247 protein-coding genes, 1 tRNA gene, 2 pseudogenes and 1 riboswitch (2 of these 251 only partly in view) are annotated in these 224,452 nt (G+C 55.7%); of the genes and pseudogenes, 159 read left to right on the plus strand and 91 right to left on the minus strand.

What is annotated here, in order from left to right:
• The 10 genes from recF to CAFE_RS08095 form a co-directional block, all read left to right on the plus strand.
• A protein-coding gene (gene recF, locus CAFE_RS08050; RefSeq protein ID WP_228725207.1) for a DNA replication/repair protein RecF crosses the window boundary here: on the plus strand, positions 1–309 show its 3' portion. It extends 762 nt beyond the left edge of the window; 309 of the gene's 1,071 nt are visible here — the last part of the coding sequence; its start codon lies beyond the left edge, outside the window; its stop codon occupies positions 307–309.
• Between the two features lie 67 nt (positions 310–376).
• The gene (gene remB, locus CAFE_RS08055; protein ID WP_156990303.1) at positions 377–646 is read left to right on the plus strand and encodes an extracellular matrix regulator RemB; all 270 of its coding nucleotides are present in this window, start codon (positions 377–379) and stop codon (positions 644–646) included.
• Between the two features lie 13 nt (positions 647–659).
• Positions 660–1,058, plus strand: coding sequence for a TFIIB-type zinc ribbon-containing protein (locus tag CAFE_RS08060; RefSeq protein ID WP_066645469.1), 399 nt, complete (start codon positions 660–662; stop codon positions 1,056–1,058).
• A gap of 16 nt (positions 1,059–1,074) precedes the next feature.
• Positions 1,075–1,413, plus strand: a complete 339-nt coding sequence (locus tag CAFE_RS08065; RefSeq protein ID WP_066645471.1) for a hypothetical protein — start codon at positions 1,075–1,077, stop codon at positions 1,411–1,413.
• Positions 1,414–1,539: 126 nt separating this feature from the next.
• The gene (gyrB, locus tag CAFE_RS08070; protein ID WP_156990304.1) at positions 1,540–3,480 is read left to right on the plus strand and encodes a DNA topoisomerase (ATP-hydrolyzing) subunit B; all 1,941 of its coding nucleotides are present in this window, start codon (positions 1,540–1,542) and stop codon (positions 3,478–3,480) included.
• A 133-nt stretch (positions 3,481–3,613) separates the two neighbouring features.
• Positions 3,614–4,270 carry a hypothetical protein gene (locus tag CAFE_RS08075; protein ID WP_156990305.1) on the plus strand — a complete coding sequence of 219 codons (657 nt, stop codon included), beginning with the start codon at positions 3,614–3,616 and terminating at the stop codon, positions 4,268–4,270.
• 67 nt (positions 4,271–4,337) lie between these two features.
• Entirely contained in the window at positions 4,338–6,863 is a 2,526-nt protein-coding gene (gene gyrA / locus CAFE_RS08080) for a DNA gyrase subunit A (RefSeq protein WP_066645475.1), read from the plus strand.
• Positions 6,864–6,879: 16 nt separating this feature from the next.
• Positions 6,880–7,524 (plus strand): lysozyme inhibitor LprI family protein, encoded by a 645-nt coding sequence (locus CAFE_RS08085; protein WP_156990306.1) that lies wholly within the window; start codon positions 6,880–6,882, stop codon positions 7,522–7,524.
• A gap of 173 nt (positions 7,525–7,697) precedes the next feature.
• Positions 7,698–8,243 carry an NUDIX hydrolase gene (locus tag CAFE_RS08090; RefSeq protein WP_156990307.1) on the plus strand — a complete coding sequence of 182 codons (546 nt, stop codon included), beginning with the start codon at positions 7,698–7,700 and terminating at the stop codon, positions 8,241–8,243.
• A 200-nt stretch (positions 8,244–8,443) separates the two neighbouring features.
• Positions 8,444–8,773, plus strand: coding sequence for a hypothetical protein (locus CAFE_RS08095; protein WP_066645479.1), 330 nt, complete (start codon positions 8,444–8,446; stop codon positions 8,771–8,773).
• Positions 8,774–8,801: 28 nt separating this feature from the next.
• On the opposite strand, the gene CAFE_RS08100 is transcribed toward CAFE_RS08095, so the two are convergent.
• The gene (locus CAFE_RS08100) at positions 8,802–10,076 is read right to left on the minus strand and encodes a DUF1015 domain-containing protein (RefSeq protein ID WP_156990308.1); all 1,275 of its coding nucleotides are present in this window, start codon (positions 10,074–10,076) and stop codon (positions 8,802–8,804) included.
• 259 nt (positions 10,077–10,335) lie between these two features.
• Here CAFE_RS08100 and CAFE_RS08105 point away from each other — a divergent pair, with 259 nt between their 5' ends.
• From CAFE_RS08105 to CAFE_RS08130, 6 genes are all read left to right on the plus strand, one after another.
• A complete protein-coding gene (locus CAFE_RS08105) occupies positions 10,336–11,307 on the plus strand; it encodes an ABC transporter ATP-binding protein (protein WP_156990309.1) in 972 nt (323 codons plus the stop codon).
• On the plus strand, positions 11,304–12,011 hold the full coding sequence (locus tag CAFE_RS08110) for an ABC transporter permease (RefSeq protein WP_066645485.1): 708 nt from the start codon (positions 11,304–11,306) through the stop codon (positions 12,009–12,011). The genes CAFE_RS08105 and CAFE_RS08110 overlap by 4 nt, the downstream gene beginning before the upstream one ends.
• Positions 12,012–12,025: 14 nt before the next feature.
• Complete coding sequence (locus CAFE_RS08115; protein WP_066645488.1) at positions 12,026–13,744, plus strand: Gldg family protein; 1,719 nt, start codon at positions 12,026–12,028, stop codon at positions 13,742–13,744.
• Between the two features lie 2 nt (positions 13,745–13,746).
• The gene (locus CAFE_RS08120; protein WP_156990310.1) at positions 13,747–15,228 is read left to right on the plus strand and encodes a DUF4340 domain-containing protein; all 1,482 of its coding nucleotides are present in this window, start codon (positions 13,747–13,749) and stop codon (positions 15,226–15,228) included.
• A gap of 138 nt (positions 15,229–15,366) precedes the next feature.
• A complete protein-coding gene (locus CAFE_RS08125; protein WP_156990311.1) occupies positions 15,367–15,519 on the plus strand; it encodes a hypothetical protein in 153 nt (50 codons plus the stop codon).
• A gap of 42 nt (positions 15,520–15,561) precedes the next feature.
• Positions 15,562–15,924, plus strand: coding sequence for a VOC family protein (locus tag CAFE_RS08130; RefSeq protein ID WP_066645492.1), 363 nt, complete (start codon positions 15,562–15,564; stop codon positions 15,922–15,924).
• Positions 15,925–15,995: 71 nt separating this feature from the next.
• Here the strand turns inward: CAFE_RS08130 and CAFE_RS08135 are convergent, their stop codons facing one another.
• Positions 15,996–16,226, minus strand: coding sequence for a hypothetical protein (locus CAFE_RS08135; RefSeq protein ID WP_156990312.1), 231 nt, complete (start codon positions 16,224–16,226; stop codon positions 15,996–15,998).
• A 320-nt stretch (positions 16,227–16,546) separates the two neighbouring features.
• On the opposite strand from CAFE_RS08135, the gene CAFE_RS08140 reads away from it, so the two are divergent.
• Together CAFE_RS08140 and CAFE_RS08145 are read left to right on the plus strand one after the other, a co-directional pair.
• Positions 16,547–17,029 carry a DUF6323 family protein gene (locus tag CAFE_RS08140; protein ID WP_156990313.1) on the plus strand — a complete coding sequence of 161 codons (483 nt, stop codon included), beginning with the start codon at positions 16,547–16,549 and terminating at the stop codon, positions 17,027–17,029.
• Complete coding sequence (locus CAFE_RS08145; protein WP_156990314.1) at positions 17,019–17,705, plus strand: DUF6179 domain-containing protein; 687 nt, start codon at positions 17,019–17,021, stop codon at positions 17,703–17,705. Before CAFE_RS08140 ends, CAFE_RS08145 begins: the two co-directional genes overlap by 11 nt.
• A gap of 179 nt (positions 17,706–17,884) precedes the next feature.
• On the opposite strand, the gene rbr is transcribed toward CAFE_RS08145, so the two are convergent.
• From rbr to CAFE_RS08160, 3 genes are all read right to left on the minus strand, one after another.
• Complete coding sequence (gene rbr / locus CAFE_RS08150) at positions 17,885–18,424, minus strand: rubrerythrin (protein WP_156990315.1); 540 nt, start codon at positions 18,422–18,424, stop codon at positions 17,885–17,887.
• Positions 18,425–18,521: 97 nt separating this feature from the next.
• Positions 18,522–18,752 carry a hypothetical protein gene (locus CAFE_RS08155; protein ID WP_156990316.1) on the minus strand — a complete coding sequence of 77 codons (231 nt, stop codon included), beginning with the start codon at positions 18,750–18,752 and terminating at the stop codon, positions 18,522–18,524.
• The gene (locus CAFE_RS08160) at positions 18,749–19,528 is read right to left on the minus strand and encodes an alpha/beta fold hydrolase (RefSeq protein WP_156990317.1); all 780 of its coding nucleotides are present in this window, start codon (positions 19,526–19,528) and stop codon (positions 18,749–18,751) included. The genes CAFE_RS08155 and CAFE_RS08160 overlap by 4 nt, the downstream gene beginning before the upstream one ends.
• 1,604 nt (positions 19,529–21,132) lie before the next feature.
• Here CAFE_RS08160 and CAFE_RS08165 point away from each other — a divergent pair.
• Positions 21,133–21,360 carry a hypothetical protein gene (locus CAFE_RS08165; RefSeq protein WP_156990318.1) on the plus strand — a complete coding sequence of 76 codons (228 nt, stop codon included), beginning with the start codon at positions 21,133–21,135 and terminating at the stop codon, positions 21,358–21,360.
• Positions 21,361–21,366: 6 nt separating this feature from the next.
• Here CAFE_RS08165 and ilvC read toward each other — a convergent pair whose 3' ends face one another.
• From ilvC to ilvB, 3 genes are read right to left on the minus strand one after another with little or no spacing between them, the layout of a single operon-like run.
• Positions 21,367–22,404 (minus strand): ketol-acid reductoisomerase, encoded by a 1,038-nt coding sequence (gene ilvC, locus CAFE_RS08170; RefSeq protein WP_228725206.1) that lies wholly within the window; start codon positions 22,402–22,404, stop codon positions 21,367–21,369.
• A gap of 15 nt (positions 22,405–22,419) precedes the next feature.
• A complete protein-coding gene (gene ilvN / locus CAFE_RS08175) occupies positions 22,420–22,923 on the minus strand; it encodes an acetolactate synthase small subunit (RefSeq protein WP_156990319.1) in 504 nt (167 codons plus the stop codon).
• A 15-nt stretch (positions 22,924–22,938) separates the two neighbouring features.
• The gene (gene ilvB, locus CAFE_RS08180) at positions 22,939–24,567 is read right to left on the minus strand and encodes a biosynthetic-type acetolactate synthase large subunit (RefSeq protein WP_156990320.1); all 1,629 of its coding nucleotides are present in this window, start codon (positions 24,565–24,567) and stop codon (positions 22,939–22,941) included.
• A gap of 406 nt (positions 24,568–24,973) precedes the next feature.
• On the opposite strand from ilvB, the gene CAFE_RS08185 reads away from it, so the two are divergent.
• The 4 genes from CAFE_RS08185 to CAFE_RS08200 all read left to right on the plus strand — a co-directional run bounded on the left by CAFE_RS08185 (position 24,974) and on the right by CAFE_RS08200 (position 26,670).
• Positions 24,974–25,444: a hypothetical protein gene (locus tag CAFE_RS08185; RefSeq protein WP_156990321.1), complete on the plus strand. Its 471-nt coding sequence runs from the start codon at positions 24,974–24,976 to the stop codon at positions 25,442–25,444.
• Between the two features lie 148 nt (positions 25,445–25,592).
• Positions 25,593–25,901: a hypothetical protein gene (locus tag CAFE_RS08190; RefSeq protein ID WP_156990322.1), complete on the plus strand. Its 309-nt coding sequence runs from the start codon at positions 25,593–25,595 to the stop codon at positions 25,899–25,901.
• A gap of 25 nt (positions 25,902–25,926) precedes the next feature.
• A complete protein-coding gene (locus tag CAFE_RS08195) occupies positions 25,927–26,247 on the plus strand; it encodes a hypothetical protein (RefSeq protein WP_066645526.1) in 321 nt (106 codons plus the stop codon).
• Positions 26,248–26,268: 21 nt separating this feature from the next.
• Complete coding sequence (locus CAFE_RS08200; protein ID WP_066645528.1) at positions 26,269–26,670, plus strand: hypothetical protein; 402 nt, start codon at positions 26,269–26,271, stop codon at positions 26,668–26,670.
• 390 nt (positions 26,671–27,060) lie between these two features.
• On the opposite strand, the gene CAFE_RS08205 is transcribed toward CAFE_RS08200, so the two are convergent.
• From CAFE_RS08205 to CAFE_RS08255, 11 genes are all read right to left on the minus strand, one after another.
• On the minus strand, positions 27,061–28,401 hold the full coding sequence (locus tag CAFE_RS08205) for an MATE family efflux transporter (RefSeq protein ID WP_156990323.1): 1,341 nt from the start codon (positions 28,399–28,401) through the stop codon (positions 27,061–27,063).
• Between the two features lie 314 nt (positions 28,402–28,715).
• Positions 28,716–29,288 (minus strand): TetR/AcrR family transcriptional regulator, encoded by a 573-nt coding sequence (locus CAFE_RS08210; RefSeq protein WP_156990324.1) that lies wholly within the window; start codon positions 29,286–29,288, stop codon positions 28,716–28,718.
• 90 nt (positions 29,289–29,378) lie between these two features.
• On the minus strand, positions 29,379–30,104 hold the full coding sequence (locus CAFE_RS08215; protein ID WP_156990325.1) for a TVP38/TMEM64 family protein: 726 nt from the start codon (positions 30,102–30,104) through the stop codon (positions 29,379–29,381).
• Positions 30,105–30,187: 83 nt separating this feature from the next.
• Complete coding sequence (locus CAFE_RS08220; protein WP_156990326.1) at positions 30,188–31,474, minus strand: MFS transporter; 1,287 nt, start codon at positions 31,472–31,474, stop codon at positions 30,188–30,190.
• 313 nt (positions 31,475–31,787) lie between these two features.
• Positions 31,788–32,222 (minus strand): phage holin family protein, encoded by a 435-nt coding sequence (locus CAFE_RS08225; protein WP_156990327.1) that lies wholly within the window; start codon positions 32,220–32,222, stop codon positions 31,788–31,790.
• Positions 32,207–32,527: a hypothetical protein gene (locus CAFE_RS08230; RefSeq protein ID WP_156990328.1), complete on the minus strand. Its 321-nt coding sequence runs from the start codon at positions 32,525–32,527 to the stop codon at positions 32,207–32,209. Before CAFE_RS08230 ends, CAFE_RS08225 begins: the two co-directional genes overlap by 16 nt.
• Complete coding sequence (locus CAFE_RS08235; RefSeq protein ID WP_066645543.1) at positions 32,517–32,963, minus strand: SHOCT-like domain-containing protein; 447 nt, start codon at positions 32,961–32,963, stop codon at positions 32,517–32,519. Before CAFE_RS08235 ends, CAFE_RS08230 begins: the two co-directional genes overlap by 11 nt.
• Before the next feature lie 35 nt (positions 32,964–32,998).
• Complete coding sequence (locus tag CAFE_RS08240) at positions 32,999–33,367, minus strand: DUF2089 domain-containing protein (protein WP_066645545.1); 369 nt, start codon at positions 33,365–33,367, stop codon at positions 32,999–33,001.
• A 443-nt stretch (positions 33,368–33,810) separates the two neighbouring features.
• On the minus strand, positions 33,811–34,659 hold the full coding sequence (locus CAFE_RS08245; protein WP_156990329.1) for a deoxyribonuclease IV: 849 nt from the start codon (positions 34,657–34,659) through the stop codon (positions 33,811–33,813).
• Positions 34,660–34,838: 179 nt separating this feature from the next.
• Positions 34,839–35,933 carry a redox-regulated ATPase YchF gene (ychF, locus tag CAFE_RS08250; protein WP_156990330.1) on the minus strand — a complete coding sequence of 365 codons (1,095 nt, stop codon included), beginning with the start codon at positions 35,931–35,933 and terminating at the stop codon, positions 34,839–34,841.
• Positions 35,934–36,135: 202 nt separating this feature from the next.
• Complete coding sequence (locus CAFE_RS08255) at positions 36,136–38,289, minus strand: Tex family protein (protein WP_156990331.1); 2,154 nt, start codon at positions 38,287–38,289, stop codon at positions 36,136–36,138.
• 114 nt (positions 38,290–38,403) lie between these two features.
• Here CAFE_RS08255 and CAFE_RS08260 point away from each other — a divergent pair, with 114 nt between their 5' ends.
• Positions 38,404–38,790 (plus strand): VOC family protein, encoded by a 387-nt coding sequence (locus CAFE_RS08260; protein WP_066645552.1) that lies wholly within the window; start codon positions 38,404–38,406, stop codon positions 38,788–38,790.
• A 9-nt stretch (positions 38,791–38,799) separates the two neighbouring features.
• Here CAFE_RS08260 and CAFE_RS08265 read toward each other — a convergent pair whose 3' ends face one another.
• Positions 38,800–39,582 carry a DUF1624 domain-containing protein gene (locus tag CAFE_RS08265; protein ID WP_066645858.1) on the minus strand — a complete coding sequence of 261 codons (783 nt, stop codon included), beginning with the start codon at positions 39,580–39,582 and terminating at the stop codon, positions 38,800–38,802.
• Between the two features lie 174 nt (positions 39,583–39,756).
• Here CAFE_RS08265 and CAFE_RS08270 point away from each other — a divergent pair, with 174 nt between their 5' ends.
• The 3 genes from CAFE_RS08270 to CAFE_RS08280 all read left to right on the plus strand — a co-directional run bounded on the left by CAFE_RS08270 (position 39,757) and on the right by CAFE_RS08280 (position 41,579).
• Positions 39,757–40,149 carry a thioesterase family protein gene (locus CAFE_RS08270; RefSeq protein WP_083210080.1) on the plus strand — a complete coding sequence of 131 codons (393 nt, stop codon included), beginning with the start codon at positions 39,757–39,759 and terminating at the stop codon, positions 40,147–40,149.
• Positions 40,146–40,805, plus strand: a complete 660-nt coding sequence (locus CAFE_RS08275) for an HAD hydrolase-like protein (RefSeq protein ID WP_156990332.1) — start codon at positions 40,146–40,148, stop codon at positions 40,803–40,805. The genes CAFE_RS08270 and CAFE_RS08275 overlap by 4 nt, the downstream gene beginning before the upstream one ends.
• A gap of 24 nt (positions 40,806–40,829) precedes the next feature.
• Positions 40,830–40,941, plus strand: a riboswitch (TPP riboswitch).
• Between the two features lie 65 nt (positions 40,942–41,006).
• Positions 41,007–41,579: an energy-coupled thiamine transporter ThiT gene (locus tag CAFE_RS08280; RefSeq protein WP_156990333.1), complete on the plus strand. Its 573-nt coding sequence runs from the start codon at positions 41,007–41,009 to the stop codon at positions 41,577–41,579.
• Between the two features lie 96 nt (positions 41,580–41,675).
• Here the strand turns inward: CAFE_RS08280 and CAFE_RS08285 are convergent, their stop codons facing one another.
• The 3 genes from CAFE_RS08285 to CAFE_RS08295 all read right to left on the minus strand — a co-directional run bounded on the left by CAFE_RS08285 (position 41,676) and on the right by CAFE_RS08295 (position 44,689).
• Positions 41,676–42,584, minus strand: a complete 909-nt coding sequence (locus CAFE_RS08285; protein WP_156990334.1) for a glycine betaine ABC transporter substrate-binding protein — start codon at positions 42,582–42,584, stop codon at positions 41,676–41,678.
• 67 nt (positions 42,585–42,651) lie between these two features.
• Complete coding sequence (locus CAFE_RS08290) at positions 42,652–43,494, minus strand: ABC transporter permease (protein WP_066645560.1); 843 nt, start codon at positions 43,492–43,494, stop codon at positions 42,652–42,654.
• Entirely contained in the window at positions 43,487–44,689 is a 1,203-nt protein-coding gene (locus tag CAFE_RS08295; protein WP_066645561.1) for a quaternary amine ABC transporter ATP-binding protein, read from the minus strand. Before CAFE_RS08295 ends, CAFE_RS08290 begins: the two co-directional genes overlap by 8 nt.
• 258 nt (positions 44,690–44,947) lie before the next feature.
• On the opposite strand from CAFE_RS08295, the gene CAFE_RS08300 reads away from it, so the two are divergent.
• Both CAFE_RS08300 and CAFE_RS08305 read left to right on the plus strand, forming a co-directional pair.
• Positions 44,948–45,700 carry a DUF975 family protein gene (locus CAFE_RS08300; protein WP_233452753.1) on the plus strand — a complete coding sequence of 251 codons (753 nt, stop codon included), beginning with the start codon at positions 44,948–44,950 and terminating at the stop codon, positions 45,698–45,700.
• 159 nt (positions 45,701–45,859) lie between these two features.
• Complete coding sequence (locus CAFE_RS08305) at positions 45,860–46,315, plus strand: hypothetical protein (protein WP_066645563.1); 456 nt, start codon at positions 45,860–45,862, stop codon at positions 46,313–46,315.
• A gap of 76 nt (positions 46,316–46,391) precedes the next feature.
• Here the strand turns inward: CAFE_RS08305 and CAFE_RS08310 are convergent, their stop codons facing one another.
• Positions 46,392–47,513 (minus strand): MGDG synthase family glycosyltransferase, encoded by a 1,122-nt coding sequence (locus tag CAFE_RS08310; RefSeq protein WP_066645859.1) that lies wholly within the window; start codon positions 47,511–47,513, stop codon positions 46,392–46,394.
• Positions 47,514–47,712: 199 nt separating this feature from the next.
• Here CAFE_RS08310 and CAFE_RS08315 point away from each other — a divergent pair, with 199 nt between their 5' ends.
• From CAFE_RS08315 to CAFE_RS08350, 8 genes are all read left to right on the plus strand, one after another.
• Positions 47,713–49,350, plus strand: a complete 1,638-nt coding sequence (locus tag CAFE_RS08315; RefSeq protein ID WP_066645564.1) for a VanW family protein — start codon at positions 47,713–47,715, stop codon at positions 49,348–49,350.
• Positions 49,347–49,535, plus strand: a complete 189-nt coding sequence (locus CAFE_RS08320) for a hypothetical protein (protein WP_066645565.1) — start codon at positions 49,347–49,349, stop codon at positions 49,533–49,535. Before CAFE_RS08315 ends, CAFE_RS08320 begins: the two co-directional genes overlap by 4 nt.
• Complete coding sequence (locus CAFE_RS08325; protein ID WP_066645567.1) at positions 49,528–50,508, plus strand: glycosyltransferase; 981 nt, start codon at positions 49,528–49,530, stop codon at positions 50,506–50,508. Before CAFE_RS08320 ends, CAFE_RS08325 begins: the two co-directional genes overlap by 8 nt.
• A gap of 34 nt (positions 50,509–50,542) precedes the next feature.
• Entirely contained in the window at positions 50,543–51,670 is a 1,128-nt protein-coding gene (locus CAFE_RS08330; RefSeq protein WP_066645568.1) for a lysylphosphatidylglycerol synthase transmembrane domain-containing protein, read from the plus strand.
• Entirely contained in the window at positions 51,663–53,564 is a 1,902-nt protein-coding gene (locus CAFE_RS08335; RefSeq protein ID WP_066645570.1) for an NAD(+) synthase, read from the plus strand. Before CAFE_RS08330 ends, CAFE_RS08335 begins: the two co-directional genes overlap by 8 nt.
• 342 nt (positions 53,565–53,906) lie before the next feature.
• Positions 53,907–55,337 (plus strand): alanine/glycine:cation symporter family protein, encoded by a 1,431-nt coding sequence (locus CAFE_RS08340; protein WP_066645860.1) that lies wholly within the window; start codon positions 53,907–53,909, stop codon positions 55,335–55,337.
• A gap of 99 nt (positions 55,338–55,436) precedes the next feature.
• Positions 55,437–56,105 (plus strand): HAD family hydrolase, encoded by a 669-nt coding sequence (locus CAFE_RS08345; RefSeq protein WP_066645572.1) that lies wholly within the window; start codon positions 55,437–55,439, stop codon positions 56,103–56,105.
• 106 nt (positions 56,106–56,211) lie between these two features.
• Positions 56,212–56,787, plus strand: a complete 576-nt coding sequence (locus tag CAFE_RS08350) for a class I SAM-dependent methyltransferase (RefSeq protein WP_156990336.1) — start codon at positions 56,212–56,214, stop codon at positions 56,785–56,787.
• A gap of 55 nt (positions 56,788–56,842) precedes the next feature.
• On the opposite strand, the gene CAFE_RS08355 is transcribed toward CAFE_RS08350, so the two are convergent.
• From CAFE_RS08355 to CAFE_RS08370, 4 genes are all read right to left on the minus strand, one after another.
• A complete protein-coding gene (locus tag CAFE_RS08355) occupies positions 56,843–57,340 on the minus strand; it encodes an HD domain-containing protein (RefSeq protein WP_066645575.1) in 498 nt (165 codons plus the stop codon).
• 30 nt (positions 57,341–57,370) lie between these two features.
• Positions 57,371–58,033 carry a potassium channel family protein gene (locus tag CAFE_RS08360; protein ID WP_066645576.1) on the minus strand — a complete coding sequence of 221 codons (663 nt, stop codon included), beginning with the start codon at positions 58,031–58,033 and terminating at the stop codon, positions 57,371–57,373.
• Between the two features lie 17 nt (positions 58,034–58,050).
• Positions 58,051–58,677 carry a potassium channel family protein gene (locus tag CAFE_RS08365; protein ID WP_330593900.1) on the minus strand — a complete coding sequence of 209 codons (627 nt, stop codon included), beginning with the start codon at positions 58,675–58,677 and terminating at the stop codon, positions 58,051–58,053.
• A gap of 254 nt (positions 58,678–58,931) precedes the next feature.
• Positions 58,932–59,008: transfer RNA gene (locus CAFE_RS08370), tRNA-Arg, on the minus strand.
• A gap of 146 nt (positions 59,009–59,154) precedes the next feature.
• Between CAFE_RS08370 and CAFE_RS08375 the strand changes: the two genes are divergently transcribed.
• Together CAFE_RS08375 and CAFE_RS08380 are read left to right on the plus strand one after the other, a co-directional pair.
• Complete coding sequence (locus CAFE_RS08375; protein WP_066645861.1) at positions 59,155–60,084, plus strand: dipeptidase; 930 nt, start codon at positions 59,155–59,157, stop codon at positions 60,082–60,084.
• A 28-nt stretch (positions 60,085–60,112) separates the two neighbouring features.
• Complete coding sequence (locus CAFE_RS08380) at positions 60,113–60,421, plus strand: MGMT family protein (RefSeq protein WP_156990337.1); 309 nt, start codon at positions 60,113–60,115, stop codon at positions 60,419–60,421.
• A gap of 122 nt (positions 60,422–60,543) precedes the next feature.
• On the opposite strand, the gene CAFE_RS08385 is transcribed toward CAFE_RS08380, so the two are convergent.
• Together CAFE_RS08385 and pta are read right to left on the minus strand one after the other, a co-directional pair.
• Positions 60,544–60,945: a C-GCAxxG-C-C family (seleno)protein gene (locus CAFE_RS08385; protein ID WP_156990338.1), complete on the minus strand. Its 402-nt coding sequence runs from the start codon at positions 60,943–60,945 to the stop codon at positions 60,544–60,546.
• A 91-nt stretch (positions 60,946–61,036) separates the two neighbouring features.
• Positions 61,037–62,041 carry a phosphate acetyltransferase gene (gene pta / locus CAFE_RS08390; RefSeq protein ID WP_156990339.1) on the minus strand — a complete coding sequence of 335 codons (1,005 nt, stop codon included), beginning with the start codon at positions 62,039–62,041 and terminating at the stop codon, positions 61,037–61,039.
• A 223-nt stretch (positions 62,042–62,264) separates the two neighbouring features.
• Here pta and CAFE_RS08395 point away from each other — a divergent pair, with 223 nt between their 5' ends.
• The 7 genes from CAFE_RS08395 (at position 62,265) to CAFE_RS08425 (ending at position 68,171) form a co-directional block, all read left to right on the plus strand.
• Positions 62,265–62,852 carry a hypothetical protein gene (locus tag CAFE_RS08395; RefSeq protein WP_156990340.1) on the plus strand — a complete coding sequence of 196 codons (588 nt, stop codon included), beginning with the start codon at positions 62,265–62,267 and terminating at the stop codon, positions 62,850–62,852.
• 172 nt (positions 62,853–63,024) lie between these two features.
• Positions 63,025–63,717, plus strand: a complete 693-nt coding sequence (locus CAFE_RS08400; protein ID WP_066645591.1) for an iron-sulfur cluster assembly scaffold protein — start codon at positions 63,025–63,027, stop codon at positions 63,715–63,717.
• A 23-nt stretch (positions 63,718–63,740) separates the two neighbouring features.
• The gene (locus CAFE_RS08405) at positions 63,741–64,751 is read left to right on the plus strand and encodes a GGGtGRT protein (protein WP_066645593.1); all 1,011 of its coding nucleotides are present in this window, start codon (positions 63,741–63,743) and stop codon (positions 64,749–64,751) included.
• A gap of 118 nt (positions 64,752–64,869) precedes the next feature.
• Positions 64,870–65,568: a GNAT family N-acetyltransferase gene (locus CAFE_RS08410; protein WP_066645595.1), complete on the plus strand. Its 699-nt coding sequence runs from the start codon at positions 64,870–64,872 to the stop codon at positions 65,566–65,568.
• A 146-nt stretch (positions 65,569–65,714) separates the two neighbouring features.
• The gene (locus CAFE_RS08415; protein WP_156990341.1) at positions 65,715–66,620 is read left to right on the plus strand and encodes a GDSL-type esterase/lipase family protein; all 906 of its coding nucleotides are present in this window, start codon (positions 65,715–65,717) and stop codon (positions 66,618–66,620) included.
• Between the two features lie 16 nt (positions 66,621–66,636).
• A complete protein-coding gene (locus tag CAFE_RS08420) occupies positions 66,637–67,101 on the plus strand; it encodes a DUF4358 domain-containing protein (protein ID WP_066645597.1) in 465 nt (154 codons plus the stop codon).
• 374 nt (positions 67,102–67,475) lie between these two features.
• Positions 67,476–68,171, plus strand: coding sequence for a GntR family transcriptional regulator (locus CAFE_RS08425; protein ID WP_166525097.1), 696 nt, complete (start codon positions 67,476–67,478; stop codon positions 68,169–68,171).
• Positions 68,172–68,253: 82 nt separating this feature from the next.
• Here the strand turns inward: CAFE_RS08425 and CAFE_RS08430 are convergent, their stop codons facing one another.
• The 6 genes from CAFE_RS08430 to CAFE_RS08455 all read right to left on the minus strand — a co-directional run bounded on the left by CAFE_RS08430 (position 68,254) and on the right by CAFE_RS08455 (position 74,693).
• Entirely contained in the window at positions 68,254–69,657 is a 1,404-nt protein-coding gene (locus CAFE_RS08430) for a GntP family permease (protein ID WP_066645600.1), read from the minus strand.
• Positions 69,658–69,799: 142 nt separating this feature from the next.
• The gene (locus CAFE_RS08435) at positions 69,800–70,963 is read right to left on the minus strand and encodes a UxaA family hydrolase (protein WP_066645601.1); all 1,164 of its coding nucleotides are present in this window, start codon (positions 70,961–70,963) and stop codon (positions 69,800–69,802) included.
• Positions 70,960–71,274, minus strand: a complete 315-nt coding sequence (locus CAFE_RS08440) for a UxaA family hydrolase (protein ID WP_066645602.1) — start codon at positions 71,272–71,274, stop codon at positions 70,960–70,962. Before CAFE_RS08440 ends, CAFE_RS08435 begins: the two co-directional genes overlap by 4 nt.
• A gap of 39 nt (positions 71,275–71,313) precedes the next feature.
• A complete protein-coding gene (gene larA, locus CAFE_RS08445; protein ID WP_066645603.1) occupies positions 71,314–72,588 on the minus strand; it encodes a nickel-dependent lactate racemase in 1,275 nt (424 codons plus the stop codon).
• A 293-nt stretch (positions 72,589–72,881) separates the two neighbouring features.
• On the minus strand, positions 72,882–73,820 hold the full coding sequence (gene fba, locus CAFE_RS08450) for a class II fructose-1,6-bisphosphate aldolase (RefSeq protein ID WP_066645604.1): 939 nt from the start codon (positions 73,818–73,820) through the stop codon (positions 72,882–72,884).
• A 105-nt stretch (positions 73,821–73,925) separates the two neighbouring features.
• Positions 73,926–74,693 (minus strand): DNA-3-methyladenine glycosylase family protein, encoded by a 768-nt coding sequence (locus tag CAFE_RS08455; protein ID WP_156990343.1) that lies wholly within the window; start codon positions 74,691–74,693, stop codon positions 73,926–73,928.
• A 399-nt stretch (positions 74,694–75,092) separates the two neighbouring features.
• On the opposite strand from CAFE_RS08455, the gene rlmB reads away from it, so the two are divergent.
• The 29 genes and pseudogenes from rlmB to CAFE_RS08595 all read left to right on the plus strand — a co-directional run bounded on the left by rlmB (position 75,093) and on the right by CAFE_RS08595 (position 107,272).
• Positions 75,093–75,863, plus strand: coding sequence for a 23S rRNA (guanosine(2251)-2'-O)-methyltransferase RlmB (rlmB, locus tag CAFE_RS08460; protein WP_233452755.1), 771 nt, complete (start codon positions 75,093–75,095; stop codon positions 75,861–75,863).
• 18 nt (positions 75,864–75,881) lie between these two features.
• Positions 75,882–78,908, plus strand: coding sequence for a hypothetical protein (locus tag CAFE_RS08465; protein ID WP_066645611.1), 3,027 nt, complete (start codon positions 75,882–75,884; stop codon positions 78,906–78,908).
• A 522-nt stretch (positions 78,909–79,430) separates the two neighbouring features.
• On the plus strand, positions 79,431–79,865 hold the full coding sequence (locus CAFE_RS08470) for a hypothetical protein (protein WP_066645613.1): 435 nt from the start codon (positions 79,431–79,433) through the stop codon (positions 79,863–79,865).
• Positions 79,866–80,608: 743 nt separating this feature from the next.
• A complete protein-coding gene (locus CAFE_RS08475; protein WP_156990345.1) occupies positions 80,609–81,280 on the plus strand; it encodes a TetR/AcrR family transcriptional regulator in 672 nt (223 codons plus the stop codon).
• On the plus strand, positions 81,277–81,777 hold the full coding sequence (locus CAFE_RS08480; RefSeq protein WP_156990346.1) for a flavodoxin family protein: 501 nt from the start codon (positions 81,277–81,279) through the stop codon (positions 81,775–81,777). Before CAFE_RS08475 ends, CAFE_RS08480 begins: the two co-directional genes overlap by 4 nt.
• Positions 81,774–82,400, plus strand: coding sequence for an NADPH-dependent FMN reductase family protein (locus CAFE_RS08485; RefSeq protein WP_156990347.1), 627 nt, complete (start codon positions 81,774–81,776; stop codon positions 82,398–82,400). Before CAFE_RS08480 ends, CAFE_RS08485 begins: the two co-directional genes overlap by 4 nt.
• 55 nt (positions 82,401–82,455) lie before the next feature.
• Positions 82,456–82,548: pseudogene (locus CAFE_RS20040) on the plus strand (hypothetical protein); the annotation flags it as partial.
• A 3-nt stretch (positions 82,549–82,551) separates the two neighbouring features.
• Positions 82,552–82,689 carry a hypothetical protein gene (locus CAFE_RS20045; RefSeq protein ID WP_233452756.1) on the plus strand — a complete coding sequence of 46 codons (138 nt, stop codon included), beginning with the start codon at positions 82,552–82,554 and terminating at the stop codon, positions 82,687–82,689.
• 209 nt (positions 82,690–82,898) lie between these two features.
• Positions 82,899–84,971 carry an elongation factor G gene (locus tag CAFE_RS08495; RefSeq protein ID WP_156990348.1) on the plus strand — a complete coding sequence of 691 codons (2,073 nt, stop codon included), beginning with the start codon at positions 82,899–82,901 and terminating at the stop codon, positions 84,969–84,971.
• Positions 84,972–85,069: 98 nt separating this feature from the next.
• On the plus strand, positions 85,070–85,699 hold the full coding sequence (locus CAFE_RS08500; protein ID WP_066645630.1) for a DUF4830 domain-containing protein: 630 nt from the start codon (positions 85,070–85,072) through the stop codon (positions 85,697–85,699).
• Positions 85,700–87,243: 1,544 nt separating this feature from the next.
• A complete protein-coding gene (locus CAFE_RS08505; RefSeq protein ID WP_156990349.1) occupies positions 87,244–87,972 on the plus strand; it encodes a pseudouridine synthase in 729 nt (242 codons plus the stop codon).
• 230 nt (positions 87,973–88,202) lie between these two features.
• On the plus strand, positions 88,203–89,315 hold the full coding sequence (locus tag CAFE_RS08510) for an ABC transporter ATP-binding protein (protein ID WP_066645635.1): 1,113 nt from the start codon (positions 88,203–88,205) through the stop codon (positions 89,313–89,315).
• A gap of 229 nt (positions 89,316–89,544) precedes the next feature.
• Positions 89,545–90,630 (plus strand): PucR family transcriptional regulator, encoded by a 1,086-nt coding sequence (locus tag CAFE_RS08515; RefSeq protein ID WP_066645637.1) that lies wholly within the window; start codon positions 89,545–89,547, stop codon positions 90,628–90,630.
• Positions 90,631–90,794: 164 nt separating this feature from the next.
• On the plus strand, positions 90,795–91,478 hold the full coding sequence (gene ftsE / locus CAFE_RS08520) for a cell division ATP-binding protein FtsE (RefSeq protein ID WP_066645639.1): 684 nt from the start codon (positions 90,795–90,797) through the stop codon (positions 91,476–91,478).
• Complete coding sequence (gene ftsX / locus CAFE_RS08525) at positions 91,471–92,382, plus strand: permease-like cell division protein FtsX (protein ID WP_066645644.1); 912 nt, start codon at positions 91,471–91,473, stop codon at positions 92,380–92,382. The genes ftsE and ftsX overlap by 8 nt, the downstream gene beginning before the upstream one ends.
• Positions 92,372–93,574, plus strand: coding sequence for a murein hydrolase activator EnvC family protein (locus tag CAFE_RS20050; RefSeq protein ID WP_228724956.1), 1,203 nt, complete (start codon positions 92,372–92,374; stop codon positions 93,572–93,574). Before ftsX ends, CAFE_RS20050 begins: the two co-directional genes overlap by 11 nt.
• A gap of 19 nt (positions 93,575–93,593) precedes the next feature.
• On the plus strand, positions 93,594–94,904 hold the full coding sequence (locus CAFE_RS08535) for a S41 family peptidase (RefSeq protein ID WP_156990350.1): 1,311 nt from the start codon (positions 93,594–93,596) through the stop codon (positions 94,902–94,904).
• Positions 94,905–95,017: 113 nt separating this feature from the next.
• A complete protein-coding gene (greA, locus tag CAFE_RS08540; RefSeq protein WP_066645652.1) occupies positions 95,018–95,503 on the plus strand; it encodes a transcription elongation factor GreA in 486 nt (161 codons plus the stop codon).
• Between the two features lie 128 nt (positions 95,504–95,631).
• Positions 95,632–97,140: a lysine--tRNA ligase gene (lysS, locus tag CAFE_RS08545; RefSeq protein ID WP_156990351.1), complete on the plus strand. Its 1,509-nt coding sequence runs from the start codon at positions 95,632–95,634 to the stop codon at positions 97,138–97,140.
• A 6-nt stretch (positions 97,141–97,146) separates the two neighbouring features.
• Positions 97,147–97,845, plus strand: a complete 699-nt coding sequence (locus CAFE_RS08550; RefSeq protein ID WP_156990352.1) for a hypothetical protein — start codon at positions 97,147–97,149, stop codon at positions 97,843–97,845.
• Between the two features lie 200 nt (positions 97,846–98,045).
• Positions 98,046–98,735, plus strand: coding sequence for a response regulator transcription factor (locus CAFE_RS08555; protein WP_066645658.1), 690 nt, complete (start codon positions 98,046–98,048; stop codon positions 98,733–98,735).
• A 27-nt stretch (positions 98,736–98,762) separates the two neighbouring features.
• On the plus strand, positions 98,763–100,277 hold the full coding sequence (locus CAFE_RS08560; RefSeq protein ID WP_066645660.1) for a sensor histidine kinase: 1,515 nt from the start codon (positions 98,763–98,765) through the stop codon (positions 100,275–100,277).
• A gap of 12 nt (positions 100,278–100,289) precedes the next feature.
• Complete coding sequence (locus CAFE_RS08565) at positions 100,290–102,017, plus strand: S1C family serine protease (RefSeq protein WP_156990353.1); 1,728 nt, start codon at positions 100,290–100,292, stop codon at positions 102,015–102,017.
• Between the two features lie 248 nt (positions 102,018–102,265).
• Positions 102,266–103,552, plus strand: a complete 1,287-nt coding sequence (locus tag CAFE_RS08570) for an FAD-dependent oxidoreductase (protein ID WP_156990354.1) — start codon at positions 102,266–102,268, stop codon at positions 103,550–103,552.
• Positions 103,553–103,748: 196 nt separating this feature from the next.
• Positions 103,749–104,117, plus strand: coding sequence for a Na-translocating system protein MpsC family protein (locus CAFE_RS08575; protein ID WP_066645664.1), 369 nt, complete (start codon positions 103,749–103,751; stop codon positions 104,115–104,117).
• 84 nt (positions 104,118–104,201) lie between these two features.
• Positions 104,202–104,990 carry an ABC transporter ATP-binding protein gene (locus CAFE_RS08580; protein WP_066645666.1) on the plus strand — a complete coding sequence of 263 codons (789 nt, stop codon included), beginning with the start codon at positions 104,202–104,204 and terminating at the stop codon, positions 104,988–104,990.
• 17 nt (positions 104,991–105,007) lie between these two features.
• Entirely contained in the window at positions 105,008–105,898 is an 891-nt protein-coding gene (locus CAFE_RS08585) for an ABC transporter permease (RefSeq protein ID WP_066645668.1), read from the plus strand.
• A 25-nt stretch (positions 105,899–105,923) separates the two neighbouring features.
• Positions 105,924–106,955 carry an ABC transporter substrate-binding protein gene (locus CAFE_RS08590; protein ID WP_156990355.1) on the plus strand — a complete coding sequence of 344 codons (1,032 nt, stop codon included), beginning with the start codon at positions 105,924–105,926 and terminating at the stop codon, positions 106,953–106,955.
• Positions 106,956–107,104: 149 nt separating this feature from the next.
• The gene (locus tag CAFE_RS08595) at positions 107,105–107,272 is read left to right on the plus strand and encodes a hypothetical protein (RefSeq protein WP_156990356.1); all 168 of its coding nucleotides are present in this window, start codon (positions 107,105–107,107) and stop codon (positions 107,270–107,272) included.
• Here CAFE_RS08595 and CAFE_RS08600 read toward each other — a convergent pair.
• On the minus strand, positions 107,259–108,194 hold the full coding sequence (locus CAFE_RS08600; protein ID WP_166525098.1) for a DUF4349 domain-containing protein: 936 nt from the start codon (positions 108,192–108,194) through the stop codon (positions 107,259–107,261). The genes CAFE_RS08595 and CAFE_RS08600 overlap by 14 nt on opposite strands.
• 240 nt (positions 108,195–108,434) lie before the next feature.
• Between CAFE_RS08600 and CAFE_RS08605 the strand changes: the two genes are divergently transcribed.
• Positions 108,435–109,634: an MFS transporter gene (locus CAFE_RS08605; protein ID WP_156990358.1), complete on the plus strand. Its 1,200-nt coding sequence runs from the start codon at positions 108,435–108,437 to the stop codon at positions 109,632–109,634.
• Between the two features lie 22 nt (positions 109,635–109,656).
• On the opposite strand, the gene CAFE_RS08610 is transcribed toward CAFE_RS08605, so the two are convergent.
• The gene (locus CAFE_RS08610) at positions 109,657–110,025 is read right to left on the minus strand and encodes a MerR family transcriptional regulator (RefSeq protein WP_066645674.1); all 369 of its coding nucleotides are present in this window, start codon (positions 110,023–110,025) and stop codon (positions 109,657–109,659) included.
• Between the two features lie 85 nt (positions 110,026–110,110).
• On the opposite strand from CAFE_RS08610, the gene CAFE_RS08615 reads away from it, so the two are divergent.
• The gene (locus tag CAFE_RS08615; RefSeq protein ID WP_066645675.1) at positions 110,111–110,518 is read left to right on the plus strand and encodes a carboxymuconolactone decarboxylase family protein; all 408 of its coding nucleotides are present in this window, start codon (positions 110,111–110,113) and stop codon (positions 110,516–110,518) included.
• Here the strand turns inward: CAFE_RS08615 and CAFE_RS08620 are convergent.
• Positions 110,515–111,759 carry an MFS transporter gene (locus CAFE_RS08620; protein ID WP_156990359.1) on the minus strand — a complete coding sequence of 415 codons (1,245 nt, stop codon included), beginning with the start codon at positions 111,757–111,759 and terminating at the stop codon, positions 110,515–110,517. The genes CAFE_RS08615 and CAFE_RS08620 overlap by 4 nt on opposite strands.
• A 133-nt stretch (positions 111,760–111,892) precedes the next feature.
• Between CAFE_RS08620 and CAFE_RS08625 the strand changes: the two genes are divergently transcribed.
• Complete coding sequence (locus CAFE_RS08625; RefSeq protein WP_156990360.1) at positions 111,893–112,645, plus strand: DUF2087 domain-containing protein; 753 nt, start codon at positions 111,893–111,895, stop codon at positions 112,643–112,645.
• 59 nt (positions 112,646–112,704) lie between these two features.
• Here CAFE_RS08625 and abc-f read toward each other — a convergent pair whose 3' ends face one another.
• Positions 112,705–114,183: a ribosomal protection-like ABC-F family protein gene (gene abc-f / locus CAFE_RS08630; RefSeq protein ID WP_156990361.1), complete on the minus strand. Its 1,479-nt coding sequence runs from the start codon at positions 114,181–114,183 to the stop codon at positions 112,705–112,707.
• Between the two features lie 315 nt (positions 114,184–114,498).
• Positions 114,499–114,810, minus strand: coding sequence for a hypothetical protein (locus CAFE_RS08635; protein WP_156990362.1), 312 nt, complete (start codon positions 114,808–114,810; stop codon positions 114,499–114,501).
• A 233-nt stretch (positions 114,811–115,043) separates the two neighbouring features.
• Here CAFE_RS08635 and CAFE_RS08640 point away from each other — a divergent pair, with 233 nt between their 5' ends.
• Genes CAFE_RS08640 through CAFE_RS20475 form a run of 4 tightly spaced genes read left to right on the plus strand, consistent with a single transcriptional unit; the run spans position 115,044 to position 116,950 of the window.
• A complete protein-coding gene (locus CAFE_RS08640; protein ID WP_156990363.1) occupies positions 115,044–115,391 on the plus strand; it encodes a GIY-YIG nuclease family protein in 348 nt (115 codons plus the stop codon).
• A 24-nt stretch (positions 115,392–115,415) separates the two neighbouring features.
• Entirely contained in the window at positions 115,416–116,153 is a 738-nt protein-coding gene (locus tag CAFE_RS08645) for an AAA family ATPase (RefSeq protein WP_156990364.1), read from the plus strand.
• A 30-nt stretch (positions 116,154–116,183) separates the two neighbouring features.
• The gene (locus CAFE_RS08650; RefSeq protein WP_321173058.1) at positions 116,184–116,687 is read left to right on the plus strand and encodes a class I SAM-dependent methyltransferase; all 504 of its coding nucleotides are present in this window, start codon (positions 116,184–116,186) and stop codon (positions 116,685–116,687) included.
• The gene (locus CAFE_RS20475; protein ID WP_321173059.1) at positions 116,621–116,950 is read left to right on the plus strand and encodes a hypothetical protein; all 330 of its coding nucleotides are present in this window, start codon (positions 116,621–116,623) and stop codon (positions 116,948–116,950) included. Before CAFE_RS08650 ends, CAFE_RS20475 begins: the two co-directional genes overlap by 67 nt.
• Positions 116,951–117,130: 180 nt before the next feature.
• Here the strand turns inward: CAFE_RS20475 and CAFE_RS08655 are convergent, their stop codons facing one another.
• From CAFE_RS08655 to CAFE_RS08685, 7 genes are all read right to left on the minus strand, one after another.
• Entirely contained in the window at positions 117,131–117,706 is a 576-nt protein-coding gene (locus CAFE_RS08655) for a hypothetical protein (protein WP_139104070.1), read from the minus strand.
• Positions 117,707–117,853: 147 nt separating this feature from the next.
• Positions 117,854–118,870: a rod shape-determining protein gene (locus tag CAFE_RS08660; RefSeq protein ID WP_066645693.1), complete on the minus strand. Its 1,017-nt coding sequence runs from the start codon at positions 118,868–118,870 to the stop codon at positions 117,854–117,856.
• Between the two features lie 124 nt (positions 118,871–118,994).
• Positions 118,995–119,558 carry a Maf family protein gene (locus CAFE_RS08665; protein WP_066645695.1) on the minus strand — a complete coding sequence of 188 codons (564 nt, stop codon included), beginning with the start codon at positions 119,556–119,558 and terminating at the stop codon, positions 118,995–118,997.
• A gap of 36 nt (positions 119,559–119,594) precedes the next feature.
• Positions 119,595–119,852, minus strand: coding sequence for a DUF4321 domain-containing protein (locus CAFE_RS08670; protein WP_066645867.1), 258 nt, complete (start codon positions 119,850–119,852; stop codon positions 119,595–119,597).
• Positions 119,853–119,880: 28 nt separating this feature from the next.
• The gene (dut, locus tag CAFE_RS08675) at positions 119,881–120,324 is read right to left on the minus strand and encodes a dUTP diphosphatase (protein WP_066645697.1); all 444 of its coding nucleotides are present in this window, start codon (positions 120,322–120,324) and stop codon (positions 119,881–119,883) included.
• A complete protein-coding gene (locus CAFE_RS08680; protein ID WP_233452757.1) occupies positions 120,321–122,411 on the minus strand; it encodes a peptidase U32 family protein in 2,091 nt (696 codons plus the stop codon). The genes dut and CAFE_RS08680 overlap by 4 nt, the downstream gene beginning before the upstream one ends.
• Positions 122,401–122,919: a cell division protein ZapA gene (locus tag CAFE_RS08685; RefSeq protein WP_066645698.1), complete on the minus strand. Its 519-nt coding sequence runs from the start codon at positions 122,917–122,919 to the stop codon at positions 122,401–122,403. The genes CAFE_RS08680 and CAFE_RS08685 overlap by 11 nt, the downstream gene beginning before the upstream one ends.
• A 370-nt stretch (positions 122,920–123,289) precedes the next feature.
• Between CAFE_RS08685 and CAFE_RS08690 the strand changes: the two genes are divergently transcribed.
• The 3 genes from CAFE_RS08690 (at position 123,290) to CAFE_RS08700 (ending at position 129,424) form a co-directional block, all read left to right on the plus strand.
• Complete coding sequence (locus tag CAFE_RS08690) at positions 123,290–125,713, plus strand: glycogen/starch/alpha-glucan phosphorylase (RefSeq protein WP_156990365.1); 2,424 nt, start codon at positions 123,290–123,292, stop codon at positions 125,711–125,713.
• On the plus strand, positions 125,706–127,577 hold the full coding sequence (locus CAFE_RS08695) for a glycoside hydrolase family 13 protein (protein WP_156990366.1): 1,872 nt from the start codon (positions 125,706–125,708) through the stop codon (positions 127,575–127,577). The genes CAFE_RS08690 and CAFE_RS08695 overlap by 8 nt, the downstream gene beginning before the upstream one ends.
• A gap of 1,460 nt (positions 127,578–129,037) precedes the next feature.
• Complete coding sequence (locus CAFE_RS08700; protein WP_066645872.1) at positions 129,038–129,424, plus strand: MmcQ/YjbR family DNA-binding protein; 387 nt, start codon at positions 129,038–129,040, stop codon at positions 129,422–129,424.
• 99 nt (positions 129,425–129,523) lie between these two features.
• Here CAFE_RS08700 and CAFE_RS08705 read toward each other — a convergent pair whose 3' ends face one another.
• From CAFE_RS08705 to CAFE_RS08730, 6 genes are all read right to left on the minus strand, one after another.
• Positions 129,524–130,063, minus strand: coding sequence for a hypothetical protein (locus CAFE_RS08705; protein ID WP_156990367.1), 540 nt, complete (start codon positions 130,061–130,063; stop codon positions 129,524–129,526).
• A gap of 217 nt (positions 130,064–130,280) precedes the next feature.
• A complete protein-coding gene (locus CAFE_RS08710) occupies positions 130,281–130,598 on the minus strand; it encodes a hypothetical protein (protein ID WP_066645705.1) in 318 nt (105 codons plus the stop codon).
• Positions 130,599–130,608: 10 nt separating this feature from the next.
• On the minus strand, positions 130,609–131,391 hold the full coding sequence (locus CAFE_RS08715) for a hypothetical protein (RefSeq protein ID WP_156990368.1): 783 nt from the start codon (positions 131,389–131,391) through the stop codon (positions 130,609–130,611).
• A gap of 168 nt (positions 131,392–131,559) precedes the next feature.
• Entirely contained in the window at positions 131,560–131,835 is a 276-nt protein-coding gene (locus tag CAFE_RS08720) for a 4Fe-4S dicluster domain-containing protein (RefSeq protein WP_156990369.1), read from the minus strand.
• Positions 131,836–131,856: 21 nt separating this feature from the next.
• On the minus strand, positions 131,857–133,233 hold the full coding sequence (locus tag CAFE_RS08725) for a glycine--tRNA ligase (protein ID WP_066645710.1): 1,377 nt from the start codon (positions 133,231–133,233) through the stop codon (positions 131,857–131,859).
• 45 nt (positions 133,234–133,278) lie between these two features.
• Complete coding sequence (locus CAFE_RS08730) at positions 133,279–133,698, minus strand: GtrA family protein (protein ID WP_066645715.1); 420 nt, start codon at positions 133,696–133,698, stop codon at positions 133,279–133,281.
• 217 nt (positions 133,699–133,915) lie between these two features.
• On the opposite strand from CAFE_RS08730, the gene CAFE_RS08735 reads away from it, so the two are divergent.
• From CAFE_RS08735 to CAFE_RS08745, 3 genes are read left to right on the plus strand one after another with little or no spacing between them, the layout of a single operon-like run.
• Positions 133,916–134,470, plus strand: coding sequence for a hypothetical protein (locus CAFE_RS08735; RefSeq protein WP_156990370.1), 555 nt, complete (start codon positions 133,916–133,918; stop codon positions 134,468–134,470).
• Between the two features lie 25 nt (positions 134,471–134,495).
• Positions 134,496–134,966, plus strand: coding sequence for a hypothetical protein (locus CAFE_RS08740; RefSeq protein WP_156990371.1), 471 nt, complete (start codon positions 134,496–134,498; stop codon positions 134,964–134,966).
• A 30-nt stretch (positions 134,967–134,996) separates the two neighbouring features.
• A complete protein-coding gene (locus CAFE_RS08745; RefSeq protein WP_066645721.1) occupies positions 134,997–135,458 on the plus strand; it encodes a hypothetical protein in 462 nt (153 codons plus the stop codon).
• On the opposite strand, the gene CAFE_RS08750 is transcribed toward CAFE_RS08745, so the two are convergent.
• From CAFE_RS08750 to CAFE_RS08845, 20 genes are all read right to left on the minus strand, one after another.
• Positions 135,455–136,177 (minus strand): flavodoxin family protein, encoded by a 723-nt coding sequence (locus tag CAFE_RS08750; protein WP_066645723.1) that lies wholly within the window; start codon positions 136,175–136,177, stop codon positions 135,455–135,457. The two genes, CAFE_RS08745 and CAFE_RS08750, sit on opposite strands and share 4 nt — an antisense overlap.
• Entirely contained in the window at positions 136,174–137,523 is a 1,350-nt protein-coding gene (locus tag CAFE_RS08755) for a hypothetical protein (RefSeq protein WP_175391716.1), read from the minus strand. Before CAFE_RS08755 ends, CAFE_RS08750 begins: the two co-directional genes overlap by 4 nt.
• A 148-nt stretch (positions 137,524–137,671) precedes the next feature.
• Positions 137,672–137,764: a hypothetical protein gene (locus tag CAFE_RS08760; RefSeq protein WP_233452758.1), complete on the minus strand. Its 93-nt coding sequence runs from the start codon at positions 137,762–137,764 to the stop codon at positions 137,672–137,674.
• Between the two features lie 44 nt (positions 137,765–137,808).
• Positions 137,809–137,979 carry a hypothetical protein gene (locus tag CAFE_RS08765; RefSeq protein WP_207708881.1) on the minus strand — a complete coding sequence of 57 codons (171 nt, stop codon included), beginning with the start codon at positions 137,977–137,979 and terminating at the stop codon, positions 137,809–137,811.
• Positions 137,980–138,006: 27 nt separating this feature from the next.
• A complete protein-coding gene (gene dapB, locus CAFE_RS08770; RefSeq protein WP_083210092.1) occupies positions 138,007–138,834 on the minus strand; it encodes a 4-hydroxy-tetrahydrodipicolinate reductase in 828 nt (275 codons plus the stop codon).
• Positions 138,835–139,142: 308 nt separating this feature from the next.
• On the minus strand, positions 139,143–139,301 hold the full coding sequence (locus tag CAFE_RS08775; protein ID WP_156990373.1) for a hypothetical protein: 159 nt from the start codon (positions 139,299–139,301) through the stop codon (positions 139,143–139,145).
• Positions 139,302–139,499: 198 nt separating this feature from the next.
• Positions 139,500–140,081: a hypothetical protein gene (locus tag CAFE_RS08780; RefSeq protein WP_066645727.1), complete on the minus strand. Its 582-nt coding sequence runs from the start codon at positions 140,079–140,081 to the stop codon at positions 139,500–139,502.
• Between the two features lie 61 nt (positions 140,082–140,142).
• Complete coding sequence (locus tag CAFE_RS08785; RefSeq protein ID WP_156990374.1) at positions 140,143–140,982, minus strand: hypothetical protein; 840 nt, start codon at positions 140,980–140,982, stop codon at positions 140,143–140,145.
• A gap of 466 nt (positions 140,983–141,448) precedes the next feature.
• The gene (locus tag CAFE_RS08790) at positions 141,449–142,288 is read right to left on the minus strand and encodes a hypothetical protein (protein WP_139104074.1); all 840 of its coding nucleotides are present in this window, start codon (positions 142,286–142,288) and stop codon (positions 141,449–141,451) included.
• A 57-nt stretch (positions 142,289–142,345) separates the two neighbouring features.
• On the minus strand, positions 142,346–142,813 hold the full coding sequence (locus tag CAFE_RS08795; protein ID WP_156990376.1) for a hypothetical protein: 468 nt from the start codon (positions 142,811–142,813) through the stop codon (positions 142,346–142,348).
• Positions 142,753–143,079, minus strand: coding sequence for a hypothetical protein (locus tag CAFE_RS08800; protein ID WP_156990378.1), 327 nt, complete (start codon positions 143,077–143,079; stop codon positions 142,753–142,755). The genes CAFE_RS08795 and CAFE_RS08800 overlap by 61 nt, the downstream gene beginning before the upstream one ends.
• 338 nt (positions 143,080–143,417) lie before the next feature.
• Positions 143,418–144,101 (minus strand): ABC transporter ATP-binding protein, encoded by a 684-nt coding sequence (locus CAFE_RS08805; RefSeq protein WP_066645735.1) that lies wholly within the window; start codon positions 144,099–144,101, stop codon positions 143,418–143,420.
• The gene (locus tag CAFE_RS08810) at positions 144,098–145,351 is read right to left on the minus strand and encodes a hypothetical protein (RefSeq protein ID WP_066645736.1); all 1,254 of its coding nucleotides are present in this window, start codon (positions 145,349–145,351) and stop codon (positions 144,098–144,100) included. The genes CAFE_RS08805 and CAFE_RS08810 overlap by 4 nt, the downstream gene beginning before the upstream one ends.
• Before the next feature lie 2 nt (positions 145,352–145,353).
• Positions 145,354–146,478 (minus strand): ABC transporter permease, encoded by a 1,125-nt coding sequence (locus CAFE_RS08815; protein ID WP_139104076.1) that lies wholly within the window; start codon positions 146,476–146,478, stop codon positions 145,354–145,356.
• Positions 146,479–146,549: 71 nt separating this feature from the next.
• Entirely contained in the window at positions 146,550–146,957 is a 408-nt protein-coding gene (locus CAFE_RS08820; protein WP_066645743.1) for a hypothetical protein, read from the minus strand.
• 358 nt (positions 146,958–147,315) lie between these two features.
• A complete protein-coding gene (locus tag CAFE_RS08825; protein ID WP_066645745.1) occupies positions 147,316–147,744 on the minus strand; it encodes a hypothetical protein in 429 nt (142 codons plus the stop codon).
• Positions 147,745–147,869: 125 nt separating this feature from the next.
• Entirely contained in the window at positions 147,870–148,604 is a 735-nt protein-coding gene (locus CAFE_RS08830) for a DUF4367 domain-containing protein (protein WP_156990379.1), read from the minus strand.
• Positions 148,594–149,145 carry an RNA polymerase sigma factor gene (locus CAFE_RS08835; protein WP_156990380.1) on the minus strand — a complete coding sequence of 184 codons (552 nt, stop codon included), beginning with the start codon at positions 149,143–149,145 and terminating at the stop codon, positions 148,594–148,596. Before CAFE_RS08835 ends, CAFE_RS08830 begins: the two co-directional genes overlap by 11 nt.
• A 123-nt stretch (positions 149,146–149,268) precedes the next feature.
• Positions 149,269–149,898, minus strand: coding sequence for a TrkA C-terminal domain-containing protein (locus CAFE_RS08840; RefSeq protein ID WP_156990381.1), 630 nt, complete (start codon positions 149,896–149,898; stop codon positions 149,269–149,271).
• Between the two features lie 184 nt (positions 149,899–150,082).
• A complete protein-coding gene (locus CAFE_RS08845) occupies positions 150,083–150,385 on the minus strand; it encodes a DUF3892 domain-containing protein (RefSeq protein ID WP_066645751.1) in 303 nt (100 codons plus the stop codon).
• Positions 150,386–150,527: 142 nt separating this feature from the next.
• On the opposite strand from CAFE_RS08845, the gene CAFE_RS08850 reads away from it, so the two are divergent.
• Positions 150,528–150,719 (plus strand): redoxin domain-containing protein, encoded by a 192-nt coding sequence (locus CAFE_RS08850; protein WP_233452759.1) that lies wholly within the window; start codon positions 150,528–150,530, stop codon positions 150,717–150,719.
• Here CAFE_RS08850 and CAFE_RS08855 read toward each other — a convergent pair.
• The 4 genes from CAFE_RS08855 to CAFE_RS08870 all read right to left on the minus strand — a co-directional run bounded on the left by CAFE_RS08855 (position 150,716) and on the right by CAFE_RS08870 (position 154,242).
• Positions 150,716–152,209, minus strand: a complete 1,494-nt coding sequence (locus CAFE_RS08855; protein ID WP_156990382.1) for a recombinase family protein — start codon at positions 152,207–152,209, stop codon at positions 150,716–150,718. The two genes, CAFE_RS08850 and CAFE_RS08855, sit on opposite strands and share 4 nt — an antisense overlap.
• A gap of 62 nt (positions 152,210–152,271) precedes the next feature.
• Positions 152,272–152,484 (minus strand): DUF805 domain-containing protein, encoded by a 213-nt coding sequence (locus tag CAFE_RS08860; protein WP_156990383.1) that lies wholly within the window; start codon positions 152,482–152,484, stop codon positions 152,272–152,274.
• A 31-nt stretch (positions 152,485–152,515) separates the two neighbouring features.
• On the minus strand, positions 152,516–153,592 hold the full coding sequence (locus CAFE_RS08865; RefSeq protein ID WP_156990384.1) for a type I restriction endonuclease: 1,077 nt from the start codon (positions 153,590–153,592) through the stop codon (positions 152,516–152,518).
• 314 nt (positions 153,593–153,906) lie between these two features.
• Positions 153,907–154,242, minus strand: a complete 336-nt coding sequence (locus CAFE_RS08870) for a helix-turn-helix domain-containing protein (protein ID WP_166525099.1) — start codon at positions 154,240–154,242, stop codon at positions 153,907–153,909.
• A 146-nt stretch (positions 154,243–154,388) separates the two neighbouring features.
• Here CAFE_RS08870 and CAFE_RS08875 point away from each other — a divergent pair, with 146 nt between their 5' ends.
• From CAFE_RS08875 to CAFE_RS09080, 43 genes and pseudogenes are all read left to right on the plus strand, one after another.
• Entirely contained in the window at positions 154,389–154,610 is a 222-nt protein-coding gene (locus CAFE_RS08875; protein ID WP_156990386.1) for a helix-turn-helix transcriptional regulator, read from the plus strand.
• Between the two features lie 13 nt (positions 154,611–154,623).
• On the plus strand, positions 154,624–155,037 hold the full coding sequence (locus CAFE_RS08880; RefSeq protein WP_166525100.1) for a primase-like DNA-binding domain-containing protein: 414 nt from the start codon (positions 154,624–154,626) through the stop codon (positions 155,035–155,037).
• Positions 155,038–155,064: 27 nt separating this feature from the next.
• Positions 155,065–155,526 carry a helix-turn-helix domain-containing protein gene (locus CAFE_RS08885; protein WP_156990389.1) on the plus strand — a complete coding sequence of 154 codons (462 nt, stop codon included), beginning with the start codon at positions 155,065–155,067 and terminating at the stop codon, positions 155,524–155,526.
• A gap of 42 nt (positions 155,527–155,568) precedes the next feature.
• Positions 155,569–155,757: a hypothetical protein gene (locus tag CAFE_RS08890; RefSeq protein ID WP_156990390.1), complete on the plus strand. Its 189-nt coding sequence runs from the start codon at positions 155,569–155,571 to the stop codon at positions 155,755–155,757.
• Positions 155,758–155,938: 181 nt separating this feature from the next.
• Positions 155,939–156,268, plus strand: a complete 330-nt coding sequence (locus tag CAFE_RS08895; protein ID WP_156990391.1) for a hypothetical protein — start codon at positions 155,939–155,941, stop codon at positions 156,266–156,268.
• A 235-nt stretch (positions 156,269–156,503) separates the two neighbouring features.
• The gene (locus tag CAFE_RS08900; RefSeq protein ID WP_156990393.1) at positions 156,504–156,953 is read left to right on the plus strand and encodes a single-stranded DNA-binding protein; all 450 of its coding nucleotides are present in this window, start codon (positions 156,504–156,506) and stop codon (positions 156,951–156,953) included.
• A gap of 38 nt (positions 156,954–156,991) precedes the next feature.
• Positions 156,992–157,657 carry a DNA methyltransferase gene (locus tag CAFE_RS08905; protein ID WP_207708882.1) on the plus strand — a complete coding sequence of 222 codons (666 nt, stop codon included), beginning with the start codon at positions 156,992–156,994 and terminating at the stop codon, positions 157,655–157,657.
• Entirely contained in the window at positions 157,654–157,914 is a 261-nt protein-coding gene (locus CAFE_RS19670; RefSeq protein ID WP_166525101.1) for a hypothetical protein, read from the plus strand. Before CAFE_RS08905 ends, CAFE_RS19670 begins: the two co-directional genes overlap by 4 nt.
• Positions 157,904–159,841, plus strand: a complete 1,938-nt coding sequence (locus CAFE_RS08910) for a DUF3102 domain-containing protein (protein WP_166525102.1) — start codon at positions 157,904–157,906, stop codon at positions 159,839–159,841. The genes CAFE_RS19670 and CAFE_RS08910 overlap by 11 nt, the downstream gene beginning before the upstream one ends.
• A gap of 84 nt (positions 159,842–159,925) precedes the next feature.
• Positions 159,926–160,162: a hypothetical protein gene (locus CAFE_RS08915; RefSeq protein WP_156990397.1), complete on the plus strand. Its 237-nt coding sequence runs from the start codon at positions 159,926–159,928 to the stop codon at positions 160,160–160,162.
• A 20-nt stretch (positions 160,163–160,182) separates the two neighbouring features.
• Complete coding sequence (locus tag CAFE_RS08920; RefSeq protein WP_156990399.1) at positions 160,183–160,551, plus strand: hypothetical protein; 369 nt, start codon at positions 160,183–160,185, stop codon at positions 160,549–160,551.
• A 4-nt stretch (positions 160,552–160,555) separates the two neighbouring features.
• Complete coding sequence (locus CAFE_RS08925) at positions 160,556–163,021, plus strand: phage/plasmid primase, P4 family (protein ID WP_156990400.1); 2,466 nt, start codon at positions 160,556–160,558, stop codon at positions 163,019–163,021.
• A 184-nt stretch (positions 163,022–163,205) separates the two neighbouring features.
• Positions 163,206–163,619 (plus strand): DUF1492 domain-containing protein, encoded by a 414-nt coding sequence (locus tag CAFE_RS08930; RefSeq protein WP_166525103.1) that lies wholly within the window; start codon positions 163,206–163,208, stop codon positions 163,617–163,619.
• 560 nt (positions 163,620–164,179) lie between these two features.
• Entirely contained in the window at positions 164,180–164,740 is a 561-nt protein-coding gene (locus tag CAFE_RS08935) for a hypothetical protein (protein WP_156990403.1), read from the plus strand.
• A complete protein-coding gene (locus CAFE_RS08940) occupies positions 164,737–166,584 on the plus strand; it encodes a terminase gpA endonuclease subunit (RefSeq protein WP_156990405.1) in 1,848 nt (615 codons plus the stop codon). Before CAFE_RS08935 ends, CAFE_RS08940 begins: the two co-directional genes overlap by 4 nt.
• Positions 166,581–166,793: a peptidylprolyl isomerase gene (locus tag CAFE_RS08945; protein WP_156990407.1), complete on the plus strand. Its 213-nt coding sequence runs from the start codon at positions 166,581–166,583 to the stop codon at positions 166,791–166,793. The genes CAFE_RS08940 and CAFE_RS08945 overlap by 4 nt, the downstream gene beginning before the upstream one ends.
• Positions 166,794–166,797: 4 nt before the next feature.
• A complete protein-coding gene (locus tag CAFE_RS08950; protein WP_156990409.1) occupies positions 166,798–168,354 on the plus strand; it encodes a phage portal protein in 1,557 nt (518 codons plus the stop codon).
• On the plus strand, positions 168,341–170,353 hold the full coding sequence (locus CAFE_RS08955) for a prohead protease/major capsid protein fusion protein (protein WP_156990410.1): 2,013 nt from the start codon (positions 168,341–168,343) through the stop codon (positions 170,351–170,353). The genes CAFE_RS08950 and CAFE_RS08955 overlap by 14 nt, the downstream gene beginning before the upstream one ends.
• A gap of 25 nt (positions 170,354–170,378) precedes the next feature.
• Positions 170,379–170,699, plus strand: a complete 321-nt coding sequence (locus tag CAFE_RS08960; protein ID WP_156990411.1) for a DUF2190 family protein — start codon at positions 170,379–170,381, stop codon at positions 170,697–170,699.
• Between the two features lie 9 nt (positions 170,700–170,708).
• A complete protein-coding gene (locus CAFE_RS08965) occupies positions 170,709–171,017 on the plus strand; it encodes a hypothetical protein (RefSeq protein ID WP_166525104.1) in 309 nt (102 codons plus the stop codon).
• Positions 171,014–171,340 (plus strand): hypothetical protein, encoded by a 327-nt coding sequence (locus tag CAFE_RS08970; RefSeq protein WP_156990413.1) that lies wholly within the window; start codon positions 171,014–171,016, stop codon positions 171,338–171,340. Before CAFE_RS08965 ends, CAFE_RS08970 begins: the two co-directional genes overlap by 4 nt.
• Positions 171,340–172,023: a hypothetical protein gene (locus CAFE_RS08975; protein ID WP_156990414.1), complete on the plus strand. Its 684-nt coding sequence runs from the start codon at positions 171,340–171,342 to the stop codon at positions 172,021–172,023. The genes CAFE_RS08970 and CAFE_RS08975 overlap by 1 nt, the downstream gene beginning before the upstream one ends.
• Entirely contained in the window at positions 172,020–172,571 is a 552-nt protein-coding gene (locus tag CAFE_RS08980) for a hypothetical protein (protein ID WP_156990415.1), read from the plus strand. Before CAFE_RS08975 ends, CAFE_RS08980 begins: the two co-directional genes overlap by 4 nt.
• A gap of 14 nt (positions 172,572–172,585) precedes the next feature.
• Positions 172,586–174,037, plus strand: a complete 1,452-nt coding sequence (locus CAFE_RS08985; protein WP_156990416.1) for a phage tail sheath protein — start codon at positions 172,586–172,588, stop codon at positions 174,035–174,037.
• Positions 174,030–174,542, plus strand: coding sequence for a phage major tail tube protein (locus tag CAFE_RS08990; RefSeq protein ID WP_156990417.1), 513 nt, complete (start codon positions 174,030–174,032; stop codon positions 174,540–174,542). Before CAFE_RS08985 ends, CAFE_RS08990 begins: the two co-directional genes overlap by 8 nt.
• A gap of 11 nt (positions 174,543–174,553) precedes the next feature.
• Complete coding sequence (locus CAFE_RS08995) at positions 174,554–175,027, plus strand: hypothetical protein (RefSeq protein WP_156990418.1); 474 nt, start codon at positions 174,554–174,556, stop codon at positions 175,025–175,027.
• A 127-nt stretch (positions 175,028–175,154) separates the two neighbouring features.
• Positions 175,155–176,960, plus strand: a complete 1,806-nt coding sequence (locus CAFE_RS09000) for a phage tail tape measure protein (protein ID WP_156990419.1) — start codon at positions 175,155–175,157, stop codon at positions 176,958–176,960.
• Entirely contained in the window at positions 176,948–177,166 is a 219-nt protein-coding gene (locus CAFE_RS09005) for a tail protein X (RefSeq protein WP_156990420.1), read from the plus strand. The genes CAFE_RS09000 and CAFE_RS09005 overlap by 13 nt, the downstream gene beginning before the upstream one ends.
• A 4-nt stretch (positions 177,167–177,170) precedes the next feature.
• Positions 177,171–178,085, plus strand: a complete 915-nt coding sequence (locus CAFE_RS09010) for a phage late control D family protein (protein ID WP_156990421.1) — start codon at positions 177,171–177,173, stop codon at positions 178,083–178,085.
• 1 nt (position 178,086) lies between these two features.
• Complete coding sequence (locus CAFE_RS09015) at positions 178,087–178,311, plus strand: hypothetical protein (protein ID WP_156990422.1); 225 nt, start codon at positions 178,087–178,089, stop codon at positions 178,309–178,311.
• Positions 178,312–178,314: 3 nt separating this feature from the next.
• Positions 178,315–178,881 (plus strand): hypothetical protein, encoded by a 567-nt coding sequence (locus CAFE_RS09020; protein WP_156990423.1) that lies wholly within the window; start codon positions 178,315–178,317, stop codon positions 178,879–178,881.
• Positions 178,878–179,174 carry a GPW/gp25 family protein gene (locus CAFE_RS09025; RefSeq protein WP_156990424.1) on the plus strand — a complete coding sequence of 99 codons (297 nt, stop codon included), beginning with the start codon at positions 178,878–178,880 and terminating at the stop codon, positions 179,172–179,174. Before CAFE_RS09020 ends, CAFE_RS09025 begins: the two co-directional genes overlap by 4 nt.
• The gene (locus tag CAFE_RS09030) at positions 179,167–180,261 is read left to right on the plus strand and encodes a baseplate J/gp47 family protein (protein ID WP_156990425.1); all 1,095 of its coding nucleotides are present in this window, start codon (positions 179,167–179,169) and stop codon (positions 180,259–180,261) included. Before CAFE_RS09025 ends, CAFE_RS09030 begins: the two co-directional genes overlap by 8 nt.
• Complete coding sequence (locus CAFE_RS09035) at positions 180,261–180,914, plus strand: phage tail protein I (RefSeq protein WP_156990426.1); 654 nt, start codon at positions 180,261–180,263, stop codon at positions 180,912–180,914. Before CAFE_RS09030 ends, CAFE_RS09035 begins: the two co-directional genes overlap by 1 nt.
• A gap of 1 nt (position 180,915) precedes the next feature.
• On the plus strand, positions 180,916–181,722 hold the full coding sequence (locus CAFE_RS09040; RefSeq protein WP_156990427.1) for a phage tail protein: 807 nt from the start codon (positions 180,916–180,918) through the stop codon (positions 181,720–181,722).
• A 1-nt stretch (position 181,723) separates the two neighbouring features.
• Entirely contained in the window at positions 181,724–182,350 is a 627-nt protein-coding gene (locus CAFE_RS09045) for a hypothetical protein (protein ID WP_156990428.1), read from the plus strand.
• A 13-nt stretch (positions 182,351–182,363) separates the two neighbouring features.
• The gene (locus CAFE_RS09050) at positions 182,364–182,756 is read left to right on the plus strand and encodes a hypothetical protein (protein ID WP_156990429.1); all 393 of its coding nucleotides are present in this window, start codon (positions 182,364–182,366) and stop codon (positions 182,754–182,756) included.
• Complete coding sequence (locus CAFE_RS09055) at positions 182,756–182,887, plus strand: XkdX family protein (RefSeq protein ID WP_156990430.1); 132 nt, start codon at positions 182,756–182,758, stop codon at positions 182,885–182,887. Before CAFE_RS09050 ends, CAFE_RS09055 begins: the two co-directional genes overlap by 1 nt.
• A gap of 58 nt (positions 182,888–182,945) precedes the next feature.
• Positions 182,946–183,803, plus strand: a complete 858-nt coding sequence (locus tag CAFE_RS09060; RefSeq protein ID WP_156990431.1) for a glycoside hydrolase family 25 protein — start codon at positions 182,946–182,948, stop codon at positions 183,801–183,803.
• Between the two features lie 15 nt (positions 183,804–183,818).
• Complete coding sequence (locus tag CAFE_RS09065) at positions 183,819–184,100, plus strand: hypothetical protein (protein WP_156990432.1); 282 nt, start codon at positions 183,819–183,821, stop codon at positions 184,098–184,100.
• 36 nt (positions 184,101–184,136) lie between these two features.
• Positions 184,137–184,334 carry a phage holin family protein gene (locus CAFE_RS09070; RefSeq protein ID WP_156990433.1) on the plus strand — a complete coding sequence of 66 codons (198 nt, stop codon included), beginning with the start codon at positions 184,137–184,139 and terminating at the stop codon, positions 184,332–184,334.
• Between the two features lie 144 nt (positions 184,335–184,478).
• A complete protein-coding gene (locus CAFE_RS09075) occupies positions 184,479–185,972 on the plus strand; it encodes a P-loop ATPase, Sll1717 family (protein ID WP_156990434.1) in 1,494 nt (497 codons plus the stop codon).
• 114 nt (positions 185,973–186,086) lie between these two features.
• Positions 186,087–186,590: pseudogene (locus CAFE_RS09080) on the plus strand (redoxin domain-containing protein); the annotation flags it as partial.
• Positions 186,591–186,666: 76 nt separating this feature from the next.
• Here CAFE_RS09080 and CAFE_RS09085 read toward each other — a convergent pair.
• The 5 genes from CAFE_RS09085 to CAFE_RS09105 form a co-directional block, all read right to left on the minus strand.
• Complete coding sequence (locus CAFE_RS09085) at positions 186,667–187,539, minus strand: DegV family protein (RefSeq protein ID WP_156990435.1); 873 nt, start codon at positions 187,537–187,539, stop codon at positions 186,667–186,669.
• A gap of 151 nt (positions 187,540–187,690) precedes the next feature.
• Positions 187,691–188,359 carry an ABC-2 transporter permease gene (locus tag CAFE_RS09090; protein WP_156990436.1) on the minus strand — a complete coding sequence of 223 codons (669 nt, stop codon included), beginning with the start codon at positions 188,357–188,359 and terminating at the stop codon, positions 187,691–187,693.
• Positions 188,360–188,363: 4 nt separating this feature from the next.
• Positions 188,364–188,984 (minus strand): ABC-2 transporter permease, encoded by a 621-nt coding sequence (locus CAFE_RS09095; protein ID WP_166525105.1) that lies wholly within the window; start codon positions 188,982–188,984, stop codon positions 188,364–188,366.
• Complete coding sequence (locus CAFE_RS09100) at positions 188,981–189,841, minus strand: ABC transporter ATP-binding protein (RefSeq protein WP_156990438.1); 861 nt, start codon at positions 189,839–189,841, stop codon at positions 188,981–188,983. The genes CAFE_RS09095 and CAFE_RS09100 overlap by 4 nt, the downstream gene beginning before the upstream one ends.
• A gap of 12 nt (positions 189,842–189,853) precedes the next feature.
• On the minus strand, positions 189,854–190,231 hold the full coding sequence (locus CAFE_RS09105; RefSeq protein ID WP_066645763.1) for a GntR family transcriptional regulator: 378 nt from the start codon (positions 190,229–190,231) through the stop codon (positions 189,854–189,856).
• 146 nt (positions 190,232–190,377) lie between these two features.
• Here CAFE_RS09105 and CAFE_RS09110 point away from each other — a divergent pair, with 146 nt between their 5' ends.
• The 17 genes from CAFE_RS09110 (at position 190,378) to CAFE_RS09190 (ending at position 204,325) form a co-directional block, all read left to right on the plus strand.
• On the plus strand, positions 190,378–190,695 hold the full coding sequence (locus CAFE_RS09110; protein WP_066645765.1) for an RNA-binding protein: 318 nt from the start codon (positions 190,378–190,380) through the stop codon (positions 190,693–190,695).
• Positions 190,685–191,953: a PBSX family phage terminase large subunit gene (locus CAFE_RS09115; RefSeq protein ID WP_156990439.1), complete on the plus strand. Its 1,269-nt coding sequence runs from the start codon at positions 190,685–190,687 to the stop codon at positions 191,951–191,953. The genes CAFE_RS09110 and CAFE_RS09115 overlap by 11 nt, the downstream gene beginning before the upstream one ends.
• A complete protein-coding gene (locus CAFE_RS09120; protein ID WP_156990440.1) occupies positions 191,943–193,115 on the plus strand; it encodes a serine/threonine protein phosphatase in 1,173 nt (390 codons plus the stop codon). The genes CAFE_RS09115 and CAFE_RS09120 overlap by 11 nt, the downstream gene beginning before the upstream one ends.
• An 11-nt stretch (positions 193,116–193,126) precedes the next feature.
• Positions 193,127–193,282 carry a hypothetical protein gene (locus CAFE_RS09125; protein ID WP_156990441.1) on the plus strand — a complete coding sequence of 52 codons (156 nt, stop codon included), beginning with the start codon at positions 193,127–193,129 and terminating at the stop codon, positions 193,280–193,282.
• A gap of 122 nt (positions 193,283–193,404) precedes the next feature.
• Entirely contained in the window at positions 193,405–194,259 is an 855-nt protein-coding gene (locus CAFE_RS09130; protein WP_330593905.1) for a hypothetical protein, read from the plus strand.
• Between the two features lie 15 nt (positions 194,260–194,274).
• A complete protein-coding gene (locus tag CAFE_RS09135; RefSeq protein WP_066645773.1) occupies positions 194,275–194,619 on the plus strand; it encodes a hypothetical protein in 345 nt (114 codons plus the stop codon).
• 14 nt (positions 194,620–194,633) lie between these two features.
• Positions 194,634–195,644, plus strand: coding sequence for a phage major capsid protein (locus CAFE_RS09140; protein WP_066645775.1), 1,011 nt, complete (start codon positions 194,634–194,636; stop codon positions 195,642–195,644).
• 3 nt (positions 195,645–195,647) lie between these two features.
• Entirely contained in the window at positions 195,648–196,013 is a 366-nt protein-coding gene (locus CAFE_RS09145) for a hypothetical protein (protein WP_156990442.1), read from the plus strand.
• Positions 195,983–196,672, plus strand: a complete 690-nt coding sequence (locus tag CAFE_RS09150) for a hypothetical protein (protein ID WP_139104077.1) — start codon at positions 195,983–195,985, stop codon at positions 196,670–196,672. The genes CAFE_RS09145 and CAFE_RS09150 overlap by 31 nt, the downstream gene beginning before the upstream one ends.
• Before the next feature lie 87 nt (positions 196,673–196,759).
• Positions 196,760–197,287, plus strand: coding sequence for a LysM peptidoglycan-binding domain-containing protein (locus CAFE_RS09155; RefSeq protein WP_156990443.1), 528 nt, complete (start codon positions 196,760–196,762; stop codon positions 197,285–197,287).
• A complete protein-coding gene (locus tag CAFE_RS09160) occupies positions 197,284–198,174 on the plus strand; it encodes a hypothetical protein (protein ID WP_066645778.1) in 891 nt (296 codons plus the stop codon). The genes CAFE_RS09155 and CAFE_RS09160 overlap by 4 nt, the downstream gene beginning before the upstream one ends.
• A 3-nt stretch (positions 198,175–198,177) precedes the next feature.
• On the plus strand, positions 198,178–198,522 hold the full coding sequence (locus CAFE_RS09165) for a hypothetical protein (RefSeq protein ID WP_066645780.1): 345 nt from the start codon (positions 198,178–198,180) through the stop codon (positions 198,520–198,522).
• Positions 198,512–198,850 carry a histidine kinase gene (locus CAFE_RS09170; RefSeq protein ID WP_156990444.1) on the plus strand — a complete coding sequence of 113 codons (339 nt, stop codon included), beginning with the start codon at positions 198,512–198,514 and terminating at the stop codon, positions 198,848–198,850. The genes CAFE_RS09165 and CAFE_RS09170 overlap by 11 nt, the downstream gene beginning before the upstream one ends.
• Before the next feature lie 29 nt (positions 198,851–198,879).
• Positions 198,880–199,902 carry a baseplate J/gp47 family protein gene (locus CAFE_RS09175; protein ID WP_156990445.1) on the plus strand — a complete coding sequence of 341 codons (1,023 nt, stop codon included), beginning with the start codon at positions 198,880–198,882 and terminating at the stop codon, positions 199,900–199,902.
• An 11-nt stretch (positions 199,903–199,913) separates the two neighbouring features.
• Positions 199,914–200,387, plus strand: coding sequence for a hypothetical protein (locus tag CAFE_RS09180; RefSeq protein WP_066645784.1), 474 nt, complete (start codon positions 199,914–199,916; stop codon positions 200,385–200,387).
• 147 nt (positions 200,388–200,534) lie between these two features.
• Positions 200,535–201,779, plus strand: a complete 1,245-nt coding sequence (hflX, locus tag CAFE_RS09185; protein ID WP_156990446.1) for a GTPase HflX — start codon at positions 200,535–200,537, stop codon at positions 201,777–201,779.
• Positions 201,780–202,237: 458 nt separating this feature from the next.
• Positions 202,238–204,325, plus strand: coding sequence for a methyl-accepting chemotaxis protein (locus CAFE_RS09190; protein WP_083210095.1), 2,088 nt, complete (start codon positions 202,238–202,240; stop codon positions 204,323–204,325).
• Positions 204,326–204,404: 79 nt separating this feature from the next.
• Here the strand turns inward: CAFE_RS09190 and CAFE_RS09195 are convergent, their stop codons facing one another.
• The 4 genes from CAFE_RS09195 to CAFE_RS09210 form a co-directional block, all read right to left on the minus strand.
• Complete coding sequence (locus CAFE_RS09195) at positions 204,405–205,964, minus strand: DUF4179 domain-containing protein (RefSeq protein ID WP_156990447.1); 1,560 nt, start codon at positions 205,962–205,964, stop codon at positions 204,405–204,407.
• Entirely contained in the window at positions 205,906–206,442 is a 537-nt protein-coding gene (locus tag CAFE_RS09200) for an RNA polymerase sigma factor (protein WP_156990448.1), read from the minus strand. The genes CAFE_RS09195 and CAFE_RS09200 overlap by 59 nt, the downstream gene beginning before the upstream one ends.
• Positions 206,443–206,533: 91 nt before the next feature.
• Positions 206,534–206,950: a YjdF family protein gene (locus tag CAFE_RS09205; protein WP_156990449.1), complete on the minus strand. Its 417-nt coding sequence runs from the start codon at positions 206,948–206,950 to the stop codon at positions 206,534–206,536.
• A gap of 132 nt (positions 206,951–207,082) precedes the next feature.
• Positions 207,083–207,670 carry a hypothetical protein gene (locus CAFE_RS09210; protein ID WP_066645789.1) on the minus strand — a complete coding sequence of 196 codons (588 nt, stop codon included), beginning with the start codon at positions 207,668–207,670 and terminating at the stop codon, positions 207,083–207,085.
• Between the two features lie 408 nt (positions 207,671–208,078).
• Here CAFE_RS09210 and CAFE_RS09215 point away from each other — a divergent pair, with 408 nt between their 5' ends.
• Positions 208,079–209,209, plus strand: a complete 1,131-nt coding sequence (locus CAFE_RS09215; protein ID WP_156990450.1) for a leucine-rich repeat domain-containing protein — start codon at positions 208,079–208,081, stop codon at positions 209,207–209,209.
• 63 nt (positions 209,210–209,272) lie between these two features.
• Here the strand turns inward: CAFE_RS09215 and CAFE_RS09220 are convergent, their stop codons facing one another.
• On the minus strand, positions 209,273–210,664 hold the full coding sequence (locus CAFE_RS09220) for a hypothetical protein (protein ID WP_156990451.1): 1,392 nt from the start codon (positions 210,662–210,664) through the stop codon (positions 209,273–209,275).
• Positions 210,665–210,693: 29 nt separating this feature from the next.
• A complete protein-coding gene (locus CAFE_RS09225) occupies positions 210,694–211,197 on the minus strand; it encodes a flavin reductase family protein (RefSeq protein WP_156990452.1) in 504 nt (167 codons plus the stop codon).
• Positions 211,198–211,481: 284 nt separating this feature from the next.
• Here CAFE_RS09225 and CAFE_RS09230 point away from each other — a divergent pair, with 284 nt between their 5' ends.
• The 8 genes from CAFE_RS09230 to argF all read left to right on the plus strand — a co-directional run bounded on the left by CAFE_RS09230 (position 211,482) and on the right by argF (position 220,814).
• Positions 211,482–212,702 carry an argininosuccinate synthase gene (locus tag CAFE_RS09230; RefSeq protein WP_066645804.1) on the plus strand — a complete coding sequence of 407 codons (1,221 nt, stop codon included), beginning with the start codon at positions 211,482–211,484 and terminating at the stop codon, positions 212,700–212,702.
• 120 nt (positions 212,703–212,822) lie between these two features.
• Complete coding sequence (gene argH, locus CAFE_RS09235) at positions 212,823–214,208, plus strand: argininosuccinate lyase (RefSeq protein WP_156990453.1); 1,386 nt, start codon at positions 212,823–212,825, stop codon at positions 214,206–214,208.
• Positions 214,201–215,235, plus strand: coding sequence for an N-acetyl-gamma-glutamyl-phosphate reductase (gene argC, locus CAFE_RS09240; RefSeq protein WP_156990454.1), 1,035 nt, complete (start codon positions 214,201–214,203; stop codon positions 215,233–215,235). The genes argH and argC overlap by 8 nt, the downstream gene beginning before the upstream one ends.
• An 812-nt stretch (positions 215,236–216,047) precedes the next feature.
• Entirely contained in the window at positions 216,048–216,320 is a 273-nt protein-coding gene (locus tag CAFE_RS09245; RefSeq protein ID WP_139104080.1) for a hypothetical protein, read from the plus strand.
• A gap of 87 nt (positions 216,321–216,407) precedes the next feature.
• A complete protein-coding gene (argJ, locus tag CAFE_RS09250) occupies positions 216,408–217,631 on the plus strand; it encodes a bifunctional glutamate N-acetyltransferase/amino-acid acetyltransferase ArgJ (protein ID WP_066645816.1) in 1,224 nt (407 codons plus the stop codon).
• A 201-nt stretch (positions 217,632–217,832) separates the two neighbouring features.
• On the plus strand, positions 217,833–218,690 hold the full coding sequence (gene argB / locus CAFE_RS09255; protein WP_066645818.1) for an acetylglutamate kinase: 858 nt from the start codon (positions 217,833–217,835) through the stop codon (positions 218,688–218,690).
• Between the two features lie 17 nt (positions 218,691–218,707).
• A complete protein-coding gene (locus CAFE_RS09260; RefSeq protein ID WP_156990455.1) occupies positions 218,708–219,889 on the plus strand; it encodes an aspartate aminotransferase family protein in 1,182 nt (393 codons plus the stop codon).
• A 22-nt stretch (positions 219,890–219,911) separates the two neighbouring features.
• Positions 219,912–220,814: an ornithine carbamoyltransferase gene (argF, locus tag CAFE_RS09265; RefSeq protein ID WP_156990456.1), complete on the plus strand. Its 903-nt coding sequence runs from the start codon at positions 219,912–219,914 to the stop codon at positions 220,812–220,814.
• A 149-nt stretch (positions 220,815–220,963) separates the two neighbouring features.
• On the opposite strand, the gene CAFE_RS09270 is transcribed toward argF, so the two are convergent.
• Positions 220,964–221,512: a hypothetical protein gene (locus CAFE_RS09270; RefSeq protein ID WP_156990457.1), complete on the minus strand. Its 549-nt coding sequence runs from the start codon at positions 221,510–221,512 to the stop codon at positions 220,964–220,966.
• A gap of 626 nt (positions 221,513–222,138) precedes the next feature.
• Positions 222,139–223,413, minus strand: a complete 1,275-nt coding sequence (locus CAFE_RS09275) for a PepSY1/2 domain-containing protein (RefSeq protein ID WP_066645826.1) — start codon at positions 223,411–223,413, stop codon at positions 222,139–222,141.
• Positions 223,414–223,997: 584 nt separating this feature from the next.
• Between CAFE_RS09275 and CAFE_RS09280 the strand changes: the two genes are divergently transcribed.
• Positions 223,998–224,452, plus strand: the 5' portion of a protein-coding gene (locus tag CAFE_RS09280; protein WP_156990458.1) for an EAL domain-containing protein. The gene runs 400 nt beyond the window's last position; the window shows 455 of its 855 coding nt (coding positions 1–455); its start codon is at positions 223,998–224,000; its stop codon lies off the right edge, out of view.

Raw genomic sequence — 224,452 nt, forward strand, 5'->3', positions numbered from 1 at the left:
GTTGATATCTTCGTCAGCGGACTGAACGCGCGGGCTTACGCCTCCCAGGGACAGAAGCGCAGCGTCGTACTCGCCCTGAAACTGGCGGAAGCGGAGCTGCTCAGCCGGATGACCGGCGAAAAGCCCGTTGTTTTTCTCGACGACGTGATGAGCGAGCTTGACGCCCGAAGACAGGATTACCTTTTGAACCATCTGACGGAGTTTCAGGTTTTTCTCTCCTGCTGCGAACCGGGCGCGGCCCGGCAGATGAAAAGCGGCGCCCTGTTCCGGATGGAAGACGGAGCGCTCTCCGCTGTGCCGCCGGCGTAACCGGCCGTTTCCCCGCGCGGAAACGGCGGATTTTTCTTCAAAAGCGCGCGGAGAAAAGGAAGAAACCATGTATCTTCACCTAGGCCAGGACACCGTGGTTCTCATGAAGGACATTATCGGAATATTCGACATGGAAACGTCGACGATTTCCCAGACGACTCGCGACACCCTCGCCGCGGCGCAGAAATCCGGCTGCATCGTGAACGTTTCGATGGAGATGCCGAAATCCTTCGTCCTATGCAAAAGCGGAGAAAAAACGACGATTTACATCACGCAGATTTCATCCTCGACCCTGCTTAAGCGCGCGGGCCTGAAGAATGAAACCAACAGACTGTGACAGGGGAGTGCTTATGAAAAAATTCAGAAAACCGCGCTGCCCTTTCTGCGGGAATAAAATCGGCCTTGCGAATACCTGGGCGCTGAAAACTCAGGGGGAGTATCTCTGCCCCAAATGCGGCGGGATTTCCAACATCGTGATGGACCGCCTGATTTACCTGTTCGCGTTTTTAGCCATTCTGGTCAGCGCCGTATTTTTTGCAGTGGGATTTCTTGGTTTTCTTTCTCTTGACATTTGGCTTCTTCTTCTCGTTCTGCTGCCGTTTCTGCTTTTCTACCTGATTTCCGTTTTTCTGGTCAGGCTGAAAAAACCCGCCGTCAGGAAAAGAAGAGCGCCGCCCGGCGGCCGCCCGCAGAACGGAACCAGGCGCGGCCCCGGACCGGGAACGGGCCCCGCGGCCCGCAGGCGTTGAGAAAGAGGAAAACGGAATGCCGAAGCTTCCCCTTTGCCCCTACTGCGGGGCTAGATTTCTCTATTCCGAGGTCAGAAGGTCACAGAACAAAAAAACGGGAACCTGCCCGCACTGCGAAAAGCCGTTCTGCGTCGGGGGCGGCGCCCGCCGGATGATTTTATACGCCGTTTCCACCCTGCTGCTGGTCGGGTTGAATTTGTCTCTTCTGAAAATTCCGTCCATGAACCTGACCTATCTTCTGGCGGCGACCGTTCTCGGGGTCGCGGCGGTCAGGCTGCTGGTTCCCTACACCGTTCGTTTTTTTCCGGAAAGACCGGCGCGCTCCGATTCCGCCGGGAACGGGAAAAATTCATAAATTTATTCCTGCTCCGGGGCTTCCCGCCCCGTTCCCCTACACGGGTTTTGACTGGCAAAAGATGATACGCTCAAAGCGGTCTTTAACAAAGATGATACGATTTGTATCGATACTGGAGGGTTCAACTTGGAGTTTGGCAATGTCACACAGACGAACAGCGAATACGACGAAAGTGAAATACAGGTTCTGGAAGGACTTGAAGCCGTTCGGAAGCGCCCCGGCATGTACATCGGTTCCACCGGTCCGCGCGGGCTGCACCACCTGGTGTATGAGATTGTGGACAACGCGATCGACGAGGCCCTTGCCGGCTGCTGCGATAAAATCGAGGTCGCGCTCGAACCGGGCGATATTATCCGCGTCACCGACAACGGGCGAGGAATTCCGGTCGGAATCCACCACCAGGTGGGAATCCCGACAGTCACGGTCGTTTACACCATGCTGCACGCGGGCGGAAAATTCGGCGGCGGCGGATACAAGGTTTCCGGCGGCCTGCACGGCGTGGGCGCAAGCGTGGTCAACGCGCTTTCCCAGTGGCTGGAGGTCGAGGTTTTCAAAGACGGCGTCGTCTATTTTCAGCGTTTTGAGCGCGGCAAGCCGGTAACCGGGCTGGAACAGCGCGGAGAGACCGAACGCACCGGTACGCGCGTGCGCTTTCAGGCGGACCCTGAAATTTTTAAGGAGACCACATCTTACGATTACGAAACGCTGCAGACGCGGCTGCGCGAGCAGGCGTTTCTGAACGCGGGCGTCCGGATTCTTCTGGAGGACGGGAGAGACCCGGAAACACACCGGCTGGACGATTTCCGCTTTGAGGGCGGCATTAAAAGCTTTGTTGAGTACATCAACAAAAAGAAAGCCGTTGAGGTCATTCATCCGGACGTCATCTATTTTTCGGGGGTCGCGCCGGACGATTCCGCCACGGCGGAGGTCGCCATGCAGTACAACGACTCTTACAACGAGCTGATGCTGTCGTTCGCGAACGACATCCACACGACCGACGGCGGCACGCATGAGGACGGGTTCCGCCGCGCGCTGACCCGCGTGATGAACGATTACGGGCGGAAATTCAACATTCTGAAGGAAAGCGACAAAAACCTTTCCGGCGACGATTTCCGCGAGGGCCTGACCGTCATCATCAGCGTCAAGCTGCGGGAGGCCCAGTTTGAGGGCCAGACCAAGGCGAGGCTCGGCAATACCGAAATCGGCACCCTGGTCAATTCCATGATTTCCGAAAAGCTTTCGGTTTATCTGGAAGAAAACCCGGCGGTCTCCCGCGCAATTTTCGACAAGGCGATGGCGGCTTCCCACGCAAGGGAGGCGGCGCGGAAAGCGCGCGACATGGTCCGCAGAAAATCGGCGCTGGAAAACGCCTCGTTACCCGGAAAGCTGGCGGACTGCCAGAGCCGGAACTCCGAGGAAACCGAGATCTATATCGTCGAGGGCGATTCGGCCGGCGGCTCCGCAAAAGGCGGGCGCGACCGCCGCTACCAGGCGATTCTGCCGCTCTGGGGCAAGATGCTGAACGTGGAAAAGGCAAGGCTCGACAAGGTGTACGGCAACGAAAAGCTGATGCCGGTCGTCACCGCGCTCGGCTGCGGAATCGGCGAGGAATTCGATTTGAATAAGCTGCGCTACGGCAAAATCATCATCATGGCGGATGCCGACGTCGACGGCTCGCATATCCGCACGCTGCTTTTGACCTTTTTCTTCCGCTTTATGAAGCCGCTTGTGGAAGAGGGGCATGTTTACCTCGCGCAGCCTCCCCTTTACCGGCTGACCAAGTCCAAAAAACACTATTACGCCTACACCGACAAGGAACGCGACAGGCTGATGCAGGACTTTGTTTCCGGTTATGAAATTCAGCGGTACAAGGGCCTTGGCGAGATGGACCCCGAGCAGCTATGGGAAACCACCATGAATCCGGAAACCCGGATGATGCTGCGCGTGGAAGTCGAGGACGCGGCGGCGGCCGACGAGGCGTTCACCGTTCTGATGGGCGACAAGGTGGAGCCGCGCCGGGAATTTATTGAGCAGAACGCGAAATACGTTCAGAATCTGGACGTTTAAGTTCGCAGTGAAAAAGAAAAAAGCGGAGCGCGAAAACGGCGGATGCCGCAAAATTCGATTGGTTATTTCACGGAAATCCTGTATGATAGAGGCGAAAACGCCGAAACGAAACGATCAAAGGAGTTAAAACGAGATGAGCAATTCAAAAACTGCGAATTCCAAACCTCCGGAGCAGGACGAGGCGGACTGTCCGGGTACGGGGCCCGAGGAATCGAAGCTGGTCCCGCCCGACGGCGAAGAATACGAGGAGCAGCAGACCGGCATTGAGCTTTCCTATTCCCTGAGGGAAGAGGAAATTTATGAATGCCTGAAGCGGTCGAGCTATCTGCATATGAACAGAAAAACGTCTGTTCTCGTGCTGGCCGCTCTCGCGGTGCTGGCGGTTGCCTTTCTGGCAGTGGGCATCGCTACATACCGCAGTCTGTTCTATTTTTACGCGGCGTCCTGCGCGACTTTGATCATTGTTCTGGGCGTGTTTCCGTACCAGAACAATAAGGCGAGGGCCCGCAGCAGCGCGGACGGGCATACCGTCCGGATGGCGGTTTATCCGGATCATATCCAGGTTGGCCGCGGAATCAAACGGTGGGAGATCCCGATGGACGGGACTGCGGAATTTGCTCAGATTGAAAACATGCTTGTGCTTTATGTGGCGGAAAAGGATGATCCGAAACGCAAGATCGCCCAGAAGATGGTGATTATCCCCACGCGCTGCATCAAACCCCGGAATCTGCCGGACGTTCAGGCGATGATCGTCGCGGGAACCAAACCCAAAAAGATGCCGAAATCATAACAGGCGGTGAACGCGCCGCAACGCGCGCGTGCCGGACGCAACAAAACTGCAGGAGGGTGCCCCTGAAATGGACGAAATAGAAGAAAACAGCAGAATTATCAGCGTGGACCTTGAAAAGGAAATGAAAAAATCATTCCTCGATTACTCCATGTCCGTCATTGTTTCGCGCGCGCTGCCGGATGTGCGCGACGGACTCAAGCCGGTCCACAGAAGAATTCTTTACACCATGTTTCAAAACGGCCTGATGCCGGACAAGGCCTACCGCAAATGCGCCGACACCGTCGGCTCCGTTCTGGGCAGCTACCATCCGCACGGCGACGCTTCGGTCTATGACGCGCTGGTGCGTCTGGCTCAGAATTTTTCCATGCGGTACATGCTGGTCGACGGTCACGGAAACTTCGGTTCCGTGGACGGGGACCCGCCGGCCGCCTACCGTTACACGGAAGCGCGCATGAGCAAGATCGCGCTTGAAATGCTGCAGGATATCGACAAGGAAACCGTCGATTTCCAGCCGAACTACGACGACCGTCTGAAAGAGCCGGTCGTTCTGCCAAGCCATTTTCCGAACCTTCTGGTCAACGGCTCGACGGGCATCGCCGTCGGTATGGCGACCAATATTCCGCCGCATAATATGCGTGAGGTCATCGACGGCGTCTGCACCCTGATCGACAACCGCGACGCCACTCTGGAGGACCTGATGCAGAGCATTCAGGGCCCGGATTTCCCGACCGGCGGCATCATCATGGGCCGCAGCGGAATCCGCGCGGCCTACGGCACGGGGCGCGGCAGGGTCATCGTCCGCGCCCGCGCGGAAATTGAAGAAGAAAAGAACGGGCGGTTCAACATCATCGTGACGGAACTCCCCTATCAGGTCAATAAGGCGCGGCTGATCGAATCGATCGCGGATCTGGTCAAGGAAAAGCGGATCGAGGGCATTTCCAATATCGAAGACCACTCCGACCGCGAGGGGATGCACATCGTCATCAACGTCAAGCGCGACGCTTCCCCGCAGATCGTATTAAACCAGCTGTACACCTACACGCAGATGCAGACGACGTTCGGCGTGAACATGCTCGCCATCGTCAACGGCGAACCGAAAACACTGACGCTGCGCGAAATTCTGCTGGAATACCTGAAATTTCAGGAGGACGTTGTCCGCCGCCGCACGGAGTACGACCTGAAAAAGGCGCGGGAGCGCGCCCATATTCTGGAAGGGCTGAAAATCGCGGTCGACAATATCGACGAGGTGGTCCGCATCATCCGTTCCTCAAAATCCATTCCGGAGGCCCGTTCCCGCCTGAGCGAACGCTTTGGTCTGGACGAAGTGCAGACGCAGGCCATTGTGCAGATGCCGCTCGGCCGCCTGACCGGTCTGGAACGCCAGAAGCTGGAGGACGAGCTTGCCGCGCTGATGGTCAAAATCGCGGATTACGAGGATATTTTGGCGCATGAGGAGCGCGTGCTCGCCATCATCAGGGCGGAGGCCGTCGCCGTGCGCGACAAATTCGGCGACGAACGCCGCACGGAAATCGCCGCCGTTACCGGAGAGGTCGATATTGAAGACCTGATTCCGGTGGAAGAATGCATGCTGACCATGACCAGTTTCGGTTACGTCAAACGCCAGAAAACGGATACGTACCGCACGCAGCGGCGCGGCGGCCGCGGCGTAAGCGGCATGACTCGGCGCGAGGAGGATGTCGCGACCGACATGTTTGTCATTGGCTCGCACGATTATGTCATGTTCTTTACAAACCTGGGCCGCGTCTACCGCCTGAAATGCTACGAGATTCCGGAGGGCGCGCGTACGTCCAAGGGAATCAATATCGCGAACCTGCTGCCGATCGCGCAGGAGGAAAAGGTCACCTCCATGATCCGCGTGCCGGAATTCGACGAGGAAAGCTATCTTGTCATGGTGACGAAAAACGGCATCGTCAAGCGCACGGCACTCTCCGCCTACGACACCGCGCGCAAGGGCGGCGTCATCGCGATCGATCTGGACGAAGGCGACGAGCTTTCGTGGGTGCGCATGACAAGCGGGAAGGACGACCTTCTGGTCGCGACCAGACAGGGCATGGCGATCCGGTTCAACGAACAGGACGCCCGCGCCATGGGCCGCGCGACCCGCGGTGTGAAGGCAATTTCGCTTGCCGAGGGCGACTGTGTTGTCGGTATGGTGGTTCTGGTTCCGGGCACGCTGGTGCTGACCGTTTCCGAAACCGGATTCGGCCGTCTGTCGCCGGAAAGCGACTACCGCTCGCAGTTCCGCGGCGGCAAGGGGCTGATGAATTACCACACGGAGCGCTACGGCAGCGTTGCCGCCATTCAGGCGGTCGGGCTGGACGACGATGTAATTTTGATTTCCTCCGGCGGAATTATCATCCGGATTCTGGCGAGTTCCATCCGTCAATGCCGCCGCCCGAGCAAGGGCGTGCTGCTGATGCGCCTGACCGAAGACAGCCGCGTTGTCACGGTGGCCTGCACCGCTCACGACGATGAGGAGGAAGCGGAAGAAGCCGTCGACGACGGAAGCGCGGACGAAGGGGCGGACGGCGCGGACGCCGGGACGGAAGGCGAACCGGAACAGGAAGTGTAAAAGGAGGAACCGCCAGATGAAAAAGAACTTTCCCGCAACCATTTTCGCGGCGGCGTTGGCCCTGACCCTTTTGTTGCCGGGGTGTTCGCTGATACACCAATCGCCCGCCGCGTCGTCGGAATCCTCGTCTTCCCAATCGCTGTCGTCGCAGCCGGCGTCCTCTCAGGATGATCCGTCCTCCGACGGCAGCTCGTCCGATCCGGGGGAACCGCCCGCAGACTCCGAACCGGGCCGCGTGCTGACGATTACGACGGATAACGAGAAATTTAATCAGAAGTTCTCTGAAAATCCGGTTGACAAGGCCTATATCAAAGAGTCCGATCAGGCCGTGTCCACCGTCGATATGGTCAACGTTTCTCAAAAATACGCCGGGCTGTGGCAGAAAGAGATCGATCACGCGTGGAGTGAGCTGTCACAGAAAATGAGCTCGGATTCAAGCGGAAAGCCCGCCGAGCTGAAGGCGGAGCAGGAAAAATGGCAAAACGAGAAGGACACCAAGCTGAAAAAGATTGTAAGCGACGCGCTTTCCGGCGGCGGCAGTATGGCGGAGGTTAACGCGGCTTCTCAGGAAATGGACTTTTACCGCAGCCGCGCGGCGCAGCTTTACCGCGAGTTGTATGATTACGAGAAAAATTATTCTTATGCCTATTCGGCAAAATAACTCTTAATATTACAAATTGTATTGTGTGATGTTCTTTAAAAATATCAACATTATTTTGGAATTGACTGGAAATTCGCCCCAAAGAAAAATGGGCTCAGCGCGAAAATTCGATTCCTTTGGCTATATTCAGTTATATTACTATAAAAAAATACTATTTGTAAAGCTGGTACAACATGAAACTGACGGAAAAAACACTGGAACAAAACTATCTTTACCGCGGTAAAATTCTGGATTTACACGTCGATCGGGCGGAGCTGATCGACGGGCGGATCGTCAAGCGGGAATGCGTCGACCACCGGGGCGGCGTCAGCGTCGCGGTCCTGACGGAGCGGAACGAAATGCTGTTCGTCCGCCAGTACCGGTACCCGTACCATGAAGTTGTGCTGGAGGCCCCGGCCGGCAAATTGGAAGAGGGAGAAGATCCGTTTGAAGCCGCGAAGCGCGAACAGCGCGAGGAGACCGGAACAACCGGAAAGAATTACCTCGACCTGGGCAGGCTCTACCCGTCCCCCGGTTATACGAACGAAATCATCTTTCTTTACGCCTGCCGCGTGGAGTCCTGCGGGGAGCTTGACCTGGACGAGGGCGAGTTTCTGGAGGTCGAGAAGATTTCGCTGGAGCAGGCGGAACAAATGATCATGACCGGCGAAATCGTGGACGCGAAAACACAGGTCCTTATTTTAAAAGCGGCCCGGCTCGTCAGGGAAAAAAAATTGTAATACTATTTGTTACTATTAGTCTATTTATTACAAATAGTTTTAGAATAGGCGATAAGAAAAAAAGACGGGGATAGTTTCTCCTCGTCTTTTCATGCGGTTTGAAAAAGTTTTCAACATTTTTTTCCGCAACGGTTGAAAATTTCCCGCCGTACGCTTTGACGGGCCAGCCGGTCGGGTTCGCTTTTTAAGGAGGAAAACAGATGGATCCTTTGAAAGAAAAAAAGACGCAGGACAATGACCTGATTCGGTCGATCACGTACTATGCGTCTTTTCAGCCGTTTGTCGGTTTGTGTTCGTCTGTGATCAGCGGGCTCTTTCTGTTTTTCAAAGGCGAGCCGTGGTCCCTGGCCATGCTGCTGTACGTCGCGATTCCTTTTTTAGGATTTACGGCCATTTATGCCGTGATAGCGGTTTATATGAAAACAAAACACGACAGAATGGTTCCGTTTGTCAATCGAAAAGTCAGAATTCCGACGATCGTGATCCTGATTGTATTGGTATGCTTTCAAATAGTAAACAGTGTGATTTGAAAGCACGGACGGGAACCCGCCGCTTTTTTCAGTCGATTTGATTTATGACCAGGCCGGTGATCAGCTTCGGGTAAAAATAGGTGGATTTCTGCGGCATCTTTTCCCCCGCCGCGGCAACGTCGCGGATTTCCTGCACGCGGGTCGGGTTTAAAAGGAACGCGCACTGGCTTTCCCCGGTTTGCACGGAAGCGATCGCTTCCTCCATCGAGCGGGTGTAGACCAGATTCTTCTGGTTTGCCATGTTTTCCCGGTCGATGCCGAGCAGGCGCTCCAAAATCAGCGAATGAAGCACGGAAACGTCCAGTCCGCGGTACGCTTCGCTTTTCTCCGGCAGCAGCCGCGCCATGACGGCTTCGTCCTTCAGAACCAGCAGAGTCCACTCTTCCCCGCCGCAGTAGCAGGCAAAAGCCTTTTTCCCCTGCCGGTACAGCGCGTCGAGCTTCGCGGAGATTTCACCGACCGGCGAATGCGCTGTGACTTCAAAATAGGATTCGCAGGCTTTCATCAGTTTTTCGCCGCTGAATTCCCGCAGACCGCGGACCATGCGGTGAGTCGGGAACACAACCAGCCCGTCGTTTTCCATGTCGACCAGCATCATCATCACGTAGTCTTCCCCGCCCGTCGCTTTTCCCTGCTCGCGCAGGCTGTTGCGGTAGTTCAGCGCGGTTTCATAGCGGTGATGCCCGTCCGCAATATAGAGCCTGCGGCTTTCGAAATCCTCGCCGATTGCCCGGATGGCGACGGGGTCGTTGACCAGCCACATCCGGTGGGTCACGCCGCCGCCGTCGCGGAATTCATAGCGCGGCTCCCCGGAGGAAAGCGCGTCGATCCGGCCGCGGGTGATGTGGCTCTCGTCGTTGTAAAGCGAGTAAATCTGGCTGAAATTGCAGCCGGTCGCGTTCATCAGGCGAAAACGGTCCTCTTTCGCCTTGGAGAGGGTTTCCTCGTGCGGAAGGATGATTCCTTTCGAAAATTCTTCCAGCTTCACAAGGCAGATCAATCCTTTTACCTTTTTTGTCTGCCCGTATGCCGTGAATTCCTCTTCGTAAAGGTACAGCCCCGGGTCGGTGTCTCTGCGAAGAATACCGCCGTCAAGCCAGTTTTTCAGGGTCTGTCCCGCTTCGGCGTAGGGATTTTCCCCTTCCCTCGGCAGTTCGAGCCGGATGACGTTGCAGGGGTTTTCCAGAAGCAGCGCCCGGCGTTCCTCCTCGCTGATGATGTCGTAGGGGGGGCAGGTCAGGGACGGGATGTCTCCCGCTTTGTCCGTGAAACGAAGCGCGCGAAAGGGTTTGATTTCAGCCATAATTTCTCGATTCTCCTTTTATTTTGGTGCGGTTTAAAAACAGGGAAGCGCCCCGGCGCGGGGAGCGTCGGCCGGCCCCGGGAGGAGCGGGCGCGAACCGGCCTTACGGATGGTTTCATTATACCGGAACGCGGATTTGATGTCAAAGTCGGAATGTTTATAAAATAATTCGGAATAATTTAAAAAATGTTTACATTTTTCTAATTTGATATTGTTAGAATGAAACAGTACGCTTGATATGATACTAGGAGGGACAAAAATGATTGAGGTTAAAAACCTCACGAAACGGTACGGGGAGAACATTGCCCTGAACAACATCAGTTTTACCGTCGGGGAGAATACCATCATCGGCTTTCTGGGACCGAACGGCGCCGGAAAGTCGACAACCATGAATATCATCACCGGGTATCTTTCCGCCAGTTCCGGTTCCGTCAAGGTCGGCGGATTCGACACGCTGGACCAGCCGAACGAGGCGAAGCGCATGATCGGCTACCTGCCGGAGCTGCCTCCGCTTTACATGGACATGACAGTAAAGGAATACCTGAACTTTGTCTATGAACTGAAGAAAGTGACGCTGCCGCGCGAAAAGCACCTCCGCGAAATCTGCGCTCTGGTAAAAATACTGGATGTCAGCCGCCGGCTGATCGGCAACCTGTCGAAAGGTTACCGGCAGCGCGTCGGTCTTGCCCAGGCTCTCGTTGGGAACCCTCCTGTCTTAATACTGGACGAGCCGACCGTCGGCCTCGACCCCAAGCAGATCATCGAGGTCAGAAACCTGATTAAAGGTCTCGGAAAAAATCATACCGTCATTTTAAGCTCTCATATCCTGCCGGAGATTCAGGCGGTCGCGGACCGCATTCTGGTTGTCAACCGGGGCAGTCTGGTGGCGGACGGAACCCCGTTCGAGCTGGAACACAGCATGTCTGCGGAACACCATCTTTCGGTGCGGATGGAAGGCGCCGCGGAGGAAGTCGAAAAGGCCCTGCGCGGCATGAGATTTGTGCAGGGCGTGCAGAACTTCGGCGAAAAGGAACCGGGCGTGTGGGAATACGAAATCTCGGTTGCGGAAGGCGAAGATCTGCGCAGGGCGCTGTTCTCGCTCGCGTCGAAACGGAACTGGCCGGTTCTTTCCATGACAAGCTCGGACCTGTCGCTGGAAGACGTGTTCCTCCGTCTGACCGGTTCGGCCTATTTGCAGGATAATCTGACGAAAGGCGGGGACGCACAGTGAACGCGATTGCAAAAAAGGAACTGAAATCCTATTTTCTTTCCCCCATCGGTTATGTTTTCGTGGGGGTCGTCCTGCTTCTGTTCGGTTATTATTTCTATCAGGTGATCCGAATCGGCTCATCCTCCTATGTGCCGGAGGTTTACGGCACCATGTTCATCTGGAGCATGATGTTCCTGCCGATCCTTACGATGCGCAGCTTCAGCGACGAAATGAAAAACCATACGGACCAGGGGCTTCTGACCGCTCCGGTCGGGGTCGGCGCCATTGTGTTCGGCAAATTTCTGGCGGCGTTTCTCGTCTTTGCCATCACGATGGGCCTGAGCCTGATTCCGGTTGTGATCATCTCGTTCTTCTCCTCCTCCCTGGGGTGGGGAACCGTGTTCGGAACCGTGCTCGGTTCGCTTCTGTACGGCGCGGCCATGGTTTCCATCGGGGTTTTTATTTCTTCCCTGACACAGAGCCAGATCGTCGCGGCGATCGCGACGTTCGGCGTTTCGATCCTGCTCCTGGTCATCAACCAGATGAGCGGCCTGGTTACGAACACATTCTTTTCCAACCTGCTTTCCTGGATTTCTTTTGACACAAGGTACCAGCCGTTTACCAAGGGAATTTTCAATCTTTCCAGTATCGTGTTCTTTCTCAGCGTTGTGGCGGTTTTTGTTTTCCTGACCGCGCGCAAGCTGGAAAGCAAGAGATGGGGCTAAGGGGGATGAATGAAATGAATCAGGAAAAAGACCCGCGCACCGGCGCAGCCGTCCCGGAGGAAGAAATCCCCGAGGAAAAGGCCGCCGGGACGCAACAGGCCGAGGCTGAAAATCAGCAGGAATCCCCCGCCGAAACAGAGACCCCGGACGCCGGGCAAAATCCGGGGCCGGAAGAGAAAAAAGAGGATTCCCAAAAGACCGATAAAGAGAAAAAGGGCGGCGGCAAGCCAAAAAAAGACCATTCCGAGTTTTTCAAAAGCAGCAAATTCCGCCACGGTTCGATTTCCACCGCGTTTACCGCGGGCTTTATCGTCGTGGTGGTTCTGGTGAACATTCTGGTCGGAATCGTCGGCGAGCGTTTTCCGTCCGTCAATCTGGATCTGACGAAGACCGGTTCGAACTCCCTTTCATCCGAAGGCCTGAAGGCGGTCGACAAGGTGAGCCTTGCGACAACCGTCTATGTCTGCGCGACCAAGCAGCAGGTGGAGGGCGACCAGATTTACGCGGACCAGGGGCTGAAATACAGTCAGGTCGGCAGTCTCCTCGCGAAAATGGCGGAGCGCAATTCGAAGATTCAGGTGCAGTACATCGATCTTGACAAGAACCCGACCTTCGCGTCGGAGTACCAGAGCGACAGCCTGACCGCCGGCGACTTGATTGTCAAGACCGACAAGCGTCACCGCGTGCTGACGTATTCCGACCTGTTCAACATCCAGTACTCGCAGGATTATTCCTCCTCTCAGGTGTATTCGAACGTGGAGGGCGCTCTGGTTTCCGCGCTGAACGCGGTTACCTCCGAAAAGCTGCCGATTGTGGCGTTCGACACCGGCCACGCCGAACAGCAGGACATGACCGGCTATCAAAAGCTGCTGAACAACAACAGCTTTGAAACCAAGAGCTTTAATCTTCTGACGGACGCGATTCCGGACAACACACAGATGATCGTCCTCAGCCTGCCGACCCGCGACTACACGGACGACGAGATCAAAAAGCTTTCCGATTTTCTCGGCAGCAAGACTCTTGCGGGCGACCGTTCTCTGATGGTGACGTTTTCGCCGAGTCAGGCGTCCCTGCCGAAGCTTGCCACCTTCCTGGAAGAGTGGGGCATTCAGGTGCCGCAGGCGGTCGTTGTGGAATCGGACCAGTCGAAATTCATTTCAAACAACCCTTCGGATATTCTCTCCGATATTCAGAGCGATCTGCAGATTAAAAAGACCAGCGACGGCAGCGCGCCGGATTACGGCTATTTCGTCACGCCGCAGTCCTGCCCGGTCAAACTTCTGTTTGAAACCAAGGGCGGCAAACACACCTATTCGCTCGCGAAAAGCTCCGATTCCTGTTACCTGGTGGACAACGGCACCCAATCGACGGACAATCTGCCGAAGCAGGCCAGCAACACCGCCGCCCTTTCGCAGGAAACGGTGAAAAACGGGGATAAGGACTACAACGCGAACGTGATCGCGGTCGGAGGCTCCTCGCTGTTTACCAGCCAGATCATCAACTCCAGCGCGTTCGGCAACGGGACCTATATGGTGGACCTTGCGAAATACGCGACCGGAACGGCCGATTCCTCCAGCGAGGTACAGCTTACCACACAGCCGCTGAACGCGCAGGATATCACGATGACGTCCCAGGTCAGCACGTTCCTCGGCCTCGGCGTGTTCGTCCTCCTGATCCCGCTGATCGTCGCGGTTCTCGGAATCTGGGTATACAATAAGAGGAGGCATCTGTAAGGATGAGGAGCAACATCAGGAACTTGATTATTGTTGCGGTGTGCATCGCCGTTCTCGGCGGAGCGCTGCTGACTCTGAAACTGACCGGCAACGATCAGGCGGCCTCCTCGTCCGTCTCTTCCACGGCCAGCATCGAGCTGGTTTCGAAAAAGAGCGAAGATGTTGTTTCCATGAACGTGGTGAATCAAAAGGGCAGCTATACGCTGGTTCCGGTGAAAACCCCGGCGGCTTCTTCAAAGGCTTCCTCCGGGTCCTCCTCGGCGGCGTCAGGCGGCACCGAACCGACCTATACCGTGAAGGAGCTCGGCGGCTGCCCGATCAATACCTCCTCGACGGAATCCGTCGTGAAAAACGGATTCAGTCTGGTTGCCAGCAAGAATCTGGGCACCGTCAGCAATCTGGAGGAATACGGACTGAAAAATCCGCAGGCGACCGTCAAGGTTCAGTTCAGGGACGGCAGCAGCTATGATTACAAAATCGGCCGCGCCTCCGCGACGGATTCCGCCTCCTATTATATGTGCGGACTGGACTCCGACCATGTTTATATCGTTTCGGTCGACCAGGGACTGCTGGAAAGCCCGACCTATTTTGTCAGCACCAATATTCTCGCCGTCAATAATACCGCCGCGTCGTCGGCGTCGGGGGCGAGTGAGAACAACTTTACAAAAATCACTCTGAGCGGATCAAACTATCCAAAGCCGATCACGTTCTCGGTATATCAAACGGGCCTGAAAATCTCTTCCCCGGCCAACTACACGGCGGATTCGAGCAAGCTTGACAGTCTGAAAACCGACCTTGCCACTCTGACGGCGGATTCGGTGGAGGCGGTCAACCCGGACGCGGACGCGCTGAAAAAATACGGGTTCGACAGCCCGACGGCGGTGGCGAAGTACACGGTTAACGGCGCCGATTATACCCTTACCGCCGGCGCAAAGGACGGGGCCGACTACTATGTGATGCTCGGCGGGGTCAACGTGGTCTATAAGGTCGCTTCGACCAGCATTCAGTCGTGGGCGCTGGGGAACCTGTTTGATCTGCGCGATAAACAGCTTGTGGGCGCAAATATCGAGTCGGTCAAATCCATCACGGTTGACGCGGGCTCGGGTGAAAATGTGCTGAACGTTACAAGAACCAAGGACGAAAAGCAGTCCACCGAAGACAAGGCCTATTACAATTACAAGGTGACGGGCAACGGCGGAAAAGCGCTCGATTATGATACAAACTTCCGAAATTTCTTTGTAAAGCTCGTGAATATCAATATTTTGGAAAACGCGGAGGAGAAACCCTCCGGGCAGCCTGTCCTGACCGTCAAATTCCAGTATTATGACGGCGCGGCGGCGGATACCTTTGAGTTTTACAAAAGCGGCGACCGCCGTTACACCGCCGTTGTGAACGGCCAGGTGTTCGGTATTGTCACGCAGGACGACATGGATTCGGTCACCGCCGGAATCTCCGCGCTGGAAAGCGGCAAATCGGTGTCCTGACGGGCAGATAAAATACAAAATAGAGGGGCGGCGCGCCATTTCAGGCATGCCGTCCCTTTGTCAGTATGCGCTTGAAAAGCCGCCGGTCCGGTGCTACAATCAGAAACAGAATCCGTATGGAAAAGAATGTGGCATTTCGTGAAAAAGGGCCGTATGCTGCCAATCGTGTTCGGCTGCGCCGCACGGGTCTTTGCCGGCTGCGCGCTTGCCGCGGCAAACGGGTGTTTCCCGTGGAACAAAATCAAATGGCAAACGGATTCGGGCGAGGCGGTCGCGGAGGTGCAAACGTGAAACGCCGGACGGTTCTTTCAATCAAATTCTGGAGGTTTTGTCGTGAGTTTATCATTTCATCTGTCCTCTCTTTATGTCTGCGTAAAAGATATGGAACGGGCGATCCGTTTTTATGAAACCCTGCTGGGGCAAAAGGTTACGAAAAAAGATCCGGTTTACAGTGTGTTTGACATCGACGGCTTTCGCTACGGGTTGTTCGCCCATGAAAAGAGGATGGAACCCCATCAGTGGGGAAACAGCTGTTTGCCCAGTCTGGCGGTAAACAGGATGGATTCGGCGTTGGAAAGACTGGAAGAGCTGAATTCTGAAATCGTGTTTCCCCTGACGGTGATCGGAAACAATCAGGTTCTGGAATTTCTGGACAGCGAGGGAAATCAGGTTGAGCTTACCTGTTCCCTAAAATAAAAAGCCGGCTCCCTTGACAGGGACGCCGGCCTGGAAAAAAATTCTTTGGGCGTTTTCACACCGAAGGGCTGCTACACAGTTACATCCATACAGTCGAACATATGCAGCATCCACTCCGGCGGGTCGACAAGGTCGGTGGTAACTTTGTCGATTCCGAGATACTTTTTTTCAAGTCCATATTCTTCTCCATAACGGGAAATAATATCGTTGTCTAATGTTTCCGGCTGGTAATCTGCTTTGGCAGTCCAGGTCAGCTGTTCTCCACCGCTTTTCCCGGTGAACATTGAAGAAATTTGGTCCATGACGCCGCTGATGGTGCTCTCAAGGACAAATTCATCAAATTTTCATAATTCTTTTCAAATATTTACAGATTGTTCATAATTAGTGCCCCGGCAAAGCCCTGCTTTTACCGGATGCTCATCGCGAAAGTTTTTTTGGACTCCCGGCACAGCCGGGAGTTTTCAGGTTGCAACAATAAAAAGCCGGCTCCCTTGACAGGGACGCCGGCTGATGTTATACTGTAAGGACACCTAAAAACAACATTTAAATAAATTATTACATATATACCATAACACAAATCAAACGGATTGTCAATACTTTTTTTAAAAAAGGGGAAATAATTGTGGATTTTCAGCTTTCGTCCCTGCTGAAGCCGTCCGCGCTGGCCGATGCCGATACGGCGCGCGAACTGCTAGCGCTGAACGAAGAAACGCAGGAGTATGGATTGGAACTGACGCAGGAGGACGCGCTGGCGCTGGCCGAAACGCGGCGGATCGCGCTGGAGGCGAGCGGGCGCGTGGAATTCGGCACCCCCGTGATTGAAAAAATCATCCGGACGTTCAGTCGGTCCCGCTATTTGTACCAATATGATTATGCCCCGGTGCTGCACGAATTGCTCGAAGCGTTTTTTCAGCTGAAAAACGAGACTGAGGACCGTTTTTCGGACGACGACCTGATCGACTTTTTGTTTGACTGCTTTGAATACCGTTACCGCGGCTCGCTGGAAATGTTCCGGGGACGTGAAATCGAGCAGCTGCGCGGGATTTTGCTGTTCGGCGCGGAGGACGAGGAAAATGAAGACGGGGAGGACCCGGATGATGAATGAATCCGTCCCGGCCCGCGCCGGGCTGAGCGCGGAGGAATCGAAGAGGTTCCAAAAAGAAATGCTGTGGGCGCTTTCGGAGCAGCTTGGGCGGTACACCGCCGGGGAAAGCAGCTCCGTTTTATCGGAAACCGCCGAAAAGGTTCTGGAATCCATGCTGTACTGCGTTTCCGTCGAGCTTTCCGCAAGGCCGGACCCCGCCGCCGCGCTGCGTGAAATTCCGGCGGCGGAATTGTTTCGCCGGGGAGCCGAGCGGGTCAAGAGCATGACAGCGGATTTGAAGCTTCTCTACCGTCAGGTGCTGAACACAAGAATTCCCACCGACCTGATCGCGTACAACGAAACGCTGGACGGGGCGATTCCGGGTTTTTTCAAAACCTACGACCCGGAATACGCCGCGCATGAAAACGGAGCGCTGACCGGATTCCCGGATTATCCCCTGCTGAACGACGATCAGAGTCGCGGCGGTATTTTGTATATGGAAAGTTATCTGGAGCAGCTTTTGCGGGAGAACCGGTTCTGCTCCCGCTACGGCAAAAATTATATCCGCGCCGTCCTGCTGCTGCATGGGCGGAGCTGTCACCTTGATTACCGGGATCTGATCATCAATATCCCGGAGCTGCTCCTGGAGCGGGAAGGCGCGCCGAAGCCGTACCGTCTGCCGGAGGACGCGATTTAGTCCACGATAAACAGTTTTGCGCCGGTATCCGTGTGGGAACGATGCGGGTTAGCAAAAGTCTAGCATCGGCCGTGCCGCATTTCAATACGGAAACCGGAAAAACAAATATTATGTTATGAAAAAACGGAAAGCATGTAAAAACGCTTTCCGTTTTGTAATATATTAGATATATTTTACAATTAGTAGTTATTTGCCCTGCGCTCAAAGAACGACTGCGGATGTTTGCAGGCCGGGCAAACCTTCGGCGCGGTCTTCCCGACATAGACGTAACCGCAGTTGCGGCAGACCCAAACGGTTTCTTCCCCACACTGGAACACAAGGTTGTCTTTTACGTTGCCGGTCAGTTTCGCGTAGCGTTCCTCATGGGTCTTTTCAATGCCGGCCACCAGGCGCATGGTTGCGGCAATCTCTTTAAAACCTTCCTCTTCGGCGGTTTTCGCCATGTTTTCATACATATCGGTCCACTCATAGTGTTCCCCGGCAGCCGCGTCCAGAAGATTTTCCGCGGTGGTCTTGATTCCGCCGCCGGAAAGATATTTAAACCAGAGCTTCGCATGCTCTTTTTCATTGTTTGCTGTTTCCTCAAAAATAGAGGCGATTTGCTCGTAGCCTTCCTTTTTCGCCTGCGATGCATAGTAGGTGTATTTGTTTCTTGCCTTCGATTCACCCGCGAATGCGTCCATCAGATTTTGTTCCGTTTTGCTTCCCTTTAATTCCATGTTAATTTCCTCCTTTAGCCGTATCTGATTTCTTTCTGTGATGTTATTATAGCACAGGATACGCGGAAGTCAATACAATAATAGGAATTATTATTAATTATTTTTTTCTCTTGCTGACCGTTCCATATCCGGAGAGCAGGCAAAGGAGAAACAGAAATACCAGGCGAAGCCAATCCATGCCGTTCCAGAAGCCCCCGCCGCAGACAAGCTCCGGGCTGAGGTTGTACTCATCCGCAAAAATCCCCTGGTTCCAGAACAGTGAGAGAGAAATCAAGAGGGAACAGAAGCTGATCACGAAGAGGACGAGGAACAGCCACCTGGACTTCATGTGGAGGAACCTCCTTCTTCATCCGGCGGCTCGGAAAACCACTGCCGCAGCAGGCGGACATATTCCCCGCAGTGCGCGATGCTGAGTTCCCCGTGGCGCATGCCTTTCGAAATGATCAGGCGGCTGCCGGGAATCGCTTTTTTCAACAGGCCCGCCGAAAGCTTCATCTCCGCGGATTCCCCGGAGCCGACCAGAATCAGCACCCTCGCTCCGGTGTCCTTCAGGGAGATCGGGAGATGGAAATCCCCGTTGCTTTTCAGGATGTGAATCAGGGAATTCAGGGTCAATTCTTGTGTGTCGCGGAAGTACGGTTCAAACAGCTCGTCGGGCAGGGAAAGCGCTTTTGCCTGAAGTTTGGCGAAGAAACGGAAGCGGATCAGCCCGTACGAAAGTCGGATCAGGGGTTCCGGAACGGTTCCGCCCCGGTCGTGGCCGGGTTGGACCAGCACGCTTTCCAGTACGGCGAAATCGGCGATGTCTCTGCGCTCGGCGAGCGCCTCCGCCGCGATCTGCCCGCCGAGCGACAGTCCGCACAAAGCGAACACGCGGCCGCCGCAGGCGCGGTCGATAAACCGGATCAGCTTTTCGGCGGAATCCCTGATGCTGAGAAAATCCATGCCGCCGTCTTCGCCGTGCCCGTCGATGATTGGCATGACGACGCGGTATTCGTCCGTGAGCAGACGGGCTGCGCCTTCGACCGACCACCACGAAAGTCCGCCGCCATGAAGCAGGATGACAACTGGATGCTCCGGTTGTCCCAATTCCTTGAATTTCATCTGCAAGGCCCTCCTTCTGGATATTAAAACTTTATTTAATCTTGGGGCTGGGCCCCTTAACCTAATTTTTTCTTATTTTCAGTTTGTTCTCAGGCCGGGCGTGGACGCAAAGCGGCATTTTTAATTTCTTCTTGGGGCAGAGTGCCCCTTAACCCAAAATATTTCTATTAATTTAGTTTGTCCTCAGGCCGCACGGGGACGCAAAGCGTCTATTGCGCTACGCGGCCTTAATCCTTCTATTTTATTCTTCTTAATTCTTCTTGGAGCTGATTGCCCCTTAACCCAAATTATTTCTTATTTTCAGCTTGTCCTCAGGCCGGACAGGCCCCTACTTTCGTCCTCAAACGAAAGTAGGCAAAGGTTGAGTAGGGGGGAGCAGCGTGACGCTGCATCCAAAGTGTCGGTAACAAGAGCGGCGAGAGGAAGTAAAGCTAAGCACTATTCTTCAGCCGTGGGCGCCGTAGGCGAGTAAGGGCCGGATGGCCTCCCCCCTACACCCCCGGCACCTGTCAAGGGGCCCGCTCCAATTCTCCAGTGTAGTGCTTTTCCTTGACGGTTCCCATTCTCTCCCTGCGTGCTTATTAAAAAGCGTACAGGGAATCGATAGATTGAAAGCAATCTTTTTCAAAGCTGAGTGATATATTACGTAAGCTTGAGTCAAGGCGAGCTAACGAATTACAGTTTCCCTAAAATAAAGCAGTGGCTTTTCTCCGGAGCCCCCGTCGTCAATGAGAAGCAGTAGGCTTTAAGAACATCGCTTTTCCCTTTGACAGGTGCCGGGGGGCGTCGGGGGGGACGGTTGGAGCCCTCCCTACGGGAGTTTGAAGTCCCCCCCGACCCGTACTTTGCATACTTTCGTACGGGATCGAAAGTATGGGCCCGTCCGGCCTGAGGACGAAGTAAATTAATTGAAGAAATTATGGTTAAGGGGCAATCAGCCCCAAATAAGAATTATATTTCTTCGCTGCGGCTGCAAAAGCCCCATTCCGACCCCGTGCGGCCTGAGGACGAAGAGAAAATTAGAAGAAATAGGGGTTAAGGGGCACTTGGCCCCAAATAAAAATTAGAATTTCTTCGCCGTCGCTGCCTGAAAGCCGCATCTTAACTCATAAGCGCACAGATGAAAAGAAAAGAATAAAAAAAGTGAAGACAAAAACAAGAAAAAAAGAATTTAAGTTGAAATTTATGGAAAGAAGCGGTATACTGTTTCTTGTAAGGCACATAAAAAAGTGCAAAGCAGGGACAGGGTGCTGGAACACCCCGCCCCCTGCATACGGAGCCATACCCTCCATACACAGCGGTAAAACCGCGCATTTGCAGGTAATATTATACCTCATTCCCCCTGCTTTGTACAGAGCGGGAAAAAAGGGGCGAAAAAAATTCCTGCTTTTCACGCGCGCCGGTGTATGGAATGAGAATTCCGTACCGGTGCTTTTTTGTGCCCTGTATTGGGCGAAACGCCCGTCCCCGCGTATTTTTTTGGCACGGAACCCGGAAATTTCGTGCCGCCATTCTCTCCGCGGGGGCGGGAACACGCCGCCCGGTACCGGCGGCTTTTCCGTTTTGAGAGGCGGGAAAGTGCAAAGCGCGTGAAAAGGAGTTCTTTGAATCAGGCAGAATTGGGCACGCTCTTATCAGGAGAGGTGCCGCAGGCAACATGGCTCTCCGTCCTTTTGAAACGGCGGGGCCGCCGACAAAACGACCGCGCGGATGCAGAAGCGTCCGCGCGGCCATTTTATTTTATGTTTCGTCCGTCCGGACGGGACGTTCACGACTTTAGTTTCCGGGAACTTCTGTTTTCCGTTTCAGCCGGCGGGCGCAGGGAACGTTGATCCTGCTCAGTCGATGGGCTGGTCGTTCCAGGAATACATCTTGCGCAGCTCCTTGCCAACGGATTCCAGCTCGTGCTCCGCTTCGATGCGGCGGCAGGCGTTGAAATGCGCGCGGCCGTTCTTGTTTTCCGCGATCCACTTGGTTGCGAAGGTGCCGTCCTGAATTTCGGAGAGAACCTTTTTCATTTCCTTCTTGGTCTCGTCGGTGATGAGCCGCTTGCCGGTCTCATAATCGCCGAATTCCGCCGTGTCGGAGATGGAGTAGCGCATCAGCGAGAAGCCGCCGCGGTAAATCAGGTCGACGATCAGCTTCATTTCGTGAATGCACTCGAAATACGCGTTTTCCGGCGCGTAGCCCGCCTCGACCAGCGTTTCGAACCCGGCCTTCATCAGGGCGGTCACGCCGCCGCACAGCACGCACTGTTCGCCGAACAGATCGGTTTCGGTTTCGATTTTAAACGTGGTCTCCATGATGGCCGCTCTCGCCGCGCCGAGCCCCGCGCCGTAGGCAAGCCCGATGTCGTGCGCCTTGCCGGTGTAGTCCTGCTCCACCGCGATCAGGCACGGAACGCCCTTGCCCGCCGTGTATTCGCTGCGGACCGTGTGGCCCGGGCCTTTCGGAGCGATCATGAATACGTCGATGTTCTTCGGCGGCTTGATCTGCTGAAAGTGGATGTTGAACCCGTGCGCGAACGCGAGGGCTTTTCCTTCCGTCAGGTACGGCGCGATATCCGTTTTATAAACGTCCGCCTGCTTTTCGTCCGGAATCAGAACCATGACGATGTCGGCGGCCTTGGTCGCTTCCGGCACAGTGAGGACTTTCAGCCCCGCGGCCTCGGCCTTGGCGCGGCTCTTGCTGCCTTCGTAAAGGCCTACGATCACGTTGACCCCGCTGTCGTGCAGATTCAGCGCGTGTGCGTGGCCCTGGCTGCCGTAGCCGATAATCGCGACAGTCTTTCCTTTCAGCAGATTCATGTCACAATCGGCTTCGTAATAGATCTTTGGCATTTTGCATTCCTCCTGGCCTTTCGGCGAATTTTTTATGAATAAAGAATAGAGTTATTCCTTATTGTTTTTTTTCAGCATGTCCGAGCCCTTTTCAATGGCGAGGGACCCGGCGCGGACAACCTCCCGGATTCCGTAGGGAGTCAGCAGCCCCAGCAGCGTGCGGCTCTGCTCTTCGTCGCCCGAAAAGCGCAGCGTTAAGGAAGAGGGCGCCACATCGATGATTTCCGCTCCCATCAGCCGCGCGACGTTGAGAACCTCCGCGTGCTGCCTGGATTTGCAGGCGACCTTGACCAGCGTCAGCTCACAGCTGACGAACGACCCGGGTTCCAGAACCTTGACCTTAATGACCGGGATCAGCTTGTTCAGCTGTTTTTCGACCTGCTCCACAATATATTCGTCTCCGTCGACCACGATGGTCATACGGGAAATTTTGGGGTTCTGCGTGGTTCCGACGGCAAGGCTGTCGATGTTGAATCCCCGGCGAGAGAACAGGCCCGCCACGCGGGACAGAACGCCCGGCTGGTTTTCCACCAGAACGGAAAGAGTATGTTTCATGCGGCTTTCCCTCCCTTACAGCGTCGGCGCGCAGGGATCGACCCGGCACACCAGCAGAAACGGCCCGGAGGCCTCGAGCATTTCCCGCGCAAGGTGTTCGGCGGAGTCGTTGGAATCCGCCAGCACGGACCGGATACCGTAGGCTTTCGCCAGCGCGACGAAATCGGGGTCCCCCGTCAGCTGCGTTGCGGGGCAGCGCCCCTCGTACCATTTATTCTGAATTTCCCACACCATGCCGAGCCTGGTGTTCTGCATCAGGATGATTTTTACCTCCGCGCCGCTTTCCACCAGGGTGGCCAGCTCGCACAGCGACATTTGGAACGCGCCGTCTCCGCAGATGCAGATCACCTGCCGGTTCGGCTTTGCCAGCTTTGCCCCAATGGACGCCGGCAGCGAATACCCCATGGTGCCCAGCCCGCCGGAGGTGAGGAACCGCCCCTGCTTCACATTAAAGCTGGAGGCCGCCCAGATCTGGTGCTGACCCACGTCGGAAACCAGAATCGCGTCCTCCCGCAGCAGGGACGAAAACGCGCGGAAGAAGGAGCGCGGCTCGACAAAACCCGTCCCGTTCTGCGGGGTGCCGTGGGGAACGAATTCCGCCCTTTCCTGTTTCAGCCGCCGGGTCCAGGCGCTGTCCTCCCCGGCCGGAACCATCTGCTGGGAAAGGCTTTTCAGCACTAAGCGGACGTCGCCGACGATCGGAATGTTGACCGCCATGTTTTTCCCGATTTCCGCCGGGTCGACGTCAATATGAATGATCGTCGCTTTTTCCGTGATTTTTTCCGGGTCGTTGACGGCGCGGTCGCCGACCCTTGCCCCGCAAAGCAGGATGCAGTCCGACTCGTGAATCGCGCGGTTCGCGTTTTCGTGCCCGTGCATGCCGATCATGCCGAGGTAGAGCGGGCTGTCCATCGGCATCACGCCGAGTCCCATCATGGTCGAAACGACCGGTATCCGGGTTCCCTCCGCAAAGGAGATCAGCTCTTCCCGCGCGGCGGCGCTCACCACGCCCCCGCCGCAGACGATCAGCGGCCGTTTTGCCGCGCGGACGGCTTCCGCCGCGCGTTTGACCTGTACGGCGTGCCCCTGCGTGCGGGGCTTGTACCCGGCGATTTCGGCTTTCTGAGGATAAGTGAAAGAACCCGTTTTTGCCGTCTGCACATCCGTGGGAATGTCGATCAGCACCGGGCCGGGCCGCCCGGTGGAGGCGATGTGGAACGCCTCTTTAAACACGCGCGGCAAATCCGCAAGATCCTTGACCAGGTACGAGTGCTTTGTAAACGATTCGCACGCGCCGGTGATGTCTGCTTCCTGAAACACGTCGCGCCCCAGGAGCCACTGGTTGACCTGCCCGGTAATCGCGATTAAGGGAATCGAATCCATATACGCGGTCGCAATGCCGGTAATCAGGTTCGTCGCGCCGGGGCCGGAGGTCGCCACGCACACGCCCGGTTTGCCGGAAGCGCGCGCGTAGCCGCTCGCCATATGCGCGGCGTTCTGTTCCTGCCGCACCAGCACATGGCGGATGTTCGACAGGGACAAAGAATCGTAAAAAGGGCAGATGGCAGCGCCCGGATAGCCGAATACCAGCTCGACCTGCTCGCTTTCAAGGCATTTGACCATGATTTCGGCTCCGGTAATCAAACGTACCACTCCCTTGCTTTCGTTTGAATATTTTGTCTTCCATTATAAAATGGATTCGGATGCAAGTCAACACTTTTATTTAGTAAAGTACGAAATGAGCCGTTATGAATTTTTGAGCAAAAGCCGGTAGTGACAAATCGGAAATATGGTTTGAAGATTTTCCCAATGATTCCCGGCTTTTTTCATGCGAAGCAGCCTTAATTGAAAAATTTTAAAAATTTTTTTAAAAAAGCTGTAACAAAATAGGGTGTTACGGTGTTGTATTAATTAGAGGGATGTAAATTCTTCCAATTTTTTAAAAGTGGGTGATACCGATGCAGAATTAAAGAGACGGTCTTTTGCGAATGCCTATTGCCTGAACGAACGCCAAAAAACTTTGTTGAAAACGAAGGGAGATTTATTTACAATGAAAACAAAAAGAATGGTATCATTTCTTCTGCTAATTTCCATGGTGTCTGCTTTTCTAGTTTTTCCGGCCAACGCGGCGGAAAAAGGTGTTGTACAAAAATACAATACAAATGGTGGTATCACCATCAAAAGCACCTTGCCGGTTGATGGCCCCACTGATGGAGCAATTGCTGCAGACTCTTATAGTGGAAGTAGATATGGTGATTTGTCTACTGCTTCAAAGTGCGCTGCACTTGTGGCAGCTATTTGTGGATATGGCTCCGCAGCAAAAGCTTTCGCGAAAGCAGCACCAATTATAGCTAATTTGGATAATATAGGCGCACCCGCCAATGTTTATTATGTTTGTACTGAGTATTATACAGACGAAACAGAAATGTACTACTATTACAAGTATGACTTTTATAGTGATCCTTCACATTCGAATTATCTCGGATCTTCGTATACATCAATTATAACAAAATGGTATTAATATAGAAATTAATACTCAACATCTCTTTACAGCGTATTGTGTAGAGAATAAACTGTAAATAAGAATGCGCCTTGAAATATTTTTATTCAAATCAAGGCGCATTTTTATACTATATCATCTTTTTAACTTGTTGAAGGGGGGATGTCTGATGCAGAATGTTTTTCAAAATATCCGAGCCCTTGCGCTCCAAAATAACCAGAATGTTTGGACAGTTCTGATAAAAGTTGCGGTTCTGCTTGCGATGGTGGTCTTTCTTTTTCAGTTCTATCAATATAAGGCGCGGAAGAAACCTCTTCGTTATCCAAAACTTCACGCCGGCGGGCATTTTCTGTCTTTTCTCGTCGATGTTTATCTGGCAATCGTTCTTTCTCTCAGCCAATTTATCGGATTAACGCTGTTCATTTTGGCGTCGTATGCCTATTCCATTTACTATAAGCCGCCGGAAGCCAAACATTGACGCGGCGGAAAAGGAGCTTTTAACGATGCCGAAACGCAATTTTTTCTGGTATGCTTTATACTCGGTTTTCGCCGCGTGCACGCTGGTGGCCGCCTCGGCGGGCCAGTGGATGAAACGCGAAACCATGGGAACGGGGCCGCTGCTGTATCTTACCATTGCATTTTTATTTTTGACGCTGATTTTCCTGCTTCTGTTCTATAAAACGGATCAAGAACTTTTCTTTGCCCTGATTGCCCGCAAAAGCGGCGCGTTCCCCGCGTCCGTTCCCAAGTGGCCCCATTATCTCGTGCTTGCGGCGATTGTTTTGTTTTTCGTTTCCTGCTTTCTGGGGCTGATCCCCAAATAAAACCGCCAAAGGAGGATGAAAATGAAAGTGAAACCGCTCTGGGCGCTGTCCTTTCTCATTGCTATTCTTTACAACCTTTTTTTCTTTACGCTGCTAGTCTGCTATTACGGCAAGGTTTCGTCCATTGTTTCCTTTTTCTCCGATTTGGATGTCACGTTGATTTTTCTTGTAATCGGACTCATTGTTTTGTCCCTGCTCTACTTTCTTCTGTTATGTGCCGCAAAGCCTTTTCAGCGGATGAATAAAAAGGAAATCCGAATAGTTATTGTGATTGTCGTCTGCGAGTGCGCCGCTCTGCTCCTGATTTACCCGAAGGCGCCTTCCCTGCCAATCGGTTATCTTTGTCTGGAGGTTTTGTCGCTTCAGATACTTTTTTATTTATACCGCATGAAACTGGCAAATGGAAAGGATATGTTCCAATGAAAATGAAAGTGAAACCACTCTGGGCGCTGTCCTTTCTCATTGCTATTCTTTACAACCTTTTTTTCTTTACGCTGCTAGTCTGTTATTACGGCAAGGTTTCGTCCGTTGTTTCCTTTTTCTCCGATTTGGATGTCACGTTGATTTTTCTTGTAATCGGACTCATTGTTTTGTCCCTGCTCTACTTTCTTCTGGTATGCGCCGCAAAGCCGTTTCAGCGGATGAGCAATAAGGAAATCCGAATAGTTATTGTAATTGTCGTCTGCGAGTGTGCCGCTCTGCTCCTGATTTACCCGAAGACGCCTTCCCTGCCAATTGGTTATCTTTGTCTGGAGGTTTTGTCGCTTCAGATACTTTTTTATTTATACCGCATGAAACAAAGGGATTGGAAGATTAATTCCGCGCCGCTTCTTGCATTTTTTCGTTCCGGATATACAGGAAACGAAACAGCGCTGCCGCCGAAACCGCCGCCACCGCGTGGCTGACGAGCACCGCCCACCAGACCCCGCCGAGGCCGAGGCTTCCCCGCGACAGAACAAACGCGAGCGGCATCCGGATGACAATATAGTAGAAAATCATGAGCGCCATTCCCATGCCCGGCTTTCCCATTCCGTTCATTGTGCCGAGGAAGCAGTTTGTCACCGTATTCAGCACATATCCCACGCCGATGACGCCGAAATACCACGCGACGATTTTCGCTACGTCCGCGCTGCTTAAAAACAGACCGGAAAGCCAACCGGCAAATCCCACGACCGGCACGGTCAGCAAGACCAAAAGCACACAGCCGAACAGCAGGGACTTCTTCGTGTAATCGGCGGCGCGGTCGGCGCGCCCCGCGCCGAAGCACTGCCCGGTGATGGTCGTCAGCGCCATGTTCAGCGCCATGGCGGGATAAAAAAGGATGATTTCCAGTTTTCCGGTCACGCCGTAGGCCGCGACGGCGGTCACGCCGAATCCGCCCACGATGGCGGTCAGCACGCCGGTGCTCAGGGCGGGAATGCTCTGCTGTACGGCGGAGGGCAGGGCTTTGAACAGAATCTGTTTTCCCTCGCTCCATTCAATGGCGGAAATCTGAACGTGAAACAGCTTTTTCCGCGCGAGATATGCAATGAGAATCACCACGGAAAGCGTCTGTGAAAGCAGCGTTGCGGCGGCCGCCCCGGCGAACCCCCATAAATGGATGAACAGCGGGTCAAGGCAGGCATTCAAAATGGTGCAGAATAAAATGGAGACCGCCTGAAGCGTGGTGTTGCCGTAGCTGCGCAGCACGGTGGTGAAATAAAGATAAAAGTAATCGGCGGGCAGCGCGAGCAGATACAGCGCAAGATAGCTTTTTGCCAGAGGGAAGACGGACGCGGGCGTGTTCATCGCGCGCAGAATCCCGTCAGCGAACCCTTCGCACAGGCCGGTTAAGAGAACGCTCATGACTAGAAATCCCATGAACGAAGTGGAGATCAGCGCCGTCACCCGCTTTTCGTCCTTTGCGCCGATTGCCTGCGAGAGCGGAATCGAAAGCCCGTTGGAAGCGCCCATCCCGAGCGCGGTCAGAATCAGAATGATGGGGGTGGAGCTGGTCAGCGCCGCCATCGCGCTTTCCCCCAGCAGGTTGCCGATCCACAGACTGTCCACCAGGTTATACGCCATGTTCAGCACCAGCGCCATGAGCAGCGGCAGCGCCATTTTCATCAGACCGGAGGTCGTCTTTTCCTCCGCGAAATTGATCCTTGATTTCATCAAAATTCTTCCTTTCTGAGTTGCCGGGGGATTCCATTCCCCTGCGGCGGTATCCGAAACGCAGGACCCAATGAGAAACTGGATTCTATCGTTAAAGGCATTGATGCTGAATGAACGCCATTCATCAAAAAGCGAACCATCGTCTTTCCTCCGAAATACAAATAAGGTTTTCTAGGAGAAGAAAATTTATATGAATGAATATCATTCAACAAAATGGCAAAAAAACCTTTCAAAAACGAAAGGATTTTCTATTTCGGCGGAGCTGCATGCACGCCGGCGGGGCGCGGAAATAGATCCGAACGGATCCGTCCGCGTTAAAACAATTCCAGCATCTTGAGCTGAAACTGACGAATGCGGCGGGATTTTTCCTCCGGAGCAAGGTCATGCGACAACAGAATGCCGAGCTGCCCGTAAATGAAAAAACTGGCCGCCGTGCGCGCGTCATCCACATGGATTTCCCCGGCTTCCTGCGCATTTTGCAGCTGTTTCGCCAGTAACGGCGTTAACTTTTCACACAGGCGCAGAGAAAGACGGTCGTGGAACGGGCGGCTTCCCTCGCCGTGAAAAACGCGGTAATAATCGCTCCCCTCGCTTTCGATCTGCGGGTAAGCAGGCGAGCAAAGAATCTTTTCGCGCGGGGTTTTGCTCCCGTCGCACAGAATCGGAAGCATCTTGCTGACCTGCATGTCGGCGTAGTGGTCGATCGCCGCCTCAAACAGGGCTTCTTTCGAGGGAAAATAGCGGTAGCAAAGGCCCTGCGCGATCTTTAGCGATTCCGCGATGTCGCTGATGGAGGTTTTATCGTACCCTTTTTCGCTGAACAGCTTCATTGCGGCGTCCAGAATTTCCTGTTTGCGCTCTTCCGGCTCTTTCGTAATCCGCGTCATTGCGTCATCTCCTTCGGGATAAAACCAGAATAGCACAACGGCGATGTTTTGTCAATGAATAATGTTCATTCAATAAAATTTTAACGGAAGCTATTTTTTCCGCGCGGTGGCGGAGCGGTAGATGAAAAACGCCGCGAGGGCGGGAACCGCGACAACGCAGAGCAGCGGAATCGCCCGCGCGTAGTTTCCGCTGCCGAGCGCGTGCCCGCCGAACGAGCAGAAGAGCAGCGCCGGGACGCGGACCAGCGTGGAAATGGCGAGGAAACGTGAAAACCTCTGCGGCACGAAAGCGGCGGAAAGAATGAACAGCCGCTTCGGCAGGCCGGGAATCAAAAACACGGTCCATGTGGCAAGGCGGCGCGCCGTTTCGTCGCGCAGAATCCACGGGCTTTCCCCGTGCGGGAATAAGAGAAGGAAGAACCGCTCCCCAAACAGCTTGGCAAGGGTAAAAATCAGCGCGGTAGAGCATACGACGGAAACGAGCGTCAGCAAAAAGCCGCCGAACGGCCCGAAAAGATAACCGGCCGCGACCGCCGTCACTTCCAGCGGGAGCGGCAGGAACCCCTGTACCACCTCGAGGCCGAAGACCGTCAGGACGCCGAAAGCACCCTGACGCCGAACGACGGCGCGCAGGCGTGCCGGGTCGGAAAGCATGACCGCCAGCGGACGGCACAGCGCCGCCGTCAAAAGGACAAACAGGGCGAGCGCCGCCGCCAGAACCAGCGCGCCCAGCAGGGTTTCCCTCCGCCGGGCGCGCCGTTCCGGCGCGGCCCCGCCGTTTGCGCGCGACTTCATTCGAATCAGGATGGTTTTCAAGCGAATTCTCTCCCGCTCCCGTTCATTTCCCGTGTTCTATTATTATATGGCGGGCGGAACAGGAAATTCACGGGAATGGGAAATCATTCCTCTGCGATTTCCGATTCGGCTTCGGTCGTACACGCGCCGGGCGCCTGCGGTTCATCCCGGGGCGCCGTGCTTTTTGGAACGATAAACTCACGGGAAGAGCGGCTCGCGACAATCAGCAGCGAGAAAAACATAGAAACGGCAAACGCGGAAGAAATTACGGCACGCAGAGGAAACACTTCACCCAGCGCACCGGCCAGCGCCATCGCGATGGGGGTCAGTCCCTGCACCGTCATCATCATGAACGACATGACCTTTCCGCGCATCTCCTGCGCGGTAGAAGTTTGCACCGCCGCCATGAACAGCACGTTAATCAGCGCGTTTGCAAATCCGCCCAGTGCAACCAGAATAATCATGAGCGGCACGGCGCTTTGATAAATGCCCGCGATGAAGCTCAGGTTGCTGACAAGACATGCCGCAAGGTAGGCAGGGACGATGCTTTTCGGTTTCAGCGTCACAATGGAAAACAGAAGAAAGCCAAGCATTGAGCCGCCCATAAAACTGCCCATGATCATGCCGTAGCCGGAAGCGCCGAGAACCGGAGAATTATTGCAGAACGGCAGAATCAGCGTAATGCCGATATAGGCACAAAAGTTGCACATCGCGGCTGCCAGCAGAACCAGCCGCATGCCGGGAAAGCGCCACATATACCGGAAGCCGTCCTTCATATCCTGAAGAAAGCTGACCTTTTTCACCTGTTTGCTGTCCGGAATGTTGACAAAGCCCATGGAGCCGCCCGAAAACAGGAAGGACAGGCCGTCGAACAGAAACAGCGCGGGCGCGCCCAGCGCCTGATAGAGAAATCCGCCCGCGACGCTGCCGATCAAGTTGGAGCCGGTCGATACGATGGAAAACGCGGAATTGGCGTTCGCGATTTTTTCCTGCGGAACCAGGTCGGGCACGGAGGAAAGAACCCCGGGGCTGAACACCGCGCCGCAAAGGCTCAGGATAATCCCGGCGGCGAACACCATCCAGACCTGGAGCGCGCCGTTCCACGCCGCGCCGGCAATCAGCAGGATGCACACAGAGCGAAGCAGATCCATTGCGATAAACAGCCTTTTTTTATGCGCGCGGTCGATTAAAACGCCCGCGAACGGAGAAATCAGAACGCCCGGCAATGTGGAGGCCGCCATCAGCGTGCCCATCATCGCGGTGGAGCCGGTCACGGCGAGCACCCAGAACCCCAGCGCGATGCTGTAAACCGCGTCGCCCGCCGTCGAAACCAGCTGCCCCTGCCATAAGATTAAAAAGTCTTTATTCCATAATTTTTTACTGTTTTGCATATGCGTTATTTTCACCCTTTCAATTTTTGGGGAATTGCTAATTTGAGTTACAGGCCGCGCGCCGACCGGTCAGCACACGTTTCACAAGTCCTGAAACTTACAGAAATTCCGAAAAATGGCTGAATGTTGGTCTGAAAAAGGGCGCACGAACCGACAGCTTTATCGTTTTGATAAAACCTGATGCTCCCGCGCAAAATTCGCTTTGCGCGCTGGTTTGCTTTCTTCCAGTGTGATTCAGTTTTTTATTCTATGAAACCGGGCCGCCGTGCCGCGGCAGAGTGTCCGCCCCGCCGCGGGCCCCGGCCGGTTTTATTCAGCGGGCCTTGTGCGCGAACATCATGTTTCCCAGTGAGATCAGCAGCGAAATAAAGACGCACACCCACAGCCCGTGGATCGCGATGCCCGGAATCAGCGCGGCCGCCAGAGCGACCACCACCCCGTTGACCACGAGGCTGAACAGCCCGAAGGTCACCAGAGAAAACGGCAGCGCCAAAAGCTGAAGCAGCGGGCGGAGAAAAATATTGAGAACCCACAAAACGGTGGCGCAGGCGATCAGCGCCGGAAGTCCGCCCCACAGGACGAACCGGCCGGGGAAAATCTGCGAAGTCAGGAACAGGGAAACGGCGCAGACCAGCCACTTTACAAAGAGTTTCATTGTTGTTTTGCCCTCCAAATCAATCAGATACCGGTACCGCACAGGGTGAATGCGGTTTGCCGGCGGAAAACCGTCTTTCAGCGAAGCAGGCATTTCACCTGCACCCGGTGCCCCCCGGGGCTTTCCACGTCCACATCGACAAGGTCCGTCGGGCCGGAGCGGGAGAGCTCCCGCGCGGTTTGACGGATGGCGGCGGCGATGGCGGCGGCCGGAATGAAATCCAGCCGGTTTCGAACGCCGGGGAACCACTTTGCCGCCGTCAGCACGTCTTCCGCCATGTCGGCCCACTGGCACAGCAGAAGCGTCGGCACAGGCACGCCGAACGCGAATCTGCGTTTTCCGGGCGGATTCTGGATCCGCACCGAAACCCACAGCACCATTGCAGGCCTATTCCACATAGATCCTTACCTTGGAGTTTCCTTCCCCCTCGCCGTCGCCGGAATCGACATTGATGAAATCTTCATCCGTGCCGCTTTCAATCAGCTCTTCGACTTCCGAAAGGATCGCGGCGACATCGATGCCCTGCTGTTCCAGCTCGAGTCTGGTCTTTTTCGGAATGCTGGAGGATGCAATCGGGCCAAGGGCGCGAATCAGCGAGATGGGGATGCTGACGTTCACTTTCGATTTGCCTTTATTCGCCTCGTCGCTGTCGACCAGAATTCTCAGCTTTTTCGGCTTGCGGCCGCGATTGTCTTTTAAAACGACCGGCTCCGGGGCGGGTTCTTCGGGCTGCTCGCGCTTTTCCAGCGCGTCGAGAAGCTGCTCCGCTTCCTCGGTTGTAATCGCTCCGTCGCGAAGCAGGTTTAAAATGCGGGTTTTTTCATTGCCGTTCATGAGGAATTCCTCCTTGAAAATTGTTTTGATACGGATTATTTACCGGAAAGAAGTCTGGCGGCTTCCTGTGCCGTGATTTTTTTTTGTTCCAAAAGGTCCAGCACCTCCTGCGTATCCGGAAGCGCCGGTGCGGGCGGGTCCTGCGGGAACAGCGCCGCAAGCAGGTCTTCGAGCATGTTTTTCACCGTAGGGTACGAAACAGACAGCGTGCGTTCCACTTCTTTGATATTCCCGCGGCATTTCAAAAATGTGTCGAGAAACAGCTTTTGCTTTTCGTCCAGCGAGCAATATCGGCAGGGAGCGAACGTTCCCGTAATCTCCGACGAGCAGTTCGGGCAGGTCAGGCGCGTGATCTGCAGTTCTGACCCGCAGACGGAACATTTGGTTGGCGCCGAATATGCCATGCGATCATCCTCCGTTCTTCGATCTGATACTATCATAATCACTATTCTTAAAAATGTCAATTATAAAATCAATATTTTTAAGTTTATTTTTAATATTTTTAATTTCATAGCTGCTTTTATTCAAAATCCGTGAAAAATTCATCCGGTTTCTTGCAATTTTGCCCGCTGGATGCCAGAATAGAATTAAATTGCGGGAACGAGGAGCTGTTGGCGGTGAAAGGGGCAAAAATCGCGCGAAAATATCTGGGCGGCGGAGACCTGGCCGCGCTGTTCGAAGCCATTGGAGGAGGAAAACCTGGAGGTCACGGACGAGGAAATCGGCGCCGAGGTTGAAAGGCTGCTGCGCGGCCTGTAAAAAAAAGCCCCCGGAAAAGCTCCGGAGGCTCACGTGTTGATTGGAAACAGGGCTGAAAAAATACAAATTGTATAGAAAAGTATAAATATTACAAAGATTTGTCGAGTTTTTTCCATTCCAGCGAGATTTCCGCGATTTCCCGTCCGTGGCCGGAAAGGTCGTTCGGCGTTTCCAGAATCAGCGGCAGGTCCCGCACGGCGGGATGACGCGCGAAATGGAGCAAAGCCCCGAACCCGATCTGCCCTTTGCCGATCAGCTCATGGCGGTCTTTGCGGCTGCCGAGGGGATTTTTGCTGTCGTTCAGGTGGACGGCTTTCAGCCGCCCGAGACCGATGACGCGGTCGAATTCCGTGAGCACCCCGTCCGGGTCGCCGACAAGATCGTACCCCGCGTCGAACACATGGCAGGTGTCCAGGCAAACGCCCACTTTTTCCGAAAGCTCCACCCGGTCCAGAATAGCGCGCAGCTCTTCAAAGCTGCGGCCGACTTCGCTTCCTTTGCCCGCCATGGTTTCCAGCAGAACCGTGGTGTTCATCTCCGGCGTGAGCGCTTCGTTGAGCGTGTCCGCGATCCTGCGGATTCCCTCCTCCGCGCCCTGCCCGACGTGACTGCCCGGGTGGAAGTTATAGAAATTTCCGGGCAGGCGTTCCAGCCGCTCCAGATCGTCCGCCAGAACCGACCGCCCGAACGCGCGCGTCTTTTCGTCGCCGGAGCAGACGTTCATGGTATAGGGCGCGTGAGCGACAAACGGGCCCATCCTGTTTTCCCGCATCAGAGAAAGAAATTTGCTTTCGTCCTCCGGGTCGAGCGCGCGGGCTTTTCCGCCGCGCGGATTGCGCGTAAAAAACTGAAACGTGTTTGCGCCGATGGAAAGCGCGTCGCGGCCCATCGCGGCGTATCCCTTCGCGGCGGAAAGATGGCAGCCGATTTTCAGCATCCGGTTTCTCCTTGTTTTTCATACAAATATTGGGGCTTTTGGCCCCACTTGGCCTAATCCCGGGGCTGAGTGCCCCGTAACCTTCAGTTGAAGGTTCTAAAGTTGAGAACCAAATTTGTTTCTTTTCGTTTCTAATACTCAAGGCCGCGTAGCGCGAAAGACGATTTGCGTCCCGGATTTTAGACGTTAAAGCGGAACAGCACCACGTCGCCGTCGCTCATCACATAATCCTTGCCCTCGCTGCGGACAAGCCCTTTTTCCTTCGCGGCGGCAAGGGAGCCGCAGGCGATCAGGTCGTCGTAAGCGACGACCTCCGCGCGGATGAATCCGCGTTCGAAATCCGTATGGATTTTACCTGCGGCCTGAGGGGCCTTGGTCCCTTCCCGGATCGTCCACGCGCGGACCTCCGGTTCCCCGGCGGTCAGGAACGAGATAAGCCCCAGCAGCGAGTAACAGGCGCGGATCAGGCGGTCCAGACCGGACTCATCGAGTCCCATGTCGGCAAGGAACAGCACCTTTTCCTCCGGTTCCAAGCCGCTGATCTGCGCCTCTGTTTCGGCGCAGATCGGCAGCACGCCCGCGTGCTCGCTTTCGGCGAATTCTTTTACCACCCCAAAATACGGATTCTTTTCCACGCCCGCCGAAAAATCGCCTTCGCTCATGTTCGCGGCATAGATGATCGGTTTATTCGAAAGCAAGGCGACGGAAGCGAGCAGCTCCGCCTGATCCTCCTCGCATTCGACCGTGCGCGCGGCCTTTCCCTCGTTCAGAACATCCTTGACGTGCTTGAAGAAATCCAGCTCCGCCTGATATTTTTTATCGGCCTTGATCATTTTCTGTGTGCGCTCGATGCGCCGGTCGAGCACCTCAAGGTCGGAGAGAATCAGCTCCGTGTTGATGGTTTCGATGTCGCGCTTCGGGTCGATGCTGCCGTCCACATGCACGATGTCGTCGTCCTGAAAGCAGCGCACCACATGCACGATTGCGTCGCATTCGCGGATGTTGGCGAGGAATTTGTTGCCGAGGCCCTCTCCCTTGGAAGCGCCGCGCACCAGCCCGGCGATATCGACAAACTCAATCGTTGCGGGTGTGTATTTTTTCGGGTGGTACATCTCCGCCAGCTGATCCAGGCGTTTGTCCGGAACGGCGACCACGCCGACGTTCGGCTCAATCGTGCAGAACGGATAGTTCGCGGCCTGTGCGCCCGCGTTGGTAATCGCGTTGAACAGCGTGCTTTTGCCGACGTTCGGCAGTCCTACAATACCCAGTTTCATCGGTGAATCCTCTCTCTTTTCAGTGTGTTTTTTCGGCGGCGCCGTTTTCGCACCGGGATATTCGGGCATCCCGCTTTCGCGGAAAAATATTTTCAACCATATTATAAAACTTTGTGGAAAAAACCGCAAGGAAGAGTCTTCTCGTGCCGCGCGCCCGGCTGCTCAAGCCGCTTTGTGTCCCCGTGCGGCCATGAGGGCAGAATCAAACTTTCTTCTGTTGCTTCATCGAAAGGGAAATGCGCTGCTTCTTCACGTCGACCGACAATACGCGGACATTGACAATATCCCCAACCTTCAGGACTTCCGACGGGTGCCTGATAAACCGGTCGCAGACCTCTGAAACGTGAACCAGCCCGTCCTGATGCACGCCGATGTCGACAAACGCGCCGAAGTCGATCACGTTGCGGACCGTGCCGGTCAGCTCCATGCCCGGCTTCAAATCCTCCAGCTTCATCACGTCGGTGCGAAGAAGCGGCTTCGGCAGCTCGTCGCGCGGGTCGCGGCCCGGCTTTTGCAGCTCGGCGACGATGTCCATCAGCGTCGGCACGCCGACCCCGGCTTCCGCCGCGGCTTTTTCTTTTCCGATTTGCGTCACCTTTTCCGCAAGCCCCGGAAAGCTTCCCCGATTTACTTCTGCGGGGCTGTAATCGCACAGTTTTAACAGCGCCTTCGCCGCGTCATAGGATTCCGGGTGTACGGCGGTGTGGTCCAGAATATTCTCACTTTCGGGAACGCGCAGAAATCCCGCGCACTGCTCGAAGGCCTTCGGGCCGAGCTTCGGTACCTTTAAAAGCTCTTTGCGGGCGCGGAACGCACCGTTTTCCTCACGGTATTTCACGATGTTTTTCGATACCGCCGCAGTGATTCCGGCAATATGCTCCAGAAGCGACGGCGAGGCCGTGTTCAGGTCCGCGCCGACCGAGTTGACGCAGTCCTCCACCACGCCGGAAAGCGCCGAGTCCAGCATCTTTTTCGGCATGTCGTGCTGGTACTGGCCCACGCCGACCGCCTTCGGGTCGATTTTGACCAGCTCCGCCAGCGGGTCCTGCAAACGGCGCGCGATCGAGACCGCGCTGCGCAGGGTTACGTCGAATTCCGGGAATTCCTGCGCGGCCAGCTTGCTCGCCGAATAGACGGACGCGCCCGCCTCGCTGACCACCATGTAGGAAACGCCCGCGTCCAGCTCACGGATGACCTCGGCGGCGAACTGCTCCGTCTCGCGCGACGCGGTGCCGTTTCCAATGGCGATGACCTCCACATGATGCTTCAAAATCATCCGGCGGACGGTTTCTTTGGCCTGCTCCACCTTCGCCTGCGAATGGGTCGGGTAAATGACCCCGGTGTCCAGTACGCGTCCGGTCGCGTCCACCACGGCGACCTTGCAGCCCGTGCGGTACCCCGGGTCAAGGCCCATCGCGATTTTGCCGCGCACCGGCGGCTGCATGAACAGCTGCCGCAGATTGACCGCGAATACCTTAACGGCCGATTCGTCCGCCGCTTCCGTCAGGGAGTTGCGGATTTCCCGCTCGATGGAGGGAAAAATCAGCCGGGTGTAAGCATCCTCGCAGGCGGAGCGCACCGCGCGGGCACAGGCGGTATCGCCGCGGACGCATTCGGAAAACACGATGTTCAGCCCGCGGGCAGGGTCCAGCTCGACGGAAACCTTTAAAAATTCTTCTTTTTCCCCGCGGTCGACGGCAAGCACGCGGTGCCCCGCGATTTTGTTCACCGGCTCGCGGTAATCGTAATACGGAGCGTAAACGCTGTCCTCGTCCGGCTTCGCCGCTTTTGAAACCAGAATCCCGTGCGCGAGGGTCACGACGCGGAGCCTGCGGCGGATCTGAGCGTTGTCGGAGACGTTTTCCGCGATGATGTCGAGCGCGCCGGCGAGCGCGTCCTCCGGCGTATCGACTCCTTTTTCCGGGTCGGCGTACTGCTTTGCAAAAGAAAGCGGTTCGCCGGGGCCCTGCTTTTCAATCAGCTCCGCGAGCGGGGCCAGTCCTTTTTCTTTTGCGACGGACGCCCGCGTCTTTCGTTTGGGGCGGAACGGGCGGTAAATGTCCTCGATTTCCGCCAGCGTCTCCGCCTTTTGCAGCGCCGCCGCTGTCTCCGGCGTCATAAGGCCGGTTTCCCCGATCAGCGCGCCGACTTCCTCCCGGCGTTTTTCCAGCGAGCGCAGATATTCCAGCCGCTCCGCGATTTCCCGCAGCTTCTGGTCGTCCAGCGAGCCGTGCGCCTCCTTGCGGTAGCGCGCGATGAACGGAATCGTGTTTCCTGCGTCGATCAGCTCGACGATGTTTTTCACCTGCCATTCCTGCAGGCCGAACTGTCGTGTCAATTCCAGGGTCGGATTCATGGAATCCCTCCAAAAATCGTAAGATTATCGTTCTTTTGGGACAGTAAATGTGGTAATATATAGAAAATCAATACTCCCGCGCTCAGGGGCGGGGAAAAACGGAGGAGTCGGAATATGACGATTACCCACGCAGCGATTTACACACAGAACCTGAAAAAGCTGGAAGAGTTTTACTGCAGGTGGTTCGGCGGCAAAGCCGGGCCGGAATATGAAAATCCGTCGAAAGGTTTTTCCTCCCGTTTTATCAGCTTTGAGTCCGGCGCAAGGCTGGAGCTGATGCACAGCCGGAACCTGAACGAAACCGTCCGGCGCGAATTCACGGCGGGCTATGCGCACCTTGCGTTTTCCACGGAATCGGAGCGGGAGGTGGATAATCTGACGGCCCGCATGAAGGAGGAGGGCGTGCCCGTGGTGAGCGGGCCCCGCAGGACCGGGGACGGTTACTATGAAAGCTGCGTTCTTGACCCGGACGGCAACCGGGTCGAAATTACCGCCGGATAACTCCGGTTTTCAGGAAAGATAGGGCGCCAGCGGTTTTAGAAGCAGGCACAGGCCGTAGATGACCGGCTGGTGGAACAGGTACAGCACAAGCGCGTGACGCCCGAACCACGAAAGAATCGGCACCTGCGGGCGGTAGGCGATCTCCGGGAAACGGCCGGCCTTTGCCAGCTTGCCCACAAAGGTGCCCGCCGCGAAAACGAAAATCCACGGCAGAACGGGAAAGTAATCGGAGCTTTTGAAGCCGGGGCCGGGAAAGCCGAGCGGCGCGAGCCACGCGAACGTGTAAAGCCCGCCCGGAAGAGGAATGCCGAAGCCCGGTCCGCAGCCCAGAAAACCGCGCGGCACGCCGCGGGTCAGAAAATACAGCGCGAAGCAGGCGATCACGGCAATCCACGAAAAACGGAACCGGTCGGCATACGGCTTCAAAAAGCCGAACAGGATCATGCAGACCGCAAGAAAGTGCAGCACGCCGAACGTGATGACGTCCTCCGGCACGAAAATCCGGGTGACCAGCGTCACGCCGAGCGCGACGGCCAGCAGCTTCGTCCCCCGCCTGAGGTTGGAGTGCGTCAAATACGAGGCGATGCCCGAAATAAACAGGAACATCCCGGCGAAAAAAGGTTCGGCGGGCATAAAAAAATTGAAAAAGTAAACGCCGATATTATTTCCGAACAGATAGCCGAACGTATAAAATCCGTGGTAAAACACCATGCAGAACACGGCGAATCCGCGGAGCTCGTCCATCAGGTGAATTCTTCCGCGTCCGTTCGGCGCGGTGATGCTTTCCGGCATGGAGGCGCCTCCCTTTGGGTAATAACCGGCCGCAAGGAAATCCTCGCGGATTTCCCGGCGGTCAAGGATGAAATCCTTTTTTGGATATGATATAATAAAGTAGAATACCGTGCCCGTTCTTTCCGGGCACAAAAGAAATCATATTATTATATCATGCAACTGGAGGAAATTACAATGCCGGATACTCGATTGACGAAAGAATACGCCGTCACGCAGGAACTGCTTGCCTCCCGCATGGGCAGCGGGGCGCTGCCCGTGCTGGCAACGCCCGCCGTTTCGGCCTTTTTTGAAAACGCGGCGATGGAGCTTGCCGCCGGATTCCTTGCGGACGGCGAAACGACCGTCGGGTCGAAAATCACCGTGGAGCACCTCGCGCCGACCGCGCCGGGCTGCGCCGTAACGGTGACCGCCGAGCTGCTGGAGCATGAAAAAAGGATATTTCGCTTTCGCCTGGAAGCGCGGGACAACGCCGGGGTGATTGCAACCGGCACGCATGAACGCGTCAGCGTGAAAAGCGACCGCTTTCTGCAAAAGGCCGACCAAAGAAAAAGCGCGGTGGCCGAATGAGCTTTCGTCATGACCTCGTCCTGTTTGACCTGGACGGCACCCTGACGGATTCCGCGCCGGGGATCACCGGCGGGCTGAAGGAAGCTTTTCAAAAAATCGGCTGGCCGGTTCCGCCGCGGGAAACCCTGCGCAAATTTATCGGCCCCCCGGTCCGGAACAAGCTCAATGAGACGTATTCGGAAATGAATGAGGAAGCCGTCTCCGAATTCATCCGGTTCTACCGCGATTATTATAACAGCCGGGGCGCGTATGAAAATTCGGTTTACCCCGGCATTATGGATCTTCTGGCGCAGCTGAAGGCGGGCGGCGTCCTGCTTGCGGTCGCAACCTCCAAGCCGGCGACCCCGGCCAAGCGGGTTTTAGATCATTTCGGTCTTGCGCAGCCCATGGATTATATTTCGACCGAAGACGATTCCGAATCCGGCAGGGGAAAAGAACATCTGATTCTGCCGGTTCTGGAGCAGTCCGGCGTGCCGGCGTCCCGCGCGGTCATGGTCGGGGACACCAAGTACGACGCGGGCGGCGCGCGCAGGGCCGGAACCGATTTTGTCGGCGTTCTGTACGGGTTCGGCTCGCAGGAGGAAATGGAGCGCGAGGGCGCGGAAAATTTCGTCGGCTCGGTCGAAGAGCTGCGTGATTTTCTGGTTGACAAATAACACGCGCTGTTGTATGATAATCCCAAAATAGAAAAGGGGTGCTGGGTATTTCCCGGCTGAGAGCAGGCGGATTGATGCCTGAAACCCATAACCTGATCTGGATAATGCCAGCGTAGGAAAACGAAAGTTACGCTCCGCGCAGGCCGCGGGGCGTTTTTTGTTCTCCATTAGCAGAATTCCGGACGAAATGGAGGGGCAATTATGACAAATGAGAACACGAAAACAACGGGACTGAATCCGACGGTGCTCCGGTTGGTGGAAAGCGCGGTCATGCTTGGGCTTGCGACGGTGCTGAGCCTGATCAAGCTTTACCAGATGCCGCTGGGCGGGTCGGTGACGCTTTGCAGCATGCTGCCGATTTTGCTGATCGGCTACAAGTACGGCGTAAAATGGGGCCTGCTCACGGGCTTTACCTACGGGGTGATCCAGCTTTTGCTGGACCTCGCGGCTGTGATGTCGTGGGGGCTGACTCCCGTGGCAATTACGGTATCGTTTCTTTTTGACTATCTTCTGGCGTTTGCGTTCCTGGGCCTTGCCGCCGTTTACGGCAGGAGCTTCCCGAAATTTGTGGCGGGGATGTTCACGGGAGTGCTTCTGCGCTTTGTATGTCACGTCATTTCGGGCGCGACGGCTTACCTTTCGTGGGTGCCGGCGGAATGGAGCGGTCATCCGTGGCTTTATTCCATGGCGTATAATGCTTTTCTTCTGCCGGATATCGCCATCTGCCTGGTCGTCGGCGGCCTTCTTTACAAACCTCTGAAGAGGTTCCTTTAATTCTTAGGCGGATTTGGATTTCAACAAGGAGCGGCGCCCCGGACGGGGCGCCGCTCCTTGTTGAAAAATACTGTTTGGAGGAAGATATGCCGTCGGTTAAGATTTCGCGGGCAGCCAGCCGTTGACCAGGTCCTCGTTGCTGTTCATCCAGGAACGGGCCGCTTCCAGCGGATCGTCCGCGTCCGCGACGGCGCCCATCAGGTCGCCGAGCTGATCGCTTGTCATCTTGAAATTGGTGAGGAACTTCGCAACGTCCGGAGCTTTCTCATCCAGCTTTTTAGAGCCGAGCTTGTGGATGGATTCCGCTTCGCCGTAGGTTCCCTTCGGGTCTTTCAGGAATTTCAAGTCCCATTTGGCGAACATCCAGTGCGGCTGCCAGCCGGTCACAACAATCGGCTCCTCGTTGTCAACGGCCTTTTTCAGCGCCGCCGTCATGGTCGGGCCGCTGCCCGGCATCAGCTTGTAATCAAGGCCGTAATCCTCAAGCGCCTTGTCGGTCGTCGTCATGATTCCCGCGCCGGAATCGATGCCGACAATGGTGCCGTCGAATTTATCTTTGTTGGCGTTCAGCTGGTCGATGCTGTCGATATCGACATAGGACGGAACGACCAGGCCGATTTTCGCGTTGTCAAAGCTGACCCCGTAATCCTTCACTTCGGAACCGTATTTATCCATATAACTTTTATGGGTAACCGGAAGCCAGCAATCCAGGAAAACGTCGGTGCCGCCGCTTGCCAGAGAAGCAAATACCGGCGCGACGTCCGTCTGAACCTGCTTGGTATCGTACCCCATCTTATCTTTTAAAATCGCGCTCATCAGGTTCGTCATGGCGATATCTTCCGACCAGTTGACGTAACCGATTTGAATCTCGGGTTTCGTTCCCCCGTTTTTCGCGCTGCCTGTCTGGCTCGCCGCGGAGCTGCTTTCCCCGTTCTGGGCGCATCCCGCAAGCATACCCAGGCAGATTGCGCCTGCCAGTATTGCCGCTGTAATTGATTTCTTCATTTCAATCCCCTTTCAGAATAGAATGTGTAAATTTATTGAAAAGCCAAAGTGGCATTTTCCGATAAGATTATTTAGCGTTGATCTTATTTCGGTTTGATTTGCCGATTCCCTGCGTGATGCGGTCCAGAATCATCGCGAGAATGACGACGGCGAGGCCGCCCTCGAATCCCTTGCCGACCTCCAGCTGCGTGATGCCCTGCAGCACGGTGATGCCGAGGCCCTCCGCGCCGATCATGGAGGAAATGACCACCATGGAAAGCGAAAGCATGATCGTCTGGTTCAGCCCGGCCAGGATGGTCGGCATTGCGAGCGGAATCTGCACCTTGAACAGCATCTGGTTGCCGGTGCAGCCGAAGGAGCGCGCCGCTTCGATCACGTCGCCCGGAACCTGCCGGATGCCGAGGTTTGTCAGGCGTACGGCGGGCGGCATGGCGAAGATCACGGTCGCGACGGCGCCCGGCACCACGCCGAGGTCAAAGAAATAAACCGCGGGAATCAGGTACACAAAGGCGGGCATGGTCTGCATGAAGTCCAGAATCGGCCGGATGATGCGGTTGGCCGATTCGCTTCGCGACATCCAGATGCCGACCGGGATCCCGATGAGCAGGGCGATCAGCGTGCTGGTTATGACCAGAGCCAGCGTTTCCATCGTCTCCGTCCAAAGGCCGATGGAAACGACGACCAGAAGCCCGACCGCGGTAAAAATCGCGGTGCCGCGGCCGGCGAGACGCCAGGCAAGCAGCGCCAGAATCACGATCATGACATAGAACGGGATAAAGTTGAACAGGTGCTCGAAGGAAGTTACGACCCAGAGCAGGATCATTTTGATCCCGCCGAAAAAACCGGCCCAGTTTTCCGTCATCCAGTCGATGGCCTTTTCCACCACATCCCCGATCGGAAGTCTATACATTTTCATCATCCTCCCCGAGGATACCCGACAGAACGGATACTTTCATAATGATGCCCACCACTTTTTGCTCCTCGTCGACCACGACGATCGGGTATTTGGAATTGATGACGAGGGGAAGAAGTGTTTCAATGGAGGTGTCGGGCGAAACGGTCTCCACATTTGTGTCGATGGCGTCCTTGACGCTCTCCGGCTCGTGGGCGCCTGCTTTCAGCAGGTCCACCGCTTTGTCGATGGAGAGAATCCCTTTCAGGTGCCGGTCCCTGTCGACGACGAAAATGCTGGAAATGGAGGCTTCCCTCATTTTGCGGACGGCAACCCGCACGCCGTCTTTCGCGTAGGCGATGGGGTCCGGCCTCCTCATGATGGTGGAAGCGGTGACAACCTTGACGCGGTTGACGTCCTGTACGAATTCGCGAACGTAATCGTCCGCCGGATTCGTAAGGATGTCCTCCGGCGTGCCGGTCTGCACGATGACGCCGTCCTTCATGATCGCGATCTTGTCGCCGAGCTTCAGCGCCTCGTCCAGGTCGTGCGTGATAAAAATGATGGTCTTGTGCATTTTGGTCTGCAGCGCCAGCAGCTCGTCCTGCATCTCCTTGCGGATCAGCGGGTCAAGCGCGCTGAACGCTTCGTCCATCAGAAGAATATCCGGGTCGTTCGCCAGCGCGCGCGCCAGGCCGACGCGCTGCTGCATGCCGCCGGAAAGCTGGGAGGGCATGCGGTCCTCGTGTCCCTCCAGCCCCACCAGGCGAAGCGCTTCGCGCGCTCTTTCGCGGCGGGTGTTCGGGTTCACGCCCTGAATTTCAAGCCCGAATTCCACGTTGCTTTCCACCGTGCGGTGCGGCAGCAGGGCGAAATTCTGAAAAACCATCGCGATCTTTTTGCGGCGGATTTTCAAAAGGGCTTCCTTATTGCTGGCGGCGATGTTTTCGCCGTCGATCCGCACCTCGCCGGCAGTCGGCCGGATGAGCAGGTTCAGGCAGCGGATCAGCGTGGACTTTCCGCTGCCGGAAAGCCCCATCACGACGAAGATTTCTCCTTCCTCCACCTGAAAATTCGCGTTGTTCACGCCGACTCCGTGTCCCGTGGACTTCAGGATTTCGGCTTTCCCTTTCCCTTTTTCCAGAAGCGGGATGATCTTTTTTGGATTGGAACCGAAAATTTTATATAAATTTTTGACTTCTACTTTCGGCATTCCATCACTCCCTTAATCCTATCAAAATCGAAAATTGATCGGTTCATTTTTAAAAACAGACAACTCTATTATAACTTGTAGGTTGCAGGATGTCAACCTCAGGGAATTGAAATTGTAAATATATGGAAAATGAAATGGATTTTTCTCCGGTCTCATGAATTGCATCCCCCGCGGATTTGCGGTAGAATAATAAAAGCGCGGATGACCGGCCGGCTGTTCGCATATACTGAATAGGCAGTATGGGTTTTATCGGATGGAATGGGATTTTTGGAGGGATTCGGCATGTGGGACCGGTCAATACTAAAATCAAACGCGAAAGTCGCCCTGCGCGGAAGGTACTGGACCGCTTTTCTGGTTACTTTTCTTTTTTTGCTTTTAACCGGAGGCTTTCAGCTTGCGGACCCGGGATTCTGGCGCGGGTTCGGAATTTTTCCGTGGTTTTCCGCCGAAACGCGCGCGAAGGGCAGCTTCATATGGAGCTTCCATTTCGGGTGGCTTGGAATATTGTACGCGATTTTTGTCGTGCAGCCCCTCGTTATCGGAGTTTCCCGCTACTTTGTCCGCAATCATTTCGAGTCCGCCGAGGTGGAAACCGCGTTCAGCGGGTTCCGATGGAATTACATGAACGGCGTGAGCGCCATGTTTCTCACGGAGCTTATTATTTGTCTCTGGACTTTGCTTCTGATCATTCCGGGAATTGTAAAGGGATTGGAGTACAGCATGGTTCCGTTTCTTCTTTCCGACAACCCGTCCCTGCCCGGCGAGCGCGCGCGGCAAATCAGCCGCGAAATGACGGACGGCCAAAAGGGCGCGATCTTTGTTTTTGACCTGTCTTTTCTGGGATGGTTTCTGCTGGGGGCGCTCTGCTTTGGCGTCGGCATGCTGTTTGTTCTGCCGTATTACAGCGCGGCGCAGGCGGAGCTTTATTTATTCCTGCGCGACCGGGCGCTTCGAATGGGGTTTGTCCGGCCGGAAGAGCTCTGTCTGGGCCGCTCCGGTCCGCAGTCCTGATTCCGGCTTTGCCCGCTTTTGTAGAATTCCCTGATTTACCCGGATTCATGCCGGAATTTAAAAAACGAAAAGAAAAATGAGAAAGCGACCCCTGACTTCCTAAATATTCCAGCTCTTCTGCCGATATATATTCTATCAAGAAGCAAAGCAGGGTGTTTTATGGCGGTAGAAGGAATTGCGGCGGCTTCGGCAGTCTCTCAGACGGCGGATTCCGGGCAGAGCACGGAACAGGACCGGATTTCGGAGCTGGTCCGGCTCGAGCAGGATGTCCAGAAGCTCAAAACGGATTACAAAGACAAGGCGAATAAAAACGGGATGTCTCAGACCGAAGTCACCAGTAAAATCAGGAAATATGAAAAGCTGATTGCGAAAATCGAACAGGAGATTCGCCGGATCAAACGGCAGGAATCCTCACGCCCGGCCGGACTGAAAAAGAAAGACGGAAAAGACGGCGCGAAGCGAAGCGACAGCACGGTGCTTTCCATGGCCGCGCTGAAAGCGTCTTACCGCATGCTGATTCCGGTCTCCGGCCTGACGGCGGTACAGGAGGTTTCGGAAGAGAGTAAGGCGGACCTGAGCACGCAGGCCGGCGGGACTCTGGACGAGCTGGTTTAGAAAAAACGCAAAAAAATCCCCCCGCGCGGAGTTTTCGGAAACCGCGCGGGGGGATTTTTTGCTGCCATGGAATTTTTTATCGGGATTTTTCGTACAACTCCTGGATCAGCCGGAGGATGTTTTCGGCGGAACGGGATTTGTCGAAGCCCTTGCAGGAGGAGCGCATTTCGCTCAGCTTTCGGTTGTCCGCAAGCAGAGAGCGGATGGTCTCTCCGCAGTCCTGGCCGTTTTCCAGCTTGACGGCCATGTTATGGGTCAGAAGGAAGTTGGCGTTGTCCTCTTCCTGGCCGGGGATGGCGTCGAAAACGGCCAGCGGAATTCCGCAGGCGAGCGCCTCCGAAACGGTCAGCCCGCCGGGCTTTGTAATCAAAAGGTCCGCGGCGTGCATATAATTTTCAACCTCGTTTGTGAAAAACACCAGTTTGGTCGGCTTGGGGCTGTCCGGAATCAGCTTGGCGATTTCCTCGTAAAGGCGCTCGTTGCGCCCGGTGATGACGATCATCTGAAAGTTCTGCTCCAGCCGCACGATCTGCCGGTAGATTTTCAAAATGTTGGTCACGCCGAAGCTGCCCGCCATAATCAGGATGGTGGGAAGGTACGGGTCCAGCCCGATCTTTTTCAGAAAAGCGGGCCGGTCGCCCGCCGTGAAGAAGACGTTTTCAACCGGAATCCCGAACGGGTAAATTTTTTCTTTCGGGACGCCCATCGCTTCCATTTCAGAGATCATGTCGCCGTTCGCGACCACATAGGCGTCCACATGGTCGGCAACCCACGCGCGGTGCGGGCCGTAATCGGTCATCAGGCAGATCAGCGGGGCCGTGACGGCGCCCGCCCATTTCAGGTGAGAGATCATTTCGGTCGCGAACGGGTGGGTGGAAATAATCACATCCGGTCTTTCCCGCTCCAGAAGCGGCACCAGCTTCAGGCTGAACGCCCCGCTGAACCGGGAGACCAGAGTGGAAAGAAGGCTCTCTTCGTTTGTTTTGCGGTAAAGCTGGCCGAATACCTTCGGCGTTTTTGTCGCAAGAAAATGATATCCGTCGCAGACAGTTTTGTTCAGAACGCTGCTGATGCTTTTCAGCGCGTCGACCACAACCACTTCGCTGCCGGCGGAGTTCTTTGAAATATAGGCCTGTATGGCGCGGGAGGCGCGGATATGCCCGCCGCCGGTTGCCGCGGTTAGAATTAAGAGTTTCACGTAAACACCCCTGAATTTGATCATTTGCGGAGCTTTCGCCGGTTATACCAAAATTATTATATCATATATTTGGAAAAGATACCATGCCCCGGCGGCGCGAAAGCGCAAGCCAAAATGGTAACAGGACTGTGACTTTACGCGGGGCGGAGCAGGGGATATAATGGAGTCGCGGCCGCATGGCCGAACAGGGGGTACGTGCATGATTGCTGAAAACAAGGCCCTGCAGCCTCAGGCCGTGGGAAAACCCGGAAGGAAAACCAAAGCTGCCGTTGCCGGCGCGCTGGTTTTGCTGATTGTCGCGGGCGCGGTGCTGGGACGCAGTCTCTATTTAGGATATCAACATTCCAGGGAGGTATCCGCCGCGATCGACACCGACGCGTTCTATTCCGGAATTGTCGTTCAGGGCGTCGAACTGGGCGGGAAAAGCATGAGCGAGGCGCAAGCGGCCGTGGAAGCGGCCCTGTCCGGCGCGCAGAGCCCGGTGGAGCTGCGGATTGCCGGCGCAGGCAAAACCTGGCGGATTACGAATAAGAATCTGAAGTTTCAATATAATACGAATGATGTTCTGAAAGAGGCCTACGCCTGGGCGCGCAGCGGGGACCGGGAAGAGCGCTACCGGCAGGTGCAAAGCCTGAAGACCTCGCCGAAAACCTATACGGTGACGGGCAAAGTGGAGGAATCGTCCCTCGAGTCCGCGTTGAACGCCGTCGCCGACGAAGTGGATACCGCCGCGCAGAACCCGCGTGTGACCGCTTTCAACACGGAGACAAAGCAGTTTTCGTTTGCAAACGGGAAAAACGGCGTTTCGGTCGACCGGGAAAAACTGCTCGCGGGGGCAAAATCCGTGCTGGAATCCGGCGGGGTGGGAACGGTTTCGCTTTCAACCGGGGAAGTCCCGTTTAAAGGCACGCTTGACGACTTGAAAGCCCACATGAAATTGCTGGGAACTTTCAGCACGGTCAGTAAAAACAACGCGAACGGAACCTATAATATGACGAGAGCGCTCCTTTCCGCAAACGGAGTCTGTGTGGAACCGGGGGCGACGTTCTCCTTTTTCGGCACCGCGGGAGAGTGCGGCCAGGCGCAGGGTTACAAGCAGGCCGGCGCGATCTTAAACGGAAAGCTGGTTCAGGAATACGGCGGCGGCATCTGCCAGGCCTCCACCACCGTTTACGGCGCCGCGGTACGCGCCGGAATGAAAATCACCGAGCGGTACAATCACTCCATCCCGTCCAGCTACTGCCCGATCGGGCAGGACGCGACCGTCAGCTACCCGGGTCTGGATTTTAAATTTACCAATCCGGCCGATTACCCCGTGTACCTGGTCACGTCCGTGAAAAACCGCGTGCTGACGGCGGCCGTCTACGGCTATCATCCGGACGGATACGACTCGGTCGACGTCGTTTCGCAGGTGACCGATACCATTTCCGCCCCGACGCAGGCGCAGTATATTCTGGACCCGTCGCTGAATAAGGGCGTAATCAAGATGACCTCCAAGGCGCGCGCCGGATATAAGGTGAAGGCGCAGAGAATTTTTCGCAGGAACGGGACGTCGGTAAAAACCGAAGACCTGCCGTCCTCTTATTACCGGCCGCAGCCGGCCTATTATGCCTACGGCAAAGGGACCGACCTGACCCGCGAATCCGCGGCGCGGGGCGCTTCCTCGCAGCCGGCGGAATCCTCCAAACCCGCGTCCTCCCCGTCGCCCGCGGCGAAGGTTTCCTCCGCTCCGCCCGCTTCTTCCGCGCCGGCCGCCTCTTCGCCGGTTTCCGAAGATTCCGCCGCGGGCGCGGCGGCGAACGACGATGTTACCGCGCAGGGGGAACCCGCGGCGTGAAACGGCGGAGAGACGCCGCGCCGCGCGAAAAACAACTTGACTTTTATGCCGCAATCTGCAAAAATGGTGATGACGGCAGGCTTGACTTTTTGAAGAGCCGGATGTGCCGTTTTTTAGACTTCACAACAAGCGGAACCGCGCCTGCGGAAAACGCTGTCTTGGAAAGGAAGAACCGATTTGACTGAGACGCATACGCCGGTAATCAGTGTTGTGATACCTGTTTACAATGTTGAAAAATACGTGGGAAAATGCCTTCTGTCTCTGGAGGAGCAGACCTTTGGGGATTTTGAAATTATCGCCGTCAACGACGGCTCCACGGACGGCTCCCTCGAGATTCTGCGCCATTTTGAAGAAAAATATGACAATATTACGATCATTGACCAGAAAAACGAGGGAATGTCCCAGGCAAGAAACGCCGGAATGGCCCTCGCGCGGGGGGAATACCTGACCTTTGTCGACAGCGACGACTATGTCGCGCCGACTTTTCTGGAGGAACTGCATGACGCGTGCGTGAATTACGGCGCGGATATTTCCTGCTGTTATTATTATTACCATTTTATCGACAGTGATTTTCTGTTTGAATATCCCTTTCGCTGCAAGGGCGTCTTTAACCGCACGCAGGCCATGAATAAGCTATTGCGCGACGTGCAGATTCAAAGCCTGGTGTGGAACAAGCTGTACCGCCGCAGCCTGTTTACGGATTACGGCATCACCTTTCCCACCATGTGCTTCGAGGACATGGCCACCGCAAACAAGGTGTTTGCCCACGCGGACCGGGTCGTCGTTCTGGACCGGCCCCTTTATTACTACAATCAGCACTCCATGAGCACGCTCGCGACCATGAACGCGAATAAGATCAACGACTTTATCCGCGCGATCGCAATGGTCCGGATTTCCCTTGAAAAAAACGGACTGTTTGAAAAATATAAAAAAAGTTATCTTGCGCTGACCAGAAAAACCTGCAACTGCTGTTATTTATATGTATTAAAAATGCATGGCGAGAAAAAATGTATGCGTGGGTGTATGACGAACATGCGGCAGATTTCCAAAGCGATGCGGGTCTATTCCGCGGATAAGATCAGTTCCAAGGCACTGTGCGAATTTTCGGAAGTGGTTGCCTCGCCGGAAAAGCTGGAGGAAAACTACTCGGTTCGATAGTCTGCGGCGGGAACGTAAACGAGGTGAGCGACGGGTGCCGTCGGAACGGTTGGTGGAAGAAAATACAAAACGGCGAAAGATCTTTCAGGCGGCGCTGTTTGCGCTGACGCTGGGGATGCTGGTCTATTTCTGCGTTTCCGGAAACAACCTTGCCGTTTTGATTCAAAGTCTGCCGAACATCAGCCTTTTCTGGATGCTCTGCGCCGCTGCGAGCGTTTTCCTGAACTGGATGATGGACAGCCTGATCATTCACACCCTGATTTTTCATACCAGCGGCGGCCGGTACGGATTCGGCAGCGCGTTTCGGGTTACGATGGTGGGGCAGTACTTTAACTCTATCACGCCCTACGCGCTGGCGGGCCAGCCCATGCAGTTTCTCGCGCTGACCGGGCAGGGAATTTCCACCGGGGTCGCCGTTTCGACGCTGGTCAAAAAATTTCTGGCGTACCAGACCTCCCTTACCGTGTATTCCCTGCTGGTCATTCTGGTGAAATACAAGTTTTTTCAGAGCAGGATTCAGGGCTTTATGGCGCTGGCGTTCGTCGGATTTCTGTATCAGGCCGCCCTGGTCGTCGCGCTGGTTCTGTTTTCCTACAGTCCGGGGTTCACCACAAAACTCATCCGCGGCGCCGTGTGGGTCCTGACCCGGGTTCACCTGGTGAAAAAGCCGCGGGAAACGGGAGAAAAGGTGAAGGGCCAGCTGGAGTTTTTTCTGGAAAACAACCGTGCCCTTCAGGGAAAGCGTTCGCTCGGCGTTAAAATATACGGCTTTACGGTCATTCAGCTGACGGCGCTTTTTCTGGTGCCTTTTTTTATTTATAAGGCCTTTCACAACCCCGGCGCTCCCGTCGTCGATATGATTTCGGCGCAGAGCTTCGTCACCATGATTTCCGGCTACACCCCGCTGCCCGGCGCGGCGGGTGCGGCCGAGGGGAGCTTTCTCGTGATTTTCCAGATGTTTTTCGCGCCGGGGATCATTCAGCAGGCGATGCTCTTGTGGCGCCTGCTTGCCTATTATTCCTGCATTGTGGTCGGGGCGTTTTTCGCGGTTCCGGAGCGCAGGCGGGCCGGCATGAAATCCGCGCGCGCGGCGAACGCGGCGGAGCCGCCGGTTCGCGAAGCCGGGCAGGCGGCAAACAGCGGAGGAATCAAACATGAATGACGGTTTTTTAAAAATTGCGGCGGCCACTCCGGAAATCCGGGTGGCCGACTGCCGGTATAATCTTGAGTCGGTCTGGTCTCTGATGCAGGAATGCGAAAAGCGCGGCGTCGCCGCGGCCGCGTTTCCGGAGCTCTGCCTGACGGGCTACACCTGCGGCGACCTGTTCCGCGACCGGACGCTGATTTCCGGCGCGGAATCGGCCCTTGCCGAGCTGCTGGCCCGGTCGCAGAGGCTCAATCTGCTCACGCTGGTCGGACTTCCGGCCGCGGTCGGCGCGGATCTTTACAACTGCGCGGCGGTCTTCTGCCGCGGCGAGCTTCTGGGGCTGGTGCCGAAAACGAACCTGCCGAACTACACCGAATTTTACGAAGCGAGGTATTTTACGCCCGGCCCGGATTATCGGCAGGCAACCCTCTGCGGGCGGGAGGTTCCGCTCGGGCGGGATCTTGTGTTCCGCTGCGGCAGCGTGCCCGGCTTTTCGGTCGGCGCCGAAATCTGCGAGGACCTGTGGGTCCCCTGCCCGCCGTCGGTGCATTTGGCGCAGAGCGGCGCGACGGTGATTTTCAATCTTTCCGCAAGCGATGAAATCATCGGCAAAGCCTCTTACCGCCGCGACCTGGTGCGGATGCAGTCCGGGCACCTGGTCTGCGCTTACTGCTACGCGGACGCGGGCGAGGGCGAATCCTCGACCGATCTGATCTACGCCGGGCACAGCGTCATTGCCGAAAACGGGACGGTGCTTGCGGAATCGGAACAGTTCACGACCGGCCTGACCACGGCGGACGTGGATTTGGAGCGCCTTTCTCAGGAACGCCTGCGCATGACGACCTGGCGCAACGAGGGAGCCGCCCATGAAATCGAATTTTCCATTGAAATGCCGGAATTTAAGCTGGAGCGGAAATTCCCCGCGACGCCGTTTGTTCCGGACGACGTTCGCGACCTTGCGGAACGCTGCGAAATGATCCTGAACCTGCAGGCCGCCGGGCTGAAGACCAGGCTCAGGCACACCGGCTCCAAGTGCGCCGTGATCGGCGTTTCCGGCGGGCTGGACTCCACCCTTGCCCTGCTGGTCGTCGCGCGGGCGTTCGATTTGCTGGGCATGGACCATAAGGGAATTCTGGCCGTGACGATGCCGGGCTTCGGCACCACCGGCCGAACCCGCGGTAACGCGCAGAAGCTGGCGGAGTTTTTAAACGCGCGGTTTCTGGAGGTGCCGATCGGCGACTCGGTTTCAAGGCACTTTCAGGACATCGGGCACGACCCGGAAAACCGGGACGTCACCTATGAAAATGCGCAGGCGCGCGAGCGCACGCAGGTTCTGATGGACCTTGCCAACCAGCACGGGGGGCTGGTGATCGGCACGGGCGATTTGTCGGAGCTGGCGCTCGGCTGGGCAACCTACAACGGGGACATCATGTCGATGTACGGGGTGAACTGTTCGATTCCGAAGACGCTGGTGCGGCACCTGGTGCACCACGCGGCGGTGACCGGCCCGGAGGAGCTTCGCGCTTTGCTGGAGGACGTTCTCGATACTCCCGTCAGCCCGGAGCTGCTTCCGCCGGAGGAAAACGGGGAAATCGCCCAGAAGACGGAGCACATCGTCGGCCCGTACGAGCTGCACGATTTCTTCCTGTACTACATGATGCGCTTCGGTTTCACGCCGGGAAAAATTTACCGCATGGCGCTTTCCGCGTTTGAGGGGCGGTATGACGGAGCAACGGTGAAAAAGTGGCTGGGCGAATTTTACCGCCGCTTTTTCACGAACCAGTTTAAGCGTTCCGCCCTGCCGGACGGGCCGAAGGTCGGCTCTGTTTCGCTGTCTCAGCGCGGCGACTGGCGCATGCCGAGCGACGCCTCCGCGGCGCTTTGGAGCAAGGAAATCGAGAGGCTCTGAGCCTTTCTTTCCGGGGAGACGAAACCGTCTGTGCTTTCCTTTGTTCCGCGGCCGCTTCGGTTTTTAACGCCGAAAATCACTTGACAAACTAAATTCCGCTTGGTATACTTAATTAAGTTTAGTTCCAAAGGCGGAATGACAACTCTTTGGAGCAATGCCTTTTTGGAGGAACAATCAGAGGAATCCGATGAAATATTCGGGTTCCTTTTTCTTTTCCTGCGCGGAATGGAAATGGTTCGCCGGGGGAACGAAAGCGGTGAGGCCGGCGCGGTTTTGCCGGGGAAAGACGGAGCGCCCGGGGCGGCTCCGGACGCAAATCAGCCGGAAAAGGAGTCTGATGAAATGGAAAACGTAAATGCCTGGATTGAAAAAATTGACGGATGGGTCTGGGGGCTGCCGCTGATCGCGATGATCCTGATCCTTGGGATTCTGCTGACGGTGCGGCTGCGCGCCGTTCAGATCCGGGAGATGCCGAACGCGTTCCGCTTCATGCGCAGCAGCGGGGACGGGGCCGCGGGGGAAGTGAGCAGCTTTGCGGCGCTCTGCACAGCCCTTTCCGCGACCGTGGGCACCGGCAATATTGTCGGCGTTGCGACGGCCATCAGCGTCGGGGGGCCGGGCGCGCTGTTCTGGATGATTCTGACCGCGTGCTTCGGCATGGCGACAAAGTATTCGGAGGCGACGCTCGCCGTCAAGTACCGCGATGTGGATGAGGACGGGCATGTTCTGGGCGGGACCTTCTACTACATCGAGCGCGGCATGCGGGAGCGGTTCCACATCAGCTTTCGCTGGCTTGCGAAGCTGTTCGCGTTTTTCGGCGCGGCAGCCGGCCTGCTCGGCATCGGCACCATGACGCAGATCAACGGCATCACCAGTGCGGTGCAGGATTTCGCCGATCCGCAGCAGGCGCACACCATTACGATTTTCGGAATGAAATACACCTGTGCGCTCGTGATTACCGCCGTGGTCGTCACAGCGCTGACCGCTCTGGTCATCGTGGGCGGGATCCGGCGCATCTCCAGCGTGGCGCAGGTCGTGGTGCCGTTTATGTTCGTGGTTTATGTGGCCTGCGGGATTTACCTGCTGATCTATAACGCGGGCCGTCTGCCCGAGGCGTTCGGAGCGATTTTCTCCGGCGCGTTCCGCGGCACGGCGGCGGTCGGCGGCTTTGCGGGCGCGGCGGTTTCGGCTGCGATCCAGAAGGGGATTTCCCGCGGAATCTTCTCCAACGAGGCGGGCCTCGGCAGCGCGCCGATTGCGGCGGCCGCCGGGCAGGTGGACTGGGCCGCTCAGCAGGGCCTGGTTTCCATGCTCGGGACCTTTTTCGACACCATCATTATCTGCAACATCACGGGCCTTTGCATCATCGCTTCGGACGCGTGGAAGGTTCCGGGGCTGGAGGGCGTCCAGATTACCGCAGACGCGTTTCGGAAAGGGTTCTTCTTCGCGCCGCGCGTCGGCGAGTTCATCATCATGGCCTGCCTGGTCCTGTTTGCCTTTACGACCATCCTCGGCTGGAATTACTACGGCTCCCGCTGCGTTGAGTATCTTTGCAACAAAAACATGGGCGCGGTCAAGGTTTACGGCTGGCTGTGGGTCCTCGCCGTTCTGGCCGGCCCGTTCCTGACGGTCAGCGCCGTGTGGAACATCGCGGATATCCTGAACGGCCTGATGGCGTTCCCCAACCTGATCGCCCTGTTTTGCCTGAGCGGCGTGGTCGCGCGCGAAACGGACAAATTCCTCGACCACATGAGAAAGCATCCGGTGAAATGACCGCGGATTGACTCTTCCTTCGGGGCATGTTAAAATGAGAACAGATCGGCGCCGGAGGGAAAGCCCCCGGCGCTTTTGCGTGGGAAAAGGAGAACGGAAATGGAAAAATATACCGCGGCGGTTTTTGACCTGGACGGAACGCTGCTCGATTCGCTGACCGTGTGGAGCCGGGTGGACCGGGACTTTCTGCGGTGCAGGGGCCTTGAGATACCGCCGGATTATACCGAAACGGTATCCGCGATGAGCTTTACCGAGGCGGCGCGCTATACCATCGGCAGGTTCGCCCTGCCGGAAGCGCCGGAGGAGCTCATCCGCGAATGGAACGGCATGGTCGCGCGGGAATACGCGCATCATATCGCGCTGAAGCCCGGCGCGCGGGAATGCCTGCGCTTTCTGGGGGAACGCGGGGTCAGGCTCGGCGTGGCGACCGCGCTGCCGGAAGAGCTGTACGGTCCGGCGCTGAAGCATAATGGAATCCACGCCCTCTTCGGCGCGTTTGCCTCCGTGACGGAAACCGCCCGGGGAAAGGGATTCCCGGACGTTTACCTGCTGTGCGCCGAACGGCTCGGCGTTACGCCCGGTTCCTGCGCGGTTTTTGAGGACGTGCTGCCCGGCCTGATCGGGGCGAAGGCGGCGGGGATGGCCGCGGTCGGCGTGTACGATGAAAATTCCAATCTCTGCGAAAAGGACGCGCTTTCCGTCGGCGACGGATATGTCCGCAGCCTGATGGAGCTGGTGGAAGAAAAATTTTATCGGAAGTTCTTCTGAGTCTATTTACTTTGCCGATAAAATTGATTATAATACGAAATTAATTCCCGCAATCCAACGAAGGATCTGCGGGAAACCCATTTTTACAGGGAAGCCGGTGTCATGGATGGATGAAAAAAGAACGGCGGCACGGACCGGCCCGCGGTCGGCGGAGCGGGTGCGGATCGCCGGGCTGCTGCTGCAGAGGACCGGCCCGCTCGAATTCCGGTCGGTTCTCGACGTCGGGTGCCGGCGCGGAGAGCTTTTGGAGCTGCTTCTTGCGGAACATCCCGGAATCCGCGCCTGCGGGATCGATCTGTCGGAGCGGCGGATCAAAGCGGCGGCGGAGCGGCTTGGCGGACGCGCGCAGGTAACGGTCGGCGACGCGGAAAACCTGCCGTATCCGGACGCGTCGTTCGACCTGCTGATTTGCGGCAACCCGATCCGCCGATGCCAAACCCCCGCGCGGGCGGTCAACCAGTTTTACCGGGTGCTGAGAAAGGACGGAACGCTGATCCTGTTCGGATACGGGAGGACGCCGGCCGGACTGACCCTTGCGCGGGTGGTCGCGCGCTACGGAGGGGAATCCGGCGGAACGTGCTCCGCAAAAGAAATCCGTGCTATTTTGGAGCGTTCGGCGTTCCGGAACGTCGAATGGGAATCCCCGATTAAGAACGTGTACCTCGCGGCGGGTAAAAAGTAACGGCCGAACGGAAAAAACGGCGCGCGGTTGATTCCGCGCGCCGTTGGTCCGGTGCTTATTCCGAGAAAAACATACTCTTAAGATATCCTTTGCCGGTCTCCGTTTTAAAAACCCGTTCCAAAGCCGACCGGGCCGCCTCCCGCGTGCAGCCGTCCTCATACAGGTTGACGAGGAAGTCCGCTTCCACCAGAATCTGATAATCGATTCCGTCGATTCCGTCATAGGTATGGTGATGCCCGATCAGGTAGCAGACCCGGTCCGTAAATTCAGTCGGCAGGTCGAACGGTTTTAGAAGCTCCCGCGCCGCCGGAGGACCTTCCAGTTCCTGATAGCGGCCCGCGGAGGAGCCGTATTTCCGCTCGCTCTCATGGATGCCGATGTCGTGAAGCACCGCCGCGGCCTCCAAAATCTTGCGCTGCGCCGGAGAGAGGCGTTCTTCCCCGCCGATGGCCTTGGAAAACGCATAAACCTTCAGCGCGTGATGGATTCGTCTGGGGTCGCCCGCGTTGTAGCGGATCATTTCCGAAATCAAGCGCGAAACGGAGTATTCCATGAGATGACCTCCCGTTTAATCCAAGCCGGCTTACTTTCTGGCGCCCAGGGTCTTCAGCAGAGTTCTTTCGCTGCTGCCGTCGCAGACCGCGACGATTTCATCGTTCGGAAGAAAGGAAGTCAGGCCGTTCGGGATAATCAGCGTTTCGTTGCGCACGATGGAAATGATCAGCGAGCCGTTCGGCAGGGTCAGGTCGCGCAGCGTGACGCCTTTGAGCGCCGTGTCTTCCGGCAGCTTGAGCGCGCTGATGGACGCCCGCCCTTTGTTCAGCGTGGCCAGCAGGTGCATCTGGGCGCTGTCGACTTCCTGCTCAATCATATTGGTGATGATCTCCGTGCTGCTCACGGCGATATCCGGGCCGAGCTTGCGCAGCGCGTCCAGGTTGCGGGGGTCGTTGTTCCTTGCGATCACCTTTTTGATTTTAAATTCCTTTTTTGCAAGCTGAGAAGCGACAAGGTTGTCCTGGTCGCTTCCGGTTACGGCGATAAAGCAGTCCGCGCTTTTCGCGCCGGCTTCTTCCAGCGCGTCCAGCTCGGTGCCGTCGCCGAAAATTACCTCGGCGTCAAGGTCGTTGGCGAGGCGGGTGCATTTCACCTTGTCCTTTTCAATCAGTTTGACGGTGTATTTCCGTTCCAGCATGTTGCGCGCAATCTGGTTGCCCAGTTTGCCGCCGCCGACAATGATGATCTTCATCAGAAATCCTCCTTCGGTCAGTCGATCACGGACGCAAGGACGACCCGGTCGCCCTCTTCCAGAACCGGATTTTCATTGCCGCCCCGGCACAGAGTCATCTGACCGTCGGAGGCAATGACCCCGAAGATCACTTCGCCGTCGTCTTTGGGGACTTCGGAAAGCCGGATGCCGTCGTGCGCATAATCAACCTCTTTAATGTGGAACGTTGCGGTGGAGGTTCCGAGCGTCACGGTTTTCGATTCCCACGGAAGCGTCAGCGCGGTCGAGATGGCGTCCCCCGCCAGCTTGGTCGGGCAGACCGTTTTCAGGCCGAAGCTCTTGAACACATTTTCGCGCAGGGGGTCCGAAATGCGGGCCACCACGTTGTCGATCCCGAAAAATTCCCGCGCCATCTGTGAAACCGTGATATTCAGGTTGTCGTCCGGCGTAACGACCGCCATGGCGTCGCAGCCTTCCACGCCGGCGTTGCGCAGAGCCTTGATGTCCATCGGCATCCCGACGATGGTGATGCCGCTGAAATCTTTTTTCAGATTGTGAAAAGAGTCCGGGTCGGCGTCCACAACGGTCACGTCGTGCCCCTGTTCGTCCAGAATTCCGGCAAGCCTTGAACCGAGGCGCCCACAGCCGATGACAAGTACGTTCACTGATGCTCTCCCCCTGTATTTATGAATGCTTTATCAAAATCCCCGCCGCAAAAGTATCGCGTGAAACGCTGAGCCGTCCGGGGAAAGGAAAAATCACCGGGAATATGACCGCAGGCGGGTTATAAAAACCCGCCTGCCTTTTTCAATTAGTCCGCCCGGAGGGATTCACCGGCGGAAAGACCGCCGCCGCGCCGCTCTTCGCGAAAGAAGTGCCGCGGGCACTTCTATCCCACGCGGGATCGGGAAAAAACTGTTGGCCCGCCCGGAGGGATTCGAACCCCCGGCCTTCAGAATCGGAATCTGCTGCGATATCCAGCTTCGCCACGGGCGGATAACTACTGTATTATAACACAGTTGCGGCAAAAGTCAAATGCCAAAAAAGAGAAAAGACGCCGCGAATTCAACTTTTCTCATTTTCCCATTCGGAATTCGTATTATAATGGAAGAACGGTTATGAAAACAGAAAGGAAGCGCCGTATGAAGTATTTTGACCTGCACTGCGACACCGCGACGGAGTGCTATGAGAAAAAGCTGGGTCTGTCGGAAAACGGGCTGCACATCGATTTGAAAAGGACAAAGCGGTTTGACCTGTGGGCGCAGGTGTTCGCGGTCTTTATCCGCGACGGGCTGCGGGGAGAAGCCGCCTTTCACTATTTTCAGGCGGTGGTCAAAAACCTGAAGGAAATGCTGGCCGAAGAAAAAGAAAACGGAGCGCCCGTGCTCTGCCGGGACGGGCGGGAGCTGGAACGGGCGCGGTCCGGCGGGCGGAACATGGCGCTGCTTTCCATCGAGGGGGCTGCCGCCCTTGGCGGGGAGCTTTCCAATCTTGCGAAAACGCGGGAGGAGGGCGTGCGGATGATCACGCTCACCTGGAACGGGCCGAACGAGCTGGGGGACGGCTGTATGACCCCGTCTGCGGAGGGGCTTTCCCGGTTCGGAAAAGAGGTCGTGCGGGAAATGGCAGAGCTCGGCATGGCGGTCGACGTTTCCCATCTGTCGGAAAAAGGTTTCTGGGACGTCGCGCGGCTTGTCAAGGGCCCGTTTGTCGCGACACATTCCGACTCAAAGCACGTCACGGACCACCCGCGGAACCTGACGGACGACCAGTTCCGCGAAATCGCGGGGCGCGGCGGCGTGGTCGGGCTGAACCTGTTTTCGAAGTTCACCGGCGGCAGCGGCACGGTCGAGGACCTGCTGCGGCACGCGGAGCATTTCCTGAATCTTGGCGGTGAAAAGACGGTCGCCGTAGGGGCGGACCTGGACGGGTGCCGTCTTGAGGCCGAAGTCCGGGGCATCGGGGACATGGGCCTGCTTTACGACGCGATGCGCGCGAGCTTCGGGGAAAAGCTTGCGGACGACATCTTTTTCAACAACGCGTACCGGTTCTTTACGCAGAACCTCAAATGATTCCGGCAAAGACGTGAAAGGAGAAAAAATGGATTCCCGAACGTTTTATCAGCGCGTTTACCGGATTGTATCGGAAATTCCGGCGGGCAGCGTGATGACCTATGGGCAGATCGCTTTTTACGCGGGGAAGCCGCGCGCGGCGCGTTTTGTCGGGCGTGCGATGCGCCTTGCGCCGCCGGGCCTGCCCTGCCATCGGGTCGTGGGGAAAAACGGCGCGCTCGCGCCAGCGGAGGCGTTCGGAGGGCCGGGGGCCCAGCGGGCCCTGCTGGAACGCGAGGGAATCGCTTTTCTGCCCGGAGGACGCGTCAACATGAAAAAGCACTGGTTGCAGGGGTAGAGCGGGAAAGAAAGGAATTAAAAATGAATCAGGGGAAGCTTTACAGAAAGATTGCAAAACTGGACGGCGCGGAAATTTTCTATTTGGACACGGACGCAAAGAAACCGGCGCCAAAACGCTTTTTAAGCGTTTTTCTCTTTCAGGAATTCTTCAAACGCATCCGCCGCGAGCAGGACGGTGTCAAGACAGCGGGTATCTTCTTTCTTGTACTTTTTCGTCAGCTCGCAGCACTCCGTGTCCCCCAGCTTTTCGGTGAATTTTTCCACCAGGGCGGCGCAGCGCTCTTTAAATTCCGGCGTAGCGTGGGCGCGTTCCTCAATCGTCATTTCGCCGAGGGCGGCGACGCAGGCGCAGAGCGCGCCGCATGCCTTTCCGCAGCCCATTCCGCCGCCGAAACCGCCGATCAGCTTGAACGATTCTTCCGAAAGGTTCAAACGGTATTCGTCGTCGATCGCGTGCAGCGCCGTTTCCGCGCAGTTGTTGTCTTTTAAAAGGTAATAGTCCCTTACCCGGTCTCTCAGCATGGAATCATCCTCTTTCTGTTGAAGAAATGCCCGCCCGAAGATTTTCGGACAGGCATATCCAGTGGAATTCGGTTTTCATTGCGGAAAAGGGTTACTTGCACTGCGCCTGGACGGCGGTGATGGCGACCACGCCGACGATGTCCTCGGCCTTGCAGCCGCGGGACAGGTCGTTGACCGGCTTGGCGATGCCCTGCAGGATCGGGCCGTAGGCTTCCGCTTTCGCGAGGCGCTCCACCAGCTTGTAGCCGATGTTGCCGACGTTCAGGTCCGGGAAGATGAGCACGTTCGCATGGCCCGCGACCTTGCTGCCCGGAGCCTTGGAGGCCGCGACGGCCGGGACCAGGGCGGCGTCCGCCTGCAGCTCGCCGTCCAGCAGAAGATCCGGCGCTTTTTCCTTCGCCAGCTTCGTCGCCTCGACGACCTTGTCGACCAGCGCGTCCTTGCCGCTGCCCTTGGTGGAGAAGGAAAGCATGGCGACCTTCGGCTCCGCGCCGACCAGGGACCGGAAGGTTTTGGCGGAAGCGATGGCGATTTCGGAAAGCTCGTCCGCGCTCGGGTTGATGTTCAGGCCGCTGTCCGCGAAGATGAACGTGCCGTTCTCGCCGTATTCGCAGTTCGGAACGTTGATGAGGAAGAACGCGGAGACCATTTTCGCGTCCGGAGCGGTGCGGATGATCTGCAGCGCCGGGCGGAGCGTGTTCGCGGTGGAGTGGCACGCGCCGGAAACCATGCCGTCCGCGACGCCCTTTTTCACCAGCATGACGCCGAAATAGGTTGCGTCCTTCATGGTTTCGGAGGCTTTTTCCGGGGTCATGCCCTTGGCCTTGCGCATTTCATAAAAGGTGTTGGAGTAATCGTCGTGCAGATCGGTGTTTTCCGGGTCGATGATTTTTATACCGGAAAGGTCGGCTCCGTCCGCCGCCTTCCTGATCTCCTCTTCTTTGCCGAGCAGAATCACGTTCGCGATTTTGCGTTTGACTACTTCGGCGGCAGCCGTGACGACGCGCGGATCGGTACCCTCCGGAAGGACGATCGTCTTTTTGTCGGCGATTGCCTTTTCAATCATCTGATCGATAAAATTCATTGCTTTAGACATCCTCTCTTTGTATCTGAATCGTAATTGGACGTTTGACGTTTTCGCCTGTGCCGGGCAGGATTCTTTGGTTATTATACCTCTTTCCAACCGGAAAAAAAAGAAAAGTTAACATTTTAACAGGAAGAAGAACTGTTCCAGACACCTTTTAATTGTCAAGCAAGCATACATAACACAGATCGTTCAGAAGCTCGTCAAAGAAATGACCGAGATGGATGTGTGATTTATGAAATCTAAAATAGAAGAAATCAAAGAAAAGCTGAAAATTGCGGCGGACAGGAAAGACCTGGTGGAATGGTACACGCGCAGCGAGGATTCCTTTTGCGCCGGCATTGTCGAAGCACTGGATCAGGAAGGAACCATCCTGAAGGAACTGGACGGCCAGGGCCGGTGGTGCGGCTATTGCTTTTTTAGACTGGGGGCGATCCGGAATGTTGAAACGGCTACGGATTACCTGAAAAAATTAAAATGTTATCTCGGCTATTGGGAAGACCTGGGATTATTCCAAAGCGGCGCTTCAAAACGGGAACCGTCGTTTGATTCCGGACGGAACACGCTGATCGACTTACTGACGGGACAATGCCAGGAAAAACATATTATTACCGTGGGGTACTATGAAGAGGAGAATTTGGATACCGGATATGTCTTGGCATTGACGGACCGGCTGCTTTCGCTGAAAACAGTCGATGTTTCCAGCGGCGGCTTTCTGGAAGTCATAAGAAAACCGCTTGAAGACATTTCGATGATCGAATTCGACAGCATTGATAATATCCTGCTGGAATTTGCGAACCGAAAGCTCTTTTCGAATAAATAATTTCCATTGTGCCCCGCGGCCGCCCGCGGGGCTTTTTCGCCTAAAACTTCAGGGAATGGAAATAAAAATTGATTCGGATTTTATATTGATAAAAGATATACAATCAACTATAATGAAAAGCATGTGTAAGGGAAGGTTTTCAGGGGGAAACAAAACCGAAAGGAGCACCGATATGAATTATTCCGCAGAAGTGGAAAAGATGTGTGTGGTAACAAAGGGGCCGAAGCACGGGCCCGCGCCCATCCCGGAAGAGGGAAAATGGGTCAAGGCCTATGAGATTAAAGACCTGTCCGGCCTGACGCACGGCGTGGGCTGGTGCGCGCCGCAGCAGGGCGCCTGCAAGCTGACGCTGAATGTAAAGAACGGCATTGTGCAGGAGGCGCTGGTCGAAACCCTCGGCTGCTCCGGCATGACGCATTCCGCGGCGATGGCCGCGGAAATCCTGCCGGGCAAGACTTTGCTGGAATGCCTGAACACGGACCTTGTTTGCGACGCGATCAACGTCGCGATGCGCGAGCTGTTCAAGCAGCTGGCCTACGGCCGCAGCCAGACGGCGTTTTCCGAGGACGGCCTGCCTGTCGGCGCCGGCCTCGAAGACCTGGGCAAGGGCCTGCGCTCGCAGATCGGCACCATGTACGGCACCGTGCCGAAGGGCGTTCGCTACCTCGAAATGACGGAGGGCTATGTGACGAAGCTCGCGCTGGATGAAAACAGCGAAGTGATCGGCTACCAGTTTGTCCGCCTTGGCAAAATGATGGAAGACATCCGCCACGGAGTCAGCCCGGACGAAGCCTACAAGAAAAATATCGGCCAGTACGGACGCTTCGACGGCGCGGCGAAATATATCGACCCGCGCGAAGAATGAGACCAGTGAGGAGGACAAACGAAATGGCTAACGATGTAAAATTCGAAAATAAAGAAAGAAGAATGGCCAAAATCGAAAAGTGTCTTGCCGAGTATGGCCTGGGAAGTCTTGAGGAAGCGCGCGATCTCTGCCTTTCCAAAGGGGTGGACGTCGAAAAAATCGTCAAGGGCGTTCAGCCGATCGCGTTTGACAACGCGGTCTGGGCCTACACCGTCGGCTGCGCCATCGGTTTGAAGACCGGCGTCGCGAACGCCGCGGAGGCCGCCGAAAAAATCGGCGCGGGCCTGGAATCCTTCACCGTGCCGGGCTCCGTCGCGGAACAGCGTAAGGTCGGCCTCGGCCACGGAAATCTGGGCGCGATGCTTCTGCGCGACGAGACAAAATGCTTCTGCTTCCTCGCGGGCCACGAATCCTTCGCGGCGGCGGAAGGCGCGATCGGAATCGCCCGCTCCGCGAACTCCGCCCGCAAGGAGCCGCTCCGCGTCATTCTGAACGGCCTTGGCAAAGACGCGGCGTACATCATTTCCCGCATCAACGGTTTTACTTATGTCAAAACGGACTTTAATTATTTCGCGGATGAGCTGAAGGTTGTCGAGACCCGCCCGTTCTCGGACGGCGAGCGCGCGAAGGTAAAGTGCTACGGCGCGAACGACGTGCGCGAGGGCGTCGCGATCATGCAGGCGGAGGGCGTGGACGTTTCCATCACCGGCAACTCCACCAACCCGGTCCGCTTCCAGCATCTTGTCGCGGGCACCTACAAGAAATGGGCGATTGAAAACGGCAAGAAATATTTTTCGGTCGCTTCCGGCGGCGGTACCGGCCGCACCCTGCACCCGGACAACATGGGAGCGGGCCCCGCTTCCTACGGCCTGACCGATTCGATGGGCAGAATGCACGGCGACGCCCAGTTCGCCGGCTCCTCCTCCGTGCCGGCGCACGTGGAGATGATGGGCCTGATCGGCATGGGCAACAACCCGATGGTCGGCGCGACGGTCGCCTGCGCGGTCGCCGTCTACAAGGCGCTGGCGGACTGAGAAAAAGCATACGGCCGGTCAATTCGGCTGGTTTGGTCCGGGCCGCTGCCATACGGCCCGGCGGGAGCATGACGGGGCGTCATGCTCCTTTTTCATATCGGAAAGACGAGGGAGTCTCATGGAACAGGCACTGGCATATTTGGAACAGGACCCGGTTCTGCACACGGACATGCTGGAAGGCGTCCGCCGAGGCAGCGCCCGCGTTCTGCAGGCGGAGGAAAACGGCGTGCTGCTGTACGACACGGGCAGCGGCGCGTACCTGCTCAGCGCAAAAAGCGAGGAAGCGGCCCGGCGCCTGCTTTCGGCGGCAGAGCGCGCGGAGCTGGTCGTGGCGCACCGGAAGTACGGGATGGAATACGCCGAAAAAAAATTCGGCCTGCGTGCCCGGCTGCAGGTCTGCAACGCGGTTTATTTTGGAGAAAGCCCGCTGCCCGCGGACGAAAATCCGGCCCAAATCAGGGTGTTGGACGAAACCTTTCTGCCGTTTGTCAAAGAGCATTACCAAAGCATTGACGACGAAGCCTATCTGCGGGAGCGGCTGCGCTCCGGCGAGACGTTCGGCGCTTTTGTGCGGGGCGAGCCCGCCGGGTTCATCGGAAGGCACGACGACGGCGCGATGGGGATGCTGGAGGTTCTGCCCGCATACCGCCGAAAGGGAATCGCAAGGCAGCTGGAAACGTTCCAGGCCAACCGGCTGCTGCGGGAAGGCCGGGTTCCGTACGCGCAGATCAAAGCCGGAAACGCGGTGTCCGCTGCGCTTCACCGCGGGCTTGGGTTCCGTTTTTCAGAGTATTCCATTTGCTGGCTGATGCGGTAATGGGACAGAATGTTTACAAAAAGGTAATGGGAATAACAGTTTTGTCATTCCCGGATTTTCCTCTTTTACGAACGGGTTCGTTGGAGTATAATAAGAAAAGAAAGCGACCGTCAACGCATTGAGCCAGGAAAGGAACCGTTTCGCGTATGCAGCCTATCTGTGAAAAAGTGGTGCGCCGAAAAAAAAGACGCAGGGGGCTTTTTCTGTGGAGGACTGCCGTTTGTCTGTGCCTTTTATTTCTGCTGGTCGCGGTGGCCAAGGGCACGACCGCGGTGGTGGCGGATCTTTCGGGCTCCCGGCCGGCTTTTTCTTCACAGAGTGATTCTTCCGCGCGGCCGGCTTCTGCGGCACGGCAGACCGCGGCTGCCGAATCTTTCGCACCGGGCGCGTCTTCGCGGGCCCCGGTTTCTTCCCGGGCGCCCGCCGCCGACTCGTCGTCTCCGGAGAACGCGCCTTCTCCGGAGTCCGGGCCGCCCGGCAGGCAGGCGGCGCGGGGCTGGTTTTCCGACGCGCTGTTCATCGGGGACAGCCGGACGGAAGGGCTGAGAAACTACGGCGGTTTATCCGGCGCGACCTATTATGCCCTAAAGGGGCTGATGGTCAACACGGTATACACCCGGCGCGAAATTATGGAGAACGGGTCGAAAAAGACCGTGATGGAGGCTCAGGCGGAGCATCCGTTCGGCAAAATCTATGTGATGCTCGGCGTGAACGAGCTGGGCTGGTCCAGCATGCAGTCGTTTGTGGACGATTATTCCAAAATGGTGAAAGACCTGAAAAAGGACCATCCGAAGGCGGAAATTTATCTTCAGGCGATTTTTCCGGTTTCCGCGCAAAAATCGGCTGAAAGCTCCATTTATAAAAACAGCAAAATCGTCTCCTACAATCAGGCGATTCAAAAAATTGCAAAAGATCAGAAGGTCAGCTATCTGGATACGGCGCGGGCGGTTTCGGAAAACGGCGTTTTGCCGGAGGATGCCTCGACGGACGGGGTTCATCTGAATTCCGAATACTGCGCCAAATGGTGCGATTATCTGAAAGCAAACGAGTGAATACGGGGGAGCGGGAATGAAAAAGGGGATTCTTTGCGCGGCGGCGGTGCTGCTGCTTTTGCTGCCGGGCTGCTCCGGCGGGGGGGCCGCTCAAACGGCGGATGTTCGGAAAATTGCGGACGGTCTGATCAAAACCGTGAAGTTTCAGGACCAGATGTCCGAAATCAATCAGGATACGGCGATTCAAATCTACGGAATCGACTCCGGCGACGTCGTGAAGGCCGCCGTGTACGAAAGCACCGGCGCGACCGCGGAAGAGGTCGCCGCGTTTGAGGCAAAGGACGATCAGGCCGCCGGCCGGGTGAAAGAAAAAGCGGAAGAGCGGATCACTACGCAAAGGGCGGGTTTTCAGGATTACCAGCCCGCCGAAATGGCAAAGCTGCAGGACCCGGTTCTTGTGCAAAAAGGGAACTGCGTGGTGCTGTGCGTTTCAAACGACAACGAAACCGCGAAAAAAACCATAGACGGGTTCCTGTCCTGACAGTCGGGGACCAAAAGCCCGGAAGAGGCGGCCTTGGCCGCTTTTTCCGGGCTTTGTCCGGCCTTTTTTAGGTATTGACAAAAAAGACAAAATGAGGTAGTTTATAGGAGAAGGATGTATTCTTCATACATGATTCGGGATGAACCCGATTCTTTGGCAAATCAGGCGGCCAAGACTGCAAAACGATAGCTGAAGCTATTCGAAAAGATGCTGGAAGGCTCTTGTTTTGGGGGCTTTCTTTTTTATTTGCAAAAACGGAAACCGGCCCCCAAGGTTCGTACCGTAAAGGCTCGAAGCAACAGAGAATGAAAATAGAGTTTTAGTTTCGCCGCGCGGAGTCTTATTTAAATTAGTCGTTTATGGGGATGAAAGCATTGTTCGGAAACCGCAACAATTTAGTGACAACCATGCAGGATCAGGTTTACCAGATCCTGAAAAGCGAGATATGCGACGGAACCTATTCGCCCGGCCAGTGGCTGCAGGAAAAGGAACTGGCGGAGCATCTGCACGTCAGCCGTTCGCCGATTCGCGACGCTCTGCGCAAGCTGTCGAACGACGGCCTGGTGGACACAATTCCCAACAAGGGCACCTTTGTGCGGGTGTTCACCGCGAAGGACATCGACGAAGTATTTGAATTCCGGGTTCTGCTTGAGTCGCAGGCCATCCGCAAATCGCCCCGGTTTCTGACGCCGGAGAGGAAGAAAGCCATTGCCGGGTGTCTCGAAAATCTGAAAAAAACCTATCAAAGCAACGATCTGAAAAATTATATCGAGCAGGATACCGCGCTGCACTCGCTGATTATCAGTCTGGGCGGCAACAGCCTGATCGAATCGACCTATGACAAGATACACTCCATCATTCAGCCCTTTCGCATTTATTCGCTGGTCAGCCGCCAGAGGTTTGACGAATCCATTGTGGAGCATGAAGGAATCGTTAGTAATATTCTTGCCGGAGACGTTGAAAAGGCGGAGGAGATCAACCGAAGTCATTTAGCCCTGGCAAAGGGAAAGGTGATCGAATATATCACCAGCAAGGAATACCTGTCGAAATGTATCCGGACCGATTCGTAAGGAATCTGTAAAATAAATTTAGCCCGCCAAGTATACGGTGTGTTGTATACTTGACGGGCTAAAAATATATTCTGAGAAGATTTCAGAAGATTACGCTCACAAGAATCAGGATTACGGAAGAAACAAGCGGAATCAGCACGGTTGCGGGGGTCCATGTCTTCAGGGAGGTCTTCTCGTCGAATCCGCTGAATCTGGTCACAACCCAGAAGTAGGAGTCGTTCATGTAGGACGGGCACATTGCGGTTGAGCAGAGGGCCAGGCCCGCCAGAACCGGATTGATTCCCAGCGTGGGGAGCATCGGCGCGAGGATGGAAGCGCCCGTGACCATTGCCGCGGTTCCGGAGCCCTGCGGGAAACGGAGCAGCGTGCCCACAAGCAAAGGAACGAGAATCGCGGGAAGACCCGCCGCCACAATGCTTTTTGCCATCAGGGTGCCGACGCCGGTTGCCGAAATAACACCGCCGAGCGCGCCGCCCGCGCCGGTTACGAACACGATCAGGCCGCCGTCCGCCAGTGCGGATTCCATTGTTTTAAGCGCTTCGCCTTTCGGCATTTTTCCGCAAAGCAGGTAAACGCCCATCAGTACCGAGATAAAGAGCGCGCAGACCGGGGAGCCGAACAGGGTGAAAAACGATTTGACCGGGCCCGTAACCTTCATAAAGCCCAGAACCGTGTTGGTCAGAATCAGAAGAATCGGAACCAGCAGGGTCGCGAAGGAAATAAAGGTTCCCGGCATGGCTTCGTCCTTCAGCAGCTCGTTAAAATCGTCGTTGGTAAGGTCCCGGCCCTCTTTTTGTTTCGCTTCGATTTTTTGAAGTGCGGCGCGCTGGTCGGCGGAGAGCTGGCTGAAATCCTCTTCCCCCAGTTCGGGAACAATGTCCGGATTCCTTTTAGCCACCCAGCGGAAATAGAATACGGCCACAAGGAACAGAGGGATTGCCAGCAGGATGCCGTAAAGGATGAATTCCCCGATGTCGATTCCGAACGCGCCGCAGACGGCCAGCGGGCCGGGGGTCGGCGGAACCAGGAAATGCGTGATGTAAAGTCCCATGCCGAGCAAACCGCCCATCAGGATCATGGATTTACGCGTCAGTCTTGAAAATTCCTTCGCAAGCGAGGAAAGAATGACGAAACCGGAATCGCAGAAGACGGGAATGGAAACCAGCAGACCGGTGATGCCCAAAACAACATCCGCCCGTTTGATGCCGATTCTTTTCAGAATGGTCAGCGCCATTCGCTTGACCGCTCCGCTTTTTTCCATGAATTTTCCCATGATGCAGCCAAGGCCGATGACAATGCCGATGCTGCCCAGGGTATTGCCGAACCCCGTGGTGACCGCGCTGATGGTTTTGTCGGTCGGAAGACCGGACAGAAGCCCGATGACGATTGCGGAAAGGATCAACGCGGGAAACGCCTGGATCTTTGTCCTGACGACTAAAAAGATGAGCAGCGCGATGCCGATTAAAAGCGCAATAATACTGATCATAATGACAATCTCCCTTAACAATACAAAATGTGCTTTCCCAAGTGAAAAAGCCGTTTTCCCCATACATCGCAGAAATGAGATTACCAGATGAACCGTCAGTCATTGAAAGGTCTTGCGGCCGAATCGCGAAAAGAGTGCGGACTTAAATGACAGGCCCCAGGGTGTGGATGTCGATGGAATTGAAATACTTGATCGCTTCGTTTTTCGTCATTTCACCGTTTAAGACGCATAAGGCTTTCTGGAACGCCTCCTCGCCGACCTGTTCAATCGTTTTTTCGCCCCTGATGATCAAACCGGCGTTCAGGTCCATGTCGTGGCTCATGCGCTCAAAGGTGTTCGGGTTGCCGCAGATTTTTACGACGGGCATGCTCGGGAAGCCCTGCGGCGCGCCGCGCCCCGTGGAAAACATCATGAACTGCGCGCCCGTGCAGGCCATTCCGGTCAGGATTTCCGGCTCGCGGCCGGGGGTGTCCTTAATCCAAAGGCCCTTCCGGCCGTTCGCCATGTCCGGGTACTCCAGAACGCCCTGAATCGGCCTGGAACCGGATTTTACGATTGCGCCCAGGGATTTTTCCTCGATGGAGGAGAGTCCGCCCGCGATATTTCCGGGGGTGGGCTGCCCTTTCCTCATGTCGCAGCCGAGGGATTTCGCCCTCGTTTCCATCCGGTTGACGATTTCGTAAATTTTGTCGGCCACTTCCCTGTTCACGGCCCTGCGCGCCAGAATATGCTCCGCGCCGATGAATTCGGTTGTCTCGCCGAACACCACCGTTGCGCCCAGGTCCACCATTTTATCGGCGACGTAGCCGACAACGCAGTTGGAGGCCATCCCGCTCGTCGTGTCCGACGCGCCGCATTTGATCGCCATGACGATGTTCGAAAGTTCGGCCGGTTCGCGCTGCAGCCCGGAAATCTGCCTGACCAGCTCCTGCGCGGCGTCGATTCCCGCCTGAATCGCGCGGCTCGCTCCGCCCAGCTCCTGAATGCGGATGATCTGAACCGGCTTGCCCGTTTTGGCGATGGTTTCAAGCATCCGCTCGTGGTCGGTGCCTTCGCACCCAAGACTTACGATCAGCACCGCGCCGACATTCGGGCTGCACCCCAAGCCGATGAGGGTGTCCGTGACGCGCTCGAGGTCCGGCGGCAGCTGGCAGCAGCCCTGGTGGTGGAAAAACCCGACCGTGCCCTGCACCTGGCCGACAATTGCCTGCGCGACGTCGTTGGCGCAGATGACGCTGGGGATGACCGCCACATGGTTCCTTGCGCCGACCTTCCCGTCCGGTCTGACATAACCCATAAAATTCATTTGTTCCGCTCTCCTTTCAGGTCGCCGCGGCCGCGCATGCTGTCCAGGTTGTGCACGTGAACATACTCGCCCTTTTTGATTTCCTTGGTGGCGGCCCCGATTTCTTCGCCGTACTTGAAGATTTCCTCGCCCGGGTGAATGTCTTTCAGCGCGATCTTGTGGCCGAAGGGGATGTCGCCCAGCACTTTGATGATTTCGGAATTCCCCTGTTTGTCGCGCACCTCCACCTCGCTTCCGGAGACAATGCCGTCGGCGAAGATCGTCGCCACATTGTCCCGGTCATTGATTTTTAAGGCCAGCTGCAGGCTCATATTGAAATACCTCCTTCACAAACTTCACAGAATGTCCGGTTATTTAACCGCCAGAACCGAAACGCCGTCCGGGATGACAACCACCTTCGCGTCCTTTCCCTTGATTTCATACGCCATGGCGAGCGCCTCGTCCGGGCTGGAAGCCGGAATCATGTTCGCCCTGCGCACCAGGTCATGGTCCAGATAGGTGGTTACAAGAATGATCTTATGCTTTTTCAGAATACGGGAGTAGATTTGAGCGCACCACTGCTCCGGAATGGTCTCTTTCGGCGGAATGGCGGAAAGGCGCTTTTCGATTTCATCCACGGTGCCGGAGAGAATCAGCTTTTCAAAATGAGTTCCGCCCATGCCGTCGACGCAGGACGCGCACATGATGATGACTCCGTCCTCCCCCGCGCAGGCTTCGGCGGTCGCGACCGCTTTCGGGGCCTGGTAAAGGTTCTGGTCCAGAGGGTAGCCGCCGTTGCTTGTAACGACGATATCTCCGGTGACGACCGGGCACTGGGAAAGGCTCCTGATAAAATCGCAGCCCTTTTCATGCGCCTGCTCCAGGTCGCCCGCGAACGCCGCGATGATTTTTTTATTTCCGTCCAGCGCGACGTTCAGAATAAACCGGACGTTGACCGCGCGGGCCGCACAGACCATGTCTTCGTGGATCGGGTTGCGGGAGAGCACCCCCGCTTTCGCGTAGGGACTGGCGATCGCCTGAAAGCTGTGATTTTCATTGACGGTTTCCTGAGAGCAGATTCCCGGAAGAATGCTTTTGCGTCCGCCGGAGAACCCCGCGAAGAAATGGGGCTCGATGAAGCCCTCCGTCACCAGCAGGTCGCACTCGGTCGCAAGGCGGTTCACATGGAAATCCGCGCCGGAGGGAAGCTTTTGCACGAACACGAAATCCTCGGGCCGGAACGCGTCGTTGACGACGATTTTTTCGTGATCCACGATTTCGTCGCCGAACATCTTTCTCTGCTCATCCTCCGTCGTCGCCCGGTGCAGGCCGGTCGCGATCAGAATCGTAATCTCGGCGGCCGGGTTGCCCGCCCGGATTTCGGAAAGCAGGATCGGCAGCGTGATTTTGCTTGGCACCGCCCGCGTGTGGTCGCTGGTTACGACGACGACTTTCCGCTTTCCCTTCGCCAGTTCGCGCAGGCTTTTGGTGCCGATCGGATGCGCAAGGGCGTCGCGGACAAACTCCTGTTCGCTTTGGTCCGTCCGGACCCCGTGCATTTTGGCGGTGATGACCGCGGCTAGGTTCTGCTCCTCAACATGCAGGTCCAAAGTCGACCTGTAATAAGGGATCGGTATTGTCCTCAAGAAAGGCCCTCCTTTTCTTGTTTTAAGTATAATGTATACATAACACAATTTATATTACACGCTGCTCCGATTTATAAATTACAAATCGGAATTAAAGGGTAATTTTGTTAGAAAGACTTTATGATGAAGCAAATATTTGTTACATTTGCATAATAATCACCTCTGGAAAAGCCGGGCGTCTTCGACAATCTGGACCCCCCGGCACAGCCGGGAATTTTCAAATCATAAAAAATTCCCCTGCCTCAGTCTGAGGCAGGGGAATTGGCAATTCGATAAGAAGCGTATGCCGAAGATCAGGCCTTTCCGGCGCAGCCGAGAACCGCGGTGATTTTATGCTCGACCATTCCTTTGATCGCGTCGCGGGCGGGTTTGAGGTACTGGCGGGGATCAAAATGGTCCGGATGCTCCGCAAAGTATTTGCGGACGCTTGCCGTCATGGCGAGACGGAGGTCGGAGTCGATGTTGATTTTGCAGACCGCCATGGTCGCGGCCTTGCGGAGCATGTCCTCCGGAATGCCGATCGCGTCCGGCATCTTTCCGCCGTACTGGTTGATCATCTGAACGAATTCCGGAATGACGCTAGAAGCGCCGTGCAGCACGATCGGGAATCCGGGCAGGCGCGAAGCGACTTCCTCCAGAATGTCGAAGCGGAGCTGGGGCTTCTGGCCCGGCTTGAATTTATACGCGCCGTGGCTTGTCCCGATGGCGATGGCGAGGGAATCGACGCCGGTGCGTTTGACAAAATCCTGAACCTGATCCGGGTCGGTGAACTGCGCCTTGTCGTCCTCGACCGCCACCGCGTCCTCGATCCCGGCGAGCCTGCCGAGCTCGGCTTCCACGGTCACGTTGTATTGATGGGCGTAATCCACAACCTTGCGCGCTTCTTCCACATTTTCCTCGTACGGCTTGGAGGAGCCGTCGAACATGACGGAGGTAAAGCCACCGTCGATGCAGTCCTTGCAGATTTCGTAGGAAGCGCCGTGATCCAGATGAAGCGCGATCGGAAGATCCGGGTTTTCCACGACCGCCGCCTCGACCAGCTTGACCAGATAGGTGTGGGAGGCATATTTGCGCGCGCCCGCGGAAGCCTGCAGGATCACCGGGGCTTTCAGCTCCGCGCACGCTTCGGTGATGCCCTGCACAATTTCCATGTTGTTGACGTTGAACGCCCCGACGGCATAACCGCCGTTGTAGGCCTTTTGAAACATTTCTTTTGTATTGACCAACGACATCGGCTTTCACTCCTAATGTTTAATTTCTTTTATTATACCTCATTCTCCGGAAAAGATAAATATGGAAAGGCATGGAGATTGTTAAAAATTTAATGATCTTTTTGTTCAGAACAGCTCCGGATGGTTTCGGCTGTAATGGAAAATATACTGCTGCGCAACGCCCGCGTATTCCCCGAAATCCTCCGGCTTTCGCCCGGGGAAGAGCACTTTCATCGCGCGCTTCATCCAGACGTCCATCGGGAATGCCTCCAGCCGGTGAAGTCCGTACAGCAGCGCGCAGTCCGCGACCTTCGGCCCGACCCCGGGCAGCGCCGTCAGCTCCCGCTTCGCTTCCTCCAGCGGAAGGCGGCGCAGGAGATCAAAATCCAGCGCGCCTTCCGCAACCCGGCGGGCCGTGCCGACCAGATACCCCGCCCGGTACCCGCACCCAAGCGCGCGCAGGTCCTGCTCCGAAAGCACGGCGAGCGCTTCCGGCCGGGGAAACGAAGCGCACGCGCCGTTTGATTCCCCATAGGTTTTGCACAGGCGGGAAACCAGGCCTTTAATCCGTTTAATGTTGTTGCACTGGGACAAAAGGAAAGAGCAAAGCGCTTCCCATGGGTCCTGGTTCAAAATCCTCAGGTCCGGCGCGTAGCGCGCGGCCTGCCCCAGAATCGGGTCGAGCGCGCAGAACCGCTCGCGGATCGCTTCGTAGTCGCGGCCCATGTCGAAATAGTCCGCCCAGAACGCGTCCGACAGCACGCCGCTGAGGTTTTCCCCCGTGACTTGAACGCACCGGCTTCCGGCCGCGCCGCTCCAGGAGCCGTCCGGCAGGCGCTCCCAGCGGAAGCACTGCCCGCAGTCCACGGTCTGGCCGAGCGTGTCCAGATTCATGACGCCGTCCCTCCTTTTTTGCTGAAATCAGCGTTTATTATAGCATGGACCGGGCCGCGCTTCAACCGCCACGGGAATACGGACGGTTATCGGCAGAAAGTGGAAAAGCGCCGTCTTAGGTTTACATAATTGAATATGCAGTTTTATGAATTCACATTTTCCACAGTCGGCCCGCCTGACTTATTAACATTTTCCACAGAGTTTTCCACAGCTTGTTCGCGTATTTTATGTCAACTCATGTAAATACGATGGGTATAATCGGCCTTGCACGGGCGTTTTCCCGCTGCATACTTGCGGGGAAACCATGAAACTTGAGGAAATTTCCTGCTGTTTTCTGTAAAATATGGTATAATAACCAGTATCAATACAGGATGTCATCCGGATTTGGAGAGGTGCAAGTTGAAAAACGGCGGAGAAATACAACAGGACAGCGGCGTAATCGCCGGAAGGAACGCCGTCGCGGAGGCGCTGAGAAGCGGCAGGGCGATTGACAAGCTCTGCCTTGCGCGGGGGGAAAGGTCCGGCTCAGTCGCCGCTTTAATCGCCAAGGCGAAGCAGCGCGGCATTCCCGTCAAGGAAATCGACCCCAAAAAGCTGGACTTTATGTGCGCCGGGGCGGTTCACCAGGGCGTGGCCGCCATCGCGGCCGCGAAGGAATACGCGACGGTCGACGATATGTTTCAACTGGCACAGGAACGCGGAGAGCCGCCGTTTTTGATTATTGCCGACGGGCTGGAGGACCCCCACAACCTGGGCGCCGTTCTGCGCGTGGCGGAATGTTCCGGCGCGCACGGGGTGATTCTGCCGTCGCGTCGCAGCGTCGGGCTGACGTGGGCCGTTGGAAAATCCAGCGCCGGCGCCGTGGAATACGTTCCGGTCGCGCGGGTTACCAACCTGGCCAGCACGCTGGAGGACCTGAAAAAACGCGGCGTGTGGATCTATGCCGCCGACATGGACGGCCAGCCGTGGTGCGAAGCGGATTATTCCGGCCCGACGGCGGTGGTCATCGGATCGGAGGGGTTCGGCGTCGGGCGGCTGGTCAAAGAAAAATCGGATTTTGTAATATCCCTGCCGATCAGGGGAAAGATAAACTCGCTTAATGCTTCCGTCGCATGCGGTATCATCTGTTATGAAATCGCCCGGCAGCGGCTTGGAATTAAGACAAAATAATACGGGAGTGCGGATCGAATGGACGACAACGGAAAAACTCCGCAGAAAGATTATTCGGTCGAAGAAATCCTAGCGGAGGCACGCATCATCAAGGACCGCGAAACATCCCCGGCCCCGGGCCCCGCGCGAAGCGAGCCGCCCGACAGGGAGGAAATTCTGCAGGGGGCCCGCCGCGCGCTGAATATGGAAGCGGGAACGGAGAAAGAGCCCGCCGAAGAGGAGCCCGGGGGGGACGAGCCGGAGCCGAAACGGAAAAAGCGCAGGTTTTCCCTGTTCGGGCGCAAAAAAAAGGATGAGGAATTCCGCGAGGAGGACGACCTTTATTACGGCCTTCAGCTCAAGCCGCTGGAGGAGTACCGCAAGGAATATGAAAAAACCGTCCGCTCCGGGGGAGAGCGCGCGAACCGGGACGAAACCGGTTCCAGTTTCCCCTATCTTTTTGACGGAAGCGGGGAGGAAGACGTCCCGGATATGGCGGAGACCTTTGAACGGATCCACAGGGAACGCCACGAGCGGCTGGAAAAAATCATGCGGCAGGCGGGCCTTGACCCCGACGAGATTCTGCCGCAGGAGGAGCCTTCGCGCGGGCCGGAGGTTCCGGCGCCCGGGCCGCAGGAGCCGGAGGTTCCGCAGCCGGAGCGCCCCCGCGACCCGGCGGTGACGCCCGGGCCGCAGCGCCAGCCGGAGGTGCGCCCTCCGGTGACGAATCCCGTGCCGCGGCCGCCCGGAAAACCCGAAATCACAACGGGCGGGCGGCAGGAACCGGACGAGCAGCCGGCGGATCCCGCCGAAAAGGAAGACAACGGCCCTGCGAAAGCGGAGGAAACTCCGCCCGTGCCGGTGAAAGAGCCGGTAAAGCAGCCGCCGCAGGCAAAAGAGGACCGGCGCACCCCGCCGCCGCGCACGGAACCGGACGACGGGCAAAAGCCGCAGTACCGCGCGTGCGCCGTGCCGACCCACGTGATCAAGCCCAGGTCATTCCGGGAGATTCTGACGGCGGAGGCCGCGGCCTATCCGCTGCCCGAACCGCCGGAGCCGATTCCGTTCCCCAAAAAGGAGAGCGGCCCGATTCCGGAGCCGGAGGAAGAGCCGGGTCAAAAGCAGGAGCCAAACCCCGAGCCGGACTTTGCGCCGGACGACCCGGAGCATTTGGGGAACTGGCCCGTGCCCGGCCCGCTGATCGGTGAAAACCCCCTGCCCGAACCGCGGGCCGGGGAGGAAGATCAGCCTCCGGCGCGCGGAACCAAACGCCGGTTCCGCCTGTTCGGCAGCGAGGAGCCGGAGGATTCGTCCGCCGAGCCGTTCGGGGAACAGGAGGAGCTGGACGATTATACGGATGAGGAGGACGCGCCCTCCGTCCGGCGCGACCTCCTGCAAAACGTCACCCGGCTGTCCCTCCGGCTGGCCGTGACGGGCATCGCAACCCTGATTTTGCTTTTGGTCGGCTTTCTGGCCGAGCATCCGGCGGTCCTTCCGCCGGAGCTACATACGGTTCTGGACGGCGGGGCCTACCCGGTCCTCCAGCTTGTGTTTCTGTTCATCGCGGCGGCGTTCAGCTTTCCAACCTTCTGGAACGGCCTCCGGGGGCTGACCTCCTTTCAGGCAAACTCCGATTCGGCGGCGGCCGTCGCGGTTCTGGCCGTGCTGATCCAGACGGTGGTGCTGCTCGTTCTCGGCGTTCCGCAGGGAATCCATTTGTACGCGCCGCTCGCCGCCGCGGCTCTGTTCCTGAACGCCTGCGGCAAATTCAGCATGGCCAGGCGCATCTATTCCAACTTCCGGTACCTTTGCGCGAAAGAGCCGAAATACGCCGTCAGAATTTACGGCGATTACAATACCTCCCTGCGCCTTGCCAAGGACTGCGTGATCGGCGAGCCGCGCATCGCCTACCAGTCGAAGGCGGCGTTTCTCCGCAATTTCCTGCGGATTTCCTATACGCCGGACCCGGCCGACCATGTTTCTCAGGTGCTGGCCCCCGCCGGATTCCTGCTCAGCCTGGCGCTTTGCATCGGGTGCGCGTTCCTGACCGGGAACGCGGTTTCCTCGCTGACCGCCTTCACGGCGTCCTGCTGCATCTGCGTTCCGTTCACAAACATGCTCTGCGTCAACCTGCCGGTTTCCCGGCTGAGCGGCATCGCCCGCCGCGGCGGGTCGATGGTTTCCGGCTGGGCGGCGATCGACCGCTTCAGCGCGACAAACGCCGTGATGCTGGACGCGGAAGACCTCTTCCCGCGCGGAACGGTGATTTTAAACGGCATCCGCACGTTTGCCGGGCAGCGCATCGACGAGGCGATTGTGGACGCCGCCGCGCTGATGGGCACGGTCGGCGGCCCGCTTTCGGACCTGTTCGACCAGATCATCAAAAGCCGCCGGGAAATTCTGCCCAAAATCGGCGAGCCGGTCTATGAGGACGGCAGGGGCGTGACCGGGACCGTCTCCGGTCGGCAGATTCTGATCGGAACCCGCGAGCTGATGCGGGCGCACGGCATCGAGCCGCCGTCCCGCGATTATGAGAAGAAGTATATTCAAAGCGGGAAGCGGCTTGTCTATCTCGCGACCGAAGGGTGCCTGGTCGCCATGTTCATCATCAATTACCGCTCCGACCTGCGGCGCTCGCAGGAGCTGCGCCGGATGGAGCGCAACGGGATCGGCCTGATCGTGCGAACCAGCGACCCGAATATCACGCCGCGTTTTCTGGCGGAGTGCTTCGGGCTGTACGAGCAGGAAATTACCGTTCTGCCGGAACAGCTCGGCCAGATTTACACCGATCTTGTTTCCGCGGAACCGGACCGGGCGGACGCGATGATCGCGACGAAGGGGCGGGCCTTTTCCATGCTCCGCCTGCTGACGGGATGCGTCCGGCAGCGCGGGAACATCTCCATCGCCGTCGCGCTTCAGGCTGCCGCCGTGGGCCTCGGGTTCGCGCTCGTGGCGTTTTTGTCGCTTTACTCCGGGCTTGAGCAGCTCAGTTTGACCGCGCTTTCCATTTACGAGGCGTTCTGGGCTTTTGCTGTTTTCCTCGTCCCCCGCATCCGCCGACCCTGAGCAGCGTACCGCTGCATCAACGACCCGCCGTGGGGAACGGAGCAAGAGTTTACGGCTTAGCCGGGCGGGATAGAGGTTGGGTACTCCCAGAAGGCTAAAGTCGGGAACGCCGCAGGCGCGTCCGGTCCGGATGGACCATCAACGACCCGCCGTGGGGAACGGAGCAAGAGTTTACGGCTTAGCCGGGCGGGATAGAGGGTAGCCACTCCCGGAAGGCTAAAGTCGGGAACGCCGCAGGCGCGTCCGGCCCGGATGGACCATCAACGGCCCGCCGTGGGGAACGGAGCAAGAGTTTACGGCTTAGCCGGGCGGGATAGAGGGTAGCCACTCCCGGAAAGCTAAAGCCGGGAACGCCGCAGGCGCGTCCGGCCCGGATGGACCACCAACGGCCCGCCGCGGGGAACGGAGCAAGAGTTTACGGCTTAGCCGGGCGGGATAGAGGGTAGCCACTCCCGGAAGGCTAAAGTCGGGAACGCCGCGGGCGCGTCCGGTCCGGATGGACCTTTCGAACGGAGGAAAAAAATGAATCTGAAAGAAATCGGCAAAAGTCTGCTTTGCGGTGTTCTGTTTGTTTCCGCTTTTTACTGGACGCTGGTGCTCACGTTTCTGACTCGTGATTTTTTCTTTTCGATTATGTTTGGCTCCGCCCTGCTGACCAACGCCGCGCTGGGGCTTCTGCTGGCGGCGGACAGCAGACGGCATGTCTTTTACAAATGGCTCGTTTCCCTTCCGGCGGCAATCGCGGTTTTTTTCTGTTACCGGCAGTCGAATTTTCTTTACGACTGGATGAACAGAATTCATCCGGGGTACGGGAACCTTTCGGCCGGCGGCGGATTTGCCGCTGCGGTCTGTCTGCTGATCGATTGCCTCTGCTTTTCCGTCGCCGTGGCCGTCGCCCTTGCCCTGACAAGACGAAACGTGAAAAAGGGAAGGGACCGCAGGGACGGCGCAATCTGATCAAAAAGCGGGAGCGGAACGCCCAAACGAGGCGTTCCGCTCCTTTTTTTCTTCGCCGTCGGCGGTCTTTTCCGGCCCCTTCGCGCGTTCGCGTTTCACAGGCCGGGTCGGTCCCGATTCCGGCGCGCCGGCCCGTCGGCTCTGCCGAAGCTTGCCTAAGCTCCGCAAAACCGCGGGACGACGCTTTTATTTTTACTTCCTTTCACCGCGCCCTTTCAGGCACACACCCGCCGCCGGCGGGGACAAACGGTCCCGCAAAGCTTTTCCGGACTTCCCGTGCGAAAATGAATCGCGGTACGCTGCCCCCGCAAGGCAACAAAAAGCACCGGTACGGAATTTTTTCATTCCATACACCGGTGCGCGCGTGCAATCTCAACGGACTTGCGAACTCTTTCCCCCCTCTGTACAAATACAGAAAAAGGAAGTATAATAAGTCCTGCATTGCGCGGTGAAAACCGTTGTGTATGGAGAGTGCTCTCCGTATACAGGGGGCAGGGTGCTTCCGACACCCTGTTCCTGCTTTGCACTTTTTGTTTCTGCCCTGCAATTTTCATTATAAACCTGTTTTTTCCAGATTTCAACAGTATTTTTCGGCTCTTGCAAAGCCCCGGCGCCGGTTCCTTCGTGCGCCCGGGCTTTTTTGAAGCCGTTTTGGGATTTCACTTATCTGAGCTTGACAAACGGCGCGGAATATTATATATTACAAGTGTTATATAACAAACGTAATATAAGGGTGGTTCGAATTGCCGAAGCAAAAGACGTCGAAAGAAGAAATTCTGAGGGCTGCGTTCCGGGTCTTGCGGGAGCAGGGGGCCGGCGAGCTGAACGCGCGAAGAATCGCGGAAGAGGCGGGGTGCTCCGTCCAGCCGATTTACAGCTATTTCGGCGGGATGGAAGAACTGATGACGCAGCTGTTTGAGGGCTGCCGCCGGTATTTATACCGATTCATCGAAGAACGGTCGAACCCGGAGCAGCGGTTCCAATCCGCCGGCAAATGCCATTTGGCCTTTGCAAAGGAGGAAAAGAACCTGTTTCGGTTTTTGTTCCTCTCGCCCTACATGAAGGCAAACACCTTTGAGGAGGTTTACCGCCAATGCGCGGTGAACGGCGTTACGCAGGAAATAAAATCGACGCTCGGCCTTACGGAAGCGGGCGCCCGGCGGCTTTATATGAGCATGATGATTTATACGCACGGGATCGCCTGCATGCTTGCGGCGGAAGCGGCAAATCTTCCGTTTGAGGATATTCATCCGCAGGTGGATTTCGCGTTCTTCTCCTTTTTGAACCAAATCCGGAAAGAAGAGAATTCCGCGGGGCCGTCGTCCGGAGAAAAGCCTCGCGCCTGCGGGAACCGTAAGGAACTCGAGAATCGCGCCGGAAACCGTTCCGGCGAAGAAAGGTTGAACAACAAATGAAACTGATCATTCATGATCTGACGCCGGAGCAGGCGGAAACAATCCTCCCGAAGCAATCCGGAATCCGCGTGATTTCCGACAATGGGAAGATTCGCCACTGTGTCGGCTGCTTCGGCTGCTGGGTCAAAACCCCGGGGCAGTGCGTCATTCACGACGGATACGAAACCGTGAGCGCACTGCTGGCACAGTGCGAGGAGCTGATTCTGATCAGCAGGTGCTTTTACGGCGGATTCAGCCCATTCGTCAAAAATGTAGTAGACAGAAACATTTCGTACAGTCTTCCGGACTTTACCATCCGCAACGGAGAAATGCACCACAAAGGCCGATACGACAACCGTTTTAAACTGTCGGTTTGTTTTTACGGGGAAAATATGACGGAAACAGAGCGGCAGACCGCGCGGGAGATGGTGCAGGCCAACACGGTAAACCTCAACGGTACGGCCGGCGAGGTTCATTTCGCGGAGCGCGCGGAAGATTTTAAGGGGGTGCTGTCATGAAAATCGCATTGATCAATGCAAGCCCGAAATTAAAGGACAGCGCCTCCGGCGTGATTCTGGAAGAATTGAAAGGCCTGCTCGCGGAGCACGCCGTCACGGAGTACGGATTCCACACCCCCGCGCTGCCGGAAAACACGGAGGAGCTGGCGAATCAGGACGCGCTGGTGTTCGCGTTCCCGCTTTATGTGGACGGCATTCCCTCCCATCTTCTGAACTGCATGGCAGGTCTGGAGGAATCCTTCCGCAAAAGCGAGCATCCCCCGACGGTGTACGCCGTTGTCAACTGCGGGTTTTACGAGGGGCTGCAGAACCGGCACGCGCTGCACATGATGCGGAACTGGTGCGAAAAATCGGGTCTTGTCTGGGGGCGCGGAGTCGGCCTCGGCGGCGGTGGAATGCTGCCGGGCATTGCCAATGTTCCTGCGGGAAAAGGACCAAAAAAGAACTTTTCCGCCGCACTGAAGCAGTTGGCCGAAAGCGTCGGTACTTTGTCGGGCGGGGAAGATTTGTTTACCAGCCCGAATTATCCCAGAATTGCCTATAAGACGGCGGCGGAAATCGGCTGGCGGCAGCAGGCTAAGGCAAACGGGTTAGCGACAAAAGATTTGTTTCAAAAGCGGTAGAAATTCTTCGGCGGAGGGCTTTGCCCATTTTTGCAAGCAGACCGGCTTTGCGACGATCGTCGGGGACCCAACGAACGGTGACGGAATCGGAATCGACCCGCTGATTTTTGTCCTGCCGAACTCGGGAATTTGCCTGCGGTTTTCCGCCAGCTTGGGGCTGAACCCGGACGGCGGCAGCAACGAGGAGGTCGGCACAACGCCGGATGTTCCCTGCGAACCGGGGAAAGACGCGCTGCAAACCTGCCTGGATTTGATTGAAAAACGGGACGGATCCGAAGCGTCCCTTTGAATTGAAAAGGAAGTCCGCCGGGCAGCCGGCGGGCTTTTTTTGTCCAACAGTGCCAAAAATTCCGCGTGAGAATTGTGCTGCGCAAAGCAAACAAAATTAACCGGATCCATTGTAATTTTTATAGCAACAAGCTATAATTATCATAAATTCGGTTGAGTAATTGGATGTTTGATCTCATGAATTTTCAACCTCTGAAAGGAGCTGCTATTATGAAACAATATGAGGCGAAGCACATTTTAAACATTGCGCTCGCGGGACACGGCGGCGCGGGAAAAACCAGCATTGCCGAGGCGATGCTGTATCTTTCCGGCGCCACCGACCGCCTGGGGAAGGTCGGTGAGGGAAACACCGTCTGCGATTTCGACCCGGAGGAAATCAAACGGAAAACGTCCGTATTGACTTCGGTGGCTCCGCTCGAATGGAAAAACAACAAGATCAACCTGCTGGACGCGCCCGGCCTGTTCGATTTTGAGGGCGGCCTGTGCGAGGCGGTCCGAGCCGCCGACTGCATGCTGGTGGCGGTCTCCGGGAAAGACGGCGTCGCGGTCGGAACCGAAAAGGCCGCAGCCGCGGCGGACGCGCGCGGGCTTTCCAAAATCTTTTTCGTCAACGGCCTGTGCGATGAAAGCGCGGATTTTTACAAGGTGTTTGAAAACCTGAAATCCTATTTCGGCCCGTCGGTGTGCCCGGTGGTCGTGCCGTATATCCAGAACGGAAAGGCGAATATCTACGTCAACGTGCTGGAATACAAGGCGTACGAATACCATGACGGAAAAGCGGTCGAGGTGAAAATGCCGGATATGGGCACGCGGCTGGAGGGCCTGCGCACCGCGATTTACGAAGCCGTTGCGGAAACGGGCGACGACATGTTCGACAAATATTTTTCCGGCGAGAGCTTTACGCCGGAGGAAGTGATCGTCGGAATCAGCAAGGGCGTGAAAACCGGGGCGGTCTCCCCCGTGTTCTGCGGAGACGCGCTTCTCTTAAACGGAATTGACCAGCTTTTAAACGGCCTTGTGTGGCTCGCGCCCTCCGCGGCGGAAAAAAGCGGCGAAACCGGAACGGACGAGGAGGGCAACCCGGTTGAACTTGCGGTGGACGAAACGGCGCCCTCGGCGGCGGTCGTCTTTAAAACCGTCGCGGACCCGTTTATCGGGAAGTTATCCTACTTAAAAGTCATCGCAGGAAGAATCTCTTCCGACAGCGGGCTGGTCAACTTGACGACGGGCCAGCCGGAACGCGTCGGGAAGACGATTGTTCCGCGCGGCAAAAAGCAGGAGGACGTCCCGTACCTCGCGGCCGGGGACATCGGCGCGGTGCCGAAGCTTTCGGCGAAAACCGGCGACACGCTCTGTTCCCCCGAGCGCCGGGTGAAGCTCGCCCCGGTCGAGTACCCGGCTCCCTCCCTTTCCATGGCGGTTCTGCCCAAGGCCAAGGGGGAAGAGGATAAGGTGGCGCAGGGCATCATACGGCTCACGGAGGAAGACCCCACCCTGCGCTTTTCCACCAACGCGGAAACGCACCAGATGATTGTTTCCGGCATGGGCGAACAGCATCTGGACGTGCTCGCCTCCAAGCTGAAGAAGAAGTTCGGCGTGGCGATTCAGCTGGAAACGCCCCGGGTCGCTTACCGCGAAACCATCCGCAAAAAGGTGCAGGTGCAGGGCAAGTACAAAAAGCAGACCGGCGGCCACGGGCAGTACGGCGACGTCTGGATCGAATTTGAGCCGTGCGAGGCCGAGGGATTGGAATTCGCGGAACGCGTGGTCGGCGGCTCGGTGCCGAAGAGCTTTTTCCCGGCGGTGGAAAAGGGTCTGCGCGAGTGCATCGAGCGGGGGCCGCTCGCCGGGTACCCGGTGGTCGGGCTGCGGGCGACGCTTTACGACGGCTCCTATCATCCGGTGGATTCATCCGAAATGTCGTTCAAAATGGCGGCGGCGCTCGCGTACAAAACCGGGATGCCGAAGGCTTCCCCCGTTCTGCTGGAACCGATCGGCACGCTGCGCTGCACCGTGCCCGACGACAACATGGGCGACCTGATGGGCGAAATCAACAAACGGCGCGGCCGCGTGCTTGGCATGGAGCCGGCCGGAGCGGGGACGCAGACCATCGAGGCCGACGTTCCCCAGTCGGAAATGCACGACTTTACCACCTTCGTCCGTCAGGTGACGCAGGGCCGCGGCTCGTTTACCTTTACCTTCGCGCGGTATGAGGAGGCTCCGCCGCAGGTCGCGCAGAAGGTCATGGAATCCTCCACCTCCGCGGAGACCGCGGACGCCTGATCCCGCTTAATTTTTATTTCAGCGGCAGGGCAATGCCGCCGAAACTGAGAATCTTTTCCGCCCCCCCGGCATATGTATTTGCCTGAGGGGGCGGAATTATGTTTGTAATTTCGGTTAAAACGGGAAAAAGGAAAACAATCGCCGTTCTTGCGGCCGTACTTTTGGTGGTCACCGCTGCCATTGTCGCGGTGAAGCTGAACAACTCCGCGCCGGAAGCCGACAACAGCGGCAAAAAATACAGCCTGGCCGCTTCGACCAACGAAGAGCGCATCGCCTTTTTTAAGCAGTTTGGCTGGGAGGTAAAGCCGCAGTCGGTTTCCGACGGCGAAGTCACGATCCCGCAGACATTTGACGACGTCTACACCAAATACAACAACATTCAGCAGGAGCAGGGGCTCGACCTCACCCCCTATGCGGGCAAAACCTGCAAGCAGTGGGTGTATGAAATCACGAATTTCCCGGAACAGGAGATCATGCGGGGAACTTTGCTCGTCTACGACGGCAAGGTCGTCGGCGGCGACCTCTGCACGCCGGCGCTGGACGGCTTTATGACCGGCTTTGACGGGCAGCTCGACAGCAACGACTACGGCGTCAACGAACCGACTCTCGCGCGGGGGACCGACGACGCGCTGACCATGGCCCCGGCCCGGACGGTTTCATCGGAAGTGGAGGAAGCGCAGTCGAAGGCTTCGTCGGAAATTCCCGCGAACGCGTGGCCGACGGACTGAGCAGGCTGAAACCACGGGGCGCGCCCCCACCCGGACGGACCGGCAAAAAAAATCAGGAGCACAGCGCCCGCCGAACGGGCGCCGTGCTCCCTTTTGCCGGCAAAAACGCTCCGCGCGCGCCGGGTATGGTAGGGTTTGCATTACTTTTTCCACAGTTCTTTTCACAAACATCAGTTTTGCCGGCGGGGAACATGCCGCCGCGTGCCTGCCGAGGAGTTCACCCTTTGCGAGGCGCGACAGCCGTTACCCGCAAGAAAACAAAAAGCGCCGGTACGGAAAAAGGTCATTCCATACACCGGCGCGCGCGCAATCAGGCTGTGGACCATCTTTCTTCCCTCTGTACAAAAACGGAAAAAGGAAGTATAATGGTTTCTGCAATGCGCGGTGAATTCCGTGGTATATGGAGGCTGGTGCTCCGTATGCAGGGGGCAGAGTGCGCTAACACTCTGTCTCTGCATTGCGCTTTTTATTTGCCTTGCAATCTCATTATAATCCTTTATTTTCCAAAATTCAACTAAATATTTTTATCGTATGAAAGCGGCGGCGGTTCGCCGCTTTTATCTTTTAATTTCTTTAATTTTCAACTGCAGCGCGGGCTTTTTTATTTTTGGGGCCAAGTGCCCCTTAACCCTAATGATTTCTATTAATTTACTCTGTCCTCAGGCCGGACAGGGACGCAAAGCGTCTATCGCGCTACGCGGCCTTAATCCTTCTATTTTATTCTTTTTAATTCTTCTTGGGGCCAAGTGCCCCTTAACCCAAATTATTTCTTATTTTCAGTTTGTGCTCAGGCCGCACGGGCCCATACTTTCGGTCCCGTACGAAAGTATGCAAAGTACGGGTCGGGGGGGACTTCAAACTCCCGTAGGGAGGGCTCCAACCGTCCCCCCCGACGCCCCCCGGCACCTGTCAACGGGAAAAGCAATGTTCTTAAAGCATTCTGCTTCTCATTGACGACGGGGGCTCCGGAGAAAAGCCACTGCTTTATTTTAGGGAAACTGCAATTCGTTAGCTTGCCTTGACTCAAGCCGTCGATATTCCAACCTCGCTCAACTTTGGAAAAGCTCACTTTCGATCTCTCAATTTCCTGTGTGCTTTTCTAATAAGCACGCAGAAAACAAATGGGAACCGTCAAGGAAAAGCACTGCGTTACAAGAACATTTCTGTGTTGTATGACGGTAGTCGGGGGTGTAGGGGGGAGGCCATCCGGCCCTTACTCGCCTACGGCGCCCACGGCTGAAGAATCGTGTTTTGCTTTACTTTCTCTCGCCGCTCTTGTTACCGACACTTTGGATGCAGCGTCACGCTGCCCCCCCCTACTCAACCTTTGCCTACTTTCGTTTGAGGACGAAAGTAGGGGCCCGTGCGGTCTGAGGACAAACTAAATAAATTGAAGAAATTATGGTTAAGGGGCACTTTTCCCCAGTTTAGAAAATATTTCTGCTCTGCGGCTGCGAAAGTCGCTTTCTGTCCGGAGAAACCGCCGCCTTGATCTTTTCCGGCGGAACGGATATACTGATTCCGACGGAAGGGGGACAAAAGGCATGGCGATGCAGCGGCTGGATAAAATCCTGGCTTCCCAGAATCTGGGCAGCCGGAAAGAGGTCGGGGCGATCATTCGTTCCGGGCGGACGAATGTAAACGGAGTCGCGGTGAAGCGGCCGGAACAGAAAGCGGACCCGGACTCGGACGTGATCACGGTGGACGGCGAAATCCTTGAGTTTAAAAAATTTATCTATCTGATGATGAATAAGCCGGTCGGCGTTCTGTCGGCTTCGCGCGACCCGCGCGTCCGCACGGTGGTGGACCTGCTGCCGCCCCGGCTCCGGCGGCGCGGGATTTTTCCCGCCGGCAGGCTGGATAAGGACACTCGCGGGATGCTCATCCTGACGGACGACGGCGCTTTCGCGCACCGCATGCTCGCCCCGAAAAGCCATGTGATGAAATGGTATGAGGCGGAGCTGGATTCCCCGGTTTCGCAGGGGGACATCCTTGCGTTCCGCCGGGGCGTGACGCTGGGGAACGGGATGACCTGCCTGCCCGCGGAGCTTTCGGTTTTGCGGGAGGGGGAACATCCGCTGGCGCTGGTCAAGGTGAGGGAAGGAAAATTTCACCAGGTTAAACGGATGTTCCTGGCAAGGGAGAATCTTGTTTTGTCGCTGCGCCGGATACAGATCGGCGGCCTTTCACTGGACCCGAAACTGCCGGAGGGCGCCGTGCGGGAGCTGAGCCCGGAAGAAGTTTCGCTGGCGCTCGGAGAGGAACATGGATAAAATGCACGAAAACCAATCGCGTTTTTGCACGTGACCGCGGGCTAAAATTAACGAAAATCAAATCTTCGGTTTGTGATTTATCGGATTTATATAAAGCGGCAAAAGAAACTTTGGGTAAAAAGAATCTGTTCTTCCATTGGCAGTTCTGTTATGATGATTCCACTGAGAGAAACAGTTTTAGTTTTAAACTGCTTTCTGCTGAGAACGGATGAAACAGGAGGTTTGTGTTTATGGCGAGTGTAACTTTAAAAAATGTTTATAAAGTTTACAGCGGCAATGTTACGGCGGTAACGGACTTTAATCTGGAAATCAAGGATAAGGAATTCATCATTCTGGTCGGGCCTTCCGGCTGCGGCAAGTCCACCACGCTGAGGATGATCGCGGGGCTGGAGGAAATCACCAAGGGCGAGCTCTACATCGGCGACTCGCTTTCAAACGATGTGGCGCCGAAAGACCGCGATATCGCGATGGTGTTCCAGAACTACGCTCTGTACCCGCACATGACGGTTTTCGACAACATGGCGTTTGGCCTGAAGCTGCGCAAAATCCCCAAGGACGAAATTAAGCGCCGCGTGGAAGAAGCCGCGCGGAATCTGGATATTTCTCATCTTCTGGACCGCAAGCCGAAGGCTCTTTCCGGCGGGCAGCGGCAGCGTGTCGCGCTGGGCCGCGCCATCGTCCGCAACCCGAAGGTTTTCCTCCTGGACGAACCGCTTTCCAACCTGGATGCGAAACTGCGCGCCCAGATGAGGACGGAAATCGCAAAGCTGCACAAAAGACTGGGCACGACTTTCATTTACGTCACGCACGACCAGACGGAGGCCATGACCATGGGCGACCGCATCGTCGTGATGAAGGACGGTTTCATCCAGCAGGTGGATACGCCGCAGAACCTGTATGATTTCCCGGTGAATCAGTTTGTCGCGGGATTCATGGGCTCGCCGCAGATGAACTTTTTGGACGGCACCCTGGAAAAGAACGGCTCCAGTTACGAGTTTAAATTCGGCCGGTACAGCATTCCCGTTCCCGCGGACAAAAGCAAGGACGACGCGCTGAAGGATTACGCCGGCAAGGCGGTTGTTCTCGGAATCCGCCCCGAAAACGTACACGACGAGCCGGAGTTCCTGGAAAAGGCGACCGAGGGCATTGTGGAAACGGACGTTGAGGTTACCGAGCTGATGGGCGCGGAAACCTACCTGTACTTAAACTGCGAGGGAGTCAACATCACCGCGCGGGTCGACCCCGCGTCGAAGGCAAAATCCGGCGACCGCATCAAAGTTGCGTTTGAGCTGAACAAGATGCATTTGTTTGACAAGGAAACCGAAAAGACCATTTTAAACTGAGTTGTTCTGCCGGGCTAACACCGCGCGGGCGCAGACGCGCCCGCGCGGCGTTTTTCTTGGATGGAGAAAATTTCATATGCTTTTTTTCCGCATAAAGCAATATTTTGCTGTTTTTTTTCCGATAATATGAAAGATACGGTTGAAATCTTATTCATCTTTATGTAAAATGGATACAGAATGGCTGTTTGTATTAGTTTAAGTTCAGATAGATTGGAAATGAGGGAATGCCATGTCTAACAGGCTGTTTCAGGGTGTAATCCATCAAATGAAGGATGCGATCGACCGCACCATCGGTGTGATCGACGAAACCTCCGTAATTATCGCCTGCAGCGAGCTAGGGCGGATCGGGGAAGTGAACGACAGCATCACGGCGGAAACACTGGCCGCGCCCGGTACCTTTGTGGTCAACGGTTATACCTACCGGTCTTTCGGCAACCGCCCGCGCCCGGAATACGCGGTGTTTGTTTCAGGCAGCGACCCGGAGGCCGGCCGGTACGCTTCGCTTCTGGCCGTTTCGCTCAGCAGCATCAAGCAGTACTACGATGAAAAGTACGACCGAAGCAACTTTATTAAAAACGTTATCCTGGACAATATCCTGCCCGGAGACATTTATTTGAAGGCACGGGAGCTTCGCTTCAATTCAGATGTCAGCCGCGTGTGCATGCTCATCAAAATTACGAACAAATCGGATATTTCTGCTTTTGACGTCATCCAGAACCTGTTCCCGGACAAGAACAAGGATTTCATCATCAACATCAACGAAACCGACATTGCGCTCGTGAAGGAAGTCAAGCCCGGCATCGAAATGAAAGACCTGGATAAGCTGGCGGGGTCGATCGTCGACACGCTCAGCAGCGAGTTTTACACCCACTGCGTCGTCGGCATCGGAACCATCGTTTCGGGCATCAAGGATCTTGCGCGTTCATTTAAGGAAGCACAGGTCGCGCTGGAGGTCGGAAAGGTGTTCGACACCGAGCGGCTGATCGTCAGCTACGACAACCTGGGCATTGCGCGTTTGATTTACCAGCTGCCCACAACGCTGTGCGAGGCGTTTTTGAAGGAGGTCTTCAAGCGCGGCTCCATCGATTCGCTGGACCACGAAACCCTGTTTACCATTCAGCGCTTCTTTGAAAACAACCTGAATGTTTCCGAAACCTCGCGCAAGCTGTTCGTCCACCGCAACACGCTGGTATACCGTCTGGAGAAGATTAAGAAAATCACCGGACTGGATCTGCGGGAATTCGAAGACGCCATTATTTTCAAGGTTGCGTTAATGGTAAAGAAATATCTTTCCTCCAACCCGGTTAAATTTTAACAGAATAAAAAATTACAAAAATATTACAAAGTTTTCTAATAAAGAATTATATTATCAGAGCCCGTTGGTATTATGTAAACGTACCAACGGGCTTTCTTTTTTGCGCCCCAAAAGTGGTAAAAACAGGGAAAATAATGGGAATTTGAAGATATGGAGAGATGGAATTGATTGAATTTCAGGACGTGAGTAAAATCTATTCCAACGGCACGAAAGCGCTGAGCAATGTCAACCTTCACGTTAATGACGGCGAATTTGTATTCATCGTGGGGTCGTCGGGCGCGGGGAAAAGCACCTTTTTAAAGCTGATTACCTGCGAGGAGCGGCCGAGCGAAGGCGAGATCGTCGTGGGGGAGCAGAAGCTGAATGAACTCAAACGGGGAGACGTGCCGTATTTAAGGCGCACAATGGGGATGGTGTTTCAGGATTTCCGCCTGATTCAGAAAATGACGGTTTATGAAAACGTGGCGTTCGCCATGCATGTCGTCGGCGCTTCCAGCCGTGAAATCCGCAGGCGCGTGCCATACATACTGGGCCTTGTCAATCTTCAGAACAAGGCGGACTGCCATCCGCGCGAGCTTTCGGGCGGGGAGCAGCAGCGCGTGGGCCTTGCGAGGGCGCTGATTAATTCTCCGCGCCTGCTGATCGCGGACGAGCCCACCGGAAACATCGACCCGGCGCTCTCTTTTGAAATCGTCGATCTGTTCAGTGAAATCAACAAGCGCGGAACCACCATTCTGATGGTGACGCATGAACATTCCCTCGTCAAGCATTTCGGGCGCAGGGTGATTGAAATACACGGCGGCACCGTTGTTGCGGACAGCTGCAACTGGGAGGTGCGCCATGCTTAACAATATCCGCTATTTGCTGCGGGAAGGCGTCAGGAACATCTGGAGCAACCGCACCATGTCGCTCGCGTCGATCGGCGTGCTGGTTTCCTGCCTGCTTCTGACCGGGGCCGCGACGCTGTTCTCCATGAATATCAGCGCCGCGATGGCCTCGGTGGAAGGCAGCAACTCCGTTAAAATTTATATGGACAAGGATCTGCCCGTTCTGGCTTCCCTCAAGGCGGGCGAAGAGATTAAAAAGCTGGACAACATTAAAAGCTGCCAATTCGTTTCGAAAGACGACGCGATCCAGAAGGTTATGGGAATGCTCGGCGACAAGGACTCCTCTTTGATCAAGGATATGACCGGAAAGGACAACCCTCTGCCGGACGCGTTTCAGGTTTCCTTTAAGGATCTGTCAAAATACAAGGATACGGTGGAACAGATCAAAAAAATCGACGGGGTTTCTTCGATTAACGACTACTCCGACATCGCGGCAAAGCTGACCAGCCTGGACCGGCTGGTGACGACCGTCGGGTTCTGGATTATCCTGCTGCTCAGTCTGGTTTCCCTGTTTATTATCTCAAATACGATCCGCGTGACCATGTTTTCACGCAGACTGGAAATCAGCATCATGAAATCCGTGGGCGCGACCAACTGGTTCGTGCGCGTGCCGTTTGTTGTGGAGGGCGTTATCATCGGCCTGATTTCGGGCGGGGTCGGCAGCCTGATCCTGCGGTTCCTTTACGACAAGCTTACCGGCACGCTGACCTCCATCACGGTTTTTTCACCGATTTCGGTCGGGCCGATCCAGTGGAAGATCACGCTGATGTTTCTGCTGGCCGGTTCTTTGTTCGGGGCGGTCGGCGGAGCGATTTCCATCGGAAAATATTTGAAGAAAGAGGGAGGCGAGATCGTTGAATGGTAACAAAGGAATGAAAATCCTCGCGGCGGTGCTGGCGGCGTTTCTGATGGTCCTTTCCGTGCCGGCGGTAAAGCCGGCGCAGGCTTCCACCCTGAGCCAGCTGCAGAAAAGGCAGAGCGCGCTCAAGCAGAAAAAGGAGCAGGTGGACGCGCAGATTAAAAGCCTGAAAAACGACAAAGCAAAAAAACAGCAGTATAAAGACGCGCTGACTTCGCAAATTAGTACGGTAGAGGAACAAATTGACAATCTGAACGATCAGATCGCAGATCTGAACAGCAATATCAAAGAGAAAGAGGATCAGATCGCGCAGAAGCAGAAGAGTATCGACACGGACCTTGCAAAGCTGAAGGACAGACTCTACGCCATTTATCTGACCGGCGACGCCTCCACCCTGGAAGTGATTCTGAACGCGAAGAGCGTGATGGACCTGGCGGACAAGGCCGAGGTCCTGCAGGCGATTACCCAGCACGACACGGACCTGATCAACCAGCTTAAGGACGAAATGAAGTCCGTTTCGGACCAGAAGTCGGAGATAGAAAAGCAAAGGGCCGCCGTGGCGGAAAGCAAAAAGGAATACGATAAGAAACAGTCCGAACTGACCGGCTATATCAATGAGGCGAACAGCGCCCTTGCCGACATTGCTTCCGATGAATCCGCGGCGCAGGCGCAGAGCAAAGCGCTTGCCAAGCAGGAGGACGAGGCCTCGGCCGCGGTCGACCAATGGTACCGGGAGTACTATGAATCGTTAAAGAAAAACAGCGGCGGGACCTCCGGCAGCGGCGGCTATATCAGCAAGGGCAACTTTACCTGGCCGGTGCCGAGCTGTACGAGTATTTCCAGCCCGTTTGGATCACGCTGGGGCGGCTTCCACAAAGGGATCGATATTTCCCGGTCCGGCATCTACGGCGCGGCGATCGTCGCGGCGGACTCCGGCAAAGTCATCCAGGCGGGTTACGGCCAGTACGGCACCGGCTACGGGGGGTACGGCAACGTGGTCGCCATCGACCACGGCGGCGGGTATTCCACGCTGTACGGCCACATGAGCCGCGTGGCGGTCAGCAAAGGGCAGCAGGTGACGAAGGGGCAGGTCATCGGCTACGTCGGTTCCACCGGCCAGTCCAGCGGACCGCACTGCCATTTTGAGATCCGCGTGAACGGCGTCGCGAAAAACCCGATGAACTGGTTTACAAAGTAATCGATAAGGACTGAAGGCAATGGGCAAAAAATTCCCGCTGGGAGCGGCGATATCGATTTCGGCCGTCACGGCGGCCGTCACGGTTTCGCTCACCTACGTTTACGCCATGAACAGCTTTAATTCCAAAGTGGCCGATATCAACGAACGGCAGGCCATGTACCAGAAGCTGAGCGAAATCGACCAGAAGGCGCGGCAGGACTACATCGGCACGATCGACGACGCCTCCCTGACGGACGGCATCTGCGCCGGGTACGTCGCGGGGTTGGGGGATTCGCACGCCCAGTATCTCTCCGCCCGGAAGTACAAGGAGTATCTGGCGGCAAATTCCTCCAAAAGCATCGGGGTCGGCATTAAAACCGTTCAGGATGAGGACGGAAACATGGAGGTAACGGAGGTGCTGCCGAATTCCCCGGCGGAGAAGGCGGGAATCAAAAAGGGCGACGTCATTGTGACGATGGACGGAAAGGAAATTGTGCGCATTACCTACGGCGACGCGCTGAACAAGCTGGACGGCACGGCGGGAACCAAGGTGGCGCTGGGCGTTTTGCGCCCGAAAGCGCAGCCGGTCTCCTCGTCTTCCTCCGCGGCCGCCGCGTCGGAGCGCATGACGCTGACCGTCACGCGCGCGGAGTATACGGAACAAACCGTCACCCATTCCATGATCAACGGGAACGCCGCGTATCTGAAAATTTCGGAATTTACGCAGGACACGCCCGCGAAGTTCAGCTCGTCGCTCAATAAGCTCCTCGGCGAAGGCGCCTGCGGCCTCGTCGTGGATCTGCGCAACAATCCGGGCGGCAGCGTAGAGGCGGCCGCGAAGGTGCTGGACGTTTTGCTGCCCGCCGGAAACACGGTCAGCAGCCGGGATAAAAGCGGAAAGGTCACGGTGGAGTACGCCTCAAAATCCGGCGAAGTCGATTTGCCGGTCAGCGTTCTGATCAACGGCAGCACTTACGGAGCGGCCGAAATTTTTGCCGCGGATATCAGGGATTTTAAAAAGGGCCTGCTGGTGGGGGAAAAGACGGCCGGCTATGGAACAAAGGACGAGGCGGTTCCGCTTTCCGACGGCTCTGCCATGATTCTTTCCGTCGCGGATTATCTCACCCTTGGCGGGAAGACTTTTAACGGGACCGGAATCGGGGCGGATATGAACAAAAGCCTGACCGCGGAACAGGAAAACAAGCTGATCCGCAGCCGGCTGCCGTTTGCGGAGGACCCGCAGATTCAGGCGGGCGTCACCGCGCTGATTCGCCAGGGAGCCGCCGTGCGGCAGGTGCCGGGGACTTCTTCCTCATCCGGCGCGGCCACGTCGCAAAGTCCGGCAGATTGACGCCGCCGGATTTTCGCCCGCGGATTTATTGACAGAACGGACCCGGCTCACTATAATAGAATTATTCCGGCGGAGCGCCTGAATTTCGCGAAAGAGTAAAAGGTGGTAGTAAAATGGTCAAACAGGTAGTCCTGACAAAGGAAGGCCTTGAAAAGCTGGAGAACGAGCTTGAGGAACTGAAAAGCGTTAAAAGAAAAGAAGTTGCCGAGAAAATCAAGGTTGCCCTTTCGTTTGGCGACCTGTCCGAAAACAGCGAGTACGACGAAGCGAAAAACGAGCAGGCGATCATTGAGGCGCGCATCGCGGATATTGAGGTTTTGCTGAAAAATGTCCGGGTCCTCGATGAAAGCGAACTGAGCAGCGAGAATGTTCATATCGGCTCCAAAGTGGAGCTGCGCGTTGTCAACCCCGAAACCGGAAGCAGCAGGGTGGTCAATTACCGGATGGTAGGCTCCAACGAGGCTGACCCGGTTAACGGCTGCATCTCTGACGAATCCGCGGTCGGGAAAGCAATCCTGGATCACGGAATCGGCGACAAGGTTACGGTGGAAGTGCCCGCCGGCGTAATGGAATATGAGATTTTAGCCATATCCAAATAAAACTGCGGGCAGGGGAGGCTGTTGTGACGGTCGCTCCTGCCTTTTTTCCGCGCCGCCCGCCGATCCCTGCATCGGGGGGCTTTTCGGCGCAAACGGACCGGATGGAAATTATTACTTGATATAGGAGAATGAACATGAGCGACGGTACAACGGGACTGACAGAAAATCCGGAAAACAGAAGCGAAACCGAAATCCGAAGGGACAAGCTGAGCGCGCTGCAGCAGGCGGGCAAGGATCCCTTTTATATCACCACCTGCCCCCACGACCGCTCGGCGCAGGAAATCCGCGACCGTTTCGCGGAGCTGGAAAATCAGGACGTATGCATCGCGGGCCGGATTATGGGCTGGCGCGATATGGGCAAGGCCGGGTTTATGGACCTTGCCGACCGCAGCGGACGGATTCAGGTCTATATGAAAATCGACCAGGTCGGCGAGGAAAGCTATACCGACCTGAAAAATTACTGGGATGTCGGCGACATTATCAGCGTAAAGGGCTATGTGTTTAAAACGCGCCGCGGCGAAATTTCCGTTCACGCGAAAGAAATCCGCCTGCTCTCCAAATCCCTGCTGCCGCTGCCCGAAAAATTTCACGGGCTGAAGGACACGGACCTGAGGTACCGCCAGCGGTACCTCGACCTGATCATGAACCCGGAAGTCAGGGAGACGTTCTTAAAACGCAGCGCCATCATCCGCGCCATCCGCGACGTGCTGGACGGCCTGGGCTATGTGGAAGTCGAAACGCCGGTCCTGAACACCGTTGCGGGCGGCGCGGCGGCCCGCCCGTTTGTTACCCACCACAATACCCTCGATATGGACCTGTACCTGCGCATCGCGACGGAGCTGCACCTGAAGCGCCTGATCGTCGGCGGCATGGAGCGGGTGTATGAAATCGGCCCCTGCTTCCGCAACGAGGGCATGGACGTGAAGCACAGTCCGGAGTACACCAGCCTGGAGCTGTACGAGGCCTATACCGACTACCACGGCATGATGGACCGCACCGAGCTGCTGGTTCAGGAATGCGCCAGGAAGGCCTGCGGCACCGAGCGTGTCACCTGGCAGGGGGAGGAGATCGACCTTTCCGGGCAGTTTACCCGCCTTTCGATGAACGACGCGATTCAGAAATACGCGGGGATTGATTTCCTCTCGTTTAAGGGCGACGACGAAAAGGCGCGCGAGGTTGCGGGTCAGCTTCACCTGGAGCTGGGTTCCGCCGACAGATGGGGCGACATCATGGCGAAGGCCTTCGAGGCGACCGTCGAGGATAAGCTCGTCCAGCCGACGTTCATTTACGACTATCCGGTGGAGGTTTCTCCGCTGACAAAGCGCAAGCGCGGCATGCCGGAGCTGGTGGAACGCTTCGAGCTGTTTATCAACCGCTGCGAATTCGCCAACGCCTATTCGGAACTGAACGACCCGATCGACCAGCGCGGCCGTTTTGTGCATCAGGCGGAATTGCGCGCCTCGGGCGAGGAGGAAACCGATGTGATCGACGAGGATTTCCTCACGGCGATGGAATACGGAATGCCGCCGACCGGCGGCATGGGCATGGGCATCGACCGCCTTGTGATGCTGCTGACGGACAGCGCCTCGATTCGCGATGTGCTTTTGTTCCCCACAATGAAGCCGCGGGAGGATTGATCGGAAATGGCAAGGGAAGGTCTCCTGCTCCAGGAAGACGGGAACGGGCCGGAACAGCCCGCGCCCGCCCCGGAAACGCCGAAGAAGAAGGCGGAAAATTTCTGGTATTATCATAAGTGGCATATACTGGTGCTTCTGCTGGCGGTCGTCGTCGCCTCTTTCCTGATTCGCGACATGATGCGGCCGAAAGCGGATTATGAGATCGGGATGATCACGGCGTACACCTGTCCGCAGGACGCCATCGATCTGCTGCAGAAACAGATTGAAAAATACGGGGAAGATTTAAACGGCGACGGGCGCGTGATCGTTCAGATCAACAACTACACGGTCGAGCCGAACGGCGGCGGGACCCAGGCGCAGATTGCAGGCCAGGTGAAGCTGGAGGCGGACCTTTCCACAGGCGAAAGCATGCTGTTTTTCACCGATGAGGATTCCTTTGCACAGCAGCAGGAAAAAATTCAGATGTTTGCGAAGACGGACGGCAGCACGCCGGAAAAGGGAGAAAACGGTCCAGAGGGGATGCGGGTTCCTGTTTCCGAACTCAAGGCGCTTTCCGGTCTCTCTTATCAGGGCTCGGACGGGGTGAACCCGATGGACGGGCTTGGCCTTTCGCTGAGGATCTATCAGGGCTCCGCGGTCGACGGAAAGCACGACGGCTACTGGGAAGCGTCCTGGCGCCTGTTTCAGAAGCTTGCCTCGGGCTGACGGACGAATTGATGCAAAAGCGCGGCGCAATCGATTGCTGCCGCGTTTTTTGCAGTTTTCGCGAAAAACTTTTAAAATATATTCATCATTTTTTCTGGAAATCTATTATAATCAAAATAGTGTACATCCTAAAGAAAGCACTGATTTCATGAAAAAGCGCGGCCGGGCGGCCGAAGTAAATGACGAGGGAGGACGTAAAAATGGCGGCGGGAAAGATCCTTGTGGTGGACGATGACCAGAACATCTGCGAGCTGCTGCGATTGTATCTGGAAAAAGAGGGATACGACGTGGTTCTGGCGGGCAGCGGAAAAAAGGCTCTGGAAGAATTTGAAAAGGAAAACCCGGACCTGATTCTGCTGGACATCATGCTCCCGGAATTGGACGGCTGGCAGGTCTGCCGGGAAATCCGCAAAAAATCGCAGTGCCCGATCATCATGCTGACCGCGAAAGGGGAAGTATTCGACAAGGTGCTGGGCCTGGAGCTCGGCGCGGACGATTACGTCGTCAAGCCGTTTGAGGCAAAGGAGGTTGTGGCGCGCATCAAGGCCGTGCTGCGCCGGCTGGGCAAAAACGGCGGCGAAAGCGTAAAAGAGGTTAAATTCGACAAGCTGTCCATCAACCTGACCAATTACGAGCTGAAGGTCAACGGCGTTCAGGTCGACACGCCGCCAAAGGAAATGGAACTGATTTATCACTTGGCGAGCAACCCGAACCGGGTTTTCACGCGCGACCAGCTTCTTGACGAGGTTTGGGGATTCGATTATTACGGCGACAGCCGTACGGTTGACGTTCACGTCAAACGCCTGCGCGAAAAGCTGGAGGGAGTTTCCGACCAGTGGGAACTGAAAACCGTTTGGGGCGTCGGCTATAAATTTGAGGTAAAGGAATAACCGGAGAACCGCCTCCGGGGGGATGCAATGCAAAAAACCCTGTTTAAAAAATACCTGCGGATTACCTCCCTGGTCATCATCGTCAGCTTCTTTTTGCTCAGCTTCGTCATGCTGATTGCGATATCAGGCTACTGGCAGTCTGAAAAACAGGACCTTCTGCGCAAAAACGCGCAGAGCGTCGCAAGAATCGCCGCGGACAGCGTCATCACGGTGAACCGGAACGAATACCAGGTGGACGGGATGAGGATGCAGACCTTTATCCTCGCGTTCGCCGACAACATCGACTCGGATATTTTCGTGACCAAGCAGAACGGGCAGATCCTGCTGGCCGCCTACGGCAGCGGCGGGAATGTGGACAGCACCAGGAAGGTCAGCGCGGCGATCATGCAGAAGGCGCTGAACGGCGGGTACACGGCGCAGGGTACCATGGACGGTTTTTACGACCAGCGGTATTATATCGTCGGGGAACCGATTGCGGTTGCGGTGAACGGGACCCCCGTGCAGATCGGGGCGGTGTTCGCCGCGTACAGCGTGAAAACCTTCAACGCGTTCCGGCTTGACATCATGAAAATGATCATTCTGGCCGCGCTCGCCGCGTTTGCGGTTTCGTTCTGCGTGATCTGGCTGTTTTCTTTCCGGCTGGTGCAGCCGCTGCGCAACATGGCGGCGGCGGCGCGGTGTTTCGGCGAAGGGAATTTCTCGGTGCGCGTGCCGGTCACCAGCCAGGATGAAATCGGGCAGCTTTCGGTGGCTTTTAACAACATGGCGGATTCCCTCGCTTCGGTGGAGCATGTGCGGCGCGATTTTATCGCGAATGTCTCGCACGAGCTGAAGACGCCGATGACGACGATCGCCGGATTCATCGACGGAATTCTGGACGGGACCATCCCGGCTGAAAAAGAGGGGCAGTACCTGGGCATTGTTTCGCAGGAGGTCAAAAGGCTGTCGCGCCTAGTGCGCACCATGCTGGACCTTTCCCGCATCGACAGCGGGGAGCTGAAGCTGCGCCCCGCCCGGTTCGACCTGACCGGCACCGTGCTTTCCGCGCTTTTGTCGTTTGAAAAGGCGATTGAGGACAAAAAGATCGAAGTGCGCGGACTGGAAAACGCCGAAAGCCTGTTTGTCGACGGAGACCCCGACATGATTCATCAGGTCGTGTATAATCTGATCGACAACGCCGTAAAATTTACAAATGAAGGCGGCTACCTCGAAATCGGAATCCGGGAGGAACCGGACCGTACCACGGTTTCCGTGGAAAACAGCGGCGACGGGATCTCTCCGGACGAACTGCCGATGGTCTTCGAGCGTTTTTATAAGACCGACAAATCCCGCAGCCAGGACAAAAACGGCATGGGGCTTGGACTCTATATCGTCAAAACGATCATCCGGCTGCACGGCGGGGAAATTACCGCCCGGAGCGTCTGGCATAAGAACTGCCGGTTTGAGTTCTGGCTGCCCAGGCACAAGGAAAAAATCCGCGAGGAACGCCGTCTGGTGGAAACCCGGGGCGAAGAGCCAAAAGCGAACCCAAAAAAGAAATGAAAGGGCTTTTTTATGAACGATAACGGTTTTGACCCAAACAGTGAAAAAGACCCATGGGAATACGGAGACCGCCGGCAGGACGGCGAAGATCAGGAGACACAGGATTCCCGGGAACAGACGGAAAACGGTGAGGCATCCCGGGAGGAACCGGGCGGGGGGACCCAGCCGGCCGCCCCGGAGCAGCCGCAGGAGGAGCGGTCCTCGGAACCGCAGGAGGAAGCCCCGCCGCCCGCCCAGGAGCCCGGACGGCAGCAGGACGCGCCCTATGGACAGTACGGCAGCCCCTACGGTCAGGGAAACGGTTACGGCACCTACGGCGGTTCGCCTTACGGTTCGCCCTATGGCTCGCCGTACGGGCAGCAGGGAGGCAATCCCTACGGGCAGCAGAATTACGGCGGATACGGGGCGCAGCAGAACGGCGGGCAGCAGTATGACAACCCGTACGGCCAGTCCTACTGGAATTATCCCTATAACGGGCAGTACGGACAGCAGCCGGGCCGCCCGCCGGAGCCGCCCAAAAAAATGAGCAAAGGCCTGAAGGCATTCTTCTGGGTTTTGGGCGTTGTGGTTGTGGGACTGATCGTCGGAACCGGGATTTACGGCTACCGCGTGTCGAATCAGCTGCCGGAAGAGAATTCGGCCTCCTCCGCATCGTCCTCCGTTCAGGGCGGGCAGAACAGCGGCGCGGCCTCTTCCTCGGCGCCGGAACAGCTCATCGGGGGCGTGGAAGGCGACGGGACGAACTCCGCTTCCGGCGGAATCACGGTGCAGCCGCATCCGTCGGGGAGCGAACTTTCCGCAACGGAGGTCTACAAGCGGGTAATTCAGAGCGTGGTCGGCGTGCAGACGACGATTCAGCAGAGCGGCACCAGCGAGGGGACCGGCATCGTCGCGTCCTCCGACGGATATATCCTGACCAACGCGCACGTGATCAATTACTCCAAAGACTACCCCGTCAAGGTGGTCCTGCACAACAATAAGGCCTATGAGGCGAAGGTGGTCGGATACGACAAGACTTCCGACCTTGCGGTCCTCAAAATCAATGCGTCCGGTCTTTCTCCGGCGACGTTCGGCACCGTGGACGGCATGCAGGTCGGCGACCGGGTCATCGCGATCGGAAATCCCGGCGGGCTCAGCTTCGCGGGTTCCCTGACCGGCGGATACATCTCCGCCCTCGACCGTTCGATCGAGGAGCACAGCGACAACGGCATGACCTACATTCAGACGGACGCGGCGATCAATCCCGGCAACTCCGGCGGACCGCTGGTGAATCTGTACGGCCAGGTCATCGGCATCAACTCCAACAAAATCGTCGCGACGGGCTACGAAGGCATGGGCTTCGCGATTCCGGTCAGCCGCGCGAAAACCATCATCGACGACCTGGTCGCCCACGGCTATGTGTCCGGCCGCACCCGGCTCGGAATCAAGGCTTCGACGGTTCAGGACATGTACACGCAGATTTACGGCTTCCCGCAGGGCGTTCTGGTACAGTCGGTCGATGACGACAGCTCCCTGAAAGACGCCGGCGTGGTTCAGGGCGACATCATTACCGAGGCGGACGGCACGAAAATCGCGGATCTGGACGGCCTCTACGCCATTCTGAACCGGCATAAGCCCGGCGATGTGATCAAGCTGAAGCTTTTTGCCACTTCTCTTTCGGAAACGGGCGGCGGCGGCAAGGCCGGAACGACCAGAGAAGTCAGCGTGAAGCTGATGGAGGATAAGGGAGAAACACAGTAAAGGAACGGTTCGGCCGGTTCCGCGTGAGGCGGGACCGGCCTTTTTGCATATTTGATTGACAAAAGACGGGGCGGGCCCTATCATGGACTTAAAAGCGAATCCGGATGAATTCGCGCGCGGAAGCCTGCAAAAAAAGGTCCCGCCGCGCCTGCAATTCCCTGGGGGCAAAAGCGTATCAATTCCGCGCCGGCTGCGCATCATAAATCTGTTGATACGCGCGCAGGCGCGTTCGGAAAGGGGAGGCCGGGATGGAACGGAAAAAACGGGCGGTCATCGCGGGCGGCGGATGGGCCGGCTGCGCGGCGGCTGTATCCGCGGTAAAATGCGGGCTGGAGGCCGTGCTGCTGGAACGGACGGATATGCTGCTCGGCACGGGTCTGGTCGGCGGAATCATGCGCAACAACGGGCGTTTCGCGGCGCAGGAGGAATGTTCGGCGCTTGGCGGCGGCGAGCTGTTTCGCATCACCGACGAGTGCGCCCGGCACCGCAACGTCGATTTTCCGGGGCACCGGCACGCGACCCTGTATGATATTGCGCTGACGCCGGCCGCGGTCAGCCGGTATCTTGAGGAACTCGGCATTCGGGTCGAATACCAGTCGCGCGTGGAAAAAGCGGAGGTTTCGGACGGGGCGGTGCGGAGCGTGAAGGACGGCGCGGGCCGCGTTTTTGACGGCGACGTGTTCGTCGACGCGACCGGTTCCGCCGGGCCGCAGGGCAACTGCCGGAGCTACGGCAACGGCTGCGCGATGTGCGTCCTGCGGTGCCCGAGCTTCGGCGGAAGAATCAGCCTCACCGCCCTCGCGGGCGTTTCCGAAATCCAGGGAAAAAACGCTTCCGGAGGAACCGGGGCGATGAGCGGAGCATGCAAGCTGCTGAAGGAATCGCTCGCGCCTTCCCTGGTGGAACGGCTTGAAAGGACCGGCGTGGCGGTGGTTCCGCTGCCGGAGGAGCTTGTGGAGGACCACCTTGCGAAAAAGGCCTGCCAGCAGTACGCGCTGCCGGAGTACCGGAAAAACCTGATTTTGCTCGACACGGGCCATGCCAAGCTGATGACCCCTTACTTCAATCTGCAGAAGCTGCGCCGGGTTCCGGGTTTTGAAAACGCGCGGTACGCCGACCCGTACGCGGGCGGGCGCGGAAATTCCGTCCGCTTTCTGGCGATGGCCCCGCGCGGCGATTCCCTTCTGGTGCGCGGGACGAAAAATCTGTTCTGCGCGGGAGAAAAAGCAGGGCTGCTGGTCGGTCACACGGAGGCGATTGTCACCGGGACGCTCGCGGGGTACAACGCCGCGCGGCTGGCGGGAGGAAACGAGCCGCTGACGCTTCCCCGTCAGCTTGCCTGCGGGGAGGCGATTGCCTTTGTGCGGGAACAGATGAAAACGCCGCGCGGGCTTTCCATGAAATACACGTTCTCGGGGTCTGTGCTGTATGAACGTTTGGAACAGCTGGGCCTTGAATGCGCCGATCCGGAGCGGATCCGTGCCCGGGTGGAACGCCTTGGTCTGACGGGCGCACTGCGCCCGTTGGGAACTTAATATTCGTTTGTTTTGGTGTCATTTTTCCCGGACCAATCTATTATGGTAGTAGATGTGCAAGAAGCAGGAAACTGCGGTGGGAACGCAAAGAGGAAAGACGCTTTAAGGTTCACCTTAAAGCGTCTTTTTTTTTCAGGGACAATATCTAACAGGAATCAAGGGGTTCCGGACGGAGGTTCGGAAGGGAGGGAGCGCCATGGTCGCGGGTACGTTTAAGCAGGAAATTCTGAAGGTTTACAACAATGTTAACAGGCGGATTTTCAATACCGGCGTCAGGCAGCAGAATGTCGAATTCACTGGGAACAAAATTATTATCCTTTCCCTGAACACCCGGATCCCCGCTTTAAAGCTTCTGGACGACAGTTATTCCGGAACGACCGAGTATATGGACCACCTGCTGACGCAGGTGTTTAAAAAACAGATTAAATCAGCGATTGAACAGCAATTTCATCTGAAAGTAATCGCCGTCTTCAAGGACTACGACGCGGCGTCGGAGTATTCCGGCACCATCCTATGCCTTGACCGCGATGTAGAAGCCTGTCTGAATGAACTGCCGGAGCTTTAATCGGAAAGAGCCGGTACCGCAGTCCGCCAAAAATCAGCGGCGGAGCTGTATGTGTAATCAGTTCAAGAAAGGAAGAGTTTTAGAATGAGCGAATCCTGCAAAATCGAGGTGATCGGGGTCAGTAAAATCTTTCGCAGGGACGGCAAAAACGTGGCCGCCCTCGCGGAGACGAATCTCGCTGTCCGGGAAGGGCGCTTTGCAAGCATCATCGGCCCTTCCGGCTGCGGAAAATCGACCCTGTTCAATATTATCGCCGGGCTGATGCCGCCGACGACCGGGGACGTTACCGTCGACGGGCAGAGCATCGTCTGCAGGGCCGGCACGGTCGGCTATATGCTGCAAAAAGACTTACTTCTTCCCTGGCGTACGATTCTGGACAATATTATTCTTGGGCTTGAAATCCGCGGCGAACCGCGCGCAAAGGCCGTGGAACGGGCCCTCCCGTTAATGGAAAAATACGGACTGAAAGGCTTTGACAGCCATTACCCGAACGAACTCTCGGGCGGAATGCGGCAGCGTGCCGCGCTGCTGCGTACCCTGCTTTACGACCGCGATATTATGCTTCTGGATGAACCGTTCGGCGCGCTGGACGCCCAGACCAGGCTTTCCATGCAGAACTGGCTTTTGGAAATCTGGAAGGACTTCGGCAAAACGGTTCTTTTTGTCACGCACGATATCGACGAGGCCGTCTATCTTTCCGACGATGTTTATGTTTTTTCGGCACGGCCGGGGCGTGTCCGCGCGAAAATCGCGGTGCCCATCGAACGGCCGAGAAAACCGGAGGACCTGACGACCGAACGGTTTATGGAGCTGAAACATCATCTGCTGGAACTGCTTTCTGAAGAGCGGGACCCGGCGGAGGAAATTTCTTAGGGACGGGAGTGAGGGCAATGGATGCTTACAATCAGGAAAGCTATTGCGGCGCGGTACGTCCGGCGGAACGGGAATCCCCGAAAAAAGAGGAAGACGACGCGGCGCGCTCCATCGAAACCTATGACGGAGAATTACAGGACAAAAAGCGCAGGCGGCGGGTGCTCGCCGGAAGAATTCTGGTGGGCATCTTTCTGTTTGCCGGCTGGGAGCTTTTTACGCGTATCGGCTGGATGGACCCCTATTATTGGAGCAGTCCGAGCGAAATTCTGAAAACAGCCTGGGTGCAGCTGACCGAAGGCACCCTCCTTCGTGATATTGTTTATACCTCCGGCTCCACGGTTATCGGCTTTGTGACCGGAACCCTGACCGGCGCCCTGCTGGGCCTGTCGTTCTGGTGGTCGAAAACCTACGCGGGAATCAGCGAGCCGTTTCTGATTATTCTGAACGCTCTGCCCAAACTGGCTCTGGGCCCGGTGCTGGTCATTTTGTTTGGCATCGGTTTTTTTTCCAAGGCCGTCCTCGCTTTTCTGATGACGGTGGTGACCAGCGCGATTTCCGCCTACGGCGGAGTGAAAAGCGTGGACCCCGCGCTGGAAACGCTGATGGTATCCCTCGGCGCCAAACGGCGGCAGGTGTTTACGAAAGTCGTCGTGCCGTGGTCGATGCCGTGGATCATCTCCAGCCTGCGAATCAACATCGCGCTGGCGCTGGCCGGTTCCATCGTGGGCGAGTTCATCTCTTCCGAGCAGGGCGTGGGCCGCATGATCATCTATGCGGGCACGATTCTCGATATTAACCTGGTCTGGGTGGGCGTGTTCGTCCTATCCATCCTTTCCATGCTGATGTACTGGGGAGTCATCCTTCTGGAAAAATGGTTGTCCAAACGACTGGCGATCATTTCCTCATAAATATTTTTTACGGAGGGAAAACAATATGAAACAAAAGTGGATGCGTTCCACAGGGAGGAAGATTTTGGCGGCGGCGGTCGGCCTGACGGCCGCGCTGCTGACGGGATGTTCGCCCTCCATGCAGACTCAGGGAGGCAGTACGGAGCTGAAAAAGCTGGTGATTGCGGAGCCCGTGCATTTAAGCGGCTACCTGCCGCTGTACGTCGCGCAGCACGAGGGGTATTTTAAAGACCAGGGGCTGGACGTCAAAGTGATTCAGGCAACCGGCGGAACCCATGTGACGGCGGTCGTCAGCGGGGACGCCTGGGGCGTAATCGGCGGAGTCGATTCCATCGCGCTCGGCAACAAGAACAATTCGGACCCCATCACGGCGGTTTGCAACTGCGTCAACCGCGCGAATGTGTATCTGTTTGCAAAGACGGGGATGGTTCCCAAAAGCGGCAGCGAAGCGGACCTGAAAGAGTTTTTGAAGGGAAAGACCATCGTCGCGGGACGCCACGGCGGAAGCCCGAACCTGCTGACGCGGTACCTGCTCATCAACCTGGGCCTCGACCCCGAAAAGGATGTGCACCTGATTGAAAACGCGGACGCGTCCACCGTGGTCGCCATGCTGCAAAACGGCAACGGGGACGTTGGAAACGGCGCGGAGCCGCAGATCTGCGAGGGAATCTCGAAAGGAATCTGGGGCGAGCCGTTCTATAAATTTACCGATCTCGGCGATTTCTCCTATTCTGTGATCAGCGTGAAGAAATCGACCATCGACAAGGACTCCGAAACCGTTCAAAAGTTTGTAAGCGCGATGAAAAAAGCCCTGAAAGCCGTTCAGGACGACCACGAGATGGCGAAAAAGGTTCTGAAACAGGAGTTCCCAACTTTATCGGAAGATGAAATTAAGGCTTCTCTCGACCGTGCCTATGCGGATCATCTCTGGAGTCCGGATGGGGTCATCAGTGAAAAAGCGGTGACCACAGACATGGATATGCTTTTAAAGACCGGCATTTACAGCGGCTCTTATTCCTTTCAAACGCTGGTGGATATGCAGTTTGTGAACAAATAGAAAAATCGGATCATAAGAAGCGCGGCGCCCCGGAAAATATCTCGGTTTATTCCGGAGCGCCGCGCCGTTTCTTTGCCCGGCGGGCGAATAGTTTTTCCTCCTGCGCCGTAAGATGAAGTATTCGGGGGCGCACGGAGGGAGAGAAGAATATGAATGTTCTGGCGGGGGTCACGATCCTGCTGTCGTTTATCGGGCTGCTGACCGCCGTGCGCGGCGGGGAGCGGGAGTCGCTGTCGGCGGCAATGACGGCCCTTTTGCTGTTTTTGCTGTCGCTGTGCGGCGGCGTGCTGGCGTTTTTGTTCCTTATTTGGTATTAGAAGAATCCGATTTGCCGGAATCGTACGGCGGAACGCTCCGCGTCTTCCTCTTTTGAAGCCGCCTGCGCAGGAAGAGCACCGCCGCGCCGAACACGGCCAGAACGGCGAGGAACGGAAGGGCCGCGGCGACGCCGAGAACCAGGTAGCGAAGCGTTACCCCCAAAGCGCTGAGCGAGGATTGAAAGATGGAGCCGATCTGCCCGCCAAAGTCTTTTGCCGGGGGCGCGGTAAGCTCCGCGACCTCGCGGATCTTAATGGTTACGGTCGACAGGCTGACAAGGGAATCCCACTGCTTGAGCTGCCCGGTCAGCTGTTCGATTTCGTTTTCAACATCCGTCAGGCGCTGCTCGATTTTCAGAATATCGTCCATCTTTTCTGCCGTCTGCATCAGCGAAAGAAGCCGGTCCTGCTCTGTGCGCAGGGATTTCACCCGCGTTTCGGCATCAAAGTAATTTTGTGTCACATCCTGCCCGCTGATGCTTTTGGAGACCACATTGCCGAGGTCCCCGGCGCTTTGCAGAAAGCTTTGCAGCTTGCCGGACGGCACGCGCAGGGTGTACGAGGCGTTCCGCAGCGCGTTGCTGCCGGGGACGTCGCCCTGAACGGAGGAATTCTCTATGTATCCGCCGAAGGATGCGACGAGCGATTGCAGCTTGTCGTTCAGCTCGTCGTAGCGGACGGTTTGGAGCGTAAGCTCCGCGCTTTGTATCACCTTGCGGGAGTCGGAGGCCGGCCTTTCCGCACCGGACGCGGCGGCTTTCTGCGTACCGTCCGTCAGGCCCGCGGCGTCCGCGGAATGTTCCGCCGCGGAGGACGGGGAAACGGCGTTCGTCCGGCCCTGTGGGGCGGAGGCGCCGGAGGAGCATCCCGCGGCGACCAGGCAAAAGACCGCCGTCAAAAAGAATACCGTTAGCCTTTTCATTGGAAATCCCCTTTCCAAATCCATGATTTTCCTTGTGATTCCATTTTACACAAAAACTGGGAATAAAGCAAGCGAATGCGTCTCTTGACTTTTTATGCGAAAGAATTATAATAGAAGTACTTTAAATACAGGAGAACTTTTATGAGAAATCCGACCTGATTTGTTTTTTGCGCATTTGGCTCGTCTGAAAGAGTACGGGCTTTCTTTTGCTGCCAAAAAACGAAACAGGAGGATCTTTTTTTGCGGTCTTTTCAATCTCATATTTATTTTGTAATTGTCCTTTTGCAGGGCATGGTGTTTTACGCGCCCGCCGCGGGGCTGTACCGGGTGGAGCGCGGCCTGAGTGTGTTCGACATCACGCTGATTGAGAGCATATCCCTGATTGTGATGATCGCGCTGGAAATTCCGATGGGGTTTCTCGCGGAGCGGATCGGGTACCGGAAAACCATCTTTTTCTGCAACATTCTGTTCTTTCTCTCCAAGCTGGTTTTCTGGCGGGCGGACGGTTGTGCGCTGTTTCTGGTGGAACGGATGATGCTTTCCGTTGTGTGCGCGGGTCTTTCCGGCTGTGATTCGGCCTACCTTTTCGCCTGCGCGGGAGAAACCGACAGCGCGGCGGCGTTCAGTCGTTACCATGCTCTTACGACGCTGGGAATTGTTGCCGCAGCGCTGGTTTTTACGTTTGGGATCGGCGGGAATCTCGATCTCTCCGCCGAGCTGACCGCGGTGGTTTACGGCGCCGCCGCCCTGCTTTCATTTTTCTTACCGGAGGTTGAAGTTCCCCGCGCGGAGCATGCCCCAATGAGGCAAACGGTACGCTTCCTTCGTTTGCGCGGCGGGGAAACCCTGCGGTTTCTGCCGTATCTGGCCGCGTGCGCGCTGCTGACCCAGACGGCGCAGACCGTTTCGGTGTTTCTGAGCCAGCTGCAGTACCTGCGCTGTGGAATCGCAACCGAAACCATGGGGCTGTGCTATCTTGCGGTGCAGGGGGCGGCGCTCTCTTCTGCGTTTTCCCATCGCCTTTCCGCCCGGTTGGGAGAAACGGCGTTTTCCTCCGCGCTGTTTGTGGCCGCCGCGGTTTCCTGCGCCGTTTTAGCGGTTACGCGCAGCGCGGTGCTTTCGGTTGCCTGCGTCGCGGCCCTGAGCGCGGCTGCCGCGCTGCTGGGGCCTTCCGTGATGACGGTTCAGAATCGCCAGCCCGGCGCAAGCTTTGCCCGCGCCGCCGTTTTAAGCGTTTATTCCATGGGGACGGACGGCTTTTCCGCGGGGGTCAACGCGGCGATTGGAAAGGCGGCGGACGGCGGACTGGGCCGGGCGTTTCTTTGCAGCGCCGCGTTTTGCGCCGCGGGTCTTGGCTTGTACCTTTTCTGGGCGCGGTACGTCGGGACAGGGGACGGCCGGTTCACCGGCGGACCGGATGAGTGTTCGGAGCGGACCTAAAAGAGCCAAAAAACCGCCGCGTCTATTTTTCAGACGCGGCGATCTTTTTTTCATAGAATTCCATTTTTTGATCTAAGTGACTTAGGTGCTCTTCCCAGATCCTTTTTTGCTCCAGAACGAACGCACGGTGATTTTTGAGCAGAGTCAACCGCTCCCGCAGGGTGGAATCGCCCTGGCCGCGCAAAAAAGCATAGCGCCGGATCTGTTGAATCGGCATTCCGGTTTCTTTCAACCTTTTGATAAAAGAAATCCATTGCAGATCGGCATCGGTAAAAATTCGTCTGCCGGAGCTGTTTCGATTCACGGCAATCAGCTTTTCCTTTTCGTAATAACGCAGGGTGTCGATGCTGATTCCGGAAAGCCTTGAAAATTCGCCGATCAAATAAGACATCAAAATTCCTCCCGCTTTTCGCTTGACCTGGAGTAAACTCCAGGTGGTATGTTTCTATCATACTGCAAAAGGAGATGAATAACAAATGGAAACAAAACGTTATGAAAGCGGCGCCGCACGGCTGGCCGAAATCGACGGGGAGGGAGGAAAACGGGTGATCGATTCCCTGCGGGAGATTGCGCCGGACCTGGGAAAATACATCATTGAATTCGCGTTTGGGGATATTTACCGCAGAGAGGGGCTGAGCCTGTGGGAGCGCGAGCTGATCACGATTGTGAGCCTGCTGACGGCGGGCGGCTGCGAGCCTCAGCTGGAGGTGCACATTAACGGGGCGCTGAATGTCGGCATGCCGCCGGAAAAAATTGTGGAGGCGTTTCTCCAATGTGTTCCGTATACCGGATTTCCCCGGGTACTCAACGGGATTGTTACTGCGAAAAAAGTTTTCGACAGTCGTAATCTGTCTGTAAAGCCGCAAAAATCACCGGAAATTTAGCCGGAATTACCGCCGGGACGGGATAACTCGAGGTCAAACTGAATAAATTCCCGGAATGGCTTTTGAAACGCGAAGAAGAGAAAAAGAAGCAGATTGATGAAATAACAGCCGAAGATCAGATCTCTGGGACACAGCCATTCGGCGGCGGCTCCCGCGGCGGCGATGCCGAGCGGGGCGATTCCCTGCCCGCCGACCGCGATGAGCGAAAACACCTTGCCGCGCATCTCCTCCGCGGTGCTTTGCTGTACGGAGGTGAGAATCAGCATGTTGACGACGGAATTCCCAATCCCGGCGACGCACAGCAGGAGGATTCCGGTTCGTACGCCGAAAAACGGGAACAGCGCGTTGAGGGCGGTGTCGGCAAAGGCCGAAGAAAGAAAGAAAACCATCCGCTTCCGGCGCGGAATCCGTATAACGGAGGTAAGCAGCATACCGAACAGATTTCCGGCGCAGACGGCGCCCGCCGCAAGCCCGTATTTTTGGATTCCGTAGCCCGGCGTGTTTAAAAACAGCGGCTGAAGCAGGATGGAGGCTCCGCTGCCGAAAAAGTTCAGGAAGCAGGCCATCAGAATCATCATCCGCAGACCGGAGAAATGAACGGTGTACCGGAGTCCGCTTTTTAACTCCTCAAAAAAGGAGGGCGGCTCCGGCGCATCGTTTTCTGTTTTCGGGGGAAGGGTTAAAAAAAGCGACAGCCCGCCGGAGACCAGAAACGAAATACCGTTGAGGAAAAACAGCGGCCATGCTCCCAGAAAGCCGTAAAGAAATCCGCCGGCCGAATTTCCGGCGGTCTGCGTCAAGCGGCCCGCGAGGCTGATCATGGAATTTGCGCGCATCAAATTCTCTTTTTCCACCACGCGCGGCATCACCGACCGGATGCACGGGGTGAAGAAAGCCCCGCCTACGCTGACAACGGTACCCGTCAGGGAAAACATCCACAGCGGAATTCCCCCGAGAAACGTCCAAAGCGCCGCGGCGGTCATGACGAGGCCGCGGGAAAGATCCGCGAGGACAAGGATCCGTTTTTGATTGCACCGGTCGATCACCACGCCCGCGAACGGGGCCGCGATCAGGCCGGGCACGGCGGTGGCGGCGACGACCGCCGCCATCAGCGCGCTGGAACGGTAGGCCTGCAGCAGGAAAAAGCCAAGCGCGATTTCATACATCACGTCCCCCGCCGCAGAAATCAGCTGGCCCTGCCAGAGAAGCAGGTAATTTTGGTGCTTTTTCAGATTCCGCATGATTTCACCTTCTGTTGCAAAGCTTGAATTATCATACGATTCAAAAATATGTTTGTCAATATGCAAACAAAAATAAACTGTGTTTACAAGTTTGATAAAACGTGATAAGATAAAAGGCAGGAGGGGGATTCAAATGGAACTCACGGAATTGTTTTGGAGCGCGTCGGTCGAGGAGCTTGCCGCCGGATTTGTGTACCGGGACGGCTTTTATATCTGCCTGATCTGCGGGGAACGCTTTGAGGACGGCGCGGTTTATCGCGACGGAGAGTCCTTTTACGAAGCGAGAAAATATATCGGGAAGCACATCGCGGCGGAACACGGCTCCGCGTTCGACTGCCTGATCAATTTGGACAAACGGGATACCGGCCTGAGCGAAATACAAAAGGAGTACCTCCGGAGCGCGTATCAAAAGCGTTCCGACCGGGAGACGGCAAGGGCGATGGGGTGCAGCGAATCGACCGTTCGAAACCATCGGTTCAAGCTGCGCGAAAAAGCGAACCAGGCGAAGGTCTTCCTCGCGATTCACCGGCTGGTGGAGCGCAACGCGGAGGAGGAGGGCGCGGGCCGTCTGCTTCCCGTGCCGAAAAGCGCCGCGATGGTCGATCTGCGGTACGCGGTGACCGAGGCGGAGAGCGAAAGAATCCTCCGCACGTATTTCGACGAAGCCGGTCGCTTGAAGGAATTCCCGGCGAAAGAAAAGAAAAAGCTCGTCGTGCTGCGGCAGCTCGGCGCCCTGTTCGCCCCAAAGCGGGAATACACGGAAAAAGAGGTCAACCGGCTGCTGGAACGCGTCTGCGACGATTACGTGACGATTCGCCGCGAGCTGATCGAATACGGCTTCCTCGACCGCAAAAACGACGGCTCCTGTTACTGGGTGCGGGAATAACAAAACAGGAGCCCCCTGAAACGGAAGCCCCTGTGATGCGGCAAAAGACGGAGGAAATGCTAAAGCTCGACAAAGCCCGTGGAAACGGTCTCCTGAAACGCGCGGTCGTGCTCGACGAAAAGCGTGGTGGGTGAAAACGCGCGGATCAATTCCTCCAGCTGCACGCGGGACAGCAGATCGACGTAATTGAGCGGTTCGTCCCAGAGATACAGGTGAGCCGGTTCGCACAGACTCGCGGCGAGCAGAACCTTCTTTTTCTGCCCTTCGCTGTAGCCCGCGGTGTCCTGTTCGAACAGAGCGCGCGAAAAATCCAGCTTGCGCAGAATGGAAAACAGCAGGGTCCGGTCGATTCCCCGTGATTCGGCAAACTCCGTCAGGGTGCCGCGAAGAAAATCTGTCTCTTGCGGCACATGAGAAACGACGAGCCACGGCGCGGAGCGGAAGTCGCCGGTATAATCAATTTTTTGCCCGGTGAAGAGTTTCAGCAGGCTCGATTTTCCGCTGCCGTTGCGTCCGCGTAGAAACAGCCGGTCGCCCGCGCACAGGCGGAACGAAACCGGGCCGCAGACCTTCCGGCTGCCGTAATACAGGCATAGTTCCCGCGCCTCGGCCAGAAGCCCGTTCGGCGGGGAAAGCGGGTGGATTTTCAGGCTTTCGGCCGTGTCCAGGTTTTGCAGCAGCTCCGACTGTTCCCGCACCGCCTTTTCGCGGCGGGCTTCCGTCGATTTTGCCCGCTTCATCATCTTGGCGGACTTGTGGCCGATGTACCCCCGGTCGGGGCGCAGTCCGGAATTCCGCGTGCCGTGTTTGGTCTGTTCCACGCGGTCCGACCAGCCGGAGGTTCGCTCGGCGGCGTCGGAAAGACGTTTGACCGTCCGCTCCAGCTTTTTGTGTTCGGCCAGCTCAAATTCGTCGCGCAGGCGCTTGTTTTCCAGAAACGACGAACAATTCCCCTGTTCCAGGTCGATGCTTTTGCGGTTGATGGAAAGGATGTGGTCGACGCACCCGTCCAGAAACGCGCGGTCGTGCGAAACCAGAAGGAATCCGCTTTTGGAGCGCAGATAGCGCGCCGTGCGCTCGCGGGCTTCCAGATCAAGGTGGCTGGTCGGTTCGTCGATGAGCAGAAAGCGGTTTTCTTTTAAAAAGAGCGCCGCCAGCAGTATTTTGGTCCGTTCGCCCCGGCTCAGCGTGGAAAACGGGCGCTCCGCGGCGTTTGGCGAAACGTCCAGCAGGGACAGCTCCCGCTCGGCCCGCCAGTCCTCGCAGTCCGGAACAAGACTGTGAAAAAGCTCCAGGGCGGATTTGGATTCGTCCGGCACCTCGAACGGGAAATAGTCGAACCCGACGGACGCGGAAATGGTTCCCCGGTACTCGTATTTCCCCATCAGAAGATTCAGAAGGGTTGTTTTGCCCTTCCCGTTGCGGCCGATCAGACCGAGCTTCCAGTTGGTGTCGAATTCGAACGACGCGTTTTCAAAAACGCAGTCCGGACTGCCGTCATAAGCAAAGGTCAGGTTTGATATTCGGATCAGAGACATAATTTCCTCCTGGTAACGCGCGAAAGCCGCGGGAAATTACACCCCGCGGCTCCAGAATAAACGGAAGAAATCATCCCGCCCCCGCAAACGGCGGACGGAAAAATCCCCGGTCAAAAACGGAGCGGTTCGGACGCGCATTCTCCCCGCAGCCGCACGGTGACAAAGACAGCCCAAACAAAACCGGACTGTCAAACCGATTGGCGTACTCATCATCAGCGGGAAAAATGACGCATCCTCCCAGCTCCCTTCCTAAATTACTGCCTTTAATGATACTAAAAACATCACGGCTTGTCAAGCGGAAGGCCGGGCCGAAATTTACCAAAGCTCGTTTTTGGTTCCGCAATACGGGCATTTGGGGGAATCCAGGTCGTATTTTTTATGACAGTTCGGACAGACGACCTTTTGAATGTCATCCTCTTCGGGCTTTTCGGGGGGCGGGTCAAGGCGCGATTCTAGGGCAGAGACGCGTTCCATCAGATCTCCAAGCTCAACCAGCGCCAGCCCGAGCGTGATCAGCAAAAAAACACACAGCACGCTGAAAAAATTCAAATTGCCCGTCATGAAAAATAGCAAAACGACGGAGGCGGGCAGAGTCAAAAGACCAACTGTTTTCAAAAAAGAAGACATGAATAACCTCCCGGTTCCCCTGGCGCGCCGAGAAACGGCGCGAGAAAAAGATTGGATCCCTTTCTCCATCATACCGCGAGGATCCTGTTTCTTCAAGGGAAATCTTCAGAAGAAAAACAAATCGCCGGGAAAGGGAGGCGTCAGCTTTTGCGAGGCCGGGCGCGCTTGATTTTCGGGCGCGGATAGCCTATGATAAAAAATAAGGCGGCAAAGCGCCGCGGAAACGGAGAACCATGATGGAAAAACAGGAACGAAAAGAGCGGCTCAGCGAATACCGCGAACGCAAAAAAATCGGCGGAATCTGCGCGGTTCGGAATATAAAAAACGGAAAAATGCTGCTGACGGCGGCGCCGGATCTGCGGGGCTTTCAGAACCGATTTGAGTTTTCTAAAACAACCGGGGGCGCGGTGAACCTGAAGCTGCAAAAGGACTGGGACACATTCGGGCCGCAGGCGTTCGAGTTTGAAGTGCTGGAAGAGCTGGAACAGAAGGAAACCCAGACCGCGAAGGAATTTTCGGAGGATTTAAAGGCGCTTTTGGAGCTGAAAACGGAGGGCTTCGACCCGGAAACGCTGTACTGATTAGGAAGCGGGAGGAAATTTACCATGCGGGAGCAGTATGTGAGCAAAGCGGTGCTGCGGCGCGATCAGGTGCCGGATTTTAACCGGTATCCGTTTTCCGTCCCGGCGGTGCATGCATTGACGGAACTGCCGCTGCATCCGAACGTGACGTTTTTAGTCGGGGAAAACGGATCGGGAAAATCAACGCTGACGGAAGCGCTGGCCGTCTGCTGCGGTTTCAACCCCGAGGGCGGCAGCCGGAATTTCAATTTTGAGACCTACCGCTCCCATTCGGAGCTGTGCGACTACCTTTCGCTGTACAGAGGCGTGCGGCACCCGCGCGACGGGTATTTTCTGCGCGCCGAAAGCTTTTACAACGTGGCGACCAGCATTGAAAAAATGGACGAGGGCGGAATGGGTCCGCAGATCAAGTGGAGCTACGGCGGCTCGCTGCATGAAAAATCGCACGGGGAAAGCTTTTTCGCGCTGCTGATGAACCGGCTCGGCGGGCACGGGCTTTACATTTTCGACGAGCCGGAGGCCGCGCTCTCGCCCCGGCGGCAGCTCGCGATGCTCTGCCGCATCGACGAGCTGGTGAAAGAAGAATCCCAGCTGATCATCGCGACGCATTCACCGATTTTGACCGCGTACCCGGACAGCGTCATTTACGAGCTTTCCGCCGACGGAATTCACCGCCGCGCATATGAGGAAACGGACAATTTCCGTGTGACAAAGGAATTTTTAAACCGGTATCCCCGCATGCTGCGGGAGCTTCTGGAATAGAAAGCAACCGATGCGATAAGGAGATAATTTATGGATCAAAGAGAAAATTATACAAAGATTAATTCGGAAACTTGGGACCGCTGGGCGCAGGACGGGAACGAATGGAGCGTCCCGGTTTCCCACGAGGAATTTATCCGTGCCCGAAAGGGAGACTGGAACGTGGTGCTGACGCCGGTGAGGCCGGTCCCGAAGGAGTGGTTCCCGCCGTTTTCGGGGCTGAAAATTCTGGGCCTCGCCAGCGGGGGCGGGCAGCAGATGCCTGTTTTTACGGCACTGGGAGCCGAGTGCACGATTTTCGACAATTCCGCCCGCCAGCTGGAAAGCGAGCGGATGGTCGCGGAGCGCGAGGGATACCGCATCGAAATCGTCCGGGGAGACATGACAAAGCCGTTCCCGTTCCGCGACGAAAGCTTCGACCTGATTTTCCATCCGGTTTCCAACTGCTACATTGAAGAGGTTCAGCCCGTTTGGAACGAGTGCTTCCGCGTCCTGAAGCACGGCGGCGTTCTTCTCGCGGGGATGGCAACGGCCTGAATTTTCTTTTCAACGACTACGACCGCCTGGTGGTGGAAAATCCGCTGCCGTTTAATCCGCTGAAAGATCCGGTTCTTTACGAAGAGCTGATGAAAAACGACGACGGGCTGCAGTTCAGCCATACGATGGAGGAGCAGATCGGCGGCCAGCTGAAAGCCGGGTTCCGCCTGACCGAGCTTTTTGAAGACCGCGACCGGCCGGGAAACGGAAGGCTGCGGGATTTTGCGCCGACCTATCTCGCGACCCGCGCGGTAAAGCCGTAACAAAGAAGGGCTCCTGCAAAATTTATGTTTTGCAGGAGCCCTTTTTGTAATTCAAAACCCCCCGGCTGTGTAGGGTAAGAAGCCCCCGGACGCCCTTGAGGCGCAGTCGGCGTAACAGGGTTTTGCCCGCATAGGAATTACCCCCCGGCTGTGCCGGGGGGTAATTATTGGATGACCGGATTATGATGATTGCGGAATCTTCAGATTGAACGCCTGATCCGAGAATTTTACGGACTGAGCCAGCGTTACCGTATCTTCCCTGCTGAACTGTTCTGCGTTCAGGAATATCGCATAATTTATGCCGCAGTCTTCTTTTGAAAAAAACACATACCACATCGTGGAATTCAGCGCGTTTTTGTCAACAATATTCTTTTCAGAGGCTTCGGACGCAGAATATAAGTCGAAGCTTACCTGAACGATGGCGGCGGGCACCTCGCAGTGCTCCAAAGGCTCCATCTTCGTCAAATACTCGGCATGATTCCATGGCGGCGAGACGTCGATCAGCTGTCCCTTTTCGAATTTACAATCCAGGTTGTCATAGATCTCGGCTCCGCCGTACGAATTCCAGCCGGGCGGCGTGGTGTCGGATGCTTTTTTGGCAGCGCAGCTTCCGGTGGATTTCAGGCAAAACAGATTGCCGCCCAGAAAGCCTAATTCCTTGTTGTAACCTCCGTCGGACAAGGTGTCCGGCAAGCGGTAGGAGATATATTGGTTGATCGAATCGGCCGGATTTGCCGCCGTCTGTTTCGTAGACAAATTTTTTCCGCCCGGGTTTTCAGCCGTTGAAACAGAGGAGTTGGAGGCTCCGCAAGAACAAAAGTTGAATGAAATAAGCAAAAATGAAAAAATCAGAATCATTTTTTTCATGCGCTCAGCTCCTTGCATGCGATCGGACTGACGGACTCAGCGTTTTTTATCCGCCTTGTAGTAAGAGGACGGCATGGTGATTTCCAGCTGTTTGCCGGTTCCGTTGACCACGCAGTCCAGCGGGTCGTCCGCGACATGGACCGGCATGCCGGTTTCCTGCTCCACCAGACGGTCCAGCCCGCGCAGCAGCGCGCCGCCGCCGGTCAGCATAATGCCGTGGTCGATGATGTCCGCCGAAAGCTCCGGCGGAGTCTTTTCCAGCGTGCTCTTGATCGCGTCGACGATCAGGGCCAGCGGGTCGCTCAGCGCTTCGCGGACTTCCCCGGCGCTGATGGTGACGTTTTTCGGCAGGCCGTCGACCAGATTGCGGCCCTTGATCTCTACGGAAGCGCCTTCGTTGTCTTCCGTCGGGAACGCCGAGCCGATCTTGATTTTAATTTCCTCCGAGGTGCGTTCGCCGATCAGGAGGTTGTACTTCTTTTTTACATAGGAAATGATGGATTCGTCAAACTTGTCCCCCGCGCAGCGGACGGAAACAGAGGTGACGATGTCGCCGAGCGAAATCACAGCGACCTCCGCGGTGCCGCCGCCGATGTCGACGACCATGCTGCCGGTCGGTTCGGAGACGGGCAGCCCGGCGCCGATGGCGGCGGCCATCGGCTCTTCGATCAGCTCCACGTTATTGGCGCCGGCCTGACGGGCGGCGTCCTCCACGGCTCGGCGCTCAACCTCCGTAACGCCGGAGGGGATGCAGATGATGATATGCGGCTTGGAGAAAGCGTTCGCCTTTACCGCCTTGCGGATAAAGTGCTTCAGCATCGTCGCGGTAATGTCGAAGTCGGCGATGACGCCGTCCTTCATCGGACGTACGGCGACAATGGAGCCCGGCGTGCGGCCGATCATCTCCTTCGCCTGCTTTCCGACCGCCAGAACGGTGTCCGAACGGACGTCGACCGCGACGACGGACGGCTCGCGCATGACGATTCCTTTTCCCTTCATAAATACCAGGGTATTCGCGGTACCCAGATCAATTCCTATATCCTTTGAAAACATCTGTTTTTCCCCTTTCAAGTCATCCGGGCCGGGAGCGGTGCCGGAAGCTCCGATCTTTCCTTATTATAACCCGAATGCCGGAGATTCTCAATATCTAATTCCAGAATTCCGTGCCCGCGGCGGGCTACTCGTCTTTTTCCTGCAGTCCGGAGAGAATCCGGTGTATTTTTGAAATCGGCAGGCCGACGATATTGTAGTAATCGCCGTTGATCCGCTTGACAAACAGCGCGCCTCGGCCCTGAATCCCGTAGGCCCCGGCCTTGTCGAGAGGCTCCCCCGAATCGACATAGGCGTCGATTTCCTGTTGCGAAAGCGCGTAAAACTCGACCGACGTGCACTCGTGGCCGCAGATGAGCTTTTTGCCGCTGATTACGGTATAGCCGGTGTAAACCTGATGTACGTTGCCGGACAAAAGCTTCAGCATGGCTTTTGCCGCATCCGCGTCCTTCGGCTTGCCGAGGATTCTGCCCTTGAGCACGACGAGGGTGTCGGCGGCAAGAACCACGGCCTCCGGGTGCTGCTTTGCGACGGCCTGCGCTTTGCGCGTGGCAAGCTGCTCCACAATCTGCATAGGCGGCGTTCCGTGCAGAAAGGTCTCGCTGACATTTGCCGGCGCGGCGGTAAATTCATAGCCGGCCATTTTCAGCAGTTCGCTGCGGCGCGGCGATGAAGATGCAAGCAATAACATGGTAACGAAACTCCTATCTCTTTTGATGAATTTTCTTTAGCGGATTCTGTTGTACGCCAGAATTGCGGCAAGCAGCAGAAGCGCCTGCGCGACGTGCAGGTTCACGGTCATGCCGAACGTAAAGCGGAGAACGGACAGGTCCACGTTCACGGGTGAAATTCCGAAGCTGGCCCCGGCGCTTAAAAAGGAGAGAAAGCGCACGCCGGCCGCCGCGTCGGAAGCGGCTTTGCCCAATACGACCGCCAGAACCAGCAGGACGATAAACAGAAGCGTTTTTAGAATACCCTTTTTCATGTAAAAAAACATCCCCGACAATAATTGCCTATTTTCCGGTGGAGCCGAACCCGCCGTCGCCCCGGTCCGTCTCGCCCAGGTCGTCCGTTTCCAGAAGCTCCGCCTGAAAAACCGGCGCCACGACCAGCTGGGCGAACCGTTCCCCGGGGGAAAGAAGATAGGAAGCATCCCCCGAATTGACGATCCCGACGATCAGCTCGCCGCGGTAGTCGCTGTCAATGACGCCGACGGCGTTCGACAGCGTAATGCCGTGCTTCACCCCAAGGCCGCTTCGCCCGAAGATGAGCCCGACGGTATCCGGCCCGGGCAGCGCGACCGCCACGCCGGTCGGAATGCGGTAAAGCCCGCGCGGCTCAATCAGAACCGGTTCGTCGATGCAGGCGTAAAGGTCCAGCCCCGCGGCGCCCTCGCTGCCGCGCGTTGGCAGCACCGCGTTTTCCCTGAGTTTTTTAATTTTTACCGTTTTTTTCATGCATCCTCCCGCCGGGGAGCGAAACCGCGGTAGTACAGCCCCCGCGTAAAGGAGTTCGGCTCCGCGGCGCCTCCGGTTCCGTTTTCCGTGTCGTTGATGATCCGTTCCGTCTCGCCCGCCGATTCCGTCGAAAAGCGAAGCAGGCCGAAATCGATTCGCTCCACGTCGTTCCCGCGCCCGGCGAGGGACAGCGGGACGGAGTTGAGCACCTCGCTGCACGCGCCGTAACACTGCACGGGGAATTTGACGCCCCGTCGGTCGGTCAGCTCCGGCGGCGTTTTGCAGGAAAGGCAGCCCTTTGGCGAATTCGCCGCCGGGCAGTTCCGGCAGAGCATCAGCGGAAGCCTGCCGTACAGGAAAAGCCCGCGCGGCGTGTTGCCGCCGATCTTCGCCGCCTGACGCAGCGTCAGCTCAAACGAAAGCTCCGCGTCGGCGACGCCGAGGGCGCGGTAGGATTCCAGCGCCGGGGTATTGGTTATGTTCAGTGAAAAACCTCCGTGGACGGTAAAGCCGCAGTCCAGCGCGAGCCGGACTGCGTCGAGCGTGCCGGCCCACACGTGGCTGATTCCCGCCGCCTTTGCGTTTTCCAGGCTGCGGCGAACCGCGTTTTCCATGCCGAACATGCCGCGCGGCAGCTCGACCGCCGCGGGAAAGCCGTCCTCGAGCAGTTTTGCAAGGCGGCGCGGCTCCGTGCGATAAGGGACATAGCAAAGCTCCAGCCCTTTGGCGTTTTCCGGAAGTTCCGTGCCGACAAAGCGGGCGCGCAGCCGGAAAGGAGCAGCTCGGTGCGGCTCCTTTCCGGGATCGGCGCAGTCCGCCCATGAAATCGCGGGACGTTCGGCGCGGCGGCTCAAAAGGGCGTCGAGCGCCTCGCGCCGCATCCGGTTCAATTCCGAAACGGGAACGGCCAGGCCTTCGTCAAGCTCCACCCGGGTCTCGCCCGCGAAAAACGGAGTTCCGCCCGTCTTTTGAAGCTGACCGGAACAGCGGTCGGCGTCGAGCGCGCGGTGCGCCGCGCGCTCCGGAACCATCCCGGAAACGGTGGCCTTGCCGCCGTTCAGGTCGGCGGCCGTCAACTGCATCGGCTTATTATATTTTATTTTCAAAGTAAAATCAACGGGAATTTTCATAAATTCTTTGGAATAAAGATTTCGAAGGCCGGAAAGCACTTCTCCGGTCGCCGCGGCGGCGTCTTCCTTCGAACGGACGCCGAACATTTCCCGCCCGCGCTTGCCGTCCGGGTAGCCGGCGGTAAAACCGGAGCGCGAAAAAACCGCGCCGAGGCTTTGCAGCAGCTCGGGCGGGATTTGCTTTCCGTCCGCCGCAAGGCGGCAGGCGGCAGCGGCGGCGGCGACGTACTCCGGCCGCTTGAGCCTGCCCTCGATTTTCGCGCAGACCGCGCCCGCTTCGGAAAGCTCCGAAAGCCGGGGGATCATCGACAGGTCCTTCAGGCTCAGGTCGTGCCCCGTGCCGCCCGGGGCCGCGAACGGCAGGCGGCAGGGCTGGGCGCACATGCCCCGGTTGCCGCTGCGCGAGCCGAGGACGGAGCTGAAATAGCACTGCCCGCTGACCGACATGCACAAAGCGCCGTGAACGAAGGTTTCCAGCTCGATCGGGCATGCGGAATGAATCTCCCGGATTTCAGCGAGAGAAAGCTCCCGCGCCAGAACAACGCGCGTAAAGCCGAGGCCGTACAGCGCCTTTGTGCCGGACGGCGTGTGGACGCCTGTCTGTGTGGAGGCGTGCAGTTTCAGGCCCGGCGCGTGCCGGAACAGAAGGGACGCGAACCCCAGATCCTGCACGAGCAGCGCGTCCACCGGCAGGGAGCAGGCGAATCGCGCGAAATCGAGCGCCGCTGGGAGTTCGTCGTCCAGCAGCAGCGTGTTGACCGCAAGGAATACCTTGACCCCGCGCGCGTGGCAGTACCCGACGGCCTCCCGCAGCTCCGCGTCGGAAAAGTTTTTCGCGCCCGCGCGCGCGGAAAAACGGCCCCCGCCGAGGTAAACGGCATCCGCCCCCGCGCGGACGGCCGCCGTCAGGCTTTCCGGCGAACCGGCCGGAGCCAGAATCTCCATGTTACGGTTCATCGGTTTTCTTTTCAAAAAAGCTCATGAAGCCCTCCGGGTCCGGGCCGTCCTCCTGCGGGGTTACGCGGGAAAAGCTGCCCGTCTGCGGGCGGGGCACGTCCGCACCGGGAGCAATCGGCGGCGCTTTTTCGGCGGGAGCGCCCTCCGGAACCTCTTCGCCCGCCGCGGAAAGGCGGGAGCGCAGGGTCTGGATCTCGCGCTTCAGGCGCTCGATTTCCCTGCGGGATTCCTCCGCCTCCAGACGCGCGTGGGAAGAATCCTCCAGGTAATCGCGAATCTGCGTGCGCAGATTTTCAGCCGCGTCGGCCGCCTTGTGGGCCTCGTCGCAGTAGCTTAACGCGGCGGTGATTGCAGCCATCGTGGCGGAAATACGCTCGTTCCGGTCCATGAACGCATCGATGGCCTTCTGAACCTCGTCGCCGACGGAGCGCATGTAACCCTCGCTGTCCTCAGAACTGATGACGCATTCACAGCCGCAGATGTTCAGTTTGATCCTGTTCTTGCTCAATCCATTCATTCCCTTTCATGAAGCCGCGTTTGATATATAGCCTATTATAATCTATTTCACTATAATATGAAAGTGATTTTCGTCACTTTTTCTTTCCGCTTTTTGCGCGCCGCGCCGGAAAAAACGGAACCCGCCCAAACCGGACGGGCGGGAATGTAAAATTTGTTGAAGTTGCATAAATATCGAGAAAAAATCTCTTCCAATAAATCTTTGAAAACCGAAAGCAAAATTTTGTAGAAAAACCGCGACGCAATAAGCAAAACGGGCAGTTTTGCACCGTGTTTGCCTTTGGGGGCGCTGGCCTTGATAAAAGAATTAAATTGGTGTATCATATACAGAAATACTTCTGCTTTTTAGGAGGAAGAATCCGATGATTTACCGGCAGCCGATCAGAAAGATCCAGGAGTCTGTTAACAGTATGCTGGAGCTGGTGTTCGGGGTCAGCTTGAAAAACGCCACGGATGAGCAGTGCTACAAGGCGGTTGCGCTCTGCGTGCGCGACCGGATGGAAAAGGGGCGCAGCGAATTCATTCAGCTTGCGGAGCAGACGAAGACCAAGCATATTTATTACCTCTGCATGGAATTCCTGCTGGGCCGTTCGCTGAAAAACAGCCTTTTTAATCTGGGACTGGAAGAGGATTACCGCAAGGCGCTTGCCGGGCTCAATCTGAATCTGGACGCGCTGTACGAGCAGGAACCGGACGCGGGGCTGGGCAACGGCGGCCTCGGCAGGCTGGCTGCCTGCTTTCTCGACGCGATGGCGTCGCTGGGGATTCCGGCGACGGGGTATTCGCTGCGCTACGAATACGGCATTTTCCGGCAGAAGCTGGTGGACGGCTGGCAGACGGAGCTGCCGGATTTCTGGCTGCCGGGCGGCAAAATCTGGCTCAGGAGCGAGCCGGAGAAAAGCGTGGAGGTGCGGTTCAACGGCCGCATCGACGACTACTGGAACAACGGGTTCCATGTGGTGAACCATAAGGATTTCACAAAGGTGATGGCGGTGCCGAGCGATTTGTACGTCCCCGGCATCGACGGGCGCGGCGTGAGCCGGCTGCGCCTGTGGGCGGCGACCAGCGAGGACTTCGACATGAGCCTGTTCAACGGCGGGGATTACCTGCGCGCCGTGGAGCAGAAGGCGATGGCGGAGACCATCACAAAGGTGCTGTACCCGGAGGACAACCATCCGGAGGGCAAGAGCCTGCGCCTTTCGCAGCAGTATTTTCTGGTTTCGGCCGCCGTGCAGGACATTATCCGGCACCACCTGTTCCGGAACCGTACGCTCGACAATCTGCCCGACTGCATCGCAATCCATCTGAACGACACGCACCCGGTGCTGGCGATTCCGGAAATGATGCGCGTCATGATGGACGAATGCGGATACGGATGGGATTCCGCATGGGAAATTGTACAGAATGTATTCGCCTACACCAACCATACCGTAATGTCGGAGGCACTCGAATGCTGGGGCATCAACCTGTTCCGGTCGCGCCTGCCGCGCATTTACCAGATCGTGGAGGAGATCAACCGCCGGTTCTGCGCCGGAATGCACAACAAGGGTGTGGACGGGTATCAGGTGGGCCGCATGGCGCCGTGGAACGACGGCTTTGTCAAAATGGCGAACCTTGCGGTGGCCTCCTGCCACAGCGTGAACGGCGTTTCAAAGCTGCATTCCGAAATTTTAAAAGACCGCGTGTTCCACGACTTCTACACCGAAATGCCTGAAAAATTCACCAACGTGACCAACGGGATCGCCCACCGGCGCTGGCTCTGCCAGGCAAACCCCGGCCTTGCGGCGCTTTTAACCGAGCTGACCGGCGACGGCTTTGTGCGCGATGCCGCCGAGCTGGAAAAGCTGATGAAATACAAAAGCGACCCGGCGGTGCTGGAAAAGATGGCGGCGGTCAAGCGGGAAAACAAGATCCGTCTGGCAAAGTACGTCAAGCGGGAAAACGGAGCCGACCTGGACCCCGATTCGATTTTCGACGTGCAGGTCAAGCGCCTGCACGAATACAAGCGGCAGCACTTAAACGCGCTGCAAATTCTGACGGACTATCTCCGCTTATGCGAAAATCCGGAGATGGAGTTCACGCCGCGCACCTATCTGTTCGGCGCAAAGGCGGCCCCCGGTTATTACTTTGCGAAGCAGATCATCCGTTTTATCGTCGATCTGGGCAAAACGATCGACGCCGACGAGCGGGTCAATAAAAAAATGAAGGTCGTTTACCTTGAGGATTACCGGGTCACGCTCGCGGAGCTGTTGATGCCCGCTGCGGACCTCAGCGAGCAGATCTCGCTTGCGGGAACGGAAGCCTCCGGCACCGGCAACATGAAATTCATGATCAACGGCGCGGTGACGCTCGGCACGCTGGACGGCGCGAATGTCGAAATCCGCGACGCGGTCGGGGAAGAAAACATGATTTTGTTCGGCATGGACGCGCAGGAGGCCGAGGAGCGGAAAAAGGCCGGATATCAGCCGCGTGCTTTCGCGGAAAAAAATCCGGAGCTGCAAGCCGCGCTGAACGCGGTGGAAAAGGGCTTCTGCGGCGTCGATTTCCGCGACATTTCCAATTCCCTGCTCTCTTCCGACCCGTACATGGTGCTGGCGGATTTCGACTCCTACGACAAGGCGCGGCACAAGTCGGAGCGGCTGTATCGGGACGCGGATCAATGGAGGAGCATGTGCCTTGTGAACACGGCAAAGGCGGGGATTTTCTCCGCGGACCGCGCGATTCGCGAATACGCCGAAAACATCTGGCACGTAAAGCCTGTTCCGGAGGGGAAACGGCATGTTTAATTCCAGAAATCCGATGCACCGGGACCCTGTGGGCGCGGTGCCCGCGGGAACCCGCGTGCACTTTAAAATCACGCTGCCGCGCGGCCTGGGCTGTTCCGGCGCGCAGCTGGTCATGCGAAACGGAGCCGATGGGCGCGAGGAGCCCTGCGGCCTGTTCTGGTGCGGCATGAACGGCGACGGCGCGGAGTGGTGGGAATGCCATTTTGAAGCCGAAAAGCCGGGCGTTTATTTCTACGATTTTAAACTGGAAACGCCCTGCGGCCACCGGCGCCTGACGCGCGGGCCGATCGGCGAGGCCGTGTTCGACGGCGGTGCCCTGTGGCAGCTCACGGTGTATGAAAAAGAATTCAAAACGCCGGACTGGCTTGCGGGCGGGGTGATCTATCAGATTTTTCCGGATCGCTTTTTTTCCTCCGGGCAGGCGAAAACCGGAGTTCCGGCGGACCGCAGGCTGCACGAAAGCTGGGACGAATCCCCGGACTGGCGGCCCGACGGGCAGGGAAACGTCACAAATTCCGACTACTTCGGCGGCGACCTTGCGGGCATCCGCGAAAAGCTGCCGTATCTGAAATCGCTCGGCGTAACGTGCCTGTACCTGAACCCGGTTTTTGAGGCGCACTCCAACCACCGGTACAATACGGCGGATTACACGAAGATCGACCCGCTGCTGGGCACGGAAAAGGATTTCCGCGCCCTTTGCGCCGAAGCGGCTAGTATGGGAATCCGCGTGCTGCTGGACGGCGTGTTCAATCACACGGGCAGCGACAGCGTCTATTTTAACCGGCAGGGGCGGTACCCGGGAACAGGCGCGTACCAGTCGAAGAAATCGCCGTATTATCCGTGGTACCAATTCAAAAGCTGGCCGGAGCAGTACGCCTGCTGGTGGGGGTTCCCGACCCTGCCGAACGTGAACAAGGAAAATCCGGAGTACCGGGAGTATATCTGCGGGGAAAACGGAATCATCCGCAGATGGCTGCGCGCGGGCGCCGCCGGGTGGCGGCTGGACGTGGCGGACGAACTGCCGGATGAATTTCTGGACGCTCTGCGGCAAGCGGTCAAACGTGAAAATCCGGAAGCGCTGCTGGCGGGCGAAATCTGGGAGGACGCCTCCAACAAGATCGCTTACGGCAAACGGCGGCGGTACCTGCTGGGGGAACAGCTCGACAGCGTGATGAACTATCCGTTCCGCAACGCGGTGCTTGGGTTCCTGACCGGCGGCGACGCAGCGGCGTCTATGGAAACGATTCTGTCCGTTCTGGAAAACTACCCGCCGCAGGTTGTCCGGGTTCTGATGAACAACATCGGCACGCACGACACCGAGCGCGCGCTGACCGCGCTGGCGGGGGAGCCGCGCCGGAACCGGGGGCGGCAGTGGCAGAGCGAAACGCGGCTTTCGCCGGAACAGCGGACGCGCGGGCTTGCGTTGATGCGCTGCGCATCTTTTTTGCAGTACACCCTGCCGGGCGTTCCGTGCCTGTACTACGGCGACGAAGCGGGAACGGAGGGGTACGCGGACCCGTTTAACCGCGCGCCGTTCCCATGGGGGCGTGAGGACGGGGAGCTGACGCGGTGGTACCGGTCGCTGGGAAAGCTCCGCGCCCGGTGCGCCTGCCTGAACGGCGGAAATTTTCTGCCCGTCGCGGCGGACGGAGACGTTTTTTCCTATGTGCGTTCCGGCGGCGGGGACGCCCTGCTCTGCGCGGCGAACCGTTCGACGGAGGAACGCCGCGTGGTGGTTCCGCCCGAATGGAGCGGGGCGGAGGCGGTGTTCGGGACCTTGCCGGACACGCGCGGCACGCTGATTCTGCCGCCGTTCGGGACGGCGGCGCTCCGCCGCGTTCTCGACCGGACGGGGCAAAGATAAAGAAAATAAGGCCGCGCGGACGCTTCTGCGCCCGCGCGGTCGTTTTGTCGGCGGCCCCGCCGTTTCAAAAGGACGGAGAGCCATGCTGCCTGCGGCACCTCTCCTGATAAGAGCGTGCCCAATTCTGCCTGATTCAAAGAACTCCTTTTCACGCGCTTTGCACTTTCCCGCCTCTCAAAACGGAAAAGCCGCCGGTACCGGGCGGCGTGTTGCCGCCCCCGCGGAGAGAATGGCGGCACGAAATTTCCGGGTTCCGTGCCAAAAAAATACGCGGGAGCGGGCGTTTCGCCCGATACAGGGCACAAAAAAGCACCGGTACGGAATTCTCATTCCATACACCGGCGCGCGTGAAAAGCAGGAATTTTTTTCGCCCCTTTTTTCCCGCTCTGTACAAAACAGGGGGAATGAGGTATAATATTACCTGCAAATGCGCGGTTTTACCGCTGTGTATGGAGGGTGGTTCTCCGTATGCAGGGGGCGAGGTGTGTCACCACCTTGTCCCTGCTTTGCACTTTTTTATGTGCCTTACAAGAAACAGTATACCGCTTCTTTCCATAAATTTCAACTTAAATTCTTTTTTTCTTGTTTTTGAACTTGTTTTTTTTATTTTTTTCTTTTTTATCTGGGCGCTTAAAATGCGGCTTTCACAGTTGCGGCGCAGCAATTCTAATTTTTATTTGGGGCAAGGTGCCCCTTAACCCCTATTTTTTCTAATTTTCTCTCTGTCCTCAGGCCGGACGGGCCCCTACTTTCTGATATAGCAGAAAGTAGGCAAAGACTATGTAGGGGGGCTTCAAATTCCCGTAAAAAGAGCTCCAAACGCCCCCCTACACCCCGACTGCCATCATAAAGAACGGGAATGTTCTTGAAACGCAGTGCTTTTCCTTGACGTTCCCAATTCTTTCCCTGCGTTCTTAGTTAGAAGCGTACAGGGAATCGATAGATTGAAAGCAATCTTTTTCAAAGCTGAGTGATATATTTAAGTAAGCTTGAGTCAAGGTAAGCCGTCGATTTCAGCTTCCCTAGAATAACGCAGTGGCTTTCTCTCCGGAGCCCCCGTCGTCAATGAGAAGCAGTGGGCTTTAAGAACATCGCTTTTCCCTTTGACAGGTGCCGGGGGGCGTCGGGGGGGACGGTTGGAGCCCTCCCTACGGGAGTTTGAAGTCCCCCCCGACCCGTACTTTGCATACTTTCGTACGGGACCGAAAGTATGGGCCCGTCCGGCCTGAGGACAAACTAAATAAATTGAAGAAATTATGGTTAAGGGGCACTTTGCCCCAGTTTAAGAAATATTTCTTCTCTGCGGCTGCGTAAGCCGCTTTGCGCCCCCAAGCCTCTGGGGAAAAGAGACCAGGAAAGATTGACTTACCCCGAATCAAAACGCTATAATGATGAAAGCGGAAAAGTTTCCCCGCGCGGGCGCGTACCCAAAGAAAAGGACGGACAAGGGGAGAAAAGAAATGAATCGCTACGACTGGCTGGATGAGACGCTGCTCCGCAATCCCGGGGCGGAAAAGGATTACAAAGAGGAATGGGAGTGGCACCGCTATCTGGTGGACGGAAAGATGTTTGCCGCGACCTGCGAGCCGGGCCAAAAGTACGGAATTTACGGCGGGCACGAGCTTGTAACGCTGAAATGCGAGCCGATGCTTTCGGAGCTGATGAGGAAGGAATACGCGGATATCCTGCCCGGCTTTTACATGAACAAACAGAACTGGATTTCCGTTTTTCTGGACGGGACGGTGCCGGACGACGTCCTGCGGGATCTGTGCGGGCGTTCCTACCGGCTGGTGTTTGAAAAACTGACGAAGAAGGCTCAGCGGGAGATTCTCGAAAAACAGGGATAACCGATGAGTCCGGGCTGAAAAAGACTGTATAAAATGCGCCAGGAACGGGATCGCAACCGCGTCATGGCGCATTTTTCATTTTGATGGGAAAGAAAAGCTCTATCCCCGGTAATAGTCCAGCATCGCCTGCGCGCCGTCGTCGGTCAGGGTGATGCTGCCCGAGTCCAGCCTCGCGGTGTCGAACAGGAATCCGGGCCTTTTCCCGCCTTCTTCGACCGCTTCTTCGAACGTGGCAAACGCCGCCGATTCCCGGACCATCTGATCGTCAAAACCGGGGACCGGACTTTCGTAATCCAGAGCGATCAGCCCGCGGTCCTCAAGCGAGGTGATGATTTCTCCCAGCTTTTTGACGGTTTCCACATCATCCTCCGGCCCGCGGACGACGACCGGCGCGAGCGCGACGGATTCGAGGTCGTCCTCCCGGCTGGAGCCCATGACGAACCGGGATACGGGCGTCGCGCCGCCGCTGGAAAGTTTGCCGAGCAGTTCGGCTTCCTCGTCGGTCAGCGGAAAGGGAAGGTTCCTTTTTTCGACGGATTTTTTTGTAAGATACAGTCGGCAGGATTCACACAGCGGGTTCCCGGGGACGGGGCCGGAGCATCCGTTTTGATCACAGCGGTCGCTTTCAGTGTTTTGCATCGTTTGATTTCCTCATTTTCTATTTTGTTGTTTCATAGGGATTGCCCGCCATGCGAAAGCGGTTACCGAAGGTCGCAGCTCGTCCTGCATGTCCGTTCTCCTTTCGGAGCTGCTTTCCTTTATTTTACCCCATTGCCCCGCCGATGTACATAGAAACAGGCGCAAAAGAAGCCGCGCGAACGGTTTTCCTGTTGGCGCGGCCTGTTTTCGGGGGAGATTACTTGGCGCCTGTTTTCAGAGCGTCCCGCAGGGAAGACGCCGGTTCCGCGCTTTCCGGTTTTAAACCGACTTCCCCCGCGCAGAGGGGCATGTCGGCGGAGGAATAACACGAAATGCGGCCCGTCTGCATATTCAAAATCTTGACCGGCTCGCGGTCAACCATCAGGTCGGCCAGCGCCCGGCCCATGGACTGCTCATAAGTTCTTTTTACAGGAATGAGAACCCGCCTGCGCGGCCTGCAGCGTCGGTCTCTGAAATCGTTTTCCGATTTTGAGGAATCCACGCGGTCGATGTTTGTTTTCTTGCTTTCGTGCATACCAGTAACCTCACTCGTTCAGATTTGTCATGTTTCTGATGAAATCAATGCTGAATCTTCTCAAAAGCCTTGAAACGATACTCAGCTTTTCAGGCGGAATATGGATTTCCCGGTTGCTGTCATAGGACATGATGGCGCAGATGTCGCCTTTCTTGTTATGAACGGGGACGCAGATCCAGAACGCGATGTCCTGGGTCTGCTCCCGCTGGTACTCCGTCAGGTTCTCGGAGGACGATTTTTTCAGGTTGGGCTCGTAGACCACGCAGTCCCGCTCCGCGTAGCAGGTTCCAACCGCGCCCTGCGGATGGGGGGACACCTGAAAGACAAGTCCGTCTCTGACCGCTTCGTCCGACAAACCGGGCAGGTTTTTCATGGCGAAGCATTTAGGACGCCGTCGATTTATTTTTATACGTCCTAATCCTATTCTATTCCAAATATTTTTTTTTGGTGTGCAGATTCTTACATTCAAACTGAATTCCAGCCCTGTTTCGCCTAAAATCCCTTTAAACGCCTCCAGAAGATAATTCTTGGACTGGCGGATCAGATAATTCTGCTGTTCGGTTCTGCTTTCAAGCTCAAAGGTTTGCCGGATGCAGGAGGTGCCCAGCGGAAAAAAGGTTAAAACAACCCCGAAAAAAGAAAAACCGTCCTTAGCAAGCGAAGCGGTTTCCTCCGGAATCCCCATTTGCTTGCAGAGCGACAGAAGCAGCCCGGACTGCCCGAGGGACTGGAACAAAATCGGCAGTGCGAACAGAACGAGGAATTTGACGGTCAGTCTGTATCTCGCGTCCATTTCATTTCCCCGGCTTTCCCAACGGATTCCGATTTCCCCGAGCGGCCTCGGTTTTTTTGCCGCGCGGGCCTTCCTATTCTATTTATATTCGGATTCGGAAAGAAGTTATGACGAAAAAACCCGCGCCGAAGAGAATTCTCTCGGCGCGGGTTTTGGGCGGAAGGCCGGTCAGGCGTGCTCCGCGTAAAACTGATGGTATTCACCCAGCATGTATTTGCGCAGGTTCGGCGTATCCAGACCGTAGGGGCAGTGATTTTTGCAGTGATTGCAGTGTGTGCAGTTGTTGATCCGTTCCAGCCGCGCTTTAAACTCGTTCGTCATGTACTGCTTTGACGGCGAACGGGTCGGCAAAAGGGAAATCCGGGCGGCCGTCCCAATCGGGATTCCGGCCGGGCAGGGCTGGCGGCAGCCGCGGCCCCGGCAGAACGTGCCGGCAAGCTCCAGGCGGTTATGCGATTCCGCCGGCTAAAAGTCGGTTTTGCTTTCCAGGTAGCCGGTCAGCTTGTCGATGGCGATGCGCTCCTGCTTCATGGTGTCGCGGTCGCGCACGGTCACGCAGCCGTCCGTTTCACTGTCGAAGTCGATGGTAATGCAGAACGGCGTGCCGATTTCATCCTGGCGGCGGTAGCGTTTGCCGATGGAGCCGGCATCGTCGTAATCCACCGCAAAGCGTTTGGCAAGCACGGAGTAAACCTCCTGCGCGCGGTCGTTCAGCTTTTTGCTCAGGGGCAGCACGGCGGCCTTATAAGGGGCAAGCGCCGGGTGCAGGCGCAGCACGACGCGGGTGTCGCCGCCCTCGAGCGTTTCCTCGTCATAGGCGTCGCAGAGGAACGCGAGCGCGACGCGGTCCGCACCGAGGGAAGGCTCGATCACATAGGGGACGTAGTGCTCCTTGGTTTCCGGGTCGAAGAATTCGAGGCTCTTGCCGGAATGCTCCTGATGGCGGGAAAGATCGTAATTGGTGCGGTCGGCAATGCCCCACAGCTCGCCCCAGCCGAACGGGAACAGGTATTCGATGTCCGTCGTCGCCTTGGAGTAGAACGAAAGCTCCTCCTTGTCGTGGTCGCGCAGACGGAGATTCTCTTTCGTGAGGCCGAGGTCGTGCAGCCATTTTTCGCAGAAATCTTTCCAGAAATGGAACCAGTCGAGGTCGGTATCGGGCTTGCAGAAAAATTCAAGCTCCATCTGCTCGAATTCGCGCAGGCGGAACAGGAAATTGCCGGGCGTAATCTCATTGCGGAAGCTCTTGCCGATCTGTGCGATGCCGAACGGGATTTTTCTTCTGGTGGTGCGCTGCACGTTCGCAAAGTTGACGAAGATGCCCTGCGCTGTTTCGGGGCGAAGATAAATTTCGTTTTTCGTACCCTCCGTCACGCCCTGAAACGTCTTGAACATCAGGTTGAACTGGCGGATGTCCGTGAAATTTTCGCTGCCGCAGTTCGGGCATTTGATGTGGTGCTCGCGGATAAACTCCATCATCTTGTCGTTGCTCCAGCCGTCCGCGCTCTCGCCGGTGAAATCCTCAATCAGCTTGTCGGCGCGGTGGCGCGTCTTGCAGTCGCGGCAGTCCATCAGCGGGTCGGAGAATCCGCCCACGTGGCCCGAGGCGACCCACACCTCCGGATTCATCAGAATCGCGGAGTCAAGCCCGACGTTATAGGGGCTTTCCTGAACGAACTTTTTTCTCCACGCGGCTTTGACGTTGTTTTTGAACTCCACGCCGAGCGGGCCGTAGTCCCACGCGTTGGAAAGCCCGCCGTAAATTTCGGAACCGGCGAACACGAAACCGCGGTTTTTGCACAGGGCGACGATCTTCTCCATGGTTTTTTCTGTTGCTTGCATGCTGCTTTTCCTCCAGATTCGCACGGACGCTGGCTGCGCCCGCCGTTATTTTTTGCGGAATATGACAAGTTTGCTTAAGACGTAATTAATGACGACGACGATCACGTTGTCGACAGTTTTGGACAGAAGCCCGTTCCACGCGAGCATGTCGATGAACAGCCACATGCAGGCGTAGTCCACGCCGAGCGAAAGCAGGCGCGCGGCGAGAAAGCTGAGCAGCTCCCGCCAGAAGACGTTTGCCTGAAAGCTTTTGCTGCGGAACACCCACAGCTTATTGGTGAGAAACGCGAAGGCGACCGCCAGAATCCAGGCGAGCGCGTTTGCGGCCTGCCACTGCCAGCCGAGGGAATTGTAACAGACCTCAAATACGACGATGTTGATGACGGTGGTGAGAACGCCGAAAATCAGGTACAGAATCATTTCCGGGCTGGTGAGAAAACGCCATAATTTTAAAATCCGGTTCATGCTGGCCTCCCTGCGCGAACGAATAGATATAGTTTACCATTCCGGAGGGATTCTTTCAACAAAAATGGAATATTTTCAATTTCCGCGCAAAAAACCGGCCCGGAAATGCCCAGGCCGGTTTTTTCGGAAAAAGAATTGGACTAAATTGACAGAATGAAAATTCAAAAGTATAATATAAAAGAATATGATTTCAAATCGAGAGTAAGGAGAAGAACATATGGAAAAAAAGAATTTGCGGAAAACCGAGGGCCTGCCGTTCACGCTTGGCATTGCGGCGGGGGTTGTTTTACTGCTGGAGACCATTCTTTCTTTTAATCTGAGCCCGATTATAACAGACGTGACCCTGTCTTCCATGGGGCTGAAGTCTTCCGCGGCGTCAAGCGGAATCTCGGGCGCCGGACTCATCGGTACGATTATTTCGTTTCTTATCGTGCCGGGCATATTCCTGTTGCTGCTGATCCTGGGCAAAAACAAGGAAAAACGCGGCAGCGCGTTCGCCATTGTGTGGATTGTCATTGCGGGGCTCTATATTTTATCCGGTCTGTTTTCAATGCTGAAAGGCGGCGAACTGCAGCAGCAGATCACCGCGGCGGTCGACGCGGTGATGCCGGGCGGATACTGGATTGAGAACGCGCTTTCCCTGATTGGCTGCGGACTGATCATCGCTTCTTGCGTCGTGTTTTGGAGACGCCTGCACGAGCCGCCGGTTTTCGACAAACCGGAGTCCGAGCCGCAAAACGGCGAAACTCCTCCGTCGGACTCAAATACATAAGAACTTTTTCCTGCGGTGGAGGAAAGTGAGGAAGGACAACGTGGAACAGGAATACCGCAAAACCAAAGGCGCGCCGTTTGCGCTCGGCATGGCGTCCTGCCTTCTTTTCCTTCTGTCCGCCGCTTGCGTGGTCCCTGTCGCCTCGTACTTTTTGGGGATGCTTTCGGTTTCCCCGGAAAACGCCGCGTCATGGTACCGGGGTTTGGCAGCCGAATGTTTGCTGAACCCCGGCATTTTTATGCTGATTCTGTTTTTGGGCAGGCGGTGGGAAAAGCGGGGAAGAACCGTCGCGGAATTCTGGGCGGCTGCGGGCGGATTCTTTATGCTTTCCGTACTGATCCACGACGGGAGCCTGACGTGGTTCTTTGTGCCGGGCCGGTCCGCTCCGGTGTATGGATCCTATCGGGCGGCCGTGCTTCTGCGCTTTGCGGGCGGCGCGCTGATGACCGCCGCCTGCGCGGTCTACCTTGCCAGACTGAAAAAACACGGATATTGACCCGCGATCCTTTCCGACAGGAGGAAGAGCATGGAATACAGGCAAAGAGAAACCGAGGGGGCTCCCTATGTTCTGGGAATGGCGGCGGGAGTCCTGCTGATCTTCGCAAGCGTGCTCTGCGGCGGTTTTGCCGCGAAGCTTTTCGGGGCGTTCGCGGCGGAAGAACAACGGCTTGTCCTGTTTGGAGTTTTCTGGCTGCTGGCAGTGGAGACGGTGCTGAACCCCGGCGTCTTTATGCTGCTGCTTCTTTCCGGAAAACACCGGGAAGAGAGGGGGAAGCCCTTCGCCGTCCTGTGGGCTGCGGTTGGGGCGTATACGGTGCTTTCGGTCTTTTTTCCAATTTCCGTCTCCGGTGTTTTCAGAATGGAAGGAGGAATTCCATCTCTTTTTTTCGCGGAAGCCGCGATGTCCGCAGCCTTTCGCTTCGCGGGCGGCGCGCTGATGATCGCCTCCTGCGCGCAGATCTACAAGCGGCTGCAAGGGCGTGCCTAGTCCCGTTTGAAAACGAACGGCGGTTTGCCGTCGAGCCAGCCTTGGGTTTGCCAGTACCGGTAGTCAGGGGTAGAATTCCTGAAATTTTTCACCATCCAGCGGCACAGAGCAAAATAAAACCGGACGAACAACGTGGGCGCGCTGTCTTGCTTTGAGACGGCGCGCCAAAATTTTTCGGCGCACCGGTCGATTTCTGCCTCGTATTTTTTCTGTTTTTCCGGGGGCATGGAATCCCAGTCCAGTGCGAAAATGCGGAAGCCCTTTTGATACACTCGGTTGATTCCCCAATATTTTATACAGGTTGCAATCGGCTTCATAGCGGATTTGATCCCGCCGCCCGCCGCGGTCGAAAGAACAAACGCCTTTTTCCGGAAAAACTCCGGCCTGGGCCGATGATTGATAAAAAGAAACGGGTAATGGTCCAGAAAGTTCTTCATGCCGCCGGAGGCCGACATCACATAGACGGGCGTCGTCAGAAGGAGCGCGTCCGCTTTCAGCATGGAGTCGAGAATCGGGCCCGAATATTGCCGGTGCGGGCAGAATTCCTCGCCGCGCGTCACGCAGGCGGCGCAGCCCTTGCAAAACTCCGGAAGGTCCCTCGGAAGAAAGAATTCATCCGCTTCGACTTCCCCGCGCTTTTTGAGGGCCTCAAGAAACAGTTCGGCGGCCCGGAGGGTGTTCCCCCTGCGCGGACTGCCGTGAATCACCGCAATTTTCAACGTACCGCTCCCGTTCTTTCAATCCGATGAACGGATTTTTTCTCAGGATAGCATTCCGGCGATGCCGCCGCAAGAGGAGACACCTTAAAACAGCGACGGGCGGGCGGCTCCTTCAGGTAGGCGCGCAGCTTTGCCCAGATCCGCTGCATTTCAAGGAACTGCGCGTAATGCTTTTCGACGTTTTTCCGGTAGCTGTTCAGCTCGGATGATATTTTCATAAAGCTGTTGTTTTGAAAATAGGCGCAGATTTTGGGTAGCGTGCGGGAAAGCTTTTCCTGCGTTTCGCGCATGATCTGATCGTATTGGTCCCTTTGCGTGATATAAACGAAAAGCGGCTTGTAACGCACCCAGCCCAGACAGGCGGCGTAAAATCTGGAGACAACCGGTTCCGAATCGGCCTCAATGCGCTTCAATTTGTTCGGCAGAACCCCGTCCATCAGGTGCTGATAAGTGGAGAATCCGTCGTGGAACGCGTAGCACGGGACTCGCAGGACTTTCCGGTCGCTCAGACAGGTGCTTAAAAACGTATCCTCGCCCCGGGCCCCGGGCGGATTGTAAAAGGGGAAAACGCGCTCCGGCCTTGTCAGATTGAGACAGAGGTTGGCGCCGGTGATAAATTTGGCGCGGTTGATTTCCGGAACCTCTTCCACGGTGCGGTTCACCAGAACCGACGGATCGGCATAGGTGACGCCGCCGTTGTTCATGACGGCGCGGAGGCTATCCCAGTTCAAAACATCGTTGCTGATCGCTTCGATGAAAACTCGGAAGTCGCTTTCCGTCAGGATTTTGTTGAACCGGATGTACGGAATGGGGGAGATGTATCCGCAGTGGTATCCGTTGGTGATGTCGGCCCGGCGGATGTAATCCAGGTGCGTGGTTAAAACCGCCTGACCGCCCCAGACGGCGCTCTTGTGCGTATTGGTAACGGCGAAGGGATATTCGTCGTCGTCCAGAAAGACGAGGTAATCGATTCCGGATTTGACCGCCTTATAAAGAATGGCGTTTCTCTTTGCGGCATAGCCGCTGCCGAAAAACAGGTCCGCCTCCTTTTGACTGAGGACGTTCTGCTCCACAAGGGCGGCGATTTCCTTACGCAGGGCGCCGCGGCCGATAAAATGGGCCTCGTCGATCAGGTTTAAAAGATCCTTATGGATGCCGGTGAAATGAATCGGCTTCGCGTTCGAATATTTCAGGTCGTACGCCACCAAAAGATTCAGACTGACGTCCTCGTTTTCCGTCAGGCCGTACTCCTTCCAGTTGTAGACATAGGTTTTCAAAACCTTCTGAAAGCTTTTCCGTCCAGTCGCAAATCCGATTCCTACTTTGATTTTTTTGTCGTTTTTCACGGCTTGCATCTCCTTTCCTCCGATGTGTCATTAAAAATCAGCCAATGAATGAAGAGAGGCCGCGGTTTCAGCCGCGCCCGATGGAATGTGGAGCGGGCCTATCTAAAACCGGCGCGCCCGATGCACGGGCGCGCTGGCTGGGAGTGAATTATGTAATCAGGCCTTTTTCTTTCAGAAAGTCTGTTGCAACCGTTTCGATTTCCCAGCCGTCCTGATCCACTTTCTTGTTCAACTCCTGCATGGTGTCTTCGTCGATCTTCCCGCCGAGCTTGTTCAGGACCTCCCTTAGCTCCGGGTATTTCCATCAGCTCCAGCGCGCGGCCGCGGCTTTTCTCCCCGCGGCCACTTTAAAAGCCTTGGCACGGCCTCGATGTTTTCCATGACCGTCACGTTCGGGAACAGCCCGATCTGCTGGATGACGTAGCCGATCTTGCGGCGCAGCTCGACGGGGTTCATGGCGGAAAGATCCTTTCCCAGGGGCGTTTACACCAAGGCGAAGCGGCGCGGCGGGTTGTCTGAGCTTTGGTTCAGGTAATCCATTAAGATTCCGTCCAGATTCATGGCGTCCTTCATTTCAAAGATGCCGGTTTTGTCCTGAATGAACTCCGCGGCGAACAAAGCGCCTTCCGCGAACGCGTTCCGCGAAAAGCTCTGGTGAGAAATTTCGATCATATCATTTTCACCGACCAGCATGACCTTATGGCAGCCCACGATGCCGCCGGCCCGCACGGAGGAAACGGGCACATCGTGCCGTTCCCCGACCGGCAGGGATTCCCGCAGCCGGTCGGCAAGTTTGGAAGCGGTCCCCGACGGAATATCCACCTTGCGCTTGTGGTGCATCTCGATGATCTCGACGTCGTAGCCGGTTAAAATCCGGGAGGCGAGTTCGGTCAGCAGCATCATGGTGCTGACCCCGCGGGTGATGTTCGGCGCGTAAATCAGCCCCGCGCCGAACCGGTCGGCGAGCGCGTACAGCTCCGCCTCCTCCGCCTTGGAAAAACCCGTGGTGCCCATCACGACTCGCACATTCAGCGAAAAAAAGGTTTCCGCGTTTTTCAGAGCGGCAGCCGCATTGGAGAAATCCAAAATCAGATCCGGCCTGGTATTAAAAATACAGGACTCAATCCGGTCGGACGGATAAACGGGAACCCCGGCGGCGCGGCAGCCGATGATCTCGCCCAGGTCCCGGCCGGCCTTCGTGCTGGTCGGGCTGCAAATGCCGGACACAAGATCCACGCGGTCACAGGCTAGCAGATATTTTGCGATCTGGCTTCCGGCACGCCCCAGTCCGGAGATACATACCTTCATCATTCGGATACGCTCCTTTCAAAATGCGACACATTTTTTATAAGTTGCAGGTTGGTGGTGAAAGCGCAATCGGCTGTTTTCATCACTTCAAAGGATAGGAGGACAGACCGCTGCGGCTGATTTACAGGAATTTACAGGCAACTTTTTAAAAAGTAATAAGTTGTTGCTTATTATTATACAGAAAATCTTTGCCGTTGTCAATTTAAATTTTTTCCCTGTGTAACAGAAAAGAAAGATAACGGCTTGTCCGCGGTGAACACTACGTCAAAAAGGGAAAATCCTGAAATGAGGCGAACAGCCGGACAGGCAGATCAACAGAAATACAAACCCAGAACAAAAGACGGCATGCCGACGACTCTTAATACGAGTACAATCGCGACCGTCAGGCTGACGACCGCCGCGATCAGGCAGATCGGGGTCAGAAAGCTGTATTTTCTCAGAAATTCCGTAATGCAGTTTTTATGTTCCATATTCGCGTTCTCTCCCAAAGATCATCATTTATCCGGAATCTTTTCCGCGGAAAAGACCGTATCTCTGTCGCCGTCGTTCGTAAAACCAAGGTCGGAGTCTGAAAATAAGGAGGTGCGACGCGGGCGCAGGCTTTTTAAGTTACCCTCTGCCTATATAACACCGGAGAAGCCGTTTTGTTACACTTTTTATGAAAATTTTTACGCGGCCAAACTTTTTGAGCGGGGGACAGCAGTTGGTGATTGTTCACTGGGAGTGTGATAGGTATAGACGATGTCTTTCGTGTAATCGCAGGATTGTGCTCCAATGTAATACCAAAGCCGCAGCCCGTCCGTACTGACGACAGTGGCGGCATGGGTTGCAACGGTTACGCTGAAAATGGAGTCGTCGTACAGAATGCCCCAATAAAGAAACCCTGCTTTTCCACGGCCCAAAGCGCCACCCAGCATGTCGCCCGTGGAATTGATACTTTCCTCTTTGCTCTTCGAAATGTCACCTATATTCCCAAGCAGTTGATACCCCAGCAGGTCTTTTTGCAAAACAGCGCATCGAATTACTGTTGGATCTTCAAACGAATGATAAAAAACAACCGCTTTATTTCCCTTCATCACTTCAGCAATTTCTGAGTCCGATGAAGAGTTTTCTCTATTAAAGTGCCGCTCCACCCATTGCATCGGCGTGACATCGGCTTGCCGGACCGCCCAGCCCGCCATGCACAGGATTAGAGCTGCCAAAATTATTATAATTATGCAATGCACTTTTCCAATAGATCGAATTTTCATATTGAATCTCCAATATCACAGCGTAATCCTCGCAATGAGGATTACGCTGTTCAAACGTATTTTAATATGGCCTTGATGATATCCTAGTAATAAGACTCCATTGCTTTGATGTACCTGAGAGCGAAAAACCGACTCCACTTGTCGATATGTTAATACTACCTGTTTCTTCTTGATAGGTGTGAATATATTTACAAACAAAACTTGTTGTATTTCCTCCACCAGTTAGTTTGTTTTTAAACATAGTCAAACCGGCACCAATAGATTTTGTATAACTGCGATCACCATAATATTCAGGACCTTCTAAGAATCCCCATACATGGCCTTTATTAGGCTGTGAATCAGCAGAATAGGTATCTCTTTTGTTCCCAGAATCATCAACAGCAGTAATACTTTCTAAATTGTAATCGTAGTTGCCGCCCCAAACAAATCCTAGAAAATCATCGCCGGCAGCTGGCGTGTTTTTGCCAGTCGTTAAATCTGGCCATGTCCACGTTGCAGTACAGCTTGGCTGATATTCAATTGCATAATCAGTGTCCCAATTGCGGTATAGTTCAAAAAAAAGATGAAGTCTTCCTTTTGAATCCGAGTCGCTTGGTTCAATAACATCATTTGTGGATATGTCGTTAAACTTATCTTTCCCAATTTGGTTAACTTCACTTTTAGAAAGCAGTTTACTGCTCGTGCAGATTTTTTTGCCATTAACGGTATCATACTTTTCTTCGACGTAGACAGTAGCGTTTACAGTTCCAACTAGGACCTTTGAGGAATTCGAACCATTCAGAATGTTTTTAGCTGGAGAAAATGACTGTTCAATATAGGCGTTAGGATATTCTTCGGAATATATGTTGACATTGAATTTTTCGGTGTCATTATTGGAACTCTCCGCCGCGAACGCGGGCACGCACACCATCATGGACAGGGCGAAAACCAGAACCAGACGAATGCTTTTAATGTTTTTTACAAATGTATAAAAAGGCTTCAGCGCCAGAAAAGATTTCCGACGCTGAAAACCTCGAAGGAGTAACTGGAAAAACCATATCCCTTTCTATCCGTGTGGTTATTTGTCTTTTGGGCTTGTGTGTTCGATAATTTTGTAAATGATTTCACATCCAAGACGGAGCATAACTGGAATTATGAACAGATAGAGATAGCGTTCGACTTGTTGAAACCGGAGAATCCAAAAAACATTCTCCGCCGGACAAGGGACCATCGATAAGTGGATTCTGTCTAAAATAAAGTTAGCCAAAAATAGCAGCCAGGTAACAAACGACCACCAGAACAGATTTTGAACGAGGGACCGATTGCTGAATGTACCAAAATGAAACCACTTTTTCATAGAGTCACTCCTTATCAAAGATAATTCAACCTCATATTTCTTCTGTGAACGTATGCAAATTTTCCTTTAAGTTAAGTTCATCCATTAATTCCCGCATACCCTCAACCGTATTATAGTTTTTCAACTCTTCTGAACTCATTTCAGTTTCCGAAGCATCCTGATGAATTTGTGCCGAAGAAACTTCCACCGTATATTTGTTGTCTTCCGTATTGAAACGATACCCATAGCAATAATGATCCAAGCCGGGAAGTCCGTTCAAAATGGTATACTCTGCGAAGCGTCCGGTTTGTTTTAACTGCTCATCGGTACAAGGAGCGGGTGTCTTATTAGAATCCGTAATCGTAATTGTAAGCAGGTTTTCCCCTTTTACATATCGAATTGCCGCATATCCCGCATGAGAAAAGGAGATATCTCTTTGAAAGACTTTTCCCGGATTTTCGTTTGGGTCTTCGACGGATTGATAAATCGGGTTAAGAGTATTCATACCAACAATAAAATCATGAAATTGATAGCCTTTAAACGTTTTTGGGATCGTCCACTTCGGATAATATTGATGAATTTCGTCTAAGTCCGTCAGGGGAGCAGCTCCGGTTACTTCGCATAAATCTCCATCTTCTGTAAACAGATACCCCTCGTCGTAGGATAAATTTTTTGTTTTTAAGATTTGCTCTGCCTTGCCGGTCAATTTGGAAACGGGCAGATCTGTTACTCCTAAAGGCTGTGTTTTGGATGCTGAGCCGGTTCCGAGAGAAAAACTGTTTGTATTAGAACACCCTGTTGGAGATGCAGAGAACTTGGTGAATCCCACAAAAGCCGCCAAGAACAAGATCAATAGACCTGCCATAAACGCTAGAAACTTTTTTTTCATCATTGCTACCCCTATCTAGAGGAGCAAGCTTCAAAAAGCTTGCTCCTTACGTTAAAATTCTTACTTAAAAGACGCTTTCACGGATTTTTTCGATTTATTCATAATTCTCATGTCACCTGCGGTAGGAATTGTGATATCTTTCACAATATTTACACCGCTTTTATCTTGAAAAGCAATTAAATACTCATTACCGTCAGTAAAAATAACAGGCTTGCTTGAACCTAATCCAATGACTAAATCTTTGTAATAATAATTAATTAATTGTGATGGAATGTTTGTATCCGAAATGTTGATTTGATAAAATTTGTTTGCATCATAACCAAAACTTTTAATGATGCTATTTCCTAATCGGTTTATATAAGAATTTACTTTGGTGGCTTTCAAGGCATTTGTAAGGGTAGTTGACACATTGCTTAAATGGCCGTTAAGTAAACAATAATCCTGATAAGCATCATTAGGTCCATAATTTACATAACCATAGAATTCATATTCATAGTAGCCTTCTTCAGCGGATACATAATCATGCACATATGCGTCATTTGTAGCAATTGGCCTTGTTCCAATATTTCAGACCCATTTAAAAATCCACGGATCCTAGCAAATGCTTCTGTAGCACTACTTTTTTTAACACCTCCTGTAAAATTAATTCTTCCGCTGGATTTACTAATTCCAACACTGTAAGCAATATTATCATTTCTATTAACAATAGTATCCGCGAACGCGGGTACGCACACCATCATGGACATTGCGAAAACCAGAACCAGGCTGACTGCTTTTTTCCAAGTCTTTAACATTTTACAGTTCCTCCTTTTTATTTTGGCCTATGGACGTACAAAAAGGTTCGCTGCCAGGGGAACAGAGTTCCCCCTCTGAACGGCCCATCGGCGTCATCCTCTTCCTAAAACAAATTTATTTCGGATGCTGCGCAGCATGGAAATCAATGGAATGAAAGCCTGTAAATTTTTTTTTCTACTTACATAACACCTGAGAAGCCGTTTTGTTACACTTTTTTTGAATATTTTTAAAGGCTTTTTAGAAACTTTCAAAAAGAGTGCTTCTGAGGGCGAACGATAAAAAGCATGCCCGGCGGCTCAACCGCCGCCGGCACCCCTCTTCGCGGGTCAAACCCTCTTTACCCTTCTCCATTCGGAGAATCCCGGATGATTTTCCCGTCCTGAATTATAATTTTTCGGTTGCAGCAGCCGGCTACGGTATCGTCATGTGTGACGACTATAACCGTTAACCCCTGACGGTTCAGTTTGCTAAACAACTCCATAATCTGTTTGGAGGTTCCGGTATCCAGCGCCCCGGTGGGCTCGTCCGCCAAAAGAATGGAGGGATTGCCTGCGATTGCACGGGCAATCGCGACCCGCTGCCGCTGGCCGCCGGACAACTGACTGGCCGTTTTATTTTCCTGTTCTGCTAACCCGACGGTTTTCAAAGCATTCCGTGCCTTTTGCTTCATCTCTTTCAGCGGCGTTGTATTAAAAAACATCGGGAGCATTGCGTTAAACAATACCGATTTGTGGTTGATCAGAGAAAAATCCTGTAGAACAAAACCTAATTTTTGATTCCTTAGCTTCGCAAGTTTGCCGTCTTTTAAATTTTTAACATTTACATCATCTAAAAAATATTCACCTTTCTCGAAATCATCCAGACATCCAAGGATATGTAATAATGTGGATTTTCCAGCGCCGGATTTTCCTTGGACGGCGACAAAGCTCCCGTCCGGAATATCCAGATTCACATCCGCAAGCGCTTGAAATTTATTTTCCCCGGTTCCATAAGATTTGAATAAATGGGATACTCGAATCATTGCTGCGCCCTCCTGTAAGTTTCTATGGGAGTAAATCTTCGATAAACCGTATATGGAATCCCGATCGACAAGAACAAAACAAGCAGTTCATAAAGCACGATCAATAAAATACTCTTCTGGTCAACAATCATTGGGTCAACCGAAAGGAATCCGTTCCATACCAGGAAGCCTATATTCTTCATGAGAATGATATTGACGCCTCCGGCTGCAACACTGATCAGGCCAATCCCGGCGGCCATATAACCAAAACATTTCTTGCGGCTGCAGCCGCATAAATAGTAGATACTGTTCTGCCGAAGATTTTTATAAATAAACAAAATGGAGATGCTGATCAGAGAGATGGTAGAAACAAAAAGAAAGAAAAACGGCATCGGCAGTTCTTGCTTCAATGTTCTGGACACAGCCTTTTCCGTATCCGTTTTTATTTTGTCATAGGTAACAAACCTTCCTTGCCGATCTAAATATTGGACACAGTCGTTTCTCTCTTTTTGTGTGGATTCCGGGTTCAAATCAATAAAGAAATTCTCAGATATTTGCGGGGTGCTGTTTTTCTGTAAAAACGCAAGAAGCTTTGGTGTTTCCCTGAGAATGACTACGGATCCCCGGTCAAATAATTCGTCCGCCTGAACCTTTGTACCGCCGAATCCCAGGCTAACGGTATAGGCCGGATCATCCATTTTTCCAATCGCATGAATCTTAACATCGGTATATTGGGAACTTTTATAGGGATGCAGTCTAACAGTGAAAGTATCGCCGATTTTGATGTTGTGATAGAGATAGCCGCATAGAACCGCGTCAATTCCGCCGCCGGAATTAGGGTCGCTGTTGCTGTCGGCATCCAAACTCCTGCCGGAGGTGATCCTCAGGGGAAACGCTTTGAGAAGTTCGTCACGATACAGGGTATAACCGCTTCCGGCTGCATTTTGAAAGGTGAAACTGCCGTTCCACGGGGCTGAAATAATGGAGCGGACCGCATGGAATGATTTGATCTTCCGGTGATAGTCCTCTACTTTTTTGCTGTACTCATCGGGCGGCAACGTAATCGCATCCGGTCCAAATCCGGCAGGCATGAAATAAACAAAGTGATCCAACCCGGAATTGCAAAAAACCTTTTGCGTGTAAGTAAAGTATCGGTATCGGCCAATCGCGAAATTTGCGACCAGCATTGCAGCGCAAAAGAGAATTAGCAATACGACGGAGGAAAGTTTATTGCGGCTGTAAAAATTGCCGATCATTTTCAGAAATTTCATTGCTAATCCTCCAAGACATATTTATTTTTCAGAGTAATCATCGTATTCCTGTAGTAGTTCCAGAGAAAAGGCAGCTGGACCAGGACGGAGACAGCCAGCATGACAAGCAGAATAATCATATAATCCTTCGTTTCATATTGGATTCCGGCGGTTGTATTTACTTTCTCAAACACGGCATTCCGCAACAGCACGTGAATTGCGATGCTAAAAAGCCCGATGAAAAGATTCAAAACAAAATTCTCCAATGCGATGATTTTCATTACGGTATGTTTTGCCGCACCTACCAGTGAGTAAATTATATTTTCGCTGCTGTTTACATCGACCATGAATTTCATTAAAAACATAAAGGATATAAGGGAAATCAAATAAACTATTGATATCATTAGGATTTCTTTCGGCGCCTTTTTTTCTTCGCTTTGAATGACCGAATCTGGCCCGCTGATCTCACTTTGCGGAAAAATCCGCTTAAGCTTTTCCGTAAAGCTTTGATTGTTTTTTTCGCTTAATCTTTGCTGCAAAAGAACCGAAATGCGGTCGGCAGCAAATCCATCGCGATCGAATGCGGACGGCGGTATATAAAAGGCGACCGTATCGATGCTTATTCCAATGATTCTGTATTTTATCCCCTGTATTTTTAGACTTTCGGGCATATTGTTGTCCCGCAGAAATTCCATGGGAATCACGACAACCCTTTCTCCGTCTTTCAGTTCCTGTTCCGTAAATTGAGTTCGTCCCTTTACGCTTTTCATGGTATCCCCGCCGGACAACGGAGTTTTAACATAAAATCCGTTTTTTGTGTTTTTTGTAAAGGTTGCGCCAATATTTACGCATGCCAATTCCTTTTGGGGAACGACGCAGCTTGCTTCCATGCGTTCAACCCCGTAGTTGCGAAAGTAGGATTTGAGTTCGTCTGACTTTACATGTTGCGGTGAAGAGAGATCGATCGTATAAGTTCGATAAGCCTCGTCATTTTTTCCCGAATTCTTTTTTACCGTTACCATATTCCCATAAAAATAAATAAAAGTGATTGCACAAGAAATACCGCCGATGATAAAAAGGCAGAAAATCAGTTTGTTTGACTTGAAATATTGCTTGATTCTTGAAAAGACCAAATAGAATGTCTTCATCTTTCCCTCCGCCATAGGATGTAAAATGAGGCAGTTATGGAGTATAACCTCCATAACTGCTGTTGAATTAATTATTCGTAATAGACGTCATAGAATTCCTTAGAGCCGCTGGGTCCGTACCGAGTACCGGAAAGGTCTAAAGAAGTAGCATAATCCGCAGAAATGGAAACCCAAGATGTATTAACCCATCCAGATGAAGTGGCCTTATTAAAAGTAAAGTTTTTATGCGCCTCTTCACCTGTGGAACTTACTCTCACATATGCAGCCCCACTATCATTTGGATTTAGATAAACATGGACTCCGGCTCTTGCCGGCTGTGGCTTGTACACCGTGTTGCACCAATCATAATAATTGTCAATATCATTATGAAAGTCTGCATTAACATGTATGGTTTTTGCAGAGCCTGAAACTGTAAAAGTTGCAATCAAAGCAACTGCTGCGCAAAGAGCTGATAACTTTTTTAATTTGGTCTTTAACATTTTTGTTCCTCCTTTTTATTTTGGCCTATGGACGTACGAAAGAGTTGCCGGGCAGGGGAATCAGTCTCCCCTCAAAATAGTCCATCGGTGTCATCCTCTTTCTGAAACAAAAATTTATTTCAAAGCGCGCGCTGCATTGAAAACAATGGAATGAAATTAATAAATTTTTACCTTCTACCCTACAAAACACCTGAGAAGCCGTTTTGTTACACTCTTTTTAAAAATTTTTAAAGGCTTTTTAGAAACTTTCAAAAAGAGTGCCTTTGCGGATGAGTAATAAATGGGTGCCGGCGGCGGTTGAGCCGCCGGCAAAGTGTATGTGAAAGGGAGTTCCTTGTAATCAGCTTTGGACCGGGAGTCAGCCGCAGTCGGCTTTTGTGGAAGTATTGATATATTCCGTGTTTCCGTTGCGCGTGACGGCGGCGTTAAGCATTAATTCGTATGTGTATCCGCTGGAAACGTAGTATTCCTTGTAAAAATCCAGCTCGTCGCCGTAGGAGGTCGCGCTCCAATGCTTGACTGTTGTGGAAGTATTGCCTTCCACCCGCATCAGGTAAACGTCCGCTTTAATCTTGCTGGTTCCGTCTTTTCCGCGAATTATTACGGTCGATTCTGACTTGTCGCCGGAAAAACTCAGGTTCAGATGGATACTGTCCGTGTTCACCAGCATTACATGCACGCCGGAGTTTGCGCTTCCCGCGGAGGAGGTCGCCGCAAACGCCGGAAGACCGGAACTGAACAGCAGCATGCAAACGGACAGGGCCAGAGAAACTACTTGCTTTTTCATTTTTACATCCCTCTTTCTGAGGCCGAATGAACGGCCTAAAAATTATTTCTATATACAGAACACCTGAATTTCCAGAATGTTACAGATTTTTAGAAATTTTTTTAAAAATATTTTTTCACTCGCCCTTATTTAACTTTGATGCTTTCGGCCATCTTAATCAGCTCTTTCGAATCGATCTTTGACATGAGCAGAAAACTGGAATGATCATTTTTCCATAGAAGAAAAGAGGAATCGTCCTTTGTGTTGGCCCGGAAAAGGGATGCTTGGTTCCCATTAATATCAATTTGGGAATAGGTGCTGTGTTCGGAATCAATCACTTCCTGTCCTCCCGCGGATAAGCTCGCCTGTTGAAAGTCAATCGTCTGTCCCTCTTTATTTTTATAAACTGTATAGAAAATGTCCCCGAGCTCAGATTTTTTGCTGACCGTAAACCCAGCCGGAACATAGGAAGGAAAATATTGCTTACTGGCCTGATCTTCCTCCATACCGGAGGAGCCGGAATTTCGTTCACCCTGCTGGTAAGAAATTTTCGCGCTGCCGCTCCGCCATTCGATGATCGCGTTGAAAATGGCGTTGCGCGACGCTTCCACGCTGAGCAGGCTGCCGAGCGATACGGGAATCATGATCGCGAGAAGGACGGCGACCCGTTTCGTAACCGCCCTGACGCGCCGGAGAATCGACTTTACGCGGGCTTCGCGGATCATGCTTTCGATTCTGCGCTTTGTCCCTAAAGAAAGCTCGCAGTCCGCGAGCGCGGCTTCGCTCGGAAGGCTTTGAACCTCCTTTTCAAAATTTTCGTTGACCGCCTCTTTCAGCATTGCCTCAAAAAGCTCGCGGTTTAATTTTACGTTATTCACCATGAAATCCCCTTTCGTTCATTGCTTTTGCAAGAGCCGCTTTCGCGCGGTGAAGACGCACCCGGGCGTTCCCCGGTGAAATGTCCAAAAGCTGCGCGATTTCTTCGTGAGAATAGTCGTACACATATTTTAATTCCAGCACGATGCGAAACTTTTCATCCAGCCGGTTCAGCTCCGCCTGCAACGCCCGGTACGTTTCTTCCGTCAGCAGATGGTCACAGGGCAAATCGAAGGAATCAGCCTGGAAATTCTCTTCATCCAGAGACACCTGCGAATGGTGTGATTCTTCCCGCAGCATGTTGTAACAAATATGTTTCACTAATATAACCACCAAACCCTTGGTTTTGTTACAGTCTTCAAACGAAAATTTTTGAAATTTTTCAATTATTTTTACAAAAGTCTGAGAAACCGCGTCTTCGGCCTTGCTTTGGTCCTTTAAAATCCCTTTTGCTATGTACAGCATCAGTTTGTAATTTTGCCGGTACAGCTGGTCCATGGTTTGGCGCTCTTCTTCGTTTTCAATTGCCATGATGCAAGGCAGCAATAGAATCCCTCCCTTATTTCTGTTTTCTATTGTATCATTTCGGCCGGAGAAACTGCAAATTTAGAAAAAAATCCCGTGCTTCCCAAAAAAAGAAGCACGGGACGGAGACATGAAATCGCTGATTTATAAAATTCCGTTGACAAAGGCATTAAAACGCTCGATGACGTTTTCGTCGCCGACGATGAGGACACGGTCGGACGCGCAGAATTCGTAGTACGGGCCGGGGGAAAGGATGATGTCCTTTTGCTGAACCACGCCGATGATGGTCGCCCCGGTATTGTGCCAGATTTCCAGTTCCCCGATGCTTTTGCCGATGATCGGCGATTTGCCCGGAAGAGGAATCTCCACGGGCGTGATCAGGTCGGACCGCTTGTAGCGGTACATGTCGATAATCTGTTTGGTCAGCGAAAGGATTTCTTCATCCATGCCGCTGCGCTTTTCCATCAGCTGGGCGAGCTTCAGGCGAAGGTCGGCAACCCGCTCGTCGTCTTTAAAGCTCTTGATAAATTGGATCGCGTTTTCTTTGGAAAGAATGACGATCCCGCTGCCTAACATGATTTTGAGCACGTTTTTATCGGAAAGAATGGACATGGACCGACGTATGGTTTCCGGGGAAACGTTATATTCCGTGGCCAGGGTGGAGCGCCCCTTCAGGCGGGAGCCCTCCGGAATTTCTCCCGACGCAATTCTCGCGGCCAAATCCATTGCGATTTTCAAATACCTTGGCATGGTATAGCTTTCCCAACCCGCCATGTTTATCAGTCCTCCGTATGGGTAACGCGGTTTACCCGCTCTGGGCCGAACAATTCAGCCAAAACCGATTATAGCATGTTTCGGTTCCGCGGGCAATCCATTTTTGCACGCTTTGTGAAAAATGGCCCGGCCGCCCGTGCTTTTTTGCTGCAACAGGCGGCCGGAGGCCGAATTTGATTCAGCTTTACTGGGAAACGGTCGGCAGGCTGCCCAGATTGTTGTCCTCCGAGCCGTCCGGAAGGGAACGAAGGTATTCCGTCCCTTTTTTCACGGCGACCGCCACGCCCCGGATTTTGTTCTCTCTTGCCAGATGAACGCCCTCATCCCGGGTGACTTTTCTGCCGTCCGAGAGCTGGTACCCGGTTATTTTGCCGGAGGCTTTGACAAGCCCCGTGATGGAAAGCGCGTCCGCTTCCGGCTCCGGTGTAAATTCGTTGATGGCCTTTGGCAAAGGCCCGTTGTTTTCTCCCTGTGTTTCCTGTCCCATTTACATAACTCCTTTCCGCTTTTAGTTTCTGCGGACAAAGCCGTTTTATTCCCCGCGCCGGCCGATGGGGCGCGGCGGGCTGCCGCACAGTTTTTATCACGGCGCGTATTATAAAACAGAAGCAAAAGGAGGTTTTTTCTTTATGATGGATATGGACAATATGAACATGAAAATGGATCAAATGGACCGCTGCGGCCATTTAAGCATAGGGATGGAAGCGCCGGATTTTACCGCGAACACAACCTTCGGGCCGATCCGCTTTTCGGATTATCGGGGGAAATGGGTGGTGTTCTTTTCTCATCCCGGCGACTTCACGCCGGAAGATATAAGCTAGAAGAGATATTCGATTTTGATTGTCCCGTTTTTGTCGATCCATACGGTCTTTATCATGCGCTGAATCGCGTCGCGCTTTTGTGGCAATTCCAGCTTGTCAAATTCGGACAGCTGGTTTTTCAGCCAGTCGAGAGTTGCCTGGCTGATAACCGGGCGCGGCTTCTGGACTCTGGTCTTTTGGTTCAGATCGTCCAGCTGAGTTTGCAGGGCGGTAATCTTCTTTGTCAGCAGCCCGTCGACGACGGAGTTTCCCTTCCCGATGTTATCGACCAGGTTGTTGATTTGCAGTCGGATCTGTTGGGCCTGCGCGGAAGAGACGCGGTAATGATCTTCCGGTTCCGAAGGAGTTTGTTTGATGTCTACCTTGGATAAATGACGGATACACAGATCCAGAATTCCGCTTTCGAGTTCTTCGGCGGGAATAAACTTATTGTTTTCACAGACGCCGCGGGATTCCCTCCCCCGGCAATGGAAATAAGCGTAATGACGGTCCCCCCGCTGGGTAAATTTGATTCCGAAGCTGTGCCCGCATTCCTGACACTGTACAAGGCCGGTCAAAAAGGTCCTCTGGGACCGCTTTCCGGGGCTTGCGTGGTGACTGGCCAGAATTTGCTGAGCTGCAATGTACTCCTCCGATGATAAAATGGGAGGATGAATCCCCACAACGGCGGTTTGTTCTTCCGGATCCGTTTCCTGATTCCGATTTTTGTTCTTAAAAAACAGACACATCCCGTGTTCCCCATCAAAGTCTTCTAATCCGTTCGCCAGATTGTAGCCGCAGGCGGACAGATAATCATACAGCCGTTCGTCGGCGCGGCAGGGGCTGATATTTTCCAATACGCGGCGCAGGGCGTGGTTTGTCCACAGGTTCCCTTTTGCGGTTTTGATACCCTCACGGTTTAGCTCATGACAAATGCTGACCATGCTGCTGTGAGACGTAAACATACGGAAGATCCGCTGAAGGACCGGAGCCTGTTCGTTCGGGGTCAGGACGGAAACTTTTTTGCCGTCAAGGGGGATCCGTTTCCGGTCGTAACCAAACGGCGTATTCCCGCCCATGAAAAGGCCGAAGGCGGAGCGGTAGCGGTAGTTGTCTGAAATTCGTGTGGAGATTGTTTCACGTTCCAGCTGCGCGAATACCATGACAATATAAATCATGGCCCGGCCCATTGGAGTCGAAGTATCGAACTGCTCGGTCGCGGACATATATTTGACGCCGTATTTTTCAAACAGGCTGAGCAAATTTGCGAAGTCGATAATGTTACGGCTGATACGATCCAGGCGGTAGGATACAACGGCAGTGATTTTTCCTTCCTTGATGTCCTGGATCATGCGCTCGAATTCCGGCCGTTTTGTGTTCTTGCCGGAGTATCCCACGTCGGAATAGGTCTGGGCGTCTTCCTGTGCCAGCCGGCGGCACTGTTCGATTTGCGCGTCAATGGATACGCTGTCGGGCCGTTCAATGGACTGGCGGGCGTATATGGCGATCATAGTGTTCCTCCATATGAGATCACCCTCTCAGACGACGCTGAAAGGGTGGCTTTTCGTTTGTTTTAGATTTTCCATTTATGCCCGCAGTCTTGGCAAACTGCATATGTTATATTTTTTGATTTTCTGCCGCGCAGCAGCATAAACAACGCAATCCAGCCAATCACGGGAATACATAAAAGAATGATGTACAGTAGCACTGTAAGGCAACCTCTTTTTTGTGTTTCTGCAACAACCTGAGTATTGACGTTTTCACTTCCGCATTTTTGGCATTTCATTTGAACCTACCCCCATATTCCCATCATTTCATTAAAGATAACGCTGCAATACTTGAACTATTTCGTTTGAGTGGTCCGCAATCTGATAGATGGTCTCAAGTTCTATTTTTACTTCCTTTTTATTTTCATCCGGAAGAATTAAATATTTATGGGAACCTCGAAATACAAAACGGCAAATCCATTTTGTGGTTTTTCCTTGATACAACACGCCAAAATAATTGATGGTGTCTTTATAGGAAATATCTGAAAGTGAAACGGTATCTTTCAGAATCATTTTGACGATCACGAAGGCTTCCAGTTCTTCCTCGGTTGTTACAATTTTGCTTTCAGGAACAGCTGGTTCTGATTCCGGTTCTTCCTCCGGTTCTTCCACATGGGCATCGGATGGAGAGTCCGTATTTACTCCAAGAGCTGACTTGATTTTATCGCTCATCAATTCATTGATATAACCATTTAATGCCTTCTTCAAGACGGGACGGAATTTTTCCATGATCGCCTGCGTTTTTACTCCAGAATAGACCGGAGTTAGAAATAAGCGCAGAAAATCATCCGATGGATTTTGAAGCTCGGTAGCAAAGACCTTTTGAAATTCGTGAGAATATTTTAATTCAGAGGCCGTATCGAAAATATCAGAGACGTTGAAAGTGGATTTGTGAAATTTTTTCAGCTCTGCGACCTGGCCGTCTTTAATGTCGAGGATATTAATTTCCAAAAAAGGAACCTCGTCCATTTTATTCGGTTCTTCTAAGTCGGTATAGAACCGGTAGATCATGCCGTTTGTCAAAATAGCAAACTTTGCTTTTGTCGTACCAAAATAACGGAAAAGCTGAGAATCATGCTTCTCCAGCGGTTCACCAATCCATTTACATTCGATAAGAATGACAGGTTCACCCTCCGAGAGAATTGCATAATCGACTTTTTCACCCTTTTTAATGCCAACGTCTGCCGTAAATTCGGGGACGAATTCCGCCGGATTAAACACGTCATAGCCTAAAAGCGAGAAAAAGGGCATGATAATGGATGTCTTGGTCGCTTCTTCCGTTTGGACGGAGTCTTTCATGCTTTCAACGCGTTTTGAGAATTGCTTGATCTGATCGATAAAATCCATATTTACACCCCTCGAATCACACGGATTGACAGAATATGACAAACCCGTGTATAATATTCTCAAGAGGCATTAGACAGACGCTTCTTATGGCAGTGCCGTCCGCTGTTCGCACCAGCGGGCGGCTTTTTTTATAAAAACCAGTTGACTTTTCCGGAGATAGAGTTAAAATAAGAATATCGCTACTGAACACTTGTTCGACTTGTTACGGAATGCGGATGGATGCGAGGGTGAATGAATGGATGCGGAGTATGAGCCGGAATTTACCGCTCTGTTAAACCGTGCAAACAGCGAATCCTTAAACCTGGAAAAAGCATTTATTGTTTCCCTTGATGCTCGACCAGATAGCGAAGGTAGTCAAGCGCCTGCTTCTTCTTGTCCGTCGGTAGCTTTTTGAAAAGCTCTATGTTATCTTCCAACAGCCTGTCACGATCTGTGACGGGCTCTTTTTTTTGCTTGCTGCTCGAGTCGTTGCCCAGAAGAAAATCTATTGTAACATCAAAATAATTTGCGAATTTTATAAGAGTTTCATTGTCAGGCTGACGCTTACCGGTCTCATATTGACTGATCGTACTTTCTGCTAACCCGAAGAAATTGCCTAACTGCTTCATGGTTAGGCCTTTTTCTCGTCTGAGTTCACGTAACCTGTTCATTTTTATCACTCCACGGACATTATAAACTTTACATTTAGTAAAGTACATACAACTTCACAAAAAGAGTAGAATTAGCTTGACAAATCGAGAAGTAGCGGCTATTATAATATTGTACTTCACAAATTGAATAGAAAAGAGGTGCGAGAGTGAGGACTTATCTTAAGAAACTGCGTTGTGACAGAAAATTTACACAACAGGATATAGCCGATGAACTTGGCGTTTCGTTAAGTTACTATAACTCAATCGAAAATGGAAATCGCCAGAAGAATATGGAACTGCTCATGGCAAAGCGCCTTTCGGACGTTCTCCATGTGCCGGTTGAATTTATTATCACGGAAGAAGAAAAACTCGCGCAGAAAAGCGCGTGAGGAGGGAGCATATATGACCGAAAAGCTCGATATGGAAAAGCTGCAGAAGCTGGTTTATTACGTCAACAACGCGAAAATGTCCGGCCCACAGCGGGAGCAGATCAACCGCGCGGTGATCGTCGGAATTCTCCACGGGGAGATTGACACGGACATGATATTCCGCATCGAGGATGTTCAGGAGACAAGCGTCAGCCGCTTCTTGGATTCGGATTTCTTGGCGGAGCGATGTTTGGCAAACGACTGGATTCAGGCGACGGAGCTGTATGAGCTCTATAACCGGTGGTGCGACGCGAACGGGATCAAGCCGGAATCCCTGACAACCTTCGGCCGGAACCTGAAAGACATGGACGTTTCCTTTAAGAAGAAAGCGGACGGGAATTACTATCGGCTGGATTCGGAACCGGATCAGGCCTCCGCTTTATCCTAATTATCCCACGGAAAGGAGGATAATTCCATGCAGTCGGAATACCGAAATATCTATCAAATTGCCCGCGAAAGTGCCGGAATCACGCAGGAAAAGGCCGCGGAGCTGGTCGATGTGTCCGTTGAAAGCCTTCGGGCCTATGAATCCGGCAGGAGGTACCCGCCGAACGACGCGGTAATAAGGATGATTGAGGTTTACGGAACCCAGTATCTCGCCTATCAGCACTTGCGAAACAGCGCGGAAATCGGTCGCCAGATTTTACCGGAAATCGAACTGAAAGACCTCCCCGCGGCGTTTCTGAACGTGCTCAATGAGGTTAACGCGTTCCTCAAGGAACGGGACCGCATGATTGACATTACCTGCGACGGAATTATATCGGAAGCGGAACGGCCGGAGTGGGACCGCATCATGCAGGAGATGGACCGGCTTTCCGCGTCGATTATGGCGCTGAAATATGCCCGTACGAAGCCGGACGAAAAAACCGGAAAGTAGTACAAACACAGGCGCATAGATTATAGTGAGGAGATGATGCCATTGGCGGGAAAGCGAAAAGTCGGCAAGCTGCGCTTTGAGGAAATCGTTCCGGAGCTGGATCCGGAGGAGCGGGCGCGGCGGATTGAGACGTTTATCAATGTGCTGGCAACAGCGAATAAGGTGCCGGGGTACCAAGGCTGCCGGTATTACCCCGACAAGGGGTACGGTGAAGTTTTCATTTCGCCCTGAGTTCAAAATGACAGGACGTTAAAACCGAAAAAGGGGGACAGGCCAATGACAGCAAGATGCCGCGTCTGCGGTTCGTACTGGATAATCAGCGTCAATCAAAAAATCCCGAAGATAGGCTATGTCTGCCCTCATTGTGAAATTCGGGGCGGGTCAACGCCTAAAAAGAAAGGAAGGAAACAGAATGAACCGAACGGAACAGACGGTCCGGATTTTAAGAAACACCATTCAGCACATCGAGTATGCCGAGACCATTGAACGCGCGGAATCCCTGGCGAATATGATTCGGGGCTTTATGATTGGAAGCCGCCTGATTTGTGTCATCAGCGCGGGGCAGCTTCGCAAAATCAGTTCGGAGCTTGAATCAACCATTTCAGACGTGAAAAAGCGCATAAAAGAAACCGCCGGCGGCGCTGCAAACACCGAGGGCGGTCTTGGAAAAATGGGAATTAAGATCAATGCCAGTATAACCGTTTTAGCTTCCGGTGTCAATTATGCCGGGAGGCGCCCATGATGCGGCAGCCGCCCTGCTATGGGTGTTCAGACCGCGCCCTGGGGTGTCATTCGGATTGCCCTCGTTGGGTTGAGTGGAAGGAACAGGAACACCGTGTTCAGGAAGCTGTTCGGAAGGCAAAGGGGACGGAACAGGCTTTTCAGGAAATCAGCTGTAAGCGGAGCCGAAAAATCCTCAAACAGGCCGTACATAATCGCACCCGCGGCCGGCGCGCGTACTGATTGGAGGGAAACAAATGTATTCACTGACGGTGATGATGGGCCGCCTGGTCGCGGACCCGGAGCTCAGGCACACGCCGAACGGCGTCGCGGTGTCGACGTTCCGGATCGCGGTCGACCGGCCGTATAAGGTCGAAGGAAAGGAAAAGGCCGATTTCTTTGATGTGATCGCATGGAGAAACCGCGGCGAGTTCGTCACGAAATATTTCAAGAAGGGCAAGCCGATCCTTGTCCAGGGCCATTTTGAAAACAGAACCTATACGGATAAAGACGGAATCAAGCGCTGGGTGTCGGAGCTGATTGCGGACGATGTTCGGTTCGCGGGCGACAGCGCCGGAAAAGGCGGGACAAAATCTCTTCCGGATCCGCCTCCGGAGCGTTCCGGCGATTGCTCCGGGAGTGCGATTGATTCGATTCCGGAAGGGGAAAGCGCTCCGATGCCGACCGACGACGATCTGCCGTTTTAAATATGCTTGAGCTAAATCATTTTTACAACATGGACTGCATGGATGGCATGAAGCGGTTTCCGGAAAAATATTTTGAACTTGCGATTGTGGATCCCCCTTACTTCGATGGTCCGAACAAGCGCGGCTATTACGGCAAGAAGATCAACACCCTCAATATCCGGCGTGTAGATTACCCGAAAATTCAATCATGGGATTTACCTACAGAAAAATATTTCGAAGAACTCGTTCGGGTTTCAAAAAATCAAATCGTATGGGGATGCAATTACTTTCATCATCAGTTCGGCCCTGGTCGGATTGTTTGGGACAAGTGCAATGGCGAATCCAGCTTTTCCGATTGTGAAATTGCATATTGCAGTCTGCATGACAGCGTAAGACTTTTTCGGTATATGTGGAATGGCATGATGCAGGGAAAATCCATATCGGAGGGATGGATTCAGCAGGGAAACAAACAGAAAAATGAAGTGCGGATTCACCCTTGCCAAAAGCCGATTGCTCTCTACGATTGGATCCTTACAACCTACGCGAAACCGGGGTGGAAGATACTTGATACCCACGTCGGAAGCGCTTCAAGTCTGATTTCTTGTTTCAATAACGGCTTTGACTACGTTGGATTTGAAATTGACCCTGTAATTTATCAGCTCGCCAGTGACCGCGTCGAGACAATGATGGCACAGCAATCGTTTTTCAGGAGGAATGCATTTTGAAGAATAACGATTATTTGAAAGGTAACCGTCAAAATCGGTGGGAAATACACTATTGCAAGCATATCGACGTGCTGATTGTCCGGAACGGGTTCGGTGAAACGGTTGGCGTTTATGACGCGAAGCAGCTGGCGGAAAAATGGTTCGCGGCGGGCTCTGATATGTTTTTTGCCCTTTATGGGTTTAACTGGATTCCCCCTGTCTGGATGCAGGACCGCGTCCGGGGCGGCAGGAAAGGGCGTGGCCGTTATGGATCGTAATGAGCTGATACTTCAGCTGCGGTGCTACGGAAATATGGATGATGTGTCCGGCTGGACCGATGAGCAGATGAAGAAAATGCTTGATGGATACCAGAAAAAAAGACAGGCTGTTCTGTATAGTAAGGTTTGCCCTTATTTTACTGGCGTCCGAAAATATGATGATTTTCGTCAGTGGATTATTGGCTGCAGCAGAAGAAAAGGCTGCGACGTAACGCCTCTTGAGACGAGAAAATGGGCTTGTGAGTGCGCGCAGCGTTGCTTTTTCTTCAAAACAGAAACCAGGGATTATTGGAATACTCCCTTGGGATGCCGGTTTTATTCGGAGGCCCAGAAAGAGAGGAAAGCGTTGAAACAGACCTATATTTGCAAATGCGGAAAGACGTTTGAAAAAGATACGACCGCCGATACGACGGGGTACCGTCTGGGCGGTGATTTTGGAGCAAAACATGAGTGTTTCGGCTGCCCGTTTGTGGTTTCGCTTCATGGAGTACCATATGAAAAAATTATCGGCTATGAATGTCGCGCGAGCCGGAAAATTAATTACCGCACAACCGCCGATCTGCCGCGGACCCGTGACAGCTTTCACGTCGGCCGAATTCATACGCTTGACCTCGATTTTGCCCGTGAAATCTGGAACTATTCCCGCAATCTTCCCGGATTGGATGATTCCGCGAAAGAAATGGACAAGCGCGGGGTCTGTTACGGGTCGGACGGCCGGTATTGTTTGTCACTGTATTTCAGTAAGACGAAAGCGGGCGTCGCCTCGCTTGCGGCTATTTCGGACCGCTTTTTTGAGGGAAAACCGGAGCGCCCGGATGTGACGGAGGAGCAGGAAAAACAGCGTGTGCTGGAAATGATCCGGAAAGCAAAGAAATCGGCAAAGAAACCCGGTGCGGCGCTGACTCCGTCCGGTGATTCCGCTGCCGCGCCCCGTCCGATCGAACGGATTACGATGGAAATCAATTTCTATAAGGCTCAAACGGCACAGAATATTATCGAGATCGGGAAGCGTCTGATCGAAGCAAAACAGCAGCTTCCGCATGGAGAATGGCTTCCGTGGCTGCGGGATCAGATCCAGTTTTCGGAGGTATCGGCTCAACGGTTTATGCGGATCGCGCAGGAATTCTCAAATACGTCAACGGTGACGGATTTGCCCTATACAAAATTACTTGCCTTGCTCCAGGTCCCGGAGGACGACAGGGACGATTTTATCCAGACGACGCACCTGGTAAAGGGTGAGGAAAAGACCGTTTCAGAAATGTCGAAGCGTGAGCTGGAACAGGCAATCAAAGAGCGCGACGAGGCGCGGAATGCGGCGGCTCAGGCCAGAGAACGGGAATCGAAAGCCGATAGAGAAGCGGCTGCCGCCCGGGAGAAAAGCCGTCAGGAATACAAAAATTACATGGATGCTTTAGTAAAACTGGAAAAGACGAACGAGAGTTTGCAGATTGCCCGAAGCCAGAAACAGCTCGACCTTCAGAAAATCACGGAATTGGAGGACACGGTTAAGGAACTGGAATCCCGGCCGATTGAAGTTGCCGTTCAGGAACCCGGCGAAGATATAAAAAAAGTCCTTCGTGCTGAGGGCGCTGCGGACGCCAGCCTGAGATATGAAAAAGAACTTGCGGCAGCTCAGCGCAAGCTGGAAGAAGCAAAGGCTCAGGCCCGGCAACAGGCTGGATTGGAGCGGGACGATACGATGATTTCCGCGGGTCGTTTTCTTGATCTGCTCGATTCCGGATACGAAAACTTTTTGATGATCCTGAATTTATCTTCCGCAGACGTGATTGAGCAGGTTGTCAGAAAATGTGTCTCGAAGATGCGGGAAAAAATTGACGAGCTGGAAAACAAGGCGGCGCTGATCCGCAACGGAGCCCTGATGGACCAGGAGTTTTCACTGCCGCCGGCGGATGGACGGGAGGGGTAATTCATGATTTTTGGGTTGGGGAAGATCTTTGCAGCGAATGCTTTAAGAAGACATTCAAGAAAAAATACGGAGGGATAAATAGAGATGCAAACAATTATTGATGGAAAACTTTATGACACGGATACGGCGACATTGGTCGCCAGCAGCTGGCGAGAGGAAATCTTTCGTACCAGGAGAGGAAACTGGTTCAAGAGAGTCAGAGCCTTGTGCAGCGAGAATTTTGTGTTGGAAAAAATGAACGATGCAGAGGCAAAAAGGGCTGTCGGCATACTTTCGCCGAAGAGCTATGAAACATATTTCGGGAGGCCGGAAGAGGCCTGACCGGAAGGGAGGGCATAAAAATGGAGCTACGGGACCGCGCCCGGAAGATGGTAATCGTAACCGAGGCTGAATGCCGCGACGGAGTCGGGAAAGACGTTGGCAGAACAATTTTCGAGCTTGCGCTGACGGTGACCGCCGGCGATGGAAAAGGGGATGAAATCGTAAAAAGGTACATTTTTGAGGGGGTATTGCCCGATTATCTCCGGCGCGATCTGCTGAGGCTTGGGTATCTTATTGATTCGATCGAGGATTTGCAACGGATCGCCGGGGAACTGATCGGGACGGTGCTCAGGGTGTCGCTGGTAAAAGACGGCGACGCCTTGCGCGTCTATCTGGACGATTATTTCGGCCGGGACGATCCGAAAAAATATAAAGCAGTAATCAGGTGATGCAATGCAATACGACAATATACCGCAGGAACTGATCCGCCGAAAACAGTGGGTCTGTCATCGTTATCCGGACAAAAGTCCCCTTTGCCCTCGGCCCAATTTCAGGGGGGAGCTTTTCCACGCGAAGGCCGACGACAGCTCGACCTGGGGGACCTTTGACGAGGCGATTCAGGCGGTGCGCGACTACGGAGCGTCCGGAATCGGGTTTGAGCTGGGAGACGGAATCGCCGGCGTCGATATCGATCACTGCATTGACGACGGGGAGCCGTCCGATTTCGCAAAGGAATTGATCGACGGCCTGCAGAGCTACGCCGAGGTTTCGCCGAGCGGGACGGGAATTCATATTCTCTGCAAGGGAAAGCTCCCCAATCGGGACGGCCGCAAAGACCCGATGCTGGGCCTTGAAATGTACGATTCGGTTCGTTATTTCACCGTTACAGGCAATGTTTTTTGCGACGAGGACGGCTTTGCTTATCCGCTTCGGGAATGCACTGAAACGCTTGATAAAATCCATAAAAAGTATTTAACGCGTGAAAACGCGAGGCAGACGCGGTTCGGGGAATCCGCTGACGAGGATCCGCAGCCTGTGACTGTTTCTCCGAAGAGAAAGGAACTGCCTGGAAACGGTTCGACCGGGGAACAGGCGAGGGACCTTTCCGATGAGCAAATTCTCGATATTGCGTTTCGCTCCAAAAACGGGGAGGAAATGCAGCGCTTGTATCGCGGGGATTGGTCAACAAACAAATATCCGTCGCAGAGCGAGGCGGATTTTGCTTTCGCGAGCTATCTGGCCTTTTGGTTTGACTGCAATCCGGAGCGAATGGACCGTGTTTTCCGCGCGTCCGGGATGTACCGTGACAAATGGGATCGTTCCGTCGGAGGAGGCCGGACCTACGGGCAATATACGCTTTCGCGCGCGGTCAAGGGTAAGGACCGCACGTTTGTCCCGATTGACCGCCAATATCAGCGGAAAGAGATTCCGCTGCCGGAGCCGCCTCCGGAACCGCCGAAAGGGGGAGTTTCCCCTCCGTCGGATCCCGCGGAAGATCATCCTCCGGCCGGGCCTGAAATCCAGAAGGATCCTCGCCTTTACACCTACGACGACACGGGAAACGCTTATCGCTTTCGTGACGCGTACAGCAGCGAAATCAAGTACGACCACATCAACAAAATCTGGATGATCTGGAGCGGCCAGCGATGGTGCGAGGACCAGACCGGCGAAATTAAGCGCCGCGCGGACGAGCTTCTGGAGCGGATGCGAAAGGAAGCAGACCCGGGCGGGGATAATGCCGTGAACGAAACGCTGATGAAGCATATCAGGAGAACAAGGTCCAGCAAGGCGAAAAAAGCAATGATCGAGGAAACGCAGCACCTTCCGGGAATCCCGATTCTTCCGAACGAGCTGGATCGGTACAAGGACGCGCTGAACGTAAAAAACGGCATTGTTGATCTGAAAACCGGGAAGCTGCGCCCGCACGACCGCCGGCTGAAGCTGTCGCTTCTGGCGGACGTGGAGTACATAGAGGGTGCTGCCTGTCCGTTATGGCTTAAATTCCTGGAAGAGATCACCAAAGGCGACAAAGAGCTTCAGCTCTACATCCAGCGCATGGTCGGGTATTTTCTGACCGGATCGACGGCGGAGCAGTGCCTTTTCTTTCTGTACGGCACGGGCTCCAACGGAAAAAGCACGTTTGTCAATATAGTCAGCTCTCTGTTCGGGGATTACACGAAAAACGCGCAGGCCGATACTATCATGCGCGTCGACCGCGGCAATTCCTCCGCGGCCCGGTCCGATATCGCCCGCCTGAAGAGCGTCCGCCTTGTAACGACGTCGGAGCCGTCGGGCGGCTGCGTGTTGGACGAGGCCCTGGTTAAGACGATGACCGGCGAGGATGTCATCACGGCCCGGAGGCTTTACCGGGAGGAATTCCAGTTCCGGCCGGAGTTTAAAATCGTGATGGCGACCAATGTCAAGCCGATCATCAAACACAGTGATCACGGGATCTGGCGACGGGTCCGGATGCTTCCGTTTGAGGCACAGATTGCCGACGACAAAAAGGATATTCATCTCGCGGAGAAGCTGCTGGCGGAAAAGCCAGGCATTTTTCAGTGGGCGCTTCGCGGGGCCGTGGACTGGTACCGGGAGGGAATGCCAGACTGTGTGCTGGTTGACGCCGCAAACGAGGAATATCGGCGTGAAATGGATAAGATGAAACAGTTTGTCGAGGACTGCATCGTGCAGGAAAAAGGCTGTTCGATTCCGTCCGGGCGGCTTTACGGGGTTTATAGGGCCTGGTGTTCGGAACGCGGAGAACGTTATCCCGCGTCTCAAAGCAAGTTTTCTCTGGACCTTCAGGACAACTATCATTTTTTCAAGAGAAAAACCTCAAGATTCAACGAATTTGTCGATGTGACTCTGTCAGACGCCGGGACGCAGCTCGCGACGATGGCCCCCGCTACCCCCCAGTAATGGAGGGGCGTGGAACCTTGGAGGGACTTCCGGAAACTTTCCCTAGGCAAACTATAGAACAGTTTTATACGAAGTGTTCCACCTTTCCATAAGTATCCACATAATCAGAATTCATCTTCCTTTTTTAGCTTATCCGCTCTTCCATGAAGCTCCATTTCTATCCATGAGGAGGTTTTTTACAATAATGAACAATGATGAAAAGAAAAAGAAATTGAGAGAGTATTTGTTGTCTGCCGACCGGCTCAAGAAAAAATGCGATGATGCTATCCGCTGGGAAAGCCTGAGTGCCGGGCCGTCCGGAATGATTCTCAATCGCGGCGGAAAGGGGCGGCCTGATACGATCAAGGAAACCGCGATGCAGGCCAGACAGGAATGCGAGGATTTGGCGGTCGAAACCAGAAGACTGCGGCAAGAGCTGAACGACGCGCTCGCCCTGATGGAGGATAACCAGCTGAGGTCCATCATCGAGGGGCTGTATATCGACGGGATGAGCACCCGGCAGCTTCGGGAGAAAAAAAGCTATTCGGAACGGCATATGCGCCGCCTGACGAGCATGGCAATCCGGGAGCTGGACCGATGCAGCACATTCTTTTCCTAAAAGATGGCCGGAAATGTCCGGGAATGTCCGCAAATGTCCGGTTGAAATCAACACCGTTCTTGACGTATAATCATGCTCAGAGAGGTATGCTCGCATGGGCATATCTCTTTTTTCGTATTCAAATTAAAATCAGGCTGAAATTAAAGCCCGATTCCTGAATTCAAATGGACTCTGCCAGTTATCAACATCTAGTGGTTGAAAGTGTTGATAACAGCGTATTTACCACAGAATATTCCGCTTTTACATCAGGAACGCCTAGGAGGGGAGAACATTACGGGTCCTTCTGGCCCCATACCCCCGTTGCGGGTCTTGCGAGGCCCGGGGAATACCCGTTTTAAAAACGGCGGAATTACTTTGAATTTTTGAAAAGCCGAAATCCCTTGCCGCACAGGTAAAACTTGTGCAGAACGACGGGAAAGCCGCAATCGAGCCAAACGCGGCAAAAGCAGAAGCGGTTCGGCGTTTTGACGAAAAAGCGGGGTGTGCTGCTGGTGTGAATTTTGGTGTTCCGGGAATGGAAGCAAGCTGAAAAATCATCAATGGGGAAGGGGGCGCGGAGTTTGGCTGACGAGGAAAAGGTTGAACAAAAAGGAGACCTGTATTTCGAGGGCGGAACGATTATCGCGAGTACAAAGTATGCGGCGGCATATTTCGGGGTAACCCCTGCGACGCTGAGCAACTGGGTTAAGGCCGGATGCCCGAGAGCGAGACACGGATATTACGATATCAAGGCCGTAACGGAATGGAACGCGCAGAAAGAGGGAGAGCGCCTGGCGGAAGTCGCCAGAACGGACCCCGCAAAGATGTCACCGAGCCAGATGAAAACCCACTATGACGCGCTGCTGAAACAGGCCCAGCTGGAAGCGACGCAAATGAAGAACCAGATCGCCGGCGGAGAATATCTGCCGAAAACGGAAATTGTGAGTTCGCTCAGCAGGCTTTTCTCGCTGCTTCGGGCTTCCGTGATAGGCCTGGGTCATGAACTGGGAATGACGGTTGCCTCTTACATTGACGCGGATGAAGCGAGAAAAATCGACAAGCTGATCACCGACCGGGTCGAGGACGCGCTGTCGCAGATGTCGGTCGACGGAGTCTATCAACCGGGAGCTGATTTGCCGTGAAGCCGTGGGTTGTGCCGGATTGGATCCGGACCGCGCTTTTAACGCTGCGGCCTCCCGGGAAAAAGACGGTCAGCGAATGGGCCGACGAATACCGGGTGCTGTCGCTGGCGGAATCCAGTAAACCGGGACCCTGGCGGACGGATTACATGCCTTATCTGCGGGAAATTATGGACGCTTTTTCCGATCCGGAGGTCGAGGAAATCGGAGTGGTGAAAGCGACGCAGGAGGGCGGAACCGAGGCGATCCTGAACATGATGGGGTCCGCGATCTGTCAGGACCCGGGACCAATGCTGGTTGTGTACCCCCAGAAAGAACTGGCCGAGCGGATCAGCGAGCACCGGATCCGGCCGATGATCATGAACTGCAAAGAGCTGAAAAAACGGTTCGACGAAAGCAGCAAACGGCTGGATCTGAATTTTTCCGGCGGCGTCAATATCGGGATCGTCGGAGCGAATTCACCGAGCGACCTCGCCTCTTTTCCGATCCGGTATGTTTTTCTGGATGAAGAGGATAAGTATCCGGTTCAGGCCGGGAAGGAAGCGAGTCCGGCAAAGCTCGCGATGGAGCGGCAGAAAACGTACCCTGCGAACAAGAAAACGGTCAGGGTTTCGACGCCGGTTTTTGAATCCGGACCGACCTGGAAGAACTGGCTGAAGGCCGACACGCAGATGGAGTGCTTTGTGAAATGCCCGAACTGCGGCGCGAGCTGGACGTTTCAATTCCGTCAGCTGCGCTGGCCGGAAGGGAGCAGCCCGGACCAGGCAAGAAAAGAAGCGTTTTACGTCTGCGAGGAATGCGGCTGTTTAATTTCGGACGCCGAGAAAAACGAGATGGTCCGGCACTGCGAATGGAAACCGGTCAAAACCAACGGAAGCCGCCGCAGGATCGCCTTTCGGCTCAATGCTTTTTATTCTCCGCTTCTGCGGTTCGGTGACATCGCCGCGGAATTCCTGGATGACAAGGATCAGCCGGAGCTGCTGCAGAATTTTATCAATTCCTGGCTCGGGGAGCCGTTCAAAGAGGTCGAGCGCGAACTGGACGCGGACCGGCTGCTGGCGGAGCGGCAGAGCAATTTCGAAAAGCTGGTAGTCCCGCCGGGAACGGTAATGCTGACCGGCGGCGTCGACGTTCAGAGAAAATGCTTTTACTGGGTTGTCCGGGCGTGGCGCGCGAACATGACGAGCTACAACATCGCGCACGGACAGGCATTTACCTGGAATGAAATCGAGGAGGTCATGAACGCCGAATACAGGGACAAGCGAAACAGTCGCTTTCAGGTAAACCTGTGCGCGGTGGATTCCGGAGACCAGACCGACGACGTTTATGATTTCTGCGCCGTCAATCGTGAGTGGGCGGTTCCGGTCAAGGGCTCCAGCAACCGTATGATCACGAAATACCGGCCTTCGGTGATCGACCGGGACGGGATTTCCAAAGGGATGACGCTGCTGATGGTCGACACGGATTATTACAAGGACATGATCTTTTCCCGCATTTTGCGGGATGAAGAAGAGGGCGGATGGTTTGTTTTTCATGGCTGCGACCCGGAGTACGCCGAAATGATCACTGCGGAGCAGAAGGTAATTTCACGGGTGCGCGGACACCTGGTCAGTCACTGGGAGCAAAAATCGACCGGGGCCGCGAACCATTATCTTGACTGCGAAGTCTATGCCGCCTGCGCCGCGGATGTGTTCGGGATCCGGACGCTTCGGGCGAACCAGGCGAGGAGGGAACAGAGCGAAGCAGTACCGCCGGAACGGCAGCCGAATCTGATGCCGGAACCCTCCGGCATTGAGGAAAAAAGAACATACGGCGGGAAATCTTTCCGGAGGAGGCGATGGAGATGACGATTGCGGAGCTGGAAACGCGAAGAGACGGGATCCTGCAGGCAATTAAAAAAATTGAGAACGGGGCGCAGGAATACCGGATCGGGACAAGAACCGTACAGAGGGCGGACCTTGCGACGCTGTACGCGGAGTACCGGATGGTCAGCAAAGAAATTGACCTGATTGCGCGGCCCGGAACGACGGTTGCGTTCTTAAGGCGGAGGAGGTGATAAGTTGAGCCGGAAAATGAGCCTGATTAACCGGATGTTGCTGCCGATCGCGCCGAAAACCGCGTGTCGGCGGGAAGCGTGGGCTCAGTATGGAAGGAGCTTTTACTCCGCCGCGGATACGGGGCCGCGTGCCGGCGGCTGGACGCGGAGTAACCCGACCGGAGAGCAGGCGAACCAGGGGAACCGGGATCTGATCCGCGGACGGTCCCGGGACCAGGAGCGGAACAGCGATATTCTAAACGCCGAGATTCTGGCACTGGAGCGCAATGTGGTCGGTTCCGGGTTTGTCCTTCAGGCGAAGGTCCGAAACGCGGCCGATGGGGACGATGAAACGCTGAATTCACAGATTGAGGAGGCCTGGCGCGAGTGGTGCCGTCCGCAAAACTGCGAAGTTACCGGGCGCTTCAGTTTTTCGGACCTTGCGTCAATGGTGATTCGGCGACGGTATACGGACGGCGGAATCCTGATTCTGAAAGTGCTTCTCGCCGGGCGGTACCAGCTGCAGCTGCTGGAAGTCGATGATCTGGATTCGAGCGTGCAGATGTTTGACAACCACAGGGTGGTCGGCGGGATCGAGATCGACGAGTACCGCAGGCCGGTCGCTTATTTCATCAAGGTTTATGATGAGTGGGGCGTTTCGGTCAAGTCACAGCGGATCCCGGCGGACCGGGTTGTATATCTGCCATACCTGACCAGGCCGAGCCAGGTGCGCGAGATGACGCCTTTCGCCCCGGCGCTCGGACGTATCGACGATACGAACGAGCTAATTGACGCATCGATCGAAAAAGAACGGGTTTTGTCCCACCTTTCGGCGGTGGTGGAAAAGGATACCGGGATACTGACCGGGGTCGCGGGGCTGGGACGCGGCTATTACGACGCGCCGGTGGAGGCGGTTCCTGGGGCCGGCCCCGGACAGCCGCCGCCCAAAGCCGAAATATTGGAGCAGGGCACGATTACATACTTAAAACCCGGCGAAAAAATTTCCACGATCGCGCCGGCGGGAACCAGCTCCACGGTGGACCCGATCATCAAGACGACCCAGCGCATGGCAGGCAGCTCGATCGGTCTGAGCTACGAGGCGGTTTCGCGCGACATGAGCCGGTCGACCTATTCTTCCGCCCGGCAGGGGTTTCTGGAGGACAAAAGGACCTATATGCCGCAGCAGCAGTACCTGGTGGATCACCTTCTGGACGTGATTTACCCCGAGTGGCTGGACTGGGCGGTGCTGACCGGGCGGATTCCGATTCCGGACTATTTCCGGGAACCGGCTCCGTACCGGCGTCATGTGTGGATTGCCTCCGGGTGGGACTGGATCGACCCGGCCAAGGAAACGGGTGCGAACCTGACCGCGCTGCAGACCAATCAAAAAACGCTGCAGGAGATCTGTGCGGAAAAGGGCAAGGACTGGCGCGAGGTTTTGGCGCAGCGAAAGCGGGAAACGGACATGCTCCGGAAGCTGGGGCTGGACAGCGGACTCAATTCCGCGGCGGTGCCGGAGGCTCCGCCCGATCAACCGGACGATGAAAATAACGACGAGGAGGATCTCAATGATGAGGAATAACGGTCCGTTTTTAACCCGGGCGGCAGAAAACGGAAGTTCCGGAATTTTGGTTCGGCAGCAGACGCTGGAATGCCGGGCGGTGGACGGAGCGGAGAATCAGTATGAAATCTCTTTTTCGAGCGAGGAGCCTTATGTGAGGTGGGGAGTACCGGAAATTCTGGCGCACACGCCGGATGCGGTAGACTTGAGCTGTTTTAACGACGGCGGTACGGGGGTCCTGCTGTTTAACCACGGAACGGATCCGTCCTATGGCAAGGTGCCAATCGGCAAGGTGGTAAAGGCATGGCTGGACGAACCGGCACACAAATGCCGGGCGGTGATCGAAATGGACGCCGACGACCCGCAAGCCGCGCGGCTGCAGTCAAAGCTGGACAAGGGAATGCTCAGCGGCGTTTCCGTCGGTTATACCGTGGGAGCGTGGATGGAACTGCAGCCGGGACAGAAAAGTGCGGACGGGCGTTTTACCGGCCCGGCGAATATTGCGGTTCAGTGGAAAGCCTGGGAAATCAGTTTAGCGCCGATCCCCGCCGATCCAACGGTTGGGCTCGGAAGAAATATGACAATTTCAGAGGAGGTAAAAAACATGGATGAAAACACTTTGACCGGGACGGGAAGCGGCGCTTCGCAAAGCGGAGCAGCTGTCCCGGCAGCGGGACAGACCGAAGAAAGAGCACAGAGCACGGCAAAGCCGGCGGCTCCCGCGGCAGCGCCGGATCCGGTGGCGGCGGAACGGCAGAGGTCCGCTGAAATCACAACGCTGTGCCGCAGTTTCGACATGGACGACGCGGCGGCGGGGTACATCACGGCGGGAACTTCGATCGACCTGGTGCGTTCTCAAATTCTGAATCAGCTGCAGCAGCGCAATGCTCCGGTCGCTGCGGGCGCGGAAGGCGGCAACGTGAGCGTGACCCGTGACGAGGCGGATAAGTTTCGCTCCGCGGCCGCGGACGGGCTGCTGATGCGCTGCGGTGTGGCGGTTGAAGCTCCGGCGGACGGCGCGAATGAATTCCGGGGAATGAGCTTGCAGGCGATTGCGGCGGAGTGCCTTACAAGAGAAGGAGAATCCAGAGCGAACCGCATGAGCCGGGACGATCTGTTCCGCCGGTCGATGACGCCGGACAGCGCGTTCGTCGCGATCGCGGACGACGTTGCGAACCGGACGGTCCTTGCGGCGCAGCAGTTGGCCCCGACCACATTCCAGCTCTGGACCAGCACGGCAAGCCAGCCGGATTTCCGCCCGACGCACATCTATGAGATCAGCGACGGCGGGGCTTTGGAGGAAATCCCGCAGAACGGCGAATTTAAAGAAGCGAAGCTCTCCGATCAGGAGGTTGCGACCCGCCGTTTGATCACGGTCGGCAAGATGGTCAACTTTACCCGTCAGCTTTTCATCAACGATGATATCGGGCAGATCACCCGGACGCTGACCGCGTACACGCTGGCTTTCGCGCGCGGGATTAACCAGAGCGTTTATGAAATCCTGAAATCCAATCCCGCGACGCAGGACGGGAACCAGCTGTTCAGCGCGCCGCACAAAAACCTGGGAACCGGGGCAGCCCCGGGAACGGCGTCGTTTTCGGAGGCCCGCCGCCTGATGCGCCAGCAGACCGACATGGACGGAAAAACGAAGCTCAACATCGCGCCCGCTTTTGTTCTGACCGGTTCCTCGACCGAAACCAGCATTGAGGCGCTGCTCGCGTCGCTTGCCGACCCGTCCCAGAACAACGCGAACGTCGCGAACGTGTTCCGCAACAAGCTGCAGATGATCACAGACGCGGAGCTGGATGTGGACAGCGGCGCGCAGCCGTATTTCTTCGCGGCGAACCCGGCGCTGACGCCGACGATCGAAATCAGCTACTTAAACGGCAACGAAACCCCGGTCGTCGAATCCGAAGTGAGCTTCGACCATCTCGGGATCCGGTACCGGATTTACGGGGACCGCGGGATCACGTTGCTCGGGTACCGCGGACTGGTCAAAAATCCCGGCGTCGAAGCCTGACGCCGGAGAAACGGAGGAATTAACAATGGCTAATTATGTGCAGCCCGGGAAGATCATCAACTACAAAAACGACACGGGGGCGAATATCGCCTACGGGGATGTGGTGGTTCTTTCTTCCCGGATCGGCGTCGCGGAATGCGGGATTGCAAACGGGGAAATCGGCTCGGTCGGTCTGGAGGGCGTCTATGAATTCCCGGCGGAAACAACCGCAGCTTTCGCGGTCGGGCAGAAAATCTATTGGGACGACGCCAACAAACGCCTGACGGCGACGGAGGGAACGATTTTCGCCGGAATCGCGGTCGAAGCGAAAGCCTCGGCAGATGATTTCGCGCTTGTTAAGATGTAACGGAGGAGTATGATGATCAAATTATTGGTGCCGGCGATGATCGGGGGCCGGATGATCCCGGCCGGCAGGGTTACGGCAGCGCCGGAGGCTCTGGAAAAAAAGCTGATTGCAGCCGGAAACGCGCGGCGGGAGCCGGCAATGGAGAATTTGGAGTTTGAACAAGCGGTGAAAGAAGCTGAAGCGGAACTCGAAAAAAAAGAGATAGCAAAATCGGCTGAAACATCCCAAGCCGGGACGGCGGCCGAAACGGAGACTTCCGGTGAAACTGCCGCCGCTCCTGACCTGAATCTCGGCCGTTCCGGAGTGCAGGCAAAATGAGCCTGAAGGACCAGATTGCCGGTGACCTTGACCTGTTTTTTGACCTTGACGAGATGGCGGAGCCCCACACACTGACCATAGGCGGGACGGAGCGCGAAATTTCCGCGATCGTCGACGGGGACGGAGGCCAGCGGAACAGCCTGAAAGCGCCCGGAGGAGCATACGACGGCGACCTGCTGTTCTACGCAAAAACCGCAGACCTTTCCGGCGCTGTGCAAAACGCGCTGATTCAGTGGGACGGGGTCCCGTACCGCGTCGGCCCGGTCGTCGAGGAAGACGGGATATCTCAGGTGACTCTGACCGCAGGACAGGGGGGATTTTGATGGGCAATTCCGAAATCTACGCGAATACCGGACAGCTTGACAAAGTCGCGAAGCTGCTGGAGGGGTTCCCCTCCGAAGGCGGAAAAATCATGAACCGGGTGCTGCTCCGCGCGGCGGACACGGTGCGGGTCGAAACCGGACGTCAGATTCCAAAGGTCTACGGAGCGCCTCAGAAAGAAATTCGCGATGCGCTGAACGGCAAAAAACGCAAGGTTAAGACCGTAATGGGCGCGTCCGGCACCGGAAGTGTTTCTGTGGAGGTTGTGGGGCGGCCCTTGACGATCACAAGATTTCGGCATACGCCGACGGTTCCCCGGAAAGCGGCGAAGGGCAAAAAACGCCGGGCCTATACCGCGAAAGCGATGATTTTCAAAAACAACGGAATGCTCAGCGTCGGTCCGGTGATGCGGCAGGGAAAGCTGAAACCGGTTTTTCTGATGCCGGTGAAAAAAAACAATGACGGCGGCGGTCGCTATCTGTTTGCTTTCCGAAGCGGAGAGAAAAAGAACGGGCGGGAAAAACTTCATGTAATTCGCACCCTGTCCGTTCCGCAGATGGTCACCAATGAAAACGTCGGGCCGGAAATTGTGAATCGGGTGAACCAGACTGTTTTTAAGCGCCTGACCCATGAGCTTGACCGGGAATTCGGGAATTTGGGGACGAATCTGATGGAGGAGAAATGATGCTGAAAATGAACGCTTCGCCTCAGACCGCTTCTTCGCTGAAGCTGATTCAAAAGTGGTTGAGCGACCATATCGCAGCGGACGGCATGCAACTGAAACAGTCGCAGAAAGACAATAAAATCGGCAATTATGTTTTAGCCGCTCCTGCTGTACATATCGGGCTGGTTCCGCCGAATGGCGTTGTCGACCCGGCGGCGGGGCTGCGGGTTCCGTGCCTTGTGATCGGTGCTGCGGAGTCGGACAGCGACGCGGAGGAAACCCGCATTACCCTGCAGATCACGGCGATTGTTTATGATCCCGGAACGCAGGACGGGCCTGCTTCCCTGGTTCCGAACTTTGACGGGTATCTGACGCTGATCAATCTTCTTGACCGCGTTCGTGAATGGGTTATGAAGGAGGATGGAGCCGCCGGGTGTTTTTCGCTGGAGGGCGGGGTGAAGCTGACTCCCTACGAAGAACAGCCGTGGCCTTACTGGTACGGATTCCTGACGTTTACGGTTTCCGGCGAACCGTATCCCGTGACAAAATACGCCGATGTACTGAGATAAGGAAGTGAATGAAAATGAGTGATTACAGGCACGGGGCCTACGCCGACCAGCAGGCAAGCCGGGACTATACGTCCCCTTCCGCCGCCGGAACCGTCCCGGTTTATATCGGGCGGGCTCCGGTCCACCAGCTGGCGGACTATTCCGGAACGCAGAATGTCCCAATCCGGATTACCTCCTGGCTGGATGCGATGTGCAAAATCGGGTACAGCGAAAACTGGAACAATTACGATCTGTGCGAAGCGGTGTACGCGCATTTCCGGAATTCTGTAAACAGCGTCGGACCGATCATTGTCATTAACGCAATGAACCCCGACAATCACAAAAATGAAGAGCAAAAGACCGCAACGGTCAGCTTTACGCGCAAGACCGCGGTGATCAGAAATCCGGACGTGATCCTGAAAACCATTACAATCGCAAATAAAGTTTTTGGGACTGATTACAGCGCGGAATATTCCGACGACGGATTGAGCGTGATTTTAACGGATCTGACCGGCAGCATGGAAAGCGCGGAGGTTTCCTATTACGAGGCTGACCCGTCGGCGGTTACGGAGACGGACGTCGTCGCGGCGATTAACGCGGGGGTTCCCCTGGTCTACTATCATCTTTCGATCGTCCCGACGATTCTCTGTTCGCCCGGCTGGAGTACCCGCGCGAACGTCCTTGCGGCGCTAACAGGAATGCTGGACCGGATTAACGGCCACTGGTACGCGTGGCTGAACGCGGACCTTGACGCCTCGCCGGGGCAGACCTCGGAGTCGGTTTCCGCTAAAATTTCCGCCGCGATTGCAGCGAAAAAAGCGCTGGAATCCATTACCGGCGCGGGAGCGATTCTGTGGCCGATGGCTCAAAAGTCCGGACGGCTGTTTCACGCGAGCACGCTGAACACGGTGACGATGCAGTGGGTCGATTCCCAGAACGGGAATATTCCCGATGAAACCCCGAGCAACAAGCAGATTGACATTGACGGGATGTGTTTCAGCGACGGTACCGCCGTTCAATTTGACCAGACCGCGGCGAACCTGCTCAACGCCGCGGGAATTGATACAATGACCTACTGGGAGGGCGAATGGCGCATGTGGGGGCCGCACACGATGAAATATGTGTACGGAACCGAAATGGATGCGAGGGATGTTTTTGACGTCAATGTGAGAATGATGCGCTATATTGAAAACAATTTTCAGCGGCAGTACGGAGCCGATGTCGACAAGCCGATGACCAGAGGGCGGAAAGACGCGATTTTAAACGATTTTCAGGCGTGGATGGACGGATTGATTCAGGACGGCGCTCTGCTGACCGGAACGATTTTGTTTGAGGAGAGCGAAAACCCGCAGAGCGATCTTGTAGAGGGCAATTTTGTATTTTCAACGGAATTCACGAATCCGATTCCGGGGAAGAGCCTGACGAATCAGGTTCGCTGGAGCGCGAGCGGCCTGAGTTCCCTGTTTGGAGGTGTTGCTGATGCGTAAGCTCATAATCGGCGCGACCGGTGGGATAAAAGTTTTTGCCAACGGGTCGGAGCTGTCTAACGTGACCAGTATTTCGTTTCCGGAAATCGAGCTTTCGAGCGAGGAAATCTCCGGCGCGGGAATTCTGGGCAGTATCGCAATGCCGACGCCGGGACAGTTCGGGGCAATGACGACGACGGTTTCCCTTCGCGCGGCGGGAAAGGACAAAAAATACCTGCTGGCTTCTGTGGTGAATCTGGAAATCCGGCTGGGCGCGAATTTCAGGGCGAGCGATGGAACCCTGTATGTCGCCGGAACGCGGATTTACGTTCGGGGCAACCCGATCAAGGTTGCGAACGGCAGTGGCGAAATCGGCAAAACAAGGGACGAAAGCGTCGATTATTCGACGACCCGGTACCGCGAGGTCGTGGACGGGGAGGAAACGCTGCTGATTGACCAGATCGCCGGAATTTACCGTGTCGGGGGCGAAAATATGCTTGCCGGGCTGAATTCCGCGCTGGGCTGATAGGAGGAAAAATGAAAAAGACGGATGGACCCGAAGAAATGAACGAAATTGCCGGAATGGGCGACCTTGGCGATGAACGGACGGTGATCCCGATGGGAGAGCTCGGCGCGGAGGCGCAGCCGCCGGAAGAATTGCAGGATTCCGAACACGGCCTTGTCCTGAAGCACCCGATCAAAATCGGCGGAGAGGTTGTCAGAGCTTTGGAATTCGATCTGGACGGCCTGACGGCGGCGGACCTGCACTACGCCTCAAAATACCTTAAAAATCTGGGGATTCCTGTCAGTGTGCCGGCGCTGGATTACGAGTACCAGCTGACGCTGTTCGTCCGGGCCGTGAAGAAAAAGATGGGAAACGTGGAATATTCTGACTTAATGCGGCTTTCCGCTTCCGATGCGTCGAGGGCGACCGGGCTGGTGAGGGATTTTTTGCTCGACAAGGACCCCGGGCTCAGGGACCTGGGATCCGAAGAATCGTCGCGCAGCTGACGGTTGTCACCGCAAACAGCGTGAAGTCGCTGAACCGAATGCCGATCGGCGAATTGATGCAGTTGTTTGACGATGTGTGCGATTTGCTGGAACAGATGAAAGCTCTGGAGAAAGAAGGTGAGGAACCGTGAAGGGAAAAGAGCTGAAAGCGCTGATTACGCTTGCGGGAAAGGTCGACCCGTCGTTACAGGCCGCCATGCTGAAGGCCAGCAAGCAGAGCAGGAAAACATCCGGAGTTATCGGCAAGGCAATGAGCGCGATGAACAAGGGGATTCTTACCGGAGCGGGAAAAATCAGCCCGGCGTTTCAGGCTCAGCTGGGGAAGGTCGAATTAAAAGCGGCGAAGGTGTTCAGCACCGTACAAAAGGGAGCCGGCGCGGTCGGTAAAGGCTTTCAAGCGGCCGGGAAGGTTGCGAAAGGCCTTGCAATCGGCGTCGGCGCGGCAGGCGCGGTCTCTCTCGCGGCGATTGCGCCGCTTGCGAAAACCGGACTCGATTACGCGAGCAGCCTGACGGAGGTTCAGAACGTCGTGGACACGACCTTCGGACAGAGCGCGTCCGCGATCGACAGTTTTGCCGGAACGGCGCTGAAATCCTTCGGAATCTCAACACTGCAGGCAAAACAGTTCAGCTCCACCCTTGGAACGATGTACAAAAGCATGGGCGTCGGCGCCGATCAGACGCTGACGATGTCCAAAAACATGACGGCGCTCGCCGGGGATATGGCGTCGTTTTACAACCTTGACCCCAGCGAAGCGTTTGAAAAGATTCGGGCGGGGGTATCCGGAGAAACGGAGCCTCTGAAAGAGCTCGGAATCAACATGAGCGTCGCCAATTTACAAGCTTACGCAATGTCGAAAGGGATGAAGACCAATTACAGTGATATGTCGCAGGCGCAGCAGGCAACCCTGCGGTATAACTATCTGATGCAGGCGACCGCGGACGCGCAGGGCGATTTTTCAAAGACCAGCGGCAGCTACGCGAACCAGCAGCGGCTGTTTCAGGAAAACCTTCAGCAGGTGTCCGGAACGGTTATGTCAAAAGTGATTCCGGCGCTGAGCTCCGGAATGCAGCAGCTCAACGGATTCCTGGGGAGCCTGGACACGAACGCGCTGGGCGGCTTTGTCGGGCAGATTGCGAACATGGCGGTTGCGTTTCTGCCGATGGTAATGCAGATTCTTCCGTTGTTCGGAAGCCTGCTGGGGATGATCCTGCCGCCGCTGATCAGCATCGGCCAGCAAATCATGCCTGTAATCGTCAGTGTGGTGCAGACGCTGCTGACGGCCTTGCAGCCGCTGATTCCCCCGATCATGCAGTTTGTTCAGGCCCTGCTGCCGCCGATTCAGCAAATGCTGAGCGCGTTAAGCCCTGTGATTATTGCGATTGCGACGGTTTTGGGAGCAGTGCTGGGACCGGCGCTTAGCTTAGTAGCGGGTATTATCCAAAAGATTGCGGATATTATTTCCGCCGTCGCGAAACCGATCGGTGACTTCTTTGGGAAAATCGGGTCGTTTCTGGGAATCAGCGGGCAGGCACAGCAGCAGATCGCGAGCGTCGGGTCGGCGGCCTCGACAGCGACGGTGCCGGCTTACGCGAACGGAGGCCTGGCGAGCAGTCCGTCCATCTTTGGCGAGGCGGGCCTTGAAATGGCGATTCCGATCCGGCCGGGCAGCGGTCGCAGCCTCAACCTTTTGGCACAGACGGCGAGGCTGCTCGGGCTTGGGAAAGACGCCCCGGAAAACCCGGCGGCGGCTCAAAAGCAGCAGAAGCGCTTTTTCGGAAGCAGGACGACCGTGGTTCATTTTAAGTATGCGCCGGTCTTTCACGGGAGCAACCGTCCGGAGGAACAGATTCTTCGCAATGACGCGCAGAACGTCCGCCGGGTTCTGGACGATTACTTTGGGGAAAGGAGGCGGCTTGCATGGGAGGAGTAACGGACGGCTTCGATTATGTCACGCAGGAGGGCGACACGTTCGACATGCTGGCGCTTGACGCGTACAACGACGAGTTTCGCGCGGAGGAAATTATCCGCGCGAACCCGCGGTATGCCGGAGTTGTGATTTTTGACGCGGGGGTAGCGCTGAGGATTCCGTATCTGGAAACCGCCGCGCCGGAAACTCTGCCGCCTTGGAAGAGGTGAACACATGACGCAGATTTTTTATGAGGGAACGGAGATTTCGGCCGACGTGGAGCTCTCCGATCTGAAAGTAACGGACAGCTGCGGAGATCAGGCCGACGGAATTGATGCCGTTTTCGCCAACAGTGAAAACCAATGGAGCGGGTGGAAGCCCCGAAAAGGGGACACGCTGAACATTATCCATGACGGATACCGGTCCGGGAGTATGTGGATCGACCGGATTCGGCAGGAAACGGGAACGATTCAGATCGGCGCGGTCAGCATTCCCACGGGAGGAAAAACAAAGCAAACCAGGGCGTGGGAAAAGGTATCTTTGATCACAATCGCGGCGCAGCTTGCGAAGGAATATGGAATGACCGTGAAGTTTTTAAGCGTTCCGAATGAGGTTTATTCCCGGGTCGATCAGATGGGGCGCGGCGATTTCGGATTTTTGCGGGAGCGTGCGGCGCTGGAGGGCTGCAGCCTGAAAATTCAGGATAGCGAGCTGTATCTGTTTTCCGACGTGTGGCTGGAAGGTCAGCCCTCAGTGAAAACAATCGACGCGGCTGATTTTCTGGAGTCTCCGCGGTTCAGCGACTCCGCGGGGGAAACCTACGGCAGCTGTTCCGTTTCCTGGGGCAAGACCGGCGCGGTTTATACTGACTCCGGCGGAATCGGTCCGGAACTGAGCGTTACGGATTACCCTGTTTCAAGTGCCGGAGAAGCCTTGCGGTTCGCAAAAAATTTGCTGAGAAACGCAAATAAAAAGGGCGTGACCGGCGAGATTTCGATCCCGCTTGACACGACCGTTTCGGCGGGAAACGTGATCGAAATCTCCGGGACGGGACTGAACGACGGGAAATATCTGATTGATGCCGCGCAGCACAGTTTTGCGGAGGAAATCAGCCGGTTTTCCTTGCATCAGTGCTTTACGAGGTTTTAGAATGGAACTTTTAGCGAGCGTATCGAGTATAGACGGTGAAAAATACCGGGTCAGCACGGGAGGCGGCGTGTCCGCGCCGATTCCTCGGCTCAGCAGTGCGGTCCGGCTGGAGGTAGAAAACGGGGTTCTGGAAAAAACGTTGCCGCAGGTTGGGGACACCGTCCTTTGCTGGTTTCCGGGGAACGCGCTGACGGACGGAATGATCATCGGAATTGAGGAGGAATGACCTGTGATTCTTGGTTCTTTCGGCGGAAAATCTTTTGAGGTTTCTTCTTCGAAGTTGAATACCCCGAACGATCTGCAAATATCCGGCGACCTGAACACGTCGACGGAAGACGCAAGCGGGAAGAAACCGGCGACCACAATTAAAGGCCCCGGGCTGATAAAAATCAGCGCGGAGATCATCCTCCTTGCTTCCGCGGGAGTTGACGTCCGGGCGGAAATCGACGGATGGATGGCAATCAAGGACGCGGCGGTTTCCTATCCGTTTTTACTCTGCGGAAAAGCCGTCAGCCTGAATCAATTCCTGCTGACAAGCTGTTCCGCGTCGGATTACGCGGTTGTCCCGATCAACAACACGCCAACGATGGTAAAGGCAACGCTGAAGCTGGAATGGGAGGAATATCTTTCGCCCGGGGCGCAGAAAAGCGATGCGGCGTCGGCGGTAAAGACGAAGAGCTCGGCTCCGGGACTGACTGAGGCGAAAACGCCGGCTGCGTACAAGACCCCGGCCGCCGCGCAAAAGGCGGAGGTAAAAAGAAATAACGTACAAATGGCAAGGATGATGCAATCATGACGAGAGTCGGGTCAGGCGGCCCGCTGATTGACTGGACGCTGAAAGGGCAGGACCGGATTGCCCAGAATGTCCGGAATCTGATACATACCTATTGTTATGAGATTGCGTATCACCGGACCATGGGGCTCCCCGGCAGCCTGATTGACAGACCGTCGAACGTCCAGATGGAGGAGGCCCGCGTGAAAGTGCGGCAGATGATTGCAACCTATGAACCGCGCGCAAAGGTGAAAGACGTTTCCTGCCGGCTCGACGCAGCCGGCGCGGCGGTGGTGGAGGTGATTTTGGGTGATTGATTTTGTGGCGTTTGACGCGCAGAAGGAACTGCAATCGGCTGTGGAACGGTATGAGGCGGTCACGGGTGAAACGCTGTACCCTGGGGACGAGCACTATATGTTTTTGTCGCAACTCATGACGCCTCTGGCCGCGATCGCGGGTCAAATCAACGAAACCGCAAACCAGAACCTGTTAAAGTTCAGCGCCGGTACCGTTTTAGATGAATACGGGAAGGAAAACGACACGGAAAGGCTTGCCGCACACGCAGCAAGTGTAACGATGAAATTTTCTCTTTCTTCCGCTCTGGCGTTTGACGTGACGGTCCCCGCGGGGACAAGAGTTACGCCGGACGGGCTGCTGATCTTTACCCTTGATTCCGACGCCGTCATCCCTGCGGGGGAAACTTCGGCGCAGGGGACGGCGACGGCGGAAGAGGCCGGGACGAAGTACAACGGGTTTCTCCCCGGGCAGATTAACAGTCTGATTGACCCGGTGGAATATGTGGGCTCCGCCGAAAACGTGACGCCCAGCGCCGGGGGCTCGGAGAAAGAAGACGACGACAGTTACCGGGAACGGATCCGTCTCAGCCGGGAGGCAATCTCCACGGCGGGATCGAAAGACGCTTATGAATACTGGGCCAAAACTGCTTCCGCGGATCTTGTTGACGTCAAAGCGGTAAAAACATCGGCGGGAGTGGTGACCGTTTACCTGCTGATGCGGGATGCCGCGGAGCCTTCTCAAAAAATCAAGGATGCGGTATTCGAAGCGTGTTCCTCTCAAAAACGCCGTCCGCTGACCGATCAGGTGCTGGTCGCGGGCGCGGAGGCGGTCTCTTACCAGATCGCCCTGACCTATTATATCAGCAAATCCCGCTCTACGGAGGAATCCGGGATCAAGACCGGCGTTGACCATGCCGTTGCAAGTTTTATTTTCGCGCAGAAACAACAGCTCGGCGGCAATCTGAACCCCGACGACCTGCGGAATGCGCTGTATGCGGCCGGCGCGTACCGGGTTGACCTGACAGCGCCGGCGTTTACGGCATTAAGCGATTCGCAGGTAGCGGTTGCCGAGGAATCTCCGTCCGTGACCTATGGAGGGCTGCTGTAATGATGGATTTGAGCAATCTGGACCTCTTGACGCTGCAAAGCCAATATATGCGGCAGGACGGGACGACAAAAGCCCTTTGCGCCGCGCTGACGCCGGTTCTGCGATCTTTAGCGGGGACAATTGAATCCGTGCTGCTGTATTCCAGAATCGACGAGCTTTCCGGCCCGATCCTCGACGTCATCGCCTGGGGGTATCATGTGGACGCCTACGACGCGCTTGCAAGCGATGAGGAAAAACGCCGGATGATCCGGAATTCCAGTATGATTCACAAATTCAAGGGAACGGCTTACGCGGTGCAGAAAATTGTGGAGGGTGTCTTCGGGGAGGCCGGAATTGTTCGGGAGTGGTTTGAATACGACGGAGAACCGTATCATTTTAAAGTTGAAATCTATTGCAACACGCGCGGAGTTGGCGGAGCGGACCAGCTTCGGGCAGCTGAGCTGATCAACGCCGGGAAAAACCTTCGTTCCGAGCTGGACGGGCTGAGCCTGATTTTGTCGCAGGGGATGACGGAATGTATTGCGGCGGCCGCGAGCTTCGGAGCATTGGTTGAAGTATATCCGATAGGAACGCCGGACACGGTTGACCTGCGAATTTCGTCCACAGCAGCGCAGTCCGCAACCGTCGAAGTTTACAATCTGGAGGAGGGATAAAATGCAATATTACACGATGACAACCGACGCGGGGGATTCCGCGGTTGCAAAGGCGATTCAAAGCGGGTCGATGGTCACGTTTACGAAAATGTCCGTCGGCGACGGAAACGGCACGTATTATGAGCCCGCAAAAACCCAGACCACTTTACGGAACGAAGTCTGGAGCGGGACTCCGACGGTTTTGATGGACAAAAATAATCCAAAACGCGTGACCGCGACGATCTCGATTCCCGCCGACGCCGGGCCTTTCGTGGTTCGGGAGGCGGGGCTGTTTAGTGCGGATGGGGTGCTGCTAGTCGTCGCTAAAGTTCCCCTGATGGAAAAAGTTTCCCCTGAGTCGGGTGCCAGCGACGACCTGACCATGAGAATCTATGTAGAGGTTTCCGACGCGAGCGTCGTTACCGTGGTTGTTGACCCGTCGCAGATCGACGCGACAAAGAAAGATGTGGACGACGCGAAAGCGGAGGTTCAAACGGAGGTTGACGAACACAAGGCCGACACCGTCGCCCACATGACGCAGGAGCAGAAGGACCAGCTTGCGGCGGCAGTACCGAACAGCCGGAAAATCAACGGTCACGCGCTGACGGGGGACGTGACTGTGACGAAATCAGACCTCGGCCTTGGCAACGTGGACAATACGGCAGACGCGAATAAATTCGTCAACTATGCTAACAGCGCCGGGAGCGCCCCGGCAAACGGCGGAACATCATCCGACACGCAGACCGTTTCCTCCGCGTTGACGATGGTATCAGGTGGTACAGAACCATCCGGTACGTTGTCACCCGGCAAACTGTGGGCGGGGTATTGATATGCCGTATTTATTTAGTCCGGACGGCGGAGTGAACCGTAAAATCAAAAAGCTTTATGCGCCTGACGGCGGGATAAGCCGGAAAGTGAAATCACTGTGGGCACCAGATCAGGGGATAAATCGAAAAATTTTCCAAGGCTTTCATGCAACTGGAACCATTACGTCGACACATGCGTCCCCTGCGCATTCATCAGGTTCATGGGGCACAGACGGCTCATTATCGATGGAAATCCATAACTGGGGTGATTATCAATCCAGCGCAAGTGTGACGGCGGATCTAATTTTTGATGATCCGATTCCTCTTGGTGGTGATAATGATACCATACTTACCATTATAAATGTAGATTGGAGTATGAATGGATTTGTTACAGGTTCTATTCGTTATGTTCAAGGTTATGATGATATTGGCCATGGAATATTTTATGTTTCGGAAGATGTGGGATCATATCTTGACACAGGTAGTACACAGTCTTTTAGTAATTATCAACAACGAACAAATATGAAAAAACTGCGTTTTTATTTGTATGGCAGGATGGACGAGGACGCAGACCTGTCTTGTAGTATCCCAGCGGGGGGAATCATTGTTGGAGATATCGATCAATATACAGTAGATAATGTTGCAATTTAAAGGAGGTTTATATATGCAAATAAAATTTAAGGACGGCACGGTTTTTACGCCGTTAACCGCCAACGAAAAATCCGTTTACGCGCAGGGGACACAGCGAAAAGCCATTGAAATTCAGGTAGACAAAGCACAATTCGACGTGCTGAACGCCGCAACCTCAGACAGCAGCAAAACCGCTGAGATCACGATTTCGGACGAATCCGGAAGTTATGTCCACAACAACTACTGTATCCGCGCTGAAATGGCACTGAAGCCGGTTATGGTGACACCGTCAACGGACACGGCGGCGGAAGCGGACGAGGAACGCGCCTGCGTTACATTGGCACAGTTAACCTATTTGGAAGTGCAGCAGGCGGCACAGCAGGCACAGATTGACGCGATGACGTTATCTACACTGGGGGTGGCATAATGTACGCGACACTGAAACGGCTTTACGACTCCGGTCGGTTGCCGAAAGAGAATTTGAAAAAAGCGATCCCGCTCGGCTGGATCACCGCCGACGACTACAAAACGATTACCGGCGAAGAGTACGAGGCGTGATTGCTCCGAACAGGACAAACTTGCAACAGAATGACCGGTATGTGAGGAGGTACATAGGATGCAGTTAAAAGGAATCGATATCTCCCATTGGCAGGGAAACCCGGATTTTCAGCGTGTGAAAGCGGCCGGAATCCGCTATGTTATCATCAAGGCGACGGAGGGCGTCGATTATGTCGACCCGTGTTTCCACGCGAACAGTAAGGCGGCGCTGGCGGCGGGGCTTCCGATCGGAGCGTATCACTTTCTGCGCGCCGGCGATGTAAATGCTCAGGCAAGGGATTTTCTGGCGGCGATCAAGCCGTATCACCTGACATGGCCGGCGGCGGTCGATGTGGAATCGGACGAGCTGGTCTCCATGGGCAAAGACCACCTGACCGATATGGTCCTCGATTTCTGCGCTCAGGTGAAAGCCGCAGGGTACCAGCCAATGGTTTACAGTAACCGCAACTGGTACTATTTCGCGAAATACCTCGATGCGGACCGGATCCGCGCGGCGGGGATCCCGATCTGGCTGGCATGGTACAGTAAAGCGACGCCGGAAAACACCGACCGATCTTTGCTCGGCGACGTCTGGCAGTACGCGAGCGATGGAACTGTCGACGGAATCACCGGCAAAGTGGACATGAATGTCTCCTATCAGGATTTCGGCGCGCCAAAAACTACGGTTCAGATCGACACGACGATGGACCTTTCGCGCGAACACGGGCAGTATTACACGGTGAAAACCATCTGCTCGCAGCAGGTGACAGTTACGGCGGGTACCGGTGGAGTTGTAACCGTTGTCCCGTTCCCGAAAACCGGAGACGTGCAGCTGTTTGCGCTGGTCTCCGTCGGGCAGCCGGGAACGGAAACGGGAATCTACACGGCCGCGCCGGGGGAACGGCCGGTGAAAAGGTTTGTGTTTCGCGTGAAGTAAAAGGAGGAGTGGACGGTGACGATTCAAAACTGGATTTCCCTAATCAGCGGATCCGTTGCCCTCCTCGCACTGATGGTCACCCTGATTCGGGGAATGCAGTCCGAAGCAAGGGAGGACGGTAAAACCGCCGAAGTCCTGCGCCAGGTCAATGACAAGCTGGAGAGCATCGAGCGGCAGGAGACGTCCAACAGCGCGCGGATCGAAAGCCTTATTGAGCGAGTCGTCGCCGTGGAACAGTCCGCGAAACAGGCACATAAAAGAATCGACGAGCTGCGGGAAGAACTGCAGCACAAATAAAAAGCCGGGCAGCGCCCGGCGGAAAGAAGGATACTTATGGATTGGAAAAAGAAACTGACTTCAAGGAAATTCTGGGTCGCGCTGGCCGGACTGGTCGTGGGGGTGATTGCCCTGCTGGGCATCAAGACCGATACGTCGCAGATCACCGGCGTCATTATGGCGCTCGGCTCCGTTGTGGCTTATATTGTCGGTGAGGGGCTTGTTGACGCCGCGGCGACAGGAACAAAAAGTTAAAAACAAGATCGCTTTTAAGAGCTAATGGAAGATTTCCAGAAGCTCTTTTTTTATACTAGAAAAGTAATCAAAAATATTGATATTGTCGAAATATGATGATATTATAATAACGAATAATATTTGTATATGAGTGGAGTGAAAGTTATGAAATTGGGGAGCAAAGCACGGATTGAGTGCATTAAACGTATTGATTTTGGAGAAATAGACGGAGATGGAGATCCGCATCTTGAAAAATATTTCTTGGATGACAATTATTGGGACAAGATAATTAACAATAAAGCATTTTTTGTTATAGGCAAAAAGGGTACAGGTAAATCTTCGATATATAGAATGATAGAAAAACAGGCTATAGAACAAGGACACATTATCAAAAATGCTGATTTTGGTGAATTCCCATTCCATAGATTATTAGAACTGGATGATGAAAGCTTCTCGACCCCAAACCAATATCAAAGTATCTGGAAAAATCTTATACTGAATATGATGGCTCAAAAAATAGCTGAGCTTGACATTGTTGGAAATTGCTATTTTGATGAAATTAAAGAATATGTCAATACTTGTATCGGAAGAAATATTGTTGATTTACATAAAGAAATAATAAGACATACTGTTAAACAAAATGGCCTAATTAATTTCCACGGTTTTTCGTTTGGTGGAGAAAATGAAAGATCGATTACTTTAGGCAATGGTTCTAATAATATTACTCAAATTAACTCTACTCTATTTGATCTAATTATTAATTTCTTAATGACAGGATCTTACGATAAAAAATTAATTATTCAATTTGATAGGTTGGATGATAATTATAACCAATATCAAAAATTAGAGCAGTATTATAATTCTATAATAAGTTTATTCAAGGTAGTGTATCGAATCAATCAAGAATTTAGGGCTCGTGACATTGAAAATGCCAAAATCGTTATATATTTGAGATCTGATATATATAGGGAGTTATCGAAAAGGGATGCTGAAAGCGCTAGGTGGGACGACTTTAAAGTTTTTATTAATTGGGCAATCATTAATAGAAGCGACTGGGAAAATCCCAAATTGCTTCAAATGATTAATAAAAGAATACATGCGTCGCTTGATTCGTTTGGGATTCATCAATCTTTTAATGAGATTTTTGACCTCAATGGTATTCATTTAACTGATGATCGAACTAATGAAGAAGTCTATGATTTGTTTAAATATATTATTAACCGCACACTGCATAGACCTAGGGATTTAGTGAAATTTTGTAAATGCATCCAACTTGAAGTGAAAAATACGGATCTGTTTACCTTTAATACAATAAAAAACGCAGAAAAGACTTATTCAGATTGGTTTCTTAACCAAGAAATTGCTAATGAAATAAACCCTGTTTTAAAAAATACAGAATCATTGCATGAAATGATGAAACTTGTAGGAAGTAAACCTTTTTCTCTTACTGACTTTCATACTAGATATAAAGCAGTTGCACAAATCTTGTTACCCGCCGAAGACTTAGCGTTTTATTTGTATAGTGTGGGAATTATTGAAAATATTGAAGATTTTAATGGGCAAACAAGATTTAGATCTTCTTATCGAAATCAAGGAAAATTAGATAGAAACATGAAAATGATTATTCATCCTGCTGTTTGGAAAGGGCTTAACGTATAAATTTTAAAAAACACTCTTTCGCCTCTTATCAGGTGGCGGAAAATTATTTAGCTTTTATTTCCCGGCGACTTCACGCCGGTTTGCACAACGGAATTTGTCGCCTTCGCACAGGCTTTTCCGAAGTTCCAGCAGCGAAACGTTCAGCTGCTGGGCCTGAGCATCGACAGCAATCCCTCCCACCTGGCATGGGTGCGCTCCATTGCCCGGACGACGGGAATCTCGATTCCGTTCCCGGTGGTGGCCGACCGGACGGGCGAGGTTGCCTGCCTGTACGGAATGGTCGCCCCGGACGTGAGCAAGCAGGAAACGGTTCGGAATGTCTTTCTTATCGATCCGAATCAAATTATCCGCGCGATTCTGATTTATCCGCTGACGAACGGGCGCAGCATTCCGGAAATTCTGCGTCTGGTGGACGCGCTGCAGACGACCGACGCCGACAAGGTTGTCACGCCGGCAAACTGGCAGCCTGGTCAGCCTGCGCTGGTCCCGCCGCCGCAGACGTACAGCGCTTTGCTGGAACGGGAAAAAGACCCGGAGGAACTGGGATTGACCTGCAAGGACTGGTTCTGGTGCTACAAGCAGCTGCCGAACGGAAAAGAAAACGCGGGGAACAAGTAAGAAAGGCCCGAAAAAACGTCTGACGGCGCTTTTTCGGGCCTTTTCTCGTGCAATTCGATTTGGAGGAATCTGCGGTCTACCGCTTGCTGCCGAGGAAAAAGAGCGCCATGGTTCCGGGTCCGGAATGCGTCCCGATGACGGGGCCGACGTTTCCGATGACAAAATTTTTGACACCCATGCGTCGTTTGATTTCCCCGGCGAGGTATTCCGCGTCCTCCCGGCAGTCGCCGTGGCTGATGAAAACCGTCTGGGACGCGGGATCGTCGGCGGACTGTTCCATATGGTCCGCCAGCGCGTCCAAAGAAGCGCGGCGCCCGCGAACCTTGCCCATCGGAATCAGATGGCCCTCGTCGTCAACGTGCAGAACCGGTTTGATATTCAGCATGGTGCCGAACAGCGCCGTCGCGCCGGAGATGCGTCCCCCGCGTTTTAAATGGTTCAGGTCGTCCACGGTGAACCAGTGGCAGAGACGGAGCTTGTTTTCTTCCACCCAGCCGCGGACTTCTTCGATGCTTTTGCCCGCGCGCTTCATCTGTACGGCGAGGTAGATTAAAAGCCCCTGGCCGAGCGAAGCGGCGAGGGTATCCACGGCAAAGACCTTTCGTCCCGGATATTTCTCCGCGAGTTCTTCGCAGGCGATTTTCGCGGAACTGTAGGTTGCGGAAAGGCCGGAGGAAAACGCGATGTCCAGAATATCCACGCCCTGCTGCAGCAGCGGCTCCATGGCGCTTTTATAAGCGTCCACGTTCACGGCGGAGGTGGTGCAGGGCTCGCCGGCACGGATACGGCGGTAAAACTCGCCGATCGGCATCTCGCGTTCGTCCAGATAATTGTGGTACTCCTTTCCGTTCAAATGAAAGGAAAGGGGCAGAACCACCAACTCAAGCTCCTTTGCCAGCTCACTCGGCAAATCGCAGGAAGAGTCCGTCACAATCACATAATCCGCCATCGTTTTCTCCCTCTGATGAAACTGATTTATACGTTCCTGCTTTTTATTTTACCACCGCTTTCCAAATTATGCAATCGCGGCGCCGCCGAACTTTGGAAATCATAAGGTGTCAAACAATAGAATATGTCGTGTGAAAGAACGGATCATACGCTTAGACGACGACTTCCCGCCTTGAAACGGCGCGGACAGACAGAAAAAGAATGCCTGCGACGGCAAGCAGAAAAGCAGGCGCGGGAATATGAAACCACAGAACCGTGCCGACATCGTTCCATGTTTCCGCGTTGTTGAGCTGCGCGGCAAAAAAATAGGCAAAAAAGGACAGGACGATGAAAAGAATTTTCGCCTGGGTAAAATCAAACAGGCTTTCGACCAGAATCAGCACGCAGCAAAGGATGACGGCCGCCTCGAAGGATGCCGCGACGGAGCGGAGCAGACCGGGTTCCACCTCACCGAATCGAATCCGCACGGCGAGATGCGCCGACGCGGCGCCGGCGGCGGACCCCAGCAGCCCCAGCAGAAATTTGGGCAGGATCAGCGAAAGGCGGGAGACCGGAAGAGAAAACAGGTAAGAGTCCCAGCGCGACTTTTGGTCCGCCTCAAACGAGCTCATCAGAAGAAACAGGGGAAGAATGACGACCGTCCAGAGCGTCAGGCCCTCCAGACCTTCCCGCAGTCCCGCGACGGCGTAAAAGACCGAGAAAACAGAAAGCAAAAGAAGAAGGAACAGGCATCTGTTGCAAAGCAGTTTCAATTCTCTGAAAAACAGGCCGGCGACCGCGCCGGCCTGCCTGGAAAGGGCCCGTCGGCCCGCATTCCCCACGGCCTTAATCCTCCTTGTTCCTGAAAATCCGGCAGGAGACCTGGAAAGAAATTAGAACGACCGCGACCGCCGCCAGCGGGAGAAAACGAATCAAAAGCAGAACGGCCGACGCGGACGGCAGGGGCAGGTTTGCCTTTTGAAGCAGAATCATGCCGAGAGTCGGCAGCAGCACGACGATCATCAGTACCATCCGCGCTTTTTGCGTGCCGTATTTATACATAAGCGGAAATAAAATGGCGCAGAACAGCAGCGCCACGCTCCAGGAAACCCAGAGCGCCGTGAGATTGTCGGGCGAAACGCCGCGCAGAATGACCAGCTCGGCCAGGAACGAAATCAGGGTCAGGCAGGTGGAGACCACGATCCCCAGCGAATAACGGGCAAGAACGACGCCGCTTTTCGAAACGGGAAGGCTTCGCTCATAGACGCTCCATTTCGCGGCCTCATCGTAGGCAAACGCGTTGACGGAAAGAAGCACCGTCAGCATCACGGTTACGGCGGAAAAGATTCCGGCGGCCGTATCGCCGCCCGCCGCCGCGAAAAGAACGAAATAAAACGCCAGAAGAAGCAGCAGAACTTTTGCCGTGCGCCTGAGATACATCAAATCCTTCAGAATAAGGCCCGTCATGAATTTTCCCCCTTTGCATACAGCAGCATGATTTCGTCGAGCGGCGCGGCGTCTATGACCAGCTCCGGATATTTCCGCTTGGCGGCGGCGCGGTCGGCTACCAGCGCCTCGCATTCAAACGAACCGCGCCGGACGCGCAGAAAATCGGAGGAATCCAGTTTGTCAAGCTGAGAAGCGCCGCATTTCAAAAGCCCCAGATGTTCTTCCAGCTCGTCTTTCGCCCGGCTGAACACGACTTGCCCCTCGTGGAGAAAAGTTACGTAATCGGCGACGCGCTCCAGATCGGACGTGATGTGCGAGGAGAAAAGAATCCCGCAGTGTTCGTCCTGAATAAAGTCGAGCAGCAGGTCGAGGATATCGCTGCGCATGACGGGGTCCAGACCGCTGGTCGCCTCGTCCAGAATCAGCAGGCGAGGCCTGTGCGCGAGCGCGGCGGCGATGCCGAGCTTCATCCGCATGCCCCTGGAATATTCCTTGATCTTTTTTTCGGGCGGAAGGGAAAAATCCCTGAGATACCGCCGGTATAAATCGCGGTCCCAGGCTTTGAACACCCTTTTTAAAATCAGGTCGACGTCTTTGGCACGGAATTCGCCCGAAAAACAGCTTTCGTCGAACACGACGCCGATCTGCTCTTTGACGGAGACCTCGTCTTTGATGTTGTCCTTCTCGAAAATGCGGATGCTGCCGCCGTCGCGCCGGATTTCGTTTAAGATCAGACGGATGGTGGTGCTCTTTCCCGCGCCGTTTTCGCCGATCAGCCCCATGATGCTGCCCTCCGGCACGGTAAAGCCGACGTCCCGCAGCGTAAAAGAGGGGTAGTTTTTGCAGACGCCCTCAAGCTCCAGCAATGTTTCCATAAATAAACTCCTTTAATCGTTTCCGCCGTACAGGCGGTCCAAAACTCCGTGCAGCTCCCCGGGGGAAATCCCGCTCTGGCGGGCAAGTTCCACCGCCCGGCCCAGCAGCTCCTCCACCCGGCGGGACTGCTCCGCCCTGACCAGCTTCATGTCCTTTTGAGCGACGAAGCAGCCTTTGCCCGCCACGGTTTCGAGAAATCCCTCCGCTTCCAGGTCGGAATAGGCCCGGCGCGTCGTGATGACGCTGATGTGAAGCTGGCGCGCGAGCAGCCGCATGGAGGGAAGAAGATCCCCCGCGCGAAGCGCTCCCGAAAGAATCTGGCTTTTGATCTGTGCGGTAATCTGTTCGTAGATCGGCCGTGGATCGGAATTACTGATAACAATATCCAGTTCATATCACCGCGCCTTCAAAACTGTATATATCATATATACACAGTATCATCAACCAACAGAATTGTCAAGATTATTTTTTTATTTTGCCCTTTTCAGAGAAAAATCTGCGGTTGTTCCGCGGTGAGTTGAAAGGGGGCCTGAGATTGACTCGGAACGGGAAGAAAAGCCGGAGCCTGAAAAACGGTTATGAAAAGCTCGCGTTCGGCAGCGTAAACGATGCGGTGCGCCTGCTGTTCGGGGATGAGCCGGAGCCCGCGGAGCTGGAAAAAATGGATTTCGGCAATATCGCGGAAATCCGAAGGCTGAAGGACGGCGCGCTGGAAATCAAGTTTTACGACCGCCTTCGCGCGCTGGACTGCCTGCGCAGCCTGAACGAGCAGGGCGCCGGCGATTCGCCGCTTTACCGCGCGCTGCAGCAGTGCGCGAAGGAGGCGTGGGAGGAAAAAGGGAATGGAGCTTAGCGCCTTTTCCCGGCGGCAGAGGCAGGCGCTGAGCTGGTGGTGCCCGGGGTCTCCGCACGCGGCGCGGGACGCGGTTGTCTGCGACGGCGCGGTGAGAAGCGGAAAAACCCTGTGCCTTGGGCTTTCGTTTGTCATGTGGGCGCTCGCCCGGTTTGACAAAAGGTCGTTCGCGCTGTGCGGCAAGACGATTCGTTCGCTGCGGAGAAATCTGGTGACGACCCTGCTTCCGGCGCTGACCGAATCCGGATTTTCGTGCGTTTACCGCGCCGGGGAGAACCGGATCGAGATTTCTTACGGCAAAAGCCGGAACTGCTTTTACCTGTTCGGCGGGAAGGACGAGGGCTCCGCGGCGCTGATTCAGGGCATGACGCTCGCGGGCGTGTTTTTCGACGAAGTCGCGCTGATGCCGCGTTCCTTTGTGGAGCAGGCGCTGGCGCGCTGCTCGGTGGAGGGCTCCAAATTCTGGTTTTCCTGCAATCCGGAGGGCCCCGGCCACTGGTTTTACCGGGAGTGGATTGAGCGGGCGAAGCAGAAAAACGCGCTGCGTCTGCATTTTACAATGGAGGACAACCCGTCGCTTTCCCCACAAATTCTGGCGCGGTACCGCTCGCTTTACTCCGGCGCTTTCTACGAACGGTTCGTGCTGGGGAAATGGGTCGCGGCTCAGGGTCTGGTATACCCGTTTATGACGGGGGAGCTGTTCTGCGACGTGCCGGAGGGCGGATTTTCGCGTTATGCCGTTTCGTGCGATTACGGAACGGTCAATCCCTGCTCGATGGGGCTGTGGGGTCTGCGCGACGGAATCTGGTACCGCATCCGGGAGTCCTATTACGATTCCCGGAAAACCGGAGAGCAGCGGACGGACGAGGAGCATTACGCCGCGTTGGAGCGCCTTTGCGGAGAGCGGAGCATCGACCGCGTTGTGGTCGACCCCTCCGCCGCGAGTTTTCTGGAGGTGATCCGCCGGCACGGCAGATACCGCGCCAGGAAAGCGGACAACGCCGTCCTGGACGGAATCCGGAAGACCGGGGCCGCGCTCAAGCAGGGAAAGGTGAAGGTCTGCCGCTGCTGCGGGGACGCGGTCCGGGAATTCGGGCTGTACCGATGGGACGAAAAAAAGAGGGGCGACGTTCCGCTCAAGGAAAACGACCACGCGATGGACGAGATCCGCTATTTTGTCACATCATTGCCCGGCGCGGACGGCGGCTGCTTCGCCGTCGCGGCGCCGAGGGGAGAGGGGGGAAAACATGCTTTTTAAACGGAAACAGCCGGGCGCCGCGGTGCGGGCGGTCCAGACGGCGGAGCGGAGCTCGAATTTTTCGGAGCTGGACTCCTATGTGCCGCTGTGCGCCGGGGAGCGCCGCCTTTACGACGCGATGCGGGAAGCCGTGCCGCTGATCGACGCGGCAATCTGCAAGATTCTGCGTTTGGTCGGCGGCTTTACGGTTTCCTGCCCGAACCGGGATTCGGAACGGGAGCTGAACCGCTTTTTGCAGACCGTACAGGTGGGAGCGGACCGGCGGGGAATCGATAGCTTTTTGTCTTCGTACCTGGATCAGCTGCTCACCTACGGCAACGCAGTCGGGGAAATGGTGGTTCAGGGGGGGCGGCTTCGCGCGCTTTACAACGCTTCGCTGGACGATGTGGAGCTGCGCGCGAAGTCGCCGCTCTCCGTTGAGGTATGCCGGAGGGAAAACGGCGGCAGCGTGCCGGTGCGGTACCCGGAGCTGGTGTTCTGCTCCGCGCTGAATCCGCCGCCGGGCAGCGCGCAGGGCGTTTCGATCCTGCGCGGGCTGCCGTTTGTCAGCCGCATTCTGGTTCAGATTTTTCACACCGTCGGGGTGAACTGGCAGCGCCTCGGCGCGGTGCGCTTCGCGGTGACCTATCAGCCGGATCCCGACGCGGCGGACCGCGCGTTTTCAAGGGAACGCGCGGAGCAGATCGCCTCGGAGTGGGGCCGCGCAATGCGCGGGGACAGCGTGAGCGATTTTATCGCGGTCGGCAACGTGAGCATCAGGGCGATCGGTTCGGACGTTCGGATTCCCGACAGTGAGGTTCCGGTCCGGCAGATTCTGGAGCAGATCGTCGCAAAGCTAGGCATCCCGCCGTTCCTGCTCGGCCTGACGTGGACTTCGACCGAAAGAATGTCCAGCCAGCAGGCGGATATTCTGACCAGCGAGCTGGAAGCGTACCGCAGAATGCTGAATCCCGTCATCCTGAAAATCTGCGGAATGTGGCTGCGGCTGAACGGGGAAGCGCAGAACGTTTCCGTCGACTGGGACGACATCACGCTTCAGGACGCCACCGAGCTTGCCGCCGCGCGGTATCAGAACGCCAGGGCGGAGCAGATCGAGCAGACCGTCCGGTCGGGACGGCCCGAACCATCCGGTTCTTCCGCGGCTGCGCCGGACACGACTTAAGGGAATTGAAAATGAGAGAAGCAGGCTCGTCCCTTGGAGCTTCTTTTGAACAGGCAAATGAGCGGGACGGCATTTTGACGGGCGACGCGGCGCTTTGCAAATCAAGTGACGATCAGGATGAATCAGGGACAGATGAAACAGGAATAAAGGAGGAATTGCTATTCTGACAAAATCGTATGCGCAGGACGGCGCGGCGAACGCGCCGGAAATCGGCTCGATTCCGGATGCGGAGGCGCTTAAAAAGATCAACCGCTTTACGCGGAGGGCCTTTTCGGCGGAGGAGCTTTATGTGTTCCCGGTCGTGCTGTGCGACAACGAAATTGACCGGGACGGCGAACGGTTCACGGTCCCGGCGCTCGAAAAGCTCGCGGAGCTGTTCGTCGGTAAAACGGGAATCTTCAACCACAGCGGCAGGGCGCAGGACCAGGCGGCGCGGATTTTCGACTGCCGCGTCGAAAGAGACCCGGAGCGCGTCACGACGGCGGGCGAGCCCTACACGCGGCTGAAAGCGAGCGCGTACCTGCCGCGCACGGAAAAAAACGACGGCCTGATGGCGGAACTGGAAAGCGGCATTAAAAAGGAGGTCAGCGTCGGGTGCGCCGTGCGGAGCGTGACCTGCAGCGTCTGCGGCACTGACCTGAAAAACGGAGCCTGCGGCCACGAGCGCGGGCAATCCTATGGGGGCGCCGTCTGCTGCGCGGTGCTGGACGAACCGACAGACGCCTACGAATGGTCGTTTGTCGCCGTGCCCGCCCAGCGGGAGGCGGGCGTCGTGAAAAGCTACTCCGGAGCGGAGCGGACGGAAAACATTCTGAAGACCCTGCGTTCCGGTGAAACCGTAACGCTCACACAACGGGAAGCCGCGCGGCTTTCAGAGAAAATTTCGGCGCTGGAGCGGGAAGCCGCCTGCGGGCGCGCCTACCGCGCGGAGCTGACGAAGGAATTCGTGCGGTGCGCGGCGCTTTCAAAGCCGGGCATTCCGGCGGAGGCGCTGCGCAGGGCGTCGGACGGAATGAACCTGGACGACCTGAAATGCTTTGCGGCGGCATTCCGCAGGGACGCGGAGCGCCTGGTGCCGCTCACGCCGCAGCTTTCCGGCGCGGGCAGAGAGACTTTGGCGGACGATTCGGCTTTTAAAATATAAAGGAGGAGTATTCCTATGAACGTATCGTTAAACGGATTCCGGGAATCCATGGTAACTTTTGAAGCGGAACAGGGCGTTGCGGCGGGCGCGCCGGTCAAGCTGACGGCAAACGGGACCGTCGGGCCCTGCGCGGACGGCGAGGTGTTCTGCGGCGTGGCGGAAAACGAGCGCTGCGGCTTCGCGGCGGTCCGGCTCGGCGGCTATGTGCGCCTGCCCTATGACGGGACGGCGCCGGCGGTCGGGTACCAGACCCTGTGCGCGGCGGCAAACGGGAAAATCAAAACGGCGGAAACAGGCGGCAGAAGCCTGCTGGTCACCGATGTGGACGAGGCCGCGAACCTTTGCGGCGTGATTCTTTAAAGGAGGACGCATCCATGAAATACGAATCCATCCGTTTGGAAAAGGGCATGTACGGCGTGCCCGGAAAATCCTTTACCCAGGTGCTGGAGGGACTGGATCCCTCCGACGGATACGCGGGAACCCCGATGGAGGGGCTGGACGCGTACCAGCGCCAGCTCAAGCGTTTTGACATCCGGGTCGGCGGCCCCTCTTCCGATAAAATTGAAAAGTTCTTTCAGACCGGCGATTCCGCCGCGCTGTTCCCGGAGTATGTCTCCCGCGCGGTAAGGCAGGGCATGGAGCAGGCGAATCTGCTGCCCGACCTTGTGGCGGCGACGACACAGATCGAGTCTTTGGATTACCGCACGATTACATCCGACCCCAGCGAGGACGACCGGTCGTTAAAGCCGGTGGCGGAAGGGGCGCAGCTGCCGCAGACCGGCGTAACCGTCAAGGACAAGCTGGTGAAGCTGAACAAGCGCGGCAGGATGCTGGTGGCAAGCTATGAGGCGCTGCGGTTCCAGAGGCTGGACCTGTTCACCGTGACGCTCCGGCAGATCGGGTCGGCCATCGCGCGCAGCCAGCTGAGCGACGCGATCGCGGTTCTGCTCAGCGGCGACGGCGGGGACGAGCCCGCCGAAACGGTGGCCGCCGCGGGATCGACTCCGGTTTACGGGGACCTCATCAACCTGTGGAGCGGGCTTTCCCCTTACACGCTGAACACGATGCTTGCGTCGACGGCGGCGATGAAGGACCTGCTTTCTGTTGCGGAATTCAAGGACGCGACCGCCGGCCTGAACTTTCAGGGAACCGGAAAGCTCATCAGCCCGCTGGGCGCGAAGCTGCTGCACGCGCCGCAGATGGAAGCTGGAAAAATCATCGGGCTGGACAAAACCTGCGCGCTTGAGATGGTGCAGGCGGGCGGCGTGACCACCGATTCCGACCGGCTGATCGACCGCCAGCTGGAGCGCACGGCAGTCAGCGTGACGGCGGGCTTTGCGCGCCTGTTCGACGGCGCGGTCAGGGTCCTGACCTACGGGGCGTAACCGGTGATTGAAATCAGGACCGATGACGTGCTTGCGCGGTTCGCGGCGCTTTCCGGGCAGGAGGACGCTGAAACATACCGGACGCTCTGCGGCGACGCGGCCGGGGAAATCGGAAGGGCGCAGCGCGATTCCTGCGGAGAGGACGGCCGGTCGGCGCTGACCGCCGCGGCGGCGGCGCTGGCGTTTTATCGGTACACGCTGGCCCGCGCGGGAGTCGGAGCGGGGTCGTTTGCCGCCGGGGACGTTAAAATCACGGAGCGGGCCGGGAATCCGTCGTCCGCAAAGGCGCTGTGGAACGGGGCGGCGGCCGCCGCCGCTCCTTTCCTTACGGACGGGGGATGCTTTCTGTTCGGGAGAATCCGCCCGTGACCCGCCGCGCGGCCGTGGAGGCCATGCTTCTAAAATACGGGTCCCCGGCGACGCTGAACGGAACGCAGGTCCGGGCGGTGATCCGCCCTCTGGAAATTCAGTCCGGGGCGGACCGCGGCCTGACCGGCGGGGATTCCGGCCTCTCTTACCGGTTCACCGGGCCCGCGGGATGCGGCCTTTCCGAAGGGGACGCGCTGGAAGCGGACGGAGCAAGTTACAGCGTCCGCCGGACCGGCACGGCAATGCTTGGGACCGAGGCTTTATATGACTGGGCCGTCTTGCGGGAACTTCCCGGCGCGGCGGATTCGGAAATCGTGCTGCTTGCGGCCGACGGAACCGTTCTGGCCCGCGCGAAGGGCTACGAAACGCGCACCCTTCGCGACGGGTGCGAAGTCCGCTCCTGGGGGGAAGGGACTCCGGTACAAATCGCCGAGGGGGAAACCCGTTATGAACTGAGCCTGTTCGGCGTTACGGCGGAAGCCGGGGAAATTTGTTCCGGCCTGGGGGAATTTTCGGTCGAAATCCGGGGAAAAACACGAAAAACGGCGTACTCCGGGTGCCGGGTGCAAAACGAAACGAAAACGGGAGGGAAGTCGCTGGAGCCGCGGCGTTCCCTGCTGGTGCTGGCGGCGGGAAAAACGGAGGAGGAGTCGGCATGACGGAAGACACGGCGGAAGAAATTTCGAGGGCGATCGAGCGCGACTGCCGCAGGTACCCGCGAAATCTGAACCTTGAGGGGGAATCGGATGCGTCTGAAACCGATGAGCTATAAAGACTATATCTGGCAGCGCAATCCGGAAACCGTGACGGTTTCGCGAGAAAAAAAGGTGGGCAGCTACCCGGTTCCATACGTCGGGAACGCCTTGCAGGACCTCGGCGGCGCGAGCCGCACGGTGCGGGGCGCCGGCGCGTTTTCCGGCTCCGGGTGCGCGGAGGAATTCGGAAAGCTCGCCGCCGTTTTTTCCGAAGAGGGAGCGAACCAGCTGATTCTGCCGGACATGGCGCCGTTTTCGGCGGTGTTTTCCTCTTTGACCCGGAAGGGCGATCCCCGTCCGGATTACATCGGGTACGAATTCGAATTTCTGGAGGACGGCTCCGCACCGGAGGACGAATCGGTCGTCAGCGACCCGCAGGTGTATGTCTGCAAGGCGGGCGACACGCTGTTTTCCGTGGCGGCGGCGTACGGGGTCGGCGTGGACGTTCTGCGGGACGCGAACCCCCACATCCAGTGGCCGGACGACCCCGGAGTTGGAACGGAGGTGACGGTGCCGTGATCTGTTTCGGAACCGGGCCGGAGGGCGAGTTCAGGCTGCCGGCGCCGGTGAGGATCCGGCTGGACCGCGACGCGGACGCCCCGGCGGACGGGTTCGAGGGAGTGTTCCCGATGCCGAAAAGCTGCGGGCCGCTGACCGGCCTCACGATTCAAAACGGGGACGGTTCGGCGCTTTTTGACGGAATCGTGGACGAGCAGGAGCAGGGACTGAGCGGAGGAACGCTCACCCTTTCCGCCCGCAGCCGCGCGGCGCTGCTGCTGGACAACGAAGCAATGCCGCAGAATTATGTCAACCCGTCGCTCGGGACCGTTTTCGACCGGCATGTGCGCCCATACGGATTTGCGCGGTACCTGGGAGAAGATAAAGTTTTCTCCGGAACCTTGTCCGTTTCCAAGGGAATGAGCGAATGGGCCGCCGCCGCGTCCTTTTGCACCCGCTTTTTAAAGACCGAACCGCGCGTCGTGAACGGCGTGTTCGACGCGTCGGGCGCGGCGCCCGGGCGGGAAATCGTATTCGGGAAGGGCGGCGTTCGCTTTACCTCCGGGCTGCTGAGGAACCGGAACTGCGAGCTGTATTCCGAAGTTTACGCGCTGGACCCGGACGGCGGAGCCTATTTTTTGGCGGCGGCCGACAGCGGGGCGGAAACGCTCGGAGTCAGGCGCAGGCGTTTCCTGAGCGGCGGGGCGGACGCTTCCGCGGTGCTCAAAAAGGCGGAGCAAAGCGCGTTCGAGGCGGTGCTGGACTGCCCGGGAAACATCGCGGCCCCGCCGCTGTCTCCGGCGCGGATCGCCGGAACTGAAACCGGAGGCTCCCTCTGCGTTCGGTCCGCGCGCTATGTGCTCGAAGCACAGGGGGAACATACCGTTATCACGCTGAGGAGGAAATAAATCGTGTGGATTTCTCAGAAAATCATCGCGTCCCAGGCGGAAAGGCCCGCCGCGGAGCTTGCGAAAACGACCGGCGGCGCCGCGGCGCAGGGCGCGGGCGAATACCGGAACCTGCCGTTCGCGGGGCCGTGGGGAATCGCCTATCAGCCGCCGAACGCGGCGCAGGCCGTGATTGTCTCGACCAGCGCGGGGGACGCCTGCGTCGGGACGCTGGCCGCCGACCGGGGGCTCAAACCGGGGGAGCTGCTGCTGTATTCCTCCGGCGGGGCGGAACTTTACCTGAAAAACAACGGAGACATCGTCATCAACGGGAAGGTCTTTTCAAGGGAGGCGGCAAATGGATCTTGAACTATCCGGCGGGGATTTTCTCACCGGCGAAAACGGAAGGCCGGAATCGGTTTCCGGCAAGGAGGAGCTGTTTCAGCGGGCAACGATCCGGCTGACCGTGCCGCTCGGCTCTTTTTCCTGTGACCCGTCGCTCGGCAGCCGCCTGCACACGCTGAAATCGGGAACGCCGTTCCCGGACGAAAAGGCCTTTTCCATGGCGCAGGAGGCGCTGCGGGGAATGCCGCAGCTGACGGTGACCGGCGCGGCGGTCTCACAGGCCGACCCGCCGACCGTAACGGTCACGCTGGATTACGGCGGCGAAAGCCGTGAAGTGGAGGTGAAGCTCTGACGGAAAGCTATGAAGACATTCTGGCCAGAATGAAAAAGAAATTTACCGACCTCGCCGGGTATTCGCCGGACGACGCTTCGGATCTCGGAATTCGCATGAAACTGCTGGCGGGGGAAATTTATTCGGTGGAAACGGCGGCCGACTGGCTCAGGCGGCAGACCTTCGCGCAGACCGCGAGCGGACGGGAGCTGGATTACCGGGCGCAGGAGCGGGGAATCGTGCGGAAGGAGCCCGTCGCCGCCCACGGCACGCTGACTTTTTCCCGTGATTCGACCATCTGGTTCGACCTGCCGATTGACTCCGGAATCGTCTGTTCCACCGCGGGCGCCAATCCCGTGCGGTATGTCACGACACAGGCCGCCGTGCTGAAAGCGGGAACGCTCAGCGTGGACGTTCCCGCTGCGGCGCAGGAAAGCGGCTGCGCGGGCAACACGGAGGCCGGAACGGTCTCCGTTCTGGTCACGCCGCCCACCGCCATTCAGGCCGTAACAAACGCCGCCGCTTTTTCAGGCGGCGAGGACAGGGAAACGGACGACGCGCTGCGCTCCCGGCTGCTGCAAAGCAGCGCCGCCGCCGGGAACGGAGGAAACGCGGCGTATTACCGGGATTACGCGCTCGCCTGCGACGGGGTCGACTCGGCCAGCGTGATTCCAAGGGCGAACGGAGCCGGTACGGTGGCGCTGTATCTGGGCGGCAGGGGATGCGCCCCCTCCGACGGCGTGGTCAGCCGGGTATCGGAAGGACTCAACGCGGAACGGGAAATCTGCACCAAGGTGACCGTCGCCCCGGCGCAGACCGTTGCTTACAACGTGACGGCAAAAGTGACCGCGAAGACGGGACTTGCTTCCGCCGATGTGATTGCAGCCTGCAAAACGGCGGTTCAAAATTATTTTTACGGCCTCGGCGTTTCGGAGCAGGTGGTCCCCGCAGCACTCGTCGCCGCGCTGTTCGGCACCGGGATGATCGGCGACTGTTCCCTCAGCACGGCGTCGTCGCCGGTTGCAGCCAACCAGCTTGCCGTGTGCGGCGCCGTGACCGTTACCGTGGCTTAGGAGGGATGAGCGTGGATACCCTGGAATCGATGAAAAATCAGCTGAGCTCGACCGGCCTGTACCGGCTGGACGGCACGACGACGGTGGATTATGAGCTGGCCGCCTATGCCGAAGGGCTCAACGCGCTGCGAAACGGGCTTTCCGCCCTGCAGGCCGAAAGCTATGTTGCGACGGCGTCCGACTACGGGCTCCTGGAAAAGGAGCGGGCCTGCGGGCTGCCGTCCTCCGGCGGGGTTTCCGACCGGCGGGCGGCTTTGCTGAAGCTGGGCGCGGTGAGGCCGGGCGCCTGCACCAAAGAGGGGCTGGAATCGGCTCTTTCCGCATTTGGGCTTTCGGTCAGCCTGGAGGAGGACGCGGCAAATTCGAAAATTATCGCGCATTTTCTTTCGCAGCCTCCCTGCGGGCAAACGGAAGCCCAAAGGATACTGGAAATATTTTGCCCCGCTCATTTGACGGCGGAATCGGATTTCACAGGCGTTTCGTGATACAATAACCGTGTCATAGGGGAATGCGCCCGTTTCGACAGAATATGATTGCATTTTCCCGGAATCTGATGTATTTTGATAGAACAACGGAGAGAAAACAGGGGAAACGGACGCGGAAAACCGCAGAAAAGGAGCGGGAAATCGAAAATGCACGAAAATAAAGAGAAGCTGGAACGCGCCCTGCTGGTGGAAGTGGACACGGGGGGTTACGACGCGCAGGCGTCTTTGGCCGAGCTGTACGAGCTGACCCGCAGCGCGGGCGCGCAGCCGTTCGGCGCGATGACGCAGAAACGGCCTTCGCAGGACGCCGCGACCTGCGTGGGAAGCGGAATGATGCGGCAGATTACCGAGTTTGTTCAAAAATACGAATTGAACCTTTTGATCTTTGACTGTGAGCTGACCCCGACCCAGATTCGGAACATCGAACGGGAAAGCGGGGTTCGCGCCGTCGACAGAACAATGCTGATTCTGGATATTTTCGCCTCAAGAGCGCAGAGCAGGGAGGGCAAGCTGCAGGTGGAGCTTGCCCAGCTGAAATATCTGCTGCCCCGCCTGGGCGGGCGCGGAAGCGAGCTTTCCCGGCTCGGCGGCGGAATCGGCACGCGGGGGCCGGGCGAAAGCAAGCTGGAAACCGACCGGCGGCACATCCGGCGCCGGATCGATTCGCTCACCGCACAGATTCACGACGTGGAGATGCACCGCAGGCAGATCAGCCGGCGTAGAAAAAAAGACGGCTTTGTCACCGTGGCAATGGTCGGCTACACGAACGCGGGAAAATCGACTTTGATGAACGCGCTGACCGGCGCGGGCGTGCCGGCGGAGGACATGCTGTTCTGCACGCTGGACCCGACGGCCCGCGCGCTGCGGCTGCCGGGCGGCGAGACGGTGCTGCTGATCGATACCGTCGGGCTGGTGCGCAGGCTGCCCCATCACCTGGTGCGGGCGTTCCGCTCCACGCTGGAGCAGGCCGCGGAGGCGGACATCATTCTGAACGTGTGCGACGCTTCCAGCCCGGAGGCACCGGCGCATCTGGACGTGGCGAAAAGCCTCCTTTCTGAGCTCGGCTGCGGGGACAGGCCCGTGATTCCCGTCCTGAACAAATGTGATCTGATCCCGGATCTCGGCGAGATCCCGATGATCGGCCACGCCGTGCGGATCAGCGCCAAAACCGGGGAGGGGCTGAATCAGCTTTTGCAGACGATTGAAGACAATCTGGAGGCGCCGTCCATGCGGGTCCGGCTGCTTCTTCCGTTTACGGAATCCGGCCTTGAGGCGGAGATTCGCAAAAATGGAAGCGTGGAGAGCGAGGAATACACCGAAAACGGCTTTATGCTGACGGCGAATATTCCCCCGGACCTTTCCGGGGCGCTGAGCAAATATATTATTGAATAAGAGGAAATCTCCGTCAGGGCGCCGATAAAACCGCAATGCAATTTTACCTGCGGCGTCGGCTGCACCCGTAAAGTCCGGTCACGTACAGACAGAGCAGAGAGTCCCTTATTGGCAGGTTTGCCGTCTTGTCCCGTACGATTTTTAACGGCTTGTTTGTTTTTAAACAGGCTGGCTCCGCGAAGGATTCGCGGAGTTTTTTTATGCTTCCAAAATATGTCATACTACACCAAACGTCGGATGAAATGAATCTGATTTCGTTCCATGTGCCTAAAGTATAATCCGCAGAGTAAAATAAACGGCCCGACGCGGTGATTTTTTCCGGTTTTGAGCCCGCTGGGCGGGAAGTTTGGGAGAGGGTCTCGGTCAATTTTTTTAAGTACCGGCCGATAAATTAAAATAATACGTATTTGCTGCTGTCCCGACAAAAATTACAATTTTCAAAGGAGTTGGTCGCGGAAATGAAACTGAAATTGAACCATAACCGGGGCAAAAAACCGAAGCCGAGGCAAAATCCGGGGCATAGAATCGGAATTGATTTGGTCGGCCGCAGCCTGACGGCCAAACTGCTTCTATGGATCGGAATCCCCGTCCTCTGCTTTTTCTGCGTTGCCGCCGCGCTCGTACTGAACAATGTGCGGCAGTCCGTTTCACAGATCATCGGAACTCAGCTCAAGGCGCAGTCTGAATCGGTTTCAGGCCAGATCAGCGAATATTTCACCGGTTACCTGAAATCCGCGGAAAGCCTTGCGGCGAACACGCAGGTTCAGAAGCTGTTCCGGGATGCGGGAAAAGGCTCCTCCGTCATGCAGAGCGGCGAGTACATGTCCGTCTTGCAGACGCTGCAAAACGTTCAGAAGATGGACCCGGATAACGTTCTGGCGGTGTGGGCGGCCGATGTGGACACGAGCCAGCTGATACAGTCCACCGGGCAGGTGATGACCTCCGGTTTTACGATTACGGAGCGGCCCTGGTACAAGGAAATGGTCGGGAAAAACGGAGAAGTGCTGACGGAACCTTATCAGGACGCGGCGACGAACCGGCAGATCGTCAGCGTCGTATGCCCGGTCTATGGGGAAGACGGAAGCGCCATCATCGGCGCCGTAGGGGTAGACGTCACCCTTGACACGCTCGGGAAGATCGTGGACGGCTACAAGCTGGGAACGAACGGCTTTTTGATCCTTACCTCCAAAGACGGAATGATCGTCAGCTCGCCGGACAAAAGCTGGAACGATAAGAGCATGTCTGAGGCGGGTCTTGCGGGCAATCTGGTTTCCGCAATTTCAAACAGGACCGCGAAAATCATCACGTACCGGGCCCTTGGACACACGAATTACGGGTACGTTTCGGCGGTGGGAAAAACCGGATGGGCGGTGACGACCGGGCTGCCGGAAGACGAGTACAGCAGCTCGGTCTCCTCCGTGCAGGGAACGATGGCGCTTGTCTACGGAATTTCACTGATTCTGCTGTGCATTCTGCTGGTTCTCATCTCGCTTTCGATCGTCAGGCCGCTGAAAAAGCTGAGGGGTTCCGCGCAGAAAATCGCGGACGGCGACCTCGAAGTGGCCGTGGACGTCCGCTCGTCCGACGAAATCGGACAGGTCGGCGCCGCTGTTTCCAATATTGTGGGAAGGCTCAAGGAGTATATCCGGTATATCGATGAAATTTCCTCCGTGCTGGACCGGATCGCCGAGGGGAATCTCGTCTATGACCTGAAATGCGATTACGAGGGCGAATTTGCCAGAATCAAGACTTCGCTGCTCCATATCCGCGCCACGCTGTCGGATACCTTCGCGGGCATCACGCACGCCGCCGACGAGGTCGCGGCGGGCTCGGCGCAGATGGCGAGCGGCTCTCAGGCGCTTTCGCAGGGCGCCACGGAGCAGGCGGCTTCCGTGGAAGAGCTTTCCGCTTCCGTGATGGAAATTTCACGGAATGTCGAGAGCAACGCCGAACACGCCAAAGAGGCGAACGGACTTTCCACCGACGCCGCGGAGCAGATGCGGTCCGGAAACGAACGGATGGCGCGGCTTTCCGGGGCGATGGAGGAGATCCGCGAATCCTCCGGCCGGATCAGCCAAATTCTGAAAACGATTGACGATATCGCGTTCCAGACGAATATCCTCGCTCTGAACGCCGCGGTGGAGGCGGCGCGCGCGGGCGAGGCCGGAAAGGGTTTCTCCGTGGTCGCGGACGAGGTCCGCAATCTGGCGGCGAAAAGTTCGCAGGCCGCGAAGGATACCGCGGTGCTGATCGAAGCTTCCCTGCAAAGCGTGGAAAACGGAACCTCCGTCGCGGAGGAAACGAAGGAATCGTTCTCCAGAGCGGCGGACAGCGTCCACCGCACGTCGCAGCTGATGGAGGGAATCGCGAAAACCACGGCCGGGCAGGCCGGTTCCATCCTCCAGATCCGCCAGGGGCTGGACCAGATTTCCGCAACGGTGCAGACGACTTCCGCCACCGCGGAAGAGGCGGCGGCTTCCAGCGAGGAGCTGAGCGGCCAGGCGCAGCAGCTCAAAGCGCTGGTGGACAAATTCGAAATCGAGTAAAATCGGCGGCGCGCAGAAAAGCCGGCTTTCGGAATTTTTCCGGGAGCCGGCTTCGCGCGTTTCGGGCGGCGTTATGACGTTATGATTCAAGCGGCACGCGGACTCCGAACAGTTCGATCGATTCGATCTGTTCCGCGTCGACCAGGGTTCCGAAGCTGCCGGAAAACTCAAAATCCCCGCCGGGCCCCCCGCTTCCGCCGATTTTATTTTTGTCCTCCGTCACGACGGAACCGTCTTTCAGAAAGAGCTTGATTTCCGTGTTTGGAGAGAGCGCTTTTCTTCCGCCCTCCGCGCAGGTTCCCGAAAAAGAGATCGACAGGTCGGAAACCGTGATGCTCTGAAACGTGATAGGCAGCCCGTCCGGAGTCGTATAGCTTTTAGCCGGATGGAAGGTCCGCGATGTGTCGGCAAACGAGAGCGTGAACGGAATGTCCCATTCGCCGGGAAAACGGACCAGCGTTTCCGATTTGAAATTCCGGGCAATCCGGTAATGGTCCAGATCGTCCGCCGTGCAGTCGCCGGCCAGGCGGTTGTCGTCCATCCCGGGGTCCAGCGCGAGAACGATCCTTCCGTTGTTCACGGCAAGTTTTCGGGCGGTATCCTCTTTCACCGCCTTTTTGTATGCTTTTTCACTGTCGAAGCCCACGTGCTCCACGCCGTTCCCGGTGATGATCTCGTCAAAGAAATCGACCGGGTTTCCCGTTTCCGTGTTCTGGAAGCAAAGCTGTTTCAGCGCGGACGCCTCCGAGTCGCTGCCGGGCGTGATGCTGAGATAGAGCAGGTCCTGCTGACAGCCGTATTCCCCGGTTTTGTGGAACCCGATGTTGTCAACGTAGGAGCCGGGGTATTGGTCGGAAAACCGGACGCGCTGCTTTCCCGCCGGAATGGTCCAGCTGGGAGCGGTCAATGATTTGTCCGCATAAACGTCGAACAGCCCCGTTTTCAGAAAGTTTTCCGGCCGCTCCGGTTTCATCTTCCGGTACAGCTCCCCAAGGTTTTGACAGAGGAACCCGGCGTCCTCGCAGGAATCCACCTCGTCGGTGAAATCCTTGAGCGACAGCGTCACCGGTTTGCCGTTCTGCCCTGAAAAATCCCCCTGTGCAATCGCTTCAAACTGCGCGGTATCCTCGACGGAGGCGTCGTCCGTGCGAAAAGCGTGGCATTCGACGCTTTTTGAGCCCACGGCGAGAGTCGCCTCCGCAAAGCCGCTGCGCGGGAGCTGCGACCTGCGGTACGCGGTGGATACCTGAAGCGGCGCGGAATCCGTGCTCTTTACCGTGAAGTCGATATATATTCTCCGGTTGTCGCACGCCGTCCGGTTTACGGTGACCGAAAGCCCGCTTCCCTGCGCGGATTTTTGAACCGTTTTGCCCACGGCGGCGTTCACCGGCGCGGGGACGGAAGAATCGAGCGTCTTCTGGTAAATCGGCCCCGAAAACGGCGCGAACTGCCCAATGCCGTAGCCGACTACGGTGACGGAACCGAGCGCAAGCAGGGCGCAGACCGGAATCAGAATGCCCCAGCGGGTTTTTCCGCGGCGCGGCGTTTTCCGCATCGCCTTTCTTGTGCGGTCGAACAGGTCATTTGGAATGGGCCGGAGATCGGCTTCCCTTTTGTATTCGCTCCGAAAACTCCTCATATTCTTCTCCTTTCTCAAGATCGCGCTTCAAAAGCTCCCGGGCCCGGCTCAGCCGTTTCGCCGCTGCCGAATAGCTGATTTTTAACGCGCGGGCGATCCCATCAATCGACAGATCCTCGTAATAAAACAAATGAATCACGGTGCGGGATTGGACCGGCAGCCGCATGACGCAGCGATAAACGTCGGAGGATTCGTCCTTCTCCCGGTCCGGAAGCTCTCCGTCCGGAGGAAAAGGCTCCTCCCGGCGCCGGAGGATCTTTTTCCACAGGCTGCGGGTGCAGTTGACGGTTGCGTGAAGCAGCCACGCTTTCAGATGTTCCTCGTCCCGGCAGCGCGGCGCGAAGCGGACCAGGCGCAGGAAGACCTCCTGAAAGACGTCCTCGGCATCGGCAGGGTTTCTTGTTCTGGCAAGCGCGAGCCGGTACACCATGGTTCCATACTGCTCCAGCGCCGCTTCCGGTTCCATTGTAAACCCCATCCCCTCGACCTCCTTTCACCCGTAACACCGCCCGAACCTTGTAATCTTGACAAAAAAGTTAGGCCGACGGTTTTTTTCCCGGCGGCCCGCGTTATCTTCCCCTGTGCTTTTCTTTTCGCTTTTGCTGCCGCAGCTCGAACTTCCGCTGCTCTTCGGCCTCTTTTATTGCCCTGGTTTTTTCTTTTCGTTTCTGTTTGCCCTGTTCCTGCAAAAGCTTGAAAGCCTGCTGTGCCTTTGTGCCGGCGCCGGAATCCGCGACCTGCCGCTGAATCTGCCGCTGCATCCGTTTGGGATTGACTTTCGTTTTTTCCTGCCTGCCGGCTGTAACGCGGGGACTGAAGCGCAGGCGGTTCCAGTTTTGCAAAAAGAAATCGTACACGTCGCTGTCCTTCGGCTCGGCGCCGAACACGACCCGGGCAGCCTGCAGTTTTCCGTCCGCGGTGCGTTCGTAAACCGCAGCCCAGAACGGGTCGTCGAAAAAAACGGTCAGTTTGATGGATCCATCCATAGGAATCCTCCTAATTTCTGTGGGAGCAGGGAACGGACAACCTAGGAGGAGGGTTACTGACGGCGGTCCGCCGCGCCCGGACTACCAACCGGGGCTGTGTTTTTATCCCTGCCCATAACGATGATTTTCTATTTAATCCGCCGCAAGCGAATTTAAATACTCGAGGACGGAATCGGACGTCTGAAAAGAAAAGGTTAAGAACTGTTCCGGAAGCTTCAGGCTTTTTACAGCGTTCGAAGAAATCTTCACCTGAATGGCGCTGCTGTCCGCGAAAGTGGTCAGACGGTAAATCTCTTCGGGGTCGCCGCCGCTTACGGCGGAGTTTTTATAGACGACAAAAACAGAATTCGGACTGGAATCCGCCCCCGGGGAGTTTGAGCTGCTTTCCGTTTCCGTGGCGGCCTTGGCGAGATCGGACGCCGTCTTTTTCACAAATTCGGCCAAAACTGTCCGGTCGTCGATCGTCCGGATCAGGTGGCTGTCGTCGGCGGCGAGCACCTCAATTTTCGCGATTTTCTGGTTCTCAAACTGAGAATGAAGCAGATCGGCGGAGCTTTCCAGATCGCCGGCGGAAATTCCGGTGGCGTCTGAAACGGCCGAGCAGCCGCCGAACAGGAGCAGGGCCGCCGTGCAGAACAGGATAATTGCTTTTTTACAACGCGTTTTAATCACCTCGCTTTTTGATTTTATGATCTTGGGGTACAGTGCCCCCCAATACACAAAAGGGGGCACCCGGCCCAAATAAAAATTTGAAGCACAGCGCTGCGGCCGCGAAAGGAACGCCTTGCCCCAAGGCAGCGCACAGCGCGAAAGACTTTGTCTTCTTGAAAGAGATTGGAAACAGAGGTATAATATACCGGAAAAAGTGCGGTGTTGAACTGCAAGACTATGATACACTCTCACATCATTTTTGTACAGGAAAAGCCTGCTTCCATGCGGGCGGCCGGGAGCAGGGAGGAATCCCTGCGGACAGCGTGATGCAGAACTTCCACGGGCGGCCCGCCAAAAGGGGCGGCACGGCTTTGGGCCGGGCGGATGAGCGTGGATGCGGCGATGCGCTGCCCCTGTTAATCTGGAACGGAGGCGTTTGCCATCAAGAGGGAAAATCGCGCGGGACTTCCGCTTATTTTGGCGGCTTTTCTGATCTTTTTGTCGGCGGGCTGTGACAAAACATCCATTCCGACGCGGTTTTCGCCGCCGCGGGCGTCTTCCGCCGCGTCCGGCTCCGCGCCGGGCGCTTCCTCTTCGGCTTCTTCGGCGTCTTCCGCCGCGTCCTCGTTTGAAGCCCTCGACAAGGTCATTCCGAACGACGACTCCGGAATTCCGGACAGGGCGTTTTACAAGGCGGTTTTGGAAACAAAACAGCAGGACGGCAAGACGCCTGTGGACGAAAACGGGGACGGGAAGCTGCAGACGGGCGAGGCGCGCGCCGTGCCCTATACCGCGCACTGGGAACGGAAGGGAATCCGGTCCGTTCAGGGGGTGGAATACCTGAGCGCCGTTGAAATCCATCTGGAGCACAACAAGGTAAGCGACCTTTCTCCGCTTGTGAAACGCGCGCGCACCGCAGCCAAATCGGATTTAATCAGCGTGTATCTGAACGGCAACCGGGTGACCGGCCTGTATTCCCTGACCGCGCCAATGCTGCTTTTAAACTCGGCGGGCCTGCTGTTCGACCATCTGGACCTGTCGGACAATGAAATTACGGATTTGTCGCCGCTCGGATTACTGAAAATAACCGGAATCAAATATCTGAATCTAAGCCATAATGAAATCACAGGGATCGACGCGCTGAGCGGCGCGATGTTCGAGGTTCTGGACCTTTCGTACAATCGGATTGAAAAAGTCGGCGCGCTTCATACCGACGTGATCTATCTCGATTTGTCGCACAACCGGATCGCACGCGTCCAAAGTCTTTCGGGGAAATTCCTCACGCAGCTCTATCTGTCTGACAACGCCCTGACGGATTTAGACTTTCTTCGGGATATCCCGGGCGAGGGAACCAGCGGAAAAGGGCTTCTTTGTCTGGACGCTTCCGATAACCGCCTTGCTTCGCTTCCGGATTTTAAAGGCTGGGGCTGGACGAATCTGTCCCCGGAAAAACAGGACGGCGCCTATCAGGTGGATTTTCGCGGCAACCGCCTGGCGGAGAAAGAATTGAAATCAAAGCTGCCGGAAGCGTTCCTTACGGCGAAAGGGGCGGAAGAGGACGGCGCGAAATGGCTCAAAGAGCAGGTCGGAAGTCAGAAAACCGCGTGAAAAAGACCTGCCGATCGGAATCGAAAAGCTCCGGACAGAGACAGTGCTGCCCGGAGCTTTTTGTTAAGAGTCGGCTCTGCGGAAAGAAAAAAGATGCAGGAACAGCAAAAACAGCAAAAGCAAAATTCCGATTAAGACCAGGGTCAGAAGCAATCCGTAGTCAACATGGGAGAACGCCGGCTTCGGCGTGAGTTTTTCCGACGGGTAAAGCGAGAACGTCAGATCGCCGTCCGGCAAAGACCCGAGCTTCGCCGAGTAGGACCCATTCTGTGAACGGGTCATCGGGATGCTGCTTTTTACCAGGTACGGCGCTTTCTGCGGCGGAATGACCCGGATGCTCAGGTCTTGAAACCCGGCCCAGCTTTTCGCCGGGCTGAGCAGGTAGCCGTAGGAATATACCGGCGAGGCGGTTTTCTCCGAATTCATCGCGCCGCTCATCGGGTACCGGACGGAAACCCGCCGCGTGCCGTTCGCGGGGAACGGCACTTCATAGGTTAAAACCAGAATGCGCTGTTGATCGAGAAAGCCATACAGCTCTCCGTCGCCGAACGCGACCAGGGAGTTCCCGGCGGCCCGCAGCGCCGCGCTTGTCAGCGCGGAAAGAAAATCCTCCGTCGGGTACGCCTGATAGACCTCGGTCTGTTTCAGCTTTTCCCGCAGGAAAGAGCCGGCGTCCTGTTTTTCTTCCGTAACGTTCACGTCGTCGTCGGCTTTCTGCCGGCACTCCCCGTCTTGATAAGCCGCAACCTCCGGCTTCGACACATCGCCGAATACCAGCACGGACATCTCGCCGCTCTTCGCGTCCGACCAGCCGGTCAGGTGAATTCCGGAGCCGGTTTGGGAAAAGCCGCTGACTCCGGTGGTCAGCAGCGCGGCGTTCTCTCCCAGTGCCTGAAGGTCGGCCTTCAAATGGAAATTCCCCGCGCAGCGGAAGCGGTACAGAGTCCCCTGCCCGCTCAGCGCTTCCGGCGCGGCGGGAGGTGCGGACACGGAGCGGAGAATCTCCTGAAAGGAGGGAAGGTTCGTCTTTTGAAGCTCCCCTTCCTCCGTGAAGTAGTAGTCGGAGACTCCTCCCCTCGGCTTTTCCCCGCCGACTGAAATCCGGAACGGCAGGTCTTTGCCGTCCGCCTGAATCTGGATTTTCCCCAGTCGCGGCAGGTCGGAAAGGCTTGCGATCAGCGGGAACGCCATCTGCACGTTCCGCGCTTCCGCAGTCGGATTTTTCATTCGGTACTGTGCGGTGACCGTTGCCAGGGGGCTGAAACCGGAGTGTTCCTGCCCGGCAAAGTCGAAGGAAAGGTCCTCCTCCGTCACCGTAATCGGGCAGTCCGAGAGCGGCGTGACCGAAAAAGACGGGGAGGTCTCCCAATGGGAGGGCCCGGAGTTGGCGGAAACCGCCGCCGGGGACAGAACGATCAGCGAGGCGCACAGAACTGCCGCGCAGAGACGTTTCAAAAAAATCCCTCCTAGTCAGATCGGCGGCGTCAGGCCTTTTTCAGCACCTTTTCGATTTCACCGATGAAGACGCTGTGAAAATCGTTTTCCTTGTAGTTCTTTTCCCGAACCGCGGGGTCGATAAAGCAGTCCGGCTTTAGCTCCTGCCTGTAAAGCTTGCGGCAGATGAGGACGAGCTTCGCTTCTTCAAAGTAGGGAGCGTTTTCCGTAAAGACGGGAGTCAGGCCCGCCGCCTTGATCTTGTCGCCGTCCCTGCCGGAGTGGCTGCCGCAGTAGTTGAGCGCGGCGCGGCGGGATTCGTCGAGCACACAGAGCGAATAATGGGATTCGCGGTTCAAAAACTCCAGCGTGTAGCGGGTCGGGCGCACGTATATGGTTGAAACGTTTTTATTCCATAAAATGCCGAGGCCCCCCCAACTGGCGGTCATGGTGTTGCACTGTTCCGCGCTGCCCGCGGTAATCAGCATCCATTCCTTGTCGATCATGGTGAACGGGTTGAACTGAAGTTCCGAAATCGGAATTTCCTGAAACATAATGATTCCTCCTTTTCAGATGCCCGGCTCGGCCGGGCGGCGTTTTTTCGGTGAGCGGATTTTTGATTCGCTGCTGTTATTTTATCCCATTTTTTTAGGAATCGCAACCGAAGTTCCAAGAATCGGGGAATGTAAAAATTATCCTGAATATTACATGTATTTTTATTCAATCCGACAAAATGAATAAATATGCAAAATTGGCTTGATTTCCTGTATAAACGGCGTATAATGAAACTCAGAAAGAAAACGGAACAACGGAACTCGAGAAAAGGTGGCTGTGCGCAATGGAACATAAAATCAAAAAGGTAGTGCTGGCGTATTCGGGCGGTCTGGATACTTCGATTATTATTCCGTGGCTGAAGGAAAACTTTGACGGCTGCGAGGTTATCGCCGTGGCGGCGGACGTCGGGCAGGGCGCGGAGCTTTCCGGCCTGGAGGAAAAAGCCAAGAAAACCGGCGCCTCCAAGCTGTATATCGCGGACCTGAAAAAACAGCTGGTCGAGGATTACATCTGGCCGACGCTGAAAGCCGACGCGGAATATGAGGAAAAGTATCTGCTGGGCACGTCGTTCGCGAGGCCGCTGATCGCAAAGCGGCTGGTGGAGATTGCCAGGGCCGAGGGCGCGGACGCCATCGCGCACGGCTGCACCGGCAAGGGCAACGACCAGGTCCGGTTTGAGCTGGCCATCAAGGCGTTTGCCCCGGAGATGAAAATCATCGCTCCGTGGAGAATCTGGGACATCAAGTCCCGCGACGAGGAAATCGACTACGCGGAAGCGCACGACATTCCGCTGAACATTACAAGGGAAACCAACTATTCGAAGGATAAAAACCTGTGGCATCTCTCGCACGAGGGCCTCGATCTGGAGGATCCGGCAAACGAACCGCAGTACGACAAGATTCTGGAGCTCGGCGTTTCGCCGGAAAAGGCTCCCGACAAGCCCGCCTATGTGACCGTCGCGTTTGAAAAGGGCGTTCCGGTCAAGGTGGACGGCGAAAAGCTTTGCGGCGTGGACTTGATCGCGAAGCTGAACAAGGTCGGCGGCGAGAACGGCATCGGCATCATCGACCTGCTGGAAAACCGGCTGGTCGGCATGAAGTCCCGCGGGGTGTACGAAACCCCGGGCGGCACGATCCTGTACCACGCGCACCGCAAGCTGGAAGAGCTTTGCCTCGACAAGGACACGTTCCACTTTAAACAGATTGTCGGTCAGAAATTCTCCGAGCTGGTTTACGACGGCAAATGGTTCACCCCGCTGCGCGAGGCGCTCTCCGCTTTTGTGGATTCCACTCAGGAAACCGTAACCGGAGACGTCAAGCTGAAGCTTTACAAGGGCAACATCATCGACGCGGGCGCCGTTTCGCCGTATTCGCTCTACAATGAAGAAATTGCGACGTTCAGCGAAGACCACGTCTACAATCAGGCGGACGCGGAAGGCTTTATCAACCTGTTCGGCCTGCCCATCGCGGTTCAGGCGATGAAGAAGCAGAAGGACCAAAAATAAAAAAAGAAGCAAAAAGGACGATATTCCGAAAGGGGAACGGCCCCGTAACACGGCGCGCGGCGCGCGCGGCGGGGCCGAACCCTTCCTTTTATTTCTGATTTGTGTGAGGGGGAAGCTTTTTTGAAGCTTTGGGCGGGCCGGTTCCACAAGGAACTGGACAGCAAGGTCAATGATTTCAACTCCTCGATTTCTTTTGACAGCCGGATGGCGGAGGAGGATCTTGAGGGCAGCATCGCGCACGCGGCCATGCTGGGCGAGTGCGGCGTGATTGCGCAGGACGAGGCGGAAAAAATCCGCGGGGGCCTAACCGGAATCCTCGCGGATTTCAAGAGCGGGACGCTTTCCATCGACCCGCAGGCCGAGGATATCCACACCTTTGTGGAGGGCGAGCTTACCGCCCGCCTGGGCGACGCGGGCAAGCGCCTGCACACCGCGCGCAGCCGGAACGATCAGGTTGCCGTCGATTTGCGTCTCCACCTGAAAAAGCAGTGCGCGGGGCTGAAAAACCAGCTGAACGGGCTGATTCGGGTGCTGTGCAAAAAAGCGCTGGAGCACAGCGGCGACGTGATGCCGGGCTACACCCATATGCAGCGAGCGCAGCCCATTACGTTCGGGCATCACCTGATGGCTTACGCCGAGATGTTCCTGCGCGACGCGTCCCGCCTGAAGGACGCGGTGAAACGGATGGATTTCTGCCCGCTCGGTTCCTGCGCGCTGGCGGGGACGACCTATCCCATCGACCGGGAGCGCACCGCTTCCCTGCTCGGCTTCTCCGGCCCGACGCAGAACAGTCTGGACGGCGTTTCCGACCGGGATTTCTGCCTGGAGCTTGCTTCCTGCATCTCGATTGCAATGGTGCATCTCTCCCGTTTTTCGGAGGAAATCGTCCTCTGGTGCTCCTGGGAATTCAAATTCATCGAGCTGGACGACGCGTTTTCGACCGGGTCGAGCATCATGCCGCAGAAAAAGAACCCGGATATCGCGGAGCTGGTGCGCGGCAAGAGCGGCCGGGCCATCGGCGACATGACGACGCTGTTTGCAATGATGAAGGGCCTTCCCCTTGCCTATAATAAAGATCTGCAGGAGGACAAGGAAGCGATTTTCGACGCGGTCGATACTTTGAAGCTGTGCCTGACGGCGTTTACCCCGATGATTGACACGATGAAGGTTCTGCCGAAAAACATGCGCGCCGCCGCGGCGAAGGGATTCATCAACGCGACGGACTGCGCGGATTATCTGGTCGGAAAGGGGATGCCGTTTCGCACCGCGTACAAAATTACGGGCGAGCTGGTCGCGGAATGTATTGAGCGGGGCCTGACGCTCGAAACGCTTCCGCTTGAGGAGTATAAAAAGCGGAGCGAACTGTTTGATAAATCCGTTTACGACGCGATTTCGCTGGAGCGCTGCGTTAACGGCCGGAAGGTTCTCGGCGGCCCGGCGCCGAAGAACGTGGAGTTTCAGGCAAACCGGATTTTAAAGCTGCTGGAGGGAACAGAGGATGATTAAGGCCGGAATCGTCGGAGCGACCGGATACGCGGGCGCGGAGCTGGCAAGGCTGCTTTCGCAGCATCCGCAGGCGGAACTGGCGGCGGCGAGCTCCGTCAGCTTTACCGGGCAGCGCCTCAGCGAAATTTACCCGGCGTACTACCAGCTCTGCGATATCGTCTGCGGCACGCAGGAAGAGGCCGTTGAAAAAAGCGACGTCGTGTTCGCCGCCCTGCCGCACGGCCTTTCACAGGAGCTGGCCGCGGAGTGCTTTGAACAGGGAAAAGCGTTTATCGACCTCGGCGCGGACTTCCGCCTGAAAAACGAGGAAGACTATCAAAAGTGGTACAACGGCACGTTCGCCCACCCGGAGCTGCACGGGCAGGCGGCCTACGGCCTGCCGGAGCTGTTCCGCGACGAAATCAGGGGAAAAAAAATCGTTGCGAACCCGGGCTGCTTTACCACGGCGGTGCCGCTTGCGCTGGCGCCGGCGCTGGCCGGCGGATTCATCGAGTACAAAGGGATCGTCGCGGACTGCAAGACCGGCGTGACCGGCGCGGGGCGCGGCCTGACGCAGAACACGCATTTTGCGGAGCTGAACGAAAGCTGTTCGGCTTACAAGGTGGCGAGCCACCGGCACAATCCGGAAATGGAGCAGTCCCTGCGGCGGATCTCCGGCAAAGACGTGACCGTCACGTTTGTGCCGCATCTGCTGCCGGTGAACCGGGGAATCCTCGCGACCTGCTACGCGCGGCTGAAAGACGGCGCGACGCCGGACGAGGTGCGCGCGGCGTATGAGAAGAAGTATGCGGGCGAGTATTTTATCCGGCTTCTGCCCGAGGGCAAAGCCGCGGACATCAGGAACGTCCGCCTGTCGAATTTCTGCGACATTTCTCTTCATTTTGACCCGCACGACTCCATGCTGATCGCGATCTCCGCGATCGACAACATGGTCAAGGGCGCGGCGGGGCAGGCGGTGCAGAATATGAATCTTCTGTTCGGGCTTGACGAAAAGACCGGCCTGACGGCGATTTCTCCCGCGTTCTGAGTGCCTTTTACGGACGCAAAGCGTCTTTCGCGCTGCGTGCAGCGCGGCACGATCCCCCGGCACCTGTCAAGGGGAAAAGCGATGTTCTAAAGCCCACTGCTTCTCATTGGCGACGGGGGCTCCGGAATGAAAGCCACTGCTTTATGAGAAGGCAACTGTAAGTCATTAGCTTGCCTTGACTCAAGCCGTCGATATTCCAATCTCATTCATCTTAGAAAACTTGCTATTACGCCTGTGGATTCTCTATGCGCTGCAACAGTTAACTTTAGCAACTGACAATTCTCTGTATGCTTTCTAACTAAGCACGCAGGGAAAGAATGGGACCGTCAATGAAAAGCACAACACTTGAGAATTGGAGCGGGTCCCTTGACAGGTGCCGGGGGTGTAGGGGGGACGGTTAGGTACCTTCCTCGACGGGAAGTTGAAGTCCCCTAACTATTACTTTCTCATAGCCCCCAGTTGAGGGTTCCTAAGTTGAGAACAGAGATTTATTTCTTTCTGTTTCTAAGGCTCAAGGCCGCGTAGCGCGATAGACGCTTTGCGTCCCTGTCCGGCCTGAGGACAGAGTAAAATAAAAGAAATAATTAGGGTTAAGGGGCACTTGGCCCCAAGAAGAAATCAAAAATGCCGCTCTGCGGCGCGGAAAGCCCCATTCCGACCCCGTGCGGCCTGAGGACAGAGAGAAAATTAGAAAAAATTAGGGTTAAGGGGCACCTTGCCCCAGAAGAACAACAGCTGTGTGCGTTATTCTGATTGGAAAATCACTCTTGTTTTGTGGCAGAATCGAAAAAAACAGAGAAAGGGTGTTGACCATGTGGTTTTGGCAGAGAACCGAACTCTGGCTGGGGTATTCCATGGAGGAATTCAACCGGCTGCGCCGAATCCTGGATCAGAATGGGATCGAGTATGATTACAGAATCAGGGACCGCATCAAAATGGACCCGTTCGGCTCGGAGCGGAGGATCAACTCGATGGCGCGCATGGGCGAAAACCCCGCCTATCGGAAGAGGTACTATCTCTATGTGAACAAAGAGAATCAGGAGTACGCCCGGCATCTTATCAGCGATTCACCAAAGGAACAGTGATTGAAAAAAAGTTCCTGAATTTAATTCCTGAAACGGCGGAGAAAACATCCTCCCGCGCGGGCAGGATCAACACGGGAGGCTGAAAAAATGGCAATTCAGTTTGTGGAGGGCGGCGCGACCGCCGCGCGGGGGTTCACCGCGTGGGGAATGCACTGCGGCATTCGGAGAAACACGTCGAAACCGGACCTTGCGATGATCTGTTCGGCGGTGCCGTGCAGCGCCGCGGCGGTTTACACGCAGAATCTGGTCAAAGGCGCGCCGATTCTGGTGACGAAAGAACATTTAAAGGACGGTACCGCCCGCGCGGTGATCGTCAACAGCGGCAACGCGAACACCTGCAACGCGGACGGGGTGGAAAAGGCGGAGCGCATGTGCCGTGCGGCGGCAAAGGCGCTCGGAATCAGGGAGGACGACGTGATCGTGGCTTCCACCGGGGTCATCGGCGTGCCGCTGCCGATCGAACCGATTGAAAACAGCGTTTCGCAGCTTGCCTCCCTGCTGTCGAAGGACGGCTCGCTCGAAGCGGCGAAAGCAATCATGACGACCGACACCGTCGTCAAAAACCTCGCGGTGAAATGCACACTCGGCGGGAAAACCGTGAGGATCGGCGGCATTGCGAAGGGCTCCGGCATGATTCACCCGAATATGGGAACCATGCTCTGCTTTGTGACGACGGACGCGGCGGTCTCCGCCCCGGTGCTGGATACGGCGCTGCGCGCGGCCGTGGACAAAAGCTTCAACATGGTCAGCGTCGACGGGGATACCTCCACCAACGACACCTGCGCCGTGATGGCCTCCGGTTTAGCGGGAAATCCGGAACTCACAAAAGCGGAAGGCGAGGATTACGAAATCTTTGCCGGGGCGCTTCTGGAGCTGTGCACCGCGCTTGCGCGGATGCTTGCAAAGGACGGGGAAGGAGCCTCCCGCCTGCTTATCTGTACGGTGACCGGAGCGAAGGACGAGGAAAACGCAAAGAAAGCCGCAAAGGGAGTCATCTGTTCCAGTCTTGTGAAAGCCGCGATGTTCGGCGCGGACGCGAACTGGGGCCGCGTCCTCTGCGCCGTCGGATACTGCGGGGCCGAAACGGACGTTGGCAGAGTCGACGTTTCTTTCGCTTCAAAAGCCGGCGGGCTTTCGGTTTGCGAAAACGGCGCGGGGATTCCGTTCAGCGAGGAACTGGCAAAAAAAGTCCTTTCGGAGGACGAGGTTACCATCCTCGTAAAACTCCGCGACGGGGACGCGCGGGCGACGGCGTTCGGCTGCGACCTTACTTACGACTATGTAAAAATCAACGGCGACTACCGCACCTGACCGGCCGGACCATCCGGTCGGGACGCGCCTGCGGCGTTCAAGGCTTTCAAAATCTTCAAGCGCCCGTCGAGTTTCGTCCTCATGGACGGTCCAAAGAGGAGCCTGATTACTGTTTTGCCGAACGGAACGAAAAATACTCTGCCTGTGAAATTGAGGGGCAGAAGGGAGCGGCAACCCGCCGCGGGACAGGAGACAACGCATATGCAGATCTCAAACACGGACCGGGCTCAGGTGCTGGTGCAGGCCCTGCCGTACATCCAGACTCACGCCGGCAGAACCATTGTGGTGAAATACGGCGGCAGCGCGATGGTCGATGAAAAGCTGAAAGACGCCGTCATGAGCGACATCGTGCTGATGCAGCTGATCGGCATCCGCGTGGTCGTGGTGCACGGCGGCGGAAAGGAAATCGACGCGATGCTCGGGAAAATCGGCAAGGAGAGCCGCTTTGTGGGCGGGCTGCGCTACACCGATCGTGAAACCATTGATATCGTCCAGATGGTGCTGGCCGGCAAGGTCAACAAGGACCTGGTGCAGCTGCTGGAACGGCACGGCGGGCGCGCCGTCGGGCTTTGCGGGCTGGACGACGGGCTGATGACCGCGAAAAAACTGGACGGGGGCGAAGACCTCGGCTATGTTGGGGAGATTACCAAAATCAACCCGGCGGTGATCCATCACGCGACGGAAAACGGGTATATCCCGGTCATTTCGACCGTCGCGGGCGGCGGGAACGGAGAGGTTTACAACATCAACGCGGATATCGCGGCGGCCCGGATCGCGGCGGAGCTGCGGGCGGAAAAGCTGATTCTGATGACCGACGTTCGCGGCCTTCTCTGCGATAAAAACGACGAGACCACGCTGATTCCCGTCGTCAATGTCAGCGACGTGCCGAAGCTGCGGAATCAGGGGATTATCAGCGGCGGAATGATTCCCAAAATCGATTGCTGCGTGGACGCCGTGCGACGAGGAGTCGAGCGCGCCCATATCATCGACGGTCGAATTCCCCATTCGATCCTGATTGAACTGTTTTCCGATGAGGGGATCGGAACCATGATGTACTAGGACGGAGGGATTCCACAATGACCTTTGAAGCGGTAAAACAGCAGGAACAGCAGAATATCATGCCCGTTTATTCCCGTTTTCAAGTCGCGCTTGTTTCCGGGAAAGGCGCGACCGCAACCGATGTGAACGGAAAACAATATATTGATTTTGCCAGCGGAATCGGAGTGAATTCGCTCGGCTTCTGCGACCCGGAATGGTCGGCCGCCGTGGCGAAGCAGGCGGGGACTTTGCAGCATATCTCCAATTTATATTACAGCCCGGTTCAGACGGCGGCGGCGGAGAACCTCTGCAGGCTCAGCGGAATGTCAAAGGTGTTTTTCGCAAATTCCGGCGCGGAGGCGAACGAGTGCGCGGTCAAGCTTGCGCGCAAGTACGGAACGGACCGGCTGGGTGCGGGCCGCACGGAAATCGTAACGCTGAAAAACTCCTTTCACGGCAGGACGGTCACAACGCTCGCCGCGACCGGGCAGAACGAGTTCCACGAGTACTTTGCCCCGCTGACAACCGGCTTTTCCTACGCGGAGCCGAACCTGCGAAGCGTGAAAAACGCCGTGACGGAAAAGACCTGCGCCGTCATGCTCGAACTGATTCAGGGCGAGGGCGGCGTGGTGCCGATGGACAAAGCGTTCGTCAAAGAGCTGCGCGCGTTCTGCACACAGCGGAAAATCCTGATGATGGTCGACGAGGTGCAGACCGGCGTCGGCCGTACGGGAACCTTTTACAGCTACCAGAATTACGGCGTTGTGCCGGACGTCGTGACAAGCGCGAAGGGGCTTGCCTCCGGCCTTCCGCTCGGCGCGTGCCTGTGCGCCGAACCGTTCGCGGATGTTTTGGGCCCCGGCACGCACGGCTCGACTTTCGGCGGCAACCCGATTGCCTGCGCGGGCGCGCTGGTGGTGATGAAGCGCCTGGCCGAACCTGAATTTTTAAAAGACGTTCGGGAAAAAGGGAATTATTTTGCCGAAAAGCTCGCGGAAATGCACGGGGTATCCTCCGTGCGCGGCATGGGCTTGATGCTCGGCGCGAAGCCGGCCCGCGGCAGCGTCGGCGAAATCGCGGTGAAATGCGTGGAACACGGGCTTTTGATTCTGACCGCGAAGGACGTCCTCCGCCTGCTGCCGCCCCTTGTCGTCTCCAAGGATGAAGCGGACAAAGGACTCGCGATTCTTCGGGAAGTACTGGACACATTGGAACCGTAATTTACGGCAGGAGGGAACCGACATGAACCATTTATTAAAGATGATGGACCTGACCGCGGGAGACATCGCGGAGATCCTCAACCTGGCGGACCAACTGAAATACGAGCAGAAGCACGGCATCGCGCACCCGCATCTTGCGGGAAAGACGCTCGGCATGATTTTTGAAAAGGCCAGCACCCGCACGCGCGTCTCGTTTGAAGTCGGCATGTATCAGCTCGGCGGCCTGCCGATCTTCCTTTCTTCCGACGACCTGCAGATCGGCCGCGGCGAACCGGTTCAGGACACCGCCCGCGTGCTGTCCCGGTATCTGAACGGAATCATGATCCGCACGTTCAAGCAGTCGGAGGTCGAGGCGCTCGCAGCGAACGGAACCGTTCCGGTCATCAACGGCCTGACGGATTATGCCCATCCGTGCCAGGTTCTGGCGGACCTGATGACCATCCGCGAGTACAAGGGCGCGCTGGAAGGGCTCAAGCTCTGCTTCATCGGCGACGGAAACAACATGATGAACTCGCTGATCGTCGGCGCTCTGAAAATGAAAATGGAAGTCGCCGTCGCCTGTCCGTCCGGGTATAAGCCCGCGCAGGACGTACTGGATTTTGCCGTGACGCACCCGGCGTTCAGCATGACGGCGGACCCGGCGGAAGCCGCCCGCGGCGCCGATGTGGTCATCACGGACGTGTGGGCCTCCATGGGCAAGGAGGACGAAGCGGAGCAGCGCCGCAGAGATTTTGCGGGATACCAGATTAACGGCACGGTGATGAAAGCGGCAAAACCGGATGCGATCGTGCAGCACTGCCTGCCCGCCCACCGTGGGGAGGAAATCACGGAGGAAGTGTTCGAAAGCCACTCGAAAGAAATTTTCGACGAGGCGGAAAACCGCCTGCACGCGCAGAAGGCGGTTCTGGTCAAACTTCTTGGGTAATTCGCGGAAACAGAAAGTCGGCACGCAGTTTGGGGTGACCCTGAACTGCGTGCCGTTTTAGAAACGCTGTGTGTTGGGGGGGCGGCGCAAGGGGGCTTGAGCCTCGGATTTCCGGAACGAGACGACCTGCGCGCGCCCCAGCCTGACCGTTACGGGACGGATGATGCGGAGGAATCGTTCTGCCAAAAGAAACCAAGAGTTACCGTTGACCCATCGGAGTTGTGTGCTTCAAAATTGCCGAATGGGGCCTCGCTTTTCGGCGCCCGGTCACCCGTGATTGTGACCAGTGCTTCCCCCTGATGCTGACAGACGATGGCCACGCGGTCAATGTCGCTTTCCCGCGAATTGGAGATCAATTCCTCCTGCACGGATGCAACGGCTATCCCGTAGTTTGCGATATCCCAGATTTGCGGCATAGAATCGGATGAAGACATGGACGGCACTTCTTCTCCCGGTGAAACATTTTTGAAGTCTACTGTGAGTTTAAGCGACGATCCCGTTTTTGTGCATGACACAATCTTGGCGTTCGCCGTGCCGATTCGACGTTCGAGACGATCGGACAGCGACAGTCCCGCATTCCGCTCCAGAAAGACGCCAAGCACGATTCCGGCCACCAGCGCAACAACCCCTGTCAAAACAACCGAGTATAATAGCCGGTGTTTTTTCAGAGCACTGACGACGGCAGATAAAACATTCACTGCGATCCCCCATTCTCATTTTATTCCTTATATTTCATTCACACAGAGTCAATAGCCCCTGTGTGGGTCAGCAATTTCTTCCGGAGAGCGTCTCGAATGATATATCCTAAAATAGGAACGTGAAATAGAATCCGGTCGAACAGAATATTTTATAGGATCCCTGAAAAGAAACAGGCGCAGGGGTGAGAAAGAGGCAACTCTCTCACCCCTCATTACTCTATAGAGTGAAATTTTTTCAGCCCAGTTGGGGTTGACTGGATTCTGCGTTATGGTAGGAGGAATCCGGTAATTTCCCTGAGGGATCTGCGTCTGTTCCAAATGGAATTGACCCGCTTTTTTCAAATGCCATTCTTCGATGATGGCGAGATGTAGGAATTACCGCTGCTTTTATTATAAATTATAATTATTATTTGTCAAAATTATTTTCAAATATTTCCTAGGGCTACAATTATTGGACATATAAAGAAAAAAAGAGACGGGAATGAGTGCATCGGTTAGAATTAGTTACCACACACTAATTCAGCCGAAAGGCAGTGCCCATTCCCGAAATTTCTCATTGTCTAACCGAAATTAACCACCGGCTTGGCCGGCGGAAACGACGACGGCTTTAGCTAAGGAGGAAACCGTCAGCGGGCCAGGACTCCGTTGTCGGAGGATTCCAGAATCAGAATATCCTCCTCGTAGCCCGTTTTGGCGTTGATATAGACCAGAACGCGGTCGCCGTTGTTGCCCGTGCACTGAAATTCCCAGCAAAGCAGTTCGTTCAGGCCGGGGGTCGGAATCAGCGCGAGCCGGCTCAGCTTGACCGTCAGGCTCGAGCTGACCTTTTTCTGCGCGTCCGCGGAAGAAAGCGAAGCGTTCAGCGTCCGGCTCTTATGGTTCATCAGATACCCGGCGGACTGAAAGCGGACGATTTCTCCGTTGTCCAGCGCGACGCCCACCTTGATCAGGTCCGGGTAGCACAGAATGCCGTCCTGCAGATAGGCGTAGTTGATCATGCAGATGCCGTCGTTCATGACGTAATAAGTCTCTTTCATGTTCTGGATTCCCCTGCCGTCCAGAAAGGCGCGGGCTTTTTCGGAGGCCGCCTTGTAGTCGAGCTTTTTCCCGCCGACCGAGCGCGTGTTCGCCATTTCGGAGATATAACCGCCCGCCTTGGTTACGGAGATGCGGATCGCTCCGTCTTTCGCAGTAAAGTTATAGGTCGGCATATTTCCTTCCGTATCCTGCGTATGGGTCAGCTCCGACTGCTTCAGACCGATAAAAGCCGCGGCGAGATTCTGCGCGTTGCCCTGCGGGATGGTTTTCTTTCCCTCGGTCAGCTTTGGCTTCATCTGGCCGATATGGTCGGAAAACGGGCCGTCGTAAATCATGGACGGGAAATTCGAAAAATCCTGTTCCGTGTTTTTCAGGGAATCGTTGAAGTCCGTGGAACTGAAATCCGGGTCAACGTCCTGAAGATCTTTCTGGAGCTTTTTCGCGTAGGACTCCAGATTCTGCATGGACTTGTATTCGGTATCGCTGATGGCATCCCCTTGCGATATTTTCCTGGAGAGGCTCATGGAAAAATCGCCGACCTGGGTGATAAATTTACTCACGTTGTCAACGGAATTTTCCGTCAGCGGAAGCACGGAAATCGCCGCTTTCGCCATGCTGGATTCCCTCATCAGCTTTGCCGCGAGGCCGTTCTGCTCCGTGGCCGTGTTCGCATACACCGCTTTGTTCAAGGTAATCTGAATATTGTCGACACAGTCGCGCAGATCGCTCAGCGAACGCGTATATCCGTACTGCAGATCCCTTTTGTAACGCTCCGCCTGGGTATATCCGTAAACCGTGGCTCCGCCCAGGGAAAGAATGATCGTCAGGACAATGGCCAGCGTAGCAATCCGTCTTTTTTTCATATTTTCACCCCTGAATCATATTTTCAGACCGAAAGCCCTCAAATATACGTATTTTATAACCGGACGGTAAAACTTTCGGGCCCGGAACGTGCTTTCGTCAAATCCGATAATTTCGGTCGGACTCATTTCAAAATCCTTGTAATTGTTTCTGAATATGAAAATTTTTGTTTTTAGCACTGTACTTTCCAAGAGTGCTGGATTATAATAGCATTGTTAATTATGATAAAAATCACAGGGATTAAGGTAGCGTTTTATACAGGATGACCGTGCTCTTCGGAAGGATATGGATGAATTCGCGGAAAAATCACGTTTTCGGCGGATTTCGGCGGTTTCACCGCACAAAGGAAGCGAAAAAGCGGAATCATGAGCCAAAGCCGCGGCATTTCGGTTGAACCGCTTCCGGCGGCGTTGAAAGCGCAGGGGGGCAAACGGGGTATTTGGACAATCTTAATTCAATAATCCAGCGGCGCGGAACAGGCGCCTGAAACCGTGCCGCGCTTTAGGCACGCAGATGTTTTGCGTCGGAAGCTCCGTCGATTTTCATTGGAACAAGGCCCGGAAAAAATCATTGGGAAGTGATTCTGATGCCGAATTCAGAAGAAAGTCAGTCGCCGGCCGGCCGGTCCGGATCCTCTTTTTGGACAGGCTTTGACCGCGAAGAACAGCGCCGGATGGAAGAATGGCTGAACATTGCGATCGAAAAAAACATGTTCGAAATATACTATCAGCCTCTGTACAGCATCTGCGACGGAAATTTTACGGAGGCGGAGGCGCTTTTAAGGCTGAAGGGGCCGGACGGAGTCTATATTCCCCCCGACCGGTTTATCCCGGTTGCCGAGGAAACCGGGCAGATCATAGAAATCGGCTGCATGGTTCTGGAGCGCGTGTGCGAATACATCCGGTACCTGCTGGCGTGCAGGATCAATATCGACACCGTTTCCGTCAATCTGTCCGTCGTGCAGCTGATGGGGGAGGACGCGGTGCCGCGCCTGAAAAAGATCATCCGCGGAAGCGGCATTTCGCCCAACCGGATTCTGTT

The organism is Caproicibacter fermentans, from assembly GCF_009746625.1.
Classification (GTDB): Bacteria; Bacillota; Clostridia; order Oscillospirales; family Acutalibacteraceae; genus Caproicibacter; species Caproicibacter fermentans.

Excerpts from the sequence above, each read along its gene's own strand:
- CAFE_RS08895 (WP_156990391.1), top strand. The coding sequence starts at position 155,939 with ATGAACCGAACGGAACAGACGGTCCGGATTTTAAGAAACACCATTCAG.
- CAFE_RS08495 (WP_156990348.1), top strand. The coding sequence starts at position 82,899 with ATGAAACAATATGAGGCGAAGCACATTTTAAACATTGCGCTCGCGGGA.
- CAFE_RS09120 (WP_156990440.1), top strand. The coding sequence starts at position 191,943 with ATGCTTTTTAAACGGAAACAGCCGGGCGCCGCGGTGCGGGCGGTCCAG.
- ftsX (WP_066645644.1), top strand. The coding sequence starts at position 91,471 with ATGCTTAACAATATCCGCTATTTGCTGCGGGAAGGCGTCAGGAACATC.
- CAFE_RS08095 (WP_066645479.1), top strand. The coding sequence starts at position 8,444 with ATGGATCCTTTGAAAGAAAAAAAGACGCAGGACAATGACCTGATTCGG.
- CAFE_RS08970 (WP_156990413.1), top strand. The coding sequence starts at position 171,014 with ATGAGCCTGAAGGACCAGATTGCCGGTGACCTTGACCTGTTTTTTGAC.
- CAFE_RS08060 (WP_066645469.1), top strand. The coding sequence starts at position 660 with ATGAAAAAATTCAGAAAACCGCGCTGCCCTTTCTGCGGGAATAAAATC.
- CAFE_RS08555 (WP_066645658.1), top strand. The coding sequence starts at position 98,046 with ATGGCGGCGGGAAAGATCCTTGTGGTGGACGATGACCAGAACATCTGC.
- CAFE_RS08880 (WP_166525100.1), top strand. The coding sequence starts at position 154,624 with ATGACCGAAAAGCTCGATATGGAAAAGCTGCAGAAGCTGGTTTATTAC.
- CAFE_RS08885 (WP_156990389.1), top strand. The coding sequence starts at position 155,065 with ATGCAGTCGGAATACCGAAATATCTATCAAATTGCCCGCGAAAGTGCC.
- CAFE_RS08225 (WP_156990327.1), bottom strand. The coding sequence starts at position 32,222 with ATGCCTGCTTCGCTGAAAGACGGTTTTCCGCCGGCAAACCGCATTCAC.
- CAFE_RS08345 (WP_066645572.1), top strand. The coding sequence starts at position 55,437 with ATGGAAAAATATACCGCGGCGGTTTTTGACCTGGACGGAACGCTGCTC.
- CAFE_RS08805 (WP_066645735.1), bottom strand. The coding sequence starts at position 144,101 with ATGATTCGAGTATCCCATTTATTCAAATCTTATGGAACCGGGGAAAAT.
- CAFE_RS08930 (WP_166525103.1), top strand. The coding sequence starts at position 163,206 with ATGAACAATGATGAAAAGAAAAAGAAATTGAGAGAGTATTTGTTGTCT.
- CAFE_RS08395 (WP_156990340.1), top strand. The coding sequence starts at position 62,265 with ATGAAATCTAAAATAGAAGAAATCAAAGAAAAGCTGAAAATTGCGGCG.
- CAFE_RS08230 (WP_156990328.1), bottom strand. The coding sequence starts at position 32,527 with ATGTGGAATAGGCCTGCAATGGTGCTGTGGGTTTCGGTGCGGATCCAG.
- CAFE_RS09015 (WP_156990422.1), top strand. The coding sequence starts at position 178,087 with ATGGAACTTTTAGCGAGCGTATCGAGTATAGACGGTGAAAAATACCGG.
- rbr (WP_156990315.1), bottom strand. The coding sequence starts at position 18,424 with ATGGAATTAAAGGGAAGCAAAACGGAACAAAATCTGATGGACGCATTC.
- CAFE_RS08945 (WP_156990407.1), top strand. The coding sequence starts at position 166,581 with ATGACGATTGCGGAGCTGGAAACGCGAAGAGACGGGATCCTGCAGGCA.
- CAFE_RS08355 (WP_066645575.1), bottom strand. The coding sequence starts at position 57,340 with ATGGAATACTCCGTTTCGCGCTTGATTTCGGAAATGATCCGCTACAAC.
- CAFE_RS08575 (WP_066645664.1), top strand. The coding sequence starts at position 103,749 with ATGGTCGCGGGTACGTTTAAGCAGGAAATTCTGAAGGTTTACAACAAT.
- CAFE_RS08595 (WP_156990356.1), top strand. The coding sequence starts at position 107,105 with ATGAATGTTCTGGCGGGGGTCACGATCCTGCTGTCGTTTATCGGGCTG.
- CAFE_RS08065 (WP_066645471.1), top strand. The coding sequence starts at position 1,075 with ATGCCGAAGCTTCCCCTTTGCCCCTACTGCGGGGCTAGATTTCTCTAT.
- CAFE_RS08290 (WP_066645560.1), bottom strand. The coding sequence starts at position 43,494 with ATGTATAGACTTCCGATCGGGGATGTGGTGGAAAAGGCCATCGACTGG.
- argC (WP_156990454.1), top strand. The coding sequence starts at position 214,201 with ATGATTAAGGCCGGAATCGTCGGAGCGACCGGATACGCGGGCGCGGAG.
- CAFE_RS08280 (WP_156990333.1), top strand. The coding sequence starts at position 41,007 with ATGACAAATGAGAACACGAAAACAACGGGACTGAATCCGACGGTGCTC.
- CAFE_RS08410 (WP_066645595.1), top strand. The coding sequence starts at position 64,870 with ATGGAACAGGCACTGGCATATTTGGAACAGGACCCGGTTCTGCACACG.
- CAFE_RS08090 (WP_156990307.1), top strand. The coding sequence starts at position 7,698 with ATGAAACTGACGGAAAAAACACTGGAACAAAACTATCTTTACCGCGGT.
- CAFE_RS08570 (WP_156990354.1), top strand. The coding sequence starts at position 102,266 with ATGGAACGGAAAAAACGGGCGGTCATCGCGGGCGGCGGATGGGCCGGC.
- CAFE_RS08840 (WP_156990381.1), bottom strand. The coding sequence starts at position 149,898 with ATGGCGGGTTGGGAAAGCTATACCATGCCAAGGTATTTGAAAATCGCA.
- CAFE_RS08830 (WP_156990379.1), bottom strand. The coding sequence starts at position 148,604 with ATGGTGAATAACGTAAAATTAAACCGCGAGCTTTTTGAGGCAATGCTG.
- CAFE_RS08625 (WP_156990360.1), top strand. The coding sequence starts at position 111,893 with ATGGAACTCACGGAATTGTTTTGGAGCGCGTCGGTCGAGGAGCTTGCC.
- CAFE_RS08500 (WP_066645630.1), top strand. The coding sequence starts at position 85,070 with ATGTTTGTAATTTCGGTTAAAACGGGAAAAAGGAAAACAATCGCCGTT.
- CAFE_RS08465 (WP_066645611.1), top strand. The coding sequence starts at position 75,882 with ATGGACGACAACGGAAAAACTCCGCAGAAAGATTATTCGGTCGAAGAA.
- CAFE_RS09115 (WP_156990439.1), top strand. The coding sequence starts at position 190,685 with ATGGAGCTTAGCGCCTTTTCCCGGCGGCAGAGGCAGGCGCTGAGCTGG.
- CAFE_RS08845 (WP_066645751.1), bottom strand. The coding sequence starts at position 150,385 with ATGGGACAGGAAACACAGGGAGAAAACAACGGGCCTTTGCCAAAGGCC.
- CAFE_RS08120 (WP_156990310.1), top strand. The coding sequence starts at position 13,747 with ATGAGGAGCAACATCAGGAACTTGATTATTGTTGCGGTGTGCATCGCC.
- CAFE_RS08115 (WP_066645488.1), top strand. The coding sequence starts at position 12,026 with ATGAATCAGGAAAAAGACCCGCGCACCGGCGCAGCCGTCCCGGAGGAA.
- CAFE_RS08865 (WP_156990384.1), bottom strand. The coding sequence starts at position 153,592 with ATGGATTTTATCGATCAGATCAAGCAATTCTCAAAACGCGTTGAAAGC.
- CAFE_RS08650 (WP_321173058.1), top strand. The coding sequence starts at position 116,184 with ATGGATCAAAGAGAAAATTATACAAAGATTAATTCGGAAACTTGGGAC.
- CAFE_RS08375 (WP_066645861.1), top strand. The coding sequence starts at position 59,155 with ATGAAGTATTTTGACCTGCACTGCGACACCGCGACGGAGTGCTATGAG.
- CAFE_RS09155 (WP_156990443.1), top strand. The coding sequence starts at position 196,760 with ATGCGTCTGAAACCGATGAGCTATAAAGACTATATCTGGCAGCGCAAT.
- CAFE_RS08535 (WP_156990350.1), top strand. The coding sequence starts at position 93,594 with ATGGGCAAAAAATTCCCGCTGGGAGCGGCGATATCGATTTCGGCCGTC.
- CAFE_RS08765 (WP_207708881.1), bottom strand. The coding sequence starts at position 137,979 with ATGAACCCCGTCGAGCTGCGCCGCAAGATCGGCTACGTCATCCAGCAG.
- CAFE_RS08915 (WP_156990397.1), top strand. The coding sequence starts at position 159,926 with ATGCAAACAATTATTGATGGAAAACTTTATGACACGGATACGGCGACA.
- CAFE_RS08160 (WP_156990317.1), bottom strand. The coding sequence starts at position 19,528 with ATGAAATTCAAGGAATTGGGACAACCGGAGCATCCAGTTGTCATCCTG.
- CAFE_RS08380 (WP_156990337.1), top strand. The coding sequence starts at position 60,113 with ATGGATTCCCGAACGTTTTATCAGCGCGTTTACCGGATTGTATCGGAA.
- CAFE_RS09070 (WP_156990433.1), top strand. The coding sequence starts at position 184,137 with ATGGATTGGAAAAAGAAACTGACTTCAAGGAAATTCTGGGTCGCGCTG.
- CAFE_RS08730 (WP_066645715.1), bottom strand. The coding sequence starts at position 133,698 with ATGAACCGGATTTTAAAATTATGGCGTTTTCTCACCAGCCCGGAAATG.
- CAFE_RS08610 (WP_066645674.1), bottom strand. The coding sequence starts at position 110,025 with ATGTCTTATTTGATCGGCGAATTTTCAAGGCTTTCCGGAATCAGCATC.
- CAFE_RS08760 (WP_233452758.1), bottom strand. The coding sequence starts at position 137,764 with ATGCAGGAGTTGAACAAGAAAGTGGATCAGGACGGCTGGGAAATCGAA.
- CAFE_RS08335 (WP_066645570.1), top strand. The coding sequence starts at position 51,663 with ATGAATGACGGTTTTTTAAAAATTGCGGCGGCCACTCCGGAAATCCGG.
- CAFE_RS08205 (WP_156990323.1), bottom strand. The coding sequence starts at position 28,401 with ATGAAATCAAGGATCAATTTCGCGGAGGAAAAGACGACCTCCGGTCTG.
- CAFE_RS08155 (WP_156990316.1), bottom strand. The coding sequence starts at position 18,752 with ATGAAGTCCAGGTGGCTGTTCCTCGTCCTCTTCGTGATCAGCTTCTGT.
- CAFE_RS09035 (WP_156990426.1), top strand. The coding sequence starts at position 180,261 with ATGATGGATTTGAGCAATCTGGACCTCTTGACGCTGCAAAGCCAATAT.
- CAFE_RS08485 (WP_156990347.1), top strand. The coding sequence starts at position 81,774 with ATGAAAATCGCATTGATCAATGCAAGCCCGAAATTAAAGGACAGCGCC.
- CAFE_RS08135 (WP_156990312.1), bottom strand. The coding sequence starts at position 16,226 with ATGGACCAAATTTCTTCAATGTTCACCGGGAAAAGCGGTGGAGAACAG.
- CAFE_RS08745 (WP_066645721.1), top strand. The coding sequence starts at position 134,997 with ATGGAATACAGGCAAAGAGAAACCGAGGGGGCTCCCTATGTTCTGGGA.
- CAFE_RS08715 (WP_156990368.1), bottom strand. The coding sequence starts at position 131,391 with ATGGACGCGAGATACAGACTGACCGTCAAATTCCTCGTTCTGTTCGCA.
- CAFE_RS08920 (WP_156990399.1), top strand. The coding sequence starts at position 160,183 with ATGGAGCTACGGGACCGCGCCCGGAAGATGGTAATCGTAACCGAGGCT.
- CAFE_RS08105 (WP_156990309.1), top strand. The coding sequence starts at position 10,336 with ATGATTGAGGTTAAAAACCTCACGAAACGGTACGGGGAGAACATTGCC.
- CAFE_RS09190 (WP_083210095.1), top strand. The coding sequence starts at position 202,238 with ATGAAACTGAAATTGAACCATAACCGGGGCAAAAAACCGAAGCCGAGG.
- ychF (WP_156990330.1), bottom strand. The coding sequence starts at position 35,933 with ATGAAACTGGGTATTGTAGGACTGCCGAACGTCGGCAAAAGCACGCTG.
- CAFE_RS09085 (WP_156990435.1), bottom strand. The coding sequence starts at position 187,539 with ATGGCGGATTATGTGATTGTGACGGACTCTTCCTGCGATTTGCCGAGT.
- CAFE_RS08590 (WP_156990355.1), top strand. The coding sequence starts at position 105,924 with ATGAAACAAAAGTGGATGCGTTCCACAGGGAGGAAGATTTTGGCGGCG.
- CAFE_RS08350 (WP_156990336.1), top strand. The coding sequence starts at position 56,212 with ATGGATGAAAAAAGAACGGCGGCACGGACCGGCCCGCGGTCGGCGGAG.
- CAFE_RS08580 (WP_066645666.1), top strand. The coding sequence starts at position 104,202 with ATGAGCGAATCCTGCAAAATCGAGGTGATCGGGGTCAGTAAAATCTTT.
- CAFE_RS08900 (WP_156990393.1), top strand. The coding sequence starts at position 156,504 with ATGTATTCACTGACGGTGATGATGGGCCGCCTGGTCGCGGACCCGGAG.
- remB (WP_156990303.1), top strand. The coding sequence starts at position 377 with ATGTATCTTCACCTAGGCCAGGACACCGTGGTTCTCATGAAGGACATT.
- CAFE_RS08680 (WP_233452757.1), bottom strand. The coding sequence starts at position 122,411 with ATGAACCGTAACATGGAGATTCTGGCTCCGGCCGGTTCGCCGGAAAGC.
- CAFE_RS08620 (WP_156990359.1), bottom strand. The coding sequence starts at position 111,759 with ATGCGGAATCTGAAAAAGCACCAAAATTACCTGCTTCTCTGGCAGGGC.
- CAFE_RS08810 (WP_066645736.1), bottom strand. The coding sequence starts at position 145,351 with ATGAAATTTCTGAAAATGATCGGCAATTTTTACAGCCGCAATAAACTT.
- CAFE_RS09075 (WP_156990434.1), top strand. The coding sequence starts at position 184,479 with ATGAAATTGGGGAGCAAAGCACGGATTGAGTGCATTAAACGTATTGAT.
- CAFE_RS08200 (WP_066645528.1), top strand. The coding sequence starts at position 26,269 with ATGAAAGTGAAACCGCTCTGGGCGCTGTCCTTTCTCATTGCTATTCTT.
- CAFE_RS09050 (WP_156990429.1), top strand. The coding sequence starts at position 182,364 with ATGCAAATAAAATTTAAGGACGGCACGGTTTTTACGCCGTTAACCGCC.
- greA (WP_066645652.1), top strand. The coding sequence starts at position 95,018 with ATGGTCAAACAGGTAGTCCTGACAAAGGAAGGCCTTGAAAAGCTGGAG.
- argJ (WP_066645816.1), top strand. The coding sequence starts at position 216,408 with ATGGCAATTCAGTTTGTGGAGGGCGGCGCGACCGCCGCGCGGGGGTTC.
- CAFE_RS08255 (WP_156990331.1), bottom strand. The coding sequence starts at position 38,289 with ATGAATCCGACCCTGGAATTGACACGACAGTTCGGCCTGCAGGAATGG.
- CAFE_RS08480 (WP_156990346.1), top strand. The coding sequence starts at position 81,277 with ATGAAACTGATCATTCATGATCTGACGCCGGAGCAGGCGGAAACAATC.
- CAFE_RS08790 (WP_139104074.1), bottom strand. The coding sequence starts at position 142,288 with ATGATGAAAAAAAAGTTTCTAGCGTTTATGGCAGGTCTATTGATCTTG.
- CAFE_RS08780 (WP_066645727.1), bottom strand. The coding sequence starts at position 140,081 with ATGAAAATTCGATCTATTGGAAAAGTGCATTGCATAATTATAATAATT.
- CAFE_RS08670 (WP_066645867.1), bottom strand. The coding sequence starts at position 119,852 with ATGAAAAAGGGTATTCTAAAAACGCTTCTGTTTATCGTCCTGCTGGTT.
- CAFE_RS08985 (WP_156990416.1), top strand. The coding sequence starts at position 172,586 with ATGAGTGATTACAGGCACGGGGCCTACGCCGACCAGCAGGCAAGCCGG.
- CAFE_RS08825 (WP_066645745.1), bottom strand. The coding sequence starts at position 147,744 with ATGAAAAAGCAAGTAGTTTCTCTGGCCCTGTCCGTTTGCATGCTGCTG.
- CAFE_RS08190 (WP_156990322.1), top strand. The coding sequence starts at position 25,593 with ATGCAGAATGTTTTTCAAAATATCCGAGCCCTTGCGCTCCAAAATAAC.
- CAFE_RS08860 (WP_156990383.1), bottom strand. The coding sequence starts at position 152,484 with ATGAAATGCCAAAAATGCGGAAGTGAAAACGTCAATACTCAGGTTGTT.
- CAFE_RS09100 (WP_156990438.1), bottom strand. The coding sequence starts at position 189,841 with ATGGAAACATTGCTGGAGCTTGAGGGCGTCTGCAAAAACTACCCCTCT.
- CAFE_RS08275 (WP_156990332.1), top strand. The coding sequence starts at position 40,146 with ATGAGCTTTCGTCATGACCTCGTCCTGTTTGACCTGGACGGCACCCTG.
- CAFE_RS08075 (WP_156990305.1), top strand. The coding sequence starts at position 3,614 with ATGAGCAATTCAAAAACTGCGAATTCCAAACCTCCGGAGCAGGACGAG.
- CAFE_RS09245 (WP_139104080.1), top strand. The coding sequence starts at position 216,048 with ATGTGGTTTTGGCAGAGAACCGAACTCTGGCTGGGGTATTCCATGGAG.
- CAFE_RS08695 (WP_156990366.1), top strand. The coding sequence starts at position 125,706 with ATGTTTAATTCCAGAAATCCGATGCACCGGGACCCTGTGGGCGCGGTG.
- dapB (WP_083210092.1), bottom strand. The coding sequence starts at position 138,834 with ATGATGAAGGTATGTATCTCCGGACTGGGGCGTGCCGGAAGCCAGATC.
- CAFE_RS08640 (WP_156990363.1), top strand. The coding sequence starts at position 115,044 with ATGATGGAAAAACAGGAACGAAAAGAGCGGCTCAGCGAATACCGCGAA.
- CAFE_RS08210 (WP_156990324.1), bottom strand. The coding sequence starts at position 29,288 with ATGACGCGGATTACGAAAGAGCCGGAAGAGCGCAAACAGGAAATTCTG.
- CAFE_RS08385 (WP_156990338.1), bottom strand. The coding sequence starts at position 60,945 with ATGCTGAGAGACCGGGTAAGGGACTATTACCTTTTAAAAGACAACAAC.
- CAFE_RS08725 (WP_066645710.1), bottom strand. The coding sequence starts at position 133,233 with ATGCAAGCAACAGAAAAAACCATGGAGAAGATCGTCGCCCTGTGCAAA.
- CAFE_RS08405 (WP_066645593.1), top strand. The coding sequence starts at position 63,741 with ATGGCTAACGATGTAAAATTCGAAAATAAAGAAAGAAGAATGGCCAAA.
- CAFE_RS08270 (WP_083210080.1), top strand. The coding sequence starts at position 39,757 with ATGCCGGATACTCGATTGACGAAAGAATACGCCGTCACGCAGGAACTG.
- CAFE_RS08550 (WP_156990352.1), top strand. The coding sequence starts at position 97,147 with ATGGCAAGGGAAGGTCTCCTGCTCCAGGAAGACGGGAACGGGCCGGAA.
- CAFE_RS09095 (WP_166525105.1), bottom strand. The coding sequence starts at position 188,984 with ATGACGGGCCTTATTCTGAAGGATTTGATGTATCTCAGGCGCACGGCA.
- ilvN (WP_156990319.1), bottom strand. The coding sequence starts at position 22,923 with ATGAAACATACTCTTTCCGTTCTGGTGGAAAACCAGCCGGGCGTTCTG.
- CAFE_RS09055 (WP_156990430.1), top strand. The coding sequence starts at position 182,756 with ATGTACGCGACACTGAAACGGCTTTACGACTCCGGTCGGTTGCCGAAA.
- CAFE_RS08990 (WP_156990417.1), top strand. The coding sequence starts at position 174,030 with ATGCGTAAGCTCATAATCGGCGCGACCGGTGGGATAAAAGTTTTTGCC.
- CAFE_RS08635 (WP_156990362.1), bottom strand. The coding sequence starts at position 114,810 with ATGTCTTCTTTTTTGAAAACAGTTGGTCTTTTGACTCTGCCCGCCTCC.
- CAFE_RS08710 (WP_066645705.1), bottom strand. The coding sequence starts at position 130,598 with ATGCACGAAAGCAAGAAAACAAACATCGACCGCGTGGATTCCTCAAAA.
- CAFE_RS08245 (WP_156990329.1), bottom strand. The coding sequence starts at position 34,659 with ATGCTGAAAATCGGCTGCCATCTTTCCGCCGCGAAGGGATACGCCGCG.
- CAFE_RS08085 (WP_156990306.1), top strand. The coding sequence starts at position 6,880 with ATGAAAAAGAACTTTCCCGCAACCATTTTCGCGGCGGCGTTGGCCCTG.
- CAFE_RS09025 (WP_156990424.1), top strand. The coding sequence starts at position 178,878 with ATGACGAGAGTCGGGTCAGGCGGCCCGCTGATTGACTGGACGCTGAAA.
- CAFE_RS08660 (WP_066645693.1), bottom strand. The coding sequence starts at position 118,870 with ATGTTTTCAAAGGATATAGGAATTGATCTGGGTACCGCGAATACCCTG.
- CAFE_RS08980 (WP_156990415.1), top strand. The coding sequence starts at position 172,020 with ATGATGCTGAAAATGAACGCTTCGCCTCAGACCGCTTCTTCGCTGAAG.
- CAFE_RS08415 (WP_156990341.1), top strand. The coding sequence starts at position 65,715 with ATGCAGCCTATCTGTGAAAAAGTGGTGCGCCGAAAAAAAAGACGCAGG.
- CAFE_RS08285 (WP_156990334.1), bottom strand. The coding sequence starts at position 42,584 with ATGAAGAAATCAATTACAGCGGCAATACTGGCAGGCGCAATCTGCCTG.
- CAFE_RS08185 (WP_156990321.1), top strand. The coding sequence starts at position 24,974 with ATGAAAACAAAAAGAATGGTATCATTTCTTCTGCTAATTTCCATGGTG.
- CAFE_RS08775 (WP_156990373.1), bottom strand. The coding sequence starts at position 139,301 with ATGGAACATAAAAACTGCATTACGGAATTTCTGAGAAAATACAGCTTT.
- CAFE_RS09230 (WP_066645804.1), top strand. The coding sequence starts at position 211,482 with ATGGAACATAAAATCAAAAAGGTAGTGCTGGCGTATTCGGGCGGTCTG.
- CAFE_RS08565 (WP_156990353.1), top strand. The coding sequence starts at position 100,290 with ATGAACGATAACGGTTTTGACCCAAACAGTGAAAAAGACCCATGGGAA.
- CAFE_RS08850 (WP_233452759.1), top strand. The coding sequence starts at position 150,528 with ATGATGGATATGGACAATATGAACATGAAAATGGATCAAATGGACCGC.
- CAFE_RS08265 (WP_066645858.1), bottom strand. The coding sequence starts at position 39,582 with ATGCCGGAAAGCATCACCGCGCCGAACGGACGCGGAAGAATTCACCTG.
- CAFE_RS08315 (WP_066645564.1), top strand. The coding sequence starts at position 47,713 with ATGATTGCTGAAAACAAGGCCCTGCAGCCTCAGGCCGTGGGAAAACCC.
- lysS (WP_156990351.1), top strand. The coding sequence starts at position 95,632 with ATGAACATGAGCGACGGTACAACGGGACTGACAGAAAATCCGGAAAAC.
- CAFE_RS08440 (WP_066645602.1), bottom strand. The coding sequence starts at position 71,274 with ATGAGCCTGCAGCTGGCCTTAAAAATCAATGACCGGGACAATGTGGCG.
- CAFE_RS09170 (WP_156990444.1), top strand. The coding sequence starts at position 198,512 with ATGGATCTTGAACTATCCGGCGGGGATTTTCTCACCGGCGAAAACGGA.
- CAFE_RS08360 (WP_066645576.1), bottom strand. The coding sequence starts at position 58,033 with ATGAAGATCATCATTGTCGGCGGCGGCAAACTGGGCAACCAGATTGCG.
- CAFE_RS09260 (WP_156990455.1), top strand. The coding sequence starts at position 218,708 with ATGACCTTTGAAGCGGTAAAACAGCAGGAACAGCAGAATATCATGCCC.
- hflX (WP_156990446.1), top strand. The coding sequence starts at position 200,535 with ATGCACGAAAATAAAGAGAAGCTGGAACGCGCCCTGCTGGTGGAAGTG.
- CAFE_RS08560 (WP_066645660.1), top strand. The coding sequence starts at position 98,763 with ATGCAAAAAACCCTGTTTAAAAAATACCTGCGGATTACCTCCCTGGTC.
- CAFE_RS08910 (WP_166525102.1), top strand. The coding sequence starts at position 157,904 with ATGGATCGTAATGAGCTGATACTTCAGCTGCGGTGCTACGGAAATATG.
- CAFE_RS08300 (WP_233452753.1), top strand. The coding sequence starts at position 44,948 with ATGGGATTTTTGGAGGGATTCGGCATGTGGGACCGGTCAATACTAAAA.
- CAFE_RS08235 (WP_066645543.1), bottom strand. The coding sequence starts at position 32,963 with ATGAACGGCAATGAAAAAACCCGCATTTTAAACCTGCTTCGCGACGGA.
- CAFE_RS09200 (WP_156990448.1), bottom strand. The coding sequence starts at position 206,442 with ATGGGGTTTACAATGGAACCGGAAGCGGCGCTGGAGCAGTATGGAACC.
- CAFE_RS08960 (WP_156990411.1), top strand. The coding sequence starts at position 170,379 with ATGGCTAATTATGTGCAGCCCGGGAAGATCATCAACTACAAAAACGAC.
- CAFE_RS08505 (WP_156990349.1), top strand. The coding sequence starts at position 87,244 with ATGGCGATGCAGCGGCTGGATAAAATCCTGGCTTCCCAGAATCTGGGC.
- CAFE_RS08600 (WP_166525098.1), bottom strand. The coding sequence starts at position 108,194 with ATGAAAAGGCTAACGGTATTCTTTTTGACGGCGGTCTTTTGCCTGGTC.
- CAFE_RS08705 (WP_156990367.1), bottom strand. The coding sequence starts at position 130,063 with ATGCAAAACACTGAAAGCGACCGCTGTGATCAAAACGGATGCTCCGGC.
- CAFE_RS08455 (WP_156990343.1), bottom strand. The coding sequence starts at position 74,693 with ATGAATCTGGACACGCTCGGCCAGACCGTGGACTGCGGGCAGTGCTTC.
- CAFE_RS08145 (WP_156990314.1), top strand. The coding sequence starts at position 17,019 with ATGATGAATGAATCCGTCCCGGCCCGCGCCGGGCTGAGCGCGGAGGAA.
- CAFE_RS08800 (WP_156990378.1), bottom strand. The coding sequence starts at position 143,079 with ATGTTAAAGACTTGGAAAAAAGCAGTCAGCCTGGTTCTGGTTTTCGCA.
- CAFE_RS09205 (WP_156990449.1), bottom strand. The coding sequence starts at position 206,950 with ATGGATGGATCCATCAAACTGACCGTTTTTTTCGACGACCCGTTCTGG.
- CAFE_RS08435 (WP_066645601.1), bottom strand. The coding sequence starts at position 70,963 with ATGAATTTTATGGGTTATGTCAGACCGGACGGGAAGGTCGGCGCAAGG.
- CAFE_RS08195 (WP_066645526.1), top strand. The coding sequence starts at position 25,927 with ATGCCGAAACGCAATTTTTTCTGGTATGCTTTATACTCGGTTTTCGCC.
- CAFE_RS08515 (WP_066645637.1), top strand. The coding sequence starts at position 89,545 with ATGTCTAACAGGCTGTTTCAGGGTGTAATCCATCAAATGAAGGATGCG.
- CAFE_RS08470 (WP_066645613.1), top strand. The coding sequence starts at position 79,431 with ATGAATCTGAAAGAAATCGGCAAAAGTCTGCTTTGCGGTGTTCTGTTT.
- CAFE_RS09045 (WP_156990428.1), top strand. The coding sequence starts at position 181,724 with ATGCCGTATTTATTTAGTCCGGACGGCGGAGTGAACCGTAAAATCAAA.
- CAFE_RS08430 (WP_066645600.1), bottom strand. The coding sequence starts at position 69,657 with ATGATCAGTATTATTGCGCTTTTAATCGGCATCGCGCTGCTCATCTTT.
- abc-f (WP_156990361.1), bottom strand. The coding sequence starts at position 114,183 with ATGTCTCTGATCCGAATATCAAACCTGACCTTTGCTTATGACGGCAGT.
- pta (WP_156990339.1), bottom strand. The coding sequence starts at position 62,041 with ATGTCTAAAGCAATGAATTTTATCGATCAGATGATTGAAAAGGCAATC.
- CAFE_RS09040 (WP_156990427.1), top strand. The coding sequence starts at position 180,916 with ATGCAATATTACACGATGACAACCGACGCGGGGGATTCCGCGGTTGCA.
- CAFE_RS08855 (WP_156990382.1), bottom strand. The coding sequence starts at position 152,209 with ATGATCGCCATATACGCCCGCCAGTCCATTGAACGGCCCGACAGCGTA.
- CAFE_RS08975 (WP_156990414.1), top strand. The coding sequence starts at position 171,340 with ATGGGCAATTCCGAAATCTACGCGAATACCGGACAGCTTGACAAAGTC.
- CAFE_RS08820 (WP_066645743.1), bottom strand. The coding sequence starts at position 146,957 with ATGTTAAAGACCAAATTAAAAAAGTTATCAGCTCTTTGCGCAGCAGTT.
- argB (WP_066645818.1), top strand. The coding sequence starts at position 217,833 with ATGCAGATCTCAAACACGGACCGGGCTCAGGTGCTGGTGCAGGCCCTG.
- CAFE_RS08735 (WP_156990370.1), top strand. The coding sequence starts at position 133,916 with ATGGAAAAAAAGAATTTGCGGAAAACCGAGGGCCTGCCGTTCACGCTT.
- CAFE_RS08815 (WP_139104076.1), bottom strand. The coding sequence starts at position 146,478 with ATGAAGACATTCTATTTGGTCTTTTCAAGAATCAAGCAATATTTCAAG.
- CAFE_RS08665 (WP_066645695.1), bottom strand. The coding sequence starts at position 119,558 with ATGTTATTGCTTGCATCTTCATCGCCGCGCCGCAGCGAACTGCTGAAA.
- CAFE_RS09005 (WP_156990420.1), top strand. The coding sequence starts at position 176,948 with ATGGGAGGAGTAACGGACGGCTTCGATTATGTCACGCAGGAGGGCGAC.
- CAFE_RS08400 (WP_066645591.1), top strand. The coding sequence starts at position 63,025 with ATGAATTATTCCGCAGAAGTGGAAAAGATGTGTGTGGTAACAAAGGGG.
- CAFE_RS08510 (WP_066645635.1), top strand. The coding sequence starts at position 88,203 with ATGGCGAGTGTAACTTTAAAAAATGTTTATAAAGTTTACAGCGGCAAT.
- CAFE_RS08645 (WP_156990364.1), top strand. The coding sequence starts at position 115,416 with ATGCGGGAGCAGTATGTGAGCAAAGCGGTGCTGCGGCGCGATCAGGTG.
- CAFE_RS09125 (WP_156990441.1), top strand. The coding sequence starts at position 193,127 with ATGAGAGAAGCAGGCTCGTCCCTTGGAGCTTCTTTTGAACAGGCAAAT.
- CAFE_RS08420 (WP_066645597.1), top strand. The coding sequence starts at position 66,637 with ATGAAAAAGGGGATTCTTTGCGCGGCGGCGGTGCTGCTGCTTTTGCTG.
- fba (WP_066645604.1), bottom strand. The coding sequence starts at position 73,820 with ATGTCGTTGGTCAATACAAAAGAAATGTTTCAAAAGGCCTACAACGGC.
- CAFE_RS08260 (WP_066645552.1), top strand. The coding sequence starts at position 38,404 with ATGACGATTACCCACGCAGCGATTTACACACAGAACCTGAAAAAGCTG.
- CAFE_RS08905 (WP_207708882.1), top strand. The coding sequence starts at position 156,992 with ATGGATGGCATGAAGCGGTTTCCGGAAAAATATTTTGAACTTGCGATT.
- CAFE_RS08305 (WP_066645563.1), top strand. The coding sequence starts at position 45,860 with ATGGCGGTAGAAGGAATTGCGGCGGCTTCGGCAGTCTCTCAGACGGCG.
- CAFE_RS09140 (WP_066645775.1), top strand. The coding sequence starts at position 194,634 with ATGAAATACGAATCCATCCGTTTGGAAAAGGGCATGTACGGCGTGCCC.
- CAFE_RS08340 (WP_066645860.1), top strand. The coding sequence starts at position 53,907 with ATGGAAAACGTAAATGCCTGGATTGAAAAAATTGACGGATGGGTCTGG.
- CAFE_RS09175 (WP_156990445.1), top strand. The coding sequence starts at position 198,880 with ATGAAAAAGAAATTTACCGACCTCGCCGGGTATTCGCCGGACGACGCT.
- CAFE_RS08585 (WP_066645668.1), top strand. The coding sequence starts at position 105,008 with ATGGATGCTTACAATCAGGAAAGCTATTGCGGCGCGGTACGTCCGGCG.
- CAFE_RS08295 (WP_066645561.1), bottom strand. The coding sequence starts at position 44,689 with ATGCCGAAAGTAGAAGTCAAAAATTTATATAAAATTTTCGGTTCCAAT.
- CAFE_RS08965 (WP_166525104.1), top strand. The coding sequence starts at position 170,709 with ATGATGATCAAATTATTGGTGCCGGCGATGATCGGGGGCCGGATGATC.
- CAFE_RS09060 (WP_156990431.1), top strand. The coding sequence starts at position 182,946 with ATGCAGTTAAAAGGAATCGATATCTCCCATTGGCAGGGAAACCCGGAT.
- CAFE_RS09135 (WP_066645773.1), top strand. The coding sequence starts at position 194,275 with ATGAACGTATCGTTAAACGGATTCCGGGAATCCATGGTAACTTTTGAA.
- CAFE_RS09150 (WP_139104077.1), top strand. The coding sequence starts at position 195,983 with ATGCTTTCTGTTCGGGAGAATCCGCCCGTGACCCGCCGCGCGGCCGTG.
- CAFE_RS08700 (WP_066645872.1), top strand. The coding sequence starts at position 129,038 with ATGAATCGCTACGACTGGCTGGATGAGACGCTGCTCCGCAATCCCGGG.
- CAFE_RS09275 (WP_066645826.1), bottom strand. The coding sequence starts at position 223,413 with ATGAAAAAAAGACGGATTGCTACGCTGGCCATTGTCCTGACGATCATT.
- CAFE_RS09010 (WP_156990421.1), top strand. The coding sequence starts at position 177,171 with ATGACGCAGATTTTTTATGAGGGAACGGAGATTTCGGCCGACGTGGAG.
- dut (WP_066645697.1), bottom strand. The coding sequence starts at position 120,324 with ATGAAAAAAACGGTAAAAATTAAAAAACTCAGGGAAAACGCGGTGCTG.
- CAFE_RS09225 (WP_156990452.1), bottom strand. The coding sequence starts at position 211,197 with ATGTTTCAGGAAATTCCGATTTCGGAACTTCAGTTCAACCCGTTCACC.
- CAFE_RS08690 (WP_156990365.1), top strand. The coding sequence starts at position 123,290 with ATGATTTACCGGCAGCCGATCAGAAAGATCCAGGAGTCTGTTAACAGT.
- CAFE_RS08240 (WP_066645545.1), bottom strand. The coding sequence starts at position 33,367 with ATGGCATATTCGGCGCCAACCAAATGTTCCGTCTGCGGGTCAGAACTG.
- argF (WP_156990456.1), top strand. The coding sequence starts at position 219,912 with ATGAACCATTTATTAAAGATGATGGACCTGACCGCGGGAGACATCGCG.
- CAFE_RS08100 (WP_156990308.1), bottom strand. The coding sequence starts at position 10,076 with ATGGCTGAAATCAAACCCTTTCGCGCGCTTCGTTTCACGGACAAAGCG.
- CAFE_RS08995 (WP_156990418.1), top strand. The coding sequence starts at position 174,554 with ATGAAAAAGACGGATGGACCCGAAGAAATGAACGAAATTGCCGGAATG.
- CAFE_RS08955 (WP_156990410.1), top strand. The coding sequence starts at position 168,341 with ATGATGAGGAATAACGGTCCGTTTTTAACCCGGGCGGCAGAAAACGGA.
- CAFE_RS08220 (WP_156990326.1), bottom strand. The coding sequence starts at position 31,474 with ATGCAAAACAGTAAAAAATTATGGAATAAAGACTTTTTAATCTTATGG.
- gyrA (WP_066645475.1), top strand. The coding sequence starts at position 4,338 with ATGGACGAAATAGAAGAAAACAGCAGAATTATCAGCGTGGACCTTGAA.
- CAFE_RS08615 (WP_066645675.1), top strand. The coding sequence starts at position 110,111 with ATGGAAACAAAACGTTATGAAAGCGGCGCCGCACGGCTGGCCGAAATC.
- CAFE_RS08870 (WP_166525099.1), bottom strand. The coding sequence starts at position 154,242 with ATGAACAGGTTACGTGAACTCAGACGAGAAAAAGGCCTAACCATGAAG.
- CAFE_RS08925 (WP_156990400.1), top strand. The coding sequence starts at position 160,556 with ATGCAATACGACAATATACCGCAGGAACTGATCCGCCGAAAACAGTGG.
- CAFE_RS09195 (WP_156990447.1), bottom strand. The coding sequence starts at position 205,964 with ATGAGGAGTTTTCGGAGCGAATACAAAAGGGAAGCCGATCTCCGGCCC.